Source organism: Corynebacterium callunae (assembly GCF_046592015.1).
In the GTDB taxonomy this organism is placed as follows: domain Bacteria; phylum Actinomycetota; class Actinomycetes; order Mycobacteriales; family Mycobacteriaceae; genus Corynebacterium; species Corynebacterium callunae_A.
The window spans coordinates 1-230,686 of the sequence record NZ_JAWVOB010000003.1; the positions used below are offsets into that span (position 1 = coordinate 1).

The 230,686-nt window shown below is 53.1% G+C and carries 202 protein-coding genes, 8 tRNA genes, 1 other RNA gene and 1 pseudogene (1 of these 212 cut by a window edge); 82 read left to right on the forward strand and 130 right to left on the reverse strand.

Translation table 11 applies throughout. The features are described 5' to 3' along the window. Positions 1-538: transposase (locus tag SFC07_RS04490; protein WP_411207042.1), on the forward strand; the 538-nt coding region annotated here is incomplete at its 5' end. Positions 539-733: 195 nt separating this feature from the next. Here SFC07_RS04490 and SFC07_RS04495 read toward each other — a convergent pair. From SFC07_RS04495 to SFC07_RS04525, 7 genes are all read right to left on the reverse strand, one after another. Next, a protein-coding gene (locus SFC07_RS04495) for an IS3 family transposase (RefSeq protein ID WP_411207043.1) occupies positions 734-1,923 on the reverse strand; the annotation gives its coding sequence in 2 pieces (ribosomal slippage) (positions 734-1,656 and positions 1,656-1,923; 1,191 coding nt in all). A gap of 137 nt (positions 1,924-2,060) precedes the next feature. Next, a complete protein-coding gene (locus tag SFC07_RS04500; RefSeq protein WP_411207044.1) occupies positions 2,061-2,927 on the reverse strand; it encodes a glycosyltransferase family A protein in 867 nt (288 codons plus the stop codon). Positions 2,928-3,257: 330 nt separating this feature from the next. Next, the gene (locus SFC07_RS04505) at positions 3,258-4,520 is read right to left on the reverse strand and encodes an O-antigen ligase family protein (protein WP_411207045.1); all 1,263 of its coding nucleotides are present in this window, start codon (positions 4,518-4,520) and stop codon (positions 3,258-3,260) included. A gap of 480 nt (positions 4,521-5,000) precedes the next feature. Further along, complete coding sequence (locus SFC07_RS04510; RefSeq protein ID WP_411207046.1) at positions 5,001-6,167, reverse strand: glycosyltransferase family 4 protein; 1,167 nt, start codon at positions 6,165-6,167, stop codon at positions 5,001-5,003. A gap of 42 nt (positions 6,168-6,209) precedes the next feature. Further along, positions 6,210-6,890, reverse strand: coding sequence for a sugar transferase (locus SFC07_RS04515; RefSeq protein WP_411207047.1), 681 nt, complete (start codon positions 6,888-6,890; stop codon positions 6,210-6,212). A 351-nt stretch (positions 6,891-7,241) separates the two neighbouring features. After that, positions 7,242-7,844: a low molecular weight phosphatase family protein gene (locus SFC07_RS04520; protein WP_411207048.1), complete on the reverse strand. Its 603-nt coding sequence runs from the start codon at positions 7,842-7,844 to the stop codon at positions 7,242-7,244. Further along, positions 7,834-9,234 carry a polysaccharide biosynthesis tyrosine autokinase gene (locus tag SFC07_RS04525; RefSeq protein WP_411207049.1) on the reverse strand — a complete coding sequence of 467 codons (1,401 nt, stop codon included), beginning with the start codon at positions 9,232-9,234 and terminating at the stop codon, positions 7,834-7,836. Before SFC07_RS04525 ends, SFC07_RS04520 begins: the two co-directional genes overlap by 11 nt. Positions 9,235-9,798: 564 nt before the next feature. Here SFC07_RS04525 and SFC07_RS04530 point away from each other — a divergent pair. The 3 genes from SFC07_RS04530 (at position 9,799) to SFC07_RS04540 (ending at position 13,164) form a co-directional block, all read left to right on the forward strand. Beyond that, entirely contained in the window at positions 9,799-10,899 is a 1,101-nt protein-coding gene (locus tag SFC07_RS04530) for an alpha/beta hydrolase (RefSeq protein ID WP_411207050.1), read from the forward strand. 148 nt (positions 10,900-11,047) lie between these two features. Further along, complete coding sequence (locus SFC07_RS04535; RefSeq protein WP_411207051.1) at positions 11,048-12,142, forward strand: FUSC family protein; 1,095 nt, start codon at positions 11,048-11,050, stop codon at positions 12,140-12,142. 497 nt (positions 12,143-12,639) lie between these two features. Continuing rightward, the gene (locus SFC07_RS04540) at positions 12,640-13,164 is read left to right on the forward strand and encodes an excalibur calcium-binding domain-containing protein (RefSeq protein WP_411207266.1); all 525 of its coding nucleotides are present in this window, start codon (positions 12,640-12,642) and stop codon (positions 13,162-13,164) included. A 535-nt stretch (positions 13,165-13,699) separates the two neighbouring features. Here the strand turns inward: SFC07_RS04540 and SFC07_RS04545 are convergent. Beyond that, positions 13,700-15,862, reverse strand: a complete 2,163-nt coding sequence (locus SFC07_RS04545; protein WP_411207052.1) for a catalase — start codon at positions 15,860-15,862, stop codon at positions 13,700-13,702. 348 nt (positions 15,863-16,210) lie between these two features. Next, a pseudogene (locus SFC07_RS04550) lies at positions 16,211-16,970 on the reverse strand (IS3 family transposase); the annotation flags it as partial. Positions 16,971-17,000: 30 nt separating this feature from the next. On the opposite strand from SFC07_RS04550, the gene SFC07_RS04555 reads away from it, so the two are divergent. From SFC07_RS04555 to SFC07_RS04570, 4 genes are all read left to right on the forward strand, one after another. Continuing rightward, on the forward strand, positions 17,001-17,489 hold the full coding sequence (locus SFC07_RS04555) for a hypothetical protein (RefSeq protein WP_411207053.1): 489 nt from the start codon (positions 17,001-17,003) through the stop codon (positions 17,487-17,489). A 70-nt stretch (positions 17,490-17,559) separates the two neighbouring features. Beyond that, on the forward strand, positions 17,560-19,557 hold the full coding sequence (locus SFC07_RS04560) for a prolyl oligopeptidase family serine peptidase (RefSeq protein WP_411207054.1): 1,998 nt from the start codon (positions 17,560-17,562) through the stop codon (positions 19,555-19,557). A gap of 5 nt (positions 19,558-19,562) precedes the next feature. Continuing rightward, positions 19,563-20,936 (forward strand): M1 family metallopeptidase, encoded by a 1,374-nt coding sequence (locus tag SFC07_RS04565; RefSeq protein ID WP_411207055.1) that lies wholly within the window; start codon positions 19,563-19,565, stop codon positions 20,934-20,936. After that, the gene (locus tag SFC07_RS04570; protein ID WP_411207056.1) at positions 20,933-22,162 is read left to right on the forward strand and encodes a hypothetical protein; all 1,230 of its coding nucleotides are present in this window, start codon (positions 20,933-20,935) and stop codon (positions 22,160-22,162) included. Before SFC07_RS04565 ends, SFC07_RS04570 begins: the two co-directional genes overlap by 4 nt. A 256-nt stretch (positions 22,163-22,418) precedes the next feature. Here the strand turns inward: SFC07_RS04570 and SFC07_RS04575 are convergent, their stop codons facing one another. The 3 genes from SFC07_RS04575 to SFC07_RS04585 all read right to left on the reverse strand — a co-directional run bounded on the left by SFC07_RS04575 (position 22,419) and on the right by SFC07_RS04585 (position 24,601). Continuing rightward, positions 22,419-23,153, reverse strand: a complete 735-nt coding sequence (locus SFC07_RS04575; RefSeq protein WP_411207267.1) for a siderophore-interacting protein — start codon at positions 23,151-23,153, stop codon at positions 22,419-22,421. A 27-nt stretch (positions 23,154-23,180) separates the two neighbouring features. Next, positions 23,181-24,173 carry an ABC transporter substrate-binding protein gene (locus SFC07_RS04580; protein ID WP_411207057.1) on the reverse strand — a complete coding sequence of 331 codons (993 nt, stop codon included), beginning with the start codon at positions 24,171-24,173 and terminating at the stop codon, positions 23,181-23,183. A gap of 71 nt (positions 24,174-24,244) precedes the next feature. After that, complete coding sequence (locus SFC07_RS04585) at positions 24,245-24,601, reverse strand: NYN domain-containing protein (protein ID WP_411207058.1); 357 nt, start codon at positions 24,599-24,601, stop codon at positions 24,245-24,247. Between the two features lie 674 nt (positions 24,602-25,275). On the opposite strand from SFC07_RS04585, the gene rfbB reads away from it, so the two are divergent. The 6 genes from rfbB (at position 25,276) to SFC07_RS04615 (ending at position 32,616) form a co-directional block, all read left to right on the forward strand. Further along, positions 25,276-26,295: a dTDP-glucose 4,6-dehydratase gene (gene rfbB / locus SFC07_RS04590; protein WP_411207059.1), complete on the forward strand. Its 1,020-nt coding sequence runs from the start codon at positions 25,276-25,278 to the stop codon at positions 26,293-26,295. Continuing rightward, the gene (locus tag SFC07_RS04595) at positions 26,295-27,650 is read left to right on the forward strand and encodes a sugar nucleotide-binding protein (protein WP_411207060.1); all 1,356 of its coding nucleotides are present in this window, start codon (positions 26,295-26,297) and stop codon (positions 27,648-27,650) included. The genes rfbB and SFC07_RS04595 overlap by 1 nt, the downstream gene beginning before the upstream one ends. Beyond that, entirely contained in the window at positions 27,651-28,514 is an 864-nt protein-coding gene (gene rfbA, locus SFC07_RS04600; protein ID WP_411207061.1) for a glucose-1-phosphate thymidylyltransferase RfbA, read from the forward strand. Between the two features lie 520 nt (positions 28,515-29,034). Continuing rightward, on the forward strand, positions 29,035-30,336 hold the full coding sequence (locus SFC07_RS04605; protein WP_411207062.1) for an MFS transporter: 1,302 nt from the start codon (positions 29,035-29,037) through the stop codon (positions 30,334-30,336). A 12-nt stretch (positions 30,337-30,348) separates the two neighbouring features. Then, the gene (locus tag SFC07_RS04610) at positions 30,349-31,113 is read left to right on the forward strand and encodes a creatininase (RefSeq protein WP_411207063.1); all 765 of its coding nucleotides are present in this window, start codon (positions 30,349-30,351) and stop codon (positions 31,111-31,113) included. Between the two features lie 441 nt (positions 31,114-31,554). After that, complete coding sequence (locus tag SFC07_RS04615) at positions 31,555-32,616, forward strand: NAD(P)-dependent alcohol dehydrogenase (RefSeq protein ID WP_411207064.1); 1,062 nt, start codon at positions 31,555-31,557, stop codon at positions 32,614-32,616. A gap of 318 nt (positions 32,617-32,934) precedes the next feature. Here the strand turns inward: SFC07_RS04615 and SFC07_RS04620 are convergent, their stop codons facing one another. The 3 genes from SFC07_RS04620 to SFC07_RS04630 form a co-directional block, all read right to left on the reverse strand. After that, positions 32,935-34,971, reverse strand: a complete 2,037-nt coding sequence (locus SFC07_RS04620; protein WP_411207065.1) for a bifunctional metallophosphatase/5'-nucleotidase — start codon at positions 34,969-34,971, stop codon at positions 32,935-32,937. 174 nt (positions 34,972-35,145) lie between these two features. Continuing rightward, positions 35,146-36,186, reverse strand: a complete 1,041-nt coding sequence (locus SFC07_RS04625; protein ID WP_411207066.1) for a glycosyltransferase family 2 protein — start codon at positions 36,184-36,186, stop codon at positions 35,146-35,148. 59 nt (positions 36,187-36,245) lie between these two features. Continuing rightward, positions 36,246-37,304, reverse strand: a complete 1,059-nt coding sequence (locus SFC07_RS04630) for a ribonuclease HI (protein WP_411207067.1) — start codon at positions 37,302-37,304, stop codon at positions 36,246-36,248. Positions 37,305-37,382: 78 nt separating this feature from the next. Here SFC07_RS04630 and SFC07_RS04635 point away from each other — a divergent pair, with 78 nt between their 5' ends. Further along, the gene (locus SFC07_RS04635; RefSeq protein WP_411207068.1) at positions 37,383-38,093 is read left to right on the forward strand and encodes a glycosyltransferase family 2 protein; all 711 of its coding nucleotides are present in this window, start codon (positions 37,383-37,385) and stop codon (positions 38,091-38,093) included. Further along, positions 38,090-38,458, forward strand: a complete 369-nt coding sequence (locus tag SFC07_RS04640; RefSeq protein ID WP_411207069.1) for a DUF2304 domain-containing protein — start codon at positions 38,090-38,092, stop codon at positions 38,456-38,458. Before SFC07_RS04635 ends, SFC07_RS04640 begins: the two co-directional genes overlap by 4 nt. Before the next feature lie 46 nt (positions 38,459-38,504). On the opposite strand, the gene SFC07_RS04645 is transcribed toward SFC07_RS04640, so the two are convergent. The 5 genes from SFC07_RS04645 to SFC07_RS04665 all read right to left on the reverse strand — a co-directional run bounded on the left by SFC07_RS04645 (position 38,505) and on the right by SFC07_RS04665 (position 43,190). After that, entirely contained in the window at positions 38,505-39,440 is a 936-nt protein-coding gene (locus tag SFC07_RS04645; protein WP_411207070.1) for a GDP-mannose 4,6-dehydratase, read from the reverse strand. Positions 39,441-39,461: 21 nt separating this feature from the next. Beyond that, entirely contained in the window at positions 39,462-40,673 is a 1,212-nt protein-coding gene (locus tag SFC07_RS04650; protein ID WP_411207071.1) for an MFS transporter, read from the reverse strand. Positions 40,674-40,810: 137 nt separating this feature from the next. Further along, a complete protein-coding gene (locus tag SFC07_RS04655) occupies positions 40,811-41,446 on the reverse strand; it encodes an MBL fold metallo-hydrolase (RefSeq protein ID WP_411207072.1) in 636 nt (211 codons plus the stop codon). Continuing rightward, on the reverse strand, positions 41,446-42,552 hold the full coding sequence (locus SFC07_RS04660; protein ID WP_411207073.1) for an S-(hydroxymethyl)mycothiol dehydrogenase: 1,107 nt from the start codon (positions 42,550-42,552) through the stop codon (positions 41,446-41,448). Before SFC07_RS04660 ends, SFC07_RS04655 begins: the two co-directional genes overlap by 1 nt. 95 nt (positions 42,553-42,647) lie before the next feature. Further along, positions 42,648-43,190 (reverse strand): AAA family ATPase, encoded by a 543-nt coding sequence (locus SFC07_RS04665; RefSeq protein ID WP_411207074.1) that lies wholly within the window; start codon positions 43,188-43,190, stop codon positions 42,648-42,650. 81 nt (positions 43,191-43,271) lie between these two features. Here SFC07_RS04665 and SFC07_RS04670 point away from each other — a divergent pair, with 81 nt between their 5' ends. Next, positions 43,272-43,835: an LppP/LprE family lipoprotein gene (locus SFC07_RS04670; protein ID WP_411207075.1), complete on the forward strand. Its 564-nt coding sequence runs from the start codon at positions 43,272-43,274 to the stop codon at positions 43,833-43,835. Positions 43,836-43,934: 99 nt separating this feature from the next. On the opposite strand, the gene SFC07_RS04675 is transcribed toward SFC07_RS04670, so the two are convergent. After that, a tRNA-Thr gene (locus SFC07_RS04675) sits at positions 43,935-44,010 on the reverse strand. Between the two features lie 63 nt (positions 44,011-44,073). Further along, positions 44,074-45,309, reverse strand: coding sequence for a DNA polymerase III subunit delta' (locus SFC07_RS04680; protein ID WP_411207076.1), 1,236 nt, complete (start codon positions 45,307-45,309; stop codon positions 44,074-44,076). 53 nt (positions 45,310-45,362) lie between these two features. Here SFC07_RS04680 and SFC07_RS04685 point away from each other — a divergent pair, with 53 nt between their 5' ends. Beyond that, positions 45,363-46,889: an adenylate/guanylate cyclase domain-containing protein gene (locus SFC07_RS04685; protein ID WP_411207077.1), complete on the forward strand. Its 1,527-nt coding sequence runs from the start codon at positions 45,363-45,365 to the stop codon at positions 46,887-46,889. 346 nt (positions 46,890-47,235) lie between these two features. Here SFC07_RS04685 and SFC07_RS04690 read toward each other — a convergent pair whose 3' ends face one another. The 5 genes from SFC07_RS04690 to SFC07_RS04710 all read right to left on the reverse strand — a co-directional run bounded on the left by SFC07_RS04690 (position 47,236) and on the right by SFC07_RS04710 (position 55,781). Continuing rightward, on the reverse strand, positions 47,236-47,382 hold the full coding sequence (locus tag SFC07_RS04690; RefSeq protein ID WP_411207078.1) for a hypothetical protein: 147 nt from the start codon (positions 47,380-47,382) through the stop codon (positions 47,236-47,238). A gap of 24 nt (positions 47,383-47,406) precedes the next feature. Continuing rightward, positions 47,407-50,787: a VaFE repeat-containing surface-anchored protein gene (locus SFC07_RS04695; RefSeq protein WP_411207079.1), complete on the reverse strand. Its 3,381-nt coding sequence runs from the start codon at positions 50,785-50,787 to the stop codon at positions 47,407-47,409. Positions 50,788-51,299: 512 nt separating this feature from the next. After that, positions 51,300-51,971, reverse strand: coding sequence for a lysoplasmalogenase (locus tag SFC07_RS04700; RefSeq protein ID WP_411207080.1), 672 nt, complete (start codon positions 51,969-51,971; stop codon positions 51,300-51,302). A gap of 54 nt (positions 51,972-52,025) precedes the next feature. After that, on the reverse strand, positions 52,026-55,025 hold the full coding sequence (topA, locus tag SFC07_RS04705) for a type I DNA topoisomerase (protein WP_411207081.1): 3,000 nt from the start codon (positions 55,023-55,025) through the stop codon (positions 52,026-52,028). Between the two features lie 552 nt (positions 55,026-55,577). Continuing rightward, positions 55,578-55,781, reverse strand: coding sequence for a cold-shock protein (locus SFC07_RS04710; protein ID WP_411207082.1), 204 nt, complete (start codon positions 55,779-55,781; stop codon positions 55,578-55,580). A 275-nt stretch (positions 55,782-56,056) separates the two neighbouring features. On the opposite strand from SFC07_RS04710, the gene SFC07_RS04715 reads away from it, so the two are divergent. Continuing rightward, positions 56,057-58,486 (forward strand): DEAD/DEAH box helicase, encoded by a 2,430-nt coding sequence (locus SFC07_RS04715; protein ID WP_411207083.1) that lies wholly within the window; start codon positions 56,057-56,059, stop codon positions 58,484-58,486. 10 nt (positions 58,487-58,496) lie between these two features. Here the strand turns inward: SFC07_RS04715 and SFC07_RS04720 are convergent, their stop codons facing one another. The 7 genes from SFC07_RS04720 to ssd all read right to left on the reverse strand — a co-directional run bounded on the left by SFC07_RS04720 (position 58,497) and on the right by ssd (position 62,950). Then, positions 58,497-58,835, reverse strand: a complete 339-nt coding sequence (locus SFC07_RS04720; RefSeq protein WP_411207084.1) for an Rv3654c family TadE-like protein — start codon at positions 58,833-58,835, stop codon at positions 58,497-58,499. Continuing rightward, the gene (locus tag SFC07_RS04725) at positions 58,810-59,043 is read right to left on the reverse strand and encodes a hypothetical protein (RefSeq protein WP_411207268.1); all 234 of its coding nucleotides are present in this window, start codon (positions 59,041-59,043) and stop codon (positions 58,810-58,812) included. The genes SFC07_RS04720 and SFC07_RS04725 overlap by 26 nt, the downstream gene beginning before the upstream one ends. Before the next feature lie 91 nt (positions 59,044-59,134). After that, positions 59,135-59,347, reverse strand: coding sequence for a DUF4244 domain-containing protein (locus SFC07_RS04730; RefSeq protein ID WP_411207085.1), 213 nt, complete (start codon positions 59,345-59,347; stop codon positions 59,135-59,137). Positions 59,348-59,372: 25 nt separating this feature from the next. Beyond that, a complete protein-coding gene (locus SFC07_RS04735; RefSeq protein WP_411207086.1) occupies positions 59,373-59,966 on the reverse strand; it encodes a type II secretion system F family protein in 594 nt (197 codons plus the stop codon). Then, positions 59,963-60,766, reverse strand: a complete 804-nt coding sequence (locus SFC07_RS04740) for a type II secretion system F family protein (RefSeq protein ID WP_411207087.1) — start codon at positions 60,764-60,766, stop codon at positions 59,963-59,965. The genes SFC07_RS04735 and SFC07_RS04740 overlap by 4 nt, the downstream gene beginning before the upstream one ends. Next, the gene (locus SFC07_RS04745) at positions 60,751-61,893 is read right to left on the reverse strand and encodes a TadA family conjugal transfer-associated ATPase (protein WP_411207088.1); all 1,143 of its coding nucleotides are present in this window, start codon (positions 61,891-61,893) and stop codon (positions 60,751-60,753) included. The genes SFC07_RS04740 and SFC07_RS04745 overlap by 16 nt, the downstream gene beginning before the upstream one ends. Further along, on the reverse strand, positions 61,886-62,950 hold the full coding sequence (gene ssd, locus SFC07_RS04750; protein ID WP_411207089.1) for a septum site-determining protein Ssd: 1,065 nt from the start codon (positions 62,948-62,950) through the stop codon (positions 61,886-61,888). Before ssd ends, SFC07_RS04745 begins: the two co-directional genes overlap by 8 nt. Positions 62,951-63,489: 539 nt before the next feature. Here ssd and SFC07_RS04755 point away from each other — a divergent pair. The 3 genes from SFC07_RS04755 to SFC07_RS04765 all read left to right on the forward strand — a co-directional run bounded on the left by SFC07_RS04755 (position 63,490) and on the right by SFC07_RS04765 (position 66,120). Continuing rightward, positions 63,490-64,272 carry an HAD family hydrolase gene (locus SFC07_RS04755; protein WP_411207269.1) on the forward strand — a complete coding sequence of 261 codons (783 nt, stop codon included), beginning with the start codon at positions 63,490-63,492 and terminating at the stop codon, positions 64,270-64,272. 218 nt (positions 64,273-64,490) lie between these two features. After that, entirely contained in the window at positions 64,491-65,039 is a 549-nt protein-coding gene (locus SFC07_RS04760; RefSeq protein WP_411207090.1) for a phage holin family protein, read from the forward strand. 79 nt (positions 65,040-65,118) lie between these two features. Continuing rightward, positions 65,119-66,120: an alpha/beta fold hydrolase gene (locus SFC07_RS04765; RefSeq protein ID WP_411207091.1), complete on the forward strand. Its 1,002-nt coding sequence runs from the start codon at positions 65,119-65,121 to the stop codon at positions 66,118-66,120. A gap of 60 nt (positions 66,121-66,180) precedes the next feature. Here SFC07_RS04765 and SFC07_RS04770 read toward each other — a convergent pair whose 3' ends face one another. The 4 genes from SFC07_RS04770 to nth form a co-directional block, all read right to left on the reverse strand. Beyond that, positions 66,181-67,377, reverse strand: a complete 1,197-nt coding sequence (locus SFC07_RS04770) for a MarP family serine protease (RefSeq protein ID WP_411207092.1) — start codon at positions 67,375-67,377, stop codon at positions 66,181-66,183. 76 nt (positions 67,378-67,453) lie between these two features. Beyond that, positions 67,454-68,197, reverse strand: coding sequence for an NUDIX hydrolase (locus SFC07_RS04775; protein ID WP_411207093.1), 744 nt, complete (start codon positions 68,195-68,197; stop codon positions 67,454-67,456). Next, positions 68,197-68,769 (reverse strand): TlpA family protein disulfide reductase, encoded by a 573-nt coding sequence (locus SFC07_RS04780; RefSeq protein WP_411207094.1) that lies wholly within the window; start codon positions 68,767-68,769, stop codon positions 68,197-68,199. The genes SFC07_RS04775 and SFC07_RS04780 overlap by 1 nt, the downstream gene beginning before the upstream one ends. Beyond that, entirely contained in the window at positions 68,770-69,555 is a 786-nt protein-coding gene (nth, locus tag SFC07_RS04785) for an endonuclease III (protein ID WP_411207095.1), read from the reverse strand. 62 nt (positions 69,556-69,617) lie between these two features. Between nth and SFC07_RS04790 the strand changes: the two genes are divergently transcribed. After that, positions 69,618-69,803: a hypothetical protein gene (locus SFC07_RS04790; RefSeq protein WP_411207096.1), complete on the forward strand. Its 186-nt coding sequence runs from the start codon at positions 69,618-69,620 to the stop codon at positions 69,801-69,803. 254 nt (positions 69,804-70,057) lie between these two features. Then, positions 70,058-70,741, forward strand: coding sequence for a CRP-like cAMP-activated global transcriptional regulator GlxR (gene glxR / locus SFC07_RS04795; protein WP_411207097.1), 684 nt, complete (start codon positions 70,058-70,060; stop codon positions 70,739-70,741). Between the two features lie 147 nt (positions 70,742-70,888). Here the strand turns inward: glxR and SFC07_RS04800 are convergent, their stop codons facing one another. The 4 genes from SFC07_RS04800 to SFC07_RS04815 form a co-directional block, all read right to left on the reverse strand. Beyond that, the gene (locus SFC07_RS04800) at positions 70,889-71,713 is read right to left on the reverse strand and encodes an MBL fold metallo-hydrolase (RefSeq protein ID WP_411207098.1); all 825 of its coding nucleotides are present in this window, start codon (positions 71,711-71,713) and stop codon (positions 70,889-70,891) included. 115 nt (positions 71,714-71,828) lie between these two features. Next, complete coding sequence (locus SFC07_RS04805) at positions 71,829-72,290, reverse strand: RidA family protein (protein ID WP_411207099.1); 462 nt, start codon at positions 72,288-72,290, stop codon at positions 71,829-71,831. Between the two features lie 3 nt (positions 72,291-72,293). Next, positions 72,294-72,449, reverse strand: coding sequence for a DUF4177 domain-containing protein (locus tag SFC07_RS04810; RefSeq protein WP_411207100.1), 156 nt, complete (start codon positions 72,447-72,449; stop codon positions 72,294-72,296). A 136-nt stretch (positions 72,450-72,585) separates the two neighbouring features. Next, positions 72,586-72,933, reverse strand: a complete 348-nt coding sequence (locus SFC07_RS04815; RefSeq protein ID WP_411207101.1) for a WhiB family transcriptional regulator — start codon at positions 72,931-72,933, stop codon at positions 72,586-72,588. A gap of 383 nt (positions 72,934-73,316) precedes the next feature. Here SFC07_RS04815 and SFC07_RS04820 point away from each other — a divergent pair, with 383 nt between their 5' ends. Further along, positions 73,317-75,713 (forward strand): transglycosylase domain-containing protein, encoded by a 2,397-nt coding sequence (locus SFC07_RS04820; protein WP_411207102.1) that lies wholly within the window; start codon positions 73,317-73,319, stop codon positions 75,711-75,713. On the opposite strand, the gene SFC07_RS04825 is transcribed toward SFC07_RS04820, so the two are convergent. Next, positions 75,710-76,162 carry a GatB/YqeY domain-containing protein gene (locus tag SFC07_RS04825; RefSeq protein WP_411207103.1) on the reverse strand — a complete coding sequence of 151 codons (453 nt, stop codon included), beginning with the start codon at positions 76,160-76,162 and terminating at the stop codon, positions 75,710-75,712. The genes SFC07_RS04820 and SFC07_RS04825 overlap by 4 nt on opposite strands. A gap of 27 nt (positions 76,163-76,189) precedes the next feature. Here SFC07_RS04825 and SFC07_RS04830 point away from each other — a divergent pair, with 27 nt between their 5' ends. Together SFC07_RS04830 and SFC07_RS04835 are read left to right on the forward strand one after the other, a co-directional pair. Next, positions 76,190-77,107, forward strand: coding sequence for a metallophosphoesterase (locus SFC07_RS04830; RefSeq protein WP_411207104.1), 918 nt, complete (start codon positions 76,190-76,192; stop codon positions 77,105-77,107). Positions 77,108-77,168: 61 nt separating this feature from the next. Continuing rightward, a tRNA-Pro gene (locus SFC07_RS04835) sits at positions 77,169-77,245 on the forward strand. Between the two features lie 92 nt (positions 77,246-77,337). On the opposite strand, the gene SFC07_RS04840 is transcribed toward SFC07_RS04835, so the two are convergent. Then, positions 77,338-77,952, reverse strand: coding sequence for a DedA family protein (locus SFC07_RS04840; protein ID WP_411207105.1), 615 nt, complete (start codon positions 77,950-77,952; stop codon positions 77,338-77,340). A 185-nt stretch (positions 77,953-78,137) separates the two neighbouring features. Here SFC07_RS04840 and SFC07_RS04845 point away from each other — a divergent pair, with 185 nt between their 5' ends. The 3 genes from SFC07_RS04845 to SFC07_RS04855 are packed head-to-tail and all read left to right on the forward strand — an operon-like array spanning position 78,138 to position 80,737. Further along, positions 78,138-78,572 (forward strand): hypothetical protein, encoded by a 435-nt coding sequence (locus tag SFC07_RS04845; protein WP_411207106.1) that lies wholly within the window; start codon positions 78,138-78,140, stop codon positions 78,570-78,572. 6 nt (positions 78,573-78,578) lie between these two features. Beyond that, on the forward strand, positions 78,579-80,072 hold the full coding sequence (locus tag SFC07_RS04850; RefSeq protein WP_411207107.1) for a sensor histidine kinase: 1,494 nt from the start codon (positions 78,579-78,581) through the stop codon (positions 80,070-80,072). A gap of 2 nt (positions 80,073-80,074) precedes the next feature. Continuing rightward, entirely contained in the window at positions 80,075-80,737 is a 663-nt protein-coding gene (locus SFC07_RS04855; protein WP_411207108.1) for a response regulator transcription factor, read from the forward strand. Here the strand turns inward: SFC07_RS04855 and SFC07_RS04860 are convergent. After that, on the reverse strand, positions 80,734-82,170 hold the full coding sequence (locus SFC07_RS04860; RefSeq protein WP_411207109.1) for a YhgE/Pip domain-containing protein: 1,437 nt from the start codon (positions 82,168-82,170) through the stop codon (positions 80,734-80,736). The two genes, SFC07_RS04855 and SFC07_RS04860, sit on opposite strands and share 4 nt — an antisense overlap. A gap of 188 nt (positions 82,171-82,358) precedes the next feature. Between SFC07_RS04860 and SFC07_RS04865 the strand changes: the two genes are divergently transcribed. Genes SFC07_RS04865 through SFC07_RS04890 form a run of 6 tightly spaced genes read left to right on the forward strand, consistent with a single transcriptional unit; the run spans position 82,359 to position 88,212 of the window. Then, positions 82,359-85,250: a DUF4040 family protein gene (locus SFC07_RS04865; RefSeq protein ID WP_411207110.1), complete on the forward strand. Its 2,892-nt coding sequence runs from the start codon at positions 82,359-82,361 to the stop codon at positions 85,248-85,250. Further along, on the forward strand, positions 85,247-85,630 hold the full coding sequence (locus SFC07_RS04870) for a cation:proton antiporter subunit C (RefSeq protein WP_411207111.1): 384 nt from the start codon (positions 85,247-85,249) through the stop codon (positions 85,628-85,630). Before SFC07_RS04865 ends, SFC07_RS04870 begins: the two co-directional genes overlap by 4 nt. Next, a complete protein-coding gene (locus SFC07_RS04875; protein WP_411207112.1) occupies positions 85,631-87,163 on the forward strand; it encodes a monovalent cation/H+ antiporter subunit D family protein in 1,533 nt (510 codons plus the stop codon). After that, positions 87,163-87,618, forward strand: coding sequence for a monovalent cation/H+ antiporter subunit E (locus SFC07_RS04880; protein WP_411207113.1), 456 nt, complete (start codon positions 87,163-87,165; stop codon positions 87,616-87,618). The genes SFC07_RS04875 and SFC07_RS04880 overlap by 1 nt, the downstream gene beginning before the upstream one ends. A gap of 1 nt (position 87,619) precedes the next feature. Beyond that, positions 87,620-87,892, forward strand: coding sequence for a cation:proton antiporter (locus SFC07_RS04885; protein WP_411207114.1), 273 nt, complete (start codon positions 87,620-87,622; stop codon positions 87,890-87,892). Between the two features lie 2 nt (positions 87,893-87,894). Then, complete coding sequence (locus SFC07_RS04890) at positions 87,895-88,212, forward strand: Na+/H+ antiporter subunit G (protein WP_411207115.1); 318 nt, start codon at positions 87,895-87,897, stop codon at positions 88,210-88,212. A gap of 57 nt (positions 88,213-88,269) precedes the next feature. Here the strand turns inward: SFC07_RS04890 and SFC07_RS04895 are convergent, their stop codons facing one another. From SFC07_RS04895 to arsB, 3 genes are read right to left on the reverse strand one after another with little or no spacing between them, the layout of a single operon-like run. Continuing rightward, the gene (locus SFC07_RS04895; protein ID WP_411207116.1) at positions 88,270-88,914 is read right to left on the reverse strand and encodes an arsenate reductase ArsC; all 645 of its coding nucleotides are present in this window, start codon (positions 88,912-88,914) and stop codon (positions 88,270-88,272) included. Positions 88,915-88,938: 24 nt separating this feature from the next. After that, positions 88,939-89,358, reverse strand: coding sequence for a low molecular weight phosphatase family protein (locus SFC07_RS04900; RefSeq protein ID WP_411207117.1), 420 nt, complete (start codon positions 89,356-89,358; stop codon positions 88,939-88,941). A gap of 42 nt (positions 89,359-89,400) precedes the next feature. Beyond that, positions 89,401-90,405, reverse strand: a complete 1,005-nt coding sequence (gene arsB, locus SFC07_RS04905; RefSeq protein WP_411207270.1) for an ACR3 family arsenite efflux transporter — start codon at positions 90,403-90,405, stop codon at positions 89,401-89,403. A 169-nt stretch (positions 90,406-90,574) separates the two neighbouring features. Between arsB and SFC07_RS04910 the strand changes: the two genes are divergently transcribed. Then, positions 90,575-90,922 carry an ArsR/SmtB family transcription factor gene (locus tag SFC07_RS04910; protein WP_411207118.1) on the forward strand — a complete coding sequence of 116 codons (348 nt, stop codon included), beginning with the start codon at positions 90,575-90,577 and terminating at the stop codon, positions 90,920-90,922. Positions 90,923-91,567: 645 nt separating this feature from the next. Here the strand turns inward: SFC07_RS04910 and SFC07_RS04915 are convergent. After that, the gene (locus tag SFC07_RS04915; RefSeq protein ID WP_411207119.1) at positions 91,568-93,121 is read right to left on the reverse strand and encodes a catalase; all 1,554 of its coding nucleotides are present in this window, start codon (positions 93,119-93,121) and stop codon (positions 91,568-91,570) included. Positions 93,122-93,324: 203 nt separating this feature from the next. On the opposite strand from SFC07_RS04915, the gene SFC07_RS04920 reads away from it, so the two are divergent. Further along, positions 93,325-93,897 (forward strand): RNA polymerase sigma factor, encoded by a 573-nt coding sequence (locus SFC07_RS04920; protein ID WP_411207120.1) that lies wholly within the window; start codon positions 93,325-93,327, stop codon positions 93,895-93,897. A gap of 49 nt (positions 93,898-93,946) precedes the next feature. Here the strand turns inward: SFC07_RS04920 and SFC07_RS04925 are convergent, their stop codons facing one another. Further along, a complete protein-coding gene (locus SFC07_RS04925) occupies positions 93,947-94,978 on the reverse strand; it encodes an aspartate-semialdehyde dehydrogenase (RefSeq protein WP_411207121.1) in 1,032 nt (343 codons plus the stop codon). Positions 94,979-95,007: 29 nt separating this feature from the next. Further along, the gene (locus tag SFC07_RS04930) at positions 95,008-96,273 is read right to left on the reverse strand and encodes an aspartate kinase (protein WP_411207122.1); all 1,266 of its coding nucleotides are present in this window, start codon (positions 96,271-96,273) and stop codon (positions 95,008-95,010) included. 573 nt (positions 96,274-96,846) lie between these two features. Between SFC07_RS04930 and SFC07_RS04935 the strand changes: the two genes are divergently transcribed. Both SFC07_RS04935 and leuA read left to right on the forward strand, forming a co-directional pair. Further along, positions 96,847-97,719: a DMT family transporter gene (locus tag SFC07_RS04935; protein ID WP_411207123.1), complete on the forward strand. Its 873-nt coding sequence runs from the start codon at positions 96,847-96,849 to the stop codon at positions 97,717-97,719. Positions 97,720-97,944: 225 nt separating this feature from the next. After that, positions 97,945-99,795, forward strand: a complete 1,851-nt coding sequence (gene leuA / locus SFC07_RS04940; protein WP_411207124.1) for a 2-isopropylmalate synthase — start codon at positions 97,945-97,947, stop codon at positions 99,793-99,795. 71 nt (positions 99,796-99,866) lie between these two features. Here the strand turns inward: leuA and SFC07_RS04945 are convergent, their stop codons facing one another. Continuing rightward, positions 99,867-100,682 (reverse strand): pilin N-terminal domain-containing protein, encoded by an 816-nt coding sequence (locus SFC07_RS04945; RefSeq protein WP_411207125.1) that lies wholly within the window; start codon positions 100,680-100,682, stop codon positions 99,867-99,869. Positions 100,683-101,064: 382 nt separating this feature from the next. Here SFC07_RS04945 and SFC07_RS04950 point away from each other — a divergent pair, with 382 nt between their 5' ends. Genes SFC07_RS04950 through SFC07_RS04960 form a run of 3 tightly spaced genes read left to right on the forward strand, consistent with a single transcriptional unit; the run spans position 101,065 to position 104,278 of the window. Further along, positions 101,065-102,201, forward strand: coding sequence for a DNA polymerase III subunit epsilon (locus tag SFC07_RS04950; RefSeq protein WP_411207126.1), 1,137 nt, complete (start codon positions 101,065-101,067; stop codon positions 102,199-102,201). Between the two features lie 50 nt (positions 102,202-102,251). Then, positions 102,252-103,523: a MurT ligase domain-containing protein gene (locus SFC07_RS04955; RefSeq protein ID WP_411207127.1), complete on the forward strand. Its 1,272-nt coding sequence runs from the start codon at positions 102,252-102,254 to the stop codon at positions 103,521-103,523. Beyond that, positions 103,523-104,278 carry a type 1 glutamine amidotransferase gene (locus tag SFC07_RS04960; protein ID WP_411207128.1) on the forward strand — a complete coding sequence of 252 codons (756 nt, stop codon included), beginning with the start codon at positions 103,523-103,525 and terminating at the stop codon, positions 104,276-104,278. The genes SFC07_RS04955 and SFC07_RS04960 overlap by 1 nt, the downstream gene beginning before the upstream one ends. A gap of 104 nt (positions 104,279-104,382) precedes the next feature. Here SFC07_RS04960 and SFC07_RS04965 read toward each other — a convergent pair whose 3' ends face one another. From SFC07_RS04965 to ffs, 6 genes are all read right to left on the reverse strand, one after another. Then, positions 104,383-105,039, reverse strand: a complete 657-nt coding sequence (locus SFC07_RS04965; protein ID WP_411207129.1) for a recombination mediator RecR — start codon at positions 105,037-105,039, stop codon at positions 104,383-104,385. 100 nt (positions 105,040-105,139) lie between these two features. Next, positions 105,140-105,451, reverse strand: a complete 312-nt coding sequence (locus SFC07_RS04970; RefSeq protein WP_411207130.1) for a YbaB/EbfC family nucleoid-associated protein — start codon at positions 105,449-105,451, stop codon at positions 105,140-105,142. An 86-nt stretch (positions 105,452-105,537) separates the two neighbouring features. Beyond that, a complete protein-coding gene (locus SFC07_RS04975) occupies positions 105,538-107,871 on the reverse strand; it encodes a DNA polymerase III subunit gamma and tau (protein WP_411207131.1) in 2,334 nt (777 codons plus the stop codon). Positions 107,872-107,889: 18 nt separating this feature from the next. Beyond that, the gene (locus SFC07_RS04980) at positions 107,890-108,534 is read right to left on the reverse strand and encodes a hypothetical protein (RefSeq protein ID WP_411207132.1); all 645 of its coding nucleotides are present in this window, start codon (positions 108,532-108,534) and stop codon (positions 107,890-107,892) included. A 1-nt stretch (position 108,535) separates the two neighbouring features. After that, on the reverse strand, positions 108,536-109,816 hold the full coding sequence (locus SFC07_RS04985) for an aspartate transaminase (RefSeq protein ID WP_411207133.1): 1,281 nt from the start codon (positions 109,814-109,816) through the stop codon (positions 108,536-108,538). Between the two features lie 88 nt (positions 109,817-109,904). After that, an RNA gene (gene ffs, locus SFC07_RS04990) (signal recognition particle sRNA small type) lies at positions 109,905-110,001 on the reverse strand. 120 nt (positions 110,002-110,121) lie between these two features. Between ffs and SFC07_RS04995 the strand changes: the two genes are divergently transcribed. Then, positions 110,122-110,206 (forward strand) — tRNA-Ser (locus tag SFC07_RS04995). A gap of 153 nt (positions 110,207-110,359) precedes the next feature. Here SFC07_RS04995 and SFC07_RS05000 read toward each other — a convergent pair. Continuing rightward, positions 110,360-110,743, reverse strand: coding sequence for a PH domain-containing protein (locus SFC07_RS05000; RefSeq protein WP_411207134.1), 384 nt, complete (start codon positions 110,741-110,743; stop codon positions 110,360-110,362). A 379-nt stretch (positions 110,744-111,122) separates the two neighbouring features. Here SFC07_RS05000 and SFC07_RS05005 point away from each other — a divergent pair, with 379 nt between their 5' ends. Continuing rightward, positions 111,123-112,103 carry an intradiol ring-cleavage dioxygenase gene (locus SFC07_RS05005; protein ID WP_411207135.1) on the forward strand — a complete coding sequence of 327 codons (981 nt, stop codon included), beginning with the start codon at positions 111,123-111,125 and terminating at the stop codon, positions 112,101-112,103. Between the two features lie 3 nt (positions 112,104-112,106). Here the strand turns inward: SFC07_RS05005 and gluQRS are convergent, their stop codons facing one another. The 3 genes from gluQRS to SFC07_RS05020 are packed head-to-tail and all read right to left on the reverse strand — an operon-like array spanning position 112,107 to position 115,595. Beyond that, complete coding sequence (gene gluQRS, locus SFC07_RS05010; protein WP_411207136.1) at positions 112,107-112,991, reverse strand: tRNA glutamyl-Q(34) synthetase GluQRS; 885 nt, start codon at positions 112,989-112,991, stop codon at positions 112,107-112,109. 3 nt (positions 112,992-112,994) lie between these two features. Then, positions 112,995-114,458 carry an ABC transporter transmembrane domain-containing protein gene (locus tag SFC07_RS05015; RefSeq protein WP_411207137.1) on the reverse strand — a complete coding sequence of 488 codons (1,464 nt, stop codon included), beginning with the start codon at positions 114,456-114,458 and terminating at the stop codon, positions 112,995-112,997. 27 nt (positions 114,459-114,485) lie between these two features. Next, positions 114,486-115,595 (reverse strand): DUF1611 domain-containing protein, encoded by a 1,110-nt coding sequence (locus SFC07_RS05020; RefSeq protein ID WP_411207138.1) that lies wholly within the window; start codon positions 115,593-115,595, stop codon positions 114,486-114,488. A 143-nt stretch (positions 115,596-115,738) separates the two neighbouring features. Here SFC07_RS05020 and SFC07_RS05025 point away from each other — a divergent pair, with 143 nt between their 5' ends. After that, positions 115,739-116,458 carry a queuosine precursor transporter gene (locus SFC07_RS05025; protein ID WP_411207139.1) on the forward strand — a complete coding sequence of 240 codons (720 nt, stop codon included), beginning with the start codon at positions 115,739-115,741 and terminating at the stop codon, positions 116,456-116,458. A gap of 60 nt (positions 116,459-116,518) precedes the next feature. Here SFC07_RS05025 and tgt read toward each other — a convergent pair whose 3' ends face one another. From tgt to SFC07_RS05060, 7 genes are all read right to left on the reverse strand, one after another. Beyond that, positions 116,519-117,772: a tRNA guanosine(34) transglycosylase Tgt gene (tgt, locus tag SFC07_RS05030; RefSeq protein WP_411207140.1), complete on the reverse strand. Its 1,254-nt coding sequence runs from the start codon at positions 117,770-117,772 to the stop codon at positions 116,519-116,521. An 11-nt stretch (positions 117,773-117,783) separates the two neighbouring features. Continuing rightward, the gene (locus tag SFC07_RS05035) at positions 117,784-120,189 is read right to left on the reverse strand and encodes an MMPL family transporter (protein ID WP_411207141.1); all 2,406 of its coding nucleotides are present in this window, start codon (positions 120,187-120,189) and stop codon (positions 117,784-117,786) included. Between the two features lie 143 nt (positions 120,190-120,332). Further along, positions 120,333-120,683 carry a hypothetical protein gene (locus tag SFC07_RS05040; protein WP_411207142.1) on the reverse strand — a complete coding sequence of 117 codons (351 nt, stop codon included), beginning with the start codon at positions 120,681-120,683 and terminating at the stop codon, positions 120,333-120,335. 73 nt (positions 120,684-120,756) lie between these two features. Next, positions 120,757-120,847 (reverse strand) — tRNA-Ser (locus SFC07_RS05045). A 42-nt stretch (positions 120,848-120,889) separates the two neighbouring features. After that, positions 120,890-121,096 (reverse strand): CsbD family protein, encoded by a 207-nt coding sequence (locus SFC07_RS05050; protein WP_411207143.1) that lies wholly within the window; start codon positions 121,094-121,096, stop codon positions 120,890-120,892. Positions 121,097-121,195: 99 nt separating this feature from the next. After that, complete coding sequence (gene tadA / locus SFC07_RS05055; RefSeq protein WP_411207144.1) at positions 121,196-121,675, reverse strand: tRNA adenosine(34) deaminase TadA; 480 nt, start codon at positions 121,673-121,675, stop codon at positions 121,196-121,198. Beyond that, positions 121,675-122,169: a tRNA adenosine deaminase-associated protein gene (locus SFC07_RS05060; protein WP_411207145.1), complete on the reverse strand. Its 495-nt coding sequence runs from the start codon at positions 122,167-122,169 to the stop codon at positions 121,675-121,677. The genes tadA and SFC07_RS05060 overlap by 1 nt, the downstream gene beginning before the upstream one ends. A gap of 37 nt (positions 122,170-122,206) precedes the next feature. On the opposite strand from SFC07_RS05060, the gene SFC07_RS05065 reads away from it, so the two are divergent. Then, positions 122,207-123,229, forward strand: a complete 1,023-nt coding sequence (locus SFC07_RS05065; RefSeq protein ID WP_411207146.1) for a prephenate dehydrogenase — start codon at positions 122,207-122,209, stop codon at positions 123,227-123,229. 144 nt (positions 123,230-123,373) lie between these two features. Here SFC07_RS05065 and SFC07_RS05070 read toward each other — a convergent pair. The 3 genes from SFC07_RS05070 to SFC07_RS05080 form a co-directional block, all read right to left on the reverse strand. After that, a tRNA-Arg gene (locus SFC07_RS05070) sits at positions 123,374-123,446 on the reverse strand. Positions 123,447-123,734: 288 nt separating this feature from the next. After that, a tRNA-Arg gene (locus tag SFC07_RS05075) sits at positions 123,735-123,807 on the reverse strand. 27 nt (positions 123,808-123,834) lie between these two features. Beyond that, positions 123,835-123,923 (reverse strand) — tRNA-Ser (locus tag SFC07_RS05080). A gap of 127 nt (positions 123,924-124,050) precedes the next feature. Between SFC07_RS05080 and hisC the strand changes: the two genes are divergently transcribed. Together hisC and SFC07_RS05090 are read left to right on the forward strand one after the other, a co-directional pair. Further along, on the forward strand, positions 124,051-125,076 hold the full coding sequence (gene hisC, locus SFC07_RS05085) for a histidinol-phosphate transaminase (RefSeq protein WP_411207147.1): 1,026 nt from the start codon (positions 124,051-124,053) through the stop codon (positions 125,074-125,076). Next, on the forward strand, positions 125,066-125,488 hold the full coding sequence (locus tag SFC07_RS05090) for a phage holin family protein (protein WP_411207148.1): 423 nt from the start codon (positions 125,066-125,068) through the stop codon (positions 125,486-125,488). Before hisC ends, SFC07_RS05090 begins: the two co-directional genes overlap by 11 nt. 37 nt (positions 125,489-125,525) lie before the next feature. Here SFC07_RS05090 and SFC07_RS05095 read toward each other — a convergent pair. Further along, positions 125,526-125,610: transfer RNA gene (locus SFC07_RS05095), tRNA-Ser, on the reverse strand. Between the two features lie 106 nt (positions 125,611-125,716). Between SFC07_RS05095 and SFC07_RS05100 the strand changes: the two genes are divergently transcribed. Together SFC07_RS05100 and SFC07_RS05105 are read left to right on the forward strand one after the other, a co-directional pair. Next, positions 125,717-126,244 carry a hypothetical protein gene (locus SFC07_RS05100; protein WP_411207149.1) on the forward strand — a complete coding sequence of 176 codons (528 nt, stop codon included), beginning with the start codon at positions 125,717-125,719 and terminating at the stop codon, positions 126,242-126,244. 20 nt (positions 126,245-126,264) lie between these two features. Next, positions 126,265-127,221, forward strand: coding sequence for an NAD(P)H-quinone oxidoreductase (locus SFC07_RS05105; RefSeq protein WP_411207271.1), 957 nt, complete (start codon positions 126,265-126,267; stop codon positions 127,219-127,221). A gap of 21 nt (positions 127,222-127,242) precedes the next feature. On the opposite strand, the gene SFC07_RS05110 is transcribed toward SFC07_RS05105, so the two are convergent. Further along, positions 127,243-128,418 (reverse strand): aminotransferase class V-fold PLP-dependent enzyme, encoded by a 1,176-nt coding sequence (locus SFC07_RS05110; RefSeq protein ID WP_411207150.1) that lies wholly within the window; start codon positions 128,416-128,418, stop codon positions 127,243-127,245. Between the two features lie 139 nt (positions 128,419-128,557). On the opposite strand from SFC07_RS05110, the gene SFC07_RS05115 reads away from it, so the two are divergent. Both SFC07_RS05115 and SFC07_RS05120 read left to right on the forward strand, forming a co-directional pair. Next, a complete protein-coding gene (locus SFC07_RS05115) occupies positions 128,558-129,454 on the forward strand; it encodes an ABC transporter permease (protein ID WP_411207151.1) in 897 nt (298 codons plus the stop codon). A gap of 12 nt (positions 129,455-129,466) precedes the next feature. Then, on the forward strand, positions 129,467-130,264 hold the full coding sequence (locus tag SFC07_RS05120) for an ABC transporter ATP-binding protein (RefSeq protein WP_411207152.1): 798 nt from the start codon (positions 129,467-129,469) through the stop codon (positions 130,262-130,264). 45 nt (positions 130,265-130,309) lie between these two features. On the opposite strand, the gene SFC07_RS05125 is transcribed toward SFC07_RS05120, so the two are convergent. The 3 genes from SFC07_RS05125 to SFC07_RS05135 all read right to left on the reverse strand — a co-directional run bounded on the left by SFC07_RS05125 (position 130,310) and on the right by SFC07_RS05135 (position 135,017). Next, entirely contained in the window at positions 130,310-130,522 is a 213-nt protein-coding gene (locus tag SFC07_RS05125; protein WP_411207153.1) for a hypothetical protein, read from the reverse strand. Beyond that, on the reverse strand, positions 130,519-131,919 hold the full coding sequence (locus SFC07_RS05130) for a glycosyltransferase family 2 protein (protein WP_411207155.1): 1,401 nt from the start codon (positions 131,917-131,919) through the stop codon (positions 130,519-130,521). Before SFC07_RS05130 ends, SFC07_RS05125 begins: the two co-directional genes overlap by 4 nt. Before the next feature lie 80 nt (positions 131,920-131,999). Beyond that, positions 132,000-135,017 carry an EAL domain-containing protein gene (locus tag SFC07_RS05135; protein WP_411207156.1) on the reverse strand — a complete coding sequence of 1,006 codons (3,018 nt, stop codon included), beginning with the start codon at positions 135,015-135,017 and terminating at the stop codon, positions 132,000-132,002. Positions 135,018-135,287: 270 nt separating this feature from the next. Here SFC07_RS05135 and SFC07_RS05140 point away from each other — a divergent pair, with 270 nt between their 5' ends. After that, complete coding sequence (locus SFC07_RS05140) at positions 135,288-136,220, forward strand: glycosyltransferase (RefSeq protein WP_411207157.1); 933 nt, start codon at positions 135,288-135,290, stop codon at positions 136,218-136,220. Here the strand turns inward: SFC07_RS05140 and SFC07_RS05145 are convergent. The 4 genes from SFC07_RS05145 to SFC07_RS05160 form a co-directional block, all read right to left on the reverse strand. Continuing rightward, a complete protein-coding gene (locus tag SFC07_RS05145) occupies positions 136,209-136,613 on the reverse strand; it encodes a hypothetical protein (protein WP_411207158.1) in 405 nt (134 codons plus the stop codon). The two genes, SFC07_RS05140 and SFC07_RS05145, sit on opposite strands and share 12 nt — an antisense overlap. A gap of 11 nt (positions 136,614-136,624) precedes the next feature. Beyond that, on the reverse strand, positions 136,625-137,059 hold the full coding sequence (locus SFC07_RS05150; RefSeq protein WP_411207159.1) for a GtrA family protein: 435 nt from the start codon (positions 137,057-137,059) through the stop codon (positions 136,625-136,627). Between the two features lie 15 nt (positions 137,060-137,074). Then, positions 137,075-137,995, reverse strand: a complete 921-nt coding sequence (locus SFC07_RS05155) for a hypothetical protein (protein WP_411207160.1) — start codon at positions 137,993-137,995, stop codon at positions 137,075-137,077. Between the two features lie 105 nt (positions 137,996-138,100). Further along, positions 138,101-138,592: a hypothetical protein gene (locus tag SFC07_RS05160; protein WP_411207161.1), complete on the reverse strand. Its 492-nt coding sequence runs from the start codon at positions 138,590-138,592 to the stop codon at positions 138,101-138,103. Between the two features lie 36 nt (positions 138,593-138,628). Here SFC07_RS05160 and SFC07_RS05165 point away from each other — a divergent pair, with 36 nt between their 5' ends. From SFC07_RS05165 to SFC07_RS05190, 6 genes are all read left to right on the forward strand, one after another. After that, the gene (locus tag SFC07_RS05165; protein ID WP_411207272.1) at positions 138,629-138,865 is read left to right on the forward strand and encodes a hypothetical protein; all 237 of its coding nucleotides are present in this window, start codon (positions 138,629-138,631) and stop codon (positions 138,863-138,865) included. Between the two features lie 136 nt (positions 138,866-139,001). Next, the gene (locus SFC07_RS05170; protein ID WP_411207162.1) at positions 139,002-140,468 is read left to right on the forward strand and encodes an FAD-binding protein; all 1,467 of its coding nucleotides are present in this window, start codon (positions 139,002-139,004) and stop codon (positions 140,466-140,468) included. A gap of 16 nt (positions 140,469-140,484) precedes the next feature. Further along, positions 140,485-141,246, forward strand: a complete 762-nt coding sequence (locus SFC07_RS05175; protein WP_411207163.1) for a decaprenylphospho-beta-D-erythro-pentofuranosid-2-ulose 2-reductase — start codon at positions 140,485-140,487, stop codon at positions 141,244-141,246. 152 nt (positions 141,247-141,398) lie between these two features. After that, positions 141,399-143,432: a galactan 5-O-arabinofuranosyltransferase gene (locus tag SFC07_RS05180; protein WP_411207164.1), complete on the forward strand. Its 2,034-nt coding sequence runs from the start codon at positions 141,399-141,401 to the stop codon at positions 143,430-143,432. After that, the gene (locus tag SFC07_RS05185; RefSeq protein WP_411207165.1) at positions 143,425-146,931 is read left to right on the forward strand and encodes an arabinosyltransferase domain-containing protein; all 3,507 of its coding nucleotides are present in this window, start codon (positions 143,425-143,427) and stop codon (positions 146,929-146,931) included. Before SFC07_RS05180 ends, SFC07_RS05185 begins: the two co-directional genes overlap by 8 nt. A 175-nt stretch (positions 146,932-147,106) precedes the next feature. Beyond that, on the forward strand, positions 147,107-148,591 hold the full coding sequence (locus SFC07_RS05190) for a glutamate-cysteine ligase family protein (RefSeq protein WP_411207166.1): 1,485 nt from the start codon (positions 147,107-147,109) through the stop codon (positions 148,589-148,591). A gap of 141 nt (positions 148,592-148,732) precedes the next feature. Here SFC07_RS05190 and SFC07_RS05195 read toward each other — a convergent pair whose 3' ends face one another. From SFC07_RS05195 to SFC07_RS05215, 5 genes are all read right to left on the reverse strand, one after another. After that, entirely contained in the window at positions 148,733-150,253 is a 1,521-nt protein-coding gene (locus tag SFC07_RS05195; protein ID WP_411207168.1) for a glutamate synthase subunit beta, read from the reverse strand. Further along, a complete protein-coding gene (gltB, locus tag SFC07_RS05200; protein ID WP_411207169.1) occupies positions 150,253-154,785 on the reverse strand; it encodes a glutamate synthase large subunit in 4,533 nt (1,510 codons plus the stop codon). The genes SFC07_RS05195 and gltB overlap by 1 nt, the downstream gene beginning before the upstream one ends. Positions 154,786-155,135: 350 nt before the next feature. Then, entirely contained in the window at positions 155,136-156,299 is a 1,164-nt protein-coding gene (locus SFC07_RS05205; RefSeq protein ID WP_411207170.1) for a Gfo/Idh/MocA family protein, read from the reverse strand. Positions 156,300-156,321: 22 nt separating this feature from the next. Beyond that, positions 156,322-157,305, reverse strand: coding sequence for a Gfo/Idh/MocA family protein (locus tag SFC07_RS05210; protein WP_411207171.1), 984 nt, complete (start codon positions 157,303-157,305; stop codon positions 156,322-156,324). A 10-nt stretch (positions 157,306-157,315) separates the two neighbouring features. After that, positions 157,316-158,239 (reverse strand): sugar phosphate isomerase/epimerase family protein, encoded by a 924-nt coding sequence (locus tag SFC07_RS05215; RefSeq protein ID WP_411207172.1) that lies wholly within the window; start codon positions 158,237-158,239, stop codon positions 157,316-157,318. A 493-nt stretch (positions 158,240-158,732) separates the two neighbouring features. On the opposite strand from SFC07_RS05215, the gene SFC07_RS05220 reads away from it, so the two are divergent. Continuing rightward, a complete protein-coding gene (locus SFC07_RS05220; RefSeq protein WP_411207273.1) occupies positions 158,733-160,208 on the forward strand; it encodes a sugar porter family MFS transporter in 1,476 nt (491 codons plus the stop codon). 675 nt (positions 160,209-160,883) lie between these two features. Here the strand turns inward: SFC07_RS05220 and SFC07_RS05225 are convergent. The 3 genes from SFC07_RS05225 to SFC07_RS05235 are packed head-to-tail and all read right to left on the reverse strand — an operon-like array spanning position 160,884 to position 164,362. Next, a complete protein-coding gene (locus SFC07_RS05225) occupies positions 160,884-162,062 on the reverse strand; it encodes a Gfo/Idh/MocA family protein (protein WP_411207173.1) in 1,179 nt (392 codons plus the stop codon). Between the two features lie 18 nt (positions 162,063-162,080). Then, positions 162,081-163,106, reverse strand: coding sequence for a sugar phosphate isomerase/epimerase family protein (locus tag SFC07_RS05230; RefSeq protein WP_411207174.1), 1,026 nt, complete (start codon positions 163,104-163,106; stop codon positions 162,081-162,083). Positions 163,107-163,132: 26 nt separating this feature from the next. Further along, a complete protein-coding gene (locus SFC07_RS05235; protein ID WP_411207175.1) occupies positions 163,133-164,362 on the reverse strand; it encodes a Gfo/Idh/MocA family protein in 1,230 nt (409 codons plus the stop codon). Positions 164,363-164,513: 151 nt separating this feature from the next. Between SFC07_RS05235 and SFC07_RS05240 the strand changes: the two genes are divergently transcribed. Further along, a complete protein-coding gene (locus tag SFC07_RS05240) occupies positions 164,514-165,515 on the forward strand; it encodes a LacI family DNA-binding transcriptional regulator (protein WP_411207176.1) in 1,002 nt (333 codons plus the stop codon). Here the strand turns inward: SFC07_RS05240 and SFC07_RS05245 are convergent. The 10 genes from SFC07_RS05245 to iolC form a co-directional block, all read right to left on the reverse strand. After that, entirely contained in the window at positions 165,508-166,533 is a 1,026-nt protein-coding gene (locus SFC07_RS05245; RefSeq protein ID WP_411207177.1) for a Gfo/Idh/MocA family oxidoreductase, read from the reverse strand. The genes SFC07_RS05240 and SFC07_RS05245 overlap by 8 nt on opposite strands. Positions 166,534-166,545: 12 nt before the next feature. Further along, complete coding sequence (locus tag SFC07_RS05250; protein ID WP_411207178.1) at positions 166,546-167,910, reverse strand: MFS transporter; 1,365 nt, start codon at positions 167,908-167,910, stop codon at positions 166,546-166,548. A 67-nt stretch (positions 167,911-167,977) separates the two neighbouring features. Beyond that, positions 167,978-168,850 (reverse strand): sugar phosphate isomerase/epimerase family protein, encoded by an 873-nt coding sequence (locus SFC07_RS05255; protein WP_411207179.1) that lies wholly within the window; start codon positions 168,848-168,850, stop codon positions 167,978-167,980. Positions 168,851-168,863: 13 nt separating this feature from the next. Continuing rightward, positions 168,864-169,877, reverse strand: a complete 1,014-nt coding sequence (locus SFC07_RS05260; RefSeq protein ID WP_411207180.1) for a Gfo/Idh/MocA family protein — start codon at positions 169,875-169,877, stop codon at positions 168,864-168,866. 36 nt (positions 169,878-169,913) lie between these two features. Then, positions 169,914-170,870, reverse strand: coding sequence for a sugar phosphate isomerase/epimerase family protein (locus tag SFC07_RS05265; protein WP_411207181.1), 957 nt, complete (start codon positions 170,868-170,870; stop codon positions 169,914-169,916). Positions 170,871-170,907: 37 nt separating this feature from the next. Then, positions 170,908-172,821 (reverse strand): 3D-(3,5/4)-trihydroxycyclohexane-1,2-dione acylhydrolase (decyclizing), encoded by a 1,914-nt coding sequence (iolD, locus tag SFC07_RS05270; RefSeq protein WP_411207182.1) that lies wholly within the window; start codon positions 172,819-172,821, stop codon positions 170,908-170,910. A 5-nt stretch (positions 172,822-172,826) separates the two neighbouring features. Beyond that, entirely contained in the window at positions 172,827-173,720 is an 894-nt protein-coding gene (iolB, locus tag SFC07_RS05275; protein WP_411207183.1) for a 5-deoxy-glucuronate isomerase, read from the reverse strand. Positions 173,721-173,732: 12 nt separating this feature from the next. After that, a complete protein-coding gene (locus tag SFC07_RS05280) occupies positions 173,733-175,247 on the reverse strand; it encodes a CoA-acylating methylmalonate-semialdehyde dehydrogenase (protein ID WP_411207184.1) in 1,515 nt (504 codons plus the stop codon). Between the two features lie 11 nt (positions 175,248-175,258). After that, positions 175,259-176,182, reverse strand: coding sequence for a class I fructose-bisphosphate aldolase (locus tag SFC07_RS05285; RefSeq protein ID WP_411207185.1), 924 nt, complete (start codon positions 176,180-176,182; stop codon positions 175,259-175,261). 1 nt (position 176,183) lies between these two features. Then, entirely contained in the window at positions 176,184-177,140 is a 957-nt protein-coding gene (gene iolC / locus SFC07_RS05290) for a 5-dehydro-2-deoxygluconokinase (RefSeq protein ID WP_411207186.1), read from the reverse strand. 516 nt (positions 177,141-177,656) lie between these two features. Here iolC and SFC07_RS05295 point away from each other — a divergent pair. Beyond that, positions 177,657-178,418, forward strand: a complete 762-nt coding sequence (locus SFC07_RS05295; protein WP_411207187.1) for a GntR family transcriptional regulator — start codon at positions 177,657-177,659, stop codon at positions 178,416-178,418. A 50-nt stretch (positions 178,419-178,468) separates the two neighbouring features. On the opposite strand, the gene SFC07_RS05300 is transcribed toward SFC07_RS05295, so the two are convergent. Further along, positions 178,469-179,461, reverse strand: coding sequence for a PrsW family intramembrane metalloprotease (locus SFC07_RS05300; RefSeq protein ID WP_411207188.1), 993 nt, complete (start codon positions 179,459-179,461; stop codon positions 178,469-178,471). A 12-nt stretch (positions 179,462-179,473) separates the two neighbouring features. Beyond that, entirely contained in the window at positions 179,474-180,205 is a 732-nt protein-coding gene (locus SFC07_RS05305) for a hypothetical protein (RefSeq protein WP_411207189.1), read from the reverse strand. Positions 180,206-180,283: 78 nt separating this feature from the next. Here SFC07_RS05305 and SFC07_RS05310 point away from each other — a divergent pair, with 78 nt between their 5' ends. Next, positions 180,284-182,221 (forward strand): M13 family metallopeptidase, encoded by a 1,938-nt coding sequence (locus SFC07_RS05310; RefSeq protein ID WP_411207190.1) that lies wholly within the window; start codon positions 180,284-180,286, stop codon positions 182,219-182,221. Positions 182,222-182,591: 370 nt separating this feature from the next. Here SFC07_RS05310 and SFC07_RS05315 read toward each other — a convergent pair whose 3' ends face one another. Next, positions 182,592-183,233 (reverse strand): CG0192 family protein, encoded by a 642-nt coding sequence (locus tag SFC07_RS05315; RefSeq protein ID WP_411207191.1) that lies wholly within the window; start codon positions 183,231-183,233, stop codon positions 182,592-182,594. A 119-nt stretch (positions 183,234-183,352) separates the two neighbouring features. Here SFC07_RS05315 and SFC07_RS05320 point away from each other — a divergent pair, with 119 nt between their 5' ends. Beyond that, positions 183,353-184,276 (forward strand): alpha/beta hydrolase, encoded by a 924-nt coding sequence (locus tag SFC07_RS05320; protein WP_411207192.1) that lies wholly within the window; start codon positions 183,353-183,355, stop codon positions 184,274-184,276. Here the strand turns inward: SFC07_RS05320 and SFC07_RS05325 are convergent. From SFC07_RS05325 to SFC07_RS05350, 6 genes are all read right to left on the reverse strand, one after another. Further along, on the reverse strand, positions 184,251-185,093 hold the full coding sequence (locus SFC07_RS05325; RefSeq protein WP_411207193.1) for a hypothetical protein: 843 nt from the start codon (positions 185,091-185,093) through the stop codon (positions 184,251-184,253). The two genes, SFC07_RS05320 and SFC07_RS05325, sit on opposite strands and share 26 nt — an antisense overlap. Positions 185,094-185,169: 76 nt before the next feature. Further along, positions 185,170-185,481, reverse strand: a complete 312-nt coding sequence (locus SFC07_RS05330) for an MGMT family protein (protein WP_411207194.1) — start codon at positions 185,479-185,481, stop codon at positions 185,170-185,172. A 13-nt stretch (positions 185,482-185,494) separates the two neighbouring features. Further along, positions 185,495-186,349, reverse strand: coding sequence for a VOC family protein (locus SFC07_RS05335; protein ID WP_411207195.1), 855 nt, complete (start codon positions 186,347-186,349; stop codon positions 185,495-185,497). Continuing rightward, positions 186,349-186,645 (reverse strand): RNA-binding S4 domain-containing protein, encoded by a 297-nt coding sequence (locus SFC07_RS05340; RefSeq protein ID WP_411207274.1) that lies wholly within the window; start codon positions 186,643-186,645, stop codon positions 186,349-186,351. The genes SFC07_RS05335 and SFC07_RS05340 overlap by 1 nt, the downstream gene beginning before the upstream one ends. 34 nt (positions 186,646-186,679) lie before the next feature. Then, positions 186,680-187,354 (reverse strand): LysE family translocator, encoded by a 675-nt coding sequence (locus SFC07_RS05345; protein ID WP_411207196.1) that lies wholly within the window; start codon positions 187,352-187,354, stop codon positions 186,680-186,682. Positions 187,355-187,366: 12 nt separating this feature from the next. After that, positions 187,367-188,047, reverse strand: coding sequence for an alpha-ketoglutarate-dependent dioxygenase AlkB family protein (locus SFC07_RS05350; protein WP_411207197.1), 681 nt, complete (start codon positions 188,045-188,047; stop codon positions 187,367-187,369). A 25-nt stretch (positions 188,048-188,072) separates the two neighbouring features. Between SFC07_RS05350 and SFC07_RS05355 the strand changes: the two genes are divergently transcribed. Both SFC07_RS05355 and SFC07_RS05360 read left to right on the forward strand, forming a co-directional pair. Beyond that, on the forward strand, positions 188,073-188,717 hold the full coding sequence (locus tag SFC07_RS05355) for a sugar O-acetyltransferase (protein ID WP_411207198.1): 645 nt from the start codon (positions 188,073-188,075) through the stop codon (positions 188,715-188,717). 216 nt (positions 188,718-188,933) lie between these two features. Then, a complete protein-coding gene (locus SFC07_RS05360; protein ID WP_411207199.1) occupies positions 188,934-191,306 on the forward strand; it encodes an ATP-dependent RNA helicase in 2,373 nt (790 codons plus the stop codon). Between the two features lie 71 nt (positions 191,307-191,377). Here the strand turns inward: SFC07_RS05360 and SFC07_RS05365 are convergent, their stop codons facing one another. Both SFC07_RS05365 and SFC07_RS05370 read right to left on the reverse strand, forming a co-directional pair. Beyond that, positions 191,378-191,848 carry a hypothetical protein gene (locus tag SFC07_RS05365; protein WP_411207200.1) on the reverse strand — a complete coding sequence of 157 codons (471 nt, stop codon included), beginning with the start codon at positions 191,846-191,848 and terminating at the stop codon, positions 191,378-191,380. A 77-nt stretch (positions 191,849-191,925) separates the two neighbouring features. Next, positions 191,926-192,708: a TSUP family transporter gene (locus tag SFC07_RS05370; protein WP_411207201.1), complete on the reverse strand. Its 783-nt coding sequence runs from the start codon at positions 192,706-192,708 to the stop codon at positions 191,926-191,928. Between the two features lie 172 nt (positions 192,709-192,880). On the opposite strand from SFC07_RS05370, the gene SFC07_RS05375 reads away from it, so the two are divergent. Together SFC07_RS05375 and SFC07_RS05380 are read left to right on the forward strand one after the other, a co-directional pair. After that, entirely contained in the window at positions 192,881-193,444 is a 564-nt protein-coding gene (locus SFC07_RS05375; RefSeq protein WP_411207202.1) for a hypothetical protein, read from the forward strand. Positions 193,445-193,476: 32 nt separating this feature from the next. Continuing rightward, entirely contained in the window at positions 193,477-194,610 is a 1,134-nt protein-coding gene (locus tag SFC07_RS05380) for an AbrB family transcriptional regulator (protein WP_411207203.1), read from the forward strand. Positions 194,611-194,661: 51 nt separating this feature from the next. Here SFC07_RS05380 and SFC07_RS05385 read toward each other — a convergent pair whose 3' ends face one another. From SFC07_RS05385 to SFC07_RS05395, 3 genes are all read right to left on the reverse strand, one after another. Continuing rightward, the gene (locus SFC07_RS05385) at positions 194,662-196,080 is read right to left on the reverse strand and encodes a SpaH/EbpB family LPXTG-anchored major pilin (protein ID WP_411207204.1); all 1,419 of its coding nucleotides are present in this window, start codon (positions 196,078-196,080) and stop codon (positions 194,662-194,664) included. Continuing rightward, complete coding sequence (locus SFC07_RS05390) at positions 196,067-196,216, reverse strand: hypothetical protein (protein WP_411207205.1); 150 nt, start codon at positions 196,214-196,216, stop codon at positions 196,067-196,069. Before SFC07_RS05390 ends, SFC07_RS05385 begins: the two co-directional genes overlap by 14 nt. A 722-nt stretch (positions 196,217-196,938) precedes the next feature. After that, on the reverse strand, positions 196,939-198,603 hold the full coding sequence (locus tag SFC07_RS05395) for a DUF885 domain-containing protein (RefSeq protein ID WP_411207206.1): 1,665 nt from the start codon (positions 198,601-198,603) through the stop codon (positions 196,939-196,941). 224 nt (positions 198,604-198,827) lie between these two features. Between SFC07_RS05395 and panD the strand changes: the two genes are divergently transcribed. After that, positions 198,828-199,238, forward strand: a complete 411-nt coding sequence (gene panD, locus SFC07_RS05400; RefSeq protein ID WP_411207207.1) for an aspartate 1-decarboxylase — start codon at positions 198,828-198,830, stop codon at positions 199,236-199,238. 48 nt (positions 199,239-199,286) lie between these two features. On the opposite strand, the gene SFC07_RS05405 is transcribed toward panD, so the two are convergent. Next, the gene (locus SFC07_RS05405) at positions 199,287-200,009 is read right to left on the reverse strand and encodes a trimeric intracellular cation channel family protein (protein ID WP_411207208.1); all 723 of its coding nucleotides are present in this window, start codon (positions 200,007-200,009) and stop codon (positions 199,287-199,289) included. Positions 200,010-200,112: 103 nt separating this feature from the next. Here SFC07_RS05405 and SFC07_RS05410 point away from each other — a divergent pair, with 103 nt between their 5' ends. After that, positions 200,113-201,036 carry an EamA family transporter gene (locus SFC07_RS05410; RefSeq protein ID WP_411207209.1) on the forward strand — a complete coding sequence of 308 codons (924 nt, stop codon included), beginning with the start codon at positions 200,113-200,115 and terminating at the stop codon, positions 201,034-201,036. A 53-nt stretch (positions 201,037-201,089) separates the two neighbouring features. Here SFC07_RS05410 and SFC07_RS05415 read toward each other — a convergent pair whose 3' ends face one another. The 6 genes from SFC07_RS05415 to SFC07_RS05440 form a co-directional block, all read right to left on the reverse strand. Then, a complete protein-coding gene (locus SFC07_RS05415) occupies positions 201,090-201,842 on the reverse strand; it encodes a sulfite exporter TauE/SafE family protein (protein WP_411207210.1) in 753 nt (250 codons plus the stop codon). Positions 201,843-201,905: 63 nt separating this feature from the next. Continuing rightward, positions 201,906-202,973, reverse strand: coding sequence for an ankyrin repeat domain-containing protein (locus tag SFC07_RS05420; RefSeq protein WP_411207211.1), 1,068 nt, complete (start codon positions 202,971-202,973; stop codon positions 201,906-201,908). Positions 202,974-203,014: 41 nt separating this feature from the next. Further along, the gene (locus SFC07_RS05425) at positions 203,015-204,760 is read right to left on the reverse strand and encodes an ArnT family glycosyltransferase (protein ID WP_411207212.1); all 1,746 of its coding nucleotides are present in this window, start codon (positions 204,758-204,760) and stop codon (positions 203,015-203,017) included. Beyond that, a complete protein-coding gene (locus tag SFC07_RS05430) occupies positions 204,757-206,220 on the reverse strand; it encodes a glycosyltransferase family 2 protein (RefSeq protein WP_411207213.1) in 1,464 nt (487 codons plus the stop codon). Before SFC07_RS05430 ends, SFC07_RS05425 begins: the two co-directional genes overlap by 4 nt. After that, positions 206,217-207,716, reverse strand: a complete 1,500-nt coding sequence (locus SFC07_RS05435; protein ID WP_411207214.1) for a hypothetical protein — start codon at positions 207,714-207,716, stop codon at positions 206,217-206,219. The genes SFC07_RS05430 and SFC07_RS05435 overlap by 4 nt, the downstream gene beginning before the upstream one ends. A 52-nt stretch (positions 207,717-207,768) precedes the next feature. Beyond that, complete coding sequence (locus SFC07_RS05440; RefSeq protein ID WP_411207215.1) at positions 207,769-209,751, reverse strand: hypothetical protein; 1,983 nt, start codon at positions 209,749-209,751, stop codon at positions 207,769-207,771. A gap of 319 nt (positions 209,752-210,070) precedes the next feature. Between SFC07_RS05440 and SFC07_RS05445 the strand changes: the two genes are divergently transcribed. After that, on the forward strand, positions 210,071-211,357 hold the full coding sequence (locus SFC07_RS05445; RefSeq protein WP_411207216.1) for an MFS transporter: 1,287 nt from the start codon (positions 210,071-210,073) through the stop codon (positions 211,355-211,357). Positions 211,358-211,534: 177 nt separating this feature from the next. Further along, positions 211,535-212,689, forward strand: a complete 1,155-nt coding sequence (locus SFC07_RS05450) for an ROK family protein (protein ID WP_411207217.1) — start codon at positions 211,535-211,537, stop codon at positions 212,687-212,689. Here SFC07_RS05450 and SFC07_RS05455 read toward each other — a convergent pair. The 3 genes from SFC07_RS05455 to SFC07_RS05465 all read right to left on the reverse strand — a co-directional run bounded on the left by SFC07_RS05455 (position 212,682) and on the right by SFC07_RS05465 (position 214,536). Next, a complete protein-coding gene (locus SFC07_RS05455) occupies positions 212,682-213,239 on the reverse strand; it encodes a gamma carbonic anhydrase family protein (protein WP_411207218.1) in 558 nt (185 codons plus the stop codon). The two genes, SFC07_RS05450 and SFC07_RS05455, sit on opposite strands and share 8 nt — an antisense overlap. Continuing rightward, positions 213,232-213,852 carry an HAD family hydrolase gene (locus SFC07_RS05460; protein WP_411207219.1) on the reverse strand — a complete coding sequence of 207 codons (621 nt, stop codon included), beginning with the start codon at positions 213,850-213,852 and terminating at the stop codon, positions 213,232-213,234. The genes SFC07_RS05455 and SFC07_RS05460 overlap by 8 nt, the downstream gene beginning before the upstream one ends. Before the next feature lie 96 nt (positions 213,853-213,948). Beyond that, complete coding sequence (locus tag SFC07_RS05465; RefSeq protein ID WP_411207220.1) at positions 213,949-214,536, reverse strand: nitroreductase family protein; 588 nt, start codon at positions 214,534-214,536, stop codon at positions 213,949-213,951. Between the two features lie 192 nt (positions 214,537-214,728). Here SFC07_RS05465 and SFC07_RS05470 point away from each other — a divergent pair, with 192 nt between their 5' ends. The 4 genes from SFC07_RS05470 to panC all read left to right on the forward strand — a co-directional run bounded on the left by SFC07_RS05470 (position 214,729) and on the right by panC (position 218,383). Continuing rightward, on the forward strand, positions 214,729-215,298 hold the full coding sequence (locus SFC07_RS05470; protein WP_411207221.1) for a DNA-3-methyladenine glycosylase: 570 nt from the start codon (positions 214,729-214,731) through the stop codon (positions 215,296-215,298). Between the two features lie 137 nt (positions 215,299-215,435). Next, entirely contained in the window at positions 215,436-216,650 is a 1,215-nt protein-coding gene (locus SFC07_RS05475; protein WP_411207222.1) for a Fic family protein, read from the forward strand. Positions 216,651-216,751: 101 nt separating this feature from the next. Next, a complete protein-coding gene (gene panB / locus SFC07_RS05480; RefSeq protein WP_411207223.1) occupies positions 216,752-217,561 on the forward strand; it encodes a 3-methyl-2-oxobutanoate hydroxymethyltransferase in 810 nt (269 codons plus the stop codon). Continuing rightward, positions 217,562-218,383, forward strand: a complete 822-nt coding sequence (gene panC / locus SFC07_RS05485) for a pantoate--beta-alanine ligase (RefSeq protein WP_411207224.1) — start codon at positions 217,562-217,564, stop codon at positions 218,381-218,383. Here the strand turns inward: panC and xylB are convergent. Beyond that, on the reverse strand, positions 218,373-219,752 hold the full coding sequence (xylB, locus tag SFC07_RS05490; protein ID WP_411207225.1) for a xylulokinase: 1,380 nt from the start codon (positions 219,750-219,752) through the stop codon (positions 218,373-218,375). The two genes, panC and xylB, sit on opposite strands and share 11 nt — an antisense overlap. After that, positions 219,752-220,603: a DeoR/GlpR family DNA-binding transcription regulator gene (locus SFC07_RS05495; protein WP_411207226.1), complete on the reverse strand. Its 852-nt coding sequence runs from the start codon at positions 220,601-220,603 to the stop codon at positions 219,752-219,754. The genes xylB and SFC07_RS05495 overlap by 1 nt, the downstream gene beginning before the upstream one ends. A 226-nt stretch (positions 220,604-220,829) precedes the next feature. Here SFC07_RS05495 and SFC07_RS05500 point away from each other — a divergent pair, with 226 nt between their 5' ends. The 5 genes from SFC07_RS05500 to SFC07_RS05520 all read left to right on the forward strand — a co-directional run bounded on the left by SFC07_RS05500 (position 220,830) and on the right by SFC07_RS05520 (position 227,051). Continuing rightward, a complete protein-coding gene (locus tag SFC07_RS05500) occupies positions 220,830-222,179 on the forward strand; it encodes an RbtT/DalT/CsbX family MFS transporter (protein ID WP_411207227.1) in 1,350 nt (449 codons plus the stop codon). A 401-nt stretch (positions 222,180-222,580) separates the two neighbouring features. Further along, entirely contained in the window at positions 222,581-224,113 is a 1,533-nt protein-coding gene (locus tag SFC07_RS05505) for a mannitol dehydrogenase family protein (RefSeq protein WP_411207228.1), read from the forward strand. Positions 224,114-224,180: 67 nt separating this feature from the next. Further along, positions 224,181-224,534, forward strand: a complete 354-nt coding sequence (locus SFC07_RS05510; RefSeq protein WP_411207229.1) for an ArsR/SmtB family transcription factor — start codon at positions 224,181-224,183, stop codon at positions 224,532-224,534. Beyond that, the gene (locus SFC07_RS05515; protein WP_411207230.1) at positions 224,527-226,416 is read left to right on the forward strand and encodes a heavy metal translocating P-type ATPase; all 1,890 of its coding nucleotides are present in this window, start codon (positions 224,527-224,529) and stop codon (positions 226,414-226,416) included. The genes SFC07_RS05510 and SFC07_RS05515 overlap by 8 nt, the downstream gene beginning before the upstream one ends. 176 nt (positions 226,417-226,592) lie before the next feature. After that, the gene (locus SFC07_RS05520; protein ID WP_411207231.1) at positions 226,593-227,051 is read left to right on the forward strand and encodes a prevent-host-death protein; all 459 of its coding nucleotides are present in this window, start codon (positions 226,593-226,595) and stop codon (positions 227,049-227,051) included. Between the two features lie 380 nt (positions 227,052-227,431). On the opposite strand, the gene SFC07_RS05525 is transcribed toward SFC07_RS05520, so the two are convergent. From SFC07_RS05525 to SFC07_RS05545, 5 genes are all read right to left on the reverse strand, one after another. Beyond that, entirely contained in the window at positions 227,432-227,821 is a 390-nt protein-coding gene (locus tag SFC07_RS05525; RefSeq protein ID WP_411207232.1) for a VOC family protein, read from the reverse strand. A 308-nt stretch (positions 227,822-228,129) separates the two neighbouring features. Then, complete coding sequence (locus SFC07_RS05530) at positions 228,130-228,480, reverse strand: DUF202 domain-containing protein (protein WP_411207233.1); 351 nt, start codon at positions 228,478-228,480, stop codon at positions 228,130-228,132. Then, complete coding sequence (locus tag SFC07_RS05535) at positions 228,470-228,838, reverse strand: YidH family protein (RefSeq protein ID WP_411207275.1); 369 nt, start codon at positions 228,836-228,838, stop codon at positions 228,470-228,472. The genes SFC07_RS05530 and SFC07_RS05535 overlap by 11 nt, the downstream gene beginning before the upstream one ends. A gap of 197 nt (positions 228,839-229,035) precedes the next feature. After that, a complete protein-coding gene (locus tag SFC07_RS05540; RefSeq protein WP_411207234.1) occupies positions 229,036-230,418 on the reverse strand; it encodes a M20 family metallopeptidase in 1,383 nt (460 codons plus the stop codon). A gap of 15 nt (positions 230,419-230,433) precedes the next feature. Continuing rightward, positions 230,434-230,686, reverse strand: partial view of an AbgT family transporter gene (locus SFC07_RS05545; protein WP_411207235.1) — the final stretch only. It continues 1,355 nt past the right edge of the window; 253 of the gene's 1,608 nt are visible here — the last part of the coding sequence; the start codon falls outside the window, past its right edge; its stop codon occupies positions 230,434-230,436.

The window sequence follows — 230,686 nt, forward strand, 5'->3', positions numbered from 1 at the left end:
GCCCCAGATCCGCGAGGAGATAGCCCCGATAATGGCCAGCGCGGACCGGATGATCTCTCCTGCCGAGGAGGTCCGGGTCGAGCAGGAAACGATTGATCATAAAGACTGGGTACACAAGCCCCACCCGACCACACTGAAGGTCGATCGCCAGCATCAGACACAGTCGTATATCAGTTTCCTTAGTAATTCTTCTGGGCAGGTGGATCTGATAGGCCTGAACTGCCAAAACACGGAGAACATCATCGCCGCGTTGACCACGCTGGTGGAGCATTACCCGGGCAAGAGGATAGCGATAGTGTGGGACAACTCAGCGTGGCACCAGGCGATAGCACTCCGAGAGCTTCTCGGTGAGAACAATCGATTGGGAAGCGTCCACCTGATCTGGGTGCCACTGTACGCCCCCCGGATTACAACTCGATTGAAAGGGTGTGCGGCGAAGCGAAATCCGCGCAGTAACCGTCAACGAGAGGCCTTTGAACTGACGTGCATCGCGTTTGAAACCTTCATCGGTTCAACCAAATTCGGCTACCGGATCTAACCGACTACCCTCGGAGTTCGTTTTAGGACAGCTATACACATCCACCTACCGAATTATCTAGACTAAACCCGAAATTAGTGATCACACTCTAGCTCCTCGCCTATAAACAAAAAGCGATTCTTCACTAGAGAACTTGTCAAAGTCCTATCGCCTTAACTCTAAAACTGGGCTTGCCCGCAAGTCGTGGACAGATAGTTAAGCGGCTACCAACACCGCAGCTGGCTGATCAAGCGATAATTCATAGGCCACCGGACTGAGAAAGCCGATGGCGGAATGCCGGCGGTAGCGGTTGTAGAAGACCTCGATCCACTCACTGACACCGTCGTAGACCTCCACCCTGGTGGCGAAGGCATGCCGGTAGAAATACTCGACCTTCAACGTCGCCCAGAACGACTCGGCCATCGCATTATCCCAGCACACCCCGGTCTCACCCATCGACATCCGCACACCGACCTCACGGGCAGCCTCATCCAGCTGCCAGCTGGTGAACTGGGCACCGCGGTCCGCGTGCAAGATCACCTGCTCCGGCAGGTGCCCGCGCGTGGCTCGCGCGTTATTCAACGCTGTGATCACCAGATCGGTGCCCTGCCTCGGCCCCATCGAATGCCCAATGACCCGACGAGAGTGCCCGTCACGGATCGCACACAGATACACCCAGCCTTCGCCGCAGCGCAGGTAAGTGAAATCCGTGATCCAGGCGGCGTTGAGACGCCCGTGATCCCAGGTACGCTCACACAGATCCTCGTGCCGGCACTGCGCCTGCTTCTTGCGTCCGGGCACGCGAAACGGCCTGGTCGATAGTCCCTCCAGGCCTTGGCGTTTCATGGACCGTGCGACCGTTTTACGATCCACGTCCACACCGGCTGCATGCAGGTCAGCGGTGATTCTCGGGGCACCGTAGGTGCCACGGGAACGGTCGTGGAACCAGCGGACCTGCTCATCCAGATCCTGCTGACGCGCACGGCGTTTACCAAGAATGTTCCGGCGCCTGGACCAGGCGTAAAACCCGGACCGGGATACGTCCAGCACGCGTGCCATCATGGTGACCGGGTAGTTCGCCTTCTCTTGCGCCATTAGCTCAAACCGTTCCGGTGCTGTTGCTTGGCGGCGAAGAAGGCGCTGGCTTTTCCCAGGAACTCGTTTTCTGCCTTCAGGTCGGCGACTTCCTTACGCAGCCGGGCGATTTCGGCTGCCGTCTCCTCCGGTGACGGCTGTCCGGTGTCGGTGGAGGTGCGCCGGATGCGTTCTTTTTTGACCCAGCTACCGAGCAGTTGTTCGCCGAGGTCGAGCTGCTGGGCGACCGCCCGGATCGTTTGCCCGGTATCGAGGACCAGGCTCGCGGCGTCGCGGCGGTATTCCTCGGTGTATCGGCGTCGTTGTCCCATCTGAACATCCTTCCGCAGGGCACGGTGGCCCCGCTAGTTTAGGTGTCCACGACAAGAGGGTAACCCCAAACCGAACAATTAAAAGCACGAGAAGAACAAATCTAAACTAAAAATTAAAGAAACTTATTCTCATTCATTTATAAAAAGGCCTCCAACCATTTGCTATCTTTTTTATTCTCATTCACATCAGAGCCGCTGTCAATATATCGTGGTTTTCTTAAGCCTGAATATCGTACTATTTGCGCGAAATACCAAATAATATTCCTCAGAAGTTGAGCAAATCGATTTCTAGATAAAAACTTTGCTAGGTGGTTTCGTTGCTTCAATATTTCTAAGGTATAATTAGAAAATGGGGAAGTTTTTCGACTATGTTGCCCGAGATGTACCCGATATGCACATAGTGTTGCATCTATGAAGTCAATTTGACCAGTTCGAGCTAAACGTAAATACAACTCATAATCTTGAGCCCTCTTCATAATTAAGCTATACCCATTAATTGCTTCGAAGTTCTTTTTTCTATACATAACTGAAGAATGAACAAGTTGATTATTTATCAGGAGTAGATCTCTTATATCGCCTTCATATTTAGGAGCTGGAAACTCAGATACAAACTTTCCATTCTCGTCAATGATACAAGTCGATGTCCCAACGCACACTACACTTGGATTTGTCTCCATATACCGAACTTGAATTGCAAGTCTTTCAGGATGTGCAATATCGTCAGCATCCAGTCGAGCCACCAACTCACCATGAGAGGCCTTAACTCCATCATTTAGACTTTTTGGAGTACCTTGCCTAAATTCGTGAATAACTAACTCTATGCGGTAATCATCAATCACCCAATCAGGCACTGTCGAAACAGGAGCACCATCTAGCACAAGAATTATTTCCCAATTGTCATATGTCTGTTCAAGAATTGATCTAATAGAAATTTCAGTGTAGCGATCAAACTTAATTGTTGGAATGACAATGCTAACAAGTGATGGCGAATCCACGGATTTCATTAATTATTCTTCTTCCTGCTAGTAATTTCTGCTATTCACATAAACCATATAAAGGAAACAGTTCGAAAGCAGTGCTTCTCAGAATGATGGCAGCAGTTTATTTTCGTTTGTAATTATGAACGATAAATTACTCAAAATTCTAAAGGCCGAAGCTCAAAAGTTAGCCAGAAGACTAATCTCCCATCACTTTGGTAGCTTCAGGCCACTATTAGAACGAAGCAATACTCCAAAAATCAAGTGTGGTTGAATTAATGCAAATATCAAAAGTTGCAAACATAAAAGATCTTTCTACCTAGCACTCTCAATAACATTAGAGGTGAAAAATTCATCTTAGGTTGATTTCGAGCTTATTTGTTTATTGGGGGACTTAAGTCTTGAATTGGTAGCAATTAAATAACTTAAAATGCCGAGAAATACCCAAAACATCCTTGCATTATTTAGTGACAACGACAACGACCCCACTAAAAACACCATAACCATTACCCGGACTGTATCGATGTCTTGATCCTCAAAGCGAGCGCTACCAGATTTAACTGAAGCAAAAAGCAAAAAACCAATTGATGTAAAAAGAACTACCGTCAATATAATCCCAGACTCAGCGGCAATCTGAATATACGAATTGTGTGCGAGGATATGAGAGGAATTTAAGACTTTATTTACGTCCGTGTAGGTTCCAATCCCTACACCAAAAATTGGAGATTCTTTAATAATTGAGATTCCATGTTGCCAAGAATCTTCTCGAGTAGATCCATCGCCTGATAAGGCATTCAGAGGATCATCAGAGAGTAAAACTGAGATTCTTTCCAACTGAGGAAATCTATCTTTGTTTGAAAGCGTTAAATTCAATAGGTAAGTTCTAATTGAGCTTAAGAAAGGAAATGCCAATAGGAATAAAATCACCAAGATTCCTAAAGGTATAAAATTCTTCGAGCGTAACGCCTTCGTTAAAGTAATCAAAAGCACGAGTACCGCCAAGATTATCAAGCCAGTTTTTGAACCCGCCAAGAGCACTGAAAATGCGAGTACTGAAATTGCTCCCCATTTGACAATCTTATTTATTGACGAATTAAATGCGAAGTATGCGATACCTGCACACGCTAAAGTTGAATAAAAATTGGGGTCATTCATAAACCCTCTAAATCTTAGACCACTATAAAATAGAACGTCTTTGAATACTGACAGTCCAAGCATCGAAATAAAAATTCCAATCGCCGCAATACTTACCGCTCCAATTGAATACCATTTAAGAATAACTCTATGTAGGTTGAGCCTTGATACACTCGCCCCTACAATAAAATACAAGAAAGCCACAATTATCTTAATCAATCCGCCTATCATTGAGCCGAATTGTGGTTGAACCCCAAATTGAATGGGGGTAAAAATCATTGAAGTTACTAATACTGTTACTAACAGGAACATTACAAATATAAAACTGAACTTCGGTATATAAAGATCAGAACTAATTGCCAAAAGAATAACAGTAATACATAGAAAAATATCAGCTATTGATAAATTCATACCCACAGCTCTAGATGCGTGGTTTAGAAAAAAAGCCATCAACGCCAGAGGAATTATTATCTGCGTATTCCCCACCAATAGATCCTTTGGGTGATGTGATCTTAAAACTTCAATATCATAAGGTCTGCTTGTGATCATTTGTTATTACGTCCCAATTCGCTGGATCCCAATCAATGCATTTTCTTTTCAGGATCTTGTTCTTTTCAGGATCCTGAGTTTTAGCTTTCACATTGCGAAGAATTGGTGATAATAAAAATCTCCACACCAATTCATTTAGCTCTGAAAATGTTCAAAAGCTTCTGAAGTATAGATTATTTTTAGGGATGGTTCCTTCAATTTACGTAAATTAATACCAACGTTACTTACAAGCAAACGCTAACTGACCATCGGTAGTCCTTCGACGGCATTTTTCCTAGCTTATGCTTAGAATTTTGGGGCAGGTATGGCGAAGAATATTAAAACAACGATCAAACTATAGAGTAAGCCCCATTCTATCACTTCGATAATGAATAATCTCGTCAATAATTTCCTATCTATTGAGTTCCACAAGGCATTTTAGTTTTGCAAAATCTTTACTACTTCAAGTTCGATAAAGCGTAATTGACTTTCAATAACCTTTTTAGAATCGAAGTAATGCTCTACATCCTGTAAGGCCGCAGATGCTAATTTACTGGCTAAAGCTGGATTAAGGATGATCCGCTCGATAGCTAAAGCTAACTGATCAGAAGATTTAATGGGAACCAACAATCCATTTTCTTCATGACGAATCAAATCAATAACACCAGTAATATAAGTTGAAACTACAGGTACCTCGGACGCAAACGATTCAAGCACAACATTAGGTAACCCCTCTCTATATGATGGTAGACAAAAAACATCCATCAACTTGAAATAAGTTGCAACATCATTCACGCGTCCAGGCGCAGCGAGTTTAACACCTTCATTTTTCAGTTGTTCTATAACAGCTAATCCCATTTCGTCTTCAATGGGACCGACTAACAAGAGCTGTACTGGCAGACCGTTTTTCGAGAGAGAAATTAAAGCATCTCGAAGTTCCGCTATTCCCTTATCCGCAGTCAATCGACCAACAAACCCCACTACCGGCAATTTTGGATCAAGTCCAAGACTTAACAAGCTTTCAAATTTTTCAACATCGGATAATTCCCTTGAGAAAATGCTAAGTTCGACTCCTTGCGTACTTCCACGTCCCAGAACCTCAATCTTGTTCGATTGAGAAATCTTCAAATTCTTAAGTGCTTCTCTCAGGGACATACTTACAGCAAGTAATTTTGTAGAGTTCATCGCGGTGAATCGTTCGATTGCAAGCAGTAGAAGACGAAAAGGCCCGGTGGCAGTCTCTAACCTCAAACCATGCACCCAATAAATTCGAACAGGCACTCCAAGGAACTTTGCAGCCAATATTCCCAACATTGAGGCTTTGGGAGTGCCGGCAATAACGGCGATCGGTCGGATATCCTTGAGGAGAGTGATCCAACGGATTAAACTTTTCAAGTCTTTCAATGGAGAAGGATTTCTTTCCATCTTCACTTCGTGCGTCTCAATACCTCTTGCCAACGATTTAAGTGCTGAACCACCTGATGAAATGAAATGAACATTCCAACCGTTTTCCATAAGCTCATTTGCAAGATCCTTATGGTATTGAATAGCATGATCGACGGTAACTGAAATTACGATAGTTTTCGGCTTAAATTTACTTTTCATTAATTCTTCCAATTTCCGCCATAAGCTTAGAAAATAGCGATCCTAATAAGTTCTATTCTGACGCTTTAGAAATTCAATCTCTTCCTGAATTCCGAATTTACCAATATCCAATGAAGACTCATCCAACATAGTCTTTAGAGTCAGGAACACAATCTTAAAATCTCCAACTAGCGATACCTTTTGGACATATTCTAGGTCACAATTAATTTTCTCTATGATCCCTAGAGCATTCCTTCCCCGAGCTTGTGCTAATCCTGTAAGTCCTGGACGAACCGAATACCGCATGCGCTGAATTTCATTCATGTTTTCAAAATATTCCGGTAACCATGGCCGAGGGCCAATGAGCGACATTTCTCCGTTAAGTACATTCACTAACTGAGGAATTTCATCAATAGATGTTCTACGAATAAATTTGCCGATCCTTGTAACTTCGTCTTTTTGAGAAGCATCGTAAACATTGTTGTTTGCTGTCATACTCCTAAACTTCTTCAGCATGAACACTTTCCCATCGATGCCGGATCTTTGTTGCTGGAAAAGAATCGGCCCTTTTGAATCTAAACGAATAGCAACGGCGACTAGAACCATCAACGGAGAAGTTGCGATGAGGATGATGACAGAAACAATTATATCTAAAATTCGCTTGCCCAATATTTCATAAATAGTCTTCCCCCTGTTTTTGATAATTGTGACATTTAACTTTTCTGAAAATCTTCGGGATTTCATTTTCGATTAATCCTTAGTTCTTTGACACTGAATTGCAATACTTAGTTGAGATTTTTATTGATGAGAATCTTCCTACATGCACAACATCTTGAAGAAAGACAATTTTGAACAATGAACAAGGGGATCAATTGCATTTATCCCCAAACATTTAGTGTCGTAATCTAGCGCTGGATTTTTCCCCTTGAACGGCCTTTACAACTTGAAATCCATTACCTGAACTATCTCTACTGACATGCTGAATTGACATATACACAAGCAGTAAAGTCGCAATAATTAAAAGAGCTACTATAGAAATAACTGCCCACCGAGATGCCTGCTGACGTCGAGGAGTTTCACGCACATCTTTAGTCCTTAGATCTCCAATGCACCCTTTAAATATGAAGTCACGGCCTTTACAACAGGTATGAGCTGTGCAGCCGATTCTTCATAAATTTGTTCGCTTTTCCCAAAAGGATCGATGATATCTTCATCTGCCGGGTCTTCTAAAGGAAGGAGATCACTGCGACCCAAACGGGCAGCTTCCACTGCCGCGTCCAGTTTTGCCTTTGGTGAATTTCCCGCAAGCTTAACTTCTTCTGCTAAATCAGCCGGCGCAGTTACCTCAATTAGTCTTGCAAAATCTCGGACAGTGAAAACCTTACGGGTAGATCGAGGACTTAGCTCGACAACTGATTTTCTATGCCCCCGGTCCATTACTAGAACTAAATCAAAGTCAATAATTAAGGCTTCAGTAAGCTGCTTTGCCTCATGCTCCTCAGGGTTAAGCACACCATTTTCACGTGCAATTTTAAGAGAAAAATCAGGCATAGAATGGCCCACCATTGCCTGAATTCCGGCGGAGTCAACTGAGAAATGTTCTACCCCCTGAAATTCTAATTCCAGAATCTGTTTTGCCAACGGGGACCGACAAATATTTCCGGTACAAACCATTAAAATTCGGAATTTATCGCTCATCTTCACTCACAAGAGAAGCATCTACCTTCGACTCTTCACTATAGCCATAGCTGCCATATCCATATCCAGCAGCAGCTTTTGGCGGCAGCATCGTAACAATCACACCGAGAACCTCCGCTCCCGCGTGATCAAGGGTTGCCAAGGCAGCTTCAAGCTCTAGTTTCTTTGTACTTCCGGAAGCCACGGCCAGTAAAATTCCGAAATTAGAGCGAGCAATCACGGCAGCATCGGTTACTGCAAGAGCCGGGGGAGCATCGATAATGACATAATCGAAGCCCTCATCAAGCTCAGCAATAACCTGCTTCATGGCATCTGATCCCAAAAGCTCACTAGGATTTGGGGGAATTCGGCCCGAAGGTAGGAAATGCAGCTTAGTCCTACCCCAACGTTGCAAGACGTCGTTGAGTTCAGCTTTTCCGATAAGGATGTCAGTAAGTCCAGCATTGCCCTCAACACCAAGATATTTACTTACTCGTGGCAAACGAAGATCCGCCTCAACCAAAGCGACACGAGAACCAGCTTCCGCCAAAGCAAGAGCGAGATTCACTGACGTGGTGGATTTACCTTCACCTGGATTTGCAGAAGAAATAATAAATACTGAGGAATCTTGGTCCACATTAAGGAACTGCAAGTTAGTGCGCAGTGTGCGATAAGACTCCGCCATTGGACTATATGGCTTGGACTTCATGGTCAAAGGCTGTTTCTCCACGTCTGAATCATCAATAATTCCACCTATTAGAGGTGTATCTGTAATGGCTTCGACATCATGCAACGAATGGATACGGGTATCTAAAACGCTGCGTAGAACTGCAATACAAATACCAACTGTCAGACCGATTAATAAACCGAGTATGAGATTCAACATTACGTTGGGACTAACCGCAGAAGACGGTATCAAAGCAGTTTGAGTAGTAGTGAGATTCACTGGGCTCATACCGTTTTGTACGTTCGGCTCGAGATTATTTTGAATTACGTTCTTGAAGCTCTCGCCAACTGCATTGGCAATTTCAGCAGACTGTTCTGCAGAAGGGCTAGTAGCAGTAATATTGATTAGAGCCGTATCCGTCGGAGATTCTGCCGTCACATGACTTGCCAATTCTGAACTAGACATGTTCAATCCAAGCTTTTCTACGACCGGATCCAAAACAACCCCAGTATCAATAACGTCTACATAGCTGTTAACGATTTGGCGTGAAAATGTTGCACCTTGAACCATATCAGAAGTCGTTCCAGCGCCAGACCGAACCGAGACGTAAATTTGCGTCCTAGATTGATACTCGGGAGTTGACATAAGAGAAAATCCCGCGCCCGCAGCCACTCCAAGAGTGGCTGCAATAACAATCAGCACCCAATTCTTCATCAAAATCGACACATATTCACGTAGTTCCATATTTTGGAGCTCTCTAACTCTAGATACTTTTAATAAGGACGATTTCAGTACTTGCTTACATGGAGATCCCTGGAAGATTGCTCCTTGTATCTAAGCATTTCCCATGAAACTTCAATCACAAGCTAGCTTAAGGTAAAAAGTTACCAATCTCAGTTACATTAATTTAACCGTTAACACGCGACCCCACAGTGCAACTTTTAATTACTTGTCATACATCTCAGCAAAAAGTTCCACACTTATGAATTCCTTAGTTAACACTCAGGGATTTTAAGAGTTTCCTGTCAATTTAGCCAACTCTGAAATTCATAATCATAAGAATATAATTATTTCTTTCTTCTTTGAAAAGCTCTTTCCCAAATTCCCAATAAACTGTTAACGTTGTTCAGCAGTATCACGATGTAATTGAAAGCTGCGCCCTAAATTTTCCTAAATATAGGTCGCACAGCGGGCTGAACGCCCGTTTTTGGATTATATTGTCATTGAGTGGGTGTGACACCCTGAAGTCCTAACCTGACTTTTATGGTCAAAGAGGGTTACCGACCACAACTTCACGAGGGAAAACGTATGAAACTTCTTCGCAGAATTGCAGCACCAGCGATTGCGCTGGGCATTGCACTTTCCACCATTGCCCTGCCTACCACCGCAGGAGCTGCAGAGGTAACCCCAGCTGCTGTTGCTGCTGACGCAGTACCTTCCACCATCACCGAAGGTGCAAAGTACACCGACCAGGCAGCGCCAAAATGGCGCGCTTATGTCAATGCAGCAGACAATGACCGCGTTCAAGAAATGTGGGCATATTCCGCATCTATGGACCGCGATGTCCCTTTGGTAGTCATCAAGGCTGATGAAACCGCTGGTCCACGCCCAATCATCTACCTTCTTAATGGTGGAGACGGTGGCGAAGGCGCTGCTAACTGGGTAATGCAGACTGACGTTATTGATTTCTACCTCGAGAAGGACGTCAACGTTGTTATCCCAATGGAAGGCAAGTTCTCCTACTACACCGACTGGGTAGAGGAAAACGCTTCCCTCGGTGGCAAGCAAATGTGGGAAACCTTCCTCGTTAAGGAGCTCCCAGGACCACTGGAGTCCAAGCTCAACACTGACGGCCAGCGCGCAATTGCCGGCATGTCAATGTCTGCCACCTCTTCCCTACTGCTGCCTCAGCATTTCCCAGGTTTCTACGATGCAGCTGGTTCCTTCTCCGGATGTGCTGCAACCTCTAGCATCCTGCCTTGGGAATACCTGAAGGTCACTCTCCAGCGTGGCAACGCAACCCCAGAGCAGATGTGGGGCGCTCGTGGTGGCGAATACAACATCTACAACGATGCTCTGATCAACTCCGATAAGCTGCGTGGCACTGCGCTTTATATTTCTAACGCAACCGGCCTTGCTGGTCAATGGGAGTCTGTCAACAGCCCTCGCTTTGAGGGACTAACCGATCAGGTTCAGTCCATCGCAATGGGTGAAACCATCATCACCGGTGGCATCATCGAGGCTGCAACCAACATGTGTACCCACGACCTAAAGACAAAGCTCGATTCCGCTGGCATCGCTGCCGATTGGAACCTTCGCCCAACCGGCACCCACTCATGGGGATGGTGGCAAGATGACCTCCGCGGATCTTGGACCACCTTCGCTCGTGCATTTGAGCTAGAAGCCTAGAAACAGATTTAACAGCAAAACCGGCCGCCTTTTAGACATAAAAGGCAGCCGGTTTTGCCATCTTCATTGCCTCGCCATACTAGGCTCGCGCTTTTCGACAGGAACTCGGATAGGCTTCTGTAAAACCATCCCCGTCGAAGAGAGACTCGTGGCTGAAATAACCACCCCATTAATGGAAAAAATTCGCTCACCCGCAGTCCAATCAGATGCATTGCAAGTTTTTAAATCAGCACTTGCTGCGACAGTCACGTGGTGGATTTCGGTTAACCTCCTCAACTCCCAACTACCCTTTTTAGCTCCCTGGGTAGCGTTAATGACGATGCAATTCACCGTCTACCACACCTTTATCAGTGGAATTCAGACTGCAATTGCTTCTGTCCTCGGAGTTGGACTTTCCTTTGTCATAGGCACCTACTTGGACGTCAATGTGTGGACTTTTGGCCTGGCAATGGTCATAGGATTAATAGGTGCACGGGTACCAAAGCTCCGCGCGGAAGGAATAGGGATTGCTACTACATCCATTTTTCTTCTTGCCTCCGGGTTTGACGATCAACAACCCCTTTTATATGACCGTATTCTAGAGATCCTGCTCGGCGTGGCTGTTGCCATAGCCATCAACCTCATCATCTTTCCTCCCTTACGCGACCAAGAGGCAAACATGGTGGTAGGAAGCTTAGATCGGAGGATGGGTGAGGTTTTACAAAAGATGGCCGATGAGCTTGCAGAAAAGTGGAATATCAACAATGCAGATGAGTGGCTGGAAGAAATTAACTCTATTAACAATGACCTAGAAAAAGCGTGGCACTCCGTGCGGTTCGCTCGCGAAAGCCGCCGGGTTAATCCTCGTAAAATCCGCATCCAAGGGGGTCGTCCCCAGCCTACGGAAACAAGTTATGAAACAAACCTCACCCGCATTGATGAAGGGATCGCTCATTTACGCCACCTTGCCCGCACTCTTCGTGATACCCCGAATATAGATTCCGATTGGGATCCAGTATTTCAACAACAGTGGGTATCCCTTATGCACGATGCCGGAGCTCTGCTCGCAGATCCAAATCAGGAAGTTGATCCTATCCGCGACCGGCTCTCTAAACTTTCAAGTGAAATGAGTGAGGATCAACAATTAACCTCAAAGAAATGGCCTATCTATGGTTCTCTCCTCACCAGTTTGTTTCACCTTTCTACGCTTGTTGATGATGCTGTGACCACCAGAAAAGCGGAAGATAAAGAGCACAATAGTTAAATTCCCCGTAATCATTTACAGCCCTTACGGGCTATACGTGGAAGTGGGATTACGCAACTCTTTTGAGACAGAAGCTTCTGAAAAAGAGTGTTTAGTAACCAATCAGCTACGTCACAGTTGCTGGGGCCTGACACTATCCCTGCCAGGTATAAACACTCCGATTCAACTTCACCCAAAGATTTTCAAATTAATTCCATCTTGCATAGATAATGAACAGTCGGCGGCATTGTGTGTAAAGAGTTTTCATCCAACCCAACCTAATTTCGGTTCCCCGCGAGGTAAATATAATGCGGTTGATATCTAATTGAAGTTGTATCGGGGCTGGGTGGATTGTGGTTGAGGGGGGCGTCGATAAGCAAAAAGCTTGCACCGGACATGTAGCTTGACGGGGCGCCTGCGCTAGATGCCTGGAAAATAGCATCTCCTATACACCCGAAAAAGGGGAGCACTGACAGAAAATAGTAATAATTTTGACAGCTCGTGCCAAGATGATTGGCATGCGTAAAACCATCATCACCATGCTCGCGACCACCGCGATCGCCTTTTCCGCCATCTCACCAGTGCAGGCACAAACCGTGGACACAGACACTGACGCCTCCGTGTCATCTGAGCTGAGCAGCGGCACAAGCTCAGGAAGTTCAGAGGATTCCGACCTCTCTGACCGGGACATCATCTTCGGTATCGCAGCTATCGCTGCAGTCGGCGGACTTATCGCAGGTGGAGTGCACTGGGCAGTACAACAGCGCATGATCCCAAATCCCCTCCCAGGAATCATTCCAAATCCCCCAGCATTGGCACCTCAGGCGCCTGCCCCAGCACCCGCTCCCGCTCCTGCACCTCAGGCCGTCGCACCCCACGTTGTCGCTCCTGCGCCGGCTCCCGTACAGACCAACCGCACCTACAAAGACTGCACCGAAGTATGGAACGTCCTGGGAAGGTCCATCCGCCAAAGCGATCCAGGCTACGGCGCACACCTCGACCGTGACCGCGACGGCATTGGCTGCGAATCACGCCCTAGATAGTTTGGGTTTTAGGTTCTGGAAGATTGGGAGCTGTGGAGACTTTGGAAGTTATTGAGCCTCTGGAGGCTTCGGAGCTCTCTCCGGTACTTCTATCCTATTCGGTGTTGCAGTTGGAAAAGACTCTGAGTACTACTACGTGACTCTTCCCCTAATTGTGGGTTAATCACAACTGATCAAATTCCAATTGGTCTTTCACTAGTCCTAAAAGGCGTCACAAACCAATAGTTTGTGACGCCTTTTAGGACCTCGAAATTCTGAGGGCCAAACACTTCGAATCAGCCAGTAAAGCACAATCATCTCATATGCTGTGGAAACTGTTGGGGGAATGTGGACCCGACCCCATCTTCTCGTCTCTTGCGCCCACGTTTAACCCGCCAGAAGAAAGAAAATGCCGGGCAGCACGGTACAAACACATTCACGCACTGATTCGACAGGACTGTGCAACTGTTCCACAACGCAATCATTAAGTGAGTCTCATCATGGCACCCGACAGGTCGGGCAATTTTCCGGGTGCCACGATATCAACATTTGCCTCCTACCGATCCCAGACGCGGTGAGAGGCGAGAAGCTCCGTCACCGGGTCCGCAGCCTGGGAAGGAGAGGCGACGGCGACGATACCGGGCTGGTTGACTTCGACGCGAGCAGCACCCAGTGCGGCGCCGGCATCCGGCCCAGCGAGGATGATTGCCTTCTTGTGGCGCTCAAATTCACCCAACATTGTGGCCACCTCCGGGATAGCAGGAGGGTTGACCACCACGACAGCATCAAACTCAATGGAGCGGGCGGTGAGGTAGGTGCGCGACACGGAGACCTCCGCGCCATCTGTAGTAACGGTGCCGCCCTTATCCGAGATGATCAGCGGGGTCACGCCGTCGTCGAAGAGGGTATCGAGAAGCGTGCCCACACCACGGAGGTCTGCTCCGGAGTTGATCAGAACCGCGACCTGACGGCCATCGACGGGCCAGGTGCCGCCCACCTGGGACAGAGCAGGGGACGGTTGCACGTCGGCGACGTCTTGAGGCTCCGGGTGAGGCAGACCGAGGTTGTCCGCGACGGCTTCTGCCAGGCCCTGGTCCACGTGGGCCAGAACGTCAAGGTACCGGAGCTTGATGGCCTCCTCGTAGCACTTGCCCAGCTCGAAAGAGAATGCGTCGGTCAGGTGCTGCTTCTCCACGTCCGACAGGGACAGGTAGAACATGCGCGGCTGCGAGAAGTGGTCCTCGAAGGATGCCGGGTTCTCACGGGTGATGTGGCCCTCAACGGGCTGCGGGACGTCGATAAGCGCACCCTCGTTGACACTCGCCTCGGTGGGGTTGCCCCCGTCCAGGCTGTTCGGCTTGTAGGGTGCGACGCCCGTATGCGCGCCCTGCTGGTACATGCCGTCGCGGAGGTTGTCGTTGACGGGCGCGTGCGGGCGGTTGATCGGCAGCTGGGAGAAATTCGGCCCGCCCAGCCGGCTGATCTGGGTGTCCAGGTAGGAAAACAGGCGTGCCTGCAGCAACGGGTCGTTGGTCACGTCAATACCGGGAACCAGGTGGCCCGGGTGGAAGGCGACCTGCTCGGTCTCCTCGAAGTAGTTGCCTGGGTTCCTGTTCAAGGTCAGGGTGCCGATGATCTCCACCGGGGCGAGCTCCTCCGGAACGATCTTCGTCGGGTCGAGCAGATCAATGCCCTCGAACATCTGCTCCTTGGTGTCCGGGAAGACCTGAATACCCAGGTCCCACTCGGGGTAGGCGCCGGCCTCGATGGCATCGGCGAGATCGCGACGGTGGAAGTCCGGGTCCACGCCACCGGTGATCTGCGCTTCCTCCCACACTTGGGAGTGGACGCCGAGACGTGGCTTGAAGTGGAACTTGACCAGGGTGGTCTCACCGGCGTCGTTGATCATGCGGAAGGTGTGGATGCCGAAGCCCTCCATGGTGCGGAAGGAACGGGGGATTCCACGGTCCGACATGTTCCAGAAGGTGTGGTGAGTGGCCTCCGTATGAAGGCCCGCGAAGTCCCAGAACGTGTCATGCGCACTTTGCGCCTGGGGGATCTCCCGGTCCGGGTGCGGTTTGGCAGCGTGGACGACGTCCGGGAACTTGATGCCATCCTGGATGAAGAAAACCGGGATGTTGTTGCCCACCAGGTCCCAGGTGCCCTCGTCGGTGTAGAACTTCACGCCCCAGCCGCGGGTGTCGCGCACGCTGTCGGCGGAGCCTCGGGAACCTAGCACAGTGGAAAAGCGCACGAATACGGGGGTTTCCTTATCCTTGGTAAACACACCCGCCTTGGAAATCTTAGAGGCTGCACCATTGGCCTTGAACACGCCGTGTGCGCCTGCGCCACGCGCGTGGACCACGCGCTCAGGGATACGCTCGTGGTCGAAGTGGGTGATCTTTTCGCGGAAATGGTGGTCCTGCATGAGCAAGGGGCCACGGGTACCGGCGCGCAGCGAGTGGCTGGTCTCGCTCAGGCGTGCACCCTGAGCGGTGGTCAGGTACTCACCCTGCTGGGCGCGGGGATCGGGCTCGCCGGCGCCGATGTGGAACGGACAGCCGGTCGGGGAAACTGCCGGCGGCGCCTGCTGATCTGCTTTCGGTACGGGAGGCGTGGTCGGAATAGTGGGCTCGTTCTTGTCCGGGGTGGCATTGCCTGGGGTACCGGGGGCCTTATCGCCCTGCGGGGAGGCTGCGGGGTTGTTCTTCGGGGCCATCTTCTCACCTGCTACAAATCGGTTATTGGTTACATACGCGAGGATAGAGAAAACAGCCTGAGAAGTCAGCCCCCACGCTCTCACCTGGGGCCCGTCGAATCCCGATGGATGTTGTGACGGTTTCCCGGGTCCGCAGGCTCGTCGACGCCCACCTGGCCCAGCGCCGCCTCCACCTCTGACCGCGCGGGGTGAAGCCGATTGTGCAAAACCAAGGGGCTCTCCTGGTCGTGCAGACGCCCCTACAGGAGGTAGCATCCACATCCATCACACCCTCTCCATGCGCAAAGGATGACTGTGGTGACTGGAAAGAGCAGAAAATGGGGTTGCCCGCAAGTGGTGGACACATAATTAAGCTACTTGTTGGTTTCCTACAGATCGAACAGGACGAGCATGATCCTGCTCAAACTGAACAGGAGGGATAAACCCGAGCGCGGAATGCCTGCGCTGACGGTTATAAAACACCTCAATCCATCGAGCGACCTCACGCCGAGCCTCATCACGAGTAGCCCACCGCCCCCGGTCATAAAACTCATTCTTTAACGTCGACCAAAAAGACTTAAACCATCGAATTATCAAAACATACCCCAGTCCGGCCCATCGACTGAGCAATCATTCCTGACGCACCCGATACAACTGATCCGATGTGAACTGCGTGCCCCGATCAGCGTGAAAAACCACACCATCAGGCACACCACGCCGCAACGTATGAGCCATCCGCAACGCACGCTCAACAAGCCGTGTCGTTTGAGTATCATCCATACCCCATCCCAACACACGCCGTGGACAACCATCACGGACCACACATGGATACAGCCAGCCCTGATTCGTTTTCAAATACGTAATATCGGAAATCCACACTCGATTAAGCTCACCGGTATCAAAATCACGTTTCACCCGGTCAGGGATATTATGAGACAAGGTTCCAGGAATCGTTGTGACCGGCACCCAGGAACTGAGGTGAGATCCCTTCAATACCGTGCCGGCGCATTGATTTCGCTACTGTTTTTCGATCCACGTCAATTCCTTCATCGTGTAATTCAGCGGTGATACGTGGCGCACCATAGGTTTTATGGGACTTAGTCCAGTTGTTCATGTTGAACACCCTTGCCTATCGGGGCGTGTCGCCCGACTAGATTGGGTGTCCACTTTTCAAGGGGAACCTCACCTAGCAGTGCTCCTTTCGGGCGTTCTTATTTCTCCAATGAGTGCTGGTGTGGCTCATGCAGAGTTAATCTTTGGTTCTAGCTCTTTTGAAAGCAGCAGCCGCTCTGAAAATAGAGATAAGAGGGCTGTTGAATTTGAGAACGGATTGGAAGAGTTCTTCAGTGCAACAGGCCGCACCAAAACCGACAACGCTGAAACCATTGCAAATGATTACTACCAGCGCGCTGTCAGTGGCGAGCTGGTTTTCTTTGAGGACGTTTTCTTTACCAATTACATCGAATCAGAACGGCTCTATGTTGTGGCCAATTCACTGCCAGCAGAGATGATCGATATTGAAATCGCCATCATCAAACAAAACACATCGTTCCTGAATCCTGATGATGAAAAAGACACAGGGGAAATCGGCGTGCGCGTAGATTTTCAAAACGGCCGCTACTACTCAGTTCAGGTTTACGTCGGCTGATCCATTTGGAGGCGTCCACAGAAGACGCCTCCGAAAACCTGTTAGTCAAAAGATCACTAACCTGAACTTCATGACTGATTACACTTTCCTCGAAGATATTGACACCCCGGAAGCGCTTGCGTGGGCGAAGCAGTGGTCGGGGGAAAGCGTCGAAAAGCTAAAAAGTCCTGCTAAGGACGCACTCGAAGCAAGGCTGCTGGCAGCGTTAGACACCGATGACCGCATTGCGTACGTGAGCAGGCGCGGGGAGAAACTGTATAACTTTTGGCGGGATGCGCAGCATCCGCGTGGAGTGTGGCGCACGACCACGTTGGAGTCGTACGAAAGTGAGCAGCCCGAGTGGGAGGTGCTCATTGATGTGGATGCGTTGGCGGAGACTGAGGGCGAAAACTGGGTGTGGAAGGGCGCGGTGGTGCGTTCGCCGGAGCGGGATTTAGCGCTGGTTAAGCTGTCCCGGGGTGGTGCGGATGCCACGGTAATTAGGGAGTTTGATCTAGTTTCGCGCACCTTTGTGGAATCTGAGCCATTTGAATTACCTGAGGCGAAATCGAGCGTCACGTGGATTGATGCGGATACCTTGTTGGTGGGCACTGATACCGGCGAAGGCTCATTGACGGACTCGGGCTACCCGGCGCGCGCTGTGAAGTGGAAGCGTGGTACCGCGATTGAGCAGGCGGAAGTATTTTTCGAGGGTTCTGCACAAGATGTTGCAACTCATGCGTGGCGGGATTCTACCCCTGGGTTTGAGCGGATTTTCGCCTCGAGGTCGGTGGATTTTTATAACTCGCAGACGTATTTGGAGACAGCAGATGGTTTGGTGCTGTTGGATGTGCCAACTGATTGCGATGTGATTGTGAAGAATCAGTGGCTGTTTATTAATCCGCGCACTGATTATGCAGGTATCCCGGCTGGTGGTTTAGGTGTTCTGGAGTTGGATGCGTTCTTGGACGGTGCGCGGGATTTCGCTGCGGTGTTCACGCCTTCTGCTTCTACCTCTTTGCAGGGTTTAGCCACCACGAAGAATTTTTTGGTGCTTACCTTATTAAATAATGTTTCCACTGACATCATCACGGTGCCGCTGGCTGATCCGATTGCGGAACCGACTCGCATGGAGCTTCCCAATCATGCCACCGCGCATGTGGTTGCTACCTCCCCCTTGGATGGCGATGAAATTTGGGTGCAGGCGGCTAGTTTCACGCAGGCGCCATCGCTGCTGCGTGCTGAGTTGCCGGGTTCGCTTGAGGCTGTAAAGCATGCTCCGTTGCAGTTTGATAATGCTGGGCAGGAGACTCGTCAGCATTGGGCGACCTCCGCGGATGGGACGAAGATTCCATACTTCATCACGGGCAATTTCTCCGACAGTCCACGCAAAACATTGGTCCACGCCTATGGCGGTTTCGAGGTCTCACTTACGCCCAGTCACTCCCCTACCCGCGGCATCGCCTGGTTGGAAAAGAGCTACTACTTCGTGGAAGCAAACTTAAGAGGTGGTGGCGAGTTCGGACCGCAGTGGCATTCCCAGGCCACCAAGCTCAACCGCCGCAAGGTGTGGGAAGACCACCATGCAGTGCTTTTGGATCTAGTAGAACGCGGCTATGCCCAGCCCGAGCAGATCGCTATCCGCGGCGGGTCCAATGGCGGTTTGCTGACAAGTGGTGCACTAACCCAGTACCCAGAAGCCTTCGGAGCAGCCGTGGTGCAGGTGCCATTGACGGACATGCTGCGCTATCACACCTGGTCAGCGGGTGCTTCATGGATGGCGGAATATGGCAATCCTGAAGACCCGGAGGAAAGGGCCGTGCTGGAGAGTTATTCTCCACTACATAACGTCGAAAAGCGCCCTTATCCCCCGGCCTTGGTGACCACCTCAACCCGTGATGACCGCGTCCACCCCGCGCATGCGCGGCTATTTGCGCAGGCCTTGCGCGATGCCGGGCAGCACGTGGACTACTACGAAAACACCGAGGGCGGGCACGCCGGTGCGACCAATAATAAGCAAGTGGCATTTATGGAGGCACTGATTTATACCTGGATAGACGCTGCACTTGAAGCAGAAGGTAACATTTAATTTCTATGATGAAGAGAAGGCTGCGCAGCACTCCGGTCCCAGGAACTCGCGATTCCTATACGGGCATTGATTTTAACCTCGGCTATCACATCCGCAGGTACGAGCTCGATCTCACTTACCGAGTAGCCCCCAACCTGCTCATGGGCACCGCGACCTTGCATATGGATAATTACCATGCGCTCGATTCGCTCACCCTCGATCTGGCCAATAGCCTGCGCGTGGAAAAAATCTCCGCTATCGGCACCGCCGGCACTCGCGTGGAGGTCGCCCGCTTCCGCCACGCCAACCGCAAATTGCGCATCACCTTCCGCAATGAAATCCCTGTCGACCAAGAATTCTCCCTGGTCATCCGCTATCGCGGCAACCCACGCCCGGTCCGCAGCACATGGGGCATGATCGGCTGGGAGGAACTCAGCAACGGCTCCCTCGTCGCCTCCCAGCCGTGCGGGGCGCCCAGCTGGTTGCCCTGCGACGACACCCCAGACGAGAAGGCGCTTTTCGACGTAAAAATCGCGGTGGATAATGGCTATAGCGCGATCTCCACTGGTGAATTGGTAGGCCGTCATGTCAGCGGCAGCATGACTACCTGGCATTATCGCACCCGCGAGGCGATGGCCACCTATCTTGCCGCCATTCACGTGGGCGATTATGAAGAGGTTTCGCTTGGGCGCGCGGCTTCGGGGGTTCCGGTGCTGGCCTATATTCCTAAGGGTAATGCTGCTTTGAAGGCGCGGATCCTGCATGATTTTTCCAAGCAGGTAGCCATGGTTGATGCCTATGAGGAGCTTTTTGGCCCTTATCCCTTCAGCAGCTACCGCGTGGTGATTACCGAGGATGACCTCGAGATTCCACTGGAAGCCCATGGACTTTCCAGCTTTGGCGCTAACCACGCCACCGGCAAAGACACCTGGGAACGCCTTATCGCCCACGAGCTTTCCCACCAGTGGTTTGGCAATTCCCTTGGCCTAGCGCAGTGGAATGACATTTGGCTCAATGAGGGTTTTGCCTGCTACGCCGAATGGTTGTGGTTTGAAAAGGCTGGGGTGAAGCCTGCTGCTGAAAGCGCTTTGGAGTTTTATGAGGGGTTGGCTAAGTTGCCGGAGGACCTGCTGCTTGCCGATCCCGGCCCCGCCGACATGTTTGATGACCGCGTGTACAAGCGTGGCGCCCTCACTGTCCATGCACTGCGCGTTTTGCTTGGCGATTCCGCCTTCTTCTCCGCAGTTCGCGCCTACGTGGCCGAGGGCCGACACGGTCTGGTGGAGCCCCGCGATCTAAAGCGTCACCTGTATATGGTGTCCACTGATCACGCTGCGCTTGATGCCTTGTGGAACTCCTGGCTGCGCGAACTTCCCCTGCCTGAGTTCCCTGAAGTATGAGATATCTAACGCTGGCCACCATCATCGCCGGACTCTCTGGCTTTGTAGTGATCATCATCGCAGCCTGGGCCCTTGGCGATTCCGGCCAGCTCTCCGAAGAATTCACCGCCTACTGGGGCCTCTTCTTCGCAGGTACCGGCGTCTTGACTGGCCTTACCCAAGAAACCACTCGCGCGGTTACTGCTGGTCGTTCTGGGGGTTCGGGGGGTGGTTTCCGGCCTTTTAGGTTCGCCTTTATTGTGGGCGCAGTGGTGCTGGTTCTACTTGGTGTGAGCGCACCGTTTTGGATCGGCCAGCTGCTAAGTTCCCAACAGGGCATCGGCGTTGGACTGCTTGCTTTAGGCCTGGCCAGCTACGCCATCCAAGCCACCATCTCCGGAATCTTGTCCGGCTGCCAGCTCTGGAAAGAATATGCAGCGCTAATTTCCTTAGATACCGGCGTGCGCATGGTGCTGGCTGTAGGTGCTTGGCTACTGGGCTACCAACTCCTGGCGTTCTTGGTGATCACCGTGGTGGGATCTATATCCTGGCTGGTCATCGTCCTGTGCTTTGGTTCCGTACGCTCTGTGCTGGGTTCAGTTGCCGATGTTTCCGCGCAGGTATTTGTGCGACAGGCACTCTTAGCGATGGCCGCATCTGGTGCCACCGCCATCCTCATCACTGGCTTCCCCACCCTGCTGAAATTTGCTAATCCCACCAGCGTGGCCGGCGGCGTATCCATGGCAGCTGTCTCCTATGCAGTTATCCTGACCCGCGCTCCTCTGCTGGTTCCCCTCCAGCAATTCCAGTCCGCCATCATCGTGCGTTTTGTCTCCGGCAAGCTTGGGCCACTGAAAGCACTTGCCGGTCCGCTGGCCGTTGTCTGGGGAATTGGTCTGGTTGGAGCGGGCTTGGCCTGGGCAATTGGCCCCTGGCTTTTGGAAGTTGTGCTGCGTAAAGATCTCTTCACCGTGCCTGGTTGGCTGTTGGCACTGCTTACCCTCGGTGCGACGACCACCGCATCACTCATGGTTACCGGCTGTGCCGCCATTGCTTTTGAGAAACACGCGATTTACCTCGCAGGCTGGGTGGTTGCGACAATCGTAGCCGTGGGATTCCTCCTCGGCCCCTTCTCCCTCGGACTAGCCGCTGCACTCGCGCTCATTTGCGGACCACTGTGTGGGCTGGTTGTGCATTTGGGAGTGCTGTTTTCTCGCGGGGTGCGGGATACTGCTCCTGCGAAGTGACTGGATGGGTTTACTTAAGGCTTGCTGTACCTCTGGCTCTGCAGGATTCTGCACAACCGGCGATGTAGTGGCATTTTGTGTACGATCTGGTAGATTTTCGGTCTGAAATTTAGCAGGATCGTACACAAATCGCTCATATTTACGCATCTGCGAAGCATTCTGCAGGCTCAGTCTTGGAGCCTTTTTAATCACTGTGCAGGACTCCGCAAAATGACCTTCCCTGAGGCGATTTTCGCGATATTCTGCACAGTCGCAGTTACCGGTTCCAATAGCCCTGGACCTGGAGCTGCTTTGGATTCACGCCGGCAGCCAAAAACTCCTGGCGCAGCTCAGATACCCAACGACTTTCGCCGGCGCACCAGATATAGGTATCCGGGGTGAGGTGAGATTTGAGATTTTCCACGGTGTGAGAGGTGAAGGGTTCATAGGTTCCCAAGGTCTCGGCGTCGCGGGGATCCTTTAAGTGGAGGAAAACGTCGGCGTTTTTGCGTCGAAAAGCGCTTAAGATGCCCCGCATGGCGGGAATCGCGGTTTCATCGCCGATGAGGACTGCGCGGCGGGCGGGGCCGGGGCGCCACTGAACGCCGTGGAGGCCGGGGTTGTGGCGGGCGTCGGGCGCGGAAATAGCCGCGGGAGTACCGATCTTCGCGGTGCGGGCCCAGTTTCCGGCGCTGAAAATGGGGGTTTCGGCGTGGAGGAAGAAATCGATATCCACTTCTGCAATAGTGGGACGAGACTCGGCAATTGTATAAGTGCGCAGGTGAGGGCGAATTTCTGGAGGAAGTTCACGCCAGCGCAGGCGCCACTGCTCCTCTGAGATGAGTGGTTCGGCGAGACTTTCGGGGAGGTGTGGCGTGCGTGGGAAGAGGATTTTGATGCGCTGATCCAGGCCACGATCGATAAGGAACTTCAGCTGCGGGGAGGCGAAGGTGATTCGCATAAAACCCGGGGACACCCGTTGTACTCTTGCCACATGGACGGGGAAGAGCACATTGGGTGACTTATTGAAAGTGGACAATTAGCTGAGGATTTCTTCGAGGTCGTCGAGGATTTCATTGCCGCCGAGGACGCCGATTCCGATCATCCAGGTTTCATCTTCAAACTCGTAGGTCTTGTTCTGCTGGACTGCGGGGGAATCTCCCCATAGCGCGGAGACCTGCGGATACGTGGTGGCTGCGGGGTCGCCACCGGGGATCGTGTAGAAGATGAGGTCGCCATCAATCTGGCTGAAGTTCTCCGTGCTGAGTTCCATCATGGAGTACTCATTCCATTGCTTTTCGCCCAGGTCATAGCCTACTTCCTCGAGGATGGAACCGGAGAAAGTTTCAGGGCCGTAGAGGCGGAAATTATCGGGACGGAAGCGCACCATGGATACAGTCTGGCCTTCTGCGCCGATTTCCTCGCCCACCTCATCCGCGCGGGTGCTGAGATCATTGATGAGGGTTGTCATCTCTGCGCTGCGGTTAACGGCTGCCGCGGTAATTTCTGCCTGCTCATGCCAGTTGGTGCCGGAGCCTTCGGACATGACCGTTGGTGCAATGGCGGAAAGCTGCTCGTAGATGCCCTCGTGTCGGACCTTTGCGCCGATGATCAGGTCAGGGTCAAGTGCTGCGATTTTCTCGAGGTTTGGCTCAGCAGTTAGGCCTACAGATTCAGTGTCCTGGAGCTGATCTGCGAGGTAGGTGGGGAAGCCGTTTTCTGCGCCGGATTCTGTGGCGCCGACTGGGGTGATTCCCAACGCGAGGAGAGCGTCGAGGTGTGGAGAGTCAATAACTACTACGCGTTCAACTGGGCCATCGATGACGGTGGTGCCCATTGCGTGTTCCACGGTGTACTCGGCGACTGCTGCGACCTCAGTCGAACCGGCGGTCTCGGAGGAACCGGTGGTCTCAGTAGAGCCGGTGCAGGCACTGAGAGCTAGCACCAGGCCAATACACGCTGGTACGAGGGCTTTTTTGAGAGAGCTGTGCTGTTTAATGCCCTTAATTTGGGGCAAGTGGCGAAAATTCATTCCCTCAAACTACTTTATACAAGAAAGTAAGGCAAGGGTTACTTAAGTTAAATTCCGACCTAGAAAAGTCACTAAAGTTCTTCCTCGTCATCCCCAGTAGGGGGTGGAGACTTTATATCTTTATGGAGATTCTCAAAATAAATCGGATCTCGCTTGTTCTCGGGGAACCTATTCACACATTGTCTAATACCGTCTACATGTTCACTCAAGCTCCTTGCAATATCGGCCCACATAGGGCCCAAAATAAAATCAATGCCTTCCCGGCGAGCATGTTTAGCAGCGGGAACGAAGTCGCTATCCCCGGTAATCATCACTATTTGATTGACAGTTTTACGTTCAGCCAAAGATGCGATATCCAGCCCGATTCGCATATCAACACCTTTTTGAGTGATATCAAGAGCAAAATCGCCCTCCGTTAAGTCTTTCAAGCTTTAGGGTTCCGTTTAGGAGTTTTTCAGAGGCTTCTGCCTAAGCGAATACCCCTGCTGAGTTTCCAGCTCCTCACCCCTGCGCAACGCAACCTTCCTCTTATGTGTAAGTGCCTCGAAAAAATCATGAGTCCATTGAAATTGCTCCGACTTCCCCAGATTTACCTGGGTACGAGTTAGAGGATGAAAAATTACTTTTTCGGAAGGTGGGCAATCATAGTAAAAGATGCGATACAAGCTGCTGTGTGATTTACGGATATGCCGACGGGCATATTCCTGTAATTCATTTGCTCGATCTTCTGGACTTTTATCCCCAAAGAGGGAATAAGCCCTACGTCGGTAAAACCCACCATCGATAAGAATTGCCGTTACTACTGGCCTTAATTGCGGTTGACGATAAGCCTCATTACCGCGCGTTTTTTGGGACATTTTTGTCCCCCACGTTAAAACCCCTTGTCATCGGCAACTCTCCTGATAATAGAGGATCAACGGCAAGGGGTGATTTAATAAATTTTAGCCCCAATGTTTTCAAAATTCAATCCCATTTGCTACTAGAACTTTAGCTCAAGAGTAGAAATTCAGCTACAGCTTCCACTCCCCATATCTCTAAAACATCCATTTCCACCGCAGCCCAACCCCCTCATAAAATGCCTGCCCCAAGTAGTATTACGAACATGACTTCTTTGCTTGTGACCGGAGGTGCCGGCTTCATCGGCGCCAACTTCGTCCGCCAAACTGTTGAGCAACACCCTGAATACACCCAGATCACGGTGCTCGATAAGCTCACCTACGCCGGAAACGCTGACAACCTCAAAGGCCTCCCCGACAGCAAAGTAACCCTCATCGAAGGCGACATCTGCGACGCCGAACTAGTAGACACCCTGGTCAAAGACCACGACATCACCGTCCACTTCGCCGCAGAATCCCACAACGATAACTCGCTAAAAGACCCCTCCCCCTTTATCCACACCAACCTCATCGGCACATATACCCTGCTAGAAGCCGTACGCAAGCACAACAAACGCTTCCACCACATCTCCACCGACGAAGTCTTCGGCGATCTCGAACTAGATGATCCCAACCGCTTCACCGAAACCACCGCCTACAAGCCCTCCTCCCCATATTCCGCCACCAAGGCAGGATCAGACCACCTGGTTCACGCCTGGATCCGCTCCTTCGGCATCCAAGCAACCATGTCCAACTGCTCCAATAACTACGGCCCCTACCAGCACATTGAGAAGTTCATCCCCCGCCAGATCACCAATATCCTGGCCGGACTTACTCCAAAGCTCTACGGCACCGGCGAGCAAGTCCGCGACTGGATCCACGTCGATGACCACAACGACGCCGTGCACCTGATCCTGTCCAAAGGCAAGATCGGCGAAACCTACATCATCGGCGCCGACAACGATCACGTCAACAACAAGCAGGTCATCGAGCTTATCTGCGAACTCATGGGCCTCGATAAGAATGCCTACGAACACGTCGCTGATCGCCCCGGCCACGATATGCGCTACGCCATGGACTCCACCAAACTCCGCACCGAACTCGGCTGGGTACCCAAATACACTGACACCGATTCCGGTATGCACAAAGGCCTCGAGCAAACCATCAACTGGTACCGCGCCAACGAAGCCTGGTGGCGCCCCGCCAAGGACAATGTCGAAGCTACCTACGCTAAGCAGGGACAATAATGGAATACGGCAAACAACTGACCTCCCACACCACTGATATCGACGGCCTGATCATCTTTGATCTACCCGTCCACGGCGACAACCGTGGCTGGTTCAAAGAAAACTGGCAACGCACCAAGATGGTCGAACTCGGCCTGCCTGATTTTGGCCCCGTCCAAAACAACATGAGCTTCAACGCCCTCAAAGGTGTCACCCGCGGCATGCACGCCGAACCTTGGGATAAGTTCGTCTCCGTCGCCGTCGGTTCTGTCTTCGGCGCCTGGGTTGACCTGCGCGAAGGCTCCGCCACCTACGGCAAAACCGTCACCGTCACCATCGGCCCCGACACCGCCGTCTACGTCCCACGCGGCATCGCCAACGGCTTCCAAGCCCTCGAGGACGGCACCCTCTACACCTACCTCGTCAACGATCACTGGTCCCCGGACGCTGAATACAGCTTCGTCAACCTCAACATGATCGACTGGCCACTTGAACCAACTGAAATTTCCGACAAAGACGCTAACCACCCTGCGCTTATCGACGCCACCCCTGTCCCGCCACGCAAGGTACTCGTTGTGGGTGCAGGCGGTCAGTTGGGAACCGCGCTGCGCGCGGTTTTCCCCGATGCTGAGTTCTTAAGCCGCGCTAATTTAGATATCACCGCGGATCTGCGCGTCGCAAAGCAATGGAAACAATATTCCACCATCATCAACGCTGCCGCCTATACGGCCGTTGACCGCGCCGAAAACGATCGCGCCGCGGCGTGGGCGATCAATGCCACCGCCGTTGCGAACTTGGCGACAATCGCGCGCGAGAACAACCTCACTTTGGTGCATGTGTCCTCGGATTATGTCTTTGACGGTGCGGCCGAATCCTACGACGAAAACGCACCATTTTCCCCGCTGGGTGTTTATGGACAATCCAAAGCAGCCGGCGATATCGCAGCGGCCACCGCCCCACGGCATTATATTGTGCGCACCAGCTGGGTCATTGGCGATGGCAATAACTTTGTCCGCACTATGAAGTCCCTGGATGAGCGTGGCATTGCCCCATCGGTTGTGGATGACCAGATCGGCAGGCTTTCCTTTACTGAGGACATCGCCACCGGCATTGCACACCTGCTTGAGGTTGGTGCAGAATTTGGCACCTACAACCTCACCAACTCTGGCGAGCCCGCAAGCTGGGCAGATATCGCACGCTTGGTTTTTGGCGATCCTTCCAAGGTGACCGGTGTTTCCACCGCTGAGTACTTTGCCGACAAGGATGCAGCGCCACGCCCGCTGAACTCTGTGCTGGAGCTGAGCAAAATTGAAGCCACTGGTTTTAGTGCGCCCACCTGGCAGGCTCGCCTCAACGATTACCTCAAGGAGCTGTAAATGAAAGGCATCATCCTCGCAGGTGGTTCCGGCACCCGGCTGTACCCGATCACCAAGGGTATTTCCAAGCAGCTAATGCCCATTTATGACAAACCCATGGTCTACTATCCGCTGACCACGCTTATTCAGGCGGGCATTAGAGAAATCCTCATTATCACCACCCCAGAGGACCGCGATTCCTTCGAGCGTCTGCTGGGCGACGGCTCCGCCTGGGGAATTTCCCTTAGCTACGCTGTGCAGCCTTCCCCCGATGGACTGGCCCAGGCCTTCATTATCGGCGAGGAATTCATTGGCTCTGATGACGTGGCCTTGGTACTTGGCGATAACATCTTCGACGGCTCCCAACTGGGACGCTCCTTGAAGCAATGCTCCGATCCCCGCGGCGGCATTGTGTTTGCCTATGAGGTATCCGATCCGGAGCGTTATGGCGTGGTGGAATTCGACGCTAATAATCGCGCGGTATCGATTGAGGAAAAGCCCGCTGATCCAAAATCCAACTTTGCCGTGGTTGGTTTGTACTTCTACGACAACCGCGTGGTGGAGATCGCGAAGTCCATTAAGCCTTCTGCGCGTGGCGAGCTGGAAATCACCTCCGTTAATGACGCATATCTGCAACAGGGTGCGCTCACCGTGCAACGACTCGACCGTGGCGATGTTTGGCTAGATACCGGCACCATCGATTCCATGTCCGAGGCTTCCTCTTATGTTGAGGTTTTGCAAAAGCGCACCGGCAATATTATCGGCTCCCCCGAGGTCGCTGCTTTCCGCGAGGGTTTCATTACTGCTGAGGAATTGACTGCTCTTGGCAAGGAGCTGAAGAAGTCCGGCTATGGCAACTATTTGCTGCGGGCGGCTGGGGAATAGGGCGCTTTTAGGTTTTTGGGCGTTTTTTGGGGTGGGATTCCCGGGTGGTTTCCCAGGGCTGGGAAGCTTTCCCCTTCAAGTTTTGCGCCGATTTAAGGTCTTGAGATTTTCCAAATGGACTTCCACTTAGGGAGTCCATTTTTATTGCCTTAAATCGGCTTCTAGAGAGGGTAATTTTGGCTGGTTTTGGCAATTTTATTCACAAAGTGTTCCTGAGCGTACAAAAACCGCTATAAGAACATATGTTTTGTAGCCGCAGGCACATTTCAAGGCCTATTTTTGTGCCAGATTCTACAAAATACACTCGACCCCGGCCATTTTGTAGCTTCTGGCACACCCCACCCCTTCAACAGGGTGGGTCGGGGCAAATCCTACCCTTCACACCCCATTAACTCACCCCCACCAGAAAACTATCAAATTATAGAAATTGACACACCGGCCACCGGGGACTTAAATTTCTTTCTATCACTCTATAGAAAGAAATTTAGAGCCAGGGTGACTTCACACAAGGAGAGCTACAATGTCAGTTCAAAGCCAAGCTATCAACTCAGTTGCACTGAGTGACACAATTAGCACCACCGAGATCAGCAAGAAGGATCTCAAAAATGCAGTGCGCGCAAGTTTTATTGGCACATTCGTTGAGTGGTTTGATTACGCCGCTTATATGTATATGGCTTCTGTCATTGCAACCGTCTTTTTCCCCGAGTTAACCGGACGAGCTGCACTAGTAAATACTTTTGCACTATTTGCACTCTCCTTCTTGATCCGCCCAATCGGCGCCATCGCCTGGGGTCACATCGGAGACCGCCTAGGCCGTACAAAGAGCCTTTCAGCCTCCATTCTTTTTATGAGCCTTGCAACTTTCTGCATTGCACTGCTTCCCGGATACAGCACAATCGGCGTCGCCGCCCCAATCTTGTTGCTGATCTTGCGCCTAATCCAAGGCTTTAGTGCCTCTGGCGAATACGCTGCAGCTTCTACTTACATTTCGGAATCTGCTCCCAAAAATCGCCGTGGCCTCTTTGCTTCAGTTGTTCCCGCAGCAACCGCTTGTGGACTCCTCCTCGGTTCCCTTTTTGCAGCTCTCCTTACTTCCCTCCTTGACGATGCTTCCCTCGCTTCCTGGGGTTGGCGTCTACCATTCCTTTTGGCCGCCCCATTAGGAATTGTTGGTTTGATCATTCGTCGCATGGCACCTGAGACCCACGTCGCCGATGCAGAATCCGCAAAGAAGCTTCCTATTCTCGAGGTTTTCAAGTACCCACGCGCACTTCTTATTGCATTCTCCGGAGCAATCCTCAACGCCATCGGTTTCTACATGGTCTTGGCATACCTACCTACTTACCTCTCCGAAGAACTCGGCATGAGCTCTAGCAGCGCTTTTATCGCTACCACCATCTCCTCCGCAGTTTATGCAGTCCTCGTCGTCGCAACCGGCGCACTTTCTGACCGCCTCGGCCGCCGCACCACAATGCTTATTGCCGCAGCCTTGTTCGCAGTGCTCACCATCCCTGCTTTCCTCGCGCTTGACGGCGCGAGCTTTGCGGGAGTCATTCTGATCCAGGTCGGCATGGGTGCCTGTCTTGCGCTTAACGACGGAGTCCTCCCGTCCTTCATCTCAGAACAGTTCCCTGCAGATGTCCGTTTGACCGGCTTTGCACTTACCTTCAACTGCGCCAACGCATTCTTCGGTGGCACTGCAGCAATGATCGCAACCTGGATGATCGGCGCCAGCGGCAACCTCATTGCACCGGCATACTACATGGTCGCAGCCGCAATCATTACCGCAATCGGCGTTGCTTTCGCAGCAAAGTCCAAGTAGAAAGTTCACCCAATGGTATTCGCAGCCAATATGACATGGGAGCAATACGCTGCCAAAACTGACGGAGTAGCAATCATCCCCGCGGGGTCTTGTGAACAACACGGCCCACACCTGCCACTTTCCACAGATTCCATTATCGCTACCGAAATCTCCCGCATAGTGGCCGAGCGTATCGACGGCATCGTGCTCCCCACCCTCAATTATGGATATCGATCATCTCCTTTTAGTGGTGGCGGCCCCCTCTTCCCCGGCACGGTAGATCTTTCCCTCAACACCATGGTGGAATTGGCAAGCAATCTGCTAGATGAGCTCCTTGGCGATGGTTTCCGCAAGATCTTGTTCCTCAGTGCCCATTTTGAAAACCAGGCCCCCATCCTCGAGGCAATGCACCTGGCCCAACGTCGACATGGCACCGACAATCAAATCATCCTCACCAATTGGTGGGATCCACTCAAAGAATCGGTTATGGATGAAGTCTTCTCCGACATCTCCTTCCCTGGCTGGGACCTCGAACACGCAGCAGTTACCGAAACCTCCCTGCTCATGCACTTAGCACCAGAATTAGTTCATACGGATAAATTCCCAGCTAAGGAACCCTTCGCAGTGGCTCCTTATCTCCGCCTTCCACTACAAACCAGTGACATCCCCAGCCACGGAGCCTTAGCCGATGCAGTGGGTGCCACCGCAGAAAAGGGCAAAATTATCGCCGATGCAGCAGGCAACTCCATCGCCGGAATTTGCGCCTATGAATTTGGGGCAATCCTCCCAACCAAATAAGCCCATTTAAGGCCTTGAGATTTTCCAAATGGACTTCCACTTAGGGAGTCCATTTTTATTGCCTTAAATCTGCTTCTAGAGAGGGTAATTTTGGCTGGCTTTGGCAATTTTATTCACAAAGTGTTCCTGAGCGCAAAAAAACCGCAATAAGAACATATGTTTTGTAGCCTCAGGCACATTTCAAGGTCTATTTTTGTGCCAGATTCTACAAAATGCACTCAACCCCGGCCATCTTGTAGCTTCTGGCACACCTCGCCCACCCCCCCTAAACGCCAGCCCAACACCAAGCCCATACAAACACCAAAACTTCCCAAAACAACCCCACAATAAACCAAAACGACAATTCCCCCACAAAATATACACCCAATGCAAAACCTCATAAACTGCACAAACACCTTCACCACTGCCCCGAATACATGCCCAGAGAGTAGAATTACCCAGGTGAGCATTCAAGTAAAAGCACTCCAAAAGACCGGACCCGAAGCACCATTCGAGGTTAAGCTAATTGAGCGTCGCGACCCCCGCGAAGATGACATTGTCATCGATATTAAAGCTGCTGGCATCTGCCACAGTGACATCCACACCATTCGTAACGAGTGGGGTCCTGCCCACTTCCCACTGTCTGTTGGCCATGAAATTGCAGGCGTTGTTTCTGCAGTTGGCTCCGGAGTAACCAAGTGGAAGGTCGGCGACCGCGTTGGCGTCGGCTGCCTGGTGAATTCCTGTGGCGAATGCGAACAGTGTCTCGCCGGATTTGAAAACCACTGTCTCAAGGGCGCCGTTGGGACCTACAACTCTGAAGATGTAGACGGCACCATTACCCAGGGCGGATACTCCGAAAAGGTAGTAGTGAATGAGCGTTTCGTTTGCTCTATCCCTGATGAACTTGAATTTGATGTCGCAGCACCGCTTCTTTGTGCTGGCATCACCACTTACTCCCCTATCGCTCGCTGGAACGTTAAGGAAGGCGACAAGGTTGCAGTTATGGGCCTTGGCGGACTTGGCCATATGGGCGTTCAGATCGCCGCAGCTAAGGGTGCCGACGTAACCGTCTTGTCCCGTTCCCTCCGCAAGGCTGAGCTCGCAAAGTCCCTCGGCGCATCTCGTACCCTCGCAACTTCCGACGAGAGCTTCTTCCAAGATCACCTCGGCGAGTTCGACTTCATCCTTAACACCATCAGCGCATCGATCCCCGTCGATAAGTACCTGCGTCTGCTCAAGCCAAATGGAGTGATGGCAGTTGTCGGCCTCCCACCAGAGGCTCAGTCCGTTGGCTTCGGCTCCCTCATTATGGGCAGCAAGGTCCTGACCGGCTCCAACATCGGCGGCATTGCCGAGACCCAGGAAATGCTCAACTTCTGCGCTGAGCACGGACTCGGAGCCCTCATCGAAAAGATCGGTGTCGACGAAGTCGATGCCGCTTATGAGCGCGTCGTCGCTGGCGACGTCCAGTTCCGCTTTGTTATCGACACCGAGACCTTCACCGAGACCGAGGCAGTCTAATTCTCCAAAGCCCGACTAAGAAATCTTTCTTAGTCGGGCTTTTCCATACAAAACCGCGCTTTTCGACGGAAAACTGATACTTTAGGCACACTTCGCCGACCGCAAAAGGTTTTCAAAATGAGCTAAAATCGAGTTCGAATCTTTTAACTCCTCAGCTCAAGTAGTATTCTCCCCGCCCACGCGGGGATGGTCCCACTGCACACTCGGTAGGGATGGTGGCGCCCTGATATTCTCCCCGCCCACGCGGGGCTCCTCAAAATAAGACCGGCTCACCCCCTAGTGGAGGTGGCCGGTCTTGGCTTTAATAAAGCTAGCTACTTACGCCTTGTACTGGTTGATCAGTGCGTTGAGCTGAGCCAGGAATGGAGCGCCCTGTGCAGAGTGCAGGAATACTCCAAGAATGCCACCAAGGGCGCCTAGAACACCAAGCACTGCAAGGAATCCGCCAGCAGAAGAACCGGTAGCAGGCTCTTCAACAGCAGGGGTAACAACTGGCTGAGAGAAGGTGGTGCCAGCGTCGGTTTCGATCTTGAGCTCGGATACACCTTCTGGAACGGTCAGGGTGACGGTTGCGGTACCAGTGGTGTCCAGCTTAGGGATGATGGTGTTGTCCACCGGAGCGGTAACAGTCTCGGAACCGAGGGTTACGGTGACGTTGGAAGGAGTTGCCTCGCGGCCGGTGTAGGAAAGAGCAGAGAGATCAACAGTGAGCTCTTCGCCTGGGATCAGGGAGCCATCCTCGGCAAGTGCAGCGCCGGAAAGCTTGATACCTACGGATGCCTGGTTGGAGCGGACCTCAACACCAGTGTTAGATGCAAGGTAAGTGTTGAAAATGTCAAGATCAACAATGCCGGACTCGATGAAGGATCCCTTGGCAAAAGCGGTGAAACCGTCGCCGCCGCTGAGCAGGAAGGAAGAACCTGTAATGCGGTAAGTCTTGGTCAGATCGATTGGTTCGCCGTTAACGGTGACATGAGTGATTCGCTCACCCTGTGCAGCGTCTGGGTTGTAGGAGTACTGCACGTTGTTGGAAAGGCCCAAAGCCAAACGTGGGCGGTCAGCTGCAGGATCCTTCCACTGCTGCTCAAGTGCCTCAACAAAATCCGCACCGGTGATATCAACAGCACCGTAGGTGTTGGCGAAGGGCTGAACAACATACGCCTCAGCGAAGGTAACGTCGCCCTTCTCTAAATCTTCACGGACGCCACCAGCGTTCATAACTCCGATGTCGGCATTAAGGCTGGACATGTCATTAATTGCCTGTAGGCCGGCTTCAGCGATGAGGTTGTTCAGGGAGGACTCAACACCACGGTTGGTGCCGGTAGCACCTGCTGCATCTGCACCACGGAAGAAGGAGTTGTCGATGGTAGCGACAACCTTTGCGCCTTCAGCTTCGGAAGCGGTCACAGCAGCATCAACGATGGCAGAAACAGCCATGTTTGGAACTGCACAAGCTGCAGAAGCCTCAGCTGCTGGCACATTCTTTGCAGAAATCTCGGTGATCTTCTTAGCGGTGGAATCGAAGGAAATCTCTACATCAGAGACAAACTTGCCGTATTCCATGCCCTGGATAACAACCAAAGGCTCCTTGCCTTCACGAGGAGCACCGGTTTCAATGCGCTTTTCATGGGTGTGGCCTGCAAAAACAACGTCAACGTTGTTGGAGAAGGCATCGGAAGCCTTAGCTGGGGAGTGCATCAAAGCGATAACCACGTCAGCTTCACCAGCAGAAACAAGGCGGTCAGCTTCGGTGTTTACAGCGTTGAGGTCATTGGTGAAGGAAATGCCAGGAATGCCAGCTGGGGAAACCAAGGTGGAGGTCTCGTCGGTAACGGTACCGACATAAGCAACACGCACACCATCCATCTCAACAATGTGAGAAGCTGCAGGGGAAGGGGTTCCGCCCTCAACGTTTGCGCCCAGGTATGGGAAATCGGCCAAGCCGGTACCATCCAGGGAAACACGCTCGGTTAGGTCCTCATAGCCCCGGTCAAACTCGTGGTTGCCCAGTGCAGAAGCTTCAACGCCAATGGCATTAAGTGCAGCCAAGGTTGGAGCGTCCTTCAGGATGGAGGACACAAAAGGAGAACCACCAATGTTGTCACCAACAGTAATAAGACTGGTGTTGGGGTTCGCCGCGCGCTCGGAGTCAACATAGCAAGCAAGTCCTACTGCACCCATTTCAGTGATGACACCCTTGTCATCAGCCTGCTCAATGTGGCCGTGGAAGTCGGTTACGCCAAGGATGTTGAGTTCAACATTTGCTTCTTGAGCAGAAGCTGGGACTACAAATGCGCTTACGCTCACTGCTGCGGTGGAAACGATCGCAAGGGCTGCGCGGGAAAGCCTCTTCATTAAATTCTCCTGAGAAAGAGCATATAAAACGTGAAATTTCTTTACTGATGTATTGAATCCCACTGAGAATTTAATGAGCTGGGGCTTTATGTAGGGGCTAGGTGATATTTAATAAGAGTTCACCTTAAGCGCACCTGAGATTAATCTTCCGCCCCCATTTAGGGGCAACACCGCTTACTTTCCCAAGCGCTTCAGCAGTCCCAGACAGGCCCTGAAATAAGCCCCATATACTGCATTAACGATCTTATTGGAGCCGATTGAACCCAGGTTTGGGTTATCCAAACGCCATTCCATCTTTTCCAAATACTGAGCAGCATTAAGCTGCGCCAGCTGCTGAGTGCGCTTGCGTAACTTAAAAATAGCTGGGAGATCGCGAAGTAAAAGTCGCAAAGATTTAACCTTCAACCCCACACGGTCTTCCTTGGAAGCAATCGCCCACAGCCCGAGGTTCACACCCAAAATCTGTGGCACCAAAACTGCTAGCAAAGGCAGCGGCAGCACACTCAGCAACAACACGTGGCGGTTTCGCTCAATATAAATCCACTTATAATCGCCCTTGGCGTAATCATAATGGTGGGTCACATAAGCAGAGTGCAGCAGGCCAATCTTGCCGCCGGCAAGCAACAAGCGCGCAGAGAAGTCAGTGTCCTCGTGGTACATAAAGTACATTTCCTCCATGCCACCAAGGCGCTGCCACCACTGGGTACGCACCACCAAGCACGCACCGGAGGCAATGGAGATCTCACTTACTTCTTCATCATCAAATTCGGGTTCCTCATCAAGTCCGGTCACCCAGGACAAACCTGAGATATGCAGGGCATTTCCCGCAGAGTTGATGGTGCCATCGGGAAGCAGCAGATAAGGCATAAAGGCAGCCCACTGCTCATCTACGCGGCGCAAAGAATTAAAAAGTGAGGGATCGTCAATGACGGTATCGGGGTTGAGGAAGAAGAGTAAATCTACATCATCGGCAATGGCTGCAGCTCCTACATTGCAGCCGGCAGCAAAGCCACCATTATCGTGGTTAATAATTTCCACGCCATGAGCACGCAGTCGCTCGCCCACCATGGATTCCAGCACCCAGGGTTTGCGATTGTCCACAACCACTACACGGTCGCCGTCTTTAAGCTGCGGGGCAAAGGAATCGACTAGATTCGCCACATCTTGTTCGTGTCCATAAGAGACAATAACTACACCGATGCGTTGGTTGCTCATCAAAAATCCAGGCTCCTTTTGCTTTTGCACGTGGGCACTAGCTTACCTTGCCCCGCAGGCTACTCCCCCTCAACTCGGGCAATGCTCTTATGCAAAGTTCGGTTAATCCCCTCAGTGAGGGTGTGCCGGGAGGACTTCTTCTCAAAAATTATGGCGCGCATTCCCATATAAGCAATTTGATCAGCAGCCTGATTCAGCGGATCACCAGCATGGCCCAGCACGCGGGCAACCTCCACCTCGCAATGGTCTTCCAGGTCCAACCAAGCATCTTTAAAATGCGAGCGCGCTGCAGAAGAAATTCCGCGCCAGCGTTGGCCGGTTTTACTGCGCCGCGGATTAGCATTAAGAATGTAATCAATCGCCTCCAGAGCAGCCTTACTATCGGTTTCAATCCGCGCCTGCTCTGCACCCACCTTCTTCAAATACTCCAGCGCGTGGGTGATGCTCTCCAATTCCAATTCATCTGAAGAGGCAGCAGTATCTGCGGTTTCCAGCAGATAATCGCCATTGGCAGCCACAAAGCACATTGCCCCACGAAAGACCCCATCGGTGGAAGCATCCGTCGCAACGCGTAAAGGTCCGGTAGGCAACACACCTTCGCTCACCGAATACCGTGGCCACCAATGGGCCTCTTGGCGCTCTTTGGCGCGCGGGGCGCGCTCGACGGCTTCGCCGATCTTCTTGGCCTTGTAATGTGCGGACTGCTCAGCCCGGCGCGAAATGGCCGAGGCCTTAACGCCGGCGCGGTTTTCTTCGGCAAAACTGCCGGTAACCAGGAAGTTTTGGCGTACCAGCTCCGAGCGCAACGCGCCTTGACGCCGGCCCACCACAATCCACGCCTCGCCTTGCACCCCACGCAGGCCGGATTTAAGCGCAGAGATGGTGCGGGGCACCACATCGCCGTTTTTGGTTTGGCCGTTGCGCACAAAACGTGCCTTTGCGGAGTCCACGGCAATAACCCACCCTTCGATTTTCCCGGAGGCAGCGGATTCCCAAGGGACTTCCCAGAGCGCAATCGCGACATGTACCGGCCGGTTGATCATCTCGGGGGTGATCTTGCGCGATTGGTAGGTGCGCGATTGGGTACCTGCCAGCTGCTCGAGGTCGATGGATTTCATGTTGATCAAGTTATCATTAGCTTTGTCAGCCCTATCGAAGGGGAATATTCATCTTTATGCACTAGGCTCATTTTTATCATGGATGCAACTCAAAAAAACGACTTTACAGACACCTGGTTGGTCGTTCCCTGCTATAACGAGGGCACAGTCATCAGGGAAGTGCTAGAAAACGCTCTGCAAACTTTCCCCAATATTGTGGCCGTTAATGATGGATCTCCAGATAATTCCGCGGAGGAGATCCATGCTGCAGGCGCGCATTTGGTGAATCATCCGGTCAATCTGGGCCAGGGTGCGGCTATTCAAACTGGTATTGAATATGCCCGCGCGCAGCCTGGGGCTAAGTATTTTGTCACCTTTGATGCCGATGGCCAGCACCAGGTCAAGGACGTAGTGACAATGGTGGAGCGTCTACGCAAGGAACCACTCGATATTATCGTTGGCACCCGCTTTGGCCGTCCGCGCAAGGATACTGACCAGGTTCCGCTGATCAAGCGCATTGTATTGCGCACGGTGGTGCTGCTTTCGCCGAAGACTCGCAAGCTGGGGCTGACAGATGCCCATAATGGTCTGCGTGTGTTCAACCAAAAGGTGGCGCAGGAACTGAATATCCGCATGAACGGCATGTCCCATGCCTCTGAGATTGTTGATCAAATTGCTGTCAAGGGATGGCGGATTTCCGAAGAACCCGTTGATATCCTCTACACCGAATATTCCATGAGTAAGGGCCAGTCCCTCCTCAACGGTGTCAATATTCTTGCCGACGGCTTCCTTGCAAGGAGACTTCCATGACCCAGACCACCACTCAAATTGTTATTCAGGTGCTGCTGCTCCTGGCCACCGCCGCGCTGGCGCTTTATTTTCTGAAGAATCGCCGCAAGGCTCGCGCCAAGGCGTGGGTGAAGATCGGATTTTTGTTCTTCGTGGCAGCCGCAGTGTGGGCGGTTTTGCGCCCCAATGATCTCACCACCGTCGCGCACTTAGTGGGTGTGGATCGTGGCACTGACCTCATGCTTTATGGCTTGGTGGTGGCGTTTATGTTCACCACGCTTTCCAGTTATGTGCGTTTCCGCGAACAGGAATTGCGCTATTCCAAGCTGGCCCGCGCCGTAGCCCTGCAAAACCCAGTGCTTCCAGATAAAAAAGAAGACGCTTAACGACGAATACCTGCCCCAAGGGGCAGGTTTTTTGCGTTAGGTGTTTTTAGTGAGTGCGGAAATACTCAACAGTATTGGCAACACCCTGCTTGATATCAACCTGTGGCTCCCAGCCCAGGATTTCCTTGGCCTTGGTGAAGCTCAGAGCGCTGCGCGGAACATCGCCGAGGCGAGCTGGTGCGTATTCAGGATCATCAGCGGAACCGGCAGCCTCTGCCACGAGGGAGTGTAGCTGGCGGTCGGAGGTTTCCACGGAGGTGCCAATGTTGAAGCGCTCTCCCCCACCGATTTCACCGGAGGCCAGGTAGAAGGCACGAACAACGTCACCCACGTAAACGTAGTCACGAGTGTTGCCACCATCACCAAAGACCTTGGTGTCCTGATTATTTAGCAGACGCTGGGAGAAGATAGCTACCACGCCAGCCTCGCCATGTGGATCCTGGCGAGGGCCATAAACATTTGCGGGTGCAATGTGGGAGCAGTCCAGGCCATAAAGGTGGCGGAAGGTATTGAGGTAAATTTCACCAGACACCTTGGATGCTGCATAAGGAGAATGTGGATCCACAGGCACAGTTTCATTAACTGGGAACTCAGTGGGCTCACCGTAGATGGATCCACCTGAGGAGGTGAAGACAATCTTGCGCACATTATTCTTGCGCGCTGCATCTGCAATGCGGATGGTGGCCAAAATATTGGTCTGTGCATCGTGGATGGGGTCTACTACAGAGTGGCGCACGTCGATCTGGGCTGCGAGGTGGAAAATTACCTCGGGGTGGTGCTCAGCCAGGAAGGCTTCAAAATCAACGTCCAGCAGATCTGCCTTAACAAAGGTAACCTTGCCGGTTTCCTGAGCTGCTTCCAGGTTTTCCAAGCGGCCGCGGGAAAGATTGTCAATGACAACAACATCGTGGCCCTCCGAAATGAGGAGGTCTACAAGATGGGATCCGATAAAGCCGGCGCCGCCGGTAACTACTGTACGCATGGGTGCAACTTTAGCCTGATTTCACAGCTTGCGCGCAGTTATACTCACCAGCACCAAACAGAGCATTGCCATGAAAACACCAAATCCCAACATCTCTGGATAACTAAACCAGGCATTAAGTTTGGTCAAGATAGCTGGGAAAACCATGCCGGAATAAGCCAAGCAATAGAAAATTCCGCTCAACCCCGCCATATCGGAGGGCGTTGCAATATTTTGCGTCTCGGCCAAACCCATAAACATGCAGAGTCCGTAGGTAAGGCCTAAGAACACTCCCACCAGCAAGGCCCACCATGGGTGCGGATGCAGGGAAATTAAGAAAGCTCCAGACATTCCCACCACCGCCACGATCATGGCCAAAATTGGACCGCGGGTTTTAGAGTTTCCCATAATCTGCGGACCAAATTGTTGAATGGTAAATCCTGAACCCAAGGTGACCAGCGCTAGAAGTGCAGAATAGGCAATCGGGGCAGAGACCATCTCATGCATCAAAGTTGGAATCACCGCATAGGAGGTAAAGCCCGCACCAAAAACCCAGGGCGCAATGGGAGCAACCACAAGAAGGAAACGGCGGTTAAGGGCAGAGGGAACCAACACATCTGCCCAAAAAGAACCTTTGAGGCCGTGATGGGCAGTTTGTCTGGTTTCGGGAGCAGTCAGCAACAAAGGCAAAAGCACGAGCGACAAAATAATGTGCAAAATATAGGCCATCTGCCCAGGTAGTGGCAGCCATTGCGCCATGGAACCGGCAACAGCTGGACCCAAGGCAAAGCCGGCGGTCAAAGACATCGACGCCCTTTTAGCACCGATGCCTTTTTTAATGCCGGGTTCAAAACGCGGGGAGGCAAGCTCCTTAATCCAGGCGCCACCGGCTGTCATCACCATGCCAACTGCGATGCCAGAAAGTACACGGCCAGCTGCAATTAGTAATGCGGTGTTTTCACCACCTGCAATAAGTGCGGAACCAATAGCTGCGATAATCGGCGCAGGCAACATGATAGTGCGCCTGCCCAGACGGTCTGAAAGTGGCCCGGCAGCAAGCAGTCCTACGCCCACACCGATGGCATAGTAGACTAGGAGTAAATCGATAAAGAGATTGCTGAATACGCCTTCTTGGCGATAAAACACCAAAAGCGGGGTGAACTCATTGCCACCCCATGCCACGGTGAAGATAGATAGCGCTACCGCCAACCAGACTTGCCTTTGCCCGCGTTTATTCTCAGCCATGTTCGACATGTTATGCGCATCACACTATTTTGGTGGCTTAAATTGCCAGCAATTGTTCTTCCCGCCTTATAAGGGGGTACCCTACCCCACCCTCGCCTGGGGCCTCTGGGGCTGCCGGGCGAGGGCGCGTCGAAAAGCGCCTGCTTTTAGTGGCCGCGCTTAACCCACTCTTCAAGGTGTGGGGCTTCGGCGCCGACGCTGGTGTGGTCGCCGTGGCCGGTGCGCACGGTGGTTTCGGCGGGAAGATCCAGGATCGAGGTTTTGAGGGACTCGATAATGGTGTCAAAGGAGCTGTACTTGCGTCCCGTGGCGCCGGGTCCGCCCTGGAAAAGGGTGTCGCCGGAGAAAAGCTCATTAGCCTCGGGAATGTAGAAGCAGCTGGAGCCCGGTGAGTGACCTGGGGTGTTCAACACGATGAGGTCGGTGCCAGCAATCTGGAATTTCTGGCCATTGCTGAGTTCCTCGTGGCCAAGATCGCCGTGGGTTTCCTCCCAAAGCATTTGGTCGCCGGGGTGCACGAAGATCGGAGCATCAAATTCCGCTGCCAGCTGGGGTGCGACAGTGATGTGATCATTGTGCGCGTGGGTGCACAAAATGCCCTTGACGGTGCGTCCGCCGACAGCCTCGATGATGGGGGCGGCGTCGTGTGCGGCGTCAATAATGAATACCTCGGAGTCATTGCCGATCACCCAAATATTATTATCTACCTGCCATTCTCCGCCGTCGAGGGCGAAGATGCCGGAGGTAACAATATTTTCTACCCGCAATCCTTCATGTGCCATTAGAGCTCCACCACCGAACGCAGCACATCGCCGGCCTTCATGGTGGCAAAAGCTTCTTCCACGTCATCCAGGCCAATGCGCTCGGAAACGAACTTATCCAATGGGAAACGGCCCTGAAGGTGCAGGTCAACATAGGTTGGGAAGTCACGCTCTGGCAGGCAGTCGCCATACCAAGCTGGGCGCAGGGAGCCACCGCGGCCGTAGAAATCAATGGCGGGGACGTCAATATGAGAGGTGAGGTTTGGCACGCCCACCATCACCATGCGGCCAGCGAAGTCACGGGAGTAAAAAGCCTGCTGCCAGGTTGGCATAATGCCCACTGCGTCGATGGTGACATCGGTACCAAAACCGCCGGTGAGCTCGCGAACCTTGGCCACAACCTCGGACTCATTGCCCTCGCCGGAGAGCTTGGAGGAATCAATAACGTCAGTTGCGCCGAATTCCTTGGCCCACTCCAACTTCTTGGCGTCAATATCGACAGCAATAATCTTGGAAGCACCGGCAAGCTTAGCGCCAGCAATTGCAGCCATGCCCACGCCGCCGAGGCCAAAGACTGCCACGGACTCGCCACGCTTAATGTCTGCGGTATTCACAGCAGCGCCGAGACCAGCCATAATGCCGCAACCAAGCAGACCGGCAGCAGCTGGATCCTCTTCCGGATTCACCTTGGTGCACTGGCCCTCGTGCACGATGGTCTTTTCCAGGAATGCACCAATCCCCAGAGCTGGGGAAAGCTCGGTGCCGTCCTCCAGGGTCATCTTCTTGGATGCATTGTGGGTGTTAAAGCAGTACTTAGGCTCGCCCTTCTTACATGCACGGCACTCGCCACACACTGCACGCCAGTTCAGGACCACAAAATCGCCAACGGCAACATGGGTTACGGCAGATCCAACCTCTTCCACAATGCCGGAAGCCTCATGGCCAAGAAGATAAGGGAATTCATCTGAGATATCGCCATTGCGATAAGCGAGGTCAGTGTGGCAAACACCGCAGGCCTGGATCTTAACGATGACATCATTGGCACCGGGATCAGGGACAACCACATTGGTCTTTACAACAGGTTCACCTTTGCTTAGTGCGACGATGCCAGAAACGATGGAACTCATGGACACATCCTTTTTCAATAAACTTTCAGTACGTCCACCAGACTACCTACTAATCCGGTTTGTCCCCCAACACTTCTCGACGCGCCCCTGCCGCGCTACTCATCCACCCCAGCTAAAGCGAGGTTTGCCGTCCACTTCTTGAGCTCTCGCGGGCTTTTAAAACGCACAATTTGCAGCTGAGGATTCTCTTTTTGCACATCCGGAAGAGTCCGCTTTAAATCTTTACGACTTTGCCACGCCCAGCGCAGAATATGGTCTGGATCTTTGAAAATTGTCCATAGTGGAGGCTCAATATTGTTATTCCACAAGAGTTTTTTACTAACGCTTCTAAAAAGGGTGCGTTGAGTTAAGCGCCGCATTTGCACCGAGGTCTGAAAATCTAGCCACAGCAAAGTATCAGCGCGAGCTGCGATTAGAGGCCGCGCCTGTGGATATTGATATTCACAAATCCACTGTTCACCAGCGATAAACTCGCTTAGCTCTGGCAGGAAGCTGGGCCGTGGAGTCCATTGTTCGCCATGGTAAAGGCTATCCAATTCAACTCGTGGATAACCCAGAATCCCTTCCAATTGCTGGCAGAGAGTAGTTTTTCCCACTCCGCTTCCGCCTGCTACTGCAATACGTTGTGGTTTTTTCATGTTTTTAAAACCCTTGAAAGTAGATAATGGACTTAGCATATTTCCACACCTCTTCCACTGACCACAAAGGTTGTGACAATCGTGAAAACAGCACGGATACTTGCCTGCATTTCTTGGAGTGCTTTGTTGGTGGCCTGCAGTACTGAAACACCCGCCCCGCTGGTGTCCGATACCTCGACAACTGCAGCTACTACTACCGCTGCTACTGCACCTGTCAACCCTTTGCTTGGAGTTCAAACTTTGCCGATCGCCGGAACTCCTGATTCCGAGATCACCTTTAGCGTTATTTCCGATCATTTTGCTGCCGAAGCACCGCTGAGCTGGTCAGTCATTGGAGGTGGCGTGGGAAATGGCAACTCTTTGCGCGAAGGTGTGGTGTTTTTCCACTATGGGCAGCCCATTAACGAGCCCCAACCACTCATGCAAGAACATGTTGTTTCGGTGGAGTTGCTGGATGAATCCACCGCAAAAGTTTCCTATGACATCCTCAACGGACCACGCGCAGCCGGTATAACCATCCCCGGTGCCGCCACTTTTAAGCTAAATCCCCAAGGCACCTTGGACATCATTGAAAATACTTTGCCTGCGGTGGCTAATGAGGCTGGGCTACAAGTTGATGTGAGTGGCCTGCAATCGGCTTCTTAGAGAGTGTGCGGTGTGTGCTCAGTGTGTACGCAATGCACCCGCTGAACTGAAAAAGGCCACTTTCCAATTTTGGAAAGTGGCCTTGAACTGGGATTTTATTGGAGCCGCTTGCGAGAATCGAACTCGCGACCTTCTCATTACGAGTGAGATGCTCTACCGACTGAGCTAAAGCGGCACGGTAGATTTACCGATTCGCTACTTTACCTGAAAGGATCTGCACTTCAATAATTCGGGTGGATTATGTCACCTTATAGGCCTTGCGCAGGCGTCCTACCAGCGCATCCATGGCTACAACGGGGCGCACATTGAAGCCAAAAGACTCCCGACAATGCGAGATGGCATCCAAGCACGCAACTAAACCTTCGGGGCTGACCCGAGAGGCTAATTCTTGGGAGAGACCTTCCATATCGGGATGGGTGAGCCCCACAGTTGCTTGGGATGAAATCATCAACGCATCGCGATAAATCCCGGCGAGGTCAATAAGCGCAAGATCGAGGCTATCGCGCAGGAATCGGGTACGACGCTTCTTTTGATTTTCTTCAAGTTCTTTAATTTGGGAAGAGGTACCTTTTAAAGCTTTTTGAGCGCCTTTACCCTTGGCACCCATGCCCAAACTATTACGCAGCTTTTCAAGTTCTTCTTCATCACGAGCAGCAAGGGATTCTTGTGATTCCTTTTCTATACCTTTCACCAGAGTATTTACCGCTCTAAAAGCTGCATCTCCGTGGTAGATCAACTCAGCCAGGTTTAAAATATTGCTTCTTCTCACCTGTGCACTTTGATTGAGCGCCAAATAGCGTGCTCTTCCAATGTGCCCAGCAGACGCCGCAGCAGCTAGCTCTGCATCGGCTTGGCTAACTTTTCCTTCCGCCACCAAGATTCTGGCCACTTCAGCAATGGTGGGGGTCGGGATATAGATATGCCGGCATCGAGACCGCAATGTAACGGCAATGTCTCGGGGATCAGTAGACGGCGCACACAAGATAATAATGGTGCGCTCTGGCGGTTCCTCTACGGTTTTCAATAAAGCATTGGCTGCGCCTTCAGAAAGACGGTCTGCATCTTCAATAATGATCACTCGCCACTTGGCAACAGAAGGCATACGAGCTGCATCATTGATAACCGAGCGCATACTCGCCACCGAGATCACTAATTCTTGGGGGATGATATGCACCACGTCAGAATGAGCGTCACGCATGGCCAAGCGACAATCCTCACATTGTCCACAGCCCACAACATCTGGATTTGAACATACTAAGGCTGCAGCAAAGGCTTTGGCGGCTACTGAACGCCCTGACCCGGGTGGACCAGTGAACAGCCAGGAATGGGTAAAAGTGGCGTCATTGAGTGGGCCGGGGGCACCTGCCCGCTCCCCGGTGGAGGCAATGTGGCGGGCTGCGGTGGCGGCGTCGATAAGCGTGGTTTGTACCGATTTTGGTCCCGCTAGTCTGTCGAAGACACTATTTTTGCTCACCCACTCCACACTACTTCCCATGTGATCGGCTGTGGCACGTTAGAGTATTGATCATGAGTCGAATGCTGAGGGCACTTAAATGGCTGTGGGGCACCTCGTGGCCTCTCTATGCCGCGACGGTGCTTGGCACAAACGTACTCGGTGCGCTCGCAATCATGCTTTTTGTGCGCTTCCTTGTACCGCAGCCAGATGCGTCCAATTTTAATGCCGAGATCTCCTACCTCCCTGCTGTGGGTGTTGCTTATCTTGCCTTTGCCGTCGTGGCTGGCATGGTGGTGACCTTCCTCATGTTCCGCCCGGTGTTGGAATGGCAGCGCCACCCCGATGAGCACGATCCCAATATGGTGCGCAATTTGGTTATGCGCATCCCGATTTACCAGGCAATTTTATGCGCAGTGGTGTGGCTGATTGGTATTGCGATCGCCACCTTTATTACAGCACGTATTTCCCTAAGCCTGGCTGCGGTGGTGGCCGTTTCAACTCTGATGGCTGGCGCCATTGTGGTGATGCTGACTTATTTGGAAGCTGAACGCCTTGTGCGGCCCGTCGCGGCTTCTGCTCTGGCTCGCCGATTTGAGGATTCCACGTTGGAGCCTCCAGTGAGCCAGCGCCTGCGTCTGACCTGGGTGATGACCATTGGCATGCCAGTGATCGGAATTTTGCTGCTGATGCTTGGTTATAACCAAGGAATTTTTGGCACCGATGCTGCCAAAATTCTGCCCGCGATTGGTGCGCTCGGTGTTGTTGCTTTGGTGACTGGTTATTTGGGCACACGCCTGGTGGTGTCCTCGGTTGTTGACCCCATCTTGGAGCTGCAAGAAGCTATTAATAGGGTGCGCCGTGGCGATACCGATGTCCAGGTTGATATTTATGATGGCTCGGAAATCGGCGTTTTGCAGGCTGGTTTTAATGAGATGATGCGTGGCCTGCGTGAACGCCAACGCGTGCGCGACCTTTTTGGACGTTATGTGGGTACCGAGGTTGCTCGCCGTGCATTGGAGGAACGCCCTACCTTGGGTGGCGAGGACCGCAAGGTTGCTGTCCTCTTCGTAGACGTCATCGGCTCTACGACCTTCGCGGTGAACCATACTCCAGAGGAAGTTGTGGGGGCGCTGAATGAGTTTTTTGAGCACGTTGTGGAGGTTGTGCACCGCAACAAGGGTGTTATCAACAAGTTCCAGGGTGACGCCGCGCTGGCTATTTTCGGTGCTCCCCTGCCGCTCTCCGATGCAACCGGCCATGCCTTGGCAGCCGCCCGCGAGCTGCGCGTTGAGCTGAAGGATCTGCAGCTGAAGGCCGGCATTGGTGTTGCTGCTGGACACGTGGTGGCCGGACATATCGGTGGCCATGCGCGCTTTGAATACACGGTGATTGGCGATGCGGTGAACCAGGCTGCGCGCCTGACCGAGATTGCCAAGACTACTCCCGGCCGCACTGTCACCAACGCCTCTACCCTGCGCGAAGCCAATGAGGCGGAGCAAGCACGCTGGACGCTGATGAAGTCGGTTGAGCTGCGCGGACGTGGCCAGATGACCCAGCTGGCCCGGCCTATTCGGCCGACTTTGGCGGACCGTTCTTAAAACGCTTTTCGACGAAAACCTCTTCATGCCCTGTAGCTTGCAAGCTGCGGGGCATTTTGGTCAATGTTCACCTGTGCGTGCCTGGGGATAATTCTTGATTATGGGGAGTTATCCACAGCTTTGTCACTGGCCTCTTGACACAATGGCCCGAAATAGGATTCACACCAATGCAGGTTGACCGTTGCTGAGTGTCTCTCGAGCTCATGAATATTGCTTAAAAGGCTCAACCGATCTTTTGTAAAGAAGTGGTCAATCTGGGATCTTGCTTAACCCAAAAGAACTGACCTCGTTGGTTTCCCAACGAGGTCAGTTCTTGTGTTTAGCCACTAGTGCATTGGCTTAGGCATTAGATGGATGACAACAAATCCATGCTGCTGCCGGTGCCTGCTACCAGGTCGTAGAAGCTGATGATCAGATCTACGAGGCTGTCAACAACGGTGGATCCTACGTATTCGAGATCATCGATTACGAGTGGTACTGGAAGGAAGTACATGGTGATTCTCCTTGAATGTGGTTTTTAGGATTCTTTGCGACGTCCGCGAAGAACCAGGGCCGCACCGAGAAGCAGCACCAAAATTCCGCCTAGTGCAATCCATGCGACGTTTGCACCAGTAACAGCCAGGCCTTCTTTCTTAGCTGGGGCCTGTGGCTGTACAGCTTTTACCTTAGGTGCCGGAGTTGCAGGCACGGTTGGGGTAGCTGGCGCTGCCGAACTGGTCGGAGGCGCAACTGGAGTGGTCGGAGGAGTTGGGGATGGAGTTCCGGTAGTTGGAGGAATGATCGGAATAGGAATGATGATCAGTCCAGAGGAGCTGGTCTTGTTTTCCAAGGTGATGCGAATTGGAGCATCCGGATCCTCGATGGTCACTACCGCATCGCGGGAGCTTCCAGCCTCATCAACAACGCCGGTACCGGACCAGATGACATCGCCCCACTTCACATTGCTGACACCGGTTTGTGCACCAGTTTCAGAGAGCGCGATCTCAGTGTTCAGTGGCAGGCCTTCCAAAGAAACTTCCTCACCAGGACGTACGGTGTAGGTACGCTTCTGAGTTTCGCCATTCTCATCCACCCAGGTTGCGGTGATCTGGAAAACAGCAGTCTCATCATTGGTGACGTCATCGCCCTTAGGGCCGGTGACCTTCTTCTCAACGATGACCTCTGGTGGGTTCTCCACCCAGAAGGTCTGCTTTACATCATCCTTATCCTTGTGCTCCGCAACTGGAGTTCCAGGCGTACCAGTGGTAACAGCTTCAAAGACGACAAGCTTTTCACCGAGGTACTTAATAGCTTCAGCAGCGGGGATAGTAAAGACTACATCCTGCAATCCGGAAACATACTTACCCTCACCTGTAGGAGTGAAGGTAGTCTCACCCTTAATACCGGTCGCGGTAACAGTTCCATCCTCAGCAACATGCATAATCTCGCCGGAGATACGGTACTCAGTGTTAGCCTTCAGGTTGGTGTAAGCCACAGTATCGGTGACCTTGCCGCCCTCAATGCTCAGGATATTTTCAGCGTTTCCTTCGACCTTGGCGGTGGTACCGATGGATGGCTTAGGCTCTACCTCGAAGGTCTGATCCTCATCATCCTTATCCTCGTGCTTTGCCACCAAGCTGGTGTCCAGGTAGAGGCGCTCGAAGACAACAAGATCTTGACCAGCGAAGCGAGTCGCGTCTGCAGCAGAGATGGTGAAGGTGACAGTAGTAGTACCGGATACATAGCCATCGGCATTGTCATCAGCAGGGGTTGTGAACTCTGCAGAAGAAGTAATACCGGTAGACACAGCCTCACCCGCAGCATTGACATACATAATGGTGCCGTCAAGCTTATAAGTGGTTCCTGGCTTCAGATCGGTGTAGTCAACAGTGTCAATAACCTCGCCGCCGGTCAGTGCCAGAACATTGTCTTCACTTCCGGAGACCAAAGCAGTGGTGCCGATTTGTGGCTGACGCTCAACCCAGAAAGTCTGCTCCGCATCGTTTAGATCCTTGTGCTCAGCGACCACATTATTTGGAGTTGCAGCTTCTGCCAGCTCTTCGAAGACAACAAGCTTCTTACCTGCAAGGCCGGCAGCCTGTGAGCCAGAGATGGTGAACTCAACTTCGGCAGTGCCATTTACCAATGGACCAGCATTTGCTACGCCGGTGGTGAAATTAGCAGTTCCAGCAATTCCGGTAATCTCGCCAGCTTCATCCATGACAGTGCCACGGAGCACATATGCGGTATTTGGCTTGAGGTTCTCGTAGGTGACAACATCCTTAACAGTGCCACCAGTTAGTGAAAGAGTGCCGTTCTTAATATCGCCAACCCATGCTTGGGTCTTAACAGCTGGGGTCAGAGGAACTACGTTGTTTTTCAGCTGCACTGCGACGTTCTGCTCCAATGCAGGATCCAAGGGGGATACTACAGCATAGGAATTTCCATTGGCATCAAGACCGGTCTCAATTCCTTCGCCGGTAAAGACTGGGGTGCCCCACTTATGACCTGGAATTTCAGGCAGGTTAGCAGCAAGTTCGCTCAGAACGATCTTCCAACCAGCTGGGCGTGCATTAAAGCCACCTACCACTTCTCCATTGGCAAGAACAGTGAGGTTATAGGTTGCTTCGGGTGTGCCACCTGGGTACTGGTTTGGTGCATACTCATCGACCTTGACAGTGAAACCAGTAGTCGCAGGATCAAAGCCAACTGGGATTGTGGTTGGGTCAATTACCTTATTTAGATTAAAAGATCCGCCAATGACGCCATTAGCAGTACCGGAAGCACTGGGAACCTGAGAACGCTCATCATAGGCACTGACACCGGTGCTACGTTCTATAACATCATTTCGGTAAACTGTGCCACTCGCATCACGACCACCTGAGGAAGCACAGAGACTGTACCGCAAATAGATGGGTTCATCGCTAAAACCAGAGGCTGGAGGTGTAATGGTGAGGGTGAAACCATTGCTTCCAGCTGGAGTGATACTCGCAGTAGGCGCACCAAAAGGTTGTGAAACAGTCAAGTTTGTAACTTCATCATTGGTGCAAAGCTTCAGCGTGTCAGAGAAAGTATCGTCAATAACAATATCTTCAGTAATGCTAGTTAGAAGTGAAGAATCATACATCACGCTATAACGCACTACGGAACCAGGAAGAGCTCCATGAAGGTCTACTTCATTTGCACCGTTTACCAGACGACCCGTTTTGGAGATATCAGCCGTACTGACAACGCTATAGCCATCCCTTTCACCAGCTTCTATTGCAGTTGCGTTGGCGTCCCATTTACCTTCTCCACCGTAGGTATCAGAAGGCTTTGAAGTAATTTCGCAGTTGTAATAATTTTCCGCCGGGAAGGGATAGCAGGTACCCCAGGCGAGGCCCCTCAAATCCTTAAGTACAAAAGATTCATCTACAATACGCAAAAGGTCTGGACCTTGAATCCGGAAAGAATCCCCGTTTTGCAGATCGGGCCCCGTTCCGTTGTAAGCCCAGGTACCGCTAATCGCAACATTGTCATTAATATTGTACTGACCTGTAGCAACCTCAACCACGATCGTCACGTCAGCATCGCGGTTTCCTGTAGCTACAAGGCTGGGAGCAAAGAGCCTAAGAGCCTGCTCCACAAGAGAAGGTTCTTCCACTTCCGGAGTGTCAGCTACTGTCGGAACCTCCTCAACCGTTGGTTCCTCAACAAGAGTAGGGTCTGCAGGCTCTACTTCTGGAGTATCGACATCGGAACCAACATTAATCTCATCCGATGCAGGTTCGAGGGAATCAGGTTGCCCAATCTCTTCTGCGACGGTGACAAATCCAGAGGGCTCTTCTTCCGCACGTGCCTGTGAAAGTGTTTGTGGAACGATTGTCGCCACAAGCGCCAACACTGCGATAATAACTGTAACTATAAGCCATGGTGCCACCCCCTTTCGCGGTTGCTCTGCTAAGTACTTTCTCATTCTTGTGCCTTCCTAGGATCTACCTCACCCACAGCGGGCGTATGAAAAACGTGCTCAATCGAAGAGTTGACGCAATATCCCCTTGGCCCCACAGGAACCATCGCCTTAACCTTGACCGTTTCAAGGGAAGCCAAAATGAAGAATGAAACACCGGTCACACTCTGCGGTAACTATAGAGCGAGAATTAGCAGATTAGCAGTAGATAGGAATCACATAAGAAGGCAGAGTTGATCCTCTTAATGTTTGCACATAAAACAAACGTTTCACACTTATAGAGAGTTAAGCTTTGACCTCAAAACCATTAATACAGGGGGGATGTAGAGAGTAAAATAAGTCCCCTTAGCAGCATGAATGCTAAAAGGGGGTAAATTTTTCAAAATTCCTGCCAAAAATCTGCCATTTGAATAATTTTTCTCAGGGAAAACCATCATTAATTTCTTATGGAAAGTTCCCCTTTAAAGCATTAAGAATAATTATTAGCGCAGGTAAAGGCTAAAAATAGCATCTATAAGCAGCAGTTGTGCAAGAGTATAGGTCCCCATCACCACTCCATCAGCAGCTGCCTGCAACCTGTGAGAATCCTCAAAGGCCAATTCTCGCAATATTAGGACGGCATCAGATAACAAGAAAAGATTCGCCCCGTGACTAGCGCCAAAGCTCCCCGCATTGCTTAAGTCCTGCAAGCGGGAGTCGTCGGCAAGCACAGAAGTGGTGGCCACCAAACCACCGTAACCCAGCGCCACCGGCACCAAGGTGGGTGCTTTGCGGGCGGCCAGCATAGTGGCAAGAGCGAGTGGCACTGCGCGAATAGCGCCACTTTTAAGACTGGGGCGCGCGCCACGGCGCCACAATAATACGCAATAAGCTGCATGATTAAGGGCAAATCCGGCTGCGCCGTGCGTCAGAGACGCTGGCTTCATCAGCACCACGTCACCGGCCCATCCACCTGTCAAACCTACTAAGCCAAGCCACCGGTCAGGCTGCTTAGAACGCAGTACCCGGCCACTCAACAGTGGTAATAGCAATGGTTTGCTGAGGTCTTTCACTCCGCGGTAGCCAGCAAAGGAGGCTGCAACATTGCTCGCAGCCGTCACCAGATATGCAGCGCGCTCTGGCTCATGCGCGGCCTTGGCCACCGCTGAACCCAAGGCTTGCGCACCTTGTTGGGTTTTCCTCAGAAACTCGCGCCACATACCTTGAGATTACTTTCGAGAACCAGCCTTCACCACATTCTTAGTGGTTTTTGGTGGAGCCTTCTTCACAGTTTTCTTCGCGGTCTTTTTAGCCGGAGCCTTCTTAGCAGTAGTCTTCTTAGCAGCGGTCTTTTTAGCCGGAGCCTTTTTAGCAGCAGTCTTCTTCGCTGCACCAGAACCACCATCAGCAGCTTCCTTGGCACGACGCTCAGAGAGCAACTCATTGGCACGCGCATCGGTCAAGGATTCGGGAACATCACCCTTACGCAAGGAAGCATTGGTGGTGCCATCGGTGACATAAGGGCCAAAACGGCCATCTTTCACCGTCATAGGCTTGCCGGATACGTCGTTATCGCCCAAGACCTTCAGTGGTGGCTGCGCAGCAGCACGGCCCCGGCGCTTGGGCTCTGCATAAATACGTCGCGCCTCATCCAAAGTAATGGTGAAGATCTGCGCTTCGCTGGACAGCGAGCGGGAATCATTACCCTTCTTCAGATATGGGCCATAACGGCCATTTTGTGCGGTAATGGGCTCACCATCGGCTGGATCAATTCCCACCTCGCGGGGCAGTGAAAGCAGCTGCAAGGCCTCTTCTAAGGTGACAGTTGCAGGTTCCATGCCACTAAAAAGTGACGCAGTTGCTGGCTTGAGGGTTTCCTCAACCAGCTGGTTAATGCGCTTTTCTTTTTGGGTAGCAGCAGTTTTGGTTTCCCAATTCTTCGGGCGCTTGCCCTCCGCTGCGCGTTGTTCATCCTCAGCCTTACGCTCAGCCGCAACAACTTCTTCTGCTTGGGCGGCAGCTCCGGCGCGCTCATCCTCGGTGACCTGTTCAATCACATAAGGTCCAAAGCGGCCTTCCTTGGCCACGATCATGCGTCCATTAGCAGGGTTAATGCCCAGCTCACGGCCACCTTGTGGGGTAGCAAAAAGCTTTTCAGCCACTTCCAGGGTCAACTCATCAGGGGTGGTTTCCTCTGGCAGGTTTGCGCGCTGGTACTCCGGTTCACCCTCCGCGGTGGTGCCTACTACCCTTTCGATATATGGACCATAACGGCCCACGCGCACATTGATGGCACGGCCTTCAGCATCATCAAAAAGCTTCAAAGAGTTCACCGAGCGCGCATCAATTTGCTCCAAGTTGGAGTTAACCAGCGCCTTCAGACCACCCTGGCGCGCCACCGATTCTGCCATGGAATCATCGGCCTCGGCATCACCAAAGTAGAAGCCATTGAGCCATTCGGTACGACCTTCACGGCCGGCAGCAATATTGTCCAGCTCATCTTCCATCGAAGAGGTGAAGTCATAGTCCACCAAGGAGGTGAAATTGCTTTCCAACAAACCAACAACAGCAAAGGCGACCCAAGAAGGCACCAATGCATTGCCACGGGAATACACATATCCGCGGTCCTGAATGGTTTTAATAATGGAGGCATAGGTGGAAGGACGGCCAATGCCCAGATCTTCCATCTTCTTCACCAAAGAGGCTTCAGTAAAACGCGCAGGTGGATTGGTGCTGTGACCATCTGCTTGAATATCGGTGGCGGTGAGCTGATCGCCTTCGGTCAGGCGCGGCAAACGCTTCTCAGCATTATCTGCCACGTCCTTTCCATCGCTGGTTTGGGTGACTTCCACATAGGCTCGCAAGAAGCCTGGGAAGGTTAAGGTACGGCCAGTGGCATTAAATTCAGTGCGCTCACCAGTTTTGGCAGTGCCGGCAATGGTGACCTTCATCGAGGTGCCCTTGGCATCTGACATCTGCGATGCCACGGTGCGCTGCCAAATTAGCTCATAAAGTTTAAATTCTTCCGCATCCAATTGACCATGCAGCTGACCCGGGGTGGCAAAAGACTCACCAGCAGGGCGAATAGCCTCGTGGGCCTCCTGGGAGTTTTTCACCTTGCGGTCATAGGTGCGCGGGCTCGGCGAAACATATTCACTGCCATAAAGCTCCAGCGCCTGATCGCGTGCTGCCTTCAAACCCTGTGCGGACAGCGAGGTGGAGTCGGTACGCATATAGGTAATATGGCCGTTTTCATAGAGGCGCTGGGCAATGCGCATGGTGCGCTCAGAGGTAAAGTGCAATTTGCGGCCAGCCTCTTGCTGCAGCGTAGAGGTCATAAAAGGCGCATAAGGTCGGCGGGTATAAGGCTTTTCTTCAACGCCCACCACGGCCATTTCCTGGCCCTTAAGAGCTTCGGCCAAGGCCTCAGCTTTTTGCTTGTCGACGACAACCACGTCAGAAGTTAGCTTGCCCCGATCATCAAAATCTCGACCTTGGGCTACGCGGCTGCCATCAATAGTGGACAAACGCGCGCTAAAGGAAGTCGGATTAGCTGCATCGGATTTTTCACCGGTATCAAATTCCGCTGAAAGATCCCAATAATCTGCAGAAATAAATGCCATGCGCTCGCGTTCACGCTCCACGATGACGCGGGTGGCTACAGACTGCACACGTCCAGCAGAAAGACGTGGCATAACCTTCTTCCACAGCACTGGGGAGACTTCATAGCCATAGAGTCGGTCCAGAATACGGCGGGTTTCTTGGGCATCAACCAGGTTAACGTCAAGCTCACGGGTGTTTTCCGCAGCTGCCAAAATAGCTGGCTTGGTGATCTCGTTGAACACCATGCGACGCACAGGAACAGTTGGCTTCAAAACCTCAAGCAGGTGCCAGGCGATTGCTTCGCCCTCACGGTCGGGGTCTGTTGCCAACAAGAGCTCGTCGACCTGCTTGAGCTTTGCTTTGAGGTCAGCAACCTTCTTTTTCTTATCGGGACTAACAACATAAAGAGGTGCAAAGCCATGATCGGTGTCTACACCAAGGCGAGCCCAAGGCTCTTTTTTGTACTTGGTGGGCACATCGGCAGCTCCACGTGGCAGATCACGGATATGACCGACGGAGGCTTCGACAATGTAGTCGTCGCCCAAATACGGCTGGATCTTTTTGGCTTTGGTCGCTGATTCCACAATGACCAGGTACTTCTTGCCGGATCCCTTAGATTCTGCCACGGGAATGCATCCCTCTCGTTGACTGCGGTGTTCTTTTAAAAACACTGTTTTCCATTACGCATGTGTTGTCTACTGTGCCTTAAAAATTAATCGCACACATAAACGTTCACTCTTGGAAAGCATAACCACAAGGTTGCTGCATTCAATGAATCCGGTGCTCTTCACGGGGAAAAACACTATCCAGCGCACCTTTGAAAGTACCTTTTAGAGCACTTTCCAAGACACTCGAGTAAACACGCTGACACCAAAACTATTTTTGATGTCTCTAATACTGACACGCTACACAGTATTCTTAGGGCCTTCTGCAAACATTGTCCAACACTCAGCGTGTCTGCGAATTTTTCCTAGCTTCCTCTTGTCCAATTTACAGAGCCTAAGAAATCCTATTATTCCCGCTCACATCGGTGTAACTCATGGATTTTTACTCTCCAAGAAAAAGCATAAAAATATGGCGGCTTTGAAGAATTTTTCACCCCCGAAACCCACACAAGGGTGAAAAGAACATGAAAAAACCGGTAACCATCGGTTACCGGTTTTTGTGCCAGCTGCAAATTAGACTGCGCGAACAGACTGAGCCTGGAGGCCCTTTGCGCCTTCGCCGATTTCGAACTCGACGAGCTGGTTCTCCTCGAGGGTACGGAAGCCGTTGCCCTCGATCTCGGAGTAGTGAACGAAAACGTCAGCGGATCCGTCGGAAGGAGCAATGAAGCCAAAGCCCTTCTCTGCGTTGAACCACTTAACAGTGCCCTGTGCCATGTGTCTTACCTTTACTGATTGGAAATACTATCGGGTTCGATGCCTTAAGTTATACGGACGTATAGCCATGACATCTGGCCGTTGTTGCTCGAACGCCGACGGTATAAACAGTCGAACGCCCGCGTCTATCCTTGCGAGCGTTAAACACTGCGCACTGAAACTTGCGACCTAGGGACTAGTGTCTCATGTTTCACAGTTACGCGATAGGGTATTAGCCACAAGTTTTTAGTTTTTGCAGGTCAAAAGTGTGAATCCAACTCCATGAAAGGGGGTAAATGGTGAGTACCCCCAATTTTGAGCCCGGAAACCCAGGCGCTATAACGCCACCAAAAACGCCTGAAGCTGCAGGTTTAGGCGCAGAATTAGCAGAGATTATTTGTAAGCGTTATCCCGAATCTACGCTGACACACCTGAGTACTCTGCCCGCCCAGCGGGCAGAGTACGCCGAGTGGCCGAGCTTTGTGCCCGCGAAGTTACGCCAAGCCCTGAGCGATCGCGGCGTCGATAAGCTTTATAGCCATCAGGCGCGCACTGCGGAACTTGCCTGGAATGGTGAGCATGTGGTGGTGGCAACGGGGACGTCCTCGGGTAAATCTTTGGGGTACCAGCTGCCAATTTTGGCAGCGTTGAGTGCTGATCCCACTGCCTGCGCCATGTATCTCACGCCGACCAAGGCCTTAGGTTCAGACCAATTAGCTGCGGTTTCTGCACTGGTCAGGGACTTAAACCCAGAAAGCGCAATCCACCCAGCACCCTATGATGGGGACACCCCCACCGAGGCACGCGCGGGAATTCGGGATCTCACGCGGTTTGTGTTCACCAACCCAGATATGGTGCATGCCTCGATCTTGGCCAACCATCCCCGCTGGGCGCGGCTGCTGCGCCACCTAAAATTTATTGTGGTTGATGAATGCCATGCTTATCGTGGGGTTTTTGGGGCACATATTTCTATGGTGCTACGGCGTTTGCTGCGTATTGCGGCCTTTTATGGCAGCCATCCAACCGTTATTTTGGCCTCCGCTACCAGCTCTGAGCCAGCGATTCACGCCTCACGTTTGATCGGCATGCCAGTCACCGCTGTCACTGCAGACGGCGCGCCCACTGGTACGCGCACCATTATGTTGTGGGAGCCTGGGTTTATTGAAGGCGCCGAAGGCGAAAATGGTGCGCCGGTACGCCGGGCGGCAAGCACTGAAGCTGCCAATATTATGGCCACCCTTATTGCAGAAGGCGCGCGGACCTTGACCTTTGTGCGCTCGCGCCGACAGGCAGAAATTGTGGCACTGCGCGCCCAAGAAGAACTATCGGTACTGGGGCGCCCGGATTTTGCGCGCCGCGTGGCGTCCTACCGCGCCGGATATTTGGCAGAAGACCGCCGCAAACTGGAAAGAATGCTTGACGACGGCACCCTGCTCGGCGTTGCCGCAACCAATGCGCTGGAGTTGGGCATTGATGTTGGTGGCCTCGATGCGGTGGTTACTGCTGGTTTCCCTGGTACCGTTGCTTCCTTTTGGCAGCAGGCTGGTCGTGCTGGGCGCCGTGGCCAAGGTTCTATTGTGGTGCTGGTAGCGCGCGATGAGCCAATGGATACTTACCTGGTTAACCACCCAGCTGCGCTTTTGGAAAAACCGGTGGAAGCTGCGGTTTTTGATCCCAGCAATCCGCATGTCATCCGTGGCCATATTTATTGCGCAGCGGTAGAAAAGCCTTTGGACGAAACCGAGGTCCAAGCCTTTGGTGCTACCCAGGTGGTGGAAGAACTCACAGCTCAAGGGCTGCTGCGCAAACGTCCCCGAGGCTGGTTTGCAGTGGAAACCCCAGCTGCGGAAGCAGACGAGCTCACCCCTGAAACTGCACACCAACAGGTCAGTCTCAGAGGAGGCTCCGGTTCAGAATTTTTGATTGTGGATATTAGTGATGGCCGCCTTTTGGGCACCATCGATTCTGCGCGCGCAATGTCCCAGGTGCACCCGGGAGCTGTCTATCTACATCAGGGCGAATCCTTTGTGATTGAGGAACTTGAGTTAGAGGACAAACTTGCGCTCGCCCGCCCCGAGCTTCCCGAGTACACCACCTTTGCCCGCAGTGATACCGAAATCCGCATTACCTCCGCACCCACAGACGATGAGGTTTTTGATGCCGGCGGCGGATTATGGGTGGCCAATGTCAATGTCCAGGTCACAGACCGCGTCACCGGTTATATCACCAGGCTTCCCGATGGCACCACCTTGGATGCCACTCCCCTTTATTTGCCACCGCAGATCCTGAATACTCGCGCAGTCGCGTACACCATTGACCCGCTGGCTTTGCGGGCAATGGGCATCGCTGAGGCCGATATCCCCGGCGCGCTCCATGCTGCCGAACATGCGGCAATTGGTATGTTGCCGCTGTTGGCCACCTGCGACCGCTGGGATATCGGTGGAGTGTCTACAGCTTTGCATGCCGATACCGGCTACCCCACCGTCTTTGTTTATGACGGTATGGATGGCGGTGCCGGATTTGCCGACTGTGGTTTTAGGCGTTTTGCGGAATGGATCGAAGCCACCTTTGAGGTGGTGCGCAGCTGTGGCTGTGAATCCGGTTGCCCCAGCTGCGTCCAATCCCCCAAATGTGGCAATGGCAATAATCCCCTGGATAAGGCAGGTGCCATCAAGTTGCTTGGCGCCATGGTTACCCTTTTGGGCACTAGTGCTCCATCGCTTTAGCAGCGTTTGTTTAGAGTGGTCCGGCTTTGGCCCAGGCCTCCTTATCTTTGATAGTTGTTGCCACAATGAGGTCTACGCCCTCAACGCTGCATCGCTTAAGGTGTGCTTTGTTTAGCTCGGCTATTTCTTGTGCACGGCTGCAGGCAGTTGCGGCCGGTTCCCCGCGCGCATAGGCATAAGCTCCAGCAACGGCTGCTAAATCCGCAGCTACTTGGGCTTGTTCGCGGGCCAATAAACCACCAGCTTGCCCCGCCACCAGGATCAATAATCCACCAAGCGCTGCGGCGAAGCCAGCGCCAGCAACCGTGGCATAACCGGCATCATTAGTCCTCCACAGGGTAGATAGCATGAGCGGAAATTTCTCCAAAGGGTGCTGGAATGGTGACTGTTGCGGTGAGGAGCCCGGCATTTTCCACGGTGTGGACACTGCCCCGAACTGGTTCAAAGTCCTCCCCGATGGCATATGCCCTGGCAGCAGCACCGGCGGCATCAGTGGCTGCTAAATAAGCCGCCAATGTTGCCAGCGCCGCTACGCTGAGCGCGCAGACCACCACCATCGCCGAGAGCGCGAGCGCGGCCTCAATGCTGACCGAGCCCCGCTCCTCAGCCCATAACAAGTGCGCTTTTCGACGCCTCCCAGTGCGGGTGTTAAGGCCTTGCGCTGAGGGCATCGTTGATAATGGCTTCAAAAGCCGAGGACACGGCGTCACTATTCACCACGGCATAAAGCACAGCTGCCAAGGCAGCTGCAGCAAGTGTGCCGAGGGCATATTCGACGGTGGTTAGTCCGTCTTCCTCCTTCAAGATGGATAGGGAACGGCGGCGCAGGTTAAGGCTGAGGTTGTGAGAGGTGTTGGACATGATTTTCTCCTTTTTAGGTGTGTTTTTAGAAGGTGATTAGTTGTGTACCCAGGCTGAGCACCACTGGTGCTAGGCCGATGATGATAAAAGCCGGCAAAAAACATAGTGCAAGTGGTAGCGCGATAAACACCCCGGCGCGTTCTGCTGCGGCGGTTCGATGATCTGCTGCCGTGGCTCTTAAACTTCCTGCAATCTGAGTGCATCCTGTGCTCAAGGCACTCCCCGAGCGTTGGGATATGGTTGCGAGATTGGCTAGTTCATCAAGCCCCGGAGTTGTTGCCATCAGCGAAAACGCTTTTTGGGCATTGACTCCGACCGACAACAGTGCGACCACCTGTGTCCAGATCTGCTGCTGCGATTCCACAGCGACATTTGCCACTACCGAAGCAGCATCTCTGGTGTTAAGGCCAGCATCTAAGCAGGCAGCAAAAAGCTCGATATCAGCTGCAATTTCCAGCGGATCTGCCTGCTTCTTTAACATCTGCCCAGCTGTCGAGCCAGTAGTTGGCCCAGCCCGGATACGCAGGGTGTTTTTCGGCGTTTTTAACCCCACTCTTATACCTGGACGCGGTGGCATGATTAGTGCCGCCACCATGGCAAACACGCAGGCGATAATCATGAGGGGCTCGCATTCTCCAGGATTTTTTGGGTGATTACAAACCCTGCAACACCCAATCCCACGCCAACAACCAGCATGATTCCCCCGATTCCACCACCACTAAGAATGGCAAGGGGATCAGCGCCCATGGCTGTACCCATAATGACTCCAGCGACTGGCAGCAAACTCAAAATCACTGCAGTTGCCTGGGGGCCTTGTAAAGCAGCGCGGGTAGCAGCCCGATGCCGTTCTCGGGTGTCCAACCGCAGGCGCATTTGCTCAATGAGGGTGACCAGTGGAATTCCGTGTTTTTCCGAGGTCTGCCACAAGGTTCCCAAGCGTTTAAGATCAGGATGTTCAGCCTCCGCTAACACTGCGTGGCCACCGCCTCCCGAGCGGGCACGACGTGCTGCGGAACTAAGCACAGCGTTCAGCGTTTTTTCTCCCGGAATATTGGCCGGAGTATTAGCCAAGGCATGATCCATCGCCTCCACCATCGGGGCACCGGCACGTAAATTTCCGGCACACAGACCTAAAAATCCAGCCAATGCCGCGGCTTGTTTCCGCGCGATCTTTTCCTTTTGTTGGGTGTTTAACCGCCATGCCATCGCACTGATCACCATGAGCAATGCCACTACGGTTGCCGCATCTACTCCAATGATCACAAAAATGGTTGTTGCCAGTGGGAATATACCCACGATCAGCCAAGGCGGTCGGCGTTGGAGGTGCTGGTTAAGGCTTCTATTTTTGGGTCCTCGAGCCAGCACTCCAGATGGGCTACACAGTGCAGCTAGTGCCAGCAGCATTAGTGGGAGAACCATGACGCCACCTCAGAATCAATCTCTGGGCGCAGCCCCTGCTCAATATCCCACACCACCTGTGCCTTTACCGGATTTCCGCGTAGCACTCCGATCTGGGCAAGGCGTCGGCCCTGCGGGCTGTGCTTCATCACCAAGACCACATCAACAGCTGCTGCCAACTGAGAATGCAGGGCCTTGCGATCTAAACCACCACTAGCTGCAAGGGCTTCCATACGAGCTGGTACTTCCGAAATTGAGTTGGCGTGAATGGTGCCAGCACCACCATCATGGCCGGTATTCATCGCTGCAAGAAGGTCCACCACCTCTGCCCCACGGATTTCTCCCACTACAATCCGATCAGGTCGCATTCTTAAAGACTGTTTAAGTAAATCCGCCATGGTGACAGCACCTGCGCCCTCCACATTGGCTTGGCGCGCAACCAAGTTAATAGTGCCGGGATGAGAGGGGTGAAGTTCAGCGGTATCTTCAATACACACAATGCGCTGGTTGTCTGGCACCTCGCTAAGCAGTGCAGATAAGAGGGTGGTTTTCCCAGTTCCGGTGCCACCCACCACCAAGAAGGCACGACGCTGCAAAATAATTTCTCGCAATACTGAAGCTAGTTGTGGTGTTAGTGTGCCGCCTGAAACCAGATCATCCAGGCTCAACGTGGATTGCCTCAACACGCGCAGGCTAATGCAGGTGCCTGATTCCGACAATGGCGCAAGAACTGCATGAATGCGCAGCATGCTGCCATCATCACGGGCAAGGCGACCATCGGCATAGGGCTGGGCATCATCAAGGCGCCGCCCACAGGAAAGAGCTAAGCGGGTGGCTAAACGTCGCACTGCTTCTTCGGAGCCTAAATCAATATCAACAGCTTCCAGCCCGGCTCCCCGATCAATCCACACACTGCGGTAACCATTGACCAAAATGTCAGTTATTCCAGGTATCGCAAGGAGTGATTCCAAAGGTCCGACACCCACCGAATCGCTGCGTAAACGCCGCAAAACGCTAATCACATCTTCATCGCTAATAACGGTTGCTTGTTGCCTAATCACCCGCGCAATATCAACGCTGCTTTGGGGTTCATTGAGGGTAGCTAACTGGCGTTGGACTTTTTCTACAAGTTCATCCACATTAACCATGGTCAATCTCCGCCCAGATGGCATCGGCAGTAGCGCTTAAAGCTCTAGGCATTAAACCCGTCAACCCCTGCATTTCCAAGGTTTTGGGGAGTTTGGCAATGGTTCCCAATTCTGCCAAGACATCAGTGCCCAAAATTTCTTCTACATCACCAACATTCAGCCCGGACCAGCCACGATGACGCAGCACCACCACTAGTGGGGTCTGGAAAGCTGCTATTTCCAGCTTGAGTGCCCCGGCAGCGGCCACACCACGAACCTCTGCGGGAACTACCAGCACCACATAACTTAAATGCTCCATAATTTCTGAGGAGGCCCATGTGTTAGGCAAATCCACAATGACATCGATGGTGGTGTCGGCTGCCATGAAGCAGTTGATAGCTGCACTGATTTCAGCTGGGGTGAGCTGGAAAGGATCGATAATTTTCGAGCGCGCGGTGGATAGCACTGCAACTGTATCTTTACTCTGTGGCAATGCCTGAAGTACATCCTTTGCTTGCACGGTGCCGCGGTTAAAGCCAACATCGGGCCAGCGGGCGCCCAAGACTTCCTCCACACCCATCAGCAGATCTATTCCTCCGGAAGCTGGCACGCCGTCGATAAGCACAGTGCTGGTGAGGCCACTTCTTTTGCGGGCTAATGCTGCTGCGAGGGTACTTGCTCCCACACCTCCTACTGCACCCATCACTCCGATCACCTGGCCGGCACCAGCTGGGGTGCGGGAATCCTCGCGCCCCAAAACTGCCAGGAGTTCTGCCGTTTGAGCAGGCAGAATAAAGACCTCTTGGGCATGTATTTGCACGGCAGCTTTCCAATTGGAGGGGCCGGGGTCTAAATCCAATAAAAATATGCGGTCGCGGTGCTGCTCATTGGAGATGCGTACTGCGGTTGCAGCGTCAATTAGCACTGCAGAGGCACGGTGGAAATGGCGGGAAATATCGCTAGGGTTGGTGCTTTCGATAATTGGGCGCCCGGTTGCTGCAGCAACATGCATTGCTTCTGGGTGCAGGGCAGGATCCTCAATAGCGATCAGAATTGCCTGGGTTCTGGGGGTTTTCATGGCTTTCACTCTGCTGGGATACGCTCCATCCAGCAATGCCGATGCCCGAAACCTGTGGATAACTAGCCGCCCAACCCATTAACGGCCGCGTGGCTGTGGATAACTTTTGCCACCCAGATTCACAAACATTCTAAAAGTGCTATAGGCATAAGGGACGGCCCGCGCCTCGGGGGGGGTGTGCGCGGGCCGTCGTAACCCGGCAACGGGGGGGATTGTGCCGGGGCAGGCCACACTGTATATCGGGGCCTTGCATTTGAAATTATGGCACATTAGGCGGAACAAGACAATATCCCACCCGATTATTCTTTCGAATAGAAAACTTCCCAAGACCGCTGGAATAGTGGCCACTAGCTGGAGAAATAGCACTCATGAAGCCAAATCACAATAGTCACTTCAGTAACACTAGTCGAGAAGGAACTCTTTAAAACTTTTCAAAAGGCGCTAAACTAACCCCTGTGAATCAGGAAGAACAAGCCGTCGCAGCCAAACAGGGTGCAGCAAGCTCCACTGGAGCTACTCGGCCCGCCCCTGCACCTAAGGTGGCGGCGTTCTTTGACCTGGATAAAACCATCATCGCCATGAGCTCCACCTACGCCTATGGTCGTGAATTTATGAACAGCGGGCTCATCTCTCCAGTAGAAGCCCTGCAATTAACTCTCGCCCAAGCCACCTACATGCTGGCCGGCCACACCAGCGAGCAAATGGATAACACTCGCGACCAGCTCACCGCCATGATTCGGGGCTGGGATGTGCAACAGGTGCGCACCATCGCTGAGGAAACCATGCACACGGTGGTCACCCCCACTATTTATGCAGAAGCCCGCGAGCTCATCGAATATCACCAAGAACGCGGCCATGATGTCATCATCATTTCAGCATCTGTAAAAGAGCTGGTAGAGCCTATCGCCCGCGAACTTGGCGTGGAACAAACAGTAACCACCGTGCTGGAATCTGAAGAGGGTCGTTTTACCGGCGAGGTGCTCTACTACTGTAAAGGCGACGCCAAAGCGCAGTCCATTTTAGAGCTGGCAGCGCGGGAAAACTATGATCTGGACGCAAGTTATGCTTACTCGGATTCTTTTACTGATCTGCCCATGCTGGAATCTGTTGGACATCCCACTGCCGTAAATCCAGATCGTGCACTAAAAAAGACTGCGTTGGAACGAGGCTGGGAAATTTTGAGTTTTAAAAACCCCGAGCCACTGTTCCAAATGCCAAGCAGCCGTGATGTGGGCATTGGAACGGGTGTTGTTGCTGGCCTTGCTGCCGTGGCAGCGGGCGGTTTTTGGTGGATGCGGCGCAGCCGACGTGGCACTGCCTGAACCTCCCCAGTTAAGTTTGAGGGGTGCGGTGGCGGTGGGCGTCGACAAGCATCGTTTATCATGTATACCGTACTGCTCGAAAACCCTAGGTTATGCTTTTAGGCCACATTTGCCCTGCAAAAAGTCTATGAACTTCACCTCAAAAGAGTTTTCGTGGCACGATTGGGATTAAAGAACGCTTTAGATACACGCCTTTTAAACACTGGAGGAGATTCCAAGTGAGCAATAACGATGGCCTTTTTACTGATGGCAGCAACACCTTTGCCCCAAAGGTGAACGCAATTCCCCTCAGCGATGTGGACACAAGCGTAAGTGGTGAGGCTTCAATCGGCACCCTGTTTTCCAATGCCACCTCCCAAATGTCTAGCCTGTTCCGCGCTGAGCTGGAACTAGCTAAGACCGAGCTGGCCGGCGAGGCCAAGAAGGCAGCTGTCGGTGGCGGCGCATTCGGCGTTGCAGGCACCATTGCGCTCTACAGCTCCTTCTTCTTTTTCTTCTTCCTCGCGGAACTGCTCGATAACTGGATCGCCCGCTGGGCTGCTTTCCTCATCGTCTTCCTGTTGATGCTGGTTCTGGCATCTGCACTGGCTCTCTTCGGCTGGCGCAAGGTTAAGAAGATGAGCGCTCCAAAGCAGACCATCAACTCGGTGAATGAACTCAAGAACCTGGTTCCTGGCCAGGCAACCGAAAAGCTCGAGCGTTCCAGCCAGCGTGGCCTCTACACCACCCAGTCCTTCCACGGCCCAGGTGCTGTTAGCCCCAAGTAAATCCCCCTCCTTCAGCCCCGCGCACCTTTGGTCCCCGCGGGGCTTAAGTATCCCCTCATGCACTTTTAAGGAATCATCGATGGCAACTTCAAAAAAGGGCTTGTCGACGAACCCCTCCTCCTTCCGCACCTGGTGGAAAAACTTGCGTGCCCAACGGCGTATGGCAACTACCGTTGCTTCCATCGAACGCTCCCCCAACATCGTTGCCTTAGAAGGCCCTTTTAATCACGAGCACGTCTTTGTGCGCGGTGTGCGCCTTCATCTAGCTACAGCTGGTTCACCCACTAATCCCCTGGTTTTGCTCATTCACGGCGCATTTGGGGGCTGGTTTGACTACCGTGAGGTCATCTCCCCGCTTGCCGACGCCGGATTCCACGTCGCAGCCATCGATCTACGCGGATATGGTATGTCCGATAAACCCCCTGCCGGCTACGATCTCCGCCATGCCGCTGGTGACATCAGCAGTGTCATTGCAGCACTTGGCCACGATGACGCCATCTTGGTAGGTTCCGACACCGGTGCCAGCATCGCCTGGGTCAGCGCCACCATGTATCCCGAGCGCGTCCGCGGACTAGTATCCCTCGGCGCGATTCACCCCAGCGATATGAACCGCGCCATGCTGCTCAAGCCCTATCTTTTCCTGCCAGATTTAGGCCGACGCCTAGTTTTTGGTGTACCCACCCCAGCTTATCGCCTGCTCAGCGTAGCCATTGCCAGGTCCTCCCAGCGCGAAATCACCTCCAACACCTCGGTATCTTTCCAACGCAGCAATGCCTTTAGGGAAATTACCAAGCTGCGCAAAAAAGCTTTGGGTATCGATCACACCCTCGGTGCCATTGTGCGCACTAATCGCTTTTTAGCAGGCCAAGGTCCGGCAAAACATGCCAAGTCTTTGGTTTCAGCACCGGTTCTAATTTTGAAACAAAACACTCAGCGCTGGGAGTATCTAGCCCACCTGGCAAAAACTCGCAGCTGCGGAAAACTCCATATCCTTTCCATCCCCGGCGGTTTTGAATTGCCCTATTGGGAAAACCCCGCGGAGTTTGCACGCGGGGTTGAGGAGTTTGCTCGGGGACTGTAGCTCAGGCCTTGTTGAGGCGAGCTCGGCCGGCTTTCCAAGGGCCGGCGCCTGTCTTTCCAACTAGGAAACCGCGCACTCCATGGTGTCCACTGGGGTGGTCAGGGCAGTAATTTCACCAATGCGCTGTTGCACCTCAGCTGCAGTCAGTACATAGCCGGTGTCAGAGCCATCAATGGCTGCACCAAAAACCACGCCCGCAACTTCGCCAGCTTGGTTAACCATAGGCCCACCCGAGTTTCCGGATTGAATGGAGCCGCGGACCGAATAGGCCTCACGCTCATGTTGGCCATTGGCATAAATATTGCTTCCGGTGATCATGATTCTTTCCCGAATTCGCGCCGGAGAAGCATTAAAAGGACCAGATTGTGGGAAGCCCATCACAATGGCTTCATCGCCAGTCTCCAATGGTGTAGCAGCCCATGGGAGTGCATCAATGCCCAGGTCTGGGCTGTACAGCACGGCGATATCTACATCTGGGTCATAAAAAACAACCTCGGCAGACCGGGTGCCCACCATGGTGTCCAGGCTGACATTTGAAGTTCCAGCCACCACATGCGCATTAGTCACCACATAATCAGGTGCTGCCACAAATCCAGAGCCCATAAGGCGACGGCTGCATTCTTGAGCATCACCCATCACGTGAATGACAGAAGGCCGCATTGCTTCCACCAGCTCAGTATTGGACACGTTAATCTCTGGGGCTTCTACCTCCAGGGTAGAACCACCAGCAAAAGGCGAAACCAACGGTGGAAGCCCAGAATCGCTGAGCATTGCGGAGATTTTGGAGGGCAGTGCATCAAGACTTTGGGGGGTGAGGCGATCAACAACGCCTAAGATCTTGGAATCTCTAATGCCTGTAGCAACTGGCCCGGAAAGGCCGGTGGCCAGTGGGATTGCCACCAACCACACCACTACCAAAGTCGCTAACACCTGGAAGATGGCGCCGATAAAAGAATCGACAATCCGCGAACTTTTGAACTTAATGCTTTCACGAATGGAGGCACCCAAATAGGCGCCCACAAGATTTCCCAACCCCACAAAGAGCACCACAGTGCCAATGGCCAGGAGGAAACGCAGCGCGGTGGATTCGGTAAATCCCATAACAAAAGGTGCTGCGGCGGATCCAATAACTAGACCTGCGATAACTCCCACTGTGGATAGCAGTGATGTGAAGGCTCCCTGCCTCCATCCGCCCCACAGGGCGAACACCATTACGAGGACGATGATGGCATCGACGACCGCGCTCGAACTCAACAATTGACTGGTGCTCTACTCTTTCAAAATCAGCTTATTTGGGGAACGACTCGAGTTTAGGACACTACCGGCCCCGCACCTAACGTAAATTCTCATTATTACGCGATTTAGTCAACGTATTGTCCAAGTCATAAATACGATCTTGGTCCCATTCGGTGGCCCATCCTGCGGTTTCCAAAATTGTAGACAAAAGCCCCGCAGTAAAACCCCAAATGATGTAATCGTTGATCCTAAAAGCGGGGCCATGCCATTGATTCCACCCCACCATCAGGCGGTTTGCGGGATCAATCAAGTCATAAACCGGGGCATCAAAAACCTCATCAGTTTCCCGCGGGCTCGCCACAGCAACTGGTGAAGGACTATGCCAATGCCCCAAAATTGGATAAACAGGGTACCCAGTGGCACGAATATGCACCTCTTTAAGCTGCGCCAATGGCGTTGCACTGCGCCGATCCAACCCAGTTTCCTCCCATGCCTCCCTAAAAGCACAGTCCACCGCATTCACATCGGTGGGATCTACGCGACCACCGGGAAAAGCAATCTGACCTGCATGCGAACGCATTGTTGGAGAGCGATGCGTTAATAACACCGAGGCGTCATTAGGCAGGTCAAAGGAGGTTTCCGAGCCAGCAAAAAGCATCAACACGGCAGCGCGTTTATCCGCATCCGAGGTATCTATAGGCTTGGCACCTGCCAGCGGATCACGCATTTTCCCAGCTTGAATACGTTCGATGAGGCGATGCATCCACACTGGCGCTTTATCCGGAGCTAAATCCACATTCTCACCCGGAAAATCATGAGGCAAATTGGGAAAATCCTGCATTAGAGCACCTCTGAAACAGCACTATCGAGGTCTTCCAAGCTGCTAAAAGGAGTAGTAAAAGTATCAATAACCTCGCCAGATGCAGAAACAACCACAGTGATTGGCACTACCGAAGGCAGCCCCAAGGTGCCCGCAAAAAGGTTGGAATCATCTTGATAGCTCGGCAAATTTACACCGAGATCTTCAAGCAGCGCAGCCCCATTGGCAGCATTGGTATCAGCATGCACACCAATCACATTGAGTTCCGGATGCGTCGCGGCAAACTCCGCAAAAATCGGCAGCTCATTACGGCAAGGCTCACACCACCATGCCCATAGATTCACCACGGTCGGCTTGTCATTACCCGCCCCATTTGCTCCGCCCAGGCACGGCAATTCCACACCTGCCACACCGGAGGCCACGCAATCAGGGCGCTGGGCAATAACGCTTGTCGACGTCCCCTCGCCCTGCCCCACAGCGGAGTCAGCGGAGGTGTCGGTGGCACCGCCACCTAAAAGACGTGGCAGCATAGCTACCAAAGCAGCGAGAATCACCACGACTCCAACGAGCGACCATTTTGCACTGCTTGTCATCTATTTAATCCCTGCCATTTTCAGCAGGTGCTCCCTATCATCACTCTTAATTAGTTTTTGGGCTTCTAAAGGATCAGCTGGTCCTGCAAGTCCAAAAGACGGACAATCCGCAGCCAGCATGCATGCTCCACAAGCTGCGCGTCGGCTATGGCATATTCTACGTCCATGGAAGATCAAGCGGTGCGAGAACATCGTCCATTCCGACTTCTCAATAAGGATGTTCATCTCCTGCTCGATCTTTACCGGATCTTCCAATTCCGTGAGCTTAAGGCGTCGCGCGAGCCTTCCAAAGTGGGTGTCCACCGTAATGCCTGGCACGCCAAAGGCATTTCCCAACACCACATTTGCCGTTTTGCGTCCCACTCCTGGCAGCTCCACCAGCTCTTCTAGGGTGCCTGGCACTTCCCCGTCATGCTGAGTAACCAGAGCCTGCCCCAAGCCCATGATTGAGGTTGCCTTATTGCGATAAAACCCAGTGGGGCGAATTAGTTCTTCTAACTCAGCACGATTAGCCTCGGCATAATCTTGGGCAGTGCGATAACGCGCAAAAAGTGCTGGCGTTACTTGATTAACCCGCACGTCAGTGCACTGCGCTGACAAAATTGTGGCCACGGTGAGCTCAAGAGGGTTAGTAAAATCCAACTCGCAGTGCGCATCTGGATAAGCGACTTCAAGGGTGCGATTAATGCGTCGAGCGCGTCTTTTACGCCCAATTTCAGTCTCTTTGCCCTTGGCTGCCAGGTGTGAGCCCACGCGGGGTCGCTTCTGCGGAGTTAAAGATCCCATATCCCACACATTGCCAGACCCTGAGGCACGCAGAAAATTTCTTCTTCACTAGAATGATCTGCATGACTGGTCTGCTTGTGGTGCTCATCCCGCTATTGTTAATGCTTTTTGCATTTTCTATGGAGCGAATCGAAGCCTCCCTGCTACACCCGCACATTGCCACAGATACTGAGGTAAAGTTAGCGAAGAACACTGGTAGCAAGGACAATACCGATACCGAGGGACAAGCAGAAGCTACAGCAGCCTAAGGCGAATGGAAATACCTTTGAAGGTTGAATTAGACTGTTAGCTCACTGTGAATATTAAATTCATGGTTGTTAAACTGTGACATTTTAGTCAAATGCACTAACGTGGTGACCAATCACATAGTAGAGTGGCCTTTGCCACATTACTTGATACCTCCCGTTAGGTATCGTCCAGATTCTAGTTAAATCTACGCACCTAAGGGTGATGCCACTCATCTGGGCTATTAACAAAATGTGTGCAAACGAAGGAGAAAACAGTGGAAGGTGTTCAGGAAATCCTGTCTCGCGCAGGAATTTTTCAAGGCGTTGACCCAACGGCAGTAAATAACCTTATCCAGGATATGGAAACCGTTCGATTCCCTCGCGGAGTAACCATCTTCGATGAGGGCGAGCCTGGCGACCGACTTTACATCATCACCTCGGGCAAGGTTAAGCTTGCCCGCCACGCTCCCGATGGACGTGAAAACCTGCTGACCATCATGGGACCTTCCGATATGTTCGGTGAACTCTCCATCTTCGATCCAGGCCCACGTACCTCCTCCGCAGTCTGCGTTACCGAAGTTCATGCAGCAAGCATGAACTCGGAAATGTTGCGTAACTGGGTAGCCGATCACCCTGCGATTGCAGAGCAGCTGCTGCGCGTGCTGGCTCGTCGCCTGCGTCGCACCAACGCTTCCCTAGCGGACCTGATCTTCACCGACGTTCCTGGCCGCGTTGCCAAGACCCTACTGCAGCTAGCAAACCGCTTCGGCACCCAAGAAGCAGGCGCTCTGCGCGTGAACCACGACCTCACTCAGGAAGAAATCGCTCAGCTTGTGGGCGCTTCCCGCGAGACCGTGAACAAGGCGCTAGCTACCTTCGCACACCGCGGCTGGATTCGCCTTGAAGGCAAGTCCGTCTTGATTGTTGACACCGAGCACCTCGCACGACGCGCTCGCTAAAACATTCTGCACTTCAACCCCGGTGGGTTCTGGAATTTTTTCGAGGATCCACCGGGGTTTTGTGTTCAGCAAACGAGAAAGGGCATGTCATTGAACTTCAATGACATGCCTTTTAAATGGCTTTTAGGCTTTAGGCCCAGTCTTTAATTAAGAAGCAGCTGCTTCTTGTGCTTGCAGGTACTTGATAGCAACGTGGGTGGACTGCTCAGCAGCGCCACGCAGCACGGGATCGACATCATCGTAGATGGCGTCGATTAGGTGCTTCATGGATACGTCGCGGCCTTCATTAGCCCAGACCTCGCGGATCTGGTTGAGGCGTAGCTCGCGGCGCTCAATGTACTTGCGCGCAAAGCCAGCGACATTCTCGCCATCAGGACCATGTCCAGGAAGCAGTGGGACGTCAACGCCACGCTCTTCCAAAATGGCCAAGGAATTGAGGTATTCGCCCAGATCTCCATCGGTCTCGGAAATCATGGTGGTGTGGCGGCCAGCGATGGTATCGCCAGTGACAATGCCTTCCAGGGTGGATTCATGAGGAGTACCACTCCAGATGAAGAAGGACACAGAGTCACGAGTGTGGCCGGGGGTTGCCACTACCTCGATCTGTGGGGTGACACCGTCAATGGTGATGATCTCGCCGTCTACAAGCTGCTCACCGCGGGCGCAGTGGGTGGGATCCATTGCGCGTACCGGCGCTCCGGTGAGCTGGCGGAAACGAACCGCGCCATCAGCATGATCGTGATGGCGGTGAGTCAACAACACCAATCCGACCTCTTCTGCCTTGGAATTCAAGACATTAAGGTGGCCCTCGTCCTCTGGGCCTGGATCGATGACGATGCTCCGGGGGTCTTCAGGTGCCCGGATAACCCAAGAATTGGTGCCTTCCAGCGAGCTATAGCCTGGATTAGGGCACAAAACAACAGATGCGGACGGGGTGACCGGCCGCAATTGACTGTAAGCAGGATGCTCCATAGCTCATAGCTTAGCCGGTATGAGACATTTCGTAGAACTGGAGGTGAAAATTCAAATAAAAAAGATGTTCACGAAGGGATCCTTCGCGAACATCTTTGCGTCGAAAAGCGCGCTTTTAGGCAGCAACCTCGACGATAACCTCAACCTCGACTGGGGAGTTAAGGGGCAGCTCTGCGACGCCAACGGCGGAGCGAGCATGTGCGCCGGCCTCGCCGAAAATCTCCACCATAAGGTTGGAAGCGCCGTTGATTACTGCTGGCTGGCCACCAAAATCAGTGGTAGAAGCAACAAAGCCAACGATCTTGAGAACGCGGGTGACATTGTCAATGCCCACGAGGGCGTCGATCGCAGCAAGGGCATTTAGCGCGGCGGTGCGGGCATAATCGGCAGCATCCTCAGGGGAAACCTCGGCGCCCACCTTGCCGGTAGCAGGTAGTTGACCAGCAACAAAAGGAAGCTGTCCGGAGGTCCACACCTGGTTGCCGACCTGCACTGCAGGAACGTAGGCAGCCACTGGAGCAGCCACGGTTGGGAGGGCAATTCCCAGTTCAGCCAAACGCTCAGAATTGGTAGCCACGAGTTAAGCCACCTCGCGCTTCATGTATGCAACCAGATTTTCAGGGTTCATACCAGGCATGACGGAGACGAGCTCCCAGCCATCCTCACCCCAGTTATCAAGGATTTGTTTTGTAGCGTGTGTAATCAAAGGCACGGTGGCATATTCCCATTTAGTCATGGACAATATCCTACCGGGGCAAAGCTCAACAGTGGGATTTTCATGCCTGCGGGCAGGCTTTAAGCACCCCGGGGTGCGCCAACGACTGTTAAGCAGGTACTCAGCCGGTGCCGGAAAGATTAAAGCACAGCTTCCCTTAAACGGCAGGGATGTCTCCACCTTGGGCCAAGTACTCAGCCCAATTGGTGATATGTGGGTTTTTACGCAGCAGGGCGCGGCGCTGACGCTCGGTCAGACCACCCCACACGCCAAACTCCACCTTGTTATCCAAGGCATCGGCACAGCACTGCATGGCCACTGGGCAGTGCCGACAAATAGCTGCGGCGCGACGTTGAGCCGCCCCCCTGACAAAGAGAGCATCAGGATCGCCATTGCGGCACTTTGCTTGGGTGATCCACTCGCCGCGCTCCGTCTCCACAGCTGGGGACTGGTTATTATCCCTGGAAAAGGCGTTGTTGCGCTGTTCTGAAATAACAGACGTCATGACAATCTCCTCGGTAGACGCGGGGCGAACACTAAATACATTAGTAAGTGTAGTCACATGGTCAAATCAGTGTCTAATACATCACACCAAAAACCTAAAAGTCCTCTTCAATCAGCATTTATGCACCCCCTCTTGGGGATACAATTGTTCGGCATGCGCACAGTGTTCCCGCGTAGTTGCACTCACCCAGGCGGGTGACCGGGTTTAAGTAGACCCCCAGGGATGCTCGGGAATATGACCGGAGAAAGCACCCCAGACCAGCCCGCGAAACACGCACAACTAACCCGCACAGCGCCCACATACAGCTCTCAAGGCTTGCGCATAATGCACAAAACTAATCCGCTCGGGTTCACGAATGTGCCCTTAATCGCTAGGCTATTGGGGTGTCCATCGCAAATTCTCTGTCGAAGCTCATTGCATCCACTGTCGCCGCCGGCGTTCTTGGCGCCTTAGCCCTGGTGCCTTTAGCCAGCATTTCTGGCGTGGCGGTGGCTCGTACGGAAGATACGATGCAAACCAATTTGGCCGATCTGACAGATGGTCGTGGACCTGGTGTCACCACCATCACTGATTCCACCGACCAGCCCATTGCCTATATTTATGCACAACGGCGTTTTGAGGTCACCGGCGATCAGATTTCCCAGACCATGAAAGATGCCATTGTCTCCATTGAGGACCGCCGCTTTTATGAGCACGATGGCGTTGACCTCCAGGGCTTTGGCCGTGCGATCCTAACTAACCTTTTTGCTGGTGGCGTGGAACAGGGCGCATCCACGCTAAACCAGCAATACGTTAAAAACTTCCTGCTCCTTGTTGAGGCAGATGATGAAGCCGAACAAGCTGCAGCAGTGGAAACCTCCATCCCCCGCAAGCTACGCGAGATGCAAATGGCTTCCACCCTGGATGACACCTTAACCAAGGATGAAATCCTCACCCGCTATCTCAACATTGTTCCCTTTGGCAATGGTGCCTATGGCATTCAATCTGCAGCTCAAACCTATTTTGGGATTAATGCTTCAGAACTTTCCGTTCCGCAATCCGCCATGTTGGCAGGCATTGTGCAATCTTCCTCTTACCTCAATCCCTACACCAACCATGATGGTGTTTTTGAGCGACGCAATACGGTGCTAGGAGCAATGGCCGATTATGGCGCAATCACTCCCGAGGAAGCAGCTGCCTACCAGCAAGAACCCCTAGGTGTGCTTGACACTCCTCAAGGATTAACCAATGGCTGCATCGGCGCCGGCGACCGTGGCTTCTTCTGCGATTATGCGCTGCAATATCTTTCTGACCAGGGCATTACCCAGGATATGCTGGCCAAGGATTCTTATACCATCAAGCTCACCCTAGATCCCGAGGTCCAGGACGCTGCCCGCAGTGCGGTAAGCAGCTATGTTGACCCCAACACCTCAGGCGTTGCCGAGGTTGTTAACGTGATCAAGCCAGGCGAGGAATCTCATGACATTTTGGCCATGACTTCCTCCCGTAACTACGGCCTTGATCTTGAAGCTGGCGAGACCATGCTGCCGCAAACCGCTTCTTTGGTGGGCAATGGCGCCGGTTCGATTTTTAAGATTTTCACCGCTGCTGCCGCTATCCAACAGGGTGCAGGCTTGGACACAGTGCTGCAGGTACCAACTCGATATGAGGCACGTGGCATGGGTACTGGCGGTGCCGATAACTGTCCAGCCAACACCTATTGTGTGGAAAATGCTGGCACCTATCCTGCAACAATGACCCTGCAGGAAGCTTTGGCTAAATCACCCAACACGCCTTTTGTGAAGATGATCGAGCAGGTCGGCGTGGAAAATGTAGTTGACCTCTCGGTCAAATTGGGCCTACGCAGCTACGCCGAGGCTGGCACCTTTGATGGTGAATCTTCCATCGCGGATTATATGAAGGACCACAACCTCGGTTCTTACACTCTGGGACCAACTGCAGTGAACCCACTGGAGCTTTCCAACGTGGCAGCAACCATTGCCTCCGGTGGTATGTGGTGTGAGCCCAACCCTATTGTTAGCGTTCACGATCGTGATGGGAACGAAGTTTATATTGACCGCCCCGATTGCGAGCGTGCCATTGAAACTGAAACTGCCCAGGCCTTGACTGTGGGCATGAGCCAGGACATTGTTAGCGGTACAGCTGCCACAGCCGCTAGCCAATATAGTTGGACCCTGCCAACCGCCGCTAAGACCGGTACTACCGAGTCCAACCAGTCATCCTCATTTATGGGCTTTAACAGCAACTTTGCCGCGGTTCCTTATATCTACAACGATGGCACCAGCACTACCTCACTGTGCAGCAGCCCCGTCCGCCAGTGTGGCGATGGCAACCTCTTTGGTGGCAATGAGCCTGCTCAATCGTGGTTCGACATGGCAGTACGCGTACCAGAAGCGCAACAGGGAACCCTGCCCGCCAATAGCACGGCCTTCAAGCTCGGCACCGCCGGCGAACTACTCACCAAGGTTGTAGGTCAAACCGAAGCTGCAGCGCGCAGCGCCCTTGTCGCCGAAGGCTACAAGGTCACCACGCGTACCGCGAGCGGAACTGGTCAGGCGCGCGGCACCGTGGTCAGTGCAACACCGCAGGATGCAGTGCTTGTCGACGGGGCCACTGTGATTTTGAATATTTCAGATGGGTCCAGCCCAGCTCCTGTTGCCGTAGCACCAAATAATCCGGCCACAACAGCTCCGGCTACACCTGCTGCTCCGGCAGCCACAGGAGCAACTACCCTAGGCGACGTTTTGAATGACGCCATCGGACAGCTACTCGGAAATTAGTTCAAACGGCTCTTCACTGCGGTGGAGAGTCGTTTTCCATCTACACGGCCAGCAGCCTTTGCAGTGGCAGCCTTCATAATCTGGCCCATTTGCTTCATGGTGGCTTCGCCTCCAACCTCAGCAATCGCTTCGTCGATAAGCGCAGTTAGCTCTTCGTCGTCAAGCTGGGTGGGCTGATAAGCCTCAAGGATGGTTGCTTCCTTCAGCTCAGCGTCGGCCAGTTCCTGGCGACCATTTTCCGCATAAACATCGGCGGATTCGCGACGCTTCTTGATCTCGCGGGCGATGACCTTCAACACTTCCTCGTCATTGAGTTCGTGCTTGGAGCCGGTGGTTTCTTCCTGGGTCAATGCAGACAACAGCATGCGCAAGGTGCCGGTGGTGTCCTTGTCACGAGCCTTCATGGAGGTGGTGAGGTCTGCGCGGATTTTATCTTTTAGTTCACTCATATTTGCCAAGGTTACTCCCCAGGTAGTGTGGATAAGGTGTTAACTAACGCCAAGACCCTCGCACTATCCATCGCCGGCCTCGTGGGAGCCGGTGTGGGAATCGCCATTTGGGGCAATTCCGAACTGAGAAACTTCGAGCTCAAGACCCACACGCTGCCACTTTTAGAGCCCGGAACTCTGCGCGGCAAGAAGGAATTCCGCCTGCTCCACATTTCTGATCTGCATATGATTCCAGGTCAAGAAACCAAGCAGGCCTGGGTGTCTGCGTTGGATTCCCTGAACCCTGATCTAGTGGTGAACACCGGCGATAATCTCAGCGATAAAAAGGCCGTGCCCGATACCCTGCGCGCTTTGGGCCCACTCTTGGACCGTCCTGGCATGTTCATTTTTGGCACCAATGATTATTGGGCACCCAAGCCGGTGAATCCTTTTGGCTACTTGCTGGGCAAAAAGCGCCCGGTCAGCCATATCGATCTGCCTTGGGAATCCATGCGTGCTGCGTTTATTGAACGCGGTTGGCAAGACGCCACCCACAAGCGTCTGGAATTCCAAGTGGGATCCGTGCGTCTAGCGGCCGCAGGCGTGGATGATCCGCACCATAACCTCGATAAATATGAGGAAATCGCCGGTGCACCAAATCAGGATGCCGATCTCAGCTTGGCGTTGCTGCATGCCCCCGAACCACGGGTATTGGAGAAGTTCGCAGCCGATGGCTACCAGCTCTCACTTTCCGGTCACACGCACGGCGGTCAGCTCTGTTTGCCAGGAGGCCACGCGATCGTAACCAACTGTGGAATTGACCGTAAACGCGCCAATGGATTGCATAAATTTGGCGACATGTGGATGCATGTTTCCAATGGCTTGGGCACCTCTAAATTTGTGCCTTTTAGAATCTTCTGCCGCCCCAGCGCCACCTTGATCAAAATCACCGAAAAACCAAGCTAACCAATCTGAACTGCAGTTTTGGCCATAATCGGGGGCAGGACTATAGTGAATTTTTGCACCCCGGGATATGGCGCAGGTTGGTAGCGCGCGTCGTTCGGGACGACGAGGTCGCAGGTTCAAATCCTGTTATCCCGACCAATTTCCCACCACTATCTCAAGGTGGATTCTAGGTGGAAATAAAACCGGCATTCTCTGCTCAAAGCAGCAGACCATGCCGGTTTCGCTATTTTTTAAGAGGAGACCGGAGCGCGCCTTTGCTCCCATTTTCGATTCAGCCATTGCAGCACAAATCCAAAAGCAATGCCCAGGCTGGCGCCGAGAACTAATCCAATAAGTGGCTGATCTTGGAAGAGACGACCACCGGCATAACCTAGCAAAGTGCCTTGGGTTGCCCAGATGAAGGCGCCGATGGAATCCCATAATAAGAATCGTGGCCAGGAATAACTCACCGAACCCAAGATAATAGTGACAAACCACCTGGCCCAGGGGATAAATCTGGCAATAATAATGGTGGAAACATCACGTTCATTAAGGTTTTTGCGGGCCCAGGTCAGTGCTTTTCCACGACTGGAATCACCGGGCACGCGGTTGACGATTTTAATCAAGCGGGTGCCAAAGAAGTAGCAAATATTATCGCCGACGATCGCTGCTGCGGTGGCAATGCCGATGATTCCCAAAATATTAGGAATTCCGCTGGATCCGGACCAGGCCCCCGAAAGCGAAAGGATGGTCTCACTGGGGATGAGTGGGATGATGCAGTCAATAATCACAACAAGCGCCAGAATTGGATAAAAAAGTGGCGCTGTCATGAGGGTTTCCACCCAAGTCACCAGCTGATCTGTCAACGGTTTTCCTTCTTGTGTTTAAACACCTTTTAATAGAAGTTCGATCATAATGATTAAAGCTGGCAGATAGTTGTGAAAACGGGTGGGCGTCGAAAAGCGCCTTTTTGGTTTTTAAAAATTCTCATATTCATTTCATCTTGAGCTTGCACAATAAAAGTCACAAGAACTTTTAAGGAGTGCACCTCATGAAATCCCTGCCCCGCTTTGCACCGCTGCTGGCGATTTTGGTCTTGTTGGTGCTTGTCGCAATTGGCGGCACCGCACTGGCCAATAATTCTGCGGTTCCCAATGTGGATGCTGAACCTGCAACCCTCACGCTCAGCCCCACCCCACCAAGTTCCAACACCCCACCGGCGAGCACCAGCTCCACTTCCGATCAGACAACAAACCCACAGTCCACCACACCCCAGCAGGCTGGCGTATTGCCACAAAACCCACAGGAAAGCTCCGCACCCCCGGCACCTCAGGTACCTCAGCAAGCTCCACAGCCTGCGCCGCAGCCAGTCCCGCAGGTCCCCTTGAATTATCAGTATTATGACGATGACTGGGACGACGGTTACGACACCGATGATGACTACGACAGTGACGGCGACGATGATGCCTATGGAGACGATGACTAAGCGCCTATGATTTCGCCCGAAAACACCCCTCATAAAACACCCGCCTCTCTCCGGTGGCGGATTGTTTTGTGGATGACGGCAGTTGTTTTTCTTACCTTGAGCAGCGTGGTGCTCATTACCCGTTCAGTGCTGCTGAGCGAGGCTACTGCCACTGCGAATGCTGCGGTTGAGCAAGAAATTGAGGAGTTTAGGCGATTTAGCGCCGAGGGCACAGATCCCACCTCTGCCCGGGCTTTTGAGTCCTCACATCGGCTTATTGAGGTGTATCTTTCCCGCCAAATACCCGATGAAAATGAAGCTATTTTGGGTATTTTCCCAGGCGAGTTGATGCAGGTGGATTTTTCGCAGCTTAATGGCGCGCATCCACCGCCTTTGGAACATTCTGAAGGACTCATCCAGGAGATAATCGGTTCCACCGCCAGCTCTGGTGTGTTTGAGGATCCCCAACGCGGCACGACGCATTGGGGCAAGGTCTCTTTTAGTAGTGAAGGCAGCGCTACCGCCGGGGTCTTTGTGGTTGCATATTTTGCGCAGTCCCAAAAAGAACAGGTAGATTCCCATATCCGCACCTTGGTCTTTATTGGCATTGGCGGTTTGGCAGCGTCCTTTTTGATTGCCTGGATTATTGCCGGTCAGATCATTGCGCCGATTCGCAAACTCCGCGCAGTTGCCTCGGAAATTAATGATTCTGATTTAACGCGCCGTGTTCCAGTAGAAGGCGGAGATGAAATCGCCCAGCTGGCCAGCACTTTTAACGCCATGCTTGATCGCATCGAGGCCGCATATAGGCAGCAGCGGCAATTTGTTGACGATGCCGGCCATGAGTTGCGCACGCCAATCACAGTGGTCCGAGGGCAGCTTGAATTGATGGATTCCGCCACTCCAGAGGAACAGGCTCGCTCCATCGAATTAGCAACCACTGAGCTGGATCGCATGGCGCGCATGGTGAATGATCTATTGACCTTGGCGGTGGCAGATTCAGGCGAATTTATTCACCCCTCCCCCACCGATGTCACTGACCTCACCATCGATATTGAGGATAAAGCGCGCAGCATTAGTGATCGCATCTCCCTGGTTGATGCAGCTGAAGGTCTAGTAAACCTTGATGAGCAGCGCATTACTGAAGCCATTCTTGAGCTTTATGGAAATGCACTGAGATATAGCGAGCACACCGTTGACCTCGGTTCAGACTTCCGTGGCGTCGGCCCCGAGCGAGTATTTAGAATCTGGGTCCGCGATACCGGTCCCGGCATTGAAGCAGAAGAGCAGGAAGCACTATTTAATCGCTTTTCCCGTGGCACCCGGCCCGCCGGTGCTAAAACTTCCCGACATTCAGGCGCTGGCCTGGGCTTATCTATTGTCCAAGCTATTGCCCAAGCCCATGGTGGCACGGCCTTTGTTAATTCGACCCCCGGACTGGGTTCCATATTTGGCCTAGAAATCCCGGCACCTGCCAACACAGCAAACAACACAGCAACCAACGCACCCACAGAGGACTGAAAATGAGCAAAATTCTCATCGCGGAAGACGATCCCGGAATTGCAGATTTTATTATGCGTGGCCTCAAACGCGAGGGCTTCGAATGTGAACTAGCAGATTCCGGTGCTCAAGCCTTTGCTCGCGCGCATTCAGGCAATTTTGATTTGATGGTTTTGGACCTCGGCCTGCCTCATATGGATGGCGCTGACGTGCTGGAACAATTAAGAGCCCTGCAGGTCACCATGCCCATCATTGTGCTGAGCGCGCGCACCAATATTGAAGATCGTCTGCGTACCCTCGAGGGCGGCGCCGATGACTATATGCCCAAGCCTTTCCAATTTGCCGAGCTGCTCGCGCGCATCAAATTGCGCCTCAGCGCGCACACCCCCACCCCCACCGATGCGCGGGTGCTACGCCACGGGGCCTTGGAGCTGGATTTACGTACCCAAAAAGTGCTTGTCGACGACTCCTGGCGCGATCTCTCCCGGCGCGAGGTTGATCTCTTGGAAACTCTAATGCGCCATCCCGGGCAAATCCTCTCCCGCGCCCAGCTTTTAAGGCTCGTATGGGATATGGACTGGGATCCAGGATCCAATGTGGTAGATGTTTATATTCGTGCCCTGCGTAAGAAGATTGGGGCGGATCATGTGGAAACTGTTAGAGGCTCGGGCTATCGCCTGGTTTAGTCTTCTACAACCTCTGGCTCAGCAGCAGTAGCCCGAATCATCATGCCCGCGAAGATTCCCACACCAGCCAGCACTGCCACTGCCATCCAAATCGCAGCCTGGGAACCAGAGTTACCAATAGAGGTTACTGCGAAGGTGGGATAGTGCAACGGCATAAGGCCTGCTACTACTCGCCATAGCACTGAGATATCGGATACGGCGGTCACGCTCCACACATGGGCGGTCACTGCGATCTGTGCAATCCAACCCACAATGGCGGTGATAATCGCTGCGGTAGTGCCAAAGAAGTTAATGAGTACGCGGGTAATGAGCGCCGCCACAATTGTTGCCAGCAGCAAAATAGCAAGGGCACCGGCCAACGCCACAGCCGACATTCCCAAGGCCACGGTGAACAAAATAATGCCGCCAATAGCTGTAATTCCCAGCAAGACAAAGGCAAAGAGCAGGCGGTTTTTGAAGGTAGCCCAGCCCAAGGCCGCACCAGCGAGCATCACAAGAGCAGAGATAAGGAAGGCATACATGGGAGCTAGAGCGGTGCTTCGTTCTTCTTCAGAAGCAGCAGCTGCCCCGGTTGGCACCTGTGGAACTGGCAGGGCGCGCTGCACTGCATCGGTTTTTTCAGCAGTGAGGTTGGCCATGGAATCAAGCTGGTTGGCGCCATCATCAAGGGTTTGGAAACCAGCAACCGCATCATCCACGCCTTTTTCTAGGTCTGCCAAGCCTGCTGCCAAATCAGCGGCACCATTGGTGGCTTCATATATGCCGTCGTGGAAGCCATATCCTGGCACCGAAAGTTGGTTGGCTAGATCGCGAGTACCGGTGCGCAGATCATTAAGTTTATCGGTGGTTTCTACGGAAATACCGAAGTTTTCCACCTGGGTGCGCAGCCCTGCCAATTGGGTACGCAGATCTTTGGCCTCAGGAACGGGACTTTTAGCAAGTTCAGCGTCAGCAGTGGACATCGCGGTGAGGAGTTGCTGCTGCACGATCATTAGACCATTTAGTTGTTCCACGGCACCGGCTACGCCATCGGCGATTTCGGTGGCACCAGTTCCCATTTGTCCGGTTCCGGCCTGGAGCTGCACTAATCCTTCGTGTAGCTGCTGTGCACCGTGAGCCGCGGCAGTCACGCCTTCCCCCAGCGGCTTCGCGCCGTCGACAAGCTGCTGGGTGCCTTCCACCAATTGGCCGGTGCCTGAGGTGAGGAACCCCGCCTGGACGCCCGCTTCCCCGGCGGCCCGGCGCGCGTCGATAAGTTCTTGGTTATTTGTGGTGAGCGCTGCGGCCGGTGCCCCGGTGATTTCCTCGGTGGCGGACCACGCCCGAGAGACGTCCAAGTTGGCCACGGTGGCGTAGATGGTGCCTGCAATGAGGGGGATGAGAAGCAGCAGGGCAGCCAGGAGATCTTTGAAGGGTGACGCAGCGCGAGTCATAGCATGCAATTTAGCGAAGCTTGTGAAAAATATCCGGTAGGCGCACCGAAATGTGTTTTGGGCTATTCACTCCAGTACCGTGAAAGATGATCATTAAGAATTTTGGATGTTCGCCTGCGTCACATTCTTAGCATTGTTTTATGCAGAATTGAGGCGCCGGCGGAGGTAATGGGTAATTAGGGATAAGCATGAACTTACTTTTTGTTGTAGCGCTTGCTGTGATCTCAGTGGTTTTTGCGCCAATTTCTGTCCGCGTGCTTGATCGGAAAGCCGGTTGGCCACTTGCAGCACTTTTTGCAGCAGCGGCTGTACTGCTTATCCGCGAGGCCGAACCCATATTGGACGGCCAAGCCCTGAGCTGGGAAGTTACCTGGGTTAGCGATTTCCTAGGCAGCGGTACCGACCTCATGTTTGCGCTGCGCGCCGATGCCCTAAGCCTCTTTTTTGCTCTGCTGGCCCTAATTATTGGCGCTGTAGTTTTTATTTACTCCGCACAGTATCTGCCAAAACGCCAGGGTAACACCAGTTTTTATACCATCATGACGGCCTTTACCGCAGCCATTTTGCTGTTGGTTTTAGCCAATGATGTGTTGGTGCTTTTTATCGGCTGGGAGCTGGTGTCGCTGGCATCCTTTATGTTGATTGCGCGCGCTGGTTCCGGCGGTGAATCCGGTTCCATCCGCACCCTTATCCTTACTTTTTTGGGTGGCCTCACCCTGCTAACGGCAGTGGCAATTGCTGCTATCCAAGCTGGTTCCACCAATCTGCAAAGCATTTTGCACGCTGCTTTCTGGGCTGAGAAGCCAGTGCTCAGCGGTGTTATTGCGGTACTTATTGCGGTGTCGGCCTTTACTAAATCCGCACAATTCCCCTTCCACTTCTGGTTGCCAGAGGCCATGGCTGCAGCTACCCCAGTTTCGGCGTTTTTGCATGCAGCTGCGGTGGTCAAGGCCGGTGTGTACCTGCTGCTGCGATTTAGTTTTGTTTTCCACGATGTGGCGGTATGGAATTGGCTGCTCATTGTGGTGGGTATGGGCACCGCGGTCATGTCCTCCTACTTTGCAGTCCAAAAAACTGACCTTAAAAAGCTCACTGCTTATTCCACGGTCTCGCACCTGGGTTGGATTGTGGCCACCATCGGTGTGGGCACGCCTTTTGCCCTGGCAGCAGCCCTGGTTCATACCCTGAGCCACGCGCTCTTTAAGTCCTCGCTCTTTATGCTCATTGGCGTTATTGACCACCAAACCGGCACTCGCGATATCCGCCGCCTGGGCCCCTTGGTCAAACAAATGCCTTTTACCTTTGCCTCCGTGTTGGTCGGCGCCCTATCCATGGCAGCTGTGCCACCATTTTTGGGATTTGTCTCCAAAGAAGGAATGATCACTGCCTTCCTAGAAGCCCCCATTGGTAATTCCTATGTGGTGGTTTTGCTCTGTGCAGCAGCCGTCGGCGCGCTGCTGACCTTCACCTATTCCGCAAAATTTGTACTCGGTGCCTTTGTCGACGGCCCCCGCGAACTCGACCACGTCCGCGAAGCACCTATTGCCCTGTGGCTTCCCGCCGCGCTGCCTGGCCTGCTATCCCTGCCAGCGGTTCTCTTTTTAACGCTTTTCGACGAGCCCCTGTCCGCAGCGGCCACCGCCGCAGCGGGGGAAGCAACCGAATTACACCTGGCTTTATGGCATGGAGTTAACACTCCTTTCTTAATCTCCATGGGTGTGCTGGCCGTTGGATTTGTGGGCCTTATTTTCCGCAAGCCTTTGTGGGCGCTGGCGGAAAAGAACCCCTTCCCTATTGCCACCGGCAATGACACCTTGTCCATGATGACCTACCGTTTGACTCGCTTCGGACGCTGGATGGGCAAGATGGCTGATTCCATGAGCCCGCGCCGTCACCTGGTGAGCCTCATTGTTCTGCTTTTCTCACTGGCTGTTTTTGCCACTCTCCATCCAGCCGTTCAGCTTGCGCCTAAGACTCCGGGCATTGATCACTGGATTGATCTCATTCCTTTTGCCATCATCTTGCTTTCTGTTGCCGGCCTAATAAGCACCCGCAACCGCCTGAGTGCTGCCGTGCTTTTGGGCGCTGTTGGTGTGGGTGTGTCCTTCCAAATGTTGCTGCTGGGTGCACCTGACGTCGCGCTGACGCAGTTCCTGGTGGAAGCTTTGGTTACCGTGATCATCATGATGGTGATCCGCCACCAGCCCAATAAATTCAACCGCATGAAGCACAGCCGTCGCCGCAGTGCCGTCCTGGTTTCTTTGATGGCCGGTTTTGCCGCTTTCATGGCAGTGTGGGGCTTGCTCGGCCGCCATGATCGTTCCGAGCTGGCGATGTGGTACCTGCAGCAAGGCCCAGAAATTACCTCCGGTTCCAATGTGGTGAATACCATCCTGGTGGAATTCCGTGCCTTTGATACCTTGGGCGAGCTTTCCGTCTTGGGTATGGCCGCCATTGTTATTGCTGCCGTGGTCTCCTCCATGCCACGCCATCCTTTCCCCAAGGGCACCCACCCACGCCCCTTTGGGCAGTCCCAGCTCAACTCCATTCCTTTGCGAGTTCTGCTCAAGGTGCTGGTTCCAGCGCTGTGTTTCCTCAGCTTCATGGTGTTTATGCGCGGCCACAACAACCCCGGTGGTGGCTTCATTGCAGCGCTGATCGCCGGTGGCGCGTTGATGTTCCTCTACTTCTCCAAGCCTCGCGATGAACAGATTTTTAAGGAGAATATACCTTTTATCCTCACTGGCCTGGGTATTCTCACCGCGGTCTTCTCTGGTGTCCTGGGACTTACCCACGATTCCTTCCTCTACCCCATCCACTTCAACTTCGCCGGTGAGCACTGGACCACCTCGATGATCTTTGACCTCGGCGTTTACCTTGCAGTGCTGGGTATGGTCTCCATGGCAATTAATGGCTTGGGCGGATATCTGCGCCCAGGCACCGATATTCACGATCTGGACTATGCCCGCGTGAATGGACCACTTCCCGATACGCCTTTGGTGGAACCAGAACCTGAAGGCGATGAAGATTACCCCGCTCCAATGAACCCAGCTACCCCTGAAAAGGAGGCAACTCGATGATTCTCGCGCTGAGCATAGCCATCCTTTTTGGCGGTGGCGTTTACCTCATCCAACAACGCGGTATGGTGCGCATTGTTTTTGGTATGTCACTAATCGGCCACGCAGCCAACCTCACCATTTTGTATGCCGGTGTGCCCGCCTGGCGCGGTGAGGCTTTCCCCGACCGCACTGCTTTAGCCGATGCAGCCGATCCCGTTCCGCAAGCCTTTGTGCTAACCGCCATCGTTATCGCCATGGCCACCACCGCCATTATGTTGACGCTGGCTGCATTGGGACGCAGCGATGACACCCGCTCCATCGAGCCCGATGATGATCAGTCCCCACTGACCACCGCTGCCCGATCCGTTAACAGCACCGAAGAGAAGGCGGGAGAGAAATAAATGGCTATCGACGTGCTGCTTCCAATCTTTGTTGCTGTTCCCCTTACTGCCTCGGCCATTGCCGTACTTTTGCCGTGGCAGCGGGCCCGGGATTTCCTGCATATTGTGGTTCCGCTGCTCGGAGTTTTTGCCGGTATTTGGCTCTTTTCCTATACCGCCACCCATGGCACCATCGCACACTCCATTGGCCTTTATGTAGGTGGCGTCGCAATTCCTTTTGCCGCTGATGCTTTTAGCGCCATCATGATTATCACCACCTCAATCGTGGCCGTGGCAGCTAACTGGTTTGCCACTGTGGTGGGTGAAACCCGGGCGCGTTTTTATCCGGCACTCACCCTCATGCTGATTACCGGCGTAAATGGTGCATTGCTTACCGCCGACCTCTTTAACTTCTTTGTGTTTATCGAGGTCATGCTGCTGCCCTCCTATGGTCTCATCGCCATGACCGGCACCTGGGCGCGTTTGGCTTCAGGACGCATCTTTGTGCTGGTTAATCTTTCCGCCTCTACCCTCCTGGTCACAGCCGTCACCATCGTTTATGGCGTGCTTGGCTCAGTAAATATTGCGGCTTTGCAGGGCGTGGTGGCCGGTAATCCATTGGCAGCTACAGCCATGGGCATTGTGGTCATTGCGATTGCCGTCAAGGCTGGCATTTTCCCAGTTCATACCTGGTTGCCACGTACCTACCCCGGCACCTCAGCTGCGGTAATGGGCTTGTTCTCTGGATTGCATACCAAGGTTGCGGTGTACATGCTGTACCGCATCTACGTGCATATTTTTGCTCTCGATCCCACCTGGAACTGGCTGATCATCGCTTTCATGGTGGTATCGATGATTATCGGCGGTTTTGCTGGACTTGGGGAAAACTCCATCCGCCGGGTGCTGGCCTACCAAATGGTCAACGGCATGCCATTTATCCTGGTGATGCTGGCTTTTACCAGCGGAGATCCACAGCGCGCCCTCGCCGCCGGTCTGCTCTACACCCTGCACCATATGATCACCGTTGGCGCGCTGATCTTGACTTCTGGCGCCATCGAAGAAACCTATGGTACTGGCCTGCTGTCCAAACTTTCTGGCCTGGCCCGGCGTGATCCACTGGTGGCTGCCGTCTTTGCCGCCGGCGCCTTCTCAGTGGTTGGCTTCCCCCCATTTTCTGGCATGTGGGGCAAAGCGCTGATCATCGTAGAGGTCGCCCGCGTGGGCAATATCGCAGCCTGGCTGGTCATCGCCGCAATTATCATCGCTAGCATGGGCGCCCTCCTATCCATGATCCGCGTATGGCGCCAAGTTTTCTGGGGCGGTTCCATGAATCAACGCGGCGTCTCCCCGCAGCTACGCGTCAGCGTAGCCAAACTAGCACCAGCTGCCGCGCTTATGGTGCTGTCCGTAGGCATGTTCCTCTTTGCAGGACCGCTTATCGACGCAACCCGTACGGCCACCGCGGGATTATTGGATACAGGCGCCTACCAGCAGGCCGTTCTCGGCGATGATGCCATCGCTGTTCCCAGCCCTAGCTATCAGGGAGGTAAATAATGTTGCATACCCTCAAGTTCATTCCCTGGCTGATTGGCCAAATCTTTATCGCAGGCTTTGATGTGGTGAAGGCTACAGTGAAAAAAGACACTGGCTTTCACCCGGTGGTTATCCGCTATCCCTTGCGTGTGACCACTGATTTTCAGATTGCAGCATTATCTACCTGCATCACCATGACCCCGGCAACGCTTTCCATTGGATTGCGTGCACCTCGCACTCCAGGAGATCCCACCATTTTGCTGGTGCAAGCTGTTTTTGGAGCCGATCCAGTAGCTGTTTTTGAATCCATTGCCGATATGGAAGAACGCATGGCTCCGCATGTTAAGGACATTGATCACGGTGTTCCCGGCCAAGGCCCACATAAGGAGATTCGCCCCGGTGATGCTGAATGGCCTAGCCATGAAATTGCTGATACCGCCAAAAACACCCTAAGCCGCGATAAGAGGGAGTTCTAAGATGACCGCCTTTGAAATTGTTTGCGCCATTGGCATCGGCATGATTTTTCTTGCTTTGTTATCCACTTTGGTGCTGATTTTGCATACTCGTGACTTCCTCACCCGCGCGATCTTGTCGGATATGATCTTCTATTCCATGATCGCCATTTACCTCATTTGGGTGCTTAATAATCCCACGTCCATCGCCTATGAAATTGCACTGCTTGCAGCAATTTTGGGTGGTGTTTTGCCAACGCTGTCCATGGCCCGCATTATCTCGAAGGGACGCAGGTAGAAATGACTATTCCAGAGATCATTATCTCCATCCTCATCATCATCGCCGGTTTCTTTTCCCTTGGTACCGCAATTGCGCTGTGGCGAGCACCGGATCCTTTGACCCGGGCAAACCTGCTGGGTCCTACCGTGGGCGTTGTAATTCCCCTGCTCATCGTGGCCATGTTGATCCGCAGTTGGTCCACCGAGGGTTTTGATCCCAATAACTTCGTCCGCGCCATCATTGCGATTATCGGAGTGTGGGTGGTTGCCTCGGTTGCCTCCTTCTATATGGGACGCACCATCTATGGCGTGACGGTCGTAGATAACCGACGCTATTAAAAAAGACTCAGCCTGCAAGTGCTACAGGCTGAGTCTTTTCGTCGAAAAGCGTGGTTGTTATTTGGACATTTCTGCCCATAATTCGCGGATGTGGACATCAATTTCATCCACCACTGCGCGCACGCGCTCTGGGGATTCATCGCCCGGATCCATCAAATCCCAATCAAGGTAGTGCTTGCCTGGGTACATTGGGTAGGCGCCATCGCAACCTAAGTTGACCACATAATCCGAGGCGCGGACGACATCATCGGTAAGTGGCTTTGGATAGGCCTTGCCGATATCAATTCCGCGTTCTGCCAACACATCCAACACAACGGGATGGACTTCAGCATCTGGCAAAATGCCAGCGGAACGCACATGAACCTCTCCACCTGCATAGTGCTTAAGCAGCGCGGAGGCGATTTGGGAGCGTCCAACGTTGCGGGTGCACACAAACAACACCTGTGGCAAGGAGTCTTTGATCTCATCGCCGGCGTGGCGCAGAGCTTCCAAACGATCGGTAGCGAAATGCTCTGCGAGCAATGGCAGGTGGGTACGAATCTTGGCGGTGCGAGCTAAGGCAGTATAAGACTCAAAGACATAACGCTCAATTGTCTCTGCTGAAAATATGCCTTCGTACTTCTTGTTTAACTCTTCAACCACTCGATTGAGCAGCTTGATTTGTGATTCTTGGGATTCTGGGATTTCCGCCGTGGTGGACATTTCAGCCCTTTCTAAGTTAGTGAACTAGGCCAACTTTAGTTCTTCTAGCAGATCTACGACACGGTTTTCGATATCATCGCGAACCAGACGCATACGCTCAAGGCCCTCAATACCACGCTCAGAAGGCTCATCGGTAACCCAACGCTCCAAAGTGCCTTGAGCATCTTCCGGCATTTCTAGCTGAGCATCGGCGCCTAGAATGACCACGCGATCAACGCGCTTAAGCAGGTCTGGATCAATGGCCTTTGGCGTGCCCTGAGACATGTCTGCACCGGACTCTGCGATGACCTCAATGGACTGCTGGTTCAACTTGGTGCCTGGCTTGGTGCCTGCAGAGTGGATTTCAAGCTTGGAACCGACATGCTTTTCAGCCAGTGCCGCAGCCATCTGAGACTTGCCGCCATTGCCGACGCAAACGAAGAGAACTGATGGTTTTTCAGACATTTTTATTTCCTTTTATTGGTGTTTTGTTGGGTTTTGAAGGCTTTAGTTTCGAGCTGGGGGCAGGGTGGGATCCTGAGGGAACAGTTTTGGCCCTAGCCACAGCATGACATAAACCAAGCCGACCAGCACGGGAACCTCAATCAAAGGCCCGATAGTTCCTGCAAGCGCCTGCTGGGAGGTAGCCCCGAAAGTACCAATTGCCACGGCAATTGCCAGCTCAAAGTTATTGCCGGTGGCAGTGAAAGACACCGACGCGGACTGCGCATATCCCATACCGCTGAGTTTGGAGGTAGTCAGCGCAATAAAGAACATGATGACGAAGTACAAGAAGAGTGGAACTGCAACCTTAGCCACGGTAAATGGCTGAGAGGTGATCTGATCGCCTTGGAGGGCAAAGAGCAGCACGATGGTATAAAGCAGGCCTACCAGTGCGAGCGGAGAAATAGCAGGTAGGTACTTGTTTTCATACCAAGTACGGCCCTTGGTGCGCTCGCCGATAATGCGGGAGAGCACGCCTGCCAAGAGTGGGATGCCAAGGAATACCAGCACTGAGGTGACGATGGAGATGAAGGAAAATTCCACCGAAGTTGTTTCCAGGCCAAGCCAAGAAGGCAGAATCTGCAGGTAGAACCAACCGAGTACGCCAAACATGAGGATTTGGAAAACTGAGTTAATTGCTACCAAAACTGCAGTGGCTTCCCTATCTGCACAGGAGAGATCACTCCACACCAAAACCATAGCGATACAGCGAGCTAGGCCCACGATAATAAGGCCAGTGCGTAGTTCCGGCTGATCTGGCAAGAAGAGCCAGGCCAATGCAAACATTAAAAGCGGTCCGACGATCCAGTTGAGGATAATCGAGACTGTCATCAATCGGCGGTCAGCAGCGATTTCTTTGGTTTTGTCATAGCGAACCTTAGCCAGAGGCGGGTACATCATGACCAGGAGACCAAGCGCGATAGGAAGTGAAATTCCCCCAACTTCCATGGCACTAAGCGCGGTGCCAAGTGCGGGAGTGAATTTGCCCAGCAGCAGACCTAGGGCCATTGCCAAGATAATCCACAGTGGAAGCAAACGATCCAGGAATGATAGTTGGACGGGTTTGGCTGAGGTGGTTTTTGTGGGCACGGGGTTTGCGCCACCTTTCAAAGTATTGATGTTCGTCTATATGAACGTTACTTCCAGCGCTGAGTACTGTCAATATATAGTGGAATACATGACCACTGCACGCATCCTCCCCCTAACTGACCTCTCAGCATGTTGTTCCCTTGGCACTGGTCCTCTTGATAATGAAGATTCCGAACGCTACGCTGCCCTCTTTAAAGTGTTGGCAGAACCAGTGCGTCTTAAGATTCTTTCCAACCTGGCAACTGGCGGATGTGGCCCTGTAAGCGTGAATGAACTTACCGAGATGATGGGACTTTCGCAGCCTACAATCTCACACCATTTGAAGAAGATGACCGAAGCTGGCCTCTTGGAACGCATCCCTGAAGGCCGCACCGTCTTGCATAAAGTTCGCCCCGAGCTTTTTGGCGAGCTGCGTACTGTACTGCAGATTGGTTAATTAGGAAAGAAGTTTCGGGTAGGTCCGGGTTGGCGTTGGTTGTGGCTCCTCGTGGCGGGGCTGCAGTTCTTTTCGGCCAGCACCGGTTACAGCACCGCGAGCAGAATTCCGCAAAATTTCAATTTTGAAGCATTTTTTGCGGGCTCCTGCTCTTCTGGCGGCTCCAAAACTGCAGTTTCATCGCACAAATTCCGCTTTTCCAGGCCATTTTACGGGATGCTGCTCACCTCCCGACGCCCCACTTCAGAGCTGACCAATCCCTGTTTAAATGGATAGGGCTCGGAACCCTACCTGGAATGGAGCGATTCTTAGATGCCATTAAATAAAGTAGTTGGCTTAGTTTGTGGGATTCTCGCTATTGGGTGCGCATTATTGATATTCATCTTTTGGCTGAATAATTCTTTCGAAGAGATCCTTCTTGCGCCTTTCATTCTCGCAATTGGAGCTTTATGCTGCTTTTTCAGCCTTAGGAAAGAAGAGGAAAACGAACCTTAACCCACTGCAACAAGGTCAGCTCATTGGAAACGGGGTTTTCTCTATACAACTGGGGCGGATTCCAGTAGTCGTCATAAGAATCAAATCCCCCTCTAAACGCAAAAATGCTCTCCCCGTAGGGAGAGCATTTTTTAGGGAACTGCTAGAAGGCTATGCGCCCTTCTTCTGCAGGTAGAGCTCCTTAACGCGAGCGCCAAGGTTTGCATCTACGTTGTTCCAGTACTCGTAAACGCGTGGCTCAGTTGCATCAGAGATGCCCTGCATAGCGTTGGAGATGTTGTCTGCCAAGCGCTCCTTTGCGGCGTCATCCAGAACCTCGCGGTAAAGGATGCCAGCCTGCATGAAGTCATCATCGTCGCGGTGCTTAACATAAGCTGCGCGAGTGAGGTCGGTGCCGTGTGGGTCCGGGTTCACGAAGATGTCCTGAGCCTGGCCGTAGGTGGTGTGGTTGGAGGAGGAGTTCTCTCCATTGTCCAGGTAGCCAGCGCCCTTGTCGTAGCGGTTAGGGCTGTAGGATGGCTCGCCCTCAGCGTCGAAGACGTACTGCATTGCACCTTCGCGGCTGTAGGTGTTGACACCGTTAAGTGGGCGGTTCACTGGCAGGTCGCGGTAGTTTGCGCCGATGCGGTAACGCTGCTGGTCAGCGTATGCAAATGCACGAGCCATGAGCATACGGTCTGGGGACAGGCCGATACCTGGAACGATGTTTCCTGGATCAAGAGCGATCTGCTCGATCTGAGCAAAGAAGTTGCGTGGGTTGCGGTTCAGGATGAAGTAACCGACTGGGATCAGTGGGTAATCCTTCTGGGACCAGGTCTTGGTCAGGTCGAATGGGTTCCAGCGGTAGTTCTCTGCATCCTCGAAAGGCATGATCTGAACCTTGACGTCCCAGATTGGGTAGTCGCCGTTCTCGATTGCGTTGTAGAGGTCTTCGCGCTGGTAGTCAGCGTTCTCGCCGGCAACCTTTGCAGCCTCTGCATCGGTGAAGCAATCCCAACCCTGGCGGGTCTTGAAGTGGTACTTAACCCAAACTGGCTTGCCCTCAGCGTTGATCCACTGGAAGGTGTGGGAGCCGAAGCCGTCCTGGTGGCGGGAGGTCTTAGGGGTACCGCGGTCACCCATGAGGTAGGTCACCTGGTGTGCAGACTCTGGGGTACGGGTCCAGAAATCCCACTGCATATCTGCATCGCGCAGACCGTTCTTGTTCAGACGCTTCTGGGAGTGGATGAAGTCAGGGAACTTCATGCCATCGCGCAGGAAGAAGGTTGGGGTGTTGTTACCAACGATGTCGTAGTTGCCCTCTTCGGTGTAGAAGCGAAGTGCAAAGCCGTGAACATCGCGCCAGGTGTCAGGGGAACCCTGCTCACCAGCAACGGTGGAGAAACGTACAGCCATTGGGGTGACCTTGCCCGGCTGGAACAGATCTGCCTTGGTGTACTCGGAAACGTCCTCGGTGATGTGCAGCTCACCAAAAGCGCCGTGGCCCTTTGCGTGAGGAATACGCTCAGGAACGTTCTCGCGGTTAAAGTGTGCAAGCTTCTCAATGAGGTGAATGTCATTGAGGATGTTTGGACCCTGAGGACCTGCGGTTACTGAGATGTTCTCTGATGGAACTGGTGCGCCGTTGTGGCGGGTGGTGTTTCCGGAGACCTTGGCACGCATGCCACGGTCAAGGATCTGGTCGGCTGCTGACTTTTCAGACAAAAGCTTTTCCTTCCGTTAATGTGAGGAACCTATGGATTGAGTTTGATTAATAGCCTAGCGCATAATGTCACCTGGCGCCACGGATAAAGCATTCCCCTTAGGAATTGCCAGCTAATATGCAAATGGTCACCCCCGCATAGGTAGAGAACGGAAATTTTTGGCAATTTACAACTGCTGAAATAAGACTGGTAACCTAAGCCATTGTGAAGTCCAAAGAGCGCAATGACGCCTATGTCACCGACCTAGCCCTCGCGGCTGGACGTGGTGATCGCGCTGCACTCACGGAATTTATTCGCGAAACCCAAGATGATGTATGGCGCCTTTTGGCCCACCTCGGCGGCCAGCAAATTGCCGATGACCTCACCCAAGAAACCTTCCTCAGAGTCATGAGCGCACTCCCCCGCTTCGCCGCGCGCTCCTCAGCACGCACCTGGCTACTCTCGCTGGCTCGTCGCGTGTGGGTGGACAATATTCGCCACGATATGGCCCGCCCGCGCAAGTCCATCGTGGAATATGAGGACAGTGGTGCCACTTACGGCAGCAGCTCGACCATCTGGTCCGAGTGGATTGACCTTAAAACGCTTATCGACGCGCTCCCGGCGGAACGGCGTGAGGCGCTGATCCTTACCCAGGTACTGGGCTATAGCTATGAAGAATCAGCAAAAATCGCCGATGTTCGCGTTGGAACTATCCGTTCCCGCGTAGCTCGTGCCCGCGCAGACCTTATTGCTGCCACTAAAAATCCCAGCGTAGAAGACGAAGCAGCCGCCAATTAGGCATAAAAAATTGCCCCATCTTCAAAGATGAGGCAATTAGTTTTGTGCTTTAGACCAGCAACTCAGCGATCTGAATGGTGTTGAGAGCAGCACCCTTACGCAGGTTGTCACCAGAGACAACGAGGACCAGGCCGCGGTTGTCATCAACAGTGGCATCCTGGCGGATACGTCCGACTAGGGATTCGTCAATTCCAGCTGCTGCAAGGGGCGTTGGAACGTCGACAAGCTTTACACCAGGTGCGGAAGCCAGCAATTCCTGTGCCTGCGCTACGGTGAGTGGTTGCTCGAACTCTGCGTGAATGGTGAGGGTGTGGCCGGTGAAAACCGGCACACGCACGCAGGTGCCTGCAACCTTGAGGTCTGGAATGCCCAGGATCTTGCGGGATTCATTGCGCAGCTTCTGCTCTTCGTCGGTTTCGAAGGTGCCGTCATCAACGAGGTTGCCGGCGAATGGCAGCACGTTGTAGGCGATTGGCGCTACGTAAGGGCCAAGATCGCCAGCGTCAGCAGCCTGGCCGTTGTGGACGAACTCCACGTTGTGGTCGCCCACGGCAGAAACCTGCTTTGCCAAGGTCTCCACGCCAGCCAGGCCGGAACCGGAAACAGCCTGGTAGGAAGAAACATGCAGCTTCTGCAGACCAGCTGCATCGTGCAGTGGCTTGAGTACTGGCATTGCTGCCATGGTGGTGCAGTTAGGGTTCGCAATAATGCCCTTGACCAGGTTTTCCTTATCGCCTGGGTTAACCTCAGAAACGATCAGGGGAACCTCGTCATCCTTGCGCCATGCAGAGGAATTATCCACTACGGTTGCGCCAGCTGCAGCGAAGATCGGAGCATACTGCTTAGAAGCGGTGCCACCTGCAGAAAATAGTGCGATATCAATTCCCTTGAGGGATTCCTCAGTTGCCTGAGTGACATCCTCTACCTCAATGTCCTCGCCACGGAAGCTGAGCGTGCGGCCAGCGGAACGAGGGGAGGCAAAAAAGCGAACGGTATCTGCGGGGAAATTGCGCTCTTCAAGAAGAGTGCGCATAACCTGGCCGACCTGGCCGGTTGCACCAACAACTGCGATGGTGGTCATTTTAAAAAACTGCTCCTAAATTAAGGGTTTTAGCGTCCGGTGCCTGCATAAACGATGGCTTCTTCATCGCCACCGAGCTGGAATCTATCGTGCAGAGCCTTAGCGGACTTGTCTAGATCATCTTCGCGGATCAGGACAGAAATGCGAATCTCAGAGGTGGAGATGAGCTCAACGTTGACGTTGACATCGCGCATAGCTTCCATGAACTCTGCGGTCACGCCTGGGTGAGACTTCATACCAGCGCCAACCAGGGAAACCTTGCCCACCTGATCGTCATAAAGCACATTGGTCCAGTTGCCTTCAACCTGCAGCTTCTTCAGCAGCTCCACGGCGCGGGGGCCATCTGCACGAGGGCAGGTGAAGGTGATGTCAGTGGTGCCATGCTCCAAAGAGGAAACATTTTGCAGGACCATATCAATGTTGATCTCTGCATCAGCCAAGGCACGGAACACCTTTGCGGCCTGGCCAGGCTGGTCTGGAATACCCAGCACAGTGACCTTAGCCTCGGACTTGTCAGTTGCTACACCAGTAAGGACTGCTTCTTCCACAGGAATATCCTCCATCGAGCCGGCGATTAGAGTGCCGGGATCATTGCTATATGACGAGCGTACGCGCAGTGGCACATTAAATGCACGGGCGTATTCAACACTGCGCAGCACCAAAATCTTGGAGCCGACAGCAGCTAGTTCCAACATTTCCTCAAAAGAAAGCTTTTCCAACTTCTTGGCATTGGAAACGATGCGAGGATCTGCGGTGTAAACACCATCAACGTCGGAATAGATCTCACAAACATCGGCTTTGAGCGCTGCTGCCAAAGCTACTGCGGTGGTATCTGATCCGCCACGACCAAGGGTGGTGACATCGCGGGTTTCCTTATTAACACCCTGGAATCCTGCAACGATGCAGATTTTACCCTCATCCAGAGCTTCGCGAACACGTCCTGGAGTGACATCAACAATGCGGGCATTGCCATGGCGCTCCGTGGTAAGTACACCAGCCTGGGATCCGGTAAAAGACTGCGCCTGGGCTCCCAATGATTCAATGGCCATTGCCACCAAAGCATTGGAAATGCGCTCACCGGCAGTGAGCAGCATATCCATCTCACGTGCTGGTGGAACGGGGTTCACCGCTGCTGCGAGGTCTAGAAGTTCATCTGTGGTGTCACCCATTGCTGAGCACACAACCACAACATCATTTCCAGCCTTCTTGGTGGCAACGATCCGTTCAGCAACGTTTCGGATGCGTTCCGCACTCTCAAGCGAGGAACCGCCATATTTCTGTACGACCAGGGCCACCTTTGTGCACCTTTCGATCTACCTGCTGACAGTTACGTCGATTACTCTACCTACATCTATGTAAGCTACCTAGCCGAATGATCGCTTTTATTCCTCGATCTTTACTTACTCCTTTATTTATAAGTTGTTTTATCGCTTTTGCGAAAGCAGTTAGCAGGTCAGTGGCCCCTTGTTCGGCTACTGCTCTGTTGTTTAGCCCGGCGTCTCCTCGGCCGCTCGACCCGGCGTCTCCTCGGCCGCTCGACCCGGCGTCTCCTCGGCCGCTCGACCCGGCGTCTCCTCGGCCGTTCAGCCCGGTGTCTCCTCGGCCATTCGACCCGGTGGCCCCAGCATCTCCTCGGCGCGGCCATGCCCACGCCAGGCACAGGCTCCCCTCTCATCTGCCTGCCACCGAAACTGCAGTGATTGGTAACCACCAATTTTGGGTCTAATCCCATCCGGCCACCCATTTCGCCCATGCCAGCTACCGCGCCTTTTGCAGCGCCATCTACCGCGCCGCCACCGGTGCTGCCACCTGTATCCAAGGCACCGCTAACTACACACCCTCTGCAACTCTCCACTACCCTGTTAAAGGTGCAAAGCAATCTGCTCGCCGTGCTCTTCGCATTGGCCTCGGCTCTAACCATCGCGTGGGGAACAGTTGTCCGGCACCGGATTGCAGTTCGAACCCCTCAGGACGGCTCCATGCGGAGCTCTCCTTTACTTAATGCCCTCATGACACCCATGTGGTGGGCGGGCATGTCTACGGCAATGTTTGCCTATTTCCTGCAAACAGTGGCTTTAGGTTTTGGCACGCTTCTGGTCGTGCAACCAGTGTTGGTACTTTCCCTCATGTTTACGCTGCCCTTATCTGCTCGTTTTAATGGCTATCGGCTTAAAAAGACTGAGATTTCTTGGGCAGCCCTGCTTACTATTGCCGTCGCCGTCATGGTGATTTTGGGACGCCCACTAGCCGGTAATCCCCATCCCCCTTTGGAACGATGGATTCCAGCCTTGGCTGTTGGCTTCGGAATTATGGGCGTGATGTGGCTGCTGGCCCAGCATGTTTTCACCAAAGATAAGGCACTTATTTTAGGCCTTGTTACTGGTGCACTTTTTGGATACGTGGCAGTGCTATCCAAGGCAACAGTGGATATTTTCATTCACCAAGGAATCAACGGGCTGCTTCTAAATTGGGAGGTTTATGCCCTTATCATTACAGCCACCTTGGGAACTGTCGTTCAGCAATATTCTTTTAATGGCGGAGAGTTGCAAAAGTCCCTGCCAGCGATGACCATCGCGGAACCAATTGTGGCCTTTGCGCTGGGATATTTGGTGCTTGGGGAAAAATTCCAAGTTGTGGACTGGGCTTGGATCATCATGGGCGCAGCGCTTATTGCCATGATTATTTCCACCATTGCGCTATCAAGGCCGGGCACTCCAACGCTGGAAAATCCCCAAGATTAAGTAGAAAATTCTAGGCAGATCTCAGCCAGCCCCCACCACTTTTAGGGTAATTTCCGCACAAAACTAACAAGTGTGAGGTATGCTGCATCACATGTCTTCGCGTGCGAATCTACTACTTCTTCGCCGCGGCGGGTCCCAGAGGTCTTAACACGGCCGGCACCCCGTCGCGGAGTTTGGTGTTGCCGGTCGTGAAACCCACCCAAGCTATAAAAGAAGGTTTAAACAATGTCTCCTAATGACGCTTTTATTTCCGCACCCGCCAAGATTCAAACCCCAAACGGCCCTCGCAATGAAGGCCAAGCCTCATGGAATAAGCAGCGCGGCTCCGCAATGCCATTTGAGCGCTATATGCCATTTGAGGTAGAGGTTGAAGAAATCTCGCTGCCAGACCGCACCTGGCCAGACAAGAAGATCACCGTTGCACCTCAGTGGTGTGCTGTTGACCTGCGCGATGGCAACCAGGCCCTGATCGATCCAATGTCTCCAGAGCGCAAGCGTCGTATGTTTGAGCTGCTGGTGCAGATGGGTTTCAAGGAAATTGAAGTTGGTTTCCCTTCCGCTTCCCAGACTGACTTTGACTTCGTCCGAGAAATCATTGAAAAGAACATGATCCCTGATGACGTCACCATTCAGGTTCTGGTGCAGGCTCGCGAGCACCTGATTCGCCGCACTTTCGAGGCTTGTGAAGGTGCCAAGAACGTCATCGTGCACTTCTACAACTCCACCTCTATCCTGCAGCGCAATGTGGTGTTCCGCATGGACAAGGAGCAGGTTAAGAAGCTGGCCACCGATGCAGCCGAGCTGATCAAGTCCATCGCAGTTGATTACCCTGACACCAACTGGCGCTGGGAGTACTCCCCTGAGTCCTACACCGGCACCGAAGTTGCCTACGCCAAGGAAGTTATTGACGCAGTTGTTGAGGTTATGGATCCAACTCCAGAAAACCCAATAATCATCAACCTGCCTTCCACCGTGGAAATGACCACTCCAAATGTGTATGCAGACTCCATCGAGTGGATGCACCGCAACCTCAACCGTCGCGATTCCATCATCTTGTCCCTGCACCCACACAATGACCGTGGCACCGGCGTTGCAGCAGCTGAGCTGGGTTATATGGCAGGCGCCGACCGCATCGAAGGCTGCCTCTTCGGCAACGGCGAGCGCACCGGCAACGTCTGCCTGGTTACCTTGGCCCTGAATATGGCTACCCAGGGCGTTGATCCTCAGCTGGACTTCAGCGATATCCGCCAAATCCGCAGCACCGTTGAGTACTGCAACCAGCTGCGCGTTCCTGAGCGCCACCCATATGGCGGAGACCTGGTCTTCACCGCTTTCTCTGGTTCCCACCAAGATGCCGTGAACAAGGGCTTGGACGCTATGGCTGCCAAGGTTAAGCCCGGCGCGAACTCCACCGAGGTTACCTGGGAAGAGCTGCAGGGCACCCAGTGGGAGGTTCCTTATCTGCCCATCGATCCTAAGGATGTCGGTCGCGACTACGAGGCTGTTATTCGTGTGAACTCCCAGTCCGGCAAGGGTGGCGTTGCTTACATCATGAAGACCGATCACGGTCTGCAGATGCCTCGCTCCATGCAGGTTGAGTTCTCCTCCGTGGTGCAAAATGTCACCGATGCCGAGGGCGGCGAGGTCAATTCCAAGGCTATGTGGGATATTTTCGCCACTGAGTACCTGGATCGCACCGCACCGGTTGAGCAGATCGCGCTGCGCGTCGAAAATGCTGATTCCGATAAGGGCGATGCCACCATCGTGGCTGAGCTCGTCCACAACGGTAAGGACGTGACCGTTGAGGGTAAGGGCAATGGCCCACTGGCGGCGTATGCAAATGCGCTGGAGAAGCTGGATATCGACGTCGAAATCCAGGAGTACAGCCAGCATGCGCGTACTTCAGGTGATGACGCCGAGGCCGCTGCATATGTCTTGGCCGAGGTCAATGGTCGCAAGGTATGGGGCGTCGGCATTGCCGGTTCCATCACCTACGCTTCCCTGCGCGCTGTGACCTCCGCGGTCAACCGTGCCCTGGACATCAACCACGAGGCCGTGTTGGCTGGCGGCGTTTAAAAAGCTGCTTATCGACGCCGGCCTGCCACGGGCTACCGTGGCAGGCCGGTCTTGCGCTTGGTGCCAAGCTTTTAGTGCTTACGGGATCGCATTACTAAAAAGAATCCGACTCCTATTAATAACAGTGCAAAACCCAACATTCCGAGCACATTTGCACCCGTGGATGCCAAGCCCTGCTGACCGGCTTCCCTAGTCGGCGTCTGAGCAAGGGCAATTTGGGTCGGCGCGGGAGAGGTCGGTACCTGTGGCAGTGCGGACTGGGTGCGCGTAGTTGTACTCGAGGGTCTCGTTATTGTCGAGTTCGGAGTGGTTGGCTTAGTTGGGGTGGCAGGCAATGCGGCTTCACTCTTGGAATTGACCTGAACATCATAATCCCAGTTCAGACCGTCATTATCGCCAGTTGGCAACGTAATCAAGAAGTCCACAATCTGCAGATCTTCCGGCCCTGGAGTAGTCAATGGCGTTTCATGAACCAGGTACAAGCCGATGGGCAGATTATTAAAAGTAACTTCACCTTCGGCATTTGTAACAGCACTATAGGTGCCTGAGTACTCATGCGCTTGAGCTTGGGCAATACTAATATCCCTCGCGGTGGCCCATCCACTTTCAGTGGTCAGATCAACCCCGGAAAGTCGCATAATCGTAAAGGTAATCCCTGATACCACGACGTCTTCGGGTTTCACCTCCTCATCAAATGGGTTTTCAGCGGTTTTAATAACCGTCAAATTCACCGTTTGATTGGCATTAATATCTGTAACCACTTGAGTCTTAATCACGCCGAATACGGTGCGAGCATCAACTACTGCGGTGGGCGCTCCAAATGTTAATGCGGCCGTTATTGTCAAAATGCCTAGTCCGCGGAGTGCGCGACTACTTTTCCGGTTCATGACTATTCCTCCGAAGCTTCAGGTAGTGCTCGTGCCTTAAACTTTTTCAGCCTCCAGGAAACCCACACGCCTAAGAGGATCACCGTAAGCAATGCAGCAGCTGCAAATGCGTACATCCACCATTGCCATTTTAATCCCATATCCTCTAACCTCTATTTTCCCTTTAAGGAATCCTTAAATTTCTTATCCCGCACAAAGCCAGGGTTAAGATAAAGTACTCTTGGGTAAATAATTCCCTACCCCCACTAAGCGTTAGTTTCTCACGAAACTTAGTTCGCAAACCGAACAACAAAACAGCCCAAATTTGATAACTTTTAGGCCATTTTCACATCAATTTGCCATCCTTTAGTGAGAGCAGACTTGAACAACTAGACTCTTAGGAATGAACGCAACTGGGGCTCCTGAAACAATCAATGATCAAACTTCAGAAACCCTTGATGAAAAGTCCGAGCAGGAACAAGCCCGGCGCGCAGCACAAGAACAGGCCCGCCAAGAGGCAATCGAGGCTGCTCCTTTTGTCGCTTTAAGCATCCAGTCCAGTGGTATCCACCCCTCCACCTCGAGGCTTATCACTATGGATTTAGTCACGCTTTCACCCGACTTTGAGCCGGTAGAGACCTTCCACGCCGTGCTTAATTCCAATTCCGATCCCGGTCCCTTTCATCTACACGGGGTCACCCCAGAAGAATTTGGCAGCGCTAAGAAATTTGGGCAGATCCTCAAAAGCCTGGATCGCTTAATCGATGGTCGCACCTTGCTACTCCACAACGCTGCCCGGACCTGGGGTTTTATTGTGGCCGAAGCCAAGCGTGCGATGAATGATGCAGCTCGCGCCAATCGCAGTAATGCCCGCGGCAATCGCCGCGGGGGTCGCGGACGTCGCCGGCAAAGGGTTGGCCATATCCCACGGCCGCTGGTGCTCGTCGATACGCTCGCGTCTGCACGTCGGCAGGGCATCACCCTTGACGATGTCCGCATCCGTGGGGTTGCTTATACGCTTGGTTTGAGGGCGCAACCGGCAACGGCGTCGGTGGAGCGCGCGCAGACCCCACACCAGGAGTTATGTCGCGAGGAAACCATTTTGGTGGGCGATCTTTATGCGGCCTTGGTGGAATCTGGTCCCTTGGCGGAGATTGAGCCTGCACAGTTGCGCCCGGATAAATTTGGTTTGCAGCGTACTGCGATTCGGGTGCAGGCGCAGGAGGCCGCGCCCAGTTTTGTGAATCCGGGAGTTTATGAGCCGGGCAAGTCCTTAATTGAGGGCATGGAGGTAGTAGTAGCTCCGGAAATTGAGATGGATCCCGATATCATCATTCAAGCCTGCGTGGATTCCAATCTGGCCTATTCTGAAAAACTCACCCGCCAGACCTCTGTAGTGGTGTGTAATCAGACTCGTGATATTGATGGCAAAGCCATGCATGCCCAGCGCAAAGGGATTCCATTGCTCTCAGATGTGGCCTTCATGGCAGCTGTGGAACGTGTGAAAGAAGGGGAAAAGCTTCCTGCAGAGTCGGCTTAAGTCGCGTCGATATGACGCAGTGCTTGGGCTTTTAACTAGACTCGTTTTCCATGAAGCTTTCTCTCCCAGCTCCCCTTCGCCGCCTGCGCAGCGGTGTAGCCATAACCGCTGCTAAAGTGGCCACTTCCGCCTCAAAGGCAACCGGTCGTGGCTCGGGTGGCATGATCGGCGGGCTCGTTGCTAATGCAGTTGATCCAAACATCATGGCAACGCTTATCAATGACCGCCCCACCGTGCTGGTCACCGGCACCAACGGCAAGTCCACCACCACCCGCATGCTGGCCGCCGCTATCCGCAGCTCTCACACCGTGGCCACCAATGAGGGTGGCGACAATATGGACGCTGGCATTATTTCTGCACTGCTTGCCACGCGTGATGCCTCCCACGTTGTCCTCGAGGTTGATGAGCTGCACGTTCCCGCTGCCATTGAGCGCCTCAAGCCCCAGGCCTTGGTGCTACTCAACCTCTCACGCGACCAGCTGGACCGCGTCGGCGAAATCAACAAAATTGAGCGAGTGCTGCGCGAAGCTGTCCATTCCCGCCCCGAGATGACCGTTATCGCCAACTGCGATGACGTGCTTGTCACCTCCGTGGCCTATGACGCCAAAAATGTCATTTGGGTCAGCGCCGGCACCGGCTGGCAGGGCGAATCCGTCACCTGCCCACGCACCGAATCCCGCATCATCCACGAGGGCGAACACTGGCACGCCGCCAAACCGCTTCTCGACGGCCGGACCTTTGCGCGACCCACCCCCACCTGGCAGGTGGAGGGAGATCAGTTGCACTCTCCTTTTGGCGATCTCACCCTAGATTTGAACCTCCCTGGCCAAGCCAACCGCGGCAACGCCGCCCAAGCTATTGCAGCAGCCACTGTTTTTGATATTCCGGTGGAAAAAGCCCTGGAAGCCGTCAATGCCGTGGACAATGTGGCTGGCCGCTACTCCACCATTACTGTCGGTGAACACCAAGTGCACCTGCTTCTGGCCAAGAATCCAGCCGGCTGGCAAGAAGCTCTCTCCATGGTTGATCGCACTGCCGAAGGCCTGGTCATTGCAGTAAATGGCCAAGTTGCAGACGGTGAAGATCTCTCCTGGCTCTGGGATGTCCACTTCGAAGATTTTGAAAACCTCGAGGTCAAAGCCTCTGGCGAACGTGGCACCGACCTGGCTGTACGCCTCACCTACGCCGAGATCACCCATGAACTTATTTCCGATCCAGTTGATGCCATTCGCGCCTGCCCACCCGGTCGCGTTGAGGTGCTTGCCAATTACACAGCTTTCCGAGACCTGAAGAAGGCTCTGGAGAAAGGGACTGAAAACTAATGACTTCCCTCACCATCGGCCTGGTTCTCCCCGATGTCCTTGGCACCTACGGCGATGATGGAAACGCCCTAGTCCTACGACAACGTGCACGCATGCGCGGTATCAACGCCGAAATCAAGCGCATCACCCTCGATGATGCAGTGCCTGGAACCCTAGATATTTATTGCCTGGGCGGCGGCGAAGATACCGCCCAAATCCTGGCCACCGAGCACCTAGCCAAGCATGATGGACTTCAAACCGCAGCTGCTGCTGGCCGCCCTATCTTTGCTGTTTGTGCTGGTATGCAGGTTTTGGGCGAGTCCTTCCGCGCTGCCGGCCGTGTTATCGATGGCTTGGGGCTAATCGATGCCACCACCGTCTCCCTGCAAAAACGCGCCATCGGCGAGCTGGAATCCAACCCCACCCGCGCCGGATTCACCGCTGAGCTCACCGAGAAACTCACCGGCTTTGAAAACCACATGGGCGCCACCCTGCTGGGCCCCGATGCCGAGCCACTGGGGCAGGTTGTTCGAGGCGAGGGCAACTGCGATGTGTGGAGCACCTCCGATGTTGCCGATGCCGAGCGTCAACAATTTGCCGAAGGCGCAGTTCAGGGCAGTGTTATCGCCACCTATATGCACGGTCCCGCATTTGCCCGCAATCCACAATTGGCTGACCTGCTTTTGGCCAAGGCAATGGGTATCGCGCTAAAGGATCTGGAACCTCTCGATATCGATGTGGTTGATCGCCTCCGCGCCGAACGCCTCGTGGGCTAAACTCCCCCACCAATTAAATCCCTCGATTTCACGCACTCGAAAAGAGTGGTGAATTCGAGGGATTTTGGGTCCTTTCGAGTCCGCGAATTCGAAGTTTTCTCAGCTCAGAGCGTCAGGCGACCGCTAAGTGCACGGGAGAGCGTGAGTTCATCCACAAACTCCAGGTCGCCACCCAAAGGCATGCCACTGGCCAGGCGGGAAACAATCAAATCGGGGAAATCCTTAAGCAAACGGCTCAAATAGGAGGCCGTGGCCTCGCCTTCAGTGTTGGGATCTGTGGCCAAAATGACTTCGCGAATCACCGGGGTTTCGTCGAAAAGCTTATTGTCCGGGGTGGAATCCGCCAGCTCTCGGTCCGGCAGCACCCCGCCGATGCGCTGCAGCAGGGTGGAAATGTTGAGCTCGCGCGGGCCCACGTTGGCCAGCGGATCGAGCGCGCCACCGAGCACATGATAGCGGCCAGAGAATTCGCCAGTGCGCTCGATGACCTGGATGTCTTTGGGTTCCTCGACCACACAAATCATGCCGGCGTCGCGGCCGGAATCGGCGCAGATGCGGCAGACTTCATCGCGGGAAATATTGCAGCAAATACGGCAAAATTGCACGCCATCGCGCACGCCACCGAGGGCTTCCTGCAGGCGGGTGATGTCATTGGGGTCTACGTGCAGGAGGTGGAAGGCAATACGCTGCGCACTTTTGGGGCCAACACCGGGGAGACGAGAGAGCTCATCAATGAGATCCTGCAGTGGGCCTTCAAACACGTTTATACACAACCTATCTCGCGGAAAAATACTGCTCTTAGTATGTCATATGCAAAAAGCCGGGCTCCGCAGAACCCGGCTCTCTAAAAGTGCAGCGAGACTAGAAAAGTCCGCCCATGCCCTGGGACAGTGGGCCCATCTTTTCCTCGGCCACAGCAGCGACCTTCTCATGAGCATCCATAAATGCGCCGAGCACCAGGTCCTGCAGGGTGTCAACATCCTCAGGGTCAACAACCTTAGGGTCAATGTTGACGGCAGTAACTGCACCATTGCCGGACATGGTCACGGTGACCAGGCCATTTCCTGCAGTGCCCTCAACAGTAGAGGCCAGGATTTCCTGCTGTGCGGCCTGCAGCTGAGCCTGCATCTGCTGCGCCTGCGCCAGAATTTGGGACATATCGGGCTGAGTCATAAGTTGAACTCTCCTAAAAGTTTGTAAATGTCTGTCGCCGATTCTACCGAGCCGCGCATAAACCCGCGCCTCGGTTCGCTCTCGGCTTACAAAGGCTTCGCGCCGAGCTCCTGCGCCAGCAGCTCTATCGCAATCGTCTTTGCATCGCGGCGATCCAATTCACCGGGCTCTGCCGCGGCTTCCTGAATCAGTTCTTCCTCTTCAGATAAGGAGCTTGTCGACGCCACCTCCACCGCAGCAGGCATTGCAGCCGGGGGCTGTGGCGCCTGCGGGGCTTGTGGTGCTCGCTCCGGAATACCCTCGTCAGGTGGGTAATCATAAGGATCCGGTGGCAGATCATCAGGCTCTGGTGGCAGCGGCACGCCCTTTTCAAAAGGTGCCGAGCTGCCTTGACGATCCTGCTTTTGCTGAGCGATATGTGCAGCCGCCTGCTCTGCACGCTCGCGCCAAGACGGCTTCTCCGCCGGAGACTGCTGTACGGGAGCAGGGGTCGGTTCCACTACTGGAGCCGGAGCTGGTGCTGGCGTAGGTGTGCCGCCAAGTTTTACGGGTTGTCCCCAGCCTGTTTGAGGGGCCGGTCTTTCAGGCTCCTCTGGCTCAGCAGCCGGCGCAGGCTGTGGCTTAGCATTCGGGTTCCAGGAGTTTCGCTTTGGTTGTTGCTGAAACCCGGCAACCGCAGGATCAGTACCCACTACACATTCCACCTGCAGTTTACGGCCAAGCTCCTCCTGCAACACGGCCATTATAATGTCATTGTGGTCGGCATCATTAAGGCGGTTTGCCAAGGCTCCGGTGGTGTGTCCCAGAACCAGGGTTTCCTCACGCAGGCCCAATACTCGAGCTTCGGTGAGCATAATTCCGGTGCGGGTGCTGCGTTCCGAGATAATACTGCGCAGCTGTGCCCACTGTGAACGAATTGTCTCTGCGAGGTCTTCGACTGGGACAGGGGTTGGCTTGGGGGCGGGCTTGGGCGCCGGAGCAGGTGCTGGCGCTTGCACTGGAGCTTGCTGCTGTGGTTCTGGTTGACGCACCGGTGCCGATGTGGGCTCTGGTGCTGGAGTAGGAGTCGGCTGTGGCTGCGGAGGGGTTGGCGCAGGTGTAGGTTCCACTTGACGCAGTGGTGCCGGCGTGGGCTCTGGTGCTGGAGTAGGAGTCGGCTGTGGCTGCGGAGGGGTTGGCGCAGGTTGTGAAACCGCAGGCTGTGACTCTTTTTTCTGCGCATATTCGCGAGCTTTGGCACGTGCAGCTGCAGCAGCACTGACTCCAGAGGTGGAAGTTGGCGCAGCTCCCGCAGTGCCTTCTACTACTGGCAAAGTTGCGACACTAGTATTCGCAAGCAACAGGCGTGCAGAGAGGATCTCTAAAAGGAGACGAGGTGAGGTGGCACCACGCATATCGTCAATGCCGTTGTTGACCATGGAAGCAAGGCCAGCAAGTTCATTGCCACTAAACATCGCAGCCTGCTGGATAAGGATTTCCGCACGGTCGGTAGGGGCATCAACTAGGCCAAGCTCTAGGGCTTCGGGGACAGCTTGGAGCACCATGAGATCGCGGAGTCGGTCCAGAAGATCCGTGGTGAAGCGACGGGGGTCGTGACCAGCCTCGATAACGTGATCAATGGTGGTGAACATGCCGGCTTTGTCCTTGGTGGCCAAAGCGAGGATGGCGGCGTCGATAAGCGAAGCATCAGTAACACCCAGCAAGGGTAAAGCGCGCTCATAGCTCAAGCCCTCGGGGCCAGCGCCAGCGAGCAACTGGTCGAGGATGGAAAGGCTATCGCGAGGGCTGCCACCGCCGGCGCGAATAACCAGTGGGTAGACGGCATCATCAACGTGCACGCCTTCGCTATGTACAGTGCGCTCGAGCAGGCCACGCATGGCCAACGGGGTGAGCAAGCGGAAGGGATAATGATGGGTGCGCGAACGGATCGTGCCAATCACTTTTTCCGGCTCGGTGGTGGCAAAAATGAAGATGAGGTGCGCTGGGGGTTCTTCAACAATTTTGAGCAGGGCATTGGAGCCTGCGTTGGTGATCATATGCGCTTCGTCGATGATGAAAACGCGGTAGCGAGATTCTGCGGGTGCGTAGAAGGCACGATCGCGCAGCTCACGCATATCTTCCACACCATTGTGGCTGGCGGCGTCAAGCTCGGTGACGTCCAAGTTGCCCGGACCACCGGGAGCAAGGGAAGTACAGGAATTGCACACTCCACAGGGAGTGGAGGTAGGGCCTTGTTCACAATTCAAAGAACGCGCAAGAATACGAGCTGAGGAGGTCTTTCCACAGCCACGAGGGCCAGAAAATAGGTAGGCGTGATTGATGCGTCCACTATCTAATGCCGCAGACAGGGGTTGGGTAACCTGCTCCTGCCCTACTACTTCTGCGAAACTTGCCGGTCGATATTTGCGATACAAAGCCACGCGTATGAGCCTACCGTTCTAACGATTGAGATTGAGCAGATCTACCTCTTGCTCCGCCATTCTGTGGAAAAGTACGTCTCCGCCCTCACTTGCTGCCAGTGCAAATTCTTCCTCAGTGAGCAAGATTAATTGCAGTGGCAACGTGAGGCGAGCTAATTCCCCCGCCTCATCAGGAGCCTCTACATGCACCTGACCAGCCTCTTCCCGTACATAGGGGATCTCTGGACCCCAAATGCGGGGATCGGCCAAAATGCCGTGTACCACGGAATAGCCCTCTTGGGGAAGGTTTGCCATGATTCCCACACCTGGCAAAAGCTGCCCCGGGTGTGCATGCATGGGAAGCGGCAAGGGTGAATGCCCTTGCTGCATTGCATCCTGCAACGCCAGGGCGGCGTCGAGAAGCATCGTTGCTGCAGCTCCCACCGCGCGACCGGGGACGTCTGCTGAGGCGCGGGCGAGGCACAGGATTTCACTGCGCACCTCGACGGTTTCCGCACCACCCTCGGTGATAAGGCCGGTATTGACGCGCCCGAAATCGACGGAACACGCCACGGCTTCATCGCCAAGGGTGTAACCAGCCACCTTGAAGGCCCCTACCTGGTGAAATTCCGGCTCACCGGGGAGAAGGCCATTTACCCAGTGGGCGGTTTCTGCGGTATCCACTTTATTTAGCGTAGTGCTCCGCAGCTGCGAGCAGCACGCAGGTTGCAACGCCATCCATGGCGATTTCCAGCTCTTCAACTGGAGGCAGAGAAGGAGCCAAACGCAGGTTGCGGTTGTTGGGATCGTTGTGGAGCGGGAAGGAAGAACCAGCGCCGGTCAGCGCAATTCCAGCTTCCTTAGCCAACTCTGCAACGCGGGAAGCGGTGCCATCAACCACATCAAGGGAGATGAAATAACCACCGGTAGGAACGGTCCACTTAGCTACGCCATATTCAGATAGGCGGTTGTCGAGGATCTCCAAAACCTTCTCAAACTTTGGTGCCAAGGATGCTGCATGCTTGCGCATTACTGCACGCACGCCCTCGGCATCGCCGAAGTAACGAGCATGTGCCAGCTGGTTGACCTTATTAGGTCCAATGCCGCGGATACCGGCGTGGTTGGTGTACCACTTACGGTTGTCTGCAGAAGTAATAAAGAAGGACACACCAGCGCCAGCCAAGGTGATCTTGGAGGTGGAGGTAAATGCCCAGAAGCGGTTCGGATTGCCAGCCTGCTCACCGAGGGAAACGATATCGATGACCTCGGGGAATTCTTCGGTGAGAGTGTGCACTGCGTAAGCGTTATCCCAGACCACGCGGAAATCAGGAGCTGCAGTTTCCATCTCTGCAAGCTGCTGCGCCACCTCCTTGGAGACGGTGTAGCCGGTTGGGTTGGAGAACACAGGAACTACCCACATACCCTTGACCTGTGGATCCTTGACCAATTCAGCAACGGCTTCCATATCTGGGCCGTCTTCCTTCATCGGCACAGTGATCATCTCAAAACCGAAGCGCTCGGTGATGGAGAAGTGACGGTCATAGCCTGGAACTGGACAGATCCACTTGACGGTCTCTTCCTTGGACCAAGGCTGGGTGGAATCGCAGTTGCCAAAGATATAGGACCAGCTGATGACGTCGAACATGATGTTCAGGCTGGAAGCATCGCCTGCCAGGACCTGCTCAACTGGGATGCCCAGGAGCTCAGCCCAAATGCTGCGAATATCTTCAATGCCATTTACTCCGCCATAGTTGCGCACATCAGTGCCATCTGCTGCCAGGTACTCGCCCTTGCCTGGAAGTGCGAGGAGATCATCGGCAAAGTCCAGCTGCTCAGAGGAGGGCTTTCCGCGGGTTAGATCCAGTTTAAGATTTTTGGACTTCAGGTCTTCAAAGGCTTGCTTAATGTCCTGGTGGAACTGGGCGAGCTGATCTGCATCAAAATCCTGCAGCGGAACTGAACTCATGACTGCGTACCTCCGGTGTGGTGGTAATAGGAACGACGGAAAAATGCCACAAAAAAAGAGCAGTGGCCTCGGGCCACCACTCTAGACGTTTTAGGGGATCCCGCGCACCCGTCAGAGCTCGCTGACCCTTGCTGCATTCCTGCCCTGGGGGAGTTCACAAGATAAACGCCGCACGGGATCCTGCGCATTACTTTAGCGGACACCCCCTTCAAAATGCCAACTGCGAGCGGATTTGAACTTTGCGAAGACTTTTGTGTAATCTAATCTCCAGAACGCAGCAGCCACGTGTTGTTACTGTTCTAGCTGGAGGATTCGACTAGCGGCCTATGTCGCTCGCCTGGAACGCGGGTTGGGAGCAATCCCTCAGGGGTTCAAATCCCCTATCCTCCGCAAATTAACACCCTTGATGGTTTTCCATCAAGGGTGTTTTTTGGTGCTGGGTTTTAGACACCGGGGCGCCGATAGCTGCCAGAGCACAGGCAGATACCGGATTCAGGGAGTCGGGAGGACTACTGAATCCGACTTCTCTGCAGCTCGCCGGTATTAGTGCCCCAAGGAACCAAGCACAGCATGGGCAATGAGGTTATCAAGACGTCGCACATCAACACCGCGACCCAACTTGATTTTGATCAAGCCCACCCTGGTCCACAGTTCCAACTCTGCATTGAAGTCCAAGGTACCGGCATTTTCAGAAGACCACATATCAATGGACTTATAGGGTAAGGAATACATCTCAATTTTCTTACCCATAATGCCCTGAGAATCGCGCACAATCATGCGCCGGTCAGTAAAAACGGCAGAATCTCGGAAAGTCTTATATGCAGCGACGGGAACCTCACCCGGCACCAAGAGCGGCCCGATATCATTTGGAATCGGAACCTCTTGATGGAATTGCCAATTTGTAAGTGCATTAAGTTCAGCTGCCATGAGCCCAACCCCTTTCGCATTAGTGCTACCAACTTCCCCACCCTAACATCTCCCAGGTGCGCGCCACCTCTAAACCACCACGAGCTACAACAAACCACCACGGGCGCCAGCCGACTCCTCCAATCTGCCACCTGCCACTACATCTAGAGTCCAGCACCGCTAAGCCGACATCGCCCCAGGGGAAAATTTAGGGAATCCCTCAAGTCATTGACAGATAAGCTGCTAAGTGCACAGCCTTTTTCGAGTCAGAGAAATTTTCAGCCGAGATTTGCCAAAAAGCTAAATTTTTATGCACAGGAAGTGTTCAGCAACCGCCCAGAACAACCATTTAGAGTTCTTCTTTGTTAGTAACACCAAGACTTCCTAGAAAGGCCACATCATGGCTCAGCAACCGCGTCAATTTGAGGGCAGAGAGCTCCCGAATCAAAAAGATGACCTTGAGGACCAAGGCCTGGGTTTTGACCTCGGCACCGTACTTTCCCGCCGCAAGGTCCTCGGATTCCTCGGCGTCGCCGGCGGTGGCATGGCTCTCGCTGCATGTTCCCCAAGTGGCACGTCCTCCGCAGCCAGCTCCTCCACCACTGCAGCAAGCAGCTCTGCAGCTTCTAGCACCACTTCCGCTGCCGCTGCTGTCCTGACTGAGATGAACTCTGAAACCCAGGGTCCCTACCCTGGCGATGGTTCCAATGGCCCTGACGTGTTGGAAGTTTCCGGCGTGGAGCGCTCGGACATCACCAAGTCCATTGACACCGATACCGTTGCAGAGGGTGTTCCACTGACCCTCACCATGACCATCTTGGATATCACCAATAACAATGCCGCTATGGAAGGCGCTGCAGTATATATCTGGCACTGCGATGCCCCCGGCCGCTACTCCATGTATGACTCTGAGCTAACCAATGAGACCTATCTCCGCGGTGTGCAGATCGCCGATAAGTACGGCCAGGTCACCTTTGAGACCATCGTTCCAGGTTGTTATTCCGGCCGCTGGCCACATATTCACTTTGAGGTTTTCCCTGATAAGGCAAGTATTACGGATTCCACCAATAATATTTTGACCTCTCAGATTGCCATTGATGAGACCGTCTCACGCGAGGTTTATGCCAACAGCGTGTACGGCAACTCCCTCAACAATCTCAACCAGGTCACCCTGGATACCGACGGCATTTTCTCCGACGGCTATGACCAGCAGCTGCCTAAGTTCACCGGCGACGCTACCAGCGGTTACACCACCTCCATCGACGTCCCAATTGATGCCACCACTGCTCAGGATCAGTCCATGTCCGGTGGCGGCCCTGGAGGAGCAGGTGGCCCAGGTGCCGGCGGAACCCCTCCATCCGGCATGATGCCTCCTCAGTAAAAACTAGGAATAGATAAAAGGCTCGGCGCTCAACTTCGCGGGATCAAAAACTTCCAGCAGTTGCGTAGCCGAGTTTTTGTCTTTATATCCCAATGAAAGGGCGATGCGGGCGAAGATTTCGGGGAGGGTCTCGTCGACAAGCATCTCGGGCAGGGTGACTGCCCCGTCGCGCTTGGCTAAGCGCTGACCACTGGGGTTAAGCACCAGTGGCACGTGGATGTACTCGGGCACGGGCACGCCCAGCAGGGTGGCCAGGTAGGCCTGGCGGGCAGCCGAATCAAGCAGGTCATCGCCGCGAACTACCTGGTCAACGCCCTGAAAGGCATCATCAACCACAACGGCCAAGTTATATGCCCAGCCGGGTTCCTGGCCGCCGCGCAGCAAAATAAAATCATCCACCGCACCTTCCTGAGGCCCGCGCAGGCGGTCATAAAAAGCAAAGCTGGCGCAGTCAGCACGCAGGCGCACGGCTGGGTGGCGGTTTTGCGCGGCTAACTCTTTACGCTTTTCGACGCGCTCTTGCTCGCTCAAATTCCGGCAGGTACCTGGGTACATGCCCGGAGCTGCATGGGGTGCGCGGGAAGCCTCGAGGATGTCCCGGCGCGAACAATAACACTCATAGGTGTCGAGCTTTTCCAGAGCTTCTGCATAGGCTGCATAACGCGTGGACTGATAGAGCACTTCCCCATCCCAGTCCAAGCCGAGGCTGGCGAGGTCATGGAGCTGGCGCTCGGCGGATTCGCGGGAGGAGCGCTGCTCATCAATATCCTCGATGCGCATGCGGAACTGCTTGCCGTCATGGCGGGCAAAAAGCCAGGCCAAAACGGCGGTGCGAAGATTGCCAAAATGAAGATCGCCACTGGGTGAGGGTGCATATCTACCTGCCATGACTTACACCCTAATATGTTGGCCAAGTTCCACCTTGCGCCAGTGCTCTCCGGTGTCAGTTGCGGGCTGTGTGGTGGATATGAGCACCCCGGGATATTCGCCAATGCAGCTGGGATCAATATCTTCCACCACTACTAGCGGGGGCTGGCGCAGCAGGGCTGCGGCCAATTTGAGTTTATTAATGTCAGTTGCATTCCACGGCTGCCCACCATTTTTGATTTTCGTTTTTAGAGTTTGGGCATCAGTGTTGAGCCCTACCTGCGCCAATACCTCTTTGATCTCTTCAGCGCTGGCCTGGGGAACGCGGAAGCTCACCAAACGTGAAACCGTCCCGCGGCTTAGTGGCAGATGCGCTGAAGCAATGGCCACCAAAGCGCGGCGGTTTTGTAATTTCAGATCTTTGAGGTCTTGGCCATTAATAATGGCCTCGGGGGCATCGATGAGCTGTTTCACCCAGGCGCGCGTTTCCTCCGGGGTTCCTTGGAGGTGAATCCGCTCCCCTGGTTTGGCAATAAGTTCGCCGATCTTAATACCGGGCAGGTCAGGAGAGGCTTTGAAGCCTGGCCTTTGCGCTTCTTGAGCGCGGTGGCGCTGCGCCCGGTCCAGCACTGGAGCCACAATCATGCAGGCTGCGCGATAGTTTTGGCGATAGTCCAAAACTCGGCCGAGTTCACTCACCGGTGTGGCTAAAATGCCGAGGAGCAGCATGGTTCCGGCCGTTTCACTCGCTGCTAGATGTCCAGAAATTACCACGCTAATCATGGAAAGGGAGGCACCCAGCACCATTATTGCCCGGCCCAACCCGGTGGCCCAGGATCGCCTTAGAGCAGCCTGCACCACCTTGTCCGAATCCCGCGAGATGGCGTTGAGTTCCCGGGGGATAGCGCCAGCTGCACGAATGCCCTCACCCGCTACCGTGGCATCTGCAATACGAGCTGCTAAACGGCCTCTTTTTCGGCGCAGCTCCCGCGTTCTTTTTAGGGTCCAGGCTGCCACCACTGGTAAGCAGGCGAGCGCCACTGCCAGCGGGATAACTACTGCCCAGCCGGTGCGATGATCCATTATAAAGAGCGCGCCAATAACCACTGCTATCAGCGGAACTCCGGTAATGAGCGGGACTATGCCAAAAGAAATCCAGTTTTTTAGCGCGCTGAGATCATTGCTGGCGCGGGTAATGGTGACACCCAGAGAGGTGGAACTATCTGGCAGGAGGGCTGCTCCCACCAAAAGGCGCCGTACTTCATGCACATAGTCCTGGCTTAGGTCCTCTGCCAGTACCTTTTGAATCCATTGGCCCAGGCCAATTCCCAGCGCGGAGGCCACCAAAATTGTGCTTAAAGAGCTTGCGCCAGAAGCCACTGCTGCCAGGCTTAGTGACATCACAATCGCCAGCAATGCTTCCAAGATTCCTAAACATGCAAGCTGCACTAAGAGCCAGCGGCGTCGCCCTGAGAAAATCGCAGGCATTTTCTTCTCTTCTTCTCCCCTCCGGTTTTAGGCGTCCAACAGCTGCTGCACAGTGTATGGCTGAGTGAGCTCAAAGGTAGGTATAACCGGTACATTCGCACCTGCGAGCACAGCAGCAGCCTCGGCAGTAGCCAGTGGTGAAGAGGTCAGCACGCCAGAAGCAGCAGCCACTTTTAGCCCAGCTTCTTGCAAAGCTTTAACTCCAGCATGAGCGCCGAGGGCATCAACGGCGGCAAAAACAACACTGTCCACGCTTTCTTGGAAAAGAGAATCCCGCAGCAAACACGCGGTTTCTCCCTGGTAGATGCCATCGGCGATTTCCACGATCACCGTATCTGCGCCGCCGGCTGCCAGCACATTAAACATGTTGATGCTCAGCGCACGGATTTCCGCGAAGTTCAATTTAAAGGTGGTGGGATAGCCAAAATCAGTGAAGTCAATTACCTGCGTTGCTCCCGCATCGTGGTACAACATGCGGTCATTTCCAGCTCCGGTACCAGTGATTTTGCCCGCTGCCACGCGCTGCCCGCTCTTGCTGAGGCCATTGAGCAAACAAGCCAAAGTGGTTGATTTTCCAGAGTTCATGGAGGTGCCAAGCACTGCAATAACCTGCGGACGCTTGGCTGGAAGGGAGACCTCTAGAGGATTTTCATGGGCTGCAAAATCGCGCACATTTACAATCTCGCCGTCAGTGGCCAATAAACCCAAAGGTTCGATCTCGGTAGGTTCGTCCATATCATCATGGATTTCAGTCACCTGACCAGCGATGCCACCGGCAGCCACCAAATGGCAGGGGCTGAGGTCGGATGGAACATGCGCCAAGAATTGATCCGCAGCATAGCGATTTCCATAGGCCAACATCACCAGCGCACCTTCAAAAAGCACAGCCTTGCGAGATTCTGGAGTTTCAATCCGCTTGTGGCTGCTGATCTGCGTGATCTTCGCGATAACCACATCTCCCACCTGCGGAGTTGCCTCAGGAACAAGATAAAAAGCAGAAGGGCGCTTTTCAACGGCCCCTGCCACGAGGCGGGTGGTGTAGCTTGCTTGGACACGAGGTGGCAGGGGCACAGAGTCTCCGTGGTGCTTAAGGGCATTAACGGCATTAAGGGCTGGGCGTTCAAGTGCGATGGTCATGGGACGAACCTTTCAGATGAAGATGTCTTGCGGTACATCTCCTAGTTAAAAGGTTGTTAATGAAACCTCGATGAAACAAAAATGAGAGAGTTTTCATCTAGCCATATTCTCTTATTTACCCTGCTCCCTTTAAGGTAATTGACGTGCAAAACACTGAACATAACTCCACGTCTGGGCAGGGCGCGACTGCTTCCCCTAGCCTCGCGTCCGCAAATCCCGCTCATATTTCCATCCAGCCCAGCCTCTACCCCATCTTGCTGGCACTTTTTGTTGCTGTCTTTCTCATTTCAAATATCAACGCCACCAAAGGCGTTGAAATCGGCCCGCTAATTACCGACGGTGCCTTCTTCCTCTTCCCCGCCGCCTATGTCCTAGGCGATGTGTTGGCCGAATGTTATGGATATAAGTCCACCCGGCGCGCAATTTTCACCGGTTTTGGCATCACAATTTTGGCTGTTCTATCTTTTTATATTGCTATTTGGCTGCCCGCTGCGAGCTTCTGGGAAGGCCAAGAGGCTTTTAGCTCCACCTTGGGCTTGGTTCCACAAATTGTCTTGGCCTCCCTAGTGGGCTATATCGTAGGCCAACTCCTCAACGCTAAAGTACTGGTCAGTATTAAAAAGCGCACCGGAGAGAAGTCTCTGTGGGCGCGTTTGCTCGGTTCCACCATTGTGGGTGAATTTGCCGATACTTTGTTATTTTGTGCGATTGCAGCACCAGTAATCGGAATAACCACCGGCGCTGACTTTCTGAACTATGTGATTGTTGGCTTCCTGTGGAAGACCCTGCTTGAGGTAATCCTCATGCCAATTACCTACGCGGTTATTGCGTGGGTGAAAAAGCGCGAAAGCTACTCTCACTAAAAACTAAAAAAGGGGTCGCACCACATCAGTGGTGCGACCCCGATTTCTCAAAGAAACCCGTTATTTCTTCCCTGCGTAATAACGACCCAAGAACTCTGCCTTGAAGTCGTAATAAGTGCCATCATCAATGCTTGCGCGGATTTTATTCACCAAGGTGATCATGAAATACAGGTTATGCATGGTGCACAAGGTGCCAGCCAGGAATTCCTTGGCTTTGAGCAAATGGTGGATGTAGGCGCGGCTGAAGTTTTCGCTGGCATAACCGCCAACTTCCTCATCAATGCCACTGAAATCACGCTTAAAACGAGCGCCCTTCAAATTCAGGCGACCATCCAGGGTGTACACGCCACCACGACGGCCCAAACGGGTAGGTGCCACGCAGTCAAAGGTGTCCGCGCCGGCCTCAATGGCCACAAAAAGATCATCTGGCTCAGAGATTCCCAACAGGTGACGTGGCTTCTCATCAGGCAATTCATCACAAACCCAGCCGACGATGGTGCCCAAATTCTCCTTCTCCAGTGCACCACCAATGCCAAATCCACCAAAACCGCGGCGTCCTTCGTCGACAGCCTTGCGGTCTAGGTCCAGCAAGCCGCGCACGGCCTGGCGCCTCAGGTCTTCATATTGGGCGCCTTGTACCACGCCCCACAACGACTGCAGAGGCTTGCCGACGCGTTCCTGGGTGAGTCTTTCGTGCTCAAAAAGGCAGCGCTCGGCCCATCTGCGAGTGCGCTCAACCGACTCCACCTGGTAGTCATAGGTATCAATAAGCGTGGTCAGCTCATCAAAGGCAAAGATGATATCCGCACCCAGCTGGTGCTGGATCTGCATCGAGACCTCAGGGGTAAATCGGTGCTTGGAGCCATCGATAACCGAGCGGAAATCCACACCGTCTTCATCAACAAGTGCCATGCGCTCGCGCTTAGCGGCTTTAATGTCATTGCGGGTGAGGTTATTGGTGTCCATGGCCAGCACCTTTTTAAAGCCGGAGCCCAGGCTGAGCACCTGGAATCCGCCGGAGTCGGTGTAGGTGGGGCCGTGCCAGCTTTCAAACTCAGAGACGCCACCAGCCTCATCAACAATTTCGGGGCCGGGCTGCAGGTAGAGGTGATAAGCATTAGACAAAATTGCCTGTGCTCCAGTTTCCCGAATCTGTGCGGGAGTAAGAGTTTTCACCGTGGCCTTGGTCGCCACCGGAATGAATGCTGGAGTTTGAATATCACCGTGGGGGGTATGGATTATTCCAGTACGCCCATGCTTGCCGGGGGCGTCGTCGGCAAGCTTTGTTTTAAGGGTGAATGAGAGGTCTGACATGATAGCCAAGTCTATCTTGTCGCCTGCTTCTCCTCCCATTCCTTCTCCAGGGCGGAACCTTCAACGTCTAAGCTCGGGAGGATTCGGTCCAACCAGCGTGGCATCCACCAGGTAGCTCGGCCCATCAAAAACATCGATGCCGGCACCAAAGCCATACGGATGAAGAAAGCGTCAAAGAACACACCCATTGCCAGCGCAAAGCCAAAGACCTTAATAAACGGCAGAGGTTGATCAATGAAGGCGATGAAGACTGCGATCATAATCAGTGCGGCTGCAGTTACCACGCGTGAGCCTTGGGTGAAGCCCTCAATAACCGATTGCTCCACTGGGGTGTACTTGGAGTTTGAAACCCCTTTGCCCTGGTGATGGGTATAGTGCTCGCGCATGCGGGTAACCAAAAAGACCTGATAGTCCATGGCCAAACCGAAGGTCACGCCAATAAGGAAAATCGGCATAAAGGAAATCAGTGGCGCCGGGGTGTTAACCAGACCCCAGAGGCCTTCCTGCCAGACCAATACTGTGGCACCGAAGGCGGCTCCCACAGAGAGCAAGAATCCCAGGCCTGCGATGAGTGGCACCATAATGGAACGGAAAACCAAGATGAGCAGGAAGATTGCCAGTCCAACTACCACTGCCAAATAAACCGGCATTGCTTGTTCTAGCTGGTCAGTGATGTCTTGTTGCACTGCGGTGAGGCCAGTGGTGCCCACGGTGGCGCCGGTTACATCCTCAATTTGTTCTTCTTGAGTGCGCAGCACATGCAGCAACTCAGTGGTCTCAGGATCAGCAGGCCCGGTAAAAGGGCTCACCAAAATCTGGGCTGCGGTGAAATCCGAATTTACGCTAATGATCTGCGCATTTTTAACATCCACATTGGAGTTATAGGTCTGGGTGACATACATATAGGTGGCAAAACGAGCTGCTTGATCCCGATCAAAATCTGCTTCACCGGTATCTTGGGCATCAATAAGTGGAGCCAAAGCAGTCGCGTCAGCATTGACCTCATGAGCATCAACAACCACCAAAAATGGTGCGTTGACGCCTGCGCCAAAACCTTCTGTCATGAGGTCTGCAGATTGACGCTGGGTGGTATCCAAATTGGAAGTGGAATCTGAAGGCAAAGACATTTCCAGGTTAAGTACTGGAGCTGAAAGTGCGCCCAAGCCTAAGACCACTACTGCGACGATGAGGCCAGGAACCTTTTGTACAAACTTCACCCAGGTGCGACCCTTGGAACGCCTATTAAGCGCTTGTTCCCAGGTCTGCTTGGGCGTGGGGTTGCCACCAATACCAACAATTTTGCCCTTAAACGCTCGTCCGCCCAGGGCACCAAGCAGCGCCGGAATGAAGGTCAGTGCAATCAAAACCGAGATAAAGACTGTAAATGCCGCAGAAAGTCCCATGGCGGTAAGGAAGCCGATATCTGCGATGACAAGGGCAATAAGCGCAATAATCACCGTGGCGCCAGCAAAAACCACAGCGCTACCTGCAGTTCCCACGGCCATGCCGGCAGCATCAGCTCGCGGCATGCGCTTATATTCGGCGCGGTAACGCGAGAGAATAAACAGCGCATAGTCAATGCCCACGGCCAGGCCAATCATTACGGCAAGCACCGGGGTGACATTGTTGAGCTCGGTAAATGCAGTGGCAAGGACAATGGTCAAGGCACCGATTCCCACGCCGATAACTGCGGTAATCAGTGGCAGGCCAGCTGCGATTAGAGAGCCAAAGGTGAAGATCAGCACGATAAAGGCGACAACCAGGCCGATAATTTCACTGGTGGTTTTAATTTCGATGGGATCGCCATAGGCAGCGCCGCCGGCTTCTACTCGCACACCCATGTCACGGCCAATTTCGAGGGCTTCGCTAATGGTATCGCGGTGATATTGCTCTACCGATTCAGGGTTTGCAACATCAATATTGAAGGTGGTGTAGCCGATGGTTTTGTCGTCGCTAAGCACCTTGAGGTTGTCAGCGTCTTTAATAGCAGTGTCTTCTGGCAGGCCCATGGAGGTCATCTGCTCGATGACGGTTTCCTCCAGCTGTGGAGAAACCTCTACCGGGTTGCCAAAGCGCTCTCCCCCACCAAAATCTTGCAGGTTGGTTTCGATGTGATCGATCACCGCATCCACAGCAGCCATCATCTCGGGGTCGTCGAGAGTTTTGCCATCTGGTGCTTGGAACACCACGTTGACGCCCGCGGCAGTAACCGGGTTGGTTTGGTCTGGGAAGTTTTCTACCAGGGAGACAGTGGCATCAATAGATGGGGTGTCATCGATGGTAAAGGTATCTGTGAAGCCTTTTTGCAGGGTCAGTGCAAATCCGGCAACGATCGCCAAAATAAGCAGCCATGCTGAGATCACAATCCACTTGCGATTATAGGACCATCGCCCCAACCTAAATAGCAGTTTCGCCACCGGGGTTTTTCTCCTTGTGTGTTTGCTAGTTTGTCACGCCCCACCAACTTACCTGGGGAGGCTGTGAATTCCAGAAACGCAAGAGTCTGAAATTATGTGCACCTATTCCCTATCGCAAAAAGCTAATTAAATGCGACAGGCTCCTAGATCCGTTGTTTACGCCAAGACAAGATTGATCCCAGCGCTCCAACCACCACTCCAAAAAGCGCGAAGATAAACGAAAGCCCCTGAAAATTACGCAGGCCAAAAAGGTCAGGCTGCAATTCAGAAGAATAGGTTTCTATTTGCTCAGGCGACATCATGGTCCAGCCATAGTCAAAGGTGGTCATTTCCTGGAAGGCCACACATGCGCCCACCAGAGAAAAACTTAGAAGCGGGAAAAACACCCAAAACCAGGGAAATTTCGGCGTTTCCACTCCGGCTGCGCGCGCCCGGAAAACCGACGCTGCCACGAGTACAACCATTGCTAGCGCACAACCCAGATAAATAGTCATGCCCTGATTCTAGTGAAAATTAAAAAACACCGGCTCTGAGCAGTTAAAACTACTCAGAACCGGTGTTTAAGATTGGCGGTGGCGGGGGGATTTGAACCCCCGGTTGGGGATTACCCAACATTCGCTTTCGAGGCGAACACCTTCGGCCGCTCGGACACGCCACCGCGAACCAGCTTAACGGAACGCTAAGGTAGCGAACAAATCACTTACTTATCGTCTTTGTTAAATGCACCCAAAACCTTATTGGCTGCATCCTTTACTTTGTCGCCAGCTTCGCTGACAGCATCTTTGACATTTGCCTTGGTCTGATCGGCACGACCCTCATCTGCGAGGGACTCGTTGTCGGTTGCTTCACCGAAGGATTCCTTGGCCTTGCCGCCGAATTCTTCTGCTTTGTTGGAAAAATCGCTCATAAATTGCTCATCTCCTAGATTGTTGAAGCGTTGATGTGCCCCACCATAGGCCGACTTGCCACGGAATTCACGCAACTTAAAACAATATTAATGAATTTGTTATCTACGACCCTCAAAAAATCCGGTCATTAGAGCTGCACATTCTGCTTCCAAGACTCCACCTGTTACCTCCACCTTGTGCAGCACCATGGGGTCACGCACCACATCAAAAACGGAGCCACAGGCGCCGGTACGGGGTTCAAAGGCGCCAAAAACCACCCGGCCCACCCGCGCTCCAACTAGGGCGCCTGCGCACATGCTGCAGGGCTCGAGGGTGACCACCAGGGTGCAGTCAGTTAGCCGCCAACCGTCGTGGAAACGGCGAGCGGCGCGTCGTAAAGCAATAATTTCGGCATGGGCGGTGGGATCGCGGTCGGTTTCGCGGCGGTTGGTGGCGGTGGCCAAGATCTCGCCGGTGGGAGCATAAATAACCGCACCCACGGGTACATCATCGGGCGGAGTGACGTGCGCGATGTCGAGGGCATGGCGAATCCGGCGCTCGTCCTCAATAAGACGCGCCTGTTTGGGTAAAGCCGGCATTAATCCAGGTCCACTGCCCGTGCGAGCTGATTATCAAATCCGAGCTCCTCCGCGATGCGCAGCAGCTGCTCCGAGGGCGCAAGATCCAGGTCATCACAAATCACTGCGAGCACCTCCTCAGAGAGTCCCAGATCGGCGAGAATATCAAAATCACCCTCCGGCCAAGGATCCACATCATCGAGCTCATCAGGGTCCAGATCGGGGATGTCCGCGTCCAGCTCATCCATGACTTTGGCGGCGAAATCATCGTCTACCGACATGGTGGCGTCCGAGAGAAAAAGAAATACCCTACTTGGGGTAGGACGCACGATAACAAAATATTCATCTTCGACGCATAATAGGGCAAAAGCAGGCCCCTCGCTGCGCATCGCACGCACAGCATTAATAGAGGTAGAGAGCTTAAAGAAGTTATCTTCAAACTCCCGTACCTGCCAACGGCCGTCATTTAAGGTGGCCGTGACTGCGAAGCTCAGACCGTCCTCTTTGGTGTTCATAGAGCTAACCGTAGTAGGTATGTGCCACACTTGTCAGGTGACTACCAAAGACATTTCCCGGCCCGTGTGCATTCTGGGCCTCGGCCTCATCGGAGGATCCCTTCTCCGCGATCTCCACGCTGCCAATCACCCCGTCTTCGGATACAACCGCTCGCGCTCCGGCGCTCGCTCCGCCGTCGGCGAAGGCTTTGACGTCTCCGCTGACCTCGAGGCAACGCTCAAGCGCGCCGCCGCCGAAGACGCCCTCATAGTCCTTGCGGTCCCCATGACCGCCGTTGCAACGCTTCTCGACGAAATCCAGGCGCATGCACCTCACAATGGTGTAACTGATGTGGTTTCAGTCAAAACCGCCGTCTACAAAGAAATTAAAGCCCGCAATATGCAAGACCAATATGTGGGCTCTCACCCAATGGCAGGCACCGCCGAATCCGGCTGGGGCGCCTCCATGACCGGCCTTTTTAAGCGCGCGGTATGGGTTGTTACCTTTGACCACCTCTTTGAAAATGAGAAGGTCTCCTCCCGCTGGGTAGGGATTTGGAAAGACGTCGTGCAGATGGCCCTGGCCGTTGGCGCTGAAGTTGTTCCTTCACGAGTGACTCCACACGATGCCGCTGCAGCTCGAGTGTCCCACCTGCCACACATCCTGGCCGAAACCCTGGCCATTGTGGGCGATAATGGTGGCGCACTATCCCTTTCCCTGGCTGCTGGCAGCTACCGCGACTCCACCCGCGTTGCCGGCACCGACCCCGGATTGGTGCGCGCAATGTGCGAAGGCAATGCCCCTGCGCTGCTCAAAGCACTGGATGAAGCCATGGCAATTTTGCAGGAGGCGCGCGATGGCCTAGCTGCAGAAACCCCCGATATCGAGTCCCTGGCTGACAATGGTTACCGCTCCCGCCTTCGTTATGAAGCACGCTCTGGCCAGCGCCGTGCCAAGGAATCCGTAAGCCCCACCATCACCTCTTCCCGACCAGTGCTGCGCCTGCACCCTGGCACTCCCAACTGGGAAAAGCAGCTCATCCACGCCGAAACCCTCGGTGCGCGTATCGAGGTGTTCTAGCTTATGGCCGCAACTTAGGCACTGAGCGCGCCGGGTAGAAGAGAAATCTGCCCGGCGCGCTTTTGGGTCTCTTTTGAGGGGTGGGAATTCATTAGGAATACAAAAATCCCAGGTAAACGCTTGTTTACCTGGGATTTTAATTTGTGCGCCCGGAGGGACTCGAACCCCCAACCTTCTGATCCGTAGTCAGATGCTCTATCCGTTGAGCTACGGGCGCAGTGCTGATAACCACTGTGTGGCGCTCTCTGCAACGACTGATTACATTACACAGCATTTTAAATTTCGACAAATTTGCAGGTTAACGCCGGTTTAACAGTTAAAGGCCCAGGGAGGTTTTAACTGGCGCAACCACGAGGTGACAGCGCCGTGTTAAGCCTTTTCAAACTCACCCAACCTCGCCACGCTCTTATTTCTCCATAAACCTCGGATTCACGGCTTCGGATTCATGCAAAAAACCTCGGATTCAGTACTCTTTCCGAAGTACTGAATCCGAGGTTTTCAATTGTGCGCCCGGAGGGACTCGAACCCCCAACCTTCTGATCCGTAGTCAGATGCTCTATCCGTTGAGCTACGGGCGCAATCTAGTCAGAATTAACTAACTAGAGCGGAGACGAGAGGATTTGAACCTCCGGTCCCCCGTTAAGAGGACAACTCATTAGCAGTGAGTCCCATTCGGCCGCTCTGGCACGTCTCCTTTGGTTCGCACGGCATTGCCGATAGAACCGATTAGTTACAGTACCCTCACTTCTCAAATTTCAGCAAACCGTGTGGTCAAAGCCCTAAACACAAACGTGTCCGGGAGCACTAGTACGCTATAAATTATGATTCGTGCTGACCTTGCCACCATTCCCGCCTACGTCCCCGGCCGTCGTTTAGAAAACTCCCTCAAGCTGTCCAGCAATGAGGTAAGTTTCAACCCGCTTCCCGCTGCCATTGAAGCCGTTACCGAGGCCGCTTCCACTGCAAACCGTTACCCCGATATGGGCGCCGTAGAGTTAAGGACCGCCCTGGCAGAGCACTTGGACGTGGATTTGGACCAGGTCACCGTAGGAAATGGCTCCTCGGCGCTATGCCAGCAGCTGGTGCAGGCCACTTGTGCTGCCGGCGATGAGGTTATTTTCCCTTGGCGCAGCTTCGAGGCTTATCCCATTTTCGCGCAGGTGGCAGAGGCAAAGCCGGTGGCTATTCCACTAAATGCCGAGCACAACCACGATCTGGATGCCATGGCTGCAGCGATCACTGAGCACACCCGGCTGATCTTCATCTGCAACCCCAACAACCCTTCTGGCACCACTATCACCCAGCCGCAATTTGATGACTTCATGACCAAGGTGCCGGAGCAGGTTGTTGTCGCCCTCGACGAGGCCTACTTTGAGTTCAACCGTGCGGAAGATACGCCCATCGCCACTGAGGAAATCAAGCGCTTTGACAACGTTGTTGGGCTGCGTACCTTCTCCAAGGCTTATGGGCTCGCTGGCCTGCGCGTGGGCTATGCCTTTGGCAATAGCGAGATCATCACTGCGATGAATAAGGTAGCTATCCCCTTTGCCGTGAGCTCGGTAGCGCAGGCAGCAGCCTTGGCCAGCCTCAATGCTGCCGATGAGTTGATGGAGCGCGTGGAGGAAACCGTCGAAAAGCGTACGTTGGTGGCAGAGGCGCTGGGCACCGCGCCGACTCAGGCCAACTTTGTGTGGATTCCGGACCCCAATGCCGCTGAACTGGCTGAGAAATTCGCCGCACAGGGCGTGGTCATTCGTGCGTTCCCAGAGGGTGCGCGCATTACCGTTACCAACGCCACCGAGGTGGACCAGCTCATAGCGGCCTGGGAGGCCATCAATGCTGGGTAGCCTCTGGCGTTTTGTGGTGCGCACCCTTGCCGGGGCTGCGGCGTTGTGGGTGGTTATTAAGCTTGTCGACGGCATCTCGCTGAGCCTTCCCACCACACCGATTTATAGCACCGGCGAATATGATCAACTGCTGACATTCCTGGGTGTCGCAGCGATCATCGTCATCCTGAACTCCACGGTGAAGCCCGTGCTGAAACTGCTCGGCTTACCTCTCACGATTGTCACCCTGGGGCTATTTTCCCTGGTCATTAATGCCATTATTTTCCTCTTGGCAGAGGTAATCTCCAATGCGCTCGGCTTGGGCCTTTCCATCGAGACCTTTGGAGCGGCGTTTATTGGCGCAATTGTAATGGCAATTGTTAACTGGATTTTGGGCCCTATTACGGGAATCCTGGGCGCCAAGCGGGATTAAAAATACCCTCTAACCTGCAGGTTAGAGGGCAGATCGGCGGAGACGGAGGGATTTGAACCCTCGGATGGTTTCCCATCGCTGGTTTTCAAGACCAGTACATTCGGCCGCTCTGTCACGTCTCCAGCATCCCAAAAATCACTAATGATAATTGCGACAGATTGAGATATTACCCGATAGCCTTAAACAAACTAAAACTGCCCTACCCAATGCGAAAATAGGTGAGTATTAATGGGTTCTAGCTTTGCAGTCACCATGGCTCTCGGCATGGCAACCATCCCACTGTCAGTGTTCCTAATTTTTGCCATTATCGGCCACCGCCTTAAAAAGGCAGCGCCGCGCGCAGGTAAGCGCCCAGGAATACTCTTAACGCTGCTTTTGGCCATGGCAGCCGGACTCATTGTGTGGCTGATGTGGCTGAGCTGGGATAATTATTCCCTTAACCAATACGGCCACACTCAAGGCCCCTATCAACCTTGGCAGGTTGTGGCCTGTGGCATCACCATGGTGGTGGTCACCATCGCAATTGGCCTCTATTCCAAATGGCCGGTCGCTGGCCCCTATCTTTCCACTATCGGTGCTACCTGGGGCTTTAGTGTTGCTTGGGGCATTGATGCCTTTTCCATGGATGACACAGGGCTATCCGGTGTCGGATTTATCATGGTGTTGCTGGGAGTAGGCCTGGGACTCGGACTTATCTCAACGCTCGTTGCTGGAATCGGCACCTACCTGCAAAATCGCCTACCCTCGGGAGCATGACGCAAGAAATCCCACAGAAGATGCACGCCATTGTGCAAACTGAAGAAAAGAACACTGCTTCCCTTGAACTACAGGAGGTTCCAACCCCCACCCTGCAGCCTGGCGAAGTGCTGGTGGAAGTAAAAGCAGCAGGAGTTAACCGCGCTGATCTTTTACAGTCTCAGGGAAATTACCCGCCACCGCCTGGCGCTTCAGAGATCTTTGGGCTGGAGTGCGCTGGAATTATCGTTGATGCGGGCGATACTGACCGCAAGGTCGGCGAAGAAGTTGCATGCTTGCTTAGCGGTGGCGCCTATGCGGAGTATGTGGCAGTTCCCGCAGGTCAACTTTTGCCCATTCCCGCAGGTTATTCCTTTGTGGAGGCCGCATCCATCGTGGAGGTCGCCTGCACAGTGTGGTCCAATATCGGCATGCTTGCAGGCCTCAAAAAAGGCGATACCTTCCTGATTCATGGCGGCGCCGGCGGCATTGGTACCTTTGCCATTCAAATGGGTAAGGCTTTGGGCGCCACCGTGGCAGTGACCGCAGGATCTGCAGAAAAGCTTGCTACCTGCAAAGAACTGGGCGCAGATATCCTGATCAATTACCGCGAGGAAGATTTTGCTGAAGTCCTCAAAAACAAGGCCAATGTCATCCTCGATATCATCGGCGCCAAATACCTGGGTCAAAATATCAAGGCGCTAGCCCCTGATGGACATATGGTGGTTATCGGCCTCCAAGGTGGCATTAAGGGTGAGCTCAACCTCGGACTTCTACTAGCTAAGCGCGCCACCATTTCCGCCACCGCGCTGCGCAGCCGCACCACAACAGATAAAGCGCAGATTGTGGCCAGCACCGTAGAAAATATCTGGCCGCTATTAGCTGATGGCACGATTTCCCACCATATTGACCACACCCTGCCCTTGGCAGAGGCTGCCACTGCCCTAGCCAAATTGGAGGCGGGCAGCGTCACCGGCAAACTCGTGCTCGAGGTCTAAAGAGAAGGTAGAGACAGCAAGCTAAGCCAGGGAGGCCAGCACCCGAGTGAGCTGGTCAACCTCATAATTGGTGCTAAAGGGGCTAAGTCCAATAGTCACCGCTCCCCCAGCTTCGTCCACACCCATGGCATCAAGTAGTGGGTCGGCGGGGCTGACGGTGGTCACCAAGTGGTTATCCACCAATCTGCGGTGCACCATCTCCGCCGGAACACCGGTCACGGTGAAGCTCAAACGCGGAATGCGCTCTAATTGCGCAGCTTCTTGGCCAGCAGCATCGCCAGAAATACCCACAATATGCACAGCAGGCAACCCCAGCAAAGAATCAATCAAATGCTCCAGCACACCCTTGTGGAATTTGGCCAAAGACTGCATCGAAGCAGCTAGATCGCCAGCGTCCTCATCCAATTTGCCCAAATGGCGGATCAAATTAGGCACGCCGCCAAAAAGTCCATAGGGCAAGTTATGCGCTGGGAGCTCCAAAGGAATATTTTTATCCAGACGCGGGAACATGGAGGTATCGCGGAAAATCAGGGCAGAAACCTGTGGTCCGCCCATTTCTCCGAGATCCAGCATGACAATATCTGCTTCCCATTCCTCCAGGTGAAGTGGTCGGTAGGCAGCATAAGAGGTGGCATCCACCATCACCCAGGCGCGCGATTTAGCGCGCACCTGCTCCACAATCTGAGTCACCGGTGCCACAGTGCCCAGTAGTGGGTGCGCTGCGGACAGCACCACCAGCCGCGTCGCGCCGTCGACAAGCTCTTTATATTGCCAGGCAGGCAGGCTACCGGTGCCCAAATCGGGCTCGGCCCAGCGGAAGGTGCCGTCCAAGGTGCCAAAAGGCGCCGTCAGCCAGGGGGCATCGGCGCGCGATAACACAACGCCTGCTTTTCGACGCACAAATGATGCTAAAGATTGGGCCAGCGTTTGGGTGAGATACTGCCGATTGGGGCCCAACACCACACAATCCGGGTTTACACCAACCATGTGGGCTATGGACTGGCGCGCCGATTCCAATTGCTCAACAGCCATGGGTTCAGCACGTCCGACGGAAATCTGCGCATGTGTGCGAAACGCAGCCGCCACTCCTGAGGCAACACGCTCCGGAACCTGTGGAATCTGATGCGCATTCAGGTACGTCCAGCCATCGCCCAAAGAGGTATAAAGCCCTCGAACCCTGGCCACATCGAAAACCACGAAAGGCACTCCTTCCAACGTCACAGTACTTTCTTGCACTCTCGCAACCACATTACCCCACCCATGGGACATCTAAACTTGCCTAAATTCACCAGCGCCGATACAGAAATTTGGGTGAGCGGGCACTAGGGTGTCTATTGTGCAGGAACAATCTAAGCAGAAAGACCTACAGGCTGATCTCGCCAGGATTACCTCCGTGACATCAGACACAGTGCCGGAATCTCAATCAATGACTTTCCGAGCCGCCTGGGATGATATCGTCCGCGGATTTAAGCAACATGAACTTTGGCTGCAGCTTGGCTGGCAAGATATTAAACAGCGCTATCGTCGCTCCGTGCTCGGCCCTTTGTGGATCACCATTGCCACCGGCGTAATGGCCCTTGCCCTGGGTCTGTTGTACTCGGTGCTTTTCAAAATCCCGCTGGCGGAGTTTCTCCCCCACGTCACCGTCGGTTTGATCCTGTGGAATTTTATTTCCGGATGCATCAAAGAAGGCGCTGACATCTTCGTGGACAATGAAGGCCTAATTAAACAGCTGCCTTCGGCGCTCTCGGTGCATGTGTACCGCCTGGTGTGGAAACAAGCCCTCTTCCTGGCCCACAACCTGGTGATTTGGCTGATTCTCATGCTCATCTTCCCGAGGCCTTTGGGCTGGGATGTGCTGCTGATTATCCCAGGTATGTTCCTCCTGGTGATCAACGGCGTGTGGGTAGCCATGTTTTTTGGCATTATCGCCACCCGCTACCGCGATATTTCTCCACTTTTGGAAGCTGGCACCCAGCTGCTCTTCTACGTCACCCCTATTGTGTGGATGACCTCCACCTTGCAGGATCACAGCGCGGAAGTGGGCGGCCGTGCGCGTTTGGCGGAGCTTAACCCGCTCTACCACTACCTGGAAATTGTGCGTGCTCCGATGATCGGTGCTTCCCTGCCTGCTTATCACTGGTGGATCGTTATTGGATTTACCATCGTGGGCCTCGGCCTGGCACTGATCGCTATGAAACAATGGCGCTTCCGCGTCAGCTACTGGGTTTAGGAGTAAGCAACCATGGTTTCCATTGACACTTATAACGCCTGCGTTGACTTCCCCATCTTCGACGCCAAATCCCGCTCTATGAAGAAGGCCTTCCTGGGTGCTGCCGGTGGTGCTATCGGCCGCAATCAGGACAATGTGGTGGTGGTTGAAGCGCTTAAAGATATCAACCTGCACCTGCGCGAAGGCGATCGCATTGGCCTCGTTGGCCACAACGGTGCTGGTAAATCCACCCTTTTGCGCTTGCTCTCGGGCATTTATGAGCCCACCCGCGGTTCTGCCCATATCCGTGGCCGCGTGGCCCCCGTTTTTGACCTGGGCATTGGCATGGATCCGGAAATCTCCGGCTATGAAAACATTGTCATTCGCGGGCTCTTCCTCGGCCAAACCCGCAAGCAGATGAAAGCCAAAATGGAGGAAATCGCAGACTTCACCGAGCTCGGCGAATACCTCTCCATGCCGCTGCGCACCTACTCCACCGGTATGCGCATCCGCCTTGCGCTCGGCGTGGTCACCTCAATTGAGCCCGAAATTTTGCTTCTCGACGAGGGCATCGGGGCAGTCGACGCCGCCTTTATGGCTAAGGCCCGTGACCGCCTGCAGGCGCTCGTGGAGCGCTCCGGCATCTTGGTGTTTGCCTCCCACTCCAATGACTTCCTCGCCCAGCTATGCAATACCGCACTCTGGGTAGATCATGGCCAAATCCGCGAAGCCGGCCTGGTCCCAGATGTGGTGGAAGCCTATGAAGGCAAAGGCGCCGGCGATCACGTGCGTCGCCTGCTGACCCGCCTCGAAGAAGAGAAAAAGGCCTAGGTTTTTAGCTGCTAGCTGTATCCCTCGCTTATGCGGGGGATACAGCTATTTTTGGTGCGCTCTACGGCCGCGTTCATCAGCATCGGGGTAAATGCTTCGAGTTTCCGCACGAGTATAATTACGGGAAAAATAATCCCGAAAATAAATGCGTGGAAGAATCTTCACAAAGGCAAGTGCCACATAAATGGTGGTGTTGATGGAAACAAATGCAGCCAAAGCAGCAAACCAATCAGAGGCTAAAACATGTTCCCAATTCATCCTTGAACACCTTCATTATCGTACGGCTGCTGTGCCTCTGCCTGGTACATTGTGGCATCTGACTGACCCCATGAGGCTTGGCGGTCAAATAAAATATCAAAAACTCCCTTAAGGAAAACGATATTCAAAAATGTTGCATAAACCAGCTCTGGGATGAGGAGAATAGCCACAAATCTGGCAAAAAGCGTTGAGCGCCAGGTGGTGATCAGGCGCTCCAGCATGAACAAAAAGCCCAATCCCATCCAGAAGGGGTACCACACCCATTCATCCACTGCGAAAATCGTGATAATAATCAGCAACAGATAAGTACTTAAGGCGATCGCTCCATAGCCAATGCCCAGCTGCTGGAACCAATATCTAATGGTCTGAGGCGTCACCCCATAGGAGCCTAAGTTTTCCAAAGCCCCGCGTTGCCATCGCAAACGCTGGTGCCATAGCGCCTTCCATGTAGGCATTACCTCAGTTACCACTGTGCATTTAGAGGGCGAGATCATAAGTGCACCCAGGGATTTTAGGGCTAGGGTGAGCTCATTATCCTCAGTGAGGGCTGCAGTATCATAAACATCACCTTGACGGCCAGGGATGCGGGTACCGCGGGATTCTGCGACAGTTTTTAAGCCCCGCGATCTAAACGCAGAGGCAGTGCCGGTAAGTACAAATACTTGGCCGCGGCGCCGGTGAATATCGCGACTATAGCGGGTGTATTCATTGCGCTGGTACTGCCCCAGCCACCCAGCACCATCTTCGCCATAAAAGAGGCCGCCCACAGCCATCAAAGCACGGTCATAAGTAAAACGTCGCCGCACTTCAGTGAGAAAGCCCGAATCGAGCACGGTATCTGCATCCACCACCATGACCACATCATTTTCACCCAGGTTCGGCAGAATCTTTTTTAGCACTTGATTGAGGCCACCTGCTTTTTTGTGCTTATTATTTTGGGTCTCAAAAAGCTCCACTCCGGCAGCGCGGGCTAGATCTGGGGTGGAATCAGTGCAGTTATCAGCCACCACAATTATGCGTTCCGGACCATTGTCTTGTGATTTGAGTGCCTCAATGGTGGCGGTGATTCGTTCTTCCTCATTATGTGCTGGAACCAGAATGGTGATTGTTACCTCCCCATGAAAAACGCCACGGGTTCTTGCCATCACAACTTTGGGGGCCAGCGGTAGGCGCTCTTCATCAGAGGAACGTCGCGAGCGGTTCGTCACAGAGCGCTCCACCGTGACTGCGATAGCCGCGAAAATAAATGCGATCACTACGGCTGCAATGAGGACTTCCACGGTCGGCACATAGCCGTCATAAAGGACATACCAATCCCCTATGACGTGAATTCGATGCGCCCCCGGAGAAGCTGGGTCAGAGAGCTTGATGGAAATCCAAAGCAAGAGCCCAACCATGGCAGCGAGCCCAACCACGCCAATTCCAATTACACGAGCAATTGAGAATTTTTTGGGCGGCCTTCTATGCGTCATTAATGTTAAGTAACTTTCAAATGTGTATCTATAAACTCACCAGGCGGCAGTGAAACACCGATATGATACCCCTGAGCATAGGTAATGCCGATCTCTTTTGCGAGGTCAAAGATCTGTGGATTGGATACGTATTCGGCGACAGTAGACATTTGGCGTTTTTTAGCCACTCCTACCAGCTCTTGCACAATGTTTAGATCTTCTTTTTTTGCAATCACGCCTTCTACGATTTCGCCGGCAAATTTCAGAATGTCAAAATCTAGACATTTAAGATTTCGGTATGGGTCTGCGCCAGTTCCAAAATCATCCATGGCAAAGTCCACACCATGATCGTGAAGTTGGTGTAAGAATTCACAAGCAAGATCCAAATCCGTGATGGGCGCAGACTCCGTCACCTCAATGATCAAAGATTCCGGCTTAATCTGATACTTTTCCAGCTCCGAAACAATCGTGTGAAAAACTTCCTCAGAGCCAATAGACTGCGCTGACATATTTAGGGTTAAACGGAATCCGGGTTTAGCCTCCTGCAACATTGGCAAAAGCTTGATTCCCTTTTTCATCACCCGCTTATCAAGCACCGGACCAAGTCCAGCTTTCTCCACCGCAGCCACAAAATCACCGGTTGGTACTAATCCTCCGGCGGTTTTCACCCGGAGCAGTCCCTCAGCTAAGGTCACCTCTCCGGTGGAACACTCGGCAATTGGTTGCAGCTCAAGGTCAAAAGCCTCAGACTCAAGAACCTCTTTTACAAAAGCAGTAGAAATCTCCGGCTTATCGGTCTCTGCCTCGAGTTTTTTGGCACTGAGCACTGCGAAGCGGTTTCTTCCGGAATTTTTTGCATCATAGAGTAAGCGGTCAGCCAAACGCAGTGGATCAACGCCTTGAGCCCGAGCTTCGGAGAACATAGAAATTCCGATACTCGCTGTTACATTTTTCAATGCATTGGGCTGATCACTATATCTTTGATTCACTCCCTCGATTATTCTCTTTCCCACGGAAATCGCAGCATTTTGATCAGCATTTGGCAAAATAATTACAAATTCATCGCCGCCAAATCTTCCGACAATATCCGAATCACGGACCGAAACCTTTAATAGTTGCGCAAATTCCACAAGGAGCTCATCCCCGACGTGATGGCCTAACTCATCATTTGCCATCTTGAAATTGTCCAAATCGATGAGCAACACTGCACCATCATTGCGCCCTGCGACGTCTTGTTCCAGAATCTTCTTAAACTCTGTTTCCAAGCGCCTGCGGTTCACCAAACCTGTCAGTGCATCATGATCAGCTAAATGAGAAACCAAGTCATGCAAACGCTGCCTTTCCGTAATGTCAACAGCATTCATCAGCACTTCATGGGAATCTGATTCGGAACTGAACTTGGTACGGAAAGACAAGGCCAAACTTTTACTTTGACCATCTTGGGTATTAAAACAACGGTCAGTATGAACCCTGGCGCCAGGCTCGTTAATTGCCGAACCAATATCCAGGGAAAGGTCATTTCCGGCAATATACTTTTCTATTTCGCAGCCCACAAGCTCCTCCACGGGAGCTTCCAAGAGTTCACCCAAAGCACTATTGGCCTGGAGGATTATGCCCTCTTCATCAAGAACTGCAATGCCTTGAGGTGCATATTCAAAAAGATAGTTGGCGTCATCACGAGCTCGCCTGAGCTCCCTAATGGCCTGATACTTGTCGGTGCTGTCATGATAAAGCAGCAACGCATGATCAGGCACCGTCTCACCCAAGAAATACAGAGGTGAGGCACTTACGGAAAAATACTGAGGATCTTGATCTGCCGGAATATCGGCAAATTCCACCATTTTTCCGCGCACATGTTTGCCTCTTAAAGCTTGGCCACTTGGGCGGGAGTGTTCATTAAGCAATCCACCATCAACCTCACGCAGCAGGCGCGTACGGTAGGTGCCGTCAGAGTTGCGCAACATCACATCCTGCGCAGCAAGGTTGAGTGGGACCAGTTGGCCTTCACGGTCGATGGTTAACAAGGCATCTGGAATGGTTTCAATGAGCGTTTCAAGCTCGGTAACCAGGAGAGTGTGGCGCTGCACCGTGGTGGAAACCACCAAGGAAAGCAAAATACACGTAATGATATAAACTTCCACCGCTGATGCTTGCGTCACCATAGAATCGGAAACAATAAAAGGTCCAGTTCCCAACATAAAAGCCAAAACCGAAGCAGTGAGAACGGTAATGACGGCATGGAAGCTCGCCAGAGCCACTGGTAGTCGGGTAGCACTCCAATATAGAGGCAAGATGGAGAAGTAAATGATGGGAAGGTTTTTACCCGGCCCAAAAATAAGCCCCAGCACTAAACCAGTAACAGCAACAACCATGATAAATTCACGGACGGCAGTCGCCCCGATGCCTCGGAGTGAGGCTGTGATAATTACCGCTCCAGCACCGGCAATGGTGATAATGCTGGAAAGATCGCGCAGGATAAGTGCGAAATAGACGGTGAGGGTTGGTTCAAAACCCTCATAAGATACTGCAAATAGCGCCAGCGCATCGGCCACCGGAAGCATCACCAGACTGGCAATCAGTAGGCGATATACAAAACGCGGATTCACAATCTCGCTTGTGGGCGAGCTAAGGCGAACTCCAATGCCGCGTGTCTGACGGGATGGAATTTTTTCCAGAACCCTCATCAGTGGGCACACCGTTAATCCCACCACCAGCTGCGAAAGCCCAATGAAAAGTGCAGTTGCAACAGGACTGTCCACAATCACTCCCATATACAGGGAGGTAGTCACAAACACGAAGGCGTTGAGGAAAACATATTCCCAAGGCGTGCGGGTGTAAAGAGACCACAGCACCACCATTCCCACCGTGGACCAAGAAACAGCAATTGCGCTATCAAAATAGACCAAGGACATGGACACCACAAGGGAAAACACGTACATCAGCGCAAAAAATAGGTTTCGCAGGCCCCTATTTTCCATAGATAGCTCACGATTAATCTTCAGGGTTCCACTCAAAGAGCTAGGCCGCTTATCTTTTATGTACATAACAAGCCTTTCCCTCATGGCACCGCAGCTCAGCCACTTCAACTGGGACCACCTAATGCATCTATTTCTAACTGTATCCATTCAAATACCCCTTTAAAAACCACGGCTCACCTCCTATACCTTCCAAGATGTGTGATTTTGGATAAACGGCACTTTATATAACTAAATATTGTTCAATCAGCACATTTACGGTCTAGTTTTTTGTGCAGAACATTCCGCCACACCTCCCGAAAACCGAAGACACCCATCGAACGTGGCAATATATAGGCCATGGCACAAACCACTACCCACCTTCAGCCGGGCATCAATGTCGCAGCGGTCATCGTGACCCATAATCGAGTGGAATTGCTCCGGCATTCCCTTGAGGTTGTGGCCAATCAAACATATCCAGTGCAGCATATTGTGGTGGTGGACAACGGCAACGATCCGCGCGTCGAAAAGCTCCTTGAAGAGGTTGCCGGCGAGCGCGGCGTTTATACCCCCTCGCGCACCAATTTGGGTGGCGGCGGCGGTTTTGCCTACGGTTTTTTGACCGCGCTGGCGCTCGGCGCCGATGCTGTGTGGTGCGCTGACGATGACGGGCGCTCTGAGGGCCCGGAGGTGTTAAAGACGCTTATCGACGCTGCCTCCCGCCACAATCTGGAAGAGGTTTCACCAGTCGTGTGCAACGCCGAAGACCCAGAGCGTTTGGCCTTCCCACTGCGCCGTGGCCTGGAATGGCGCCGCATGCGCAATGAGCTGATTGATCCTAAAAACCCTGCGGATGACGTGCTTGAAGGCATCGCTTCCCTCTTTAATGGTGCTTTGATCAGCGCATATGCCATGGAAAGGATCGGCGTGCCAGATTATCGCCTATTTATCCGTGGCGACGAGGTGGAATATCACCGCCGCCTGGTGCGCTCGGGTCTCCCCTTTGGCACCTGTTTGACCACCGCCTACCTGCACCCAGATGGCTCCGATGAGTTCAAACCAATTATGGGTGGCCGCATGCACACCCAATATCCTGACAATGACACCAAGCGCTTTTTCACCTACCGCAACCGCGGCTACCTCATGGCCCAGCCCGGCATGCGCAAGCTATTGCCGCAGGAATATGCCCGCTTTGCTTGGTTCTTCCTGGTGCAAAAGAAGGACATTAAGGGCTTTAGGGAGTGGCTGCACCTGCACCGTTTGGGCAGGCAGGAGAAATTCTCACGCCCTTAGGGTTTCATAAAAACGGTTAAATCCTGCGATCAGGCACATCATAATGCCGATCGGCAGCAGATAGATGGCGCCAATAGTGGCCACTGAGAGCAGGGTATTAACCAAGGTGGAAGGGTTGTTTCCGCTTAGGGACAACACAGTATTTCCTAGCAGCAGGCACAAACCCGGAACAAAAATCAGCAATCCGCCGACCAATCCCACCCAGGTTTTCCAGGTGGGATTATTGCGATCGCGGAAATTATCCCAGGCTGCAGCAAGGCCCGCAAGGCTGATAATCGCATAGGCCAAGACTGCGATAAACTCCATGCCATTTGCGGAGAAAACCAAGGTCAGCAGGACAAAATAGAGCACTCCCAGCAATCCTGCGAGCATGGTGAGATTAATATTTTTCATCTTTAAATCCCCTACTTAGCGCGGAAAATTAGTGTCCTTTGGACAATGAAGTTGATGGTGGTTCCGGTGCCTTGTGCAATGACGAAAGCCACAACCATGGCAACAGCTTCATTCCAATTCCAGGATTCAAAAAGCGCCGAACAAAAAGTCTGCAAACCGATATTGATAAAGAAGGTCACTGCATAGAGCGCCACCACTGCGAGGAATCTCGAGGTTGAACTCTCAGCCTGGAAGGTCCAGCGCCGATTGATCATATAGGCGGTGGTGGTTCCGGCAATGAAGGAAATAGTGCGGGCGATGGGCACTGGTAGCCCAAAAACCAGCTGGAAGAGCGACAATAGACCGAGATCAACAACGGCAGAAAGGCCACCGGTGAGGATGAATCGGAAAGCTTGAGTCTTTAGACTCATGGGCCGAATGATGTTTAGGTCTGGGTTCTCTGACACGGGATTACACAATACCTAGAAACGCAGCAGCTCCCTATAAATGTCGAGCCGGTCCACCGGCGCCAGCTGCTCCTCCCCATAAGCACCCAGCTTCGCCAGCACCTCTAAAGAGTTAGCGCACGCAGCAGTAATTTCTGCCGCTGCCAGCGGTGATCCATCATCAGAGACCCACCCCAGCGCACTCATTGTGGATTCAATTACCTCCACAAAGAGGGCTTCATCACCCAAACAGGCCAGCGCTAAAACACAGGACCAAAAAGCGTCACTGGCTTCGGCACTGTGCTCCGCTGGCAACGCCCGGGCGGTGCGCACATGGTCGGCGTCGATAAGCGTTCGTCTTTTAAGATCTAGAGCCTGCAAAAACGGGATAAAATCAAAAACCCCCGTGCGATCTACCAGGTCAATAACCTCTGGCCGCACGCCGGAAAGCACATCGCGGATGGTGTCGGTGCCGGTGAGCTCAGCGTTGATGGTGGCTTGGTCAAAATCATCATTGAGACCACCACAGCCACCGATGCACAACGCGCGCGGGGTGCCATTATCGCGCGGATAAATTTCTAAACACTGCAGGTTAAACTGCCATAAACCCCAAAAATAGAAGAGCTGATCGCCTTCCTCTCGCAGCAGCTGGGAGAGCTTTTTGGAAGCTTCCATGGGGCGATGCTGAAAGTCCTCAAAGCGCCAGGGCGAGGAATCCCCTCCCACCCCGAAGGAAATATTGAGCACCGTGTGCAGTTCTTCCAGGTCCATTGCGGAATCAAGACCTATTTGACGATAAATTTCCCCGTCTGCCTGCACATTATTTGCTCGCACAATCAGCGTGCGCTGTGGATCAACCGGTGGATTATTTGGCGGTTGAACCTCATTTCTGGCCGATCGATGCGCGCGTGCAGACGCCAAGGAGACGACGTTGTCGCGGGCATAGTTCGTGGGCATAAGCCCCAGAATAGCCATTTTTAAAACTTTGGCGTTGCCACCCCGGCTCTAGGGTCGCAGATATGACACCGCTGGATTCTGCTATTTGAGGCTGCGTGAACTGCGCTATTTCTTTAGATTATCCAACTCAAAAATGGCATAAACCGCAGCTGCATAGACCATTCCAGTCCAGCTAAAGGGATGTTTTTTGCCGCGCTTTTCAAAAAAGCCAGCCAGCTTTTTCATCACCGCTAAATCTACTCGCACCGAGGCATAAACCAGCGTGACAAAAGCCAGGGCAAAAACTGCCAACAACAGCCAGGTAATCAGGGGGCCGCGTTCATTGATGTACTGCGCATCCGAATCTGGGCCTGGTGTAATACCTAGATCGCCGATATCTTGGCGGATTTGATCAAAAACCAGGGTGGAATCCTCGCCAAAAATGTATTTCTTGCCGGTGGCATCCTCACTAAAGGCGATAACCCCTGTCCCACCTAAAACCAAGGCGCCATAAACTAATGCCCTGCGAACTGGGCTTTTAACATAATCATTAAGTGCAACCCCCGTTCCAATCAGAGCTGAACCTGCCGCTGCCTGCATTCTCATCCTGCTGTCCATGCAGCCCAGATTACCGTCATGAGTATCGTTAAGAGCATGTTTGAGAAATTCAAGAGCAGCTCACAGGCGCCGGAATCTGAAGTCCACATCGCCGCGGAAAGAACAAATCTTCCACTAGATGATTTTATGACCCGCCTCATGGCTCAAGAGATTCCATTTCTTGATAGCACCTCACGTAGCGTGGTCTACCGTATTCTGCGGGAATACGATGGCCCAACCATCACCTCGCAGGAAGAACTGCCCGCAGAAATCCGGGAGTTAATGGATCTTTAAGGAGATCTTTGGGGGGACCTTTAGGGAGATACTGGCTGCACACAGCCAGTCTCAAAATGTGAGATTGAACCTTTCATCCAACTTTTGGAGCTTGGTGGCGTCACCTTTAATCATTGAGGGGTAACCTTTGAAGGCGATGAACAGTTCTCACGGCACGTCCAGCTCCGGCGCTTCGGCCGGTGCCCACGGAGCCCTTCCCCTAGAAGCTAAGAAACTGAACGGCTGGGGCCGTACCGCCCCCACCACTGCTGAGGTCTTGTCCACCCCTGATCTCGACGTCATTGTCGAGGCAGTCCGACAGGTTGCTGAGCAAAATGACTCCAAGCCTGCATATCTCAAGCGTGGCGTTATAGCTCGCGGTATGGGTCGCTCCTATGGCGATCCTGCCCAAAACGCCGGTGGCCTTGTCATTGACATGCAGCCCCTCAACAAGATCCACTCCATCGATCCTGAATCTGCGATTGTTGACGTTGACGGCGGTGTCACCCTCGACCAGCTCATGAAAGCTGCACTGCCTTATGGTCTGTGGGTTCCAGTACTCCCAGGCACCCGCCAGGTCACCATTGGTGGCGCCATCGGACCAGATATCCACGGCAAGAACCACCACTCTGCAGGTTCCTTTGGTGACCACGTGGTTTCCATGGAACTGCTGGTTGCTGATGGTCGCATTCTGCACCTCGAACCAGAAGGCACCGCCGAGGATCCCCAGGGCGATCTTTTCTGGGCGACCGTTGGTGGCATGGGTCTAACCGGCATTATCGTGCGCGCACGCATCCGCATGACCAAGACCGAGACCGCCTACTTCATCTCCGATACGGATCGCACCTCCAACCTCGAAGAAACCGTAGCTTTCCACTCAGATGGATCTGAGCACAACTACACCTATTCTTCTGCCTGGTTTGATGTGATCAGCCCCGAGCCAAAGTTGGGCCGTTCCACCATTTCCCGTGGTTCCCTGGCTACTTTGGCGCAGCTTGAGGAATTTGCTCCCAAGCTGGCCAAGGATCCGCTGAAGTTCAATGCGCCACAGCTGATGAAGGTGCCAGATATCTTCCCATCCTGGACCATGAACAAGCTTTCCCTCATGGCTATTGGCGAGGCTTACTACGCCATGGGCGCACCTGCTCGCAACAAGGTGAAGAACCTGACCCAGTTCTATCAGCCACTGGATCTTATTGGTGAGTGGAACCGTGGCTACGGCTCCAAGGGCTTCCTGCAGTACCAGTTTGTGGTGCCAATGGATGCTGTTGAGCCTTTTAAGGACATCATCCGCGATATGCAGAAGTCCGGACACTACTCCGCACTGAATGTGTTCAAGCTCTTTGGACCTGGCAACCGCGCACCTTTGTCCTACCCAATGCCAGGTTGGAATGTCTGTGTTGACTTCCCAATCCGACCAGGTCTGGGCGCTTTCTTGGATGATCTGGATAAGCGAGTCATGGAATTCGGTGGCCGTTTGTACCTGGCCAAGGAATCCCGTACCTCTGCGGAGAACTTCCACACCATGTACCCCGGACTTGAGGGCTGGCTGAAGACCCGTAATGAGATTGACCCCACGGGAGTCTTTGCCTCCGATATGTCTCGTCGACTTGAGCTTCACTAGAAAGGGCTTTTAAACAATGCTTAATGCAGTGGGCAAGGCCCAAAATATTTTGCTTCTCGGTGGCACCTCTGAAATTGGACTCTCCATTGTGGAGCGCTTCCTCAAGCAGGGCGCTGCACATGTCACTCTTGCAGCTCGTCAGGATTCCCCACGCGTAGCTGCTGCTGTGGCTCAAATCGAAGCTGCTGGTGCAGAGTCGGTATCTGTGGTGGACTTTGATGCCCTCGATACCGAGAGTCACCCTGCAGTCATCGAGGCTGCCTTTGAAAAGGGCGATGTGGATATCGCTATCGTGGCCTTCGGCATTCTCGGTGACAATGAAGCACAGTGGCGCGATCAGGCCCTGGCAGTGGAGGCAACCTCCGTCAACTACACCGCTGGCGTCTCTGTTGGTGTACTTTTGGGCCAGAAGTTTGAGGCTCAAGGACATGGCACCATCGTTGCTATGTCTTCTGTTGCTGGTCAGCGTGTGCGTCGCTCCAACTTTGTCTATGGCTCTGCCAAGGCTGGTTTTGATGGTTTTTATACCCAGCTGGGTGAGGCACTGCGCGGCAGTGGCGCCAATGTAGTAGTGGTCCGCGCTGGTCAGGTTCGCACCAAGATGAGTGCAGAAGCTGGCGAAGCCCCATTGACCGTCAACCGTGAAGACGTAGCTAATTCCGTCTATGACGCAGTAGTGAACAAGAAGGACATCATCTTTGTCCACCCATTGTTTCAGTACGTCTCCTTGGCGTTCCAGTTCATTCCACGTGCAATTTTTAGGAAGCTGCCTTTCTAGTTCTTTCTAGGATTTTTTGCAGTTGTGAACTACCCGCCACCTTTGGTCTCAGCACCTTGGTGTCGGGTATTTTCCTTGTCTCCACCGAGTTGTGAATTTTCCTGGTGCAAAGCAAACTCATTTAATGCAGAAGAATATGAAAGACTTCTAACATGACAAACTCCTCCAAAAAAGAGGGAACCGTCGAGGTTCGCGAAGATCTTAATCCTTTGGGCACTTCCCGGGTGCCCGTTGGCGAAGTGTACCGGCCTGATCGCCTAGGTAAAGGTGCCACCCTGGCAGCTATTGCAGGTGCTGCGGCTATGGCATTTTTCTTTGCTCTTATCGCATGGATGGCCTTAAAGCAGACCAATCTGCCGGCCTTTGGTGCTTCCATGGTGACCCGCGCGCTGTCCTCGGTAACTATTGCCGTGGTGGTTGTCGCCGCCGGCGTACTGGCGTGGATGTGGGTAAGAGACGAGCACCTTAACAATTCGCGGTGGGAATTTGAGCGCCACACTCTTCGCCCCAGATGGCGGTTCGTGCTCAGTTATCTTGTGGCTTATCTCAGCCCGGCAGCTTTGGTGGTGGCTACTCTTGCTATTCCACTTTCGGCCACCAAGCTCTACCTTGATGGCGTCAGCGTCGACCAAGGCTTCCGCACGCAGTTTATGACACGAATGGCTGATGAGGTCAGCCTTTCGGATATGAATTACATCGATATGCCTACCTACTATCCAGCGGGCTGGTTCTGGGTGGGTGGTCGTCTGGCTAACCTCCTGGGACTTTCAGGCTGGGAGGTACTCCAACCTTGGGCGATTATTTCTTTGGCTATGGCAGCCTCAGTATTGGTGCCAGTCTGGCAGCGAATTACCGGTTCTTTGCCGGTGGCCTCTGGCATCGCCTTAGTATCTACTGCGGTCATGTTGGCCATGCATGCTGAAGAGCCTTATGCCGCTATCGTGGCATTGGGTATTCCAGCAATGGCAGTGCTGGCTCCCCGCATTGCACGTGGAGATACCTTTGCGCTGTGTGGCGGCATCGTTTATCTAGGTCTCTCGGCCACTTTCTATACTCTGTTCACTGCCACTATCGCACTGTCAGTGGTAGCGGTCTCTGTGATTATTGCTGCTGGCATGCAGAAATCGATAAAGCCCATTGGGCGGCTGTTGGTGCTGGGAGTGGCGTCGATAGGCATTGCCCTGGTGACCTGGGGCCCGTACCTGCTCGCCGCGGTGGATGGCGCTGAGCAGTCGGGCGATACCGCCACTCACTATTTGCCCATTGAGGGCACCCAATTCCCAGTGCCTTTCCTCATTCCCAGCGTATTGGGTGTGCTGTGTTTGGTGGGTTTAATTTATTTGGTGGTGCGTTTCCGCAGCTCCGAGGTCCGCTCCATGTGGATTGCCATTGGTGTCTTCTATTTCTGGATGTCTCTATCCATGGCAATCACCCTGATTGGAAATACCCTGCTGGGCTTCCGTTTGGATACGGTGCTGGTCATGATGTTCGCCACCGCGGGTGTGCTGGGCATCGCCGATTTCCGTTTGGCAAGTGTGTACCAGCTTTATCCAAAACAGGTTTCGGAGAGTACCGCACGTGCTTTGAACAGCATAATTATCATTATTGTGGTGCTGGGCGGCATTGATTATGCCCAAAACTTGCCGGAGAAAAACGCCCATGCAATTGATCTGGCTTATACCGATACCGATGGCAATGGCGAGCGCGCTGACCGCTACCCGGCAGGAGCTGCCCGTTATTATGGCGAGATTAATCAGCACCTGCTGGACCAAGGTTTTGAGCCTTCAGAGACGATTGTGCTCACCGATGAGTTAGACTTCATGTCCTTTAATCCTTATCGCGGTTTCCAGGCATTTACCTCGCACTATGCCAACCCTTTGGGGGAATTTGGCAAGCGCAATGAAACCATTGAATCCTGGGCGGTTCAAAGCTGGGATCAGCTCTCTGATCCTGCAGCTTTTGAGCAGGCATTGGCCGAGGCACCATGGCAGGCACCGGAGGTCTTTATTTTCCGTGGCTCGGTGGATGATCTTGAGGCCGGCTGGAAATATGACCTGGCTGAAGATCTCTACCCCAATAACCCGAATGTGAGGTTCCGCGGCGTGTTTTTCAATCCTGAAGTATTTTCTCAGAACTGGGAAATCACCCAAATTGGCCCCTTTGTGGTGGTGAGCCATAATGAGTGATACCTCACGAAGCGGAGCTGAACCTGCACGCCAACACGGTGGCAAGGGGCTAGATGACGTAGACTCGATCAGCGTGTCAGATGTAGTTGAGTCGAAAAAGCTAAAGGGTGCTGCAGGCAACACCGCCGCAGTTGAACCCCCGCAAGTTGCACCGAGTTGGCTGAAGAAACTGGCTATCGGATCAGGCCTTTTGGGCTTTGTGATGTTTGTTCTTCTCCCATTCTTGCCGGTCAACCAGGTGCAGTCTTCACTGTCCTGGCCGCAAAATGGGGAGCTAGCAAGTGTTAATGCGCCATTAATTTCCTATGCGCCGCAGTCCATGGAAGCCAGCGTGCCCATTTCCGCCTTGGCCAACCTCAACGAGGATCAGTCCCTGGTACTGGGAACACTGCCGCTAGATAGCACCGATGCCACCAACCGTGGTCTTTTTGTGCGCAGCATTAACGGCAATTTGGACGTTATTGTCCGCGGCGAAGCTCTCATGGAGCTTTCCCCGACGCAGGTCGACCGCATCCCCGACAACGCCATGTTGGAGATTTCCTCCACCAAGGAAACCACCACCGCCACCATCAGCGGAACTGATTTTGAAGGCAGCACCGAGGGCGATGAGCGCCCTCAGGTCACCGGCGTTTATACCGAGCTTGTCGACGACCCCACCACCGCGAACGCACTGAGTGCAGCGGGGCTAAACGTGAACATCGAGATTAATTCTCGCTTCACCTCCTCCCCCAGCCTGATTAAATATGCTGCAATGTTCATCGGCTTGGCTTCCCTGCTGGTAGCACTGTGGGCTTTGCACCGCATGGACATCCTCGATGGCCGCAAATCCCACCGCTTCCTACCTGCCAATTGGCGCAAGCTCAAGCCACTTGATGGCGTAGTTGTTGGCATCTTGGTGTTCTGGCATTTCATCGGCGCTAACACCTCCGATGACGGCTTCATTATGAACATGGCCCGCGTGTCCCAAAATGCGGACTATATGGCCAACTACTACCGCTGGTTCGGCGTTCCAGAGTCTCCTTTTGGCGCTCCCTACTACGACCTACTGGGGCTCATGGCTTATATCTCCACTGCGTCTACGTGGATTCGCCTGCCCGCATTGCTGTCTGGTCTGATTATTTGGTTTGTTGTCTCCCGCGAGGTCATGCCTCGTTTTGGTGCCTTGGTTGATGGCCGCCGCGTCGCACACTGGTCAGCTGCCATGGTCTTCCTGGCCTTCTGGCTGCCCTACAACAATGGTGTTCGCCCCGAGCCAATTATCGCAATGGGTGCCCTGTTGACCTGGGTGTCTTTTGAGCGCGCTATCGCTACCTCACGCCTTCTGCCAGCTGCAATCGGCGTCATCCTCGCCACCATTTCTTTGGCCTCTGGCCCCACCGGTCTGATGGCGGTGTCGGCACTTTTGGTCAGCTTGTCCTCGTTGATTCGTATTCTCTATCGCCGCCTGCCGCTAATTGGGGCGCCGAGGGGTGCGTCGAGAAGCGCTGTTACCAGCGCAACCCTGGCTATGCTGGCACCTTTCCTGGCATCCGGCACCGCCATCCTCATCGCAGTGTTTGGCGATCAAACCCTCTCCACCGTGATGGAATCTATTTCCGTACGTTCGGCGAAGGGGCCGGCGCTGACCTGGTACCACGAATATGTGCGCTACCAAACCGTCATGGAACAAACTGTTGATGGTTCCTTCACCCGCCGTTTTGCCGTGCTGATGCTCATTTCCTGCCTGGTAATTGTGGTGGCTTCTATCCTGCGTTATGGTCGCATCCCCGGCTCCGCTAAGGGACCTTCCCTGCGTTTGATGCTGGTTATTTTCGGCACCATGTTCTTTATGATGTTCACCCCCACCAAGTGGACTCACCACTTTGGAGTTTATGCCGGTCTGGCTGGCGCGCTGGCAGGCCTGGCAGCGGTGGCGCTGTCCTATGTGGCTGTGAAATCCCCGCGCATGCGCACCTTCTCTATCGGCGCCTTCCTCTTTGTGCTGGCGCTTTCCCTTGCTGGTGTTAACGGTTGGTGGTACACCTCCAGTTACTCCGTTCCTTGGTGGGATAAGACCATCCAGCTCAAGGGCATTGAAGCCTCCACCATTGTGCTCTTCCTGGCAGTGGCAGTGCTGGTTATCGGCGTTATTCAGGCATTCGTTAAGGACGTCCGGGTAGCCCGTGCAGAAACCACTCACTCCATGGGTGAATTTGTCGCCGAGGAAACCGCTAAACAACAGCGCGCTTCCCGCTTCAAAGGTTTGCTAGCCTCCCCTATTGCCGTCGTATCTGCCCTAGTGGTCTTTATGGCATGTGCTTCTTTGGGCAAGGGTTTCCTGGATCAATACCCGGCATATTCTGTGGGCCTCGGAAACCTCCGCACCCTCACCGGCCAGACCTGTGGTTTGGCAGAGGATGCCATGTTGGAAACCAACTCCAATGATTCCTTCCTGACCCCAGTTAATTCCACCCTGGGCGAATCTCTGGAAGCTGATGAAATCCGTGGCTTCACTCCCAATGGCATCCCTGATTCCATTAGCCAGGATCAGGCTGATCTTTCTGCTGTGGGTGCTATTGCCAATACCGGCACTGATGACAACACCGGCCAGAACACTCAGACCGGTGGCTCAGATGAATCCTCCGGACAATCCACTGGCAATACCGGCGGTGTCCGTGCCTCAGAAGGTGTCAACGGCTCTACTGCCCGTCTGCCTTTCGCTTTGGACTACACCAAGGTTCCAGTCATTGGTTCTTGGAGTGCTGGCACCCAAACCCCAGGACACATCACCACCGATTGGTACCAGGTCCCTGAGGCAACTGCAGAAACCCCCATCATTGTGGTCTCTGCAGCTGGCCGCATTGAACACTATGACATCAACAATGTGTTGCAGCCTGGCCAATCCGTCATGCTGGAATATGGCAAGCGCACTGCCGACGGCGACGTTGAGAGCATGGGTGAAGCCATGATGTATGACATTGGCCCTGAGCCTTCATGGCGCAACCTGCGTTTCCCACTTGATCAGCTGCCAGCCGATGCCGATGTGATGCGTATTGTTGCCTCCGACCTCAACCTGGATGAGGACCAGTGGGTCGCGTTTACTCCTCCGCGCGTACCAACCCTGGATTCCCTCAACAATGTCATCGGTTCTGAAACCCCAGGTCTTTTGGACTGGGCTGTTGGCCTGCAATTCCCATGCCAGCGCACCTTTGATCACTACGCTGGTGTGACCGAGATTCCGGAATACCGCATCTCTCCAGACTCCGGCGGCAAGGCAACCTTGTCCCCATTCCAGGACTGGGCTGGCGGTGGCGCCATGGGCACTGCAGAAGCTGTGAACTACGCCTATGAAATCCCTTCCTACCTGCGTAATGACTGGGGCCGCGACTGGGGTTCCATCGAGCGTTATATGCTGCGTACTAACTCGACCGGTGAAGCTCCCGAGGTTGCGGATATCAACCTTGAGACCATCCAGCGCTCTGGACTATGGAACCCAGGACATATGAAGCTTGATGATTAATCCTACTGTTTGCATTCTGAACAATAGTTTCTAAAGGATGCGGTCATTTTTTAAAGGTGACCGCATCCTTTATTTTTTGGGATCTCAGGCTTTTTTAAAATTTTTCCGGGGACTGCCATGAATTCTTTTGCACTAGCTCTCACCAGTTGCTCCATTTTGTGGTTTGCTCTAAGTTATGGGCGAATCAGTTTCCTCGGACAGGTACACACCACAGCAGCGCACGCGTTATCGCCAGCTGCTCATGGAAGACCTTGAAATTTTTGACCGGCACCTCCAAATCTCCGACTTTGAAGATCGAGGTTCCATCGGGCTAGAACTTGAGCTCAACTTGGTTGATAAGGATATGCAGCCAGCGCTTGCTGGTGAAGCAGTGCTGTCCTCTCTAAATTCTGAGTATCAATCTGAAATCGGCAATTTCAATGTGGAGCTAAATCACCCTCCCCTTTCCGTTCAAGGTGATGGCCTCAAACGCTTGGAAGATGGCATCAGCTCCCGCCTAGGCACAGTGCGGGAAGCAGCAACTGCAGCCGGCGTTAATGTTGCCATGATCGGCACCTTGCCAACTGTCACCCCAGCATTTTTGGAAGATCCCGCCTGGATGACCCAGGAAAATCGCTACCGCGCGCTGAGCAATACCATCATGGATTCCCGCGGCGAGATGGTGCATATCAATCTGGCCGACCGCGAGCAGATTGCTCATGATTTTGCAGATATCGCCCCCGAGTCCACCTGCACCTCCATCCAGCTGCATTTGCAATTAGCACCGACCAAATTTGCGGCAGCCTGGAATGCCTCCCAAGCAATTGCCGGAGTCCAGGTGGCACTGGCAGCAAACTCTCCCCTCTTTTTGGGCCGCCGGGTGTGGCATGAAAGCCGCATTCCGGTTTTCCAACAAGCAATAGATACCCGCACCCCAGAGCTAGTTAACCAAGGTGTGCGCCCCCGCGTTTGGTTTGGTGAGCGGTGGATTACCAGCGTTTTTGACCTCTTTGAAGAAAATGTGCGCTATTTCTCCCCGCTCATTGCGGAATCCCGGGCGCTGTCGGGTACGCCGATGATGAAGGGGAAATCCCCAGCATTGCACTATCTCAATCTGCATAATGGCACAGTGTGGCGGTGGAACCGTCCGATTTATGCACCCGGTACGGAGCGCTCCCACCTGCGCTTGGAAAACCGTCTGCTGCCAGCAGGTCCCACTCCGATTGATATCACTGCAGACGCGGCCTTCTACTATGGCCTAGTTAAGTACCTAGCAGAGGAAAACCGTCCAGTATGGTCACGTTTGCCTTTCCCGGATGCAGAGAAGAATTTCCAATCAGCGGCGCGCTCTGGCCTTTTTGCCCGCATGACCTGGCCAACTCTAGGCCAGATTAATGTGGCTGACCTGGTGTTAGAGCACCTGTTGCCTCAGGCAAGAATTGGTTTGCAGCGCTTGGAGGTAGACGCCACCCTCATTGATACCTACCTGGGCATTATTGAGGAACGTGCAAAATCTCGTCAAAATGGTGCCACCTGGCAGCTGCGCACCCTTAACCATTTTGAGGCCCATGGCAGTTTGCCAGGCTCCAAGTCACGTCAGGATGCATTGGCTGCCATGCTGCGGAGCTATTTGGATAATCAGTTTATGGGCGAACCAGTCCATACCTGGAAGATTGGCTAAAAATTAGCTAAACCCGGCCCGCCCGTGATCAAATAACAAAAAAACAGCTCCCCTGCAATGTACAGGGGAGCTGTTCTCGGTCTATGAATGATTGATGTCTTTGGACCGACCGAAATCCAAACTTAGTTAAGTACCCAGCGCTTAGATGGCCAGTGGTACATCGCCCGGAGCTACTGCTACGGGAAGTGCTGTTTCGCCCATGAGGTCAGCATCCACAGCGGCGGCACAAGCGCGGCCTTCTGCGATTGCCCACACGATCAGGGACTGGCCACGGCCATTATCGCCGGCGACATAAACGCGGGAGTTGGTTGGGCTGCGGTACTCGGCATCGCGGATGATACGGCCACGGTCGTCGAAGGTAACGCCCAGCTCATGAGCCAATCCACCCTGCTCAGCGCCGGTGAAGCCCAGTGCGATGAGAACCAAGTCTGCCTCGAAGGGGAACTCGGTGCCCTCAATAGGCTCGCGCTTGCCGTTGACAACGCGGATCTGGTTACCGGTCAGGCCGGTGACATGTCCATCGGTGCCATGGAATTCCACGGTGTTAACCGCGAACTTACGCTCACCCATGGTGGAGCCAGCGCCACGACGAGCCAGACCCAAAGCCTCGATCTCCTCAGCAGATTCATCGCCGGAGATGATGTAATCGCCTTCCTCATGGGCGGTTGCGGTGCGGAAAAGGTTGGGGTACATCGGCCATGGGGTGGACTCAGCACGCTGGAATGGAGCACGAGGGCGGATATCAAATTGGGTGACGGATTCTGCACCCTGGCGCAGTGCGGTACCAAAGCAGTCGGTGCCGGTATCGCCGCCACCAATGATGACAACCTTCTTGCCCTTGGCGCTGATTGGAGAAACCTCAGCATCACCCTCATTCACGCGGTTTTGCTCGGTGAGGTACTCCATCGCTGGGTAGATACCCTTGAGGTCACTTCCGGGAACCTTCAGTGGACGAGCCACTGGCGTACCGGTTGCCAGCACGATCGCGTCGAAAAGCGCCAGCTCAGCGGCGCGCGGTGAGACACCTACCTGGAAAGTGGTGCCCTCTGCCTGCATTTGTTCAATGCGGCGGTCAATCCAGCGGTTTTCCATCTTGTACTCAGGCACGCCGTAGCGCATGAGGCCACCGAGGCGGTCATCGCGCTCGAAGACGGTCACGCTGTGACCAGCGCGGGTGAGCTGCTGGGCGGCAGCCAAACCGGCTGGGCCGGAACCGACCACAGCGACGCTCAAACCGGTGGACATGGAAGGTACAACTGGGTTGACCCAGCCCTCCGCAAAAGCCTTTTCGACGATTTCCAGCTCGACATTCTTAATGGTCACAGCATCGTCATTGATGCCGAGCACACAAGCGCCTTCACAAGGTGCCGGGCAAAGACGACCGGTGAACTCTGGGAAGTTGTTGGTGGCGTGGAGGCGATCATATGCCTCTTTCCACCGGTTTTGGCGCACCAAGTCATTCCACTCAGGGATGATATTGCCCAGTGGGCATCCCTCGTGGCAGAACGGTACACCGCAGTCCATACAACGAGCTGCTTGTTCTTCAATCTGACCGGCGGGTGCCTGCTCATAAACTTCATTGAAGTCCATGAGACGCAAAGGCACGGGACGGTGTGCAGGCTCGCGTCGGGTGTATTTTTGGAATCCGTGTGGATCGGCCATTAGCTCACTGCCTCCATGATCTTCTTAGCTGGGTCTTCACCCGCAGCTTGTGCGGTTTCGATGATGTTGAGAACTTTTTGGAAATCGCGTGGCATGATCTTCACCAGATCATCGGCGCGCAACTTGGTTTCGGAGCCGGTGAGCTCGCGGTGACGGTCAATAAGGTCATTGGCCCACTCAACTTCGTTGTCATTAAGTTCAACGATGTCAACCAATTCGCCGTTGATCTTCAGCTCGAGGTCATCGGTCTTGGCCACGTAGGCAATACCGCCGGACATACCAGCACCGAAGTTCTCGCCGATTGGGCCAAGGACGAGGACACGACCGCCGGTCATGTACTCACAGCCGTGGTTGCCGATACCTTCAACCACTGCGGTTGCACCGGAGTTACGAACACAGAAGCGCTCGCCAGCCTGGCCGCGGATGAAGAGCTCGCCGCTGGTTGCGCCGTAGCCGATCACGTTGCCCGCGATGATATCTGGGTTGGTCTTGAGCTGCTTTGGAGTTTCTGCAGATGGACGGATAACAATACGTCCACCAGACAGTCCCTTGCCCACAAAGTCATTGGCATCGCCGGTGAGGTTGATGGAAATACCGTGTGGCAAGAAAGCACCGAAGGAGTTACCAGCACAACCAGTGAAGTTCAGGGTGATGGTGTCCTCTGGCAGACCCTTGGCACCAGCAACGCGGCTGACTGCAGAACCAAGCATGGTGCCTACAGAGCGGTTGACGTTGCTGATCTTGTGATCGAGCACAATCTTTGTGTCCACACCTGCAGCTGCGCGGGTGATGGTCTCCGAAGCCTCTTCGATGAGCTTATTATCCAGTGCCTTCTCCAGGCTGTGTTCCTGGGTCTTGGTGCAGCGGATATCCTGCTCGGTGAAGTGAGGGGTCTCAGGACGGTGGAAGATTGGGCTGAGGTCCAGGTGCGCTGCGCGGGAATCGGCAGGGATGCCGGAACGCTTACGCAGAACCTGAGCCTGACCAACGGCCTCATCGATGGTGCGGAAACCAAGCTGTGCCAGGTATTCGCGGACTTCTTCAGCGATGAAGGTGAAGAAATTAACCACGTGCTCAGCCTTGCCGGTGAACTTAGAACGCAGTCCTGGGTTCTGGGTAGCAATACCAACTGGGCAGGTGTCCAGGTGGCAAACGCGCATCATGATGCAGCCTTCAACCACCAATGGAGCGGTGGCGAAGCCGAATTCCTCAGCACCCAAAAGTGCTGCCACGATAACGTCGCGGCCGGTCTTGAGCTGGCCATCACACTGCACGCGGATGCGGTCGCGCAGACCGTTAAGCAGCAGGGTCTGCTGGGTTTCAGCCAAGCCGAGCTCCCATGGTCCACCCGCATGCTTGAGGGAGGTCAATGGGGAGGCACCGGTGCCACCATCGTGGCCGGAAATCAGAACGACGTCAGCGTGTGCCTTGGAGACACCAGCTGCCACAGTTCCCACACCTTGTTCTGCCACCAGCTTGACGTGAATACGTGCAGATGGGTTGGCATTCTTCAGGTCGTGGATCAGCTGAGCTAGATCCTCGATGGAGTAAATATCATGGTGTGGAGGAGGGGAAATCAGACCCACGCCAGGAGTGGTGATACGAACTTCTGCAACCCAAGGGTAAACCTTGTTTGGAGGCAGCTGTCCACCTTCACCAGGCTTTGCGCCCTGGGCCATCTTGATCTGAATATCGGTGCAGTTATTCAGGTAGTGGCTGGTCACGCCGAAGCGTCCGGAGGCAACCTGCTTAATGGCAGAACGCTTCCAGTCACCATTTGGTTCGACGTCGAAACGCTTAACGTCCTCTCCGCCTTCGCCGGAGTTGGACATGCCACCCAGGCGGTTCATGGCAATAGCCAAAACCTCGTGTGCTTCCGCAGAGATGGAGCCATAGGACATCGCACCGGTGGAGAAACGCTTGACGATGGAGCTAACAGGTTCCACCTCAGACAGTGGGATTGGCTTGCGGTCGTGGCTGAACTCGAAGAGACCGCGGATGGTGCCCAAGCGCTGGGACTGATCATCAACCTTGCGGGTGTAATCCTTGAAGATCTCATAGCTGCCGGAGCGGGTTGCATGCTGCAGCTTAAAGATGGTCTCTGGGTTGAACAGGTGGTATTCGCCTTCGCGGCGCCACTTGTATTCACCACCGAGGTCGAGTTCGCGGTGTGCGTGCTCTTCAGGGCGAGGCAGGAATGCGCTGCGGTGACGGGTCTCCACATCAGCTGCAATCTCATCCAGGCCAATGCCGGAGATAGGAGATGCAATGCCGCCGAAGTAGTGGTCCAGCAGGTCCTGGTGCAGGCCGGTGACGTCAGCAAGCTGGGCGCCACGGTAGGAGGACACGGTTGCGATACCCATCTTGGACATCACCTTGAGCACACCGGTGGTGGCTGCCTTGACGTAGTTGCGGGAAGCCTCGTCGAGAGTGAGATCACCAAGCTGGCCCTTGATGCGCAGCTCGTCGATGGTTTCAAAAGCCATGTATGGGTTGATGGCGTCGGCACCGAAGCCGATGAGCATAGCCAGGTGGTGAACCTCGCGAGCATCGCCGGACTCAATAACCAAGGAGCACTGGGTGCGGGTACGCTGCTGAACCAGGTACTGGTGCACAGCAGAGGTGAGCAGAAGTGCAGGAATTGGAGCCAAACGCTCATCGGACTCGCGGTCAGAAAGCACGATCAAGGTCTTGCCCTGGCGAATTGCCTCGGAAACCTCACGGCGCACGCGGGCAATAGCTGCCTTCATGCCAGCACCGTGGTGCGCGACTGGGTAAAGGCCGGAGATCACGGCGGCACCGAAGGACTCCCATTCACCCTGGTCATCCGCGTGGATGAGGGTAGCGAGCTCATGGTTATCGATGATTGGGGATTCCAAGCGGATGCGACGAGCTGCCTCAGGGCCTGGGTTCAATACGTCAGACTGTGCACCGAGCAGGGTGTACATGCTGGTCACGGGCTTTTCACGGATGGAGTCCAACGGTGGGTTAGTCACCTGTGCAAAGCGCTGTGCAAAGAAGTCATAGAGCATACGAGGACGCTCAGAGATAGCAGCGATTGGGGTATCGGAACCCATGGATCCGATGGCCTCAGAGCCGGAACGTGCCATTGGCAGGATCAACAAATCCACGTCTTCTTCGGTGATACCGAAGACACGCTGGCGCAATACCGCGCGAGAGTGTGGCATGTAGCTGTAACGGGTCTGTGGCAGGCCGTCGAGGTGGACAAAGTTCTCATTGATCCACTCGCCATAAGGCTTTGCCTCAGCCAGCTTCTGCTTGATTTCCTCGTCTTCAACAATGCGGCCCTCAGCCGTGTCGACCAGGAACATGCGACCAGGCTGAACGCGAGTGCGCTTTACGACGCTTGACTCATCCAAGTCCAATACGCCGGATTCAGACGCCATGACAACCAGGCCGGAATCGGTGATGGTGATACGTCCTGGACGCAGGCCATTGCGGTCAAGAACTGCGCCGACATAACGGCCATCGGTGAAGGCCAAAGCTGCTGGGCCATCCCAAGGCTCCATCAGGCAGGAGTGGTACTCGTAGAAGTCGCGCAGCTCAGGGGTGATGGTCTTGTTGTGCTCCCAAGCCTGCGGAATCATCATTGCCACAGCATGTGGAAGGGAGTATCCGCCCAAGTGCAAGAGCTCGAGGGCTTCGTCGAAACGCGCGGTGTCGGAGCCGTCAGGGCTGCAGATAGGCAGCACGCTGGACAGATCGCCGAGCTTTTCAGACTTGATGAGTGCCTCGCGGGCGCGCATCCAGTTTTCGTTGCCGCGGACGGTGTTGATTTCACCGTTGTGGGCTACCAAGCGGTATGGGTGTGCCAAAGGCCAGCTTGGGAAAGTATTGGTGGAGAAGCGGGAGTGCACGATAGAGATCGCGGACTCCAGGCGAGGATCGGAAAGGTCCTTGAAGAAGCCCTCCAGCTGCAGGGTGGTGAGCATGCCCTTGTAGATCACGGTGCGTGAGGAAAGGGATGGGAAGTACACGGTATCGCGACCGTTGATGGTGCCCAGCTCGCGCTCACAACGCTTGCGGATGAAGAACATCACGCGGTCGAGGTCTTCGCCGGACTTGCCTGGTACAGATAGGAAGATCTGAGCGAAGCTTGGCATGGCTTCAATAGCCATGGAGCCGAGTTCACGGGCGTCAAAAGGAACCATGCGCCAGCCGAGGACCTCTGCGCCCTCTTGGCGAGCGATACGCTCAATTTCCTTCTGTGCATCCAACATCGCCATGCGGGCGCGTGGCAGGAAGGCAATACCGGTGGCGTAGTGGCCTGCTTCAGGCAGCTCAATACCGGAAACCTCGCGGTAGAAGCTGTCTGGAATCTGCATGAGAATGCCGGCGCCATCGCCAGTGTTCTTTTCCGCGCCAGCCGCACCGCGGTGGTCAATGTTTCGGAGCGCTTCCAATGCCCGGTCCACAATGCTGCGGCTTGGACGGCCATGGATATCCGCGATAAACGCCACACCGCAGGCGTCATGTTCATGCGCCGGGTTATAGAGTCCCTGTTTCTTCATGCGTGAGCCCTCGCTTCCGCTCAAAAATCTATCAATCATTCGATAATTAGAAAAACAGGTGAGTGGCCTGCAATGCAAGTGAGCACAGACATACTTTCAATCAATCTATAGGAAAAGCTCTGGTCACCTCACGCGCTTGTGCTACAGATCACACGCCATGGCAAAGTCTAGTCGCGATAACTAAGAAGTAAAACTGGAGAGAAGGAATGATTTTGGGGTGCTTTTTGGGTGTTTTTTAGGCGGTTTTCGGGAGGGGTTTGGGTTGCTTTGGGGAGCCGCCTTGTTGCCCCGCTGCCACGTTGCGGCACTGTCCCGTTACCGCGCCGACTTAGGGGCTCTAGGTTTGGGCTTTAACTATGTGCCTCAAACTCACCCTCGGCCTCAATCCTCTTATTCAACTCAGCCAGGTAAGCCTGCTCATCAAAATTCTTAAGGTCCACCTCGCGGCCAGTCCACGCCGACAGGTGGATCGCATTGGCCAGCTGCACTCCATAAATACCGTCGCTACCTGGGGCTAGAAGCTCCTCTTCCCCATTGATGGCAGCTGCGAAATTCCGCAATACCTCCACATGCTGTGCACCCCACACAGATTCATATTCCTTGGTTTCCGTGCCCATGTACTGGGCCATATCCAATTGACCTTTAAAGAGCTGGCGGACTTGACCCATAGCCATGTTGTTGGAAAGAACCTCTTCATCCTCCACCAGGCGAGTAATGGTTACTTTCTGGGAATCCTCCACCACGATCTTGCCCTTATCGCACAGGATTTCCAGGCGGTCGGTGCCGATCATGTCATGAGTGCAGGTAATAAAGGTGTCCGGAGCACCATCAGCAAAGCTCACCAACGTGTGGACCTCATCCTCCACCGCAATATCGCGCCTAAAACCAAACTCCGCGCGCGCAAAAACACTTTCCGGAACGCCACAAATCCATTGCCATAAATCCAGCTGGTGAGGCGCCTGATTTACCAAGACACCGCCGCCTTCCCCACCCCAGTTCGCGCGCCAGGCAGACTGATTGTAATAGCCCTGCGGACGCCACCAGGTGGTGATATTCCATGAGGTGTGGCGCAATTTTCCAAGCTCGCCGGAATCCATCAACTGCTTAAGATCGCGATACAGCTCATTGGTGCGCTGATTAAAAAACACCCCTAATTGCAGCTCAGGCTTGGTTTCTGCGAAGGCAATGAGCTCCTTCGCATGCTTGGTGTACACCCCAATTGGCTTTTCGACGAGGGCATGTATGTTGTGGCTCAACGCATAGATCCCCACTTCAGGATGCAGGTAGTGCGGCACGGTGGTCACCACCGCGTCCACCGTGCCGGAGGTGACGAGCTCCTTATAGTCGGTGAAAAACGGCACCTTATATTCCGCTGCGGCTTCATCCTTTTCTGGGAGGACATCGCAGATAGCGCCGATCTCCATATTTTCCACTCGACCCTCAGCCAGGAATTTGGCGTACATATCGCCTTCTGCACCGAAGCCGATAATTCCTAAACGAACTTTCTTAGACATTGCTTTCTCCATTCTTTGATGCTTAATAGAGGGCTTTTGCCATTCTTAGAGAGGCCAGTGCTTCCTGCGGTCCAATCCAAAATGGCTTTGCGCTATCAAGGTGGCCATAAAAATCACGAATCAGCAGTTCATGGCTCACACCCCAATAGGTCCGGCCAGCGGAATTTTGAGTACGTTCCGGGTAATGCTCAACCTGTGATTCTGCGCGATTTATCCAGGTCACGGTGAGACCGTCTTTGAGCTTCACTAAAGCGTTTTCCCAGTCCAGCTCAATTTCCACCGAGCGGTGCCGAGAATTTGCGAGCGTGCCATAAAAGCTGCTGCTTATTCCGCTTTCATGTGTGAAGAAGGCATGGGCAGAATGTTCTACATCAATAATCTCGCCATATTTATCTGTAGAAACCTCTCCCCTTACCTTTGTCACGGGGCCTAAAAACCATTGCAGAAGATCCAGGGTGTGAATGGCTTGATTCATCAGTAACCCACCACCGGAACGAATCTGCTGGCCACGCCAAGGTTTCGCCGAGTAATAATCCGAGGTTCTTGTCCACACCACCGAGGCATAAGCACCTCGAATTTCTCCGAGTTCGCCTTCTTCTAGGGGGCGCCGTAGTTCTACCGAAGAAACGTTATAGCGATTTTGAAAGCACACACCGATTTTAGGCGCTTGAGGATTTTCTTTGAGATAGTCCAGCAACCGTTGGGCTTGGTCAAGCTCATTAGCTAGTGGATTTTCCACCAGCACATGAACCCCTGCCTTAAGCGCCATGAGGGCAAGATCAATGTGCTGATCATGGGGAGTGGTGATGTGCAGGACATCTATGGTCTCTTGCGCGAGGAGTTCCTGCAGGCTGAAATAGGCTGTGGCCTGGGTTTTTTGAGCAAGTTTAAGGGCCGCCGCGTGATCTAAATCTGCCACGGCGACAATTTCTGCACCCAGAGCTGCAATCGCCTCTGCATACACGATGGACACATCACCGCATCCGACAATTGCAGCTTTAAACATTTGTTATTCCTTACTTATACTCAGCGCCGAGGTCATCAAGGATTCCCCGCAATGCTTCATAAGCACTGGTCCAATGCTCCGGGCCGCAGAGGCCTCCAAACTCATCGAAGTTTCCAAGGTGTGGTTCGATGGAGAGAAACCCTTCATAACCTGCATCTTTTAAGGCAGCAAGCAGCTCTGGATACTGCCCGTCACCCTGGCCTGCCGGCTTGATAATGCCCAGTGGTTTTTCGGCAGTAGGCACAGTGACGTCCTTGACATGGATGTATTTGGTGAAGTCTTTAACAATTGGCCACGCCTGATCAAAGGGCTTAAAACCGGTTTGGACATAGTTGGCAGCATCATAAATTCCGCGATAATACGGGGAGTTAATGCTGGTGATCAGATCTTTGACTCGCTCTGGGGAATCACCATAAATATCTTTTTCATTTTCATACAGCAGTGTGATCCCACCAGCTTCTGCCAGCTCCACCATCGCCCTGGTACGAGCTAAAACTTCTTCACGATAATCTGCTGGGTTTTCACCCGCAGGAATGAAGAAGGAAAACATGCGGATATATGGAGTGCCAAAGAATTGCTCCACCTCGATTGCATGCCGAGCCCTCTGGAGATGCTGCTCAAAAGGATCGGTGATCATGATTTTGCCCAGTTCAGATCCTACTGTAGAGAGGGGAATCCCAGCAGCATCGAGCTTTGCCTTCGCAGTTTCTAGCTGTTTCGCCGAAAGATCTAGGACTTTTATCCCCCAGGCATTACGGAATTCAATGTGCTTGATGTTCAGCTTTGTTAAAAGGGCAATTTGTTCATCAAGATCAAGGGCAATCTCATCGGCAAAACCTGTAACGTTTCTCCACGTCCTTTGGCTGTGTATGGGCCTAAAAATTACTTTTTGCGATTTGGTGGGGCTTCTAAATACTAAGATCTCGCGGTCCATCAAGCTTGACTTAAATCAAGCGCACCCTGCCACCTTTACAGCACCCAAACAACCCATACTTTGATAAGACATAAGAACTTTTAAAAATCGCTTTGTTTACATTGATACCTGACAAAGTTGTCAAACCATAAAGGAAATTACCCCTGAAATACCCCCTACATATTAGCCACCGGAGCTATATTCTAAGAAAAATTCTCCATATTTAGATGAATTTCTACCCATTTTCATTCCCCTGAAAATCTATAAACTTGCAGTTCTATCCTCATTTTTCACCCGGAAAACTAGGATTTCGGTCGATTTCGCACACCCCACCACAACCTCCACCCTTCAAAACTTAAGATTCGGACCCTTAACAAACATTGTCATGTTCAATTGACGGGACATATAAGCTTTGACACGATAGATCCCATTGGTGATGTGAATCACTTGGCACGAAAGCTTGTTTCCTGAATCTCAGTAATACTCCCCGACCGTGATCGACCTAGGAGCCATGATGGCAAGTACCTTCATTCAGACTGACAGTTCTGAAAAAAGTAAGAAGCTACCCCCTCTAACAGCAGGGCCTTATCGTCAACGATTGTTCTACGTTGCGATGGTAGCTACTTTTGGTGGACTTCTTTTTGGATATGACACCGGCGTTATTAACGGTGCGCTTAATCCCATGGCCCGCGAGCTGGGCCTCACCCCCTTCACTGAAGGCGTTGTAACCTCCTCACTCCTCTTCGGTGCAGCAGCCGGCGCAATGATCTTCGGCCGAGTATCCGACAACTGGGGCCGCCGCAAGACCATTCTCTCCCTTGCAGTCGCTTTCTTCATCGGCACCATGATCTGCGTATTTGCACCATCTGCCACAATTTTGGTTATTGGTCGTGTGGTTCTCGGCCTGGCCGTAGGTGGAGCATCATCCGTTGTTCCGGTTTACCTGGCAGAACTTGCTCCTTTTGAAATCCGTGGCTCTTTGGCCGGACGCAATGAAATCATGATTGTAGTCGGACAGCTAGCTGCCTTTATTCTCAACGCCATCATTGGCAATGTGTGGGGACACCACGACCACGTATGGCGCTATATGCTCGCTGTCGCTGCACTACCTGCAATCGCGCTTTTCATTGGAATGCTGCGCGTCCCAGAATCTCCTCGCTGGTTGGTAGAACGTGGGCGCATCGATGAAGCCCGCGCAGTACTCGAAACCATTCGCCCACTTGATCGTGCACATGCTGAGGTTCAAGAGGTTTTGGAACTGGCAAAGGAAGAAGGAGCAATCTCCGATAAGTCCATGTCACTTAAAGAAATCCTCTCCAATAAGTGGATGGTGCGCATCCTCCTCGTTGGTATCGGAATTGGTGTTGCGCAGCAGCTTACCGGCATTAACTCCATCATGTACTACGGCCAGATTGTTTTGATTGACGCCGGCTTCTCCGAGAATGCCGCTCTCATCGCAAACGTTGCCCCTGGTGTTATTGCTGTGGTCGGCGGACTCATCGCCCTATGGATGATGGACCGAATTAACCGTCGTACCACCCTTATTACCGGCTACTCACTCACCACCATTTGCCACATCCTCATTGGTATCACATCCCTAACCTTCCCAGCAGGCGATCCACTGCGCCCCTACGTCATCCTCACCCTGGTGGTTTTGTTCGTGGGTTCCATGCAGACCTTCCTTAACGTGGCAACCTGGGTCATGCTATCCGAACTCTTCCCACTGGCAATGCGCGGTTCTGCAATTGGTATCTCCATCTTCTTCCTCTGGATGGCAAACGCATTCCTCGGCCTCTTCTTCCCATCCTTGATCGACGCAGTTGGACTGACCGGAACCTTCTTCCTTTTCGCTGGCGTCGGCGTCTTGGCGCTGATCTTCATCTGGTCTCAGGTTCCTGAAACCCGTGGCCGTACCCTCGAAGAGATCGATCATTCAGTCACCACCGGCGCTATCTTCGACAAGCGCGCTAAGAAAGGAAAGGTGAGCTAAAAACCCAGATATCGCATAGCCACACACTCCAGACATTCTCAACCACCGCCCTCCTACTGCCCTTGTGCAGGTAGGAGGGCGGTGGTGTTTGTGCTTTTCGACGCACCCCTTGCCTGCGGCGGGTCAGCATTCTATCGACTACTGCCAATGCCCACATAGGGCTGTCCCTGCGTGATGCGCAATGCGATCAATGAGTTTTCACCTGTGTCCATCCAACTGGAACGGCTTAGCGCACTGGAAGCTATTTTTTGGAGTTTTAGGGGTGTGAGGTGGCGTTATGTTGATTTTTGGACACACTTTTTGCTCCTTAATCCACACTGCACCAAAGACACCCACGAGGTATCTTGTGGTCCACCAAAACGGGTTAAGGGACAAAATGTGTGTTTCCCTGGTCGCTCACGCTATCGCCACTAAAACGGAATTAGCCGTCTAACCATCCTTTATGAACACCCATAAAGTTAGCCGAGGTGGAATCAATCCCAATGCCATACGTTGCTGGCCGGCCGTCTTCACAACCGAGTTTGCGGGTGCGTCGGGTGGCACTGAGCCTGGTGCAGGATTCGAGGTTGTTGGTGGAACACAACTTTTTGTCCCTTAACCCAAAAATGTGTCTGCTGGCGTTAGCCAACAGACACATTTTTAATGTTTAAACAAACAGTGTTTCAAACTGCAGAGTTAGTGATCAAAGGTGGTTTTTGCGTCGACAAGCTTGGTTGCCACCCAAGCGCCGCTTTCGGCGCTCTCAAGCGCTGCCTCTGCAACCTCAGCGGCGGCCCAGCCATCGCCCGCGGAGGGCGCTAATTGCTCACCGGTCTCCAGGGATCGCAGAAACAGCGAGGCCTCGATTGTTTTGAGATCATCAAAACCCATGCTGGTGCCGGCACCTGGTTGAAAATGAGAGAATTCCCCAAAGGCCGGATTAGCCATAATGGTGCGATAACCAGCAAAGCTATCTGCCAGCTCGAGTTCATTTAGTCGATGGAAATTCCAGCGCAACGAACCTTTGGTGCCATAGACCTCGATGATGTATTCAGCACGTGGCCCAATTGCGACACGACTCGATTCAAAAACTCCGATGGCGCCTGATTCAAAGCGTCCCAGTACAGCTGAAAAATCTTCATTTTCCACCTCACACATAGGGCTGTCCTCAGAGCCGGTAGAAAAGTGGCTGGCAGCACCAGCTACAGGCAGAGGCCGATTTTTGATAAAGGTTCCATTGGCTGCGGTTACTTCAGAAATCCGGCCGACAATAAACTGAGCGAGATCAAAACCATGTGACAATAGATCTCCAAGCACTCCAGATCCGGCAAAATCCTTTTTAAAACGCCAGGTCAAAGCACCCATTGGATCAGCAGAATAATCAGCCCTAAAGCTGACTCGCACATTGGTTATGGCACCAATTTCTCCAGCTCGCACCAGCCGCCGAGCCTCTGCGATAGCGGGGACATGCCGATAGTTGAAGCCAACCGAGGTAATCAATCCAGCTGCCTGTGCAGCTTGTGCGATCTCTGCAGATTCAGCTGCGCTGCGTCCCATTGGTTTTTCAATCCAAAAGGGTTTGCCTGCTGCGATTGCAGCCATGGCAATTTCATGGTGCAAGAAATTTGGGGAGCAGATTGAAACTGCATCAATCTCCGGATCCGCGAGGATGTCTTTATAGTCTGCGACAGCCTTTTGAAATCCAAGTGCCTGGAGTGCATGCTCCCGCCCGCCAGGATCTGGATCAGCAGCCGTATGTAGAACTGCTCGCACTCCCAATTCCGGGAAATGTTGTGCCGCCGCTAGATAGGAACGCGAATGTAAACGCCCCATCCATCCCACTGAAATTAGACCAATGTTGATCGTCTTCTTCACTGCTCCGCCTCCTTTCCTTTATTGTGCTGATTCGGCGATAAGGGATTCTTCAAGTGCCTTATTAGCTGCAATCAGCACCTGAGCAGCCACATTGACACCTTCCTCACGGCCTAGGGACACATCCTCATGCTCAATATTGACCAACATATGTGGATCAACACGGTGCAGTGCGCGTAGGAACTCAGTCCAGTAGGCAACGTCATGGCCCTTGCCTAGGGCGACAAAATCCCAGGCAGAGTTCTTTGGCCACTCATTTGCCCATTCATCGCCACCCAAATTGGTGCGGTTTTCTGAAGGATCAAGGCGGCGGAAGCTATTGTCCAGCACTCCATTAAGCTGCGCCCATTCCTTATTAATACGTACGTCCTTGGCGGCGGCGTGGAAAATGAGTTCCCCAAGGTGATCAATCACAGCCACGGGATCCATTTGTTGCCAGAACAGGTGCGATGCATCCAATTCCACACCAACATGGGTGGCATTGGTGAGGTCAATGAGTTTGTGCACGTCAGCGGAATTAAACACAATGTTTTGCGGGTGCAATTCCAACGCAACTTTCACGCCATGATCTGCAGCCAGGCGGTCAGTTTCGCGCCAGAACTTCGCAGCAATATCCCATTGATAATCAAGGACATCCAGGGCAGCGGAGTTCCATGCATTTACCACCCAGTTGGTGTACTTGCTGCCTGGTTCCCCACCTGGCAGACCAGACATGGTGACAACTCGGGTTTGACCCAAACGTGCTGCCAGGCGGATGGAGCGGCGAATATCTTCTGCATGCTTCTCCCCGATCACTTTGTTCGGGTGCAGTGGATTGCCATTGCAGTTCAAGCCATAGATATCTACGCCAGTGCCTTCGAAGATCCCTAAGAATTCATCGCGGGCATCATCGCTGATCAGGATGTCATCAATGGTTGGAATGTGGGTGGCAGGAAGAAATCCACCGGTATTAAGTTCAATGCCGCTCAAACCTGCAGCCTTAATGGCAGCGAGGGCTTCGGGAAGGGAACGGTCATGGAAAATGGCATTATAGAGACCGAGTTTCATGGTGTGTTGCTTTCTTGATTGTGGGTTTAGTTGCTGGCTGATTCCAGTACAGGGACAGAAATGCTGGCGCCACCGGCTGCAGCAGACTGCGCAACAGCATCAATAAGCTGCATATTGTGCAGGCCTTCTTCGAGGCTGGCGCAGCGTGGCAGGCTCTGATCGGCTGGAATACCCGCAACTTCTTCGAGGAAGGCGCGGGCCTGGTAGACAAAGCCCTCATTTTGGCCGACTCCCACACCTGGCGCGTCCATGGCCAAACCACCACGCCAATAAGGGTGCTGAGGTCCCAGAGTTACTGTGCGGTAACCAGGTTCTTGGCTGGCATCGGCTGCGGTGGCCGGGGTGAAGATTTGATACTGGCCGGGTTGGCGGAAATCAAAAAGTAGTGATCCGCGCTCGCAGAACACCTCAAAGCCCAAGGTGTTTGCATGGCCTTGTGAGATGCGGCTGACCTGAATGGTTGCGGTTCCACCGCCGGCAAAAACACCGGAGAAGGAAGCGACATCATCATTTTCCACTGCTTCAAACTCATCGGATACGGCGCCACCTTCGTGTCCCACAACAGCACCGAGTGGCTTCGGGCGCTGGTTAATTACGGTGGAGAGCTGTCCCCCGCAGACTTCGGAGAAATCAGATCCAGCAATGAACTCTGCCAAGTAGGTCAGGTGGCTTCCCACGTCGGCAAGCGCTCCGGACCCGTTGGGTCCCTTATAGCGCCAGCTAATTGGGGCGTTGGGGTTGGAACCATAATCAGTCCAGTAGTGCCCGGTGAGGTGTAGTACCTTACCCAGCTCGCCGGATTGAATGAGGTTGCGGATATGCGCAACCGCTGGGGAGCGGCGGTAGGTCAGGCCGATGCGGGCAATAGTGCCAGCTCCAGCTGCGACAGACGCTGCCGCAATCATGGCTTCGGCGTCCTCGATGGTGTCAGAAAGTGGTTTTTCGCAGAGTACGTGCTTGCCGGAGGCGAGCAGTGCTTCCACGATTTCGCGGTGCAAGAAATTAGCAACTACCACGCTGACTACGTCAATGTCATCGGCTTCCACAATTGCCTGCCAGGAGGTGTCAAACCTCTCAAAGCCATAGCGGGCTGCGGTTTCTTCAGCCAGTGCAGCGTTGGCATCGGCGATGGAAACAAGGCGGATTTTAGGCAATGTGCTGGCGAACACGGTTGGAGCAGTACGGTACCCCGCTGCATGTGCTTTTCCTGCCATGCCCGCACCAATAACGGCGACGCGAATTTCATTGTGAGTCATAACAACCTCCCTTAAGAGTGATGTGAAGTGAGATGGATTTCCGAAGCTCAAATATGTGAGCCACAACGCTTTTGGAGCGCTCCAACATAAGTTATAGTTAATTAAATGTCCTGTCAATAGCTCAAATAGAACTTATGGAAGGAGACCACATATGAACAGGTCGCGCCCCACCATTTACGACGTTGCCCAAGAAGCAGGAGTATCCAAATCTTTGGTCTCTTTGGTCATTCGCGGTTCAAAAAGTGTCAGCACCGAATCGGAAATGCTGGTCCGCGATGCCATTAGAAAACTCAACTACCAGCCAAATCGTGCTGCTTCAGAGTTGGCGTCGAAAAGCACCAAACTTATTGCCATCCTCATTGATGATTACGCCAACCCGTGGTTCGTTGACCTGCTCCAGGGTCTCAGCGAGGTCCTCACCCCACAGGGATATCGACTCTCAGTTATTGATTCCATAACCTCCCAGAACAGTTCCGGGCAGGATCCTTTTCTCAATGCCATGTCCATGCGACCTGATGGCATTATCATCGCTCAAGACATTGTGAATTTCCGCGCGCCAGATTCCGCCCCACCCTTTGTTATCGCAGGTACCAGGCTTACCCCGGCGCGCCCGGAGGATTCCATTGCCAACGATGACCAACAGGGCGCACGACTGGCCACCGAACACCTCATTGCACTTGGGCACACAAAGATTGCGCACCTCTGCGTATCCGGAGGGGCTGGTGGCAAACGCCAAGAAAGCTACATCACCACGATGCAGCTGCATGGCCTAAAGCCTATTTTGTCCAAGAACCAGCGCCCTGCCACGGAAAAGGCTGGGTATGCGGACACTCTCGAGCTCTTGCGAGAGAATCCTGAGGTCACCGCGATTTTTGCCTCTAATGATGTGATGGCCATCGGGGCACTTGGCGCTGCTCGCGAGCTTGGTCTCCAGGTTCCTGAGCAACTTTCCGTCGTCGGTTATGACAACACTCCCCTCGCCCAAACTCGCCTCATCAACCTCACCACCATTGATGATGACAGCGCCGGTGTGGGCCGCAACGCCGCGCGCCTGCTACTAAGCAAGCTTGTCGACGCTGCCCCGCACTCAGAAATCACCCATACCCTGCAGCCGGCACTGATTGAGCGGGGGACGACTGCCGCCCTTAAATGATGCTGACTGTGCGGCCCTCTGCAGCGCTTATCAGTACCGCATCTAGCACCTTGAGTACTTCAATGCCTTCGGTTGCTGGTACTGGACCGGGAGTGCCTTGCGCAACGGCCAGGGCAAACTGGTCATAAAAGCGGGTGTAATCACCTTGTTCCGAGGCAATAATCTCCTCCCCCGCCTCGGTTTTTAATACGCCCCAGCGGGACTCATCCTCATAGCCCCAGGTGCTACGTGATGCAACAGGGTCTTCCCCCTTTTTAATGTGTTCAATCTGCACATCACTAAAGGCAGAGGTATAAGTTCCAGCCTCGCCGTAGATCCTTAACTCACGGGAGATCAAACGGTCAATCTTGCTGGCAGACAGATTAGAGATAGCACCTGATTCATGCTCAATGAAGATTCTAAAACGAGCAATTGTCGCTCCTTCGGGGCGCTCGGTATATCCCAGGTGTGCCGTAACAGTGCGGGCAGGTCCCATGAGTACCAAGGCTTGATCAACCACATGTGAGCCCAAATCCCGCAGCAGCCCACCCTGGGGCCCTGGTTCCAAACTTTGTGGTTCATCCACATCCAAACGCAAATCAAGTCCTTTAAGCTCCCCCAATCGCTCTTGTACTTTAAGTGCCGTCACAATGTCGGTATCAAATCGTCGATTGTGAAAGACATTAAGTACCACGCCGGCGGCAGTTGCCGCTTCCGCTAGTTCCTGAGCAGCTGCTGCACTGGGTGCAAAAGGCTTATCAGCAACCACACTGACTCCTGCAGCAATTGCCTCCAGCACCAAGTCGTGCCGGGTTTCTGGTGGAGTAGAAATAACCACAGCATCTACGCCCAGAGCTAAGAGCTCAGCCTGGGAATCCACAATGGTTACCTCGGGAAGGTCCGCGGCAACTGCTGCTTTAGTGCGTGGTGATCGCGCCACCACTGCCACCAACTCACAGTGCTCAGATGCCTGAATATATGGCGCATGAAAGAGCTTTCCGCCCACGCCATATCCCACAAGTCCAATTCGAATAGTCATGATGATCTCTTTCTAAGATGTTGGGTGAAGCGCACGTGCGCCTCCACTTTGGGGCAGTAAATAAGCTCCTGCCAGAGGGAATACAAATAAGAGAGCAGCCAGCGGAAATGACCATTGTGGGCTTGATGCAATAGACATACATATTGCTGCCACCGCAATCCCCAATGACATTCCCAGTTGTTGGAGTGTTGCCGATAGCACATTGGCATTGCTGGTTTGAGCACCAGAGATATCCGCAAATTGCAAGGTGTTATAAGCACTAAAGCCCAAGGAACGCAGCGCCCCTGAGATAAAAAGCAACAGCAGAATTAAGATCCGGGGAGTTTCTGCATCCACAAAGAAAAACGCAGCCAAAATGAGTGCGCCGCTGGCATTGGCAAAGAGCAACACCGGACGAAAAGACCACTGCCTAATGATCGCGCTAGTAAAAGGCTTAATCGCAATATTTCCGGCAAATAGTGCCACAACTATGCCACCAGCTGTGGTTGCCGACCATCCAAATTCCACCTGAAAGAGCAGGGTGAACATAAAGGGTGCTGCGGTAATCACCAGGCGGTACACGCTGCCGGAAATATTGCCTACTCTGAAAGTCGCAATAGTCATCACGCTGAGATCAAAAAGTCGGCCAGGTGCCCGCAGCCACCGCACTACCAGGGTGGCGATAACCACGGCACAGATTGCCAAAACTGCCGCCATCACCAGCGCCGTTGGGGTGCCGCGCGCAATCAGCTCCGCAGCAATGGTTAATGCCACGGTCACCAGGGCTACGCCGATAAACCCAGGGAGATCAAAAGGTCGCGACGGGATATCCGTGCCACGGGGCAGAATAATAAACCCCACTATTAAAGCAACGATCCCGAGTGGGATATTCAAGAGAAAAATCCAGCGCCACCCAAAATTATCGGAGATTACTCCGCCGAGTACCGGAGCTACCACTGGTGCAATGAGAGCTGGCCAGGTTAAAAAGGCAATCGCGTCAAGGAGATCTTCGGGCTTGGTAGTGCGGATTACCGCTAATCTGCCCACCGGGACCAAAAGTGCTCCACCCAAGCCCTGGATAATGCGGGCCACGGTGAGCATCACCAGTCCCGGCGCGAGGGCGCACAATAATGAGCCCGCGGTAAAAATGGCTAAGGCACTAAGCAAGACTATGCGTACCCCAAAGCGATCGCCCAGCCACCCAGCAGCTGGAATTCCAGCTGCGGCCGCGGCCAAATAAGCGATTAGTGCAATGCTGATATCCACCGGATTTACCCCAAAATCCTGGGCAATGGCAGGTACAGCAACACTGAGGATGGTGCCGTCGAGGATCTCTAAAAAGAGGGCTCCGGCAGCGAGCAAAGCAATGGGAACACTAAAGGATCGATTTTTGGACATAGCTGGTGCACCTTTGGTACCTAAAACGGCCCACCTTAAACTTTAAAGTGGGCCGTTTTGAATGGGTTTAGGCGTTTTCGATAAGTTCTCGAATCTTCGCCAGTTGATAGCGTGAAACCTCATCTGCGGTTTCATCCTCAGCAAAAACATTGGATACCAACAGGGCATCCGCGCGGTCGAGGTAACCGCCTTCTTTAAGCAGTCCAAAGAGCTCGGTGAAGTTAACGTCGCCGTCGCCGATCTTCAGGTGCTGGTGCACCCGAACTGCATTTCCCGGTGGGTTGCTGATATAGCGCAGACCATGGGATTTGTGGTGGTTGAAGGAATCGGAGAGGTACACCGCTCCCAAACGATCCCCTACCGCTGGAATAATCTCGGCTGCTTGGTCACCCATGTGGAAAGAGTGCGGTGCAACATAAACAAATCCCACTTCCTTGGAATTTAGCCCACGGATTACCCGCCACGCTTCCATGCCATTTTCTACAAAGTCATCGGGGTGTGGGTCAATATTGAACTTCACTCCTTCACGTTCCAGGATCGGCAGCAGCTCTTCCATAGAACGATAAAAGGCATCCTCGGAATCTTCAGCGCGTTCTGGACGGCCGGAGAACTCAGTGTTGAGGGTGTCAACGCCAAGCTGAACAGCCAGTTCAATAACGCGCTTCATATTCCGAACCGCCGCCACCCTTTGGGTTTCATCGGGCCAGGAAATTCGCTGCACAGGTAGCAGCGCAGGGATGCTTACTCCGGCATCTTGAGCACGCTTTTTTAGCTTTGCCACCAGCTCATCATCGGCTTTAGGGTGCCTGAAGAAGGGGCTGAAATCCTGGTGTGGAGTGAGTTGCATGTACTCATATCCAAGACGCGCAACTACATCAGGGAAATCAAGCAGGTGATAGTCATGGTGGAAGGGGGTGGGGTCAAGGGCAATACGAACCACGTTCACAACTCCTTTATGCGTAGAAATCTGGGCGCGGTGCAGCTTCGACTGGAATGACTCCACCATCAAGAGCCTTTACGCCGGCTTCACAAGAAAGTGCCACCAGGTAACCATCAAAGGCGTTGGGGCCAGCCACCAAGCTACCGTCATGAACTGCATCAACCCAGCTTTGGATCTGACGGTCATAGGCGGTGGCAAAGCGAGTGGTGAAATCGCGGTGCTCGTTGATCAGGAATTCACCATCGCGCCAGCGCTGCATTCCGGAAGGCTGGCCAATTCGAGCCAAGCCCTTTTCAAATACAGCCTCAGTACCAACCTGGTAGCCGAATTGAATATTGACATTCATCTCGACGTCGACAAGCACACCATTTTCCAGTTCCATAATGACCAGGATTGGTTCACGCAAGCCAGCATGTGCCAAGGAGCTGGTCTTAGGGTATTTCACCTCCACGGATACCACTGGGGATCCCGCCAGCCATGGAATAACATCAAATTCATGCACCACAGAGTCAGTGATCAGCATGGACTCGTGGTAGTTCTCGCCAACAGATGGGTTACGGTGCACGCCACGCAGCATAAGTAGCTCACCAGCCTCGCCGGATTCAATAAGCTGGCGCAGGTTGTTGTACTCCGGATCAAAGCGACGCATGAAGCCAACCTGAATGTGTGGGCGATCAAGCTTTTGCTCGAGCTCCACGATGCGCAGGGAGGATTCAGAATCCGGGGTCAAAGGCTTTTCGCAGAGGATTGGAAGGCCTGCTTCCAATGCTGGGACCAGTACAGGCTCGTGGAACTGACCTGGTACGGCGATAAGCACAGCGTCGACAGCGTTGGCGGCAATGGCATCTTCAATGCGGCTAAAGATCTCAGCGCCTGGAGCATTTTCTGCAGCCTGAGCTGCACGTCCTGCATCAGGTTCAATAATGGCGGAGATATGTGCGCCACTGGTGCGGTTGTTGATGCGATCAATGTGGTCGGCACCCATGGCACCGGCACCAACAACTCCAACGCGAAGACTAGCGTTCATGATTTTTAAGGCCTTTCAGAAGATTTTGAGTGGGTGTTAGTTAACGCGGGCGTAGTGGGTGCAGCCGAAGATGTGCTTGCGGGTGCGCTCTGCAATGGGGAATGGATAGTCGACGTCGCAGCCGTACATGTCCTGCTCCACAATGGCGAAGATATCGGAATCAATCTTGGATACTGCTTCGATGATTGGGGCGAGGTCTGGCACACCATAAGGAGGCTCAATCATGATTCCTTGGGCGACTGCTTCGGCGAAAGGCATGTCGTTCTTGAGCACGTCGAAAAGCAAATTCGGGTCGACCTGCTTGAGGTGCAGGTAACCGATGCGGTCGGGGCGCTCTTCAATTAGCTTGACGTTGTCGCCACCGTAGTAGGCGAAGTGGCCGGTGTCCAGGCAGAGGTTGGTGTAGCGCGGATCGGTCTCGTCGAGGAAGCGCAGCACCTCACGGGTGGTACCAATATGGCTATCAGCGTGGGAGTGGAATTGCTGCTTCATACCAAATTCTTCCAGCAGTGCCTTGCCCAGGCGGTCGTGGCCAGCGGCCAGCTTTGCCCACTTTTCATCATCCAAGGTGCGAGATTCCAGTACTTCGCTCGTGGCATCGGAACGCCACAGGTCTGGGATCACTACAAGGTGCTCAGCACCGAGTTTGGAGGCCAAGCCAGCCACATCCAATGCCTGATCCCAGGCACGCTTCCACTGCTCTTCGCCCTTGTGGAAACCGGTGAATACGGTGCCAGCGGATAGCTTCAGGCCACGCTTACCCAGTTCGTCTTCGAGCTGGTGTGGATCAGTGGGCAGGTAGCCATATGGTCCGAGTTCGATCCAGGTGTAGCCTGCTTTAACAACCTCATCGAGGAAGCGCTCCCAAGGAACCTGCTTGGGGTCATCGGGGAACCATACGCCCCAGGAATCTGGTGCGGTGCCGATGCGGAGGCCTGGGTTTTCGCCGGCGACGGATGCTGCTTTGCTGCCTGCTGGTGCGGTGACGTTCATGATGTACTCCTTAAGAATGTATGGATGAGGTGTGGTTTTAGCCCAGTAGCGGACGCTGCAGAGCTTGTTGTTTGAGGTATTCCTCGCGGGCAATGTTGGTGCTGTCCAGGGTGGCGGTCTCAGAAACTGGTACATCCCACCAACCGGCACCATCTGGGGCGTAGATCAAAGGATTGCTGTTGATATGGATGAAGGTGGACTTTTCCGAAGCTTTAGCCACAGCCATTGCGGCTTTAAGGTCTGCAATGGAGTTTTCACCTGGTTCAATTTCAATGACATCCAGGCCATAACTACGTGCATTCATGGCCAGGTCAACGGGCAAAATTTGCTCACCTTGGAAGTTCTTGGCCTGCGCATCATATTCGCGGTACCAGGTGCCAAAACGCTGCGATCCCACAGTTTCAGACAGGTGTCCGATGGAGGCATAACCATGGTTTTGAATGAGCACCACAATGACCTTGATGCCCTCAGCCACCGCGGTAACCAGCTCAGTATTTAGCATGAGATAGGAACCATCGCCGACCATAATGACCACATCGCGATCATCACCGGCCGCGCTCAGGCCACGCTTGGCGCCAATGCCACCGGCAATTTCATAGCCCATGCACGAGAACGCGTACTCCACGTGATACCCGAGTGCATCGCGTACTCGCCACAGTTTGTGCAGGTCACCAGGCAAGGATCCGGCTGCCTGCACAATGACGTCTTTGGCGCTTGTCGACGCCTGGACCGCCCCAATAATTTCAGGTTGACCTGGGAGGTCCAGCCCGGAGGGCGCAAAAGCTTCGTCCACTTGGCGATCCCATGCTGCTTTTTCCTGTGCAATACGCTGCGCGTATTCCGCTGAAACATGGAAGCCCTCGAGGGCTTCTTGGAGCTCCACGATTGCTTCGCGTGCATCGGCAATGATGGGCAACTGGGAACCATGCTTATAAGCATCAAAGGAAGCCACATTGATATTGACAAAAGTGACATCAGGGTGCTGGAAGGCAGTGCGCGAAGCGGTGGTGAAATCGCTATAACGAGTACCAATACCGATGATCACATCTGCATCAGCAGCGATGCGGTTAGCAGCCAAAGTACCGGTTGCGCCCACACCACCTAAGTTTTGGGCATGATCCCAAGCCAAGACACCGCCACCAGCCTGGGAAGTGCCAACTGGAATTCCAGTCTTTTCCACCAGCTCCTGCAGCTGCTTTTCCGCATCCGAATAAAGCACGCCGCCACCAGCAATAATCATGGGGTTTTTGGCGTTGCGAATAACCTCCACCGCACGGGCCAGCGCTGCACGCTCCGGACGGGGTCGACGGATATGCCATTCACGATCCTGCAAGAATTCCAGTGGCACGTCAAAGGTTTCCGCTTGGACGTCTTCTGGCAAAGCAATGGTGACAGCACCGGTTTCCGCAGGATCGGTAAGCACCCGCATGGCAGATAAAGCAATTGAAAATAGCTGCTCTGGGCGTTGCACTCGATCAAAGAACTTAGAAACTGGGCGGAAAGCATCATTAACGGTCAATCCGATATCCCACGGCTGCTCCAATTGCTGCAGCACTGGATCTGCCACGCGAGTGGCAAAAGTATCGCTGGGAAGGAGCAACGCTGGAAGACGGTTGGTGGTTGCCAAAGCCGCACCCGTAATCAAGTTGGTCGCGCCGGGTCCCACCGAGGCTGCCGAAGCATAGGTGCCACGACGGCGGTGCATACGTGCATATCCCACAGATTGGTGCACCATTGCCTGCTCATTACGAGCCTGGTAATAGGGCATAAGATCCGGTTCATCAACGTTGTACTGCTTTAGTGCCTGGCCAATGCCGGCGACATTGCCGTGGCCGAAGATTCCAAACATGCCCGGAATCGTGCGTTCACGGATATCACCATCAACAGTCCATTGGTGGCCCAAAAACTCCACCAATGCTTGGCTGACTGTCATCCTCTTTGTAGCAGCCATGTGGCTTAGCCCTCTCTTTTATCTTCATATGGCAGACGATCATCAAATTCCTGACCAGTCCACGTATCGCGAACCCAGGCATGAGCTGGGTCATCATTAATTAGCCAAATTCTTTCCGGATCCGGCCCTGCCATCACATTGAGGTAATAGAGGTCATATCCCGGTGCTGCCACTGCGGGACCGTGATAGCCATAGGGCACCAAGGCAATGTCACCGGTATAAACCATGGCATTAATATCGATGTCTCCTGCTGGCGAGGAATAGGTAGAGAACATTCCAAAAGCACCGGCAGCTGCATCTTGGTGTCCACCTCCGCGGGAGGGTGCGCTTTCGAAATAATAAATTTCTTCCAGCTTGGACTCATGACCTGGCTTATATTCATCGTGCTTATGCGGTGGGTAGGAGCTCCAGTTTTCACCTGGGGTGATTACTTCGCACACAATGAGTCGGGCTGCATCAAGTGCTGCGGGGGTTCCAAAGTTGTGTACTTGGCGGCTCGAGCGGCCAGCTCCACGCAGCTCAATTGGAGTTTCCGCGGGAGCGATGTACTTCCACTCCTTGGACTCTTGGGTGGGAGCTTCTGCAACTGCGACTCGGCCTTCTCCACTTAACACAGCGGTAGTTCCAGTAGGTAGATAGAGCACATCAGTAGGTCCATCAAAAACAGACTTCCTGCCATGAAGATGTGTGGTGTGCTCACCGTGAACTACCTCAAAGCTGCCCGATAGTGGAATGAAGATGCGTTCCACACCGGTGTCCTCAAGGGGAATTTCAGTGCCGGCACTAACCTCTGCGATGCGGATTCCGGTGTATTCCCACCCTGGGGTACTAGCGTCAACCAAGCTTTGCCATGGCCCGCGAGCTAGTTCTCCCTTTTTATAAAACCAGCGTTCGTCCATTGTGATCTCCGTTTAGTCGTTCTGTGGGAACCCGAGGTTAATGCCACCGTGGGTAGCTGGGTCGAGCCAGCGGCTGGTGATAGCCTTTTCCCTGGTGAAGAAGTCAAAACCGTGAGTGCCATAGGCCTTTGCATCACCAAAGAGGGAGTTCTTCCAGCCACCGAAGGAGTGATAAGCAACTGGTACTGGGATAGGAACGTTGATGCCGATCATTCCGACCTCAATCTCATTCTGGAAGCGACGAGCAGCGCCACCATCATTGGTGAAGATTGCGGTGCCGTTGCCGAACTCGCCTGAGTTAATCAAGGCAATTGCTTCATCAAAGGAGGACACTCGCACTACGGAGAGCACGGGGCCAAAGATTTCTTCGGTGTAGGCGCGTGAGGTGAGGGGGATGTCGTCGATAAGCGTTGGTCCGAAGAAGAATCCTTCCTCCAGGCCTTCCACCTTGAAGTTGCGGCCATCAACCACAATCTTGGCGCCGTCAGCTTCAGCGATATCAACATATCCGGAAACCTTGTCGCGGTGAACGTCGGTGATCAGCGGTCCCATATGCGGTTCGCCCTGGTCATCGCCAGCACCATTGCCAATGCGCAGGGTTTCCATGCGTGCCTTGATCTTTTCGATCAGTTCATCGGCGATAGAATCAATTGCCAGTACTACTGAGATCGCCATGCAGCGCTCGCCGGCAGCTCCATAACCTGCGTTAATCGCTTGGTCAGCAACCAAATCAAGGTCTGCGTCTGGGAGGACCAACATATGGTTCTTGGCACCGCCGAGGGCCTGAACGCGCTTTCCATTCTTGGCAGAGGTTTCATAGATGTACTGCGCAATTGGAGTAGATCCCACGAAGGAAATAGCAGCGACATCCGGGCTGTTGAGCAGCCCATCAACAGCCAGCTTATCGCCTTGGAGCACGGTGAATACGCCGTCCGGCAGACCGGCTTCCTTCCATAGTTCAGCCAACCACAGAGCAGCGGATGGATCCTTTTCAGAAGGCTTCAAAATAACCGCATTGCCTGCAGCGATGGCGATTGGGAAGAACCACATTGGCACCATAGCTGGGAAGTTGAAGGGGCTAATAATGCCGACAACGCCAAGTGGCTGCTTGAAGGAGAATACATCCACACCGGTAGAAGCGTTTTCATTAAAGGCACCCTTGAGCAAGTGTGGGAAACCGGTAGCTAGTTCAACTACTTCCTGGCCGCGCAGAATTTCGCCCAATGCATCGGAAACAACCTTGCCGTGCTCAGAGGTAATGATCTCAGCGAGTTCCTGCTTACGGCTATTGAGGAGTTCGCGGAAATTAAAGAGCACCGACTGACGTTTGGCGATGGACAAGTTGCCCCATACCTTGGATGCGCGGGTTGCAGAAGCAATGGCAGCGTCGATTTCTTCTTGGTTTGCGAGTACAACCTGCGCAGTGACCTGGCCAGTAGCGGGGTTATAAACAGGAGCAGTCTTGCCGGAGTTGGAAGGGGCGAGCTCGCCGTCAATCCAGTGGTTGATGAGCTGTGTTTCGGTCATGTGAATTCCTTTTAAGCGGTTTGAGGTGAGAGTTCTTTAAGATCGGTATGAACCAGGCGAGCTGCGATATCTACTGCTGCTGCGACATCGCCATCTGGTGGATAAAGCAGGGTACGTCCAACGGTGAGGCCGCGTACTCCGGGAAGCGCGAGGGCTTGTTCCCAGCAGGCGAAGTTTGATTCTGGGTCTTTACCGTTATCGCCACCGAGTAGCAGCGTTGGCATGGTGGTTGATTCCATGACCCTTTCCATCTCATCTACGACCGGGAGTTTCATCCAGGTGTAGGCGGAATCATTTCCAAGACCTGCAGCAATGGCTACAGATTGGATAACTGCGTTGGTGGAGAGATCGTTGACGATCTTGCCGTTAACCCAGTTACTCATAAAAGGCTCGAGCATGATGGGAAGTTGTGCGGCTGCTGCTTCATTAACAGCGTGTGCTGTTGATTCCAGAGTGGGAGCGGTGCCAGCATCGGCGAGGTTGATGCGAACCAAAGTCTTAGCGAAGTCAATTCCGCGATCTACCATGGCAGCAACGTCATAACCGGTGTAGCGATCATCCATTTCGAATGAGGCTCCGCGCAGTCCCCCGCGATTCATTGAACCAACCACAATCTTGTCGTCGAGAAGCCCGAGGGCGGCAAGATCGTCGAGGATATCCGGGGTGCCCAGCACACCGTCTACCCCGGGGCGCGAAAGCGCAACGGCCATGCGCTCGAGGAGCTCATAACGGTTAGCCATGGCGGTTTCATTGTTGCCCACAGCCAGGGCACCGCGGGCGGGGTGATCAGCGGCAATGATAAAAAGCTTGCCATCTTTACCCAGCAGATCACGCTTGCGACGCTGCTTAAAACTGGCTGCTACTTGGGTGGGTTCTGCTGCGCGTATCCGGCGGAGGTTTTCAAAGCTCGCGGCGGAAATAATTGGAGTAGTCATGTCAGACTTTCTGGTTGAGGAGGCTTTCTACCTCAGCGAGGGTGGGCATGGCGGTGGAACATTCCAAGCGGGAGGCCACGATGGCGCCGGCGGTATTGGCAAAACGCAAGACCTTTTCCAAAGGCCATTCCGCGAGCAGTCCGTGGCAAAGTGCGCCGCCAAAGGCGTCGCCGGCACCAAGGCCGTTGACAACATCGACGAAAAACGGTGGCACTTCGACGGTTTCCTCTTTGGTCATCGCAAGCACGCCTTTGGGTCCTTGCTTCACAATGGCCAGTTCAACGCCACGTTCAAGCAGTGCGCGACCGGCTCGCTCTGGTTCAGTTTCACCAACTGCAACGAAGCATTCCTCTTTATTTCCCACCGCAACGGTGGAGCGTTCAAGTGCCCACTCTGCGTGCTGGGTTGCTTCCTTGGGATCGGCCCAGAACATGGGGCGGTAATCCAGGTCGAAAATGGTATGGCGGTTGTTGCCACGGGTGGTCAGAATTTCTCGGTGTGCCCCGCGACTTGGCTCTTCACTAAAACCAGTGAGGGTGAACCACAGGATTTTGGCGTCACGCACATCTGCGAGGCTGACATCTGAGGCTTCGATATTTAGATCAGGCGCCTTAGGCTCCCGATAAAAATACAGTGGGAAATCATCCGGCGGGAAGATCTCACAGAAGGTAATGGGGGTTTTAAAGGTGGGATCGGTAGCGACATATTGATTGTCCACTCCCAATTGGTCTAGTTCTGCTAGGAGGTACTCACCGAAGGGGTCGTCTCCAACACGAGAAAGGAGTGCGACATCATGTCCGTATCGTGCTGCTGCAATGGAAACGTTGGCGGCGCTGCCTCCAAGGAATTTGCCGAAGGTTTGTACTTCTGCAAGTCCCACACCGCTTTGCAGCGGGTAGATATCTACGCCGAGACGGCCGATGGCCAGAACCTCGTGAGTGCTCGTCAAGTTAGTCATGTGGCGATGCAACCCTTCACTCATTTTTGATGGAATGTGGCGACCCTCACGATCGCATGTCATGACAATAGCACATTGTCCTGACATTGCAATGGGTTCTTAGAAATTTTCTTGAACGATAAAGATTTTCTTGCAAAAGCACAGGTGGAGGCGGTTTAGGGTGGGCAGATTTGGGCTCTTTACTGGTCCGAAGTGGACTTTCGGGTTTGGTTATTTTGGGTCGTCCTTTACCTAAAGGTCAGCTAACGCCCCCTTTGTTAGCCACAAAGCATTGGTTGTAAGCAGGAATTTTAGGAAAAATCGTCGACAGCTATACGCATTTGTCACAACAAGTGATATCGTCATTTTCAAAACTTATGGATATAAAACCCGCTTAAGCTTGCTCTTTACAAAAAGGAGCGCAGACTCTTTTCAGTTTTAGATCCTTATACAGATTCAAAAATGGCTTAATCGGTACTATTGTTCAAATGTCCTTACACATTTACAAGAGGTGCTAGAAAGGCCCAAAGGAGAATTATGTCTACCGAAGCACCAGTATGGCCCGCTGAATTATTTGAAGATCTAGACCGCAATGGTCCAATCCCCCTTTATTTCCAAGTTGCCCAAAGACTAGAAAATGCAATTAGAAGTGGAATTTTAGAACCTGGTGCGCGTCTAGAAAACGAGATTGCTGTTGCCAAACATCTCAATGTTTCGCGCCCAACGGTGCGGCGAGCGATCCAAGAAGTAGTGGATAAAGGGCTGCTGGTTCGACGCCGAGGAGTTGGCACACAGGTGGTGCAAAGCCATGTCACCCGCCCTGTAGAACTCACCAGCTTCTTTAATGATCTAAAAAATGCAAACCTGAACCCCCAAACCCGGGTTCTGGAGCACCGTATTTTGGCTGCGAATTCCTCCATCGCAGAAAAGCTTGGGGTATCCCCTGGCGATGAAATCTTGCTTATTCGCAGGCTCCGCTCCACTGGAGATATTCCCGTGGCAATCCTAGAAAATTATCTTCCCACCGCCTTTGTGGATATTAGCCTCGAAGAATTAGAGTCCGGTGGTTTATACGATGCTTTAAGAGCTCGTGGAGTGGTACTCAAAATTGCAAACCAGAAGATCGGTGCGCGAAGAGTTGTAGGAGACGAGAGCAAGCTTCTTGAGGTTGATGAGGGTGGACCTCTGCTGACCGTAGAACGAGTTGCTTTAGATAACTCTGGGCAAGTTATAGAAGTGGGAAATCACTGCTACCGGCCAGATATGTATAACTTTGAGACCACCTTGGTGGCTCGTTAAAAAGAAAATGCCGCTGAGAATGACCTTCTCAGCGGCATTTAAATGTGAGCTCAGGAGCTATAGCGGGGAGGATCTTGCTCCACTTGATCCTGCTCAGGTGCGGTTAACACCTCGGACACTACGGCGGGCGGGGCAATCAGCGCAAGCTCGCGGGCAGTAGTAATAGCACCCGGAGCGTATGCGTAAGTTTGATCATCGCGGGATTCCTTCCAGCTACGCCAAATAATAAAGGCTGCTAGTGGATACATAATTAGGCTAATTACCACGATGTTGATGATCTGCGCGGTATAGCTTTCCCACAACAAGTTCCAGGAAAAGTGCAAAACAAAAGCAATTCCAAGGCCTACCGCGGCCACTCCAATGCGCCATGCCACGGACTTCCTAGCAGTGAAAAATGCGAGGGCTATTCCATAACCTGCAAAGCCGGTAAGCAGTGTGTGAATTAGTGGTCCTGCCAAGGTGCGGTATTGCCACATCACCAGCACACCGGCCATATCCGAGTTGGGATCAAACATTGCGCCGGTGGCTCCATAAAGAATATTTTCATTAACCTCAAAGCCCAGACCAACCAGTGCGCCGGTGACAAAACCATGCCACGGGCGGTTCAGCTGACGGAATCTCAAGAGGATAATTGCTACTCCAAGCGCTTTGGCGATCTCCTCCGGATAAGCACCAGCAAAACTCATGCTGACAAAATCCCAGTTCAACTTATCCATCAAATCAAACACTGATAAGCCCATAAGCATCACAATGCCCACTGCAACACAAGCACCCCACCATAGGGAAGAAAATACCCACAGGAAGGTGGAGCCCTGTCCCTTGCGTTTAGTGCCGTCAGGGAGGCGTCGATAGCTTTTAAAGTCGGGCCACAGGGGCGTTATGCTGAGCAGCCACATCACAATGACCAGGTATAACGCAGAAAAGAGGAGGCCAACTGCGCTAGCGGCTAGGTCAATCAAGGCAAAGCTCGAGAAGCTCAGAAAGAGCATGGGGGTGGAAGCAACCATCAGCACCCACAAGGTAATTCTAAAATATTTGCTCATCTTTATACTCCCTTATGCTCCGCTGCCGAGGGGTTCTGATTGCTGCTCCAGGAAATTCTTGAGTTCTTCTTCAAGATCAAAGGGCAATTCGCCACCTGGCAGCATCTTGGAATCACCTAGCCCTAAGGAAGTATCCACCGGCAGCTCCTGTAGATAATCAAGGCCTCGCTGCTGCGCCATGCTGGACCAAATGCTGTTGCCGTAATAGTCCAGGGATGAACCTTTGATAATTGCGATGGCGGTGTAATCCTCATAATCGCCAGTGCCTTGTTGGCTCAATGCCAGCACGGGCATGAGCTGCATATAGTTGTCCGCTGCAGCCGGTTCATAATACATAGCGTGAGCTGTGTCATCGTCGCTGGCAATTGCCTCGGTGTCTGCAGGAACTGAGATCGTTAGTGCGGCGTCAGTCATGCGTCGCAAAGTGTTTGCAGGGTCTTCCACGTTTTCCACCATGATGGTCACCACGGTGGTATCACCATTGCATTCCCAAAATTTCATGAAGATCTCATCTGATACTTCTTCACACATCACCGGCGCGCCGGATTCAGTGGTGATGGGAACTGACCAGTCCAGGCCCTGATAGTCGATTGCGAGGGGTTTATAGTCGCCGCCCTTGTCTGGCACGACTGCGTTGATCAACACGGGAAGAAGCAACAAAATAGCTGCTACGCCACAAATCGCCCACCACAGTTTGGCCCGGCCATACGGTTTTAGCTGGTACTTGGCTTCAATTGAACTCACAAACACAGGCTACCCGGTACTCGCGATCAGGCACCCACCTACAGACCCAGTTCACAGTATTCACCTAAAGTGGGCATCATGAAAGATCTCTATCGTTTTGTTAATGGACCATGGCTTGACTCCCACATCATTCCTGAGGATCGCGCCGTAGACGGTACCTTCCACAAGCTGCGCGATGATGCTGAACTTGATGTTCATGAAATCGTCAAGGCTGACCAAGGTCGCGCTGGCGCACTTTATGCCTCTTATATGGACACCGACGCCATCAATGCAGCTGGTGTTACTCCCCTAGACGCTGACCTGGACAAACTCTCGGTCGCTAATATCACCGAATTCGCCAAAGCCCTTGGTGAACTAGACCGCGAAGGCGTGGGTGCGCCCGTGGGTTTCTGGGTGGAAAAAGATTCCGTCTCCGATAGCTCCATCGCCTACCTCCTGCAATCCGGTTTGGGCCTGCCAGATGAGGCTTATTACCGCGAAGAAGGTCATGCTGAAACTCGCGAATCTTATAAGAAGCACCTTGAGCGTATGCTGGGATTCCTCGATTCCACTCGCCTCTTCGGACTCGACGCAGCCACCGCCGCCACCCGCATTTTCAACCTTGAAACCGACATCGCCGCTGGCCACTGGGACGTTGTCAAAACCCGCGACGCCGTAGCCACCTATAACCCCACCGACTTCGCTGAGCTCCCAGCCAAGGTGCGCGCCCTCCTCATTGCCGCTCATGTGCCTGAGCAGCGCCTGGTCAACATGATGCCTTCCTACGTTGAGCACCTCAACAATTTGCTTGTCGACGACCGCCTCGCCGATTGGCAGCTATGGGCAACGTGGCACATCTTAAGGTCCCGCGCAGGCTCGCTAGCTGAAGAAATCGGACAAGCCAACTTTGATTTTTATGGCACCCAACTTTCCGGCGCCACTGAGCAAAAAGATCGATGGAAGCGCGCAGTTGGTCTAGCTGAAAGGATGGTCGGTGAGGAGATCGGCCAGATTTTCGTCGAAAAGCACTTCCCTGCCAGCTCAAAGGCTGAAATGCTGGAGCTTGTTGACTACCTGGTGGCCGCCTACCGTGACCGCATTTCCCACCTGGCGTGGATGACGCCGGCTACGCGCGAGCGGGCCTTGGAGAAGCTAGAAAAGTTCAATGCCAAGATCGGCTACCCCGAAAAATGGCGCTCCTACGAAGGCCTAGAATTTAGTGCCTCCGGCGCAGACTTGGTTGATAATATTCGCAAGGGCTCGGCTTTCCTGCATGACTATGAGCTAGCGAAGATCGGCAAGCCTGCTGACCGCGATGAATGGGTAAGCACTCCCCAGACTGTTAACGCATTTTATAACCCCGTTGTCAATGACATCACCTTCCCAGCTGCCATTTTGCGAGCACCTTTTTATGATCCAGAAGCGGATGCCGCAGAGAATTTTGGTGCCATTGGCGCTGTAATCGGCCACGAAATCGGACACGGTTTCGACGATCAGGGCAGCCAATACGACGGCGACGGCAACCTCAATTCCTGGTGGACCGATGAGGACCGCGCCGAATTTGAGAAGCTAACCTCCCGTTTGGTGAAGCAATTTACCGGCCTTGTACCTGCCGTGCTGGTGCAAAATGACATTTCCACCGAGGGCGTTAATGGCGAGTTCACCCTTGGCGAAAACATCGGTGACCTGGGCGGACTTGGTATCGCTGTGGTTGCCTATGAAAAATACCTCGCGGACCGTGGCCTGGATTTTGCCACCTCTCCAAGGCAGCCTTTTATTGCCGAGGGGGCGGAACCAGAGCTCGCGGGCCAGGAATTTAACGGCCTGCAGCGACTCTTCCTCGCTTGGGCTAGGGTCTGGCGCACTGCGATCCGCCCGCAAATGGCCGTGCAGTACTTGGCCATCGATCCTCACTCCCCCGCCGAATTCCGCTGCAATGTCATCGCCGGCAACGTCGCAGAATTCTACGAGGCCTTCGACGTGCCAGAAGATGCTCCGGTATACATCAAGCCCGAGGACCGCCTAGCGATTTGGTAATTCTCTAGAGTCAGGGCCTGCACCTTCATTGATGTAGGCCCTTTTCGCTCTCTAGGGCCGGAAAGCTAGGCGTCGATTTAAGACCCTCAAATTTCCAAATGACCTAGAGGGTGCTTGACTCCTCTCTCGGTCGTCAAATAGGCTTCTAGAAAGTACTACTTTTTGCTGGTCAGGGGAAAATTTTCGGTCTCTAGCGGTAAACTGTGCCAGAACCTACAAACTTTTGCTGCACCACTTCTACTTTGTAGACTCAGGGACACCAGAGGGGCCATTTTTGTGCCAGATCCTACAAACTCGGAGCTCGAACCCCAAAACTTGTAGGCTCAGGGACACCTCGGGCCAACCCACAGCCGATACGTCCCCTTAGGCGCTACTCGACCCAGTTGAACTCAGCTACGAGAAGTTCTTTTCCCGGCTTTTCTGGATGTGGCGCCACCAAACGCAGCGAAGTAGCACTATGCCCAGGGCCAGTGTGCCGCAAACTCTGCAAAACCTGTGGAATACGCAATTTCAAGAACTTCTTTTCACCGGCAATCTCAACCGCACCCACAACTCGCTGTCGTCCAACGTTAATGAGCTCAACTTCGCCCACTGCAGAACCAGAAGCAGCCCCAGAAGCACCCTCAGAACCAGTACCACGCACAGCCAAATAACCAGCAACGCCATCATCGCGGCTGGCTCCGTCATCACCGCTGAGAATGGTACGGATGAATTCGCGGACTGCCACGGGATCGCCAAGTGCATTTGTTACCCAGCGTTTGCCCAGAACTCCGTGCTCGAGAGTTGAAATGGTGTGCTCAGGGCTAATTTCTGCGGAGCGGTAGCTAAATGGGATTTGAATAAATCGACCTTCTCGCTCCTTAGCGATGAGAACTTCAATGCCCACTTCGCCGTCTACCGTGTCTACCAGCCGATAGCTGCCCAAGATTTCTACTGGGCCAACCCAGGCGGAGGCGATTTCCTGCTTTGTTGGAACGAGGGTGGTGTCATACATTTTTGCGGTGCCGCTCATAGAATCTTCTCCCCTTAAGTTATGAAATTAGCTCCCACCCTACGCACCTTCGTAGCACTCGGCTTGCTAAATTCGGCTCTCACCCCCACCACTACGCCCAGGGAACTAAGGTAGTGAACATGGCTGAAAACAACACGCCCGAGACCGAGGCAGAGCTCGAACAACGCTTCCGCGATGAGTTTGAGGTTGGTGGCAAAGACCGCCAGCTTTCAGATGAGCAACAGCTAGAGCAGTTGGGCACCTATATTAATGCTCATTATCCGTTGCCTGATTTCACTCCTCCATGGGCAGGTGGTGCTGGCGATCCTGATCCCGCTGACCGTTATATTGCGCATCTCCCCGACCGCATCACGCATTCGTCGATGTTGATGCTGGGTTCTGGTTTGGATCATTCCATGCCAGGCGTTGCTTTTATTGGTGGAGTGAGCGTGCAGGACGCCCCTGAAATCGACGCAGCAATTTTCCTGCCTTCCAAGCCTTCGGGTCATTGGGCTATCACCTTCCACAGCGGTGGCTGGTGGCGCGGTTCCGGCGATGCCCTGGAGATGCAGTGGCGTCCGGAGGTTGCAGCGGCTGCGGAGCTGTCTGGAACCACCATTGTGGATCTGGATTATCCGCTCGCCCCCGCGCACAACCTGGCGCAGATCAGCGCGGCGGTGGCCAAGGCGGTCGACTACGCCCGGGACCAAAAGGCGGCGTCGGTCACGGGCTGGGGTTATTCCTCCGGGGCAGCGTTGGCGGTGCTTAACGCTTCGCTTTTCGACGCTTTGATCCTCACGTTCCCAGATCTGGGAAGTATCGCTAAGCTCCCTGAGGAAATTCGCGCGGGTGTGGAACTCCCCGAGCCGGCATCATGGCCAAAATCTTTGGTGCAGATCGCTTTGCAGGATGAGATCGCAACGCGACCCGCAGATATTGATGGACTAGAGCAGATCCAGATTCGGGAATATGTGGCTCACCACCGCATTTCCACTCCAAAGATTGCCCGCGAGAAGATTCAGGATGTCGCGGAATTTCTTAGTTCACTAAAAGACGATAAATAAAGTTTGGAATCGGTGCAGAGTCCGGGAGCAGCGCTAATACTGATCCGGGCACCTCACCTGCGGTTTTCATGCGGGTAGGCTGCACCGTGACAACGGCCGCCTCCTTGGAAAGCGTTATTACCTCTGGGATTTCCGGTTCTTGTTCGCTAATGGATTCTTGAACATCCTCAGTGAGGGTTTCGGCATCACCATAGGTGTTGGCGGCCACCACAAAATCTGTACCGATGCTTACTGAGGCATGTACATCGCGGTTGTCGGACCAGCCGAATTTCGTACCGATCACATCAGGCAAGGTGTAGGTACCAAAGTCCTGGTCATAGCCATCGGTAGCGACTTCTGCAGTATGTTCCATGCCGTCAATAAGAGGTTCGGCAATGGGATCGGCGCTGATTTTCGAAACAAATTCTGCAATATCAATGGCGCTGGTGGTGGAGTTTCCCCAGTAGCCATCCCAGACGGTGTCATCAAGCTCAAAATCTTCGATAACCTCTGGAATGGCTTCGGGATAAATCCCTTCCAGGTAGTCTGCGGTGGCATCCTGTGAATACCGAATCATGTCGTAAACCAGGGCTGCGTCTTCTTCATCGCCTTGATCCAGTACATAAAATCCCAGGTAGAGCTTCGCCAAAGAAAGAGCGGGGCGGGATTCATCGGCATTGTCCGTGGCTTCGATGGTGCCGTCGGCAAGCACAATGGCGATCTGCGTTCGCTCGGGAACCTCACCAACTAATTCGGCAGCGTTGGCTGCGCTGGGCGATACCAGTCCCATGGCAGTCAGCAACACGCTGATAGCTGCCATCAGACGAGTATTTTTCATAAGGGATGACCTTATCGCGCCATCATGAAAAATCCCTAGCTGAAAAGGGATTTCTGGGGATATTATGAGTTAATCATTAATAAATACTTAGTGATAAAAGTTCCGCTTCACTCAAACGGTGCTGGCTCATTCGCACTTTAGGATTCGCACCACCAGAATGGACAATCCCCTCGCTATCCCACTTCACCTGAGCTTTTTGGGACACCTGCGAGCCTCCGTCGAAACGCACAACCCGCCACCAATTGCTCAGCTGTCCCTTTTCAGCCATGATGCGCCCCACCTGCCTGGGTCCGGTGCCCGTGAGGGCAGCGATGTCGCCGTAGGTGGCGACGCGGCCCGTCGGGATGGCGTCGACACAGGAAAGCACCATGAAATCTAGCTCTTCCATGGCGCTCACTGTGTTATTCGCCGTTTTGCTGGCGGAACTGCTCTTCAAAAGCGCTGAGATCAATATTCAGCAGATCATCGCTTTCCGAGCCTTCTTCAACGTACTCATCAACCTCGCACAAGGTGATGGTGGCGCCGGTGGAATCTGCGATAAGAGCCATGCGGCCAAACTCGGAATCCCAAGGCTCGCGAATGACCTCGCCACCAAATTCAGGCGCCTTAGCTGCAGCTTCATCAACGCTGAGGACACCGAGGTAGGACTGCCAGAAGCTAGGAACCTGAGGCGGGAAGTGGCCGGAAGCATCAAAAATGCCGGCAAAGGCGGAGCCATCAACTAATGCGGTGGTGTAGTGGAAACCATCGTCACCGGCGCTATCCAGCTGCGAGGTGGTCCAGTTGAAGAGTTCTCCATAAAAGTCCACGGCCTCGTTGTACTTGGCCACGGTGCTCAGCTCATGCCAGACCGGGGTGCCAGGCTCGCCAGCAGCAACGAAGGATTCCTCGCTGCCTGGCTCGATAACGCCGAAAAGCGCGCCAGCAGTATCAACAGCTAGGATCATGCGTCCCAAATGCACCTCGGTTGCTGGTGCCAAAATGCGTCCACCCAGCTCAGCGATCTTGGTGGAGGTGTCATCCAGGTCGAAGGAAAGGAAGTAGGTAATCCATGTATCCGGAATGCTGGATTCGCCGCGCTGATCGATCAGACCAGCAACTGGCAGTCCCTGCACGCGGGCCATTCGGTAGCCGTCGTTGACCTCTGAGATTTCCCAGCCCAGAATGTTTTCATAGAAATAGCTGGACTTGGCGATATCTGAAGTGGACAGGTCAATCCAATAGGGCATTCCCGGCATGGCTTCAAAAGCTGGCATTACATATTCCTCCACTTTTCGGGATCGAAGTCATCATTTGCGGTGGCTTCATCAAAAAAATCATCTTCATCGGTGTTGGCACCAGTAACTACCTGCGCACAGACATCACCAACGCACACCACATCTCTATCGTGCAAGGTTTTACCGCGACGGGTATCCACTGCACCATTAACGGTGACGTCGCCATTTGAAATGGCGTCTTTGGCTTCTCCGCCGGTTTCGACGAGATTAGCCAATTTGATGAACTGGCCTAGTTTGATGGCTTCGTCCCTGATGTGCACTTCTTGGGGTTGCATGGTCATTGAGTCTAGTTGCCTCCTTTAAGGGGAGCTAACCCACGGCTATTACACCAATTCCCATAACCCCCTCCACGATCATGAACATTCCCAACCCAACGAAGATCACCCCCGTGAAAAGATCAATGAGCCCTGAATAGCGCGTAATTCCCGCAGCCAGTTTGCGCACCAAAATGGCGAAGCCGACAAACCACAACACCCCCGTGAGGATGAGGAAGGCTGCGATAAAAAAGCTCCAGCCAAATCCCATTTCCGGCTTAATAAACTGCGCAAACACCGATCCGAAAAATAGCACTGCCTTGGGGTTGGACAAGTTGGTGGCAATGCCGGTGCGCAATGCGGCCCAGCTGCCTAGGACTTCATCATCTTGGTTCGAGGTGGTTGCCGGGGTGCCTGTGGCAGCAATTGGCTCGGTACCGCGCTGCCTCCACCAAGACCGCACTGCGCCATAACCCATCCAGGTCAGATAGGCGCCGCCGACTAATTGCAGGACACTAAGGACCACTGGGTGGCTGGCGATCAGCGCCGAGAGACCCAATAAGCTGCCGACAATCCAGAAAGTGTTACCCACCATGATGCCGATGGCAGTCCAAATGCCATCGCTGCGACTTTTGGATCCACGTCTAATAATTTGAAAAAGATCTGGGCCTGGTGAAGCAATGGCGGCCATCCAAATAAGGAAAAGTGCGAAAAATTGTGCAGTTGTCATTATTTCTTAATCTTATAAGTCGACCTGCCTGATGGTGATGTTGATGCGCCCTTGTTTTAGTCCACAACCTAGTGGGGCAGTATCCGCAATAATCTTGGGAACGCCGTGGAAGGCTCGTCGATTAGCGCCTCCAAAAATGATTACATCGCCACTGAGCAGTGGAATATCATGCCAGGGTTTATTGCGATTCTCGGTGCCACCCAGGCGGAAAAGGGCAGTATCACCAATAGAAATGGAGATCACCGGCGCTTCAGAAATCTCATAGCCATCTTGGTGCAGGTTCATCGAGGCAGTTGGCTCATAGTAATTAACCAGCACCATTTCGGGGCGAAAAGTCCGCGACCAGGCTTTTAAAGAATCGCTCAACTCCCCCGCTTTATTGAGGGTGCGGTGGGCTAATTCCACAAACTCCGCTGGCACGGGAGGTACCCGCGTGCCACCAAGTTCTTGTACATATCTAAATTGGTCGGTGACCCAATGCCTGCCAATGGTGAGCATATGCACGCTCATCTGGCCGCTGCGCAACTGTGGTTTAGCCATAGCCAAGGGAGTTTTAGCCAGTGAGCGCGCAATCTCCCGAGATTGGGACACCAGTTTTTCCTGAGCCCCAAGGTCTAGAAAGTTTGGCAGGTGCACCACTCCGGAGGTGACTTCTACATTTGGGCGCGGGAGTTCATCAAAAAGCGTGGGCATTCAATCACCTACATAATGGGATCTTATGGACAACTTTGACCCTACGCCCTATGAATCTCTCGAGTGGATGACAGGTGGCGAATGGTACCTCGCCACCGGCACTAAGCGCCAAGAAGCTGCTGATCAGGCCGCACTTTTAATCCACGAGTTCAACCAACTAGGCCCCACCAACCCCCAACGATCTGCGGAAATTATCAAAGAACTACTCAACCCCGCAAGTGGCAAATGCACCATCAAAGCACCTGCGATTATCGAGTTTGGGCAAAACACCACCATTGGCGAAAACGTATTTATTAATTTTGGACTCACCATCCTCGATATCGCCCCTGTAAGCATCGGTGCACGCAGCATGTTTGGCCCCAATTGTCAGCTTTACGCCGCAGGTCATCCCGTTAATGACTGGGAAATGCGCTCTGGCGGTTGGGAGAATGGCAAGCCAATTAACATCGGCGAGGATGTTTGGCTGGGTGGAAATGTCACTGTCGTAGGAGGTGTCAGCATTGGTGACCGTTGTGTCATCGGCGCTGGATCTGTGGTGACCAAAGACATCCCTGCCGATTCCATTGCGGTGGGAAACCCCGCCCGGGTAATCAAAAAGCGAAATTCGGATCAGTTGGAAAGGCGCGAGCTTCCACCCGGCGCCCCGGTTGATGCTTTTGGAGTGTTCTAGGGGTTGAGCTGGTAATTCCTCGATTTCACACACTCGAAAAGAGTAGCGAATTCGAGGTTTTTAGGCCTCTTTCGAGCGCGTCCTTTCGAGTTCTTCCTCCCCGCCCCAACCAATGCCCAACCAACACCCCAAAGTCCGGAAACTACACTGAATCCTTTATCCCTTAAGCAAAGTGAGGCTGGAAAGATTTTTAAGGTAGATGCTATTTCTGCAGGCTTGCCTGCGGCCTCATTAATTCCCCAGCTCCGCAGCGCCTTAAGCGAGCAGGCCCAGAACCTGGTCATTCAGGCACCTCCCGGTACCGGCAAAACCACCGTTATACCGCCGGTGGTGGCCAACGCCCTCGCGGCCCAAAACCAGCAAGCCCAGCAAACCCAGACCCACCATAACCAGCCAAAAGTGCTGGTCACCGCCCCACGCCGAGTAGCAGTACGCGCCGCAGCCCGCAGATTAGCACAGCTGGATGGCAGCGCCCTTAGCGACAAAGTGGGCTATAGCGTGCGCGGGGATCATGTCGCTGGCAGCCAGGTGCACTTTCTTACTCCCGGCGTGCTCATGCGGCAGTTGTTGCAAGATCCTGAGCTCACCGGTGTTGGCGCGGTGATTATTGATGAAGTCCATGAGCGTCAGCTTGATTCCGATTTGCTGGTGGGCATGCTCATGGAACTTAGCCAATTGCGCGATGATTTTAGACTCATCACCATGTCGGCAACGGTGGATGCAGAGCTTTTTGCTGAGCTCCTCAATGCAAAAATCCTCACTGCGGAAGCACCCATCTATCCGCTGGAGATTTCCTATCGCCCAGCCCGTGCACGCCTTGGTGCCCGCGGGGTGGAATATCAGTTTTTGGATCATCTAGCTGCGGAAACCCATGCAGCCGTAACCCAAAGCACGCACTCGGCCTTGGTTTTTGTGCCAGGTGTCGCAGAGATTGATTATGTCATCGGAAAGCTGCGCGATCTGGGCCACACCAACACCTACCCCCTGCACGGGCGGTTGACGCCAGAGGAACAAGATCGAGCGCTTAGCCCCAGTTCGCAGCAGCGCATTATTGTGTCCACGCCGGTTGCGGAAAGTTCTTTGACGGTGCCCGGCGTGCGGATTGTAGTCGATTCCGGCTTGGCGCGCATGCCTAAACGTGATGCCGCCCGCGGGATGACGGGTCTGATAACAGCCAGCTGCGCGCAGGCCTCGGCTCAACAACGTGCAGGTCGCGCGGGTCGCGAAGGTCCAGGTGAGGTGATTCGTTGTTATTCGGCGGAGGATTTTGCCCATTTTGCGCGCTTCAACGCTCCTGAGATCAGCGTCTCGGACCTTACCCAAGCAGCGCTCTGGGTTGCCGCCTGGGGCACGCCGATTTCCGATCTCCCGCTGCTTACTCCGCCGCCAGCGCCGGCCTGGGAGGCCGCTCAAAACACCCTCAGCCACATCGGTGCGCTGCAAGGTGCAACCCTCACCCCACTAGGTGTTCGCTTATCGACGCTGCCTCTCTCGCCACAGTTTGGGGCTTCTTTACTGCGTTTTGGTTCTCAAGCCGCCGAAATTCTCGCTGTGGTTGCTGATAGTCCACAGGGAGACGTCGAAAAGCAAAAAGCCGCACCGGCTGAGGTCAAGCGCCTGGCTCGTTTGGCACCCACAGTTGCTGGCACGGCGACAGCCGGGCAGATTGTCGGAGCGGCGCTGCCGCTGATGATTGCGCGGCATGAGGGCGGCAATGAGTATCTTTTGGCCAGTGGCACGCGGGTATTATTGCAGGATAAGGAGCTTTTTGGGGCGCCGTGGTTGGCTATTGCCGCAATTAATCGGAGCAATAATCGGGCCCTGATTCGGGCTGCGGCGCGCATTTCTGAGGCCCATGCCTTGGAGTTGATTGGGGTTGAGGAGCACACTCGGACTCAAGTTGCTGGTGGAAAGGTACAGGCCAGGCGGGTAAAAGTGGCCGGCGCCATTGAGCTTAGTGTTACCCTGGTTAAGCCGTCGACAACTCAGGCGACTGCGGCTTTGGCTGCGGAAATGCAAGAGTCTGGGCTGGAAATGTTTAGTTTTTCGGCGGCCGCAAGCTCTTTGCGGGATCGTTTGGAGTTTTTATTTGCGCAGGTGGGCGCTCCGTGGCCGGATATCCACAGTGCCGATCCGCAGGTGTGGTTGGGGCCAGAATTGGAGGCGCTTGCTGCAGGTCAGGCCATTAATAAGATCGATATGCACGCTGCTTTGCAAAGGCTTTTGCCCTGGCCAGAGGCCGCGCATTTGGAGGATTTGGCTCCTGCACGCCTTCAAGTTCCCAGTGGTCACAGCCATGCGCTCGATTATGCAAGTGGGCGGCCGGTGGTGCGGGTGAAATTGCAGGAGTGTTTTGGCCTGGCACAATCCCCGCTTTTGTGTGGAATTCCGGTCCAATTTCATTTGCTCTCGCCAGCGGGCAGACCATTGGCGGTAACCGATGATTTAGAGAGTTTTTGGTCAGGGCCTTATACCCAGGTACGTGCAGAAATGCGCGGGCGTTATCCCAAGCACCCCTGGCCAGAGGATCCCTGGCCAGAGGATCCCTGGTCTGCTCCCGCAACGGCGCGCACCAAAAATAGGAGCTAGCCTGCTGGTTCCCGCAGCGGCTAGGGTCGCTCGGGGTGCCGGGCTGGCGGGGTCGTCGGGTCCGCCAGGCTTTAGGCGCTGAGCTTTTTGCCCAGCTGAACCAGGGATTCTACGGTGAGGTAGGTGTCATCATCGGGATGAACATGAGTGCAGGTTTCCGCCTCGCAGAATTGGAATTTCTCGGGCAGCTGATGTGCAATCTCTGCAGCAGCGACAGCAAGTGCAGGTAGGTGCTGCGCTGGCGCAATAATATGTAATTCTTCCAAGCCCAAAATGCGAGTGGATTCAGCTGCTCCGCTAAGGAGCTCGTCGAAGTTCTCGGCGTCAAGATACTCTGGGACAACCACGGTCACGGTGGTTGATGCTGCCTTGAGGTCCGGTACTGCTCCGCGGTTGTCGGCTGTGGTGCTTATGCCAGCGCTTATGCCGGTGCTTCGGCCGGTGTGTGCGGTTGTGCCTGCCGTTTCAGGGCGACTGAGAGGATCTTCCGCAGTTGCGCTCGTGCTAGAGCTGGAAGTTGATTCCAGTTGTGTCTTGATCATGCCACCCAGCATAGAAAGTTTTCCTGCCACAAACCAGCTTTCTACCTTGGGAGTTCCTAATTTTTGAACCGCTTTGTCTAGATTCCCCGATACTGCTGCCAGCCGAGGTACAGGCACATCACGACAACCAAGGTCAGCAGCGCATATCTAATTAGCCTGGTACCACCGCCAAGTACCGTCCGGGCACCCAATTGCGCTCCGATGACATTGGCTACCGCCAGCACCAATCCCAGCGTCCACCACATATGACCGCCCGCGATGAATACAATTAGCGCGCCAAAGTTCGTCGCGGTATTAACCACCTTGGCCATCGCGGCGGAACTAAGGAAATTTTGGGATAACAGCGCCGTAAAGGCCATGATGAGGAACATACCGGTGCCGGGCCCAAAAATACCGTCATAAGCTGCAATAAGTCCCACTGCTCCCACGGTGAGCCAACGCTTCCAACCAGTGGGCAGGGCTTGGCTTTCGCCCGTACCAAAACTTGGTTTAAACACCACAATAAGGCCAACTACCAGCATTAAAACAATGATTAGCGGGCGCATAACCTGCTTATCGATCATACTGGCCGCTAGCGCTCCAACGCCCGAACACACCAAGGCAATGGGCACATAAAGGGCGAGGAGCTTTTTATCGGGATTTACCTTACGTACCAGCGTAAATGCCGCCGAGGCAGTGCCAGTTACCGCTGCCAACTTATTGGATGCCAGGGCCGTAACCGGAGCCAATTGTGGGGCCACCGCCAAAATGAGTGGAATAAGCACCAACCCACCACCGCCGATGACTGCATCGATCCAACCGGCTACCGCGGCGCCTGCAATGAGTATGCCCCAACCACTAATTGCCAGTTCCACGCCCATTTATGCCATCTCCTATTACGTTTGCGCATCAATCTCGCATCATTGCTGGTGCGCAAAGTATAAACCTCTTGTTTGCCTAATGTTTGGGATTAGCATTGCGTTTAGTGCTCGTCTTTATTGTCGGCCCGCCTGTCAGCCCGCTTAGCAGCCCGCCCCGAAAGGACTTAAGAAAATGATCTCAAAATCTGCTTCTACCTTTGGTTTTATGGCAGTTCTCCTGCTGGGCGCAGTGGCCTGTACCCCGGCGGATCGTCCCTCTGAGCAACCACGCCAGAATACGCCCATTTATACCCAACAATCCCAGCCCCTCACCCACTACGGGCCCGGCCTTTATCAGCTTCAGCTCGCCAAGAATCAAGCATTGACCTGCGTGTTTAGCGAGCCCACTGCAGTTTCCCCCACCCGCGCCGAGTGCGCTGCGGGTTTCCCCACCACCTGGAAGCTTCTCGACGAAACCCATGCCCAAGCCGCGACATTGATTATTAGCCAAGACGCGGCGGGAGCAATCGCGGTTAACGCCAGCAAAGAACCTTTGATCACTATTCAAATCGTGCCGACCTCAATTACTGGGAGCGCAGAAATTGCCGGTATGAAGGTGACACTTCAAGAAAATGAGGCACGCTTTTCCATCGCTTCAGATCCGGCACACACCGTGTTAATTACTCCAGATTCTTATGAAGCGATTGAGGCTGCGAATTCTCCGATGAGCTCCGCTGCTAAGGTAAGTGATACTTAAATATCAGCTGATCTTAAGGAGTCTGCCCCCTGGTGAATGTACAAGAACGTGACTCCGCTTCAGAGCCATCTCCTAAAACTATTGCCCTTCGTTGGAGCTTGGTTGCCCCCATTTCGGTGGCACTGGGCTGGACTTTTAGCATATGGGGCGTACCGGCCGCCTGGATTTTGGGAGCAATTGTTTCCGCCGGCGCCTGCGCCCTGATTACTGGCCAAGATCTTCCGCTGGCTAAAGGAGTCCACATTTTTGGACGTTCCATCATTGCGATCTTGGCATCCATCCCGCTGATCACCTCCTCTGGACGAGAACTTTTGCAGTACTTGGTGCCAGGTTTGGTAATTTCCTTCTTCACCGTTGCCGTCGGAGTTATCGGCGGACTGCTGCTCTCCCGCTCCCGTCGTGAAATTTCTCCGGAAACGGGTGTGTTATCGATGCTTGCTGGTGGTGCCTCGGTAATGCCCATTTTGGCCCGGGAGCTGGGTGCCGATTTCCGCTACGTAGCCCTTAGCCAGTATCTGCGTCTCCTGGTGGTGTCTATGACTTTGCCACTAGTCACACACTTCTTTGTACCTGGCGGTAGCGATCTAGGCGCACCACCTCCCCATTGGTTGGAGGTTTTCCAGCTTTCCGAGTTTGGTACCTCCACCAATCTCTGGTCCCTTGTGGTCATTTTTGTCATTATTTTATGCGGTGAGCCACTTGGCAGGCTTTTGCATTTCCCGGCACCTGCAGTGCTCGGACCTCTGCTTTTTACAGTGCTTTTGAGTTTCATCCTGCCCCAGGATCTCAATTTGGAGCCACCAACCCTCTTTAAGATCGTGGCTTTTATGTCCATTGGTTGGATGTGTGGCGGCGCATTGAATATGACTGCCCTTAAGCTTTTTTCCAAGCAATTGCCCGCCACCTTCCTCTTTATCTTTGCGCTGCTTGCAGTCTGTGCAGGTGCTGCTGGATTATTAACCTTTTGGCTTGATATCAGCTTCTTTGAGGCTTATTTGGCAACCAGCCCAGGTGCTTTAGAAACGGTGTTGGCGCTATCTTCCGAGGGCGAAGCAGGGCCTGTAGTAGTGACCTTGCAGATCATTAGACTGCTTGCCATTTTGACCATCGCCGGATTTTTGCCCAAGATCCTGCGCATTATTTTGGGCAAAGGAAAAACCCAATAAGTTCCGCGCCCTTTTAAGGGGCAAAACTTATTGGGTTTAAGTGGCTAGCTTTTAGCTCTCACGACGCTGCATGAGGTAATAAGCTCCGCCCGCAATGAGCAGAATCAAACCTGCACCAAGAATGATGGCCACGCCCTTACCACCGTTAAGTCGCAGTTCAAAACCAGCATTTGCCTGCACGTTTTCAATCTCAGCCTTCAATTCCACGGTAGGAACCGTATTGGTGGTTAGATCAGCTATCAACTGAAATTCAAATGGGGTGGTCAAGAGTTCATAGCCTGGTGCTGCCTGGGTTTCTACCAAGCAGTACTTGGTTGCAGGGCTGAGCGGAGCACCGTTTTGATAGTCGTTGGCCTGCAAGCCCGTGATGTAGAGCTCACCATTGGCATTGGTGGTTCCGGAGAATCCATCAATCATGGCACCTAGCTCATCTACGCTGTTGCAGCGGTACACCTGGAAGGAAGCACCAGCCAATTTAGCCTCATTGCCTGCTGCATCTTCACCAGTCTTAACCAGCTTCACATTGCCAAAGAAGGACTTTGGCTGAGTATCTGTGGTTGGAGTGGTGGGAGGGGTTCCTGGAGGTGGGGTGCTCGGATCAGTAATTTCTTGGGTGCTCTGAGTGAGTTCTACATCGTTGACCACTGCAGGAACTGCAGTATTTGGATCCCCGGTGATTGCGGAAACGGTGAAGCTTAGCTTTGCTTCGATGGTGCGCTCTGCAGTTGAATCCACTGCATTGACCTTTGCCAAGCCCGTAGTGGTGAGGGAGATTGCGACTTCACCTCTAGTGAAGGTATTAACCACATAATCCCCCGCAAGCAGTTCGGTGCCGTTGAAGGTCACCGCATCAACGCTTGGCTTTTCCAAGCGATCGCTTGGATACTTATCCACAATCCGGAAGTGAGTGAGGTCATCCACTACCGCCTGTACTGGAGCAGTGATGGTGTAGTTGATGGTGTCGCCAGCGTTGGCGTTTACATCAACCACGGACTTGAAAGGCAGAGTCGGATCTACTGGGTTGTTCTTAGGGTAGACATGAACGTCATACATCCACTCGCTTCGGTTTTCTGGATTGGTCATCGGCAGGGTGACCAAGAAAGCCTCATTGGTGGCGTTATATCCGCCCGGATCCTGAATTTCGGTCGCTCGATAAAGACCCAGTGGCAGCTCAATCTTGACAGTTCCATCTGCACCAGTGGTGTAGGTTCCGACTGTGGTGACATCGGCAGTAGCTGGGTTCATATCCTGTGCAGCTTTCCAGCCTTCAGCAGTGGTGAGGTCTACATTGTTAACTCTTTCCACCAGGAACTTTGCGCCAGCAAGAGCTTCATAGTACACAGTCCGTTCAGTACCATCGCCAGGTTGACCTGGTGCTACTTGGGATCCGCCACCCTCATCAAATAGGGCGGGACCTGCGTGCTTATGAATGGTCAAGGAACCCGTACGGATCGGATCAATTGCGGACAATGGTGCTTACCGCAGTAGCTGCCAAAGCTCCCTCGGCCGGTACGAGTGCCGCAAATGCAGGAGCCGCCATTCCACCGGCTGTTACTACAAATGTTGATGCGACCGCTGCAATGAGCGCCCTTTTGAAAATCTTCATTTTTCTTCCCTTTATGCCTCTTTGTCTCACCCTCGAACTTCTTGCCCCACCTCTTTAGTGGGACTTGATCCGAGGGGAAACAAACCATTTTCCACACCGCGCCACAATCAAATGTGCGTCAAGACTGAGTGTAAAAAATCTGCTATCCACCCTCCAGCTTTCTTCAATAAATTTAATATTATGCAATCTTATTGGGGTTATTTTCCACTACCGAGCAGCCAGCTTACATTCAGGGGCAATATTATCAATGGGGGTATTAATTGTACTCTCTTGGATAGTTTTGCACTTCAAGGCAATTATTTTTAGCAAAATTGCATTTTAACGCAATTTTTTAAATCGGCATGGGAGTAACGTCCACACTGAAGGACTCCTGATAGCCCAGCATGACACATTTCCTAAATTTTGTTCCATGTATTAATATTATGCACATCTTAAATTATATACAGCTTAAAAAATGGCACCATTTTCATAGGTGGATATTTTTCAAGCCTTAGCAACCAAGCCCCCTACCGAAAGAACTAGCTAAAACTCATAGATTTATCCATGGTCATTACTTAAATGGCCCAAAAAATCCCTCAAGTCGAAAATTGACACACTCCAGCCCCCATAGAGCCCCCACAGCAAAAACAGCCCTTTTGTGCATAAATATATGACCCGAAATATGCAGAAGCGCCCTGGAATTACTAATAAATTCCAGGGCGTTGAGTGGTGTCAAAGCCTAATTAATCAAGAACCTGATCCCGCAGAATGGACATAGGAATACTGCCATAAGACAAAGCCTTGGCATGGAATTGCGTCAGGGTCTGCCCCTGCGCCAATGCTTCATCACGCAATCCCATCCACAGGCGCTGACCGATGGCATAGGAAGCGGCTTGTCCAGGCCAGCCGAGATAACGGTTGAGCTCAAAAGACATCGAGGCTTCATTCATGGAGGTGTTTTCCCGAAGGAAGCTACGTGCATAGGCCGCATCCCACAGTCCAGCACTTTCAGGAGTTTTCTTGGAAAGGTGAATTCCAATATCAATAGCTACGCGGGCGGCACGCAAACGCTGCGCATCCAAGTAACCCATAAGGTTGCCGGGATCTTCGTGATAACCCAGCTCCTTCATTAAAGATTCAGCATAAAGCGCCCAACCTTCGCCGTGGCCGGAGTTCCAGCACACCAGACGGCGCCACAGGTTCAGGTTTTGAGATTCGGTCAAAGCCTGGGAGATCTGTAAGTGATGGCCAGGAACACCCTCATGGAAAACGGTGGTGAGTTCCTGCCAGGTGTGGAAAACCTCCTGGGTTTTGGGCACAGACCACCACATGCGTCCCGGGCGGGAGAAATCATCACTTGGTGGGGTATAAAAAATGCCGCCGGTGCCTGCTGGGTCGATGAGGCATTCCACCCTGTTGGCAACCTCTGGAATATTGAAGTACTCACCATTGAGGTCGGAAATGGCTTTGTCGGCAACCCCTTGCATCCATTCCTGGAGCGCATCAGTGCCATGAATGAGGTAGCGCTCATCGGTGTTGAGTTTTTTCATTGCCTCGCGGATGGAGGTACCTGGACCATAAAGTTCGGTAGCTAGGCGCTGCTGCTGGGAATCAATGTCACGCAGGCGCTCCAAAGACCATTGGTAGGCCTCATCCAGATCCACAAATTCGCCCACATGCAGATGGGAGAACTGTTCATAACGCTCTCTGCCCACAGCGTCTTCGTGGGGAGCATGGGGCGCAAGCTGCTCCGCCAACCAGCCAGCTACCCGCACAAAAGCATCTTGAGCTTCAGCGATAACGGGATCGCCAGCTTCGAGGCCTAAATCATGCAGAATAGAATCTTCATCGGCAAGGTCTTCACATTGGGAGACCACTTCTTCCACCTGGCGGATAGCAGCCACACGGCCTTGGCTTGCAGCCTCTGCCAGGGATTCACAATAACCATGCAAGGCATCGGGCACGCGGGAGAGACGCTCGCGGATATTTTCCAGGTCTTCAGCGGTTTCCCGAGGCATAACCAGGAAGGTATCGCGAATGGTCTGCACTGGGGAGTCAATATTGTTGAGCAGCCGCAGCGTCTCACCTTGATGATGGAGCGCCAAATCCAAGCAGACGCGATCGCGGAGGACATCGGCGGTTACGCGATCAACGTGATCAAAATCTTCTTCATCATCGTTGTCATCGGTGCCGTCATCAAAGGCGTCAACATCGGCCACCATATCGCGGTTGCGCTCAGCGATGGCATTCCAATAGTCGGGGGAAAAATCCTGCAGCTCGCCCTCAAAGCCGGGAATACCCCAGGCGGTGGCGTCAGTCGGCGACAGCGCTGCCAGATCATGGACATATACCTCACAAGAGGCGTCCAGTAGTGAAGGAGAACGTTGCACAGAACTCTCAGGAGTCATAAATTGCTATCGTAGCCATTGATTCGGTTTAATCCCACCTGACATGAATAGCTATTGCCCGATCGAAATATGTAGGGGCTTAATAAAACGCCCCATGCAGCAGCTTTGCCATTAATTTCGAAATCACTTAATCCAGCTCACAATTTTCTTTGACCTAGCCCAGGCACACCCTCTAGGATTAGCCAATCACTTTTCCCTGTTGATGAAAGAGAACCATTTAAGCGATGCTGCGAACCATTCTTGGAAGCAAAATTCACCGCGCCACCGTCACCCAGGCTGACCTTGATTATGTCGGCTGGGTGACCATCGATGCTGATCTGGTTAAAGCCGCAGGCCTCATTGAAGGCGAAAAGGTCTCCATTGTGGACATCACCAATGGTTCCCGCCTGGAAACTTATGTTATTAACGGAACCGCCGGCAGTGGCCACATTTGCATTAATGGCGCCGCCGCACACCTCATTAATCCTGGCGATCTTGTCATCATCATGAGTTATCTACAGGCCACGGAGCCCGAAGCCCGCAGTTATAAACCCCGGATCGTCCACGTTGACGCCAACAACCGCATTATCTCCCTCGACACCGACCCCGGCGCGGTCATTCCAGGTTCCACCTTGCTGTCCTCGCGCAGTTTGTAGCTTGTCGACGCGCCCCTGCAGCCAGCACAGCGGCGTCGAAAAGCGCTTTTAAGGTCGCTTATCTCGGCCTTTTTGCTCGGCGCGGGATAATTTGCGGCGCAATTGCGCCGCCGTGAGGTTCACCGGCGCAAAATCGGTGTTGACAGGGATCACCCAGCCCGACCAATAGGCCACAATTGCCAAAATGATGCCGACCAGCGGTGAAATGATCATGCCTCCAAGCACATAATCAGCCTGGTGGAAGGCCACCATGGAGCTCGCCGAGAGCACCGCGGGGATGGCATAGAGCGTGCCACCGCCGAAGATTGTGGGGGTTTCGCCGGTGACCACGTCGCGCACCATGCCGCCGCCGACCGCGGTGAGCACGCCCATGAAGATGCTGGGGAGCACGTCTACACCGAAGTTCATGGCTTTGGTGGCACCAGTAACCGCCCACACGCCCAGCACAATGGCATCGGCGTGGCTTTTAAAAAGTTCCCTGAGACGGCCCTTGAAGTTCACTGCCCAGGCAATGAGTGCGCCGGTAAACGCCAAGGTGAGGTAGATGGGATTGTCGATGGCCGCCACGGTGCCGCGTTGAATCAACATATCGCGGATCATGCCGCCACCAAGGGCGGAGAAGAGTGCAAGAAATAAGAATCCAATGACGCCATATCCACGCTGTCTGGCGATGGTGCCCCCGATGATGCCATTGAGCAGCACTCCGATGAGGTCGAGGGAATCATAAAGATTGGAGACTGTGGAATCGACGGCTTCCAAGGGTACGTCCATGTCCAAACAATAACCTCAAAGCTGGGTGAATATAACTCAGCCCCAGGTGCGCAGACAGGGAATTATCTGTATAACAAAGATAATAACTATCAGGAGACAGGTAATGGCAGTAGAACGTACATCCCCCGCAGGTGTCATCACCTCACTTTTAGCCTCATTACTCTTCGGAGTGATCTTTTTTATTTCCGGCGCCATTGAAGCCTCTGCCATCACCTTGGTTGCCTGGCGAGTTTTACTCACCGCAGCCTGTTATCTACTAATTTTGCTCCACCCTGCAGGCCGAGCCCTGGCGCGATCTTTTTGGCAGACTTTAAGCGCTAGCAAATGGCATCCACTTTATTTCCTGCTGCTAGTGGCGCTAATCGCCGTGCAGCTCTGGCTATTTTCCTGGGCGCCCAAAGGTCATGCTCTTGATGCTTCCTTGGGATATTTACTGCTCCCCCTCTTTTTGGTCATTGTGGGCCGAGTATTTTTTGCAGCTGTAATCACTCCCCTGCAATGGTTGGCAGTGGGAATTGCTATTGCAGCTGTTGCTCTCAAATTTATTGCCTCTGCCCAGATTTCCTGGGTGACTTTTGCCATTGCCCTTGGTTATGCGATGTATTTCTCCTTACGTAAATTTTCCGGCTTAAACAATGCCTTTGCTTATGGAGCCGAAGTTTTAGTGCTCTCCCCGCTCGCGGTGTATTTCCTACTGAGCTTTTCAGAAAACCTAAGCCCCAACATGCTCACCCTGGTTATTGCAGTTGGTTTAGCTGGGGCTATTGCCATGGCACTCTATCTTGCTGCCTCTACCCTGCTGAGCATGCCGCTTTTTGGATTGCTGAGTTATGGCGAACCAATTTTGCTCTTTGTTGCAGCCCTTTTGCTCGGCGAATCTCTCAACCTAAGCGATGCCCTGGTGTACGGATTGCTGGGCATCGCGCTGGCAATCTTAGGCTTTGATGGTTTTTGGCGGGCTCGATCTCAGGCTCGTTTGGCACCTGTCAGCCCTGCTCCCGCACCTGTTGCCGAGGTGAAAAGCTAAAAAAGCCTTCCTCCTGGATGGGAGAAAGGCTTGGTGGAATGTGGTTTCGAGTCTTAGACCAGCTGCATAATACCGCGGATAAGCACCACTGCAGCACCAGCTGCTGCCAGGATGGTAGCAATGCGCTTTGCCATCGGGGTGGAAATCTTGGCGTTAATCTTTTCGCCGAACCAAGCGCCAACAAAGATCATGGCTACAGCTGCAATCCATAGCCAAGCTGGGGTACCACCAAAGTCCAGGCCACCGATGAGGAAGACCTTGAGCAGGAAGGATACGGTGTTAGCGACCAACAAAATGGGGTGCAAAGTAGCCACAAAATCGCGGTAATCCCACTTGGATAGGCGGGCATAGACCGTTAGTGCTGGGCCAGCAATGCCCGCAATGGTGGACATGAAGCCACCGATGATGCCAAAGATGATCATTGGCAGCTTAGCCTCTTGGCTAATGGTGAACTTTTCTGTGGGGAACAATGAAACGCATAGAGCTAGGAGCACGAGGGCACCCACAACGATCAGCAGCCAAGGGCCATTGAGGTAGTGCACCACAGCCACGGCTGGCAGAGAACCGAGAATAAGCGCGCCTGCCAAGATTCTAAAGCGGGCCCAATCCGTGCGCTTGCGTACCGACCACGCATTGTTCACCGCATTAATAATGGACAAACCATTGACCATGGTGACGCCCGCCAAAGGACCGAGCAAGGTGGTAAGCACCGGTCCCGTGACCAGGCCGACGCCCAAGCCTGTGATTCTTTGCAGCAGGGCGCCAATGAAGACAGATAAAAGGAGGATTATGGCAATGGTTATCACGAAGAATCAGAATAAACCCTTAAAGGGGCAAATACGCTATCGAGGCCTTCCCCCAGCCATCAGCTAGCGCTGGTAGTCTGTTTCACCCAATGGCATAGGATCGGGGTTAAGGACCACCCAGGCGGTTGCCAAACGTGGCAAAACATCAATCTCTTCTGGTGTGGGATCACCCTTGCGAACAGCCTTAACGGCCACGGAGAGTTCCTCTGCCTGCGAACTTTTTAGCGGAGTGCCCTGGGAAGTGATGGACAATAATGCTTTGGCCATCTTCTTAAAATCCTTGTCCCAGTTTTGGCCACCATTGTCATGAAATTCATTGGACACGCGGCCTGCAATGCGGATTGCCTCACCTTGGAGGGACTTTGCTTTTCCTACTGCTGGAACCAGGAAGTCATATCCTGCAATGAATCTTTCCTGCCAGGTTTTGCCTGGGAGCTTAATTTTGCTGACGCCATCGTGGCGAACTGGAGTATTGGCGCGTAGTTGCTCTGGAATATCAAAGTGGTCATAGAGCCAGACCATATCTTCGGCGGCTTTATCTACGCTTTCCTGGTCGTAGTCTTCGCGTATATCTTCAAACTGCTCGCCGAGACGAATGATACGTTCCTGGGCTTCCCGAATCTCATCCTCGGTAAAGTCACTGCCTTTGAGCATTTTGACGGTTCTAGACACCTCGGATATTCGAGATACCTCGGCATGGCGAATAACTTCCATCAACGGTGAATGCCCATCATTGGTACGGGAGCTTGGATCGGCTCCGGCGTCGATAAGCTTTTTTAGTTTTTTGGGAAAGAGAACGGCGCCGTAGGCAACCGACTCGCCTTCGTTATTTACGGCGCAGACATCGGCGCCATAATCTATGAGGAAGTCAGTGTTGAGGTTTTTTTCCTGGGCGTGGATGTGTAATGGAGTATCGCCTGCTTCATTGCGAACATCAACGTCAAGGCCTTGTTTGAGGAGCCAGATCTTATATTCTTCGGGAACTTCTGGCATATGTAATGCCGTATCGCCATGCCGATTTTTGGCATCGAGGGCACGCTCCGCAAAGACCTCCTTGAATGCGTCAAAATCGCCGGACTCGACGATTCTGTCAAAATTCCTGGGAAGCTTGTCTTTAAGCTTGCGGGGCATGTCTCTCCTGAAACCGTGGTTTATTCTTAAGTTATTTTATTCTACGGTGTCTCAGGGGTATTCAGCACTCGGTATAGCCTCCAATTAGGTTGAGTATCGCCCTTATTGGGAAATTCCATCTCTAGGGTAGCGATGCGGCTTCCAGTGTCATAGAGCTCTGGATAGCGCAATGCAATTGGATCAATGAGGGCACCATCGTCGACTTCGGCTGCCAAAATATAACGCACCCCATAACCTGAAGGGTCATTGATCCTTTCCACGTAATCAAGATCTGATTGAATGGCAAACTGCTTTTGGTTTTCAGACGCAGTTATCACTGCGAATGCTCGCGCAGCCGACACCAGCACTTCGCCCTCTCCGAGATTGAGATTATCCAAATAATCAGCAACATCTTTTTCAGTGGAGAAATCTTTGAGCACTCGAATGCGTGCACTTTGATCTTCTAATGATCCCCTATCCAGGCCCGGAATAGCCTGTTGAATGGCAAACTCCTGCGGTGCCCACTGCTGAGATTTCATAGCAAAACCAGTAAATACCGTGCTAGCCAGAACCACAAGGAACATGAGTTCAAGAAACCAGGCTGGTGGGTTTTTGGCGATGGAGCGTTCCCTGAAGGTCGCGCCCGGGCGCAGTGAAGGAAACCTATCACCAGGTGAAACAATTTGTATATAAAGAACTAGGGTCAGCGGAATAGCCATAATGAAAAACCGCATCATGCCAAAGGTGGACCCCGTTGCATGGGAGAAAATTTGGAATCCCAAGACGGTGAGCATGAGCACCATAGGGAAAACGGGCTCAAGGTCATGGCGTCGAAAAGCAAACCAGGAGGCGACAAGAATCAGAAGTGGTAATGCGGGAGAAACCAAAAATGTTCGAATTATGGCATCGCTTAAAAGACTCAGTCCACCAGAAGTACCACCCGCTTGAGCAATTAGAGAGCTATTGCCGTACACAGAACTAAATTGGGCAAGCAAGTCACCGGTGGTCAACCAGCTAGCCACCGTCCAAGTGAGGAATGTAATGCCAATGGGCCAGACCAGCACTAACATGTCCAGAGAAGCGAAAGCAGCGACATCTCCAAATTTACGACGCCGGCGCGCACTCCAAGCCATAAATCCCACAACAAGCGCGGCTACGAAAGCCATGACCAAACCGTCATAACGTGCAAGGAAGGTAATAACCAGCGCAAATCCGGATTTAATAAGATCGTGAACATCATCGGTGGAAGTCCAGCGGATGAGCCTACGGGTTGCCCAGAGCGTGCCAAAAATAAACGGCGCTTCACTCATTCCCACAGATCCATAGAGGACAATCATCGGGTTTAACGCAAAGAGGAGGGTTGCAATAATAGCCAAGCGCCCAGGAGCACCACGCTCGGAAGCAATCATCCAGAACTCACGCACGGCTCCTGCCATAAAAAGGATGGAGACTATAGCTCCAGCCAAACCGGTTCGCGCAACTTCCGGGAAAAGTGGCGCAAAAGCAACAAAAGGCAGCTGTGCCACAGTGGTTAAGGGCGTAAACACATACCCCATTGCAGAGAGGTTGGGGTTACGGGAATACAACACCGAAAGCGCATTTTGGGTACGCGAAAGGGCATCGCCAAAATAGTACTGGACATCAACTGCTAGCCACCAGGCCACAGTGAAGTACACAATCGCGGCAAACACAAACCATAGGTTTTCCGCTGTTTTGCCGCCTAGGCGAAGTGAGTAATCCTTAAGTAAAGAAGTCGGCAGTGCCGGCGAAAGCCTGGCAAACCTTAAACGACCCGAATCTTTTTTCATTCTTCCAACCCGTGTGCAGTCTTCTCCCAATAGGAGGGGCGGGTAATCAGCTGCCACGTTCCTTTAAGCGCGGCAATACTCATCAGTAACCAATAAATAGGAAATGTAAGCACGCCAAGTACCAAGAAAGGATCACGTCCTTCACGGCATCCAATGAGGTTCATATACATGGTTGCGGCATTACCAATCACCAAACAAATCAATGCTGGGTAATAGACCAAAGGCGGGAACATCTCCGCGATTGTTACTGGTTGACCCAAGACCCATGTCAAGGAGAGATACCAAAACAGCAGGTTAAGTACTGCAATGATAGGGGTTCCCGCCATCAAGAAGGTAAATCTAATAGCCGGAACAATCCCCAGTTCCCTGACCAACCAACGTGGTCGGCGCATGTATACCAACCAGGTTTGCAAATAGCCCTTGTACCAGCGGGAACGCTGACGCAACCAGTTAATGGTATCGGAGTTTGCTTCCTCCCAAGTCACTGAATCTAACACCGCTGTGGTGTGACCTTTTGCTGCAATACGGACACCCAGATCGGCATCCTCGGTAACGTTAAAGGGATCCCAAGCACCAAGTTCCTTCAACACCGACGTCAGCAGATGGTTGGAGGTTCCGCCTAGTGGCACTGGCGCATTCATCCGCATCACACCAGGCAGCAAGAAGTTAAACCACACGTCATATTCAATGGTGAACCACATGGTCAGCAGGTTTTGGCGACCATTTCTAAAGGCCAAGCGCGATTGAATGCATGCAGTCTCAGGTGCGGATCGTTCAAATGCTGCCACTACTCGTCTCAGCTGCAAGGGATCCGGCATATCCTCGGCATCAAAAATAGTTACAATCTCACCGGTGGAAAAATGCAGACCATAATTACAAGCCTTTGGCTTGGTGCGTGGTTCCGCAGCCGGCACCTTCAAAATCATAGCTACCTGTTCGACATGGGCAGCCTCTGCCGCTGCAATAGTAGGCAGATCGTCCTCTTCCAAAAGCAAGAGCACCTGGAGTAGGTGTTTGGGATAGTCAAAAGACCGCATGGAATCCAACAATTGCCCAATAACTTCTGGTTCACCATACGCAGGAACCAAGACGGTATAAGTTTTTAGCCGTTCATCTGGAATGGCTAAAGCTTCCTCATCAGAGATACGCAAAATGGAATCTGCCCTAATGCCACGGAGAAACATAATGAGGCGATCCCAGAGCGTAATCAAATACATAAAGGTACAGACTGCGGCTACAAATACCAGTGCCACCTTTGGCGCGAAAATCAAGGTGAGCACAAATATCGCTACACCAATAAAGAAGCTATATTTTTGCCCCTTGGTAAAAGCAATGGCTGCAGATAGCAGGGGGTCTTTAACTCTCAAGCCATCAATGGCATCAGCAAGCGCTTCTTTCTTTTGTTCTGGCGTTGCGTCAATGGGCAAGATAACGGAGTGTCTAACAGCATCTTGACTCATGAGTGCTCCATTTCTGCTTGTACAATTCCCTGTGCCACTTCGGTAACGAGACCCAAATCTTTAAGCTCAGGGTTTTGTACCCTTGTCACTGCATTTCCGCGGAAGAGAACCGTCAACACCTGAATAAACATTCTCGGAACAGAAGGCACAAGTTGAGGAAATTTTGCTTCTGGACGGTGATCATCAACCGCAATAACGGTGACCTTTTCGGTAGTGCCATCTCCCCTTCGCCATTCAAAAACTAATTTTGTATAGCTCAAGAAGTCTGTCTCATCGAGAACTTCATAAACCTGGCCCGTAATTCCATAGCCAAGATCAACATCTTGATAGTCAGAACGCCTACCGCTAAGAGTTGAGTAAAGAGTCTCATTACCAAAAGTACGAGCCTGATAGCTGGCCTTGGTACGCAGAGAATCCACCATGACGGTTCTATTACGGCCGTCCGAATCCCATTCGGGGTTGTATTCTCGTGCTACAACTCGCTGGCGCAGCAGGGTGGAGTTGGGTCCAAAGAATCGGCTTGCCCAGGGATATTCCGTCGCTCCCACGACTTCCCAATCCCTGGAAACCTGCATACCTGGTGCAGATGCAGTTTGGGGACCTGCTTGTGGGAACTCCATTACGTATTGAAAGCCCGGGACCGGAAAGTATGCAAGCACTAAAGTTACCACCACAATAATGCCCAAGGCAGGCTTAGTATTTTTTACAGTGGGTTCGCGACGGTGAATCATCCATTGACGCAGATCGCCTCTTGTTGACAATAGGACCACCGTAATTAAGGCCAAAATAATTGGAATATGCACGAGGTATCGAGAGCCATTGGTGGCAAAATACATTGCTGCGGCAAAAATTAGCCCAAACCCAAAGTTTAAAAGGCCGAAATAAATTGATTGCACCACGTCACGATTCGAAGCAACCATTACGGCCAATGACATGCCAATAATCTCGGCCGTTGTGGTTCCCCAATAGCCGTTACCAAATGCCACTGAGACCATTAGAAATACCGGTGCGTTATAGCAAAAGAGCAAAATCCAGCCAGGGCCGTAGTTGAGAGTGGAACGCATACCAAAAATCAATCCACAGACGCCGAAGGCCAGAACAATCATGGCGAGGTAGTCCAGGCGTAAAATCGACTCCCATTCCAAAAAACGTGGGAGAAGCTGTGCCTTAATGGTAATTGCGAGGAGGACGGCAAGCCCGCCAATAATATAGTCAACCTCGCGATCATGAATATTGAGGGCACGAGCGCGCTTCCGATCCAAGCCCACAAAAAGCACAAAAGACATCATGAGCACCAGCACTGAGTAGCCTGCTGCACCAACTCTTAGACCATAGGCAAGCAATCGAAAAGTATCGGCAAAGCCAATGCCGATACAGGCTATAACTACCAATGCGCGCAACAGATATATCCGCCGGCTTGAGTCAATCATCTTGGCGTTGCCGGTGGAAGGTGACTCGGACTTTGAGGGCCTAAATCTATTTACAATGCTTATCATTTAAGGCTCCACCTGGCTTTGTAGAATCCACTCACTAAGATCTCTGATCTCATTAAGCTTTATGTTTTGCAGCATTCCGCTTTTTGTTCAGCTTTTTATTCCGCTGCGAAATACCAATCGTGATAGCAACAATGGCGGCAACAATAAACAGCCCGATTCCAACCGCAATTCCAATCGGACCTGCACTCAGTGAAGAATTTGGGGCATCGACCGTGCTGAGGTCAATGGGTTCACGGTCCAACACTTGTACAACCACGTCACCGTTGAGGGAAGTCCAACGGCTCTTATCCGCGTCCAGCCAGTCCAGAAGGCCGTCCAATTGACGGACGTTATCGGGAGAGGATGCCACCACAATGATCCGATTATTGGATTGATCCCATACCGCCTGCAAAGAGCCAGAAACCAAGTTCGCATTGGACTGCAGCGACCTTGTCAGCTGAGTATTATCGGCATTTTGGGCATTTTTGCTGGTCACTTCCAAAGACACACCAGATTGGTTGAGGTAGGTCGGGATCTGATCAACTTTATGGCCTGTAGCATCAACAAATACAGTTGGGTTCTTACTGTCCACTGCACTATCCCAGTCCACTACAACAGGGCGGATACGCTGAGAGCTCAAGGACTGAATACCCATGACAATCTCCACAGCGCGGGAGAGATTACTTGCACTGCCCTCTGACATTGCCACATCAACACTGGGTTGGAAGGCCTGTGGCAAGGCGTTAAATCCGCTTTGTACGGGAGTAGCCGAGGTTTTGGACGTTATCAGGCTATTGGAATCAATAGTGAGACCAATGGGCTGGGTATTTCCGCAGGAAATCTCACCGGTGCTCTTGTACCGGACCACAATCTCGTTGTAGCGACTAATTAGTTCACCAGGCACTTCAAATTTACGGTCAAATACACCTGAGTTATCTGGGGTAAAAACGTCCAACACGGTATCGCCAAGGCTAAAAGAGATTTGCCCGCTGTTTTTGTCAGGTTGCGGGGTGTAGGTTCCCTTAATCTGCAGTTTTAGCCCGGCGGAAAAGGTCTCCAAACGAGACCTTTCGATTCCCAAAGGAATCGAGGCAAAACCAACACCTTCGGAGCTAAATTGGGTAATTCCCAATTCGCTGAGGCTGGCAATATTTGTAGCCAGGTTAGGTACATCGCCAAAACCTGCGGCCGTTACTTGGGTATCTACGGCCAAGGGCAGCATTGCGTCGGTAAGCAAACGCGCTTGATCGTATAAAGCGTCGCCGGTACCGGAAAGCTTGAGGAACGCATTGTCTGCGCCAGCATTAATCAGCTCAGTTGTTGCGGTGTCAGGAGAATCAACAAGCACAATTTGGCGCTCAAAATCCCCCGGGGCAACCGCCGGCGATTCGCTTCCTTCTGGCAGCGCCTGTACATCAATGTCAACGCCTGAGCTACGGTATGCCGATCCTAGAGAGGTCGCAATTTCCAATGCGGATTCTTGAAGCGATGTGGAGGGTTGCGCGGGAGTATAAATGGTCAGATTGCGCAGCACTGTGGGAAAGAAATCTGCAACAACTCCAGGATTTATGGTCACTCCCGTAAATTGCACCCGTGGATCCAGCAAGGTGGTTTGGCTTTCCTCAACACACCACTCATTACCAACCACATCCATAACAACACGCAGGCTCATATCCACGCGTCCATCCACAATTGGAACATCCCTTAAAGGAATGTTCACAGGGGCCAAGGCATCTTGAGGCACAATGGGAATTGATGCCAGCATCCTGTCAGCGGAATAAAGCTCCAGATGACCACCAGAATACTCAGCAGGCACTTGCAAGGTTCCACTCAAAAATTCGGGAATAACGCCCGCAGGAACCTTAAAACCAATGGGAATTTCCGTGGTACGGCCAGGGAAATTAACAGTTGCCCCTGCCCCCAATTCTGAAAGGCCAAGATTCGGATTCACCGTGCCAGCATGTGCAATCGCCGGTGCCAGAGTCCCAAAAAGGAGTGAACCTAAAAGCGAGAGAGTAGTGGCTGATTTCACAACCGAGGACTTTGAGAAGATCATGTTTCACCTATTTGACCAGAGCCTTTGATGCAGATGCGCACCATTGTCATGTCAAGGACTCAACAATCTTTTCAAGCCCTTAATATGTGCAAAATTCTACTCATAAAATCTCTTTAATACTCGCTAACTAAATTTTTTATAATACTAGTGTATTTAATTTAATTTCACCATTTTAGACTTAGCAGCACATGCGCTTCACACCCCGCCGCAAGCTCGGCGCCGCCAGACGCTTTTCGACGAACCCCTCACCCCCGAATCGCTTTAACCACAACTAAACAAACTCTGTTGTACAAAATCCAAGGGGGCTAGGGTTATGCAAGTGAGTTTAAGAGACTATTTTGCCGATACCCGCCCCTTTAAAAACCCTGCTTTTAAACGCCTCTGGCTGGGCAATGTTGCCACGGTACTGGGCGCACAATTAACAGTTGTCGCAGTACCTGTGCAGATTTATCAAATTACCGGATCCTCGGCTTATGTCGGCTTGACCGGCCTTTTTGGCCTGGTTCCACTAGTAATCTTCGGCCTTTATGGCGGTTCCATTGCCGACGCCTTTGATAAACGGATAGTCCTTATTATCACCACCATCGGTTTATGCCTGAGCACCGCAGGTTTTTGGCTGCTCACCCTTTTTGGCAATGAGAATATCTGGCTCCTATTGGCCACATTTTCCCTGCAACAAGCATTTTTTGCGGTAAACCAACCCACCCGCACAGCCATCTTGCGGCGCATCCTGCCCTTAGATCAATTAGCCTCAGCCACCTCATTAAATATGACTTTGATGCAAACCGGTGCGATTGTGGGGCCACTGATCGCTGGCGCATTAATCCCGCTTATCGGATTCCAATGGCTTTATTTCTTGGATATGGTCTCTATCATTCCTACCCTGTGGGCGGTCTGGACACTGCCGTCTATGAAGCCCGTTGGTGAGGTCATGAAAGCCGGTTTTGCCAGCGTGGTGGATGGTTTGAAATATCTAGCCACCCAGCCAGTGCTCATGATGGTGATGGTGCTTGACCTCATTGCCATGACCTTTGGCATGCCTCGCGCGCTCTATCCAGAAATTGCCGATATCAACTTTGGTGGCGGTGATGCCGGAGCCACCATGCTCGCTTTCCTTTATTCCTCCATGGCCTTGGGGGCGGTTTTGGGCGGAATTTTCTCCGGCTGGGTATCCCGAGTTTCACGCCAAGGCGTGGCGGTGTATTGGTGCATCATTGCTTGGGGCGCTGCAGTAGCTGTGGGTGGCGCAGCCATTTTGCTCAGCCCCGGTCGCGTCACTATTTGGGCCTGGATGTTTATTCTCATGATGGTCATCGGCGGCATGGCCGATATGTTTAGCTCCGCGGTGCGCAACGCAATCCTGCAACAATCCGCCGCCGAACATGTTCAGGGCCGCATACAGGGGGTGTGGATTATCGTCGTGGTGGGAGGACCCCGCCTGGCTGATGTCTTACATGGTTGGCTGGCCGAATCTTGGGGTGCTGGCTGGACCACACTTTGGGGTGGAGTGGCAGTTGTTGTACTTACCTTCCTCTGCATGATTGCAGTACCCAAATTTTGGAAATACCAACGTCCAGCTGGAATAGTAGAAAGCACTTCCGCGTAGCTGCTTAGCAAAATTTATGCTACTGGGCACCCAAGCCATGAAGATAGCTTGATAAGGGAAATATAATCCCTTTAAGCCGGTCTTATAGCTAAATTTTAGGTAATACATAGACTATGCAGTCTAGCCAAATCAACCCCTATTAGACAGCACTGTCTACGATTAGCTATTGTTTAATTCATGCCAAATCAGGCCCACTTCTCCGCGTCATTCGCCCGCCCCTCGACCCCGGCAGCAAAGTGCATGCACCATATCCGCCTCGGTCAACAGCTCATTCGCAATGAGCTCGTCGAGGCGACTGGTTTATCCCAGCCGACGGTAACCCGTGCAGTTACCGCACTTATGCAGGCCGGACTCGTGCAGGAGCGCCCCGATCTGACCCTCTCTTCCGGCCCTGGTCGCCCCAATATTCCTTTGGAATTGGCACCGAGCCCCTGGATTCATGCTGGTGTAGCCATTGGCACTAAGTCTTCTTATATCGCCCTTTTTGATACCAAGGGCCGTACCTTGCGCGATACGATATTGGAAAAATCAGCCATCGATTTGGATCCCGACACTTTTATCGAGCACCTCATGGCCGGAGTTAATCGCCTGACCACCGGAATTGAGCTGCCACTTGTTGGCATCGGCGTCGCAACCTCCGGCAAGGTCACCAATGCGGGCGTTGTTACCGCAAGCAACCTCGGTTGGGATGGCGTGGATATTGCCGGACGTCTGAACTACCAGTTCAGCGTGCCAGCCACTGTCGCATCCGCGATTCCGGCAATTGCCGCCTCAGAGCTGCAAGCCACTCCCCTGCCCCACCCGGATCAGCCAACACCTGTCACCTTAACTTTTTATGCTGATGACTCGGTCGGCGCTGCCTATAGCGATGACCTCGGCGTTCAGGTTCTGGGCCCGCTGGAAACCACCGGCGGTTCAGATTTGGATACCCTCGGCATGAGCCCCGAGGCAGCACTGAGCACCCAGGGATTCCTCAGCCGGGTATCCGACCAGGGAATTTACACCGAGAGCCTCGGCGAGCTGGTTAAGGTTGCGGAGAGCAACGATAAAGCTCGGAAGCTTCTCGACGACAGAGCCACGCTTTTGGCCCATGCTGCCGCCGTAGCAGCTCAGCAAAGGAAACCAGCCACTTTGGTGTTGGCAGGATCGGCTTTTACTGAGGATCCTAAGGGGCGTTCTGTTTTTGCGGCACAGCTTAAAAAGGAATATGACGCAGATATTGAACTGCGTCTGATTCCAACCCACCGCGAAAATGTGCGTGCTGCTGCACGTGCCGTGGCTTTGGATCGTTTGCTTAATGAGCCTTTGTCACTGGTTCCAAAAGCTAGCTAAAGCGCACCTCATCCAAGCTCAGTGCCTCTGAAAATGGGGCCTGAGCTTTAGAAATATCCACATATCTACCAGCATGTGGGATAAACGCCTGGCTCTGTTCGTCGTCAAGCGTCCGGCGGACTTTGGCCGGCACCCCGGCCGCTAAGCTCTGCGCCGGAATTTCTTGGCCCTCCAGCACCACTGCACCGGCGGCGATCAAGGAGCCCGCGCCAATTTTACTGCCGGAAAGCAACGCGGACTTCATTCCGATGAGGCTGCCATTTTCAACGGTGGCGCCGTGTACTAGCGCCAAATGCCCAATGGTGACATCATCTCCGAGGGTGCAGGGCGCACTGGCGTCAACGTGAAAGACGCAATTATCTTGCACATTGCTGCGCGCACCGATGGTGATTTTATTGACATCGCCACGCAACACAACGCCATAAAAAATGGAGGCATCGGGACCGATTTCAACATCGCCAATGATGGTGGCAGTCGGTGCGATCCAGGCGCTGCGGTGAATGCGCGGGGTTTTGCCATTAAAGGGCAGGATGAGGGGTCCGTTATTCATGGTTGAGATCCTTTTTGAGCTGCTCGATGGAAGTGAAAACCACAGCCTGCAGGCCTTCCTCGCGGGCAGCTTCCACATTGACCAAGCGATCATCGATAAACATGATCTCAGCTGCAGGAACGTTGAGGGCAGCTAGGGCTGCGTGGAAGGCTGCGGGTTCCGGCTTTGCGGCGCCGATATCGCAGGACAAAATCATCGCATCAAGCTGGTCCAGCCAGGCCGCATTGTGGTGCTTGACGATCTCCGCCAGGCCGTGGGGAATATTTGACAGGATTCCAATGCGGTGGCCTGCGTTTTTCAACTCCAACACAAACTCCACCATGGCTGGATCTGCTTCCTCAAGCCCCTGATAATCAGCAGAAATTGCCTCCTGAGGATCCAGGAATTCCAGCTGCGCCCGCAATTGGATCTGATTCCAATAGTTGATCTCATTAACCCGGCCAGCATCAAGATCAGGGCGCAGTTCCTCATACACTTCTTGTAATTTGGCTTCTTTGCCCTGCTCACCGACAGCTTTGAACACACGCTCGAGCTGCCCTGGCGCATCAAGTTTCAGCAGGACGCCATAAAGATCAAAAAGATAGGTCTGGGTTTTGCTCTGGGGGCTGGTCATGGCCGGAACTCCTCACCGTGAAAGCTTGCCGTGGCGCAAGGTCAGTTTCAAGCCTAGGTGTTTAGCCGGGTTCGCGCCCGAATTTTTTCTTGGGTTTTAAGCGTCGTAGTGGTTGTTAATGCGCCGTGATTCTGCACGTCCGGGGTGCTCGGGGTGCTCGGCTGGGAAACCTGCAGCAATTACCAGGGCAATGGCACGATCTTCGCGTCCCCCAATGCCGATGGCAGCTTTAACCTTTTCCTCATCCCAGCCGGTGGTTGGGCTCGTAGCCAAGCCTTCAGACTGCGCTGCAATTAGCAAAAATCCAGCTAGCAGAGATGCATCTTTAATAGCTGCTTCGCGGGCAAATTCTGGTGAACGACGCTGCAAAAATCCCTGCACCCGCTCAGCCCTCTCCTCCCCCAAAAGCTCGGCTAGGTCCTCGGGTTCATTTTCCACGCGAGCAACCGTAATAAAGATGACAGGAGCTGCCAGGAATTGTTTCTGGTGGGAGGCATCATAAAGTGCCTGCTTAATATCAGGATCTGTGACCACCACAAGATCACGTTGCTGCACATTAAATGCAGAAGGAGCTTCCACCGCCAGCTCTACTACCCGATCAATAAGGGCCTCGCTGGGGATTTCCTCGGTATATTTCCTGGTGGCACGGCGGGAGTTAATTGCTGCTGCAACGGAGAGAGTCATGGTGTTTTCCTTGGTTTACTGTGTATTTTTAATGGAGCTAGAACCCAGGTCCAGCCGTGGCTTTGTGGCGCTCTAGCCCACGTCGCCAGGGTAGTCCCGCGTGCCCTAAAAGTGGACTGTTATTTCCACCTCTAAAAAATCACCCCACTACGGCCATCTATATCCCCTACAATCCCCACCTAGAATTACCTCATGCCCATAGACTTCCTCCAAGCTGCCGATATTGTTGCGCCACAGCTTTTAGGCTGCGTATTAAGCCACGCCGGAGTTAGCGTGCGCATTTCAGAGGTGGAAGCTTATTTAGGGGCAGAGGATGCAGCTGCCCATACGTTCCGGGGAAAAACTCCGCGCAATGCAGCCATGTTCGGACCCGGCGGACATATGTATGTATACCTCTCTTATGGAATTCACCGCGCCGGAAATATTGTCTGTGGACCCGAAGGTATTGGCCAGGGAGTTCTTCTAAGAGCAGGTGAAGTGGTCTCTGGAGCAAAAATCGCCCAAAGGCGCCGCGGTTCTAAGATTCCTTTTAGCCGATTGGCACAAGGCCCTGGTAATTTTGGCAAGACTTTAGGCCTGGAGCTCAGCGATAATCACGCTTCAATTTATGGACCCTCATTTCTTATTTCTGAAAGAACTCAAGAACCTGAATGGGTTTGCGGACCCCGCGTTGGAATCAGCAAAAATACTGAAGCGCCGCTCAGATTCTGGATTCCCAATGATCCCACGGTGAGCGGACTGCGCGGATACCCGAAGGTGTGAGGAGGGTGTGAGGGTCCCGACGAGGCTGGAACGGGGCGCGGGTTTAATTGGCAAAATGGTTAATTTTGACACTTAAAACGGTGTAGCAAATTACTTAATTGCCAAATTGGACTATTTTGCCAATTAAGGAAAACGTCATGGTATACAGAACTCTATACAAAGAACACAATGCCGCGAGCCTATCAAGCGCCGAATCTTTATATCAAAGTCGTTTTGATTCCGAATCTTCAATTAAGTGGGATTTCCACATTAATGGAAATCCACTTTTCTGCCTTCTCACCACTGAGGTCTATCAACTTACTGAAGAAGCCCATTCCCTAGAGAAGAAAATTCACTCTCTATGGTGGAGCCTTCCTTCCGGAGTAATTCAACACTATTACCGATCATTAGCAATTGAAGAAGTCATTTCAACAAATGAAATCGAAAATATCCGCTCCACACGTAAAGACATTGAGAACGCACTCGATGCGATCTCACTTAAAGGAACCAAACGCTTTTCAGAAATTTCTCATCTTTATCTCGCGCTTTCAGAGAATGAAATTATCTTCCCTAAAACACCTTCTGATCTGCGGAAACTCTATGACAATTTGATGCGCGGAGAGCTAGGAAAAGATGAGGAATTAGATGGCGAGATTTTCCGTAGAGACACCGTAGAGATTCTAAATCAGCGCCAGGAGACGATTCACGCGGGATTCTATCGAGAGTCCAAAATTATCGAAGGTGTGGAGACAATAATCCGGCTGGAATACGAAACGCCCGCCAATCTCGTCAACATAATGATGTCTCATTTCATGTTTGAAACAATCCACCCTTTTTATAATGGAAATGGCAGAACGGGACGTTACCTCCTCGGTATCCAGCTGCGAAATGCTTTATCACCGGCGACTGCACTGACAATGTCCACCTCAATTAATGAAAATAGGCGCGAATACTACAAGGCATTCCAAACTGTGGAGCACCGCCTTAATCGTGGTGATGGCACCCCATTTGTCATCTCCATGCTCAAGCTCTTTAGAGCAGCACAAGAAGGATTAATAGAAAGCTTGGAAATAAGAATTGATCTCCTACAAAGCCTAGAAGAAGCAATTCAAGATCTCGAAGAGACTCAAGAATTCAAAAAACATCAGATTAGATTGTTATATATCTTGGGCCAAATCCAGCTTTTTGGAAAGGATGAAACTCTCTCACTAGATATTGCCACGAAGCTCCTTTATGTCTCAAAATCAACAGCAACACGATATTTCAGTGCATTGAGCGAATTGGATCTAGTTTATGAAGTAAGCAAACGGCCGTTAAGATTTGCCCTCACTGATAAAGGACGCACAACCGTGGGGCTAGATTCAAACATCTAGTTCAACTAGGCGCCACCCACCAACCCCACTTAACCGATCAACAGTGGCCTAAGCTCTCTCAAATTTATTTTGCGCTAGCCATCACATCTATACTCATGCGCATGCCAGGCATTGATGCACCCAAAATTCGTACCCGCCACTTCTTTGAAGCCAAGGCGAACGGTACCAAGATTTCCGCTTTGACCAGCTATGACGCACTTTCTGCACGTATCTTTGATGCAGCCGGAGTGGATGTGCTGCTGGTCGGTGATTCCGCCGCCAATGTGGTACTCGGTCGCGAGACCACGCTCTCCATTACTTTGGATGAGATGATTGTGCTGGCCAAGGCCGTTGTAGTGTCGGCAAAACGCGCCCTAGTGGTAGTTGACCTCCCTTTCGGCACCTATGAAGTAAGCCCTAATCAAGCAGTGGAAACAGCCATTCGGGTCATGCGTGAGACCGGCGCTGCCGCGGTCAAAATTGAAGGTGGCGTGGAAATGGCTGGAACCATTCGACGTATCGTCGACGCTGGCATCCCAGTGGTTGGCCATGTTGGCTATACCCCACAGTCTGAGCATTCCCTCGGTGGCCATGTTGTACAGGGTCGTGGTGCCAGCTCCGGAAAACTCATCGCCGATGCCCGCGCGATACAACAAGCCGGAGCCTTTGCCGTGGTGTTGGAAATGGTTCCAGCACTCGCCGCCGCCGAAGTCACCCAAGACCTCGGCATCATCACCATCGGCATCGGCGCTGGTAACGGCACCGATGGCCAAGTACTGGTCTGGCAAGACGCCTTCGGCCTCAACACCGGCAAAAAGCCACGCTTCGTCCGCGAATACGCCACCCTGGGCGCCGACCTCCACACCGCCGCGCAACACTACATCGCCGATATCCACAGCGGCGCGTTCCCGGCCGAGCAGGAATCCTTCTAAATGCGCCTAACAACCACCAAAAAAGAGCTTTTCGACGCCATCCCCCGCGGTTTCTCCGTCGGATTCGTCCCTACTATGGGAGCGCTGCACAGCGGCCACGCCTCTCTTATGAAACAAGCTCGCCAAGAAAACGAACTGCTTGTGGCCAGCATTTTTGTTAATCCACTGCAATTTGAAGCTCTCGGCGATTGCGATGATTATCGTCATTATCCCCGCGATCTCGACGCTGATATCCCCCTCTTAGAAGAGTGCGGCGTAGACATTGTTTTTGCACCCAGCGTGGCAGAAATGTATCCCAATGACCTGCCTTTAGTGTGGGTTCGAACCGGTGCCATGGGTGAAAAACTCGAAGGTGCTAGCCGTCCCGGCCACTTTGATGGCGTGGCCACCGTGGTGAGCAAACTCTTTAATTTGGTGCGCCCTGATCGTGCCTATTTTGGCCAAAAAGATGCCCAGCAGGTGGCTGTTATCCGCAGACTGGTGGCCGATCTTGATATTCCCGTCGAAATCCGCGCCGTCCCGATCATCCGCGGTGCCGATGGACTGGCGGAATCAAGTAGAAACCAACGCCTCTCCCCCACCGAACGCACACAGGCACTAGTTCTGCCCCGAGTTTTAGAAAAGCTCAAAGCCCGAGCCATCACTATCGATGCAGCCCGGGCCGAACTTGCCACTGCTCCTGGAGTAAAACTAGATCACCTCGAAGCAGTTGATCCAGCTACTTTAGAACCACTTGCGGAGCTCACCACACCAGCGCTGGTGGTAGCTGCAATTTACGTAGGCCCAGTGCGATTGATCGACAATATCGAGATCACCACCTAGCCGTCGCCTCACGAAGGTGCGCATAACGCTGCACCACATCAACGCTTTTAGCCGTTCGTCGAGAAGCAGAAACCGCAGTGCCCCACTGCGGTGGCTGGGCCGCGCCGGACAAGGCCCACGCTGCTTGGCGAGCTGCTCCCAGCGCCACATATTGCGCAGGCTCCGGTACAACCACCTCCACACCAAAAATCTCTGGCGCGATCTCGCGCACGGCAGCGGAACACGCGCCACCACCGATGAGCAAAATACGTTGTGCAGGCACGCCAGTTGCATCTACCAGCGCTGTGACGGCATCGTCCATGGAGCACAAGAGCCCTTCGACGGTGGCGCGCGCGAAGTCTTCACGAGTGGTTGAGCTAGTTAATCCAGCAAGCAAGCCCCGAGCTTCCGGACGATTTGGGGTACGCTCACCATCCAAATACGGCTGCAGGGTAACTCCGCGGGAACCCGGTTGCGCTGCAAGAGCCAGGGCATCAAATTCTTCCCATTCCACACCCAAAATCCGGCGTCCAAATTCCAGTACGCGGGCTCCATTAAGAGTGCAGGACAAGGGCAAATAGGCACCTGTGGCATCGGCAAAACCAGTGACCAATCCCGATGGATCATGCACACTATTTTTTACCACTGCGGCAGCAACACCAGAGGTTCCAATAGAGACGCTGACATCGCCGGCAGCCAGATTTAGCCCCAGCGCAGCAGCGGCATTATCGCCTGTACCTGCAGCAACAATCGCACCGCCAGCAGTGCGGCCAGCAATGGCATTGGGTGCAAGCAAGTCAGGAAGTTCAACCTCATGGCCCAAAGCCAGGGCTGCGAGATCTGGGCGCCAGGCTCGATCACGAGTGCTGTAATAGCCTGTTCCCGAGGCATCGCCATGATCGGTGACCATCCGCAGGCGTCCCAAAAGATGCCAGGTAAGGAAGTCATGTGGCAACATCACGGCGTGGGTGCGGGCTGCATTTTCTGGTTCATGATCACGCATCCAGCGCATTTTGGTGGCAGTAATAGAGGCCAAATACACACTGCCGGTGGCATCCACAGCAGCGGATTCGCCACCAAGCTCCGCGTTGAGATCGCGTGCAGCCTGAGCGGAACGCGTGTCATTCCACAGCAATGCTGGGCGCACAACGTCTCCGGCTGCATCTACTGCGACCATGCCATGTTGTTGGCCCGCAATAGACACAGCATCGGCACGATCGATCAGTCCCGCGGTGGCAGTTTCCAAAGCGTCGATCCACGCTTGTGGATCGACCTCGGTGCCACCAGGGTGACTCGCGCGTCCTTCGTCAACTATCTGACCGGTCGCGGCGTCGACAAGCAACGCTTTGCAAGATTGGGTCGAGCTATCGATTCCCAGCACCAGCGCCATTAAAATTCCTCTTCTTGGATGTAGGTGGAGGTGATTTCCTCACCGTTGATATCAACAACGTGGATCTGGGCGCGGGAATGGGTGAGCAATTCGCGCTGCTCGCGGCTGCATTGTTGATCGATAATAATGTGGTCAAATTTATCAATCGGGGCCACTTTAAACACGCCTGGCGACCCAAATTTACTGGAATCTAACACCAAAACCTTCACCGCGCCGATTCCTATAACAGCGCGCTTAGTATCAGCAGCCTCCATATCGGGGTGGAAAAGCGCCGCGGAATTTCCGGTGGTACGCAAAGCGGTGGTGGAGACGAAGGAAATATCGGCAGAAAGCTCAGCTAATTGCGCTGCGGTGGAGCGACCCAAAAAGGAATCAGTTTCCGGAAAATACAATCCCGCACAGGCAATGAGGCGGATATCGACCATCCCGGCGCGATTGCGATGCTCACTCATTGCCTTGAGGGAGTGCGTAATCAATGCCGAGGGTGAACGCTGTGGCAGCTGCTCTACCAGGGGTTCTAGGGTGGTGGAATCATCAATTGCCACCACCGCACCCTCCGGAATGAGCCGCGCTGCAGCAGCACAAAGTGCTTCTTTGACGTTTCGGTGCAAGTGCCGGCGCTGCCCCACTGCCAGCTCGCTCATGGAGGGCGATACCGAGCGGGCGCCGCCGCGGATTCTTTCCACCAGGTTTTCGGTGGCTAATGCCTCGAGGTCGCGGTGGATTGTCATTGCACTGACATCAAAATGTTCCGCCAGTTGTTCTACCCGTGCGGAGCCGTGACGGGTGATATAAGCAACGATTCTTTCGCGTCGCCGTTCTTGGGAAGTGGCGGGGATTACTTGGGCCATGTGAAAAAACTAGCACGCTCATGTTGTTAAGACCAGGGGTTTTTAACATTTTTTTGTTAGGTCTTGCTTTTTTATAACATTGTGGCGTTAAATTAGTGTTAGTTTAACGTGATCCAAACCACTAAACACTCCAATCCTTGGATTCGACACGGTTATGGGTGCCCATTGGGGCAGTTTTTAACAGCAACCTAACGCCGAATTCAACACTTCTAACAAAGGTGGACCAATGTCAGTACAGCACTCGCCAGCGTCCAAGCCGGGTCTGCTTGATCGTCTCGGCATTCCTCGTGCCCTCATCTTCGGCTTCATCGGACTCGCCATCTTCATGATCGGCGACGGCGTGGAAACCAATATCCTCGAACCTTTCCTCAGCTCCGATCATGGCTTCACCGTTTCATCCGTAGGAACTCTGGTTACGGTTTATGGTGTTGCCGTTGCCATCGCAGCATTCTTTGCCGCAGCCCTTTCGGATCTCTGGGGTCCACGCCGCGTGATGATCCTCGGCGCCACCATCTGGATCTGCTTCGAGCTAATCTTCCTAGCAGGGGCACTGACCTCCGACCAAAGCTGGCTGATTTTTATTGCGTATGGTCTCCGCGGATTTGGCTACCCCTTCTTTGCCTACGGCTTCTTGGTGTGGATTACCGCCACCGCAGATCCAAAGAACCTAGGCACCGGTGTGGGCTGGTTCTATGTGGCCTTCTCGGCAGGTCTTCCTACTTTGGGCGCTTTGGTTGCCACCATCTCCATCCAGTTCATCAACCTCAGCTTCTATGAAACCCTCTGGGTTTCCCTGGCACTGGTAGTTATTGGTTCCCTCGTTGCGCTGCTCGGAGTAAAAGAACGCCGTGGACGCCACCCTTTGGTATCCAACCCTGAAGATGTTAAGCAGACCCTGGGTCAGGGCTTTAAGCTGCTGCGTACTGACCGTCGTGCCCGCTTTGTCACTTACATCCGCACCATCAATTCCATCCCGACCTATGCGATGGCAGTCTTCTTCCCCGCTTTCTTCACCGATAGCCTGGGCTGGCGCCTGAGCTGGTTCCTCATCCTCACCACTGTTATCTATGCAGTGAACCTGCCTTTTAATCCTTTCTTCGGACGCTTTGGCGACCGCCACGGCTGGGCCCGCACTGTATTCTGGGCAGGATCCATCGGTGGCGCGGTAACCCTGGCCATGGTCTACTTCATCCCATTCTTCGGCGTTAAGTCCGGACTTTCAGACGGCGTTGTTTATGGAATCACCATCGCAGCCGGCGCACTATTTGGCATCTCGCTAGCCGGCTTCGTTCCACTATCCGCGATTGCAGTCTCCCTTGATCCCAAGCACCCAGGTGCAGCAATGGCAACTTATAACCTCGGAGTTGGCGGTGCCGTTGCAGTTGGTCCTCTACTTGTTGCAGTGCTGCACCCGCTCATTGGAGCAACCGGCCTTATCTTCGTCATGATTGCGCTGTACCTGGTCTCTGGCTGGATGACGCTGCAGCTGCGCGGAACCCAGCCTGGCTTTGATGGGCTGCCACCGCTTGATGAAAACGCCGATATCTCAGATCTTGCGGTAGTAAAGGCGCACTAAAGCTTGCTGGCTGCTTGATACGTGCTTGGTGAGAGCTTGGTACCTGATTTTCAGGCAGGTGCGAGTTAGCACCTTGATGTACCACCCAAAGCGAGTGTGCAGAATTCCGCACAAAGGGCCCCAAAAACAGAGATTTGTGCAGAATCCTGCCATTTTTCACCCCTCAAAATGAGCACAATCGCGCACAAAGTGTGAAATTTTGCCAATTTGTGCAGGATTCTGCGCAGCTCCAAGCGCGGCCTGGAGTGCGCGTTAACGGTGGCCTCAAAAGTGGGTCCCAACCATCGCCCCGACTAGCAAGTACTAGTCACTCCCCCAAAAAGACCGCCCCACCCCGAAACCCATCTCCCAATCAAAGACGCCCCCTGCCCCAAAAACAAACAACAACCAAAGGAACTCCCATGAATCAGCAACAGAACCAACAGAACCAACCACTCCCGCTCAACACCGCCAACCTCGAAGCAATCGCAGAAGTATCTGGCGCAAAAATCCCTTCCTTTGATCGCTCCCAGGTCACCCCAGGAATTGTGCACTTCGGCGTTGGTGGATTCCACCGCGCACACCAGGCCATGTACCTCGACCGTCTCATGAATGAGGGCAAAGCACTGGATTGGGGCATCGTCGGAATGGGCGTTATGCCTTCTGATGTGCGCATGCGCGATGCCCTCGCAGGCCAAGATCACCTTTATACGCTGACCACCAAAGCTCCCAATGGCGAACTTGATCAGCGCGTGATCGGCTCCATCATCGATTATGTCTTCGCACCGGAGAACCCCCAGGCTGCAGTAGATACTCTGGCAGATCCAGCAATCCGCATTGTGTCACTAACTGTCACCGAGGGCGGCTATAACATCGATCCTGCAACCGGCGAATTTGACCACACCAACCTTCGCATCGCTGCTGACCGTGAGGCGCTTAAAGGCGGCAAAACAAATGAACTGCAAACCTTCTTCGGCCTTATCACCGCTGGTTTGATTGCCCGCCGCACTGCTGGAACCACTCCTTTTACCATCATGAGCTGCGATAATATCCAAGGCAATGGTGAGTTGGCGGAGAAGTTCTTCCATGCTTTTGCCAACTCCATTTCGGAAGAGCTGGGCCAGTGGATGCAACAGAACGTTAAATTCCCCAATTCCATGGTGGACCGCATTACTCCCGAAACCACCGATAGTGACCGCGCAGATGTGCAGGAAACCGGTTACGTAGACGCCTGGCCAGTAGTTTCCGAGGACTTCACACAGTGGGTTCTCGAGGATGCTTTCACCGATGGCCGCCCACCTTATGAAGAAGTTGGCGTTCAGGTTGTTGCCGATGTCGAGCCTTATGAGCTCATGAAGCTGCGCCTCCTCAACGCTTCTCACCAGGGTCTTTGCTATTTCGGTCACCTCGCAGGGCATCACATGGTGCATGATGTCATGGCGGATCAGCGTTTCCGTGATTTCCTGCTCGCCTACATGGAGCGCGAGGCCACGCCAACCCTGCGCGAGCTGCCTGGAGTTGATCTCGATGCTTATCGCCACCAGCTCATCGCCCGTTTTGGCAACGCCGCCGTCAAGGACACGGTTCCCCGTCTGTGCGCCGAGTCCTCCGACCGCATCCCCAAGTGGCTGCTGCCCGTGGTCCGTGAAAACCTAGCAAAGGGTGGCGCGGTTGAACTCTCCGCCGCGATTGTTGCTTCTTGGGCGCGTTATGCCGAAGGTACCGATGAGCAGGGCAATCCCATCAAGATCGTCGATCGCCTAGCCGAGCGCGTGCACGAGAACGCCTCCCACAACCACGAGAATATCCTCGCTTTCATCAGCGACCGCGGCCTCTTCGGCGACCTGGTCGATTCCGAGCAGTTCACCGCCACCTACGCAGCAACCCTCACCTCCCTGCATGAGCGTGGTGCGGAAGCGACCCTCGACGCGCTGCTTGCGCGCGTCACCGTTTAAAAAACGCTTTTCGACGTCGCCCTCCAGCACTAGTTTTTAGTTCACCATTTGCTGTATAGTTCAGCAGATGGTGACCATAGATGTTGAAATTGATGCAATGAATCGCTTGGGACGCGCGATGGCTGATCCCACTCGCTCCAAAATCTTGCTGTCTTTATTGCGCCATCCTGGCTACCCAGCAGAACTCGCTAGTGAATTGGGAATATCACGCACCAACGTTTCCAATCACCTAGCGTGTCTGCGGGGCTGTGGCATTGTGGTGGCGGAGCTTGAGGGTCGTAAAACTCGCTATGAGATTTCAGACCCACACCTCAGCGCAGCTCTTTTAGCACTTTTAAATGTCACCCTGGCCGTTGATGAAAACGTCCCATGCATCGATCCAACCTGCAGCGTTGAAGGTTGCTGCACTCCCAATGAGTGATGCATGCAGCGCCCCCGCAGCTCCCACACCTGAGATCGACGAACACTCAGAACAGCCGTGGTGGAAAGACCGCGAAATCCTCCTGCCCATTGCTTCCGGAATCTTTTTCCTACTGGGGCTAGTTGCAGAATGGTTTGCCACTGGCACTGTCTTCTTCTGGATCGGTCTTATCCTCGGCGCATCCACCTTTGTTCCCGGAGCTGTACGTGGATTATTTACTTCCGGAAAACTCGGCATCTCACTGTTAATGACAATCAGCGCAATCGGTGCAATTTTGCTCGGTTACGTAGAAGAAGCCGCTGCTTTGGCATTCCTCTTTTCCATTGCGGAAGCACTGGAAGATAAAGCCATGGATCGCGCCAAAGCTGGTTTGCGATCACTACTGAAATTGTCGCCAGAAAATGCCACTGTGCTCAGAAACAATCACCCCACTTTAGTCGCAGTTAAAGATCTTAAAATTGGCGATGTCATCAGGGTTCTGCCTGGTGAAAGGATTGCCACAGACGGAATTGTCAATAGTGGCACTAGCAGCATCGACACCTCTGCCGTAACCGGTGAATCCATTCCAGTTTTTGTCTCCCAAGGTGATTCAGTTTCTGCGGGAACCGTCAATACCGTGGGCGTATTAGAAATTATTGCCACCGCGGCTGGTACCTATAACTCTTTGACTGCCTTGGTAAAGCTCGTTGAACAAGCCCAAAACGATAGAGGTCAGCGCGCTCGTTTAGCTGATCGCATCGCAAAACCACTAGTCCCCGGCATTCTTATCGTGGCACTTTTGGTTGGCATTATCGGCTCTATTTTTGGAGACCCCGCCGTGTGGATCACCCGTGCACTAGTCGTTTTGGTGGCCGCGTCCCCCTGCGCCTTAGCGATTGCAGTCCCCGTGACCGTTATTTCCGCAATTGGCGCCGCCAGCAAATTTGGCATCATCGTCAAGAGTGGCGCAGCCTTTGAAAATCTAGGCACTTTAAGAAGGATTGCCATGGATAAAACTGGTACTTTGACTCGAAATGAATCCTCGGTGGCACAGGTTTATGCAGTAGATTCAACCTCCCAAGAAGAGGTATTGACACTAGCTGCAACATTGGAAGCACAAAGTACGCACCCACTAGCTACTGCCATAAAGAATGCCGCTAGCTCCACTCTTGAGACCACCCACATCACTGAACAACCTGGTTTGGGACTTAGCGGACACATTGATGGCGCGGAGATTTCCGTCGGCAGTCCCCGTTGGATTGCGCCAGCTGCGTTGTCTGAAGTAGTCGAAGATATGGAAAATAGTGGTCAGAGCTGCGTTATGGTCGCTCGCGATGGAAAAGTCATAGGTGCAATCGGGGTTCGTGATGAACTCCGACTCGAGGCTAAAGAGGCAGTTACTCAGCTTCAAGACCAAGGAATAAAGGTCATGATGCTCTCTGGCGATAATTATCGCACTGCCTCCGCACTAGCGGACATGGCGGGAATTTCAGAGGTCCACGCACAGCTAAGCCCTGCCGACAAAGCTACCTTGATCTCCCAATCTGTGCAGGACTCCCCGACCGGAATGATCGGCGATGGTATTAATGACGCGCCCGCGCTTGCAACGGCCACCGTGGGAATCGCAATGGGGGTCCATGGATCTGATGCAGCTATTGAATCTGCAGAGGTTGCTTTTGTGGGCAATGATCTGCGGCTTATTCCCCTCGCGATAAATCACGCCCGCCGGGGACGCGCAATCATGAACCAAAATATCGTCTTATCCCTGCTGATCATTGTGATTCTTTTACCTTTGGCAATCACCGGCGTCCTCGGGCTTGCTGCTGTGGTGCTCATCCACGAGGTGGCTGAGGTTTTAGTCATTTGTAATGGTTTGCGTGCTGCGAGAACTAAACGACCCTAGATGTAGTTAGCTCTAGATCTACTCAATAATTGCCGATACCGCACTAATCACTGCGTTCCGCCTTTAATCCCAACGCGGTTATTCGGATCATGGAGGAATTAAGAGCTCGCATCGAAAATAAGTTGATCTCAACTTCAACCTGGAATTCCGAATATATTCCGAACATGATTGCAGTCATGACTATTGCAGCTGATTTTCCCCAGCGCACACGCCGTTCCTCCGACCTAAGTAAACACTCCGCCGAGGTTTTCGCAGAAGCTGAAGAGCACCCTATTTCAATCACACGACGCGATGGTGAATCGCTAGTATTGATGTCTCAACGAGAAGCTGAAGGTCAAACCCAACTGCTAGAAATCGCAGCACAATTACTCACAGTATCTATTGAAGATCATGGTTCACTTACTGAGCGTATGTCTAAGGCTTTTCCTTGGATGCTTGCCCTTTCAGCAAAAGACCAAGAAACTTTCGCTCGCAATATTTTTGATGCCGCACGCGCCTCCCTCTCCACTACCCAGCCACATTTGATAATTACAGAACTTACCTCGTGGAAAGAGACAGCCACGGCAATTGCAGCTGGTTTGGACACCAAAAATGTAGATTGGCTTGAAAACGACCCACGCGTCGAACGGCCATAATCGTGGCCGCCAAGAAGAGCGAACTAGTCGCACGCCCACCCAAGAAAAATGAATATGAGATCCGTTTTGCCTCCAGTCAGGCCACAAAGGGATGGCGTGATCTGGTGGCAACACTTCGTAATCCCATGTCTGACGCATGGGATTTCCTCACTTCATCTCCACTTCAAATCACCTCGACTAATTATCCTTTGAGAGGGGAATCAGCTCGCATTAACCGAAATGGTGTAATCCATGAGCGCTGGCAGCATAAACCTACAGGTAGAGGCTCTGCCAGGATCTGGTTTTATATAGAGGGACGTACTGCATTTCTAGAACAGGTACACACTCATCACCCAAATGAAACTAAATGACAGGCGGTTTTTCGTCGAAAAGCATGGTTTTTAGCTTTTAAGGGTGACAATCTGGATGAGGTTGCCCACGGTGTCGTCGAGGATCGCAATGATGGAGGGGCCTACGTCCATGGGCTCGAGGGTGAATTCCACGCCAAGGTCACGCAGGCGCTCGTACTCGGCCTGGACGTCGTCGACGTAGAACTGGGTGGCGGGGATACCATCTTGCTTGATGCCGGCCTGGTAGCTGGAGGCGGCGGGGTGCTGGTTTGGCTCGAGCAGCAACTGCACGCCATCGGGGTTTTCGGGGGAAATAACAGTCAACCAGCGGTAATCGCCGGCTTCTACATCATGCTTCTTTTCAAAACCCAATTTAGAGGTATAAAAATCGAGGGCTTTGGCTTGGTCATCAACAAAAACGCTGGCAATTTCAATTCTCATGGGCGCCAGGATAGCTATGACACGAAGATTGTGCAGCACTGCTGGAAAAAGCCGAAAACCTCCCAGCACATATTCCATGACACATGTGCTGAGAGGTTTTCCTCTGACTGAAGAACAATGGGCAAGAACCACCGAACCGCTAGCAAGAATCGCGATACCAATCAGAAGTTTTCATCTGCCGCAAGCTGCTTTAAAGCTATTACTTAAGGCGCTACACCACATGCTTGCACTTCTATCGCGAGAAAGAAACCTCACATAACAAACTTTATAAAGAAGATACAAATTTGTTATTGATTTGAAATTCATTTTTAGGTTAAGAGCACAAAAACGATCCCACACACCCCAAAAAGCAACAAGGTGGAGGTTAATGAGACCACTCCAATAATATTGGGGCGCATTTCTTCATGGGCTATGCCCTGCGCTTGGCGTTGGTAGCGCACGCGCTGCGTTACCAAAATAAACACCGCCAAAAGAATCAAAGCAGCCACCGGGAAAAATACCAGCGGCCCATAAAAACTCATCCAACGCAGCAAAATCGCCGAGCACACCGCCATGGACACGGTGGTGCGATTCCACGCCAAAATTGTGCGCTCGGGTTGCAATCCTGGATCGTCATGGATTCTGCCGGCAGGTATGCCCGGCTGCCCACTAGTGAACAATGATTAACACCATCACAGCGAGGGATGCCAACAGTGCGGCCAGGGACAATACTGGAACAATTGCAGGTACCGGCAGCGGACGCTTATTGCGCATGGCCCGTTCCACATTGACCCAGCGCACTGCAGCACCAGCAGCAATGATCATGCCGATAGCAATAATAAAAACTGCGATGGCAGTGTGCACTGTGTCAGGAAGGCCATTGAGCTGAAAAGCTTCAAAGGCAATGCCACCTGCTAGAAAGGCCAGCGAGGTTCTGGTCCATGCCAAAAAGGTGCGTTCATTTGCCAAGGTAAAACGGGGATCAGGTTCTTGACCATCGGGAAAAATAAAGCGGGCGAATGAGCTTCTCTCATCTATAGGCTCTGTCGGCGCTGCCACAGCTATTTCCCACTTTCATTTTGTTGGTCCTGCAATTAAGCCATGCCTTTTACTACCTGAGATTTAAGAATAGACCGCATCTGCTTTAGGAGGCATCTCAAGATCTTTCCCGCATGACAACAGCGAAATATCCCATAATTTCGAACTTTTCGCTGTCTGGAGTTGGAATTAGAAAGCTAACCCAAATAATCAGCCACTTTGAGCACCCCACCTGCAGCCTCAAAATCTGCGCGCGCCGCAGCCAATAAGGTGGGATCCGCCAAAGCATCAATAGCTACCTGTGCTAGTCCAATGGCAGAATCCACGGTTGCATCAACGGCAGCTTCGGTGCGCGCATATTCAGCAAATTCCTTGGTATGTAATGCCACATTTTCCGGAGAAATCTTCACCATGGGGTGAATGCCTGGGACCAAATGTGAGACATTGCCAAAGTCCGTGGAGGCTGCCAAAGTATCTGGCAAAATTCCCTCCTTCAAGGCAGTGCGCCCGCGCAAATTCTGGCTTTTTGCCCAGCGTGCAGCCAAAGCATGGTTATTGCGTACCGGCAAACTAGCCGGGTGAATATCCCACTGTTTTTCCACCCGCACACCTGCCATCAACGCTGCCCCATCAAGCACATCATCAACCCGGCGCGATAAATCCACCAAAGCCTCGGGCAGCAAAGAACGCACATATAAAGCCATGCTGGCGGTATCGGGAATCACGCTGGGACGATTTCCGCCCTCGGTAATAATTGCGTGCAGACGGTCACTCGGTGGCATTTGCTGACGCAAAACCCCCAACCCCTGATAAGCCAAACTTGCAGCGTCGAGCGCATTTCTGCCCATAAAAGGCTGCGCCGAGGCATGCGCAGAAACCCCGTGGAAAGTAGCCGTCATAGTGCGCCGGCCCACCCAACTATGCTCCGCCAAATCAAAACCAAAAGGATGGATCATTACAGCAGCATCAATATTTTCAAAGGCGCCGCCCTGAATCATATATTCCTTGCCGGAATGGCCCTCCTCCGCCGGCGTTCCCAAAAACACTAAGCGTCCCTCAAAATGCAGCTTGTCGACGCCCCGAGCGCGCACGGACTTGAGCATGTTGGTGGCTGCCAGGAAGGCGCCCACACCGGCTGCCGCAATAATATTGTGGCCACATGCGTGGCCAATTTCTGGCAGCGCATCATATTCCGCAAGGATGGCGATGCTTGGGTGCAGTTTTGGATCAAAACCCGGGGTCTCAAATGAGGTTTCAAGTGCTGTGGCTACGCCATAAGCACCGGTGGTGACCTCAAATCCAAAAGCGCTAAGAAGTTTGGCGATTTCGCCTGCGGCATAAACCTCCGCAAAAGCTTCCTCTGGATGATCATGCAGGTCAAAGGCTAATTTCTGAAGCTGGGGATAAAGTGCTTCCCCAGCTTCTTGCAGTTGACGCCACAAAACCTGCTGCCCGGGATAATCCGGTGCATGTTCTTGAGCGTTGCCTACTTGCTGCTCAGCTTCTTTTTTCCGCTGGGCTATACCTTCTTGCATATAGTCCAGGTAGACCGTGGATGGTTCTAAATTATTCTGAGTCATTTTGTCCTTCAACGCTTAGAGGAAGATTCCAGAACCTGGTCCAAGTGGTAGGTCCGCATAGAACCAAATGGCCAATAGTGCTGCCCAGGATAGCCAGAATGGAATCACAAAAGGAATTAGACGAGACATCAAGGTACCCAATCCAGCTTCTGGCTCATACCTTCTGAGTAATCCCAGAATCACAATCATGTAGGGATTAAGCGGTGTGATCACCTGGGTTGCCGAGTCTCCCACGCGGAAGGCTGCTTGGATAAAGGAAGGCTCATAT

What these genes read in the sequence shown, in the direction of transcription:
- SFC07_RS05395 (WP_411207206.1), bottom strand. Translation starts at nt 198,603, where the DNA reads ATGACTCCTGAGAGTTCTGTGCAACGTTCTCCTTCACTACTGGACGCC.
- SFC07_RS05245 (WP_411207177.1), bottom strand. Translation starts at nt 166,533, where the DNA reads ATGACTATTCGAATTGGACTTGTGGGATATGGCGTGGGCGGAAAGCTC.
- SFC07_RS05420 (WP_411207211.1), bottom strand. Translation starts at nt 202,973, where the DNA reads ATGCCCCGCAAGCTTAAAGACAAGCTTCCCAGGAATTTTGACAGAATC.
- SFC07_RS04630 (WP_411207067.1), bottom strand. Translation starts at nt 37,304, where the DNA reads ATGAAATCCATCGACCTCGAGCAGCTGGCAGGTACCCAATCGCGCACC.
- SFC07_RS05465 (WP_411207220.1), bottom strand. Translation starts at nt 214,536, where the DNA reads ATGACTCTCTCCGTTGCAGCAGCAATTAACTCCCGCCGTGCCACCAGG.
- SFC07_RS04625 (WP_411207066.1), bottom strand. Translation starts at nt 36,186, where the DNA reads ATGAGCAACCAACGCATCGGTGTAGTTATTGTCTCTTATGGACACGAA.
- SFC07_RS05240 (WP_411207176.1), top strand. Translation starts at nt 164,514, where the DNA reads ATGAACAGGTCGCGCCCCACCATTTACGACGTTGCCCAAGAAGCAGGA.
- SFC07_RS05515 (WP_411207230.1), top strand. Translation starts at nt 224,527, where the DNA reads ATGAGTGATGCATGCAGCGCCCCCGCAGCTCCCACACCTGAGATCGAC.
- SFC07_RS05175 (WP_411207163.1), top strand. Translation starts at nt 140,485, where the DNA reads ATGCTTAATGCAGTGGGCAAGGCCCAAAATATTTTGCTTCTCGGTGGC.
- SFC07_RS04765 (WP_411207091.1), top strand. Translation starts at nt 65,119, where the DNA reads ATGGCAACTTCAAAAAAGGGCTTGTCGACGAACCCCTCCTCCTTCCGC.
- SFC07_RS05475 (WP_411207222.1), top strand. Translation starts at nt 215,436, where the DNA reads ATGGTATACAGAACTCTATACAAAGAACACAATGCCGCGAGCCTATCA.
- arsB (WP_411207270.1), bottom strand. Translation starts at nt 90,405, where the DNA reads ATGGCCCTAGGTCTGCTGCTGGGCAAATTCACTCCCGCACTTGGCACC.
- panD (WP_411207207.1), top strand. Translation starts at nt 198,828, where the DNA reads ATGCTGCGAACCATTCTTGGAAGCAAAATTCACCGCGCCACCGTCACC.
- SFC07_RS05455 (WP_411207218.1), bottom strand. Translation starts at nt 213,239, where the DNA reads ATGAATAACGGACCCCTCATCCTGCCCTTTAATGGCAAAACCCCGCGC.
- SFC07_RS05235 (WP_411207175.1), bottom strand. Translation starts at nt 164,362, where the DNA reads ATGACTCACAATGAAATTCGCGTCGCCGTTATTGGTGCGGGCATGGCA.
- iolB (WP_411207183.1), bottom strand. Translation starts at nt 173,720, where the DNA reads ATGGACGAACGCTGGTTTTATAAAAAGGGAGAACTAGCTCGCGGGCCA.
- SFC07_RS05220 (WP_411207273.1), top strand. Translation starts at nt 158,733, where the DNA reads ATGGCAAGTACCTTCATTCAGACTGACAGTTCTGAAAAAAGTAAGAAG.
- SFC07_RS04845 (WP_411207106.1), top strand. Translation starts at nt 78,138, where the DNA reads ATGAAATCCCTGCCCCGCTTTGCACCGCTGCTGGCGATTTTGGTCTTG.
- SFC07_RS05405 (WP_411207208.1), bottom strand. Translation starts at nt 200,009, where the DNA reads ATGGACGTACCCTTGGAAGCCGTCGATTCCACAGTCTCCAATCTTTAT.
- SFC07_RS04605 (WP_411207062.1), top strand. Translation starts at nt 29,035, where the DNA reads ATGTCAGTTCAAAGCCAAGCTATCAACTCAGTTGCACTGAGTGACACA.
- SFC07_RS04565 (WP_411207055.1), top strand. Translation starts at nt 19,563, where the DNA reads ATGATGAAGAGAAGGCTGCGCAGCACTCCGGTCCCAGGAACTCGCGAT.
- SFC07_RS05190 (WP_411207166.1), top strand. Translation starts at nt 147,107, where the DNA reads ATGGGCGAATCAGTTTCCTCGGACAGGTACACACCACAGCAGCGCACG.
- SFC07_RS04715 (WP_411207083.1), top strand. Translation starts at nt 56,057, where the DNA reads ATGGTGAGTACCCCCAATTTTGAGCCCGGAAACCCAGGCGCTATAACG.
- SFC07_RS05340 (WP_411207274.1), bottom strand. Translation starts at nt 186,645, where the DNA reads ATGCAACCCCAAGAAGTGCACATCAGGGACGAAGCCATCAAACTAGGC.
- SFC07_RS05330 (WP_411207194.1), bottom strand. Translation starts at nt 185,481, where the DNA reads ATGGAAGAGCTAGATTTCATGGTGCTTTCCTGTGTCGACGCCATCCCG.
- SFC07_RS04870 (WP_411207111.1), top strand. Translation starts at nt 85,247, where the DNA reads ATGATTCTCGCGCTGAGCATAGCCATCCTTTTTGGCGGTGGCGTTTAC.
- SFC07_RS05260 (WP_411207180.1), bottom strand. Translation starts at nt 169,877, where the DNA reads ATGAACGCTAGTCTTCGCGTTGGAGTTGTTGGTGCCGGTGCCATGGGT.
- SFC07_RS04960 (WP_411207128.1), top strand. Translation starts at nt 103,523, where the DNA reads ATGACTTCCCTCACCATCGGCCTGGTTCTCCCCGATGTCCTTGGCACC.
- SFC07_RS05430 (WP_411207213.1), bottom strand. Translation starts at nt 206,220, where the DNA reads ATGAGTCAAGATGCTGTTAGACACTCCGTTATCTTGCCCATTGACGCA.
- SFC07_RS05410 (WP_411207209.1), top strand. Translation starts at nt 200,113, where the DNA reads ATGGCAGTAGAACGTACATCCCCCGCAGGTGTCATCACCTCACTTTTA.
- SFC07_RS04540 (WP_411207266.1), top strand. Translation starts at nt 12,640, where the DNA reads ATGCGTAAAACCATCATCACCATGCTCGCGACCACCGCGATCGCCTTT.
- SFC07_RS05140 (WP_411207157.1), top strand. Translation starts at nt 135,288, where the DNA reads ATGGCACAAACCACTACCCACCTTCAGCCGGGCATCAATGTCGCAGCG.
- SFC07_RS05020 (WP_411207138.1), bottom strand. Translation starts at nt 115,595, where the DNA reads ATGACCATCGCACTTGAACGCCCAGCCCTTAATGCCGTTAATGCCCTT.
- SFC07_RS05050 (WP_411207143.1), bottom strand. Translation starts at nt 121,096, where the DNA reads ATGAGCGATTTTTCCAACAAAGCAGAAGAATTCGGCGGCAAGGCCAAG.
- SFC07_RS04825 (WP_411207103.1), bottom strand. Translation starts at nt 76,162, where the DNA reads ATGAGTGAACTAAAAGATAAAATCCGCGCAGACCTCACCACCTCCATG.
- SFC07_RS05185 (WP_411207165.1), top strand. Translation starts at nt 143,425, where the DNA reads ATGAGTGATACCTCACGAAGCGGAGCTGAACCTGCACGCCAACACGGT.
- iolC (WP_411207186.1), bottom strand. Translation starts at nt 177,140, where the DNA reads ATGACTAACTTGACGAGCACTCACGAGGTTCTGGCCATCGGCCGTCTC.
- SFC07_RS05015 (WP_411207137.1), bottom strand. Translation starts at nt 114,458, where the DNA reads ATGCCTGCGATTTTCTCAGGGCGACGCCGCTGGCTCTTAGTGCAGCTT.
- SFC07_RS04735 (WP_411207086.1), bottom strand. Translation starts at nt 59,966, where the DNA reads ATGATTATCGCCTGCGTGTTTGCCATGGTGGCGGCACTAATCATGCCA.
- SFC07_RS04685 (WP_411207077.1), top strand. Translation starts at nt 45,363, where the DNA reads ATGAGTCGAATGCTGAGGGCACTTAAATGGCTGTGGGGCACCTCGTGG.
- SFC07_RS04620 (WP_411207065.1), bottom strand. Translation starts at nt 34,971, where the DNA reads ATGAAGAGGCTTTCCCGCGCAGCCCTTGCGATCGTTTCCACCGCAGCA.
- SFC07_RS05205 (WP_411207170.1), bottom strand. Translation starts at nt 156,299, where the DNA reads ATGTCTAAGAAAGTTCGTTTAGGAATTATCGGCTTCGGTGCAGAAGGC.
- hisC (WP_411207147.1), top strand. Translation starts at nt 124,051, where the DNA reads ATGATTCGTGCTGACCTTGCCACCATTCCCGCCTACGTCCCCGGCCGT.
- gltB (WP_411207169.1), bottom strand. Translation starts at nt 154,785, where the DNA reads ATGAAGAAACAGGGACTCTATAACCCGGCGCATGAACATGACGCCTGC.
- SFC07_RS04950 (WP_411207126.1), top strand. Translation starts at nt 101,065, where the DNA reads ATGAACGCAACTGGGGCTCCTGAAACAATCAATGATCAAACTTCAGAA.
- SFC07_RS04640 (WP_411207069.1), top strand. Translation starts at nt 38,090, where the DNA reads ATGACCCAGACCACCACTCAAATTGTTATTCAGGTGCTGCTGCTCCTG.
- SFC07_RS04690 (WP_411207078.1), bottom strand. Translation starts at nt 47,382, where the DNA reads ATGTACTTCCTTCCAGTACCACTCGTAATCGATGATCTCGAATACGTA.
- SFC07_RS05495 (WP_411207226.1), bottom strand. Translation starts at nt 220,603, where the DNA reads ATGGCCCAAGTAATCCCCGCCACTTCCCAAGAACGGCGACGCGAAAGA.
- SFC07_RS05450 (WP_411207217.1), top strand. Translation starts at nt 211,535, where the DNA reads ATGCCAAATCAGGCCCACTTCTCCGCGTCATTCGCCCGCCCCTCGACC.
- SFC07_RS05510 (WP_411207229.1), top strand. Translation starts at nt 224,181, where the DNA reads ATGGTGACCATAGATGTTGAAATTGATGCAATGAATCGCTTGGGACGC.
- SFC07_RS05060 (WP_411207145.1), bottom strand. Translation starts at nt 122,169, where the DNA reads ATGAACACCAAAGAGGACGGTCTGAGCTTCGCAGTCACGGCCACCTTA.
- SFC07_RS04560 (WP_411207054.1), top strand. Translation starts at nt 17,560, where the DNA reads ATGACTGATTACACTTTCCTCGAAGATATTGACACCCCGGAAGCGCTT.
- SFC07_RS05005 (WP_411207135.1), top strand. Translation starts at nt 111,123, where the DNA reads ATGGCTCAGCAACCGCGTCAATTTGAGGGCAGAGAGCTCCCGAATCAA.
- SFC07_RS04850 (WP_411207107.1), top strand. Translation starts at nt 78,579, where the DNA reads ATGATTTCGCCCGAAAACACCCCTCATAAAACACCCGCCTCTCTCCGG.
- SFC07_RS05125 (WP_411207153.1), bottom strand. Translation starts at nt 130,522, where the DNA reads ATGAATTGGGAACATGTTTTAGCCTCTGATTGGTTTGCTGCTTTGGCT.
- SFC07_RS04745 (WP_411207088.1), bottom strand. Translation starts at nt 61,893, where the DNA reads ATGGTTAATGTGGATGAACTTGTAGAAAAAGTCCAACGCCAGTTAGCT.
- SFC07_RS04890 (WP_411207115.1), top strand. Translation starts at nt 87,895, where the DNA reads ATGACTATTCCAGAGATCATTATCTCCATCCTCATCATCATCGCCGGT.
- SFC07_RS05120 (WP_411207152.1), top strand. Translation starts at nt 129,467, where the DNA reads ATGGTTTCCATTGACACTTATAACGCCTGCGTTGACTTCCCCATCTTC.
- SFC07_RS04945 (WP_411207125.1), bottom strand. Translation starts at nt 100,682, where the DNA reads ATGAACCGGAAAAGTAGTCGCGCACTCCGCGGACTAGGCATTTTGACA.
- panC (WP_411207224.1), top strand. Translation starts at nt 217,562, where the DNA reads ATGCGCCTAACAACCACCAAAAAAGAGCTTTTCGACGCCATCCCCCGC.
- SFC07_RS05345 (WP_411207196.1), bottom strand. Translation starts at nt 187,354, where the DNA reads ATGACAACTGCACAATTTTTCGCACTTTTCCTTATTTGGATGGCCGCC.
- SFC07_RS05105 (WP_411207271.1), top strand. Translation starts at nt 126,265, where the DNA reads ATGCACGCCATTGTGCAAACTGAAGAAAAGAACACTGCTTCCCTTGAA.
- SFC07_RS05325 (WP_411207193.1), bottom strand. Translation starts at nt 185,093, where the DNA reads ATGAAAAATACTCGTCTGATGGCAGCTATCAGCGTGTTGCTGACTGCC.
- nth (WP_411207095.1), bottom strand. Translation starts at nt 69,555, where the DNA reads ATGGGATCTTTAACTCCGCAGAAGCGACCCCGCGTGGGCTCACACCTG.
- SFC07_RS04650 (WP_411207071.1), bottom strand. Translation starts at nt 40,673, where the DNA reads ATGTCGAACATGGCTGAGAATAAACGCGGGCAAAGGCAAGTCTGGTTG.
- SFC07_RS05300 (WP_411207188.1), bottom strand. Translation starts at nt 179,461, where the DNA reads ATGAGCAAATATTTTAGAATTACCTTGTGGGTGCTGATGGTTGCTTCC.
- SFC07_RS05540 (WP_411207234.1), bottom strand. Translation starts at nt 230,418, where the DNA reads ATGACTCAGAATAATTTAGAACCATCCACGGTCTACCTGGACTATATG.
- SFC07_RS05090 (WP_411207148.1), top strand. Translation starts at nt 125,066, where the DNA reads ATGCTGGGTAGCCTCTGGCGTTTTGTGGTGCGCACCCTTGCCGGGGCT.
- SFC07_RS04570 (WP_411207056.1), top strand. Translation starts at nt 20,933, where the DNA reads ATGAGATATCTAACGCTGGCCACCATCATCGCCGGACTCTCTGGCTTT.
- SFC07_RS04510 (WP_411207046.1), bottom strand. Translation starts at nt 6,167, where the DNA reads ATGAAAAGTAAATTTAAGCCGAAAACTATCGTAATTTCAGTTACCGTC.
- SFC07_RS05350 (WP_411207197.1), bottom strand. Translation starts at nt 188,047, where the DNA reads ATGCCCACGCTTTTTGATGAACTCCCGCGCCCAAATGTAGAAGTCACC.
- SFC07_RS05100 (WP_411207149.1), top strand. Translation starts at nt 125,717, where the DNA reads ATGGGTTCTAGCTTTGCAGTCACCATGGCTCTCGGCATGGCAACCATC.
- SFC07_RS04580 (WP_411207057.1), bottom strand. Translation starts at nt 24,173, where the DNA reads ATGAATTTTCGCCACTTGCCCCAAATTAAGGGCATTAAACAGCACAGC.
- panB (WP_411207223.1), top strand. Translation starts at nt 216,752, where the DNA reads ATGCCAGGCATTGATGCACCCAAAATTCGTACCCGCCACTTCTTTGAA.
- SFC07_RS04790 (WP_411207096.1), top strand. Translation starts at nt 69,618, where the DNA reads ATGACTGGTCTGCTTGTGGTGCTCATCCCGCTATTGTTAATGCTTTTT.
- rfbB (WP_411207059.1), top strand. Translation starts at nt 25,276, where the DNA reads ATGACTTCTTTGCTTGTGACCGGAGGTGCCGGCTTCATCGGCGCCAAC.
- SFC07_RS04925 (WP_411207121.1), bottom strand. Translation starts at nt 94,978, where the DNA reads ATGACCACCATCGCAGTTGTTGGTGCAACCGGCCAGGTCGGCCAGGTT.
- SFC07_RS05250 (WP_411207178.1), bottom strand. Translation starts at nt 167,910, where the DNA reads ATGTCCAAAAATCGATCCTTTAGTGTTCCCATTGCTTTGCTCGCTGCC.
- SFC07_RS04645 (WP_411207070.1), bottom strand. Translation starts at nt 39,440, where the DNA reads ATGCGTACAGTAGTTACCGGCGGCGCCGGCTTTATCGGATCCCATCTT.
- SFC07_RS04740 (WP_411207087.1), bottom strand. Translation starts at nt 60,766, where the DNA reads ATGGTTCTCCCACTAATGCTGCTGGCACTAGCTGCACTGTGTAGCCCA.
- SFC07_RS05230 (WP_411207174.1), bottom strand. Translation starts at nt 163,106, where the DNA reads ATGAAACTCGGTCTCTATAATGCCATTTTCCATGACCGTTCCCTTCCC.
- SFC07_RS05280 (WP_411207184.1), bottom strand. Translation starts at nt 175,247, where the DNA reads ATGACCGAAACACAGCTCATCAACCACTGGATTGACGGCGAGCTCGCC.
- SFC07_RS05195 (WP_411207168.1), bottom strand. Translation starts at nt 150,253, where the DNA reads ATGGCCGATCCACACGGATTCCAAAAATACACCCGACGCGAGCCTGCA.
- SFC07_RS04525 (WP_411207049.1), bottom strand. Translation starts at nt 9,234, where the DNA reads ATGGAACTACGTGAATATGTGTCGATTTTGATGAAGAATTGGGTGCTG.
- SFC07_RS05295 (WP_411207187.1), top strand. Translation starts at nt 177,657, where the DNA reads ATGTCTACCGAAGCACCAGTATGGCCCGCTGAATTATTTGAAGATCTA.
- SFC07_RS04855 (WP_411207108.1), top strand. Translation starts at nt 80,075, where the DNA reads ATGAGCAAAATTCTCATCGCGGAAGACGATCCCGGAATTGCAGATTTT.
- SFC07_RS04515 (WP_411207047.1), bottom strand. Translation starts at nt 6,890, where the DNA reads ATGAAATCCCGAAGATTTTCAGAAAAGTTAAATGTCACAATTATCAAA.
- SFC07_RS05215 (WP_411207172.1), bottom strand. Translation starts at nt 158,239, where the DNA reads ATGGACCGCGAGATCTTAGTATTTAGAAGCCCCACCAAATCGCAAAAA.
- SFC07_RS05335 (WP_411207195.1), bottom strand. Translation starts at nt 186,349, where the DNA reads ATGCCAGCTTTTGAAGCCATGCCGGGAATGCCCTATTGGATTGACCTG.
- SFC07_RS04865 (WP_411207110.1), top strand. Translation starts at nt 82,359, where the DNA reads ATGAACTTACTTTTTGTTGTAGCGCTTGCTGTGATCTCAGTGGTTTTT.
- SFC07_RS05040 (WP_411207142.1), bottom strand. Translation starts at nt 120,683, where the DNA reads ATGACTATTTATCTGGGTTGTGCGCTAGCAATGGTTGTACTCGTGGCA.
- SFC07_RS05315 (WP_411207191.1), bottom strand. Translation starts at nt 183,233, where the DNA reads ATGAGCGGCACCGCAAAAATGTATGACACCACCCTCGTTCCAACAAAG.
- SFC07_RS04885 (WP_411207114.1), top strand. Translation starts at nt 87,620, where the DNA reads ATGACCGCCTTTGAAATTGTTTGCGCCATTGGCATCGGCATGATTTTT.
- SFC07_RS04780 (WP_411207094.1), bottom strand. Translation starts at nt 68,769, where the DNA reads ATGACAAGCAGTGCAAAATGGTCGCTCGTTGGAGTCGTGGTGATTCTC.
- SFC07_RS05470 (WP_411207221.1), top strand. Translation starts at nt 214,729, where the DNA reads ATGCCCATAGACTTCCTCCAAGCTGCCGATATTGTTGCGCCACAGCTT.
- SFC07_RS05520 (WP_411207231.1), top strand. Translation starts at nt 226,593, where the DNA reads ATGACTATTGCAGCTGATTTTCCCCAGCGCACACGCCGTTCCTCCGAC.
- SFC07_RS04875 (WP_411207112.1), top strand. Translation starts at nt 85,631, where the DNA reads ATGGCTATCGACGTGCTGCTTCCAATCTTTGTTGCTGTTCCCCTTACT.
- SFC07_RS05155 (WP_411207160.1), bottom strand. Translation starts at nt 137,995, where the DNA reads ATGCCCACGAACTATGCCCGCGACAACGTCGTCTCCTTGGCGTCTGCA.
- SFC07_RS05505 (WP_411207228.1), top strand. Translation starts at nt 222,581, where the DNA reads ATGAATCAGCAACAGAACCAACAGAACCAACCACTCCCGCTCAACACC.
- SFC07_RS05440 (WP_411207215.1), bottom strand. Translation starts at nt 209,751, where the DNA reads ATGATCTTCTCAAAGTCCTCGGTTGTGAAATCAGCCACTACTCTCTCG.
- SFC07_RS05210 (WP_411207171.1), bottom strand. Translation starts at nt 157,305, where the DNA reads ATGTTTAAAGCTGCAATTGTCGGATGCGGTGATGTGTCCATCGTGTAT.
- leuA (WP_411207124.1), top strand. Translation starts at nt 97,945, where the DNA reads ATGTCTCCTAATGACGCTTTTATTTCCGCACCCGCCAAGATTCAAACC.
- rfbA (WP_411207061.1), top strand. Translation starts at nt 27,651, where the DNA reads ATGAAAGGCATCATCCTCGCAGGTGGTTCCGGCACCCGGCTGTACCCG.
- SFC07_RS05285 (WP_411207185.1), bottom strand. Translation starts at nt 176,182, where the DNA reads ATGACTACTCCAATTATTTCCGCCGCGAGCTTTGAAAACCTCCGCCGG.
- SFC07_RS04710 (WP_411207082.1), bottom strand. Translation starts at nt 55,781, where the DNA reads ATGGCACAGGGCACTGTTAAGTGGTTCAACGCAGAGAAGGGCTTTGGC.
- SFC07_RS05265 (WP_411207181.1), bottom strand. Translation starts at nt 170,870, where the DNA reads ATGAACGTCACCGCACCAGCAGGCAGCAAAGCAGCATCCGTCGCCGGC.
- tgt (WP_411207140.1), bottom strand. Translation starts at nt 117,772, where the DNA reads ATGTCAGACCTCTCATTCACCCTTAAAACAAAGCTTGCCGACGACGCC.
- SFC07_RS05310 (WP_411207190.1), top strand. Translation starts at nt 180,284, where the DNA reads ATGAAAGATCTCTATCGTTTTGTTAATGGACCATGGCTTGACTCCCAC.
- SFC07_RS04725 (WP_411207268.1), bottom strand. Translation starts at nt 59,043, where the DNA reads ATGGTGGTGGTCTGCGCGCTCAGCGTAGCGGCGCTGGCAACATTGGCG.
- SFC07_RS05390 (WP_411207205.1), bottom strand. Translation starts at nt 196,216, where the DNA reads ATGAAGATTTTCAAAAGGGCGCTCATTGCAGCGGTCGCATCAACATTT.
- SFC07_RS04610 (WP_411207063.1), top strand. Translation starts at nt 30,349, where the DNA reads ATGGTATTCGCAGCCAATATGACATGGGAGCAATACGCTGCCAAAACT.
- SFC07_RS05460 (WP_411207219.1), bottom strand. Translation starts at nt 213,852, where the DNA reads ATGACCAGCCCCCAGAGCAAAACCCAGACCTATCTTTTTGATCTTTAT.
- SFC07_RS04985 (WP_411207133.1), bottom strand. Translation starts at nt 109,816, where the DNA reads ATGAGTTCAGTTCCGCTGCAGGATTTTGATGCAGATCAGCTCGCCCAG.
- SFC07_RS04520 (WP_411207048.1), bottom strand. Translation starts at nt 7,844, where the DNA reads ATGAGCGATAAATTCCGAATTTTAATGGTTTGTACCGGAAATATTTGT.
- SFC07_RS05365 (WP_411207200.1), bottom strand. Translation starts at nt 191,848, where the DNA reads ATGATCAAGACACAACTGGAATCAACTTCCAGCTCTAGCACGAGCGCA.
- SFC07_RS04800 (WP_411207098.1), bottom strand. Translation starts at nt 71,713, where the DNA reads ATGGAGCATCCTGCTTACAGTCAATTGCGGCCGGTCACCCCGTCCGCA.
- SFC07_RS04500 (WP_411207044.1), bottom strand. Translation starts at nt 2,927, where the DNA reads ATGAAATCCGTGGATTCGCCATCACTTGTTAGCATTGTCATTCCAACA.
- SFC07_RS05160 (WP_411207161.1), bottom strand. Translation starts at nt 138,592, where the DNA reads ATGGACAGCAGGATGAGAATGCAGGCAGCGGCAGGTTCAGCTCTGATT.
- SFC07_RS04895 (WP_411207116.1), bottom strand. Translation starts at nt 88,914, where the DNA reads ATGTCCACCACGGCGGAAATCCCAGAATCCCAAGAATCACAAATCAAG.
- ssd (WP_411207089.1), bottom strand. Translation starts at nt 62,950, where the DNA reads ATGAAAACCCCCAGAACCCAGGCAATTCTGATCGCTATTGAGGATCCT.
- SFC07_RS04545 (WP_411207052.1), bottom strand. Translation starts at nt 15,862, where the DNA reads ATGGCCCCGAAGAACAACCCCGCAGCCTCCCCGCAGGGCGATAAGGCC.
- SFC07_RS04860 (WP_411207109.1), bottom strand. Translation starts at nt 82,170, where the DNA reads ATGACTCGCGCTGCGTCACCCTTCAAAGATCTCCTGGCTGCCCTGCTG.
- SFC07_RS04810 (WP_411207100.1), bottom strand. Translation starts at nt 72,449, where the DNA reads ATGACTAAATGGGAATATGCCACCGTGCCTTTGATTACACACGCTACA.
- SFC07_RS04720 (WP_411207084.1), bottom strand. Translation starts at nt 58,835, where the DNA reads ATGCTATCTACCCTGTGGAGGACTAATGATGCCGGTTATGCCACGGTT.
- iolD (WP_411207182.1), bottom strand. Translation starts at nt 172,821, where the DNA reads ATGGCTGCTACAAAGAGGATGACAGTCAGCCAAGCATTGGTGGAGTTT.
- SFC07_RS05435 (WP_411207214.1), bottom strand. Translation starts at nt 207,716, where the DNA reads ATGATAAGCATTGTAAATAGATTTAGGCCCTCAAAGTCCGAGTCACCT.
- SFC07_RS04635 (WP_411207068.1), top strand. Translation starts at nt 37,383, where the DNA reads ATGGATGCAACTCAAAAAAACGACTTTACAGACACCTGGTTGGTCGTT.
- xylB (WP_411207225.1), bottom strand. Translation starts at nt 219,752, where the DNA reads ATGGCGCTGGTGCTGGGAATCGATAGCTCGACCCAATCTTGCAAAGCG.
- SFC07_RS05525 (WP_411207232.1), bottom strand. Translation starts at nt 227,821, where the DNA reads ATGAGAATTGAAATTGCCAGCGTTTTTGTTGATGACCAAGCCAAAGCC.
- SFC07_RS04775 (WP_411207093.1), bottom strand. Translation starts at nt 68,197, where the DNA reads ATGCAGGATTTTCCCAATTTGCCTCATGATTTTCCGGGTGAGAATGTG.
- SFC07_RS04900 (WP_411207117.1), bottom strand. Translation starts at nt 89,358, where the DNA reads ATGTCTGAAAAACCATCAGTTCTCTTCGTTTGCGTCGGCAATGGCGGC.
- SFC07_RS04660 (WP_411207073.1), bottom strand. Translation starts at nt 42,552, where the DNA reads ATGAGTTCCATCGTTTCTGGCATCGTCGCACTAAGCAAAGGTGAACCT.
- SFC07_RS04910 (WP_411207118.1), top strand. Translation starts at nt 90,575, where the DNA reads ATGACCACTGCACGCATCCTCCCCCTAACTGACCTCTCAGCATGTTGT.
- SFC07_RS04730 (WP_411207085.1), bottom strand. Translation starts at nt 59,347, where the DNA reads ATGTCCAACACCTCTCACAACCTCAGCCTTAACCTGCGCCGCCGTTCC.
- SFC07_RS05500 (WP_411207227.1), top strand. Translation starts at nt 220,830, where the DNA reads ATGTCAGTACAGCACTCGCCAGCGTCCAAGCCGGGTCTGCTTGATCGT.
- SFC07_RS05170 (WP_411207162.1), top strand. Translation starts at nt 139,002, where the DNA reads ATGAACAGTTCTCACGGCACGTCCAGCTCCGGCGCTTCGGCCGGTGCC.
- SFC07_RS05375 (WP_411207202.1), top strand. Translation starts at nt 192,881, where the DNA reads ATGATCTCAAAATCTGCTTCTACCTTTGGTTTTATGGCAGTTCTCCTG.
- SFC07_RS05425 (WP_411207212.1), bottom strand. Translation starts at nt 204,760, where the DNA reads ATGAAAAAAGATTCGGGTCGTTTAAGGTTTGCCAGGCTTTCGCCGGCA.
- SFC07_RS04880 (WP_411207113.1), top strand. Translation starts at nt 87,163, where the DNA reads ATGTTGCATACCCTCAAGTTCATTCCCTGGCTGATTGGCCAAATCTTT.
- SFC07_RS05135 (WP_411207156.1), bottom strand. Translation starts at nt 135,017, where the DNA reads ATGTACATAAAAGATAAGCGGCCTAGCTCTTTGAGTGGAACCCTGAAG.
- SFC07_RS04665 (WP_411207074.1), bottom strand. Translation starts at nt 43,190, where the DNA reads ATGAAAAAACCACAACGTATTGCAGTAGCAGGCGGAAGCGGAGTGGGA.
- SFC07_RS05000 (WP_411207134.1), bottom strand. Translation starts at nt 110,743, where the DNA reads ATGGCAGCTGAACTTAATGCACTTACAAATTGGCAATTCCATCAAGAG.
- SFC07_RS05180 (WP_411207164.1), top strand. Translation starts at nt 141,399, where the DNA reads ATGACAAACTCCTCCAAAAAAGAGGGAACCGTCGAGGTTCGCGAAGAT.
- SFC07_RS04955 (WP_411207127.1), top strand. Translation starts at nt 102,252, where the DNA reads ATGAAGCTTTCTCTCCCAGCTCCCCTTCGCCGCCTGCGCAGCGGTGTA.
- SFC07_RS05320 (WP_411207192.1), top strand. Translation starts at nt 183,353, where the DNA reads ATGGCTGAAAACAACACGCCCGAGACCGAGGCAGAGCTCGAACAACGC.
- SFC07_RS04970 (WP_411207130.1), bottom strand. Translation starts at nt 105,451, where the DNA reads ATGACTCAGCCCGATATGTCCCAAATTCTGGCGCAGGCGCAGCAGATG.
- tadA (WP_411207144.1), bottom strand. Translation starts at nt 121,675, where the DNA reads ATGCCGGCTTTACCCAAACAGGCGCGTCTTATTGAGGACGAGCGCCGG.
- SFC07_RS04655 (WP_411207072.1), bottom strand. Translation starts at nt 41,446, where the DNA reads ATGGCACATGAAGGATTGCGGGTAGAAAATATTGTTACCTCCGGCATC.
- SFC07_RS05130 (WP_411207155.1), bottom strand. Translation starts at nt 131,919, where the DNA reads ATGGTTGGGCTCTTGCTTTGGATTTCCATCAAGCTCTCTGACCCAGCT.
- SFC07_RS04595 (WP_411207060.1), top strand. Translation starts at nt 26,295, where the DNA reads ATGGAATACGGCAAACAACTGACCTCCCACACCACTGATATCGACGGC.
- SFC07_RS05165 (WP_411207272.1), top strand. Translation starts at nt 138,629, where the DNA reads ATGTTTGAGAAATTCAAGAGCAGCTCACAGGCGCCGGAATCTGAAGTC.
- SFC07_RS04530 (WP_411207050.1), top strand. Translation starts at nt 9,799, where the DNA reads ATGAAACTTCTTCGCAGAATTGCAGCACCAGCGATTGCGCTGGGCATT.
- gluQRS (WP_411207136.1), bottom strand. Translation starts at nt 112,991, where the DNA reads ATGGCAGGTAGATATGCACCCTCACCCAGTGGCGATCTTCATTTTGGC.
- SFC07_RS04815 (WP_411207101.1), bottom strand. Translation starts at nt 72,933, where the DNA reads ATGACGTCTGTTATTTCAGAACAGCGCAACAACGCCTTTTCCAGGGAT.
- SFC07_RS05145 (WP_411207158.1), bottom strand. Translation starts at nt 136,613, where the DNA reads ATGAAAAATATTAATCTCACCATGCTCGCAGGATTGCTGGGAGTGCTC.
- SFC07_RS05370 (WP_411207201.1), bottom strand. Translation starts at nt 192,708, where the DNA reads ATGGGCGTGGAACTGGCAATTAGTGGTTGGGGCATACTCATTGCAGGC.
- SFC07_RS05355 (WP_411207198.1), top strand. Translation starts at nt 188,073, where the DNA reads ATGGACAACTTTGACCCTACGCCCTATGAATCTCTCGAGTGGATGACA.